The following is a 211,133-nucleotide window of genomic DNA, read 5'->3' as shown; positions in this document are numbered from 1 at the left end:
CGCGCACGCTTCGACGATCAGGTCGGCTGTCAGGCCGCCTCGCTTTGCTTGTGATTTTGATCTGAGGCGCCCCGTTAAACCACGCTGGCCGTCATCCGATATTGATTTGGGGGGTAACCCGGCAGGACGCCGGGTTAGCCGCGCTGGGCCATGGATGGCCCATCGCGGCGGCCCCCCAAATCAATGTCGGATGACGGGCACACCGAGCCTAGGCGAGGTGCCGAGTGGTGGGGCAGGAGCCCTTTTGGTTACTTTTGGGGCTCTTTTCCAAAAGTGACCCGCCGTAAGGGCGGAACCCTAAGCTGCCGTGACCGCAGCAATGGATATGTACACATCCCCAACAACCAAAAAAGAGCAGTTGTGTAGATACTCATGCTGCGATATCGGCGGATCCGTCGCTCATTTTTTCTGATAAACCGCTATCGCAGGCAAGCCCACACCACACAAGCTCACCGCACATTTGATTGCGTTTGTTGCCCACTCTCCGATCACCTGCTAAACCTTGTTGCACATACCCACGACAAGGAAGCAGTCGTATGTCAGTCGAGTCAGAAGTATCCCTGGATGGGAAGAAATTGACGATCGCAATCAAGGGCCGGTTCGATTTCGGCAGTCATCAATCCTTTCGTGATTCCTATGAGCGGTTCTACAAGGTTCCCGAAACCTACGTCGTGGACTTGAAAGAGGCCACTTACCTCGACAGCTCGGCCCTGGGCATGTTGCTGCTGTTGCGTGATCACGCTGGTGATGACGCGGATGTGCGCGTGATCAACAGCAACTCCGATGTGCGCAAGATCCTCGCTATCTCCAACTTCGACAAACTGTTCGACATCAGTTGAGTGCCCAGGCTCTGGACACCCTCACGGTACTGATCGCCGAGGACAGCGCTGCCGACCGGCTGCTGCTGTCGAGCATCGTGCGCCGCCAGGGGCATCGGGTGCTCAGTGCCAGTAATGGCCAGGAAGCGGTCGAGGTGTTCGCCCGTGAGCGTCCGCAACTGGTGTTGATGGATGCGCTGATGCCGGTGATGGACGGCTTCGAGGCGGCCCGGCAGATCAAGCAGTTGGCCGGCGAGGCGCTGGTGCCGATCATTTTTCTCACCTCCCTGCGTGAGAGCGAAGCCTTGGCGCGCTGCCTGGATGCCGGGGGCGATGACTTCCTGGCCAAGCCCTATAACCAGATCATCCTGGCCGCGAAGATCAACGCCATGGACCGCCTGCGTCGGTTGCAGGCCACCGTGCTTGAGCAGCGCGACCAGATCGCCCGTCACCATGACTACCTGCTGCATGAGCAACGGGTGGCCAAGGCGGTGTTCGACAAGGTCGCCCACTCTGGCTGCCTGAACGCGGCGCACAATATCCGTTACCTGCAATCGCCCTATGCGCTGTTCAATGGCGACCTGCTGCTGGCGGCCTATACGCCGTCGGGTGATATGCACGTGCTGCTGGGCGACTTCACCGGGCATGGCTTGCCGGCGGCGGTCGGCGCAATGCCTCTGGCCGAGGTGTTCTACGGCATGACCGCCAAGGGCTATGGCCTGGCGCAGACCCTGCGGGAGATGAACGCCAAGCTCAAACGCATCCTGCCGGTGGATATGTTCTGTTGTGCCACGCTGTTGTGTCTCAGTGACCAGCGGCGGGTGGTGGAGGTATGGAACGGCGGCATGCCTGATGGCTATGTGCATGAAGTGGCCACGGGGCGGCGCACGCCGCTGGTGTCGCGGCATTTACCCCTGGGCGTGCTGGCGCCCGAGGCCTTTGACGACCGCACCGAGGTCTGGCCCATGGCCTTGGGCGACCGGGTGTTCTTGCTGTCCGATGGGGTGATTGATACCGCCGATGCCAACGACCAGTTGTTTGGGGTCGAGCGCCTGCGACGGGTGTTTGCCGCCAACCGCGAGCCTGAGCAGCTGTTTTTTGAAATCGAACAGGCGCTTGCCGCATTCCGAGGGCAGGTGCGGGACGATATCAGCCTGGTCGAAATCACCCTGCTGGCCGAGCAATCGCTGTTGGCGCCCCCCCTGCAGTACACCGACAGCGGCCAGTCCTGCCCGCTGGACTGGTCGGTGAGTTTCGAGTTTCGTGCCGAGACCCTCAAGCGTTACAACCCATTGCCATACCTGTTGCAGTTACTCCTGGAAATACATGGCCTGCGCGGCCAGAGCGGAGCGCTGTACAGTGTCATGGCCGAGCTGTACTCCAATGCCCTGGAGCATGGCGTGCTGGGCCTGGACTCCCGACTCAAACGCGATGTGCAGGGCTTTGCCAGCTATTATCGCCAGCGCAATGAGCGGCTCGACCAGTTGAATAGCGGCCACGTGCGTGTGCATGTGAACGTGGTTCCAACCGAGGCGGGTGGTTGCCTGAGCCTGCGTATCGAAGACAGCGGCGCCGGGTTCGATGTCGAAACAGTCCTGGCGCGGCCGTTGGATATCGACCGTCTGTCCGGGCGCGGGCTGAACCTGGTCCGGCAACTGAGCAGCAATGTACGTTGGACAGATGGCGGGCGCAGTGTGTGCGTGGAGTTTTGCTGGGAGGCTCTGGCATAATCCGTCGATTCTTGATCAAGGAGCGAACAAGTGACGCAGATACATATGGACCCTGAAGTGTTGGTGGGTTTGCAGGAAGTGATGGAGGGTGAATACCCCCACTTGCTCGACACCTTCCTCGATGACTCGCAAAAGCGCGTTGAAGCGTTGCGCAAGGCGCGCGATGACGCCAAGGCCCTGGGGCGTATCGCCCACAGCTTCAAGGGCAGCAGCGGCAACCTCGGTGCGGTGCGCCTGGCGCTGTTGTGCCAGCGACTGGAGGCTGAGTCGGCCAAGGAAGAGGTTACCGACCTGGGCAAACTGGTCGACCAGATTGATCACGAGTTTGCGTTGGTCAAGCCGCTGTATGAGTCGGAGCGCCAGCGCTTCTAGGCTCGGCAGGCCCGCCCTGAAAATCTGGCCCGACTTTTGCTATCTATCTTCTGCCTGCGCCCTCGACCCTGCGCAGCGGAGACCTGACTTATGCCTCTAGCCCCCAACTCGCTCCTGCAAGCCGCTCCTGCGGTCAAGCCCCAGGCGTCCTCCGCGAATGCGCAGGCAACGGCCGCAGACACGCGGGCCAAAGCGCCAGGCTTTGCACAGGTGTTCGCCAAGGAGTCAAAGGCGACCCCGGCCAAGGCTGCGGATATGGCGCCCAAGCCGAGCCATGACAAGCCAGCCAGCACCAGCGCCAAGAAAGATGTTGGCAGCGACAAGCCTGCCGCTGGCACTCCAGCGGTTGCCGATAGCGGCAAGACTTTGCCTGCCGCGCCGCCCGCCAAGGCCGACGCGGCAGCCCCCAGCGATGACGACAAAGGCGCGGACAAGGATCTGGCGCAAGCCCAGCCGCCAGTGGTCGATCCGGCCTCGATCGCGGCGCTGACACCCGCTCCGGTAGCGGTCCAGGCCGCTGTAGCGGATGACGCCACCACGCCGTTGCTGGTGACCACCCCTGCGGTCGCTGAAGAGGTCGTGCCTTTCGACCCCGAAGCTGACCCACTGGACTCATTGCCAGCCGTGCGCCTGGCGATGGAGCAGGGCGGTCATGTGTCTGCCAGCAGCCAGGCAGCGCAAAAGAACCTGCCGACCCAGGCTGAACCCACCGCCGCGCAGAACTTCAGCAACGGCCTGGCGGCCATGGTTGACCAGCAGGCGGCCAAGGACAGCACTGACCAGGGTGGCGAGAAGGCTTTCAGCGGCCTGATCGAAGATGGCCTCAAGGACTTGAAGGGCGCGAGCAGTGACACCCGCGTCGATGACTTCGCCAATCGCCTGGCCGCCTTGACCCAGGCTGCCACCCCCAAGACCACCAACGTCTTGCCCCTGAATAACCAGCCGCTGGCCATGCATCAGGGTGGCTGGACCGAGGAGGTTGTTAACCGGGTCATGTACCTGTCCAGCGCCAACCTCAAATCTGCCGATATCCAATTGCAGCCGGCCGAACTGGGACGCCTGGATATCCGCGTGAATATCACTGCCGACCAGCAGGCCCAAGTGAACTTCATGAGCGGCCATGCCGCCGTGCGCGAGGCCCTGGAGAGCCAGTCCGGGCGCCTGCGGGAAATGTTCGCCCAGCAGGGCATGGGCCAGGTCGACGTGAACGTGTCCGACCAGTCCCGTGGCTGGCAGGGCCAGGGTCAGGAGCAACAGCAGAACCAGGCGCGAGGTGTCAGTGGCAGTGGCGGTCACAGCGATGGGCATGACGCAGGCCTTGCGGGCGAAGTCACTGAAGTGGCGGCACCGATAGCCCAATCCGTCATAGGCTCCAGCGCCGTGGACTACTACGCCTGACCTGAGGTCAACACCGATCAAAATGTGGGAGCGGGCTTGCTCGCGATAGCGGTATGTCAGTTACCTAGTTGCTGACTGATCTAGCGCTATCGCGAGCAAGCCCGCTCCCACATTGGTTTTGCGCTGTTGCTGAAATCCGTGACAACTCTGGCATAACACTTGCTCTTGCCTTCCCGTGGATCTATGAAACCCCGAATAGTGACGGATTATTGGCATGGCGAAGAGTGACGACGCAGCGACAGCAACAGTACCTGCAGCAGGCAAGGGCAAGCTCAAGATGATCCTGCTGATTGTCGTGGCCTTGTTATTGGCCATTGGCGTGTCGGTGGGGGCTACCTGGTACTTTATGCACAGTGCCCAGAGCAAGCCGGTACCTGTGGCCGAGACCGCCAGCAACGTCAAGCAACCGGCAATCTTCGAGCAGATGCTCCCGGCCTTTGTTGCCAACTACAACCAGAACGGTCGGCAACGCTACCTGCAGGTGAGCATTACCTTGCAGGCGCGCAACCAGGCGGACATGGATGCGCTCAAGGTGCATATGCCGGTGATCCGCAACAACCTGGTGATGCTGTTCTCCGGGCAGAGTTTCGACAGCCTGGCCACCCCCGTGGGCCAGGAAATGCTGCGCCAGAAAGTCACTGCCAGCGTGCAGGAAGTGGCCCAGAAAGAACTGGGCAAAGTCGTGGTCGAGCAGGCGCTCTTCACTAATTTCGTATTGCAGTAGGATCACGACATGGCCGTGCAAGACCTGCTGTCCCAGGATGAAATCGACGCGCTGTTGCATGGTGTCGACGATGGTCTGGTACAGACCGAAATGGCTGCCGAGCCCGGCAGCGTCAAAAGTTATGACCTGACCAGCCAGGATCGCATCGTCCGCGGACGCATGCCGACCCTGGAAATGATCAACGAACGTTTTGCCCGCTACACCCGTATCAGCATGTTCAACATGCTGCGCCGTTCGGCGGACGTGGCGGTGGGCGGCGTGCAGGTGATGAAGTTTGGCGAGTACGTGCATTCGCTGTACGTGCCCACCAGCCTCAACCTGGTCAAGATCAAGCCCCTGCGTGGCACCGCGCTGTTCATCCTCGACGCCAAGCTGGTGTTCAAGCTGGTGGACAACTTCTTCGGCGGTGACGGCCGTCACGCCAAGATCGAAGGCCGTGAATTCACGCCTACCGAGTTGCGCGTGGTGCGCATGGTGCTGGAACAGGCCTTTATCGACTTGAAGGAAGCCTGGCAGGCGATCATGGAAGTCAATTTCGAGTACATCAACTCGGAAGTGAACCCGGCCATGGCCAACATCGTCGGGCCCAGCGAAGCCATTGTGGTCTCCACTTTCCACATCGAACTCGATGGCGGCGGCGGCGACCTGCACGTGACCATGCCGTATTCGATGATCGAGCCGGTGCGCGAGATGCTCGATGCGGGCTTCCAGTCTGACCTGGACGACCAGGACGAGCGCTGGGTCAAGGCCCTGCGCGAAGACTTGCTGGACGTTGACGTACCTCTGAGCGCCACCGTAGCGCGCCGCCAGCTGCGCCTGCGGGACATTTTGCATATGCAGCCGGGGGATGTGATTCCCGTCGAACTGCCAGACGAATTGATTATGCGCGCCAATGGCGTGCCGTCGTTCAAGGTCAAGCTCGGTTCCCACAAAGGGAACCTGGCGTTGCAAGTGGTTGAGCCGATCAACCGTCGCTGATGCATCCCCTAATTGATGATTTTTGCTGCGCCGAGGACATGTAATGGCTACCGAACACGAAAACACTTCCGCCGAAGACCAGGCCCTGGCTGACGAATGGGCGGCTGCCCTGGAAGAAACCGGCGATGCCAGCCAGGACGATATCGACGCCTTGCTGGCGGCCGATGCCGCCACCCCGCCAGTGGGCAATCGCCTGCCTATGGAAGAGTTTGGCAGCGTGCCGAAGAACCATGAGCCAGTCTCGCTGGATGGGCCCAACCTGGATGTGATCCTCGATATCCCGGTATCGATCTCCATGGAAGTGGGCAGCACCGAAATCAATATCCGTAACCTGCTGCAACTCAACCAGGGGTCGGTGATCGAACTCGACCGCCTGGCCGGCGAGCCGCTGGATGTGCTGGTCAACGGCACGCTGATCGCCCATGGCGAAGTGGTGGTGGTCAACGAGAAGTTCGGCATCCGCCTGACGGACGTGATCAGCCCCAGCGAACGTATCAAGAAGCTGCGCTGAGATGAGTCGCCGGTGGTTGGGACTGTTGTGGGCGTTGCCGCTGGCCGTGATGGCGGCTGAACCGGTGGCCCAGGTCGCCGCGCCGGCCGCCGGCAGCAGCGTGACTGGGCAATTGACTCAGTTGGTGCTGGGCCTGTTGCTGGTGGTGGGGTTGATCTTTTTCCTCGCCTGGCTGTTGCGCCGGGTGCAGCGCATTGGTCCGGGCAATGCCCAGGTCATCGAACTGGTGGGATCGCGGGCCCTGGGGCCGCGTGATCGCCTGGTGCTGGTGCAGGTGGGCGAAGAGCAGATCCTGCTCGGTCTCACCCCTGGCCGGATTACCCCGTTGCACGTGCTCAAGCATCCCGTGAGCGTGGCCCAGACCGAGGCCGCCACACCGGAGTTCGCCCAGCGCCTGATGGAGCTGATGGGCAAGGACCAGAAGGATAAGAAGTAATGCGCGTTCTATTGGCGCTCATGCTGTTACTGGCAGCGCCCCTGGCGTTCGGCGCCGACCCGTTGTCGATCCCGGCGATCACCTTGGGCACCAATGCGGCCGGGGCCCAGGAGTATTCGGTCAGCCTGCAGATCCTGCTGATCATGACGGCGCTGAGTTTTATCCCGGCCTTCGTCATGCTCATGACCAGCTTCACCCGGATCATCATCGTGTTCTCGATCCTGCGCCAGGCCCTGGGCCTGCAGCAGACCCCGTCGAACCAGATCCTTACCGGCATGGCGCTGTTTCTGACGCTGTTTATCATGGCGCCGGTATTCGACAAGGTGAACCAGCAAGCCCTGCAACCCTACCTGGCGGAGAAAATGACCGCCCAGGACGCGGTGGAAAAGGCCCAGGGCCCGATCAAGGACTTTATGCTGTCCCAGACCCGCTCCAGCGACCTGGAACTGTTTGTGCGCCTGTCCAAGCGCACCGATATCGCCAGCCCGGATCAGGCGCCCTTGACCATCCTGGTACCGGCGTTCGTCACCTCGGAGCTCAAAACGGCATTCCAGATCGGCTTCATGATCTTTATTCCGTTCCTGATCATCGACCTGGTGGTGGCCAGTGTGCTGATGGCCATGGGTATGATGATGCTGTCGCCGCTGATTATCTCGTTGCCGTTCAAGATCATGCTGTTTGTACTGGTGGATGGGTGGGCGCTGATTATCGGCACCCTGGCTGGCAGTTTTGGCGGGGTTTAGCGCATGACACCTGAAGTCGCAGTCGACCTGTTCCGTGAAGCCCTGTGGCTGACCACCGTGATGGTCGCCGTGCTGGTGGTGCCCAGCCTGTTGGTGGGCCTGCTGGTGGCGATGTTCCAGGCCGCCACCCAGATCAACGAACAAACCTTGAGCTTCCTTCCGCGCCTGTTGGTGATGCTGGTCACCCTGATCGTGGCCGGCCCCTGGCTGGTGCAAAGTTTCATGGAATACATCCTGCAGTTGTACGGCAGTATTCCGCAGTTGATTGGCTGACCCGATGCAGTCCTTGCTGGCGTTGACCGACACTCAGATCAGCACCTGGGTGGCCTCGTTTATCCTGCCGATGTTTCGCGTGGGCGCCTTGTTGATGACCATGCCGGTGTTCGGGACCACCCTGGTGCCCAAGCGCATACGGCTGTTTTTCACGGTGGCGATTACCGTGGTCATCGTGCCGGTACTGCCACCGATGCCGCCGGTCAATGCCCTGGACCTCAGTGCGCTGCTGCTGATCGCCGAACAGATTCTGATCGGCGCCTTGATGGGTTTCTCCCTGACCCTGTTTTTCCAGTCCTTCGTGATTGCCGGGCAAATCGTCTCGATCCAGATGGGCATGGGCTTCGCGTCCATGGTCGACCCTACCAACGGCGTGTCGGTGGCCGTGATCGGGCAGTTCCTGACCATGCTGGTGACCCTGCTGTTTTTGGCCATGAACGGTCATCTGGTGGCCTTTGAAATCCTTACCGAGAGTTTCACCACCTTACCGGTGGGCGAGGGTTTGATCGTCAACCACTTCTGGGAAGTGGTCGGGCGCCTCAGTTGGGTGCTGGGCGCGGCGTTGCTGCTGGTGCTGCCGGCGATCACCGCGCTGCTGGTGGTCAACATCGCCTTTGGGGTGATGACCCGCGCCGCGCCGCAACTGAACATCTTCGCCATTGGTTTCCCGCTGACCCTGGTGTTGGGCATGGGGATTTTCTGGATCGGCCTGGCCGACATTCTCAATCAGTATCAACCGCTGGCCAGTGACGCCTTGCAGTTTTTACGTGATCTGGCACGGGCGCGCTGAGCCATGGCCGAGAGCGAGAGTGGTCAGGACAAAACAGAAGACCCCACGGAGAAACGAAAAAAAGACTCCAGGGAAAAGGGCGAGATCGCCCGTTCCAAAGAGCTCAACACCCTGGCGGTGATGCTCGCCGGGGCCGGTGGCCTGCTGATCTACGGCGGCGGCTTGGCCCAGGACCTGATGGAGATCATGAAGCACAATTTCTCCCTGCCCAGGGATGTGCTGCTGGACCCGCGCGCCATGGGCATCTACCTGCTGCACTCGGGGAAAATCGCGATCCTGGCCGCGCAACCGGTGCTGATCACGTTGTTGCTGGCGGCAATCATCGGGCCGATCTCCCTGGGGGGCTGGCTGTTTGCGGCCGGCAGCCTGGCGCCCAAATTCAGCCGGATGAACCCCGGGGCCGGGATCAAGCGCATGTTCTCCGCCAAGGCGTTGGTGGAGTTGCTCAAGGCCCTGGCGAAGTTCTTTATCATCCTGTTTGTGGCGCTGGTGGTGTTGAAGTCCGATATCGACGACTTGCTGCGCATCGCCCATGAACCGCTGGAGCTGGCAATCATCCACAGCGTGCAACTGGTGGGCTGGAGCTCATTGTGGATGGCGTGTGGCCTGATCCTGATTGCCGCAGTGGATGCGCCGATCCAGCTGTGGGAAAGCCACAAGAAACTGCTGATGACCAAGCAGGAAGTGCGCGACGAGCATAAGGATCAGGAAGGCAAGCCGGAAGTGAAGCAGCGGATTCGCCAACTGCAGCGCGAAATGTCCCAGCGCAAGATGATGGCCTCGGTGCCCGACGCCGACGTGGTCATCACTAACCCGACCCACTACGCCGTGGCGCTCAAGTACGACGCGGAGAAGGGCGGCGCGCCGCTGCTGCTGGCCAAGGGCAGCGACTTCACTGCCTTGAAAATCCGCGAAATCGCCCAGGCCAATGACATTCTGCTGCTGGAATCGCCGGCTCTGGCGCGTTCGATCTTCTACTCCACTGACCTCGACCACGAGATCCCGGCCGGGTTGTATCTGGCGGTGGCCCAGGTGTTGGCCTACGTGTATCAGATCCGCCAATACCGTGCCGGCAAGGGCAAACGTCCGGATCCGCTCAAGGACTTGCCGATTCCGCCGGATTTGCGTCGCGATTCCTGAGTCTTCTGCTGCCTTTTTCGGCGCCATCGCGGGCAAGCCCGGCTCCCACATTTGATCGCATTCCAATGTGGGAGCCGGGCTTGCCCGCGATGGCGTCGGAACAGATGCTTGCCGTTCGTCCAGCTCCCTCCCGACCTGTCAACTTTGACAGTAGCCAGCCCCCGTGCAGGGCGCTTTGATAGACCGGGAACATGCGGATTCGGGAGAAGGGCAATGGCAACGGGCACAGTGAAGTGGTTTACCGATTCAAAGGGCTTTGGATTCATCACGCAAGACGCCGGAGGAGAGGACCTGTTTGTGCACTTCTCGGACATTCAAAGCAGCGGCTTCAAGTCGCTGGCGGAGGGCCAGAAGGTGGAATATGAAGTTGTAGAGGGTCCGAAAGGCAAGCAGGCATCAAACGTGCGTCCACTCTGATGATCGTTCCCACGCTCCTGCGTGGGAACGATCTCGTCCCTGAAGCAAAAGTTGGAAGGCTTCTTGCAATACCGCCTTCAGGACGCCTCTCGGCGTCAAAAGTTTGCTTCAAGGTGACGAGGAATACCGGTGGATCGCTCTAATATGTTCAGCACAGCCCGTGGCACCCTGGCAGACCTCTCGCGAGGCAATCTGGGCGTGCCGCTGTTGCTGTTGGTCATGCTGGCAATGATGATGTTGCCGATGCCGCCGTTCCTGCTGGACGTGTTCTTCACCTTCAACATTGCCCTGTCCATCGTCGTGCTGCTGGTCTGCGTGTACGCCCTGCGGCCTTTGGATTTTGCGGTCTTTCCCACCATTTTGCTGGTTGCCACGCTGCTGCGCCTGGCCCTTAACGTGGCCTCTACGCGGGTGGTGATGCTGCACGGCCAGGACGGCCACGCCGCCGCCGGTAAGGTGATCCAGGCCTTCGGCGAGGTGGTGATCGGCGGCAACTATGTGGTCGGTATCGTGGTGTTCGCGATCCTGATGATCATCAACTTCGTGGTGGTGACCAAGGGTGCTGGGCGGATTTCCGAGGTGAGCGCGCGTTTTACCCTCGACGCCATGCCCGGCAAGCAAATGGCGATCGACGCCGACCTCAACGCCGGCCTGATCGACCAGAACCAGGCCAAGTCCCGTCGCTCGGAAGTGGCCCAGGAGGCCGAGTTCTACGGCTCCATGGACGGCGCCAGCAAGTTCGTGCGCGGCGACGCCATTGCCGGCCTGCTGATTCTGTTTATCAACCTGATCGGCGGCATGGCGGTCGGTATCTTCCAGCACGGCATGACCTTCGGCGATGCGGGCAAGGTGTACGCCTTGCTGACCATCGGTGACGGTTTGGTGGCGCAATTGCCATCACTGTTGTTATCTACAGCTGCGGCGATCATGGTGACCCGTGCGTCCGGCTCCGAAGACATGGGCAAGCAGATCAACCGCCAGATGTTCGCTTCGCCCAAGGCCCTGGCCGTGGCGGCCGGCATTATGGCAATCATGGGCATTGTGCCGGGCATGCCGCACTTCTCCTTCCTGACCATGGCTGCCCTGGCCGCCGGCGGGGCGTACCTGTTCTGGAAGAAGCAAAACACCATCAAGGTCCAGGCCTTGAAAGAGGTGGAGCGCCAGCAAGACCTGCTGCCATCGCCGGCCCGCGCCCAGGAAACAAAGGAGCTGGGCTGGGATGACGTGACCCCCATCGACATGATCGGCCTGGAAGTCGGCTACCGCCTGATTCCTCTGGTGGACCGCAACCAGGGCGGCCAGTTGCTGGCGCGGATCAAGGGCGTGCGCAAGAAGCTGTCCCAGGACCTGGGCTTTTTGATGCCCACCGTGCATATCCGCGACAACCTCGACCTGGCCCCCAGCGCCTACCGCCTGACGCTGATGGGCGTGACCCTGGCCGAAGCCGAGATATACCCCGACCGCGAACTGGCGATCAACCCCGGCCAGGTATTCGGCACCCTCAGCGGCATAACCGCCAAAGATCCGGCTTTTGGCCTGGACGCGGTGTGGATCGAAGTCAGCCAGCGTAGCCAGGCACAGTCCCTGGGTTACACCGTGGTCGACGCCAGCACCGTGGTCGCCACGCACCTCAACCAGATTCTGTACAAGCACTCCCACGAGCTGATTGGTCACGAAGAAGTCCAGCAACTCATGCAATTGCTGGCCAAAGCCTCGCCTAAGCTGGCTGAAGAGCTTGTGCCGGGGGTATTGTCGCTGTCGCAACTGCTCAAGGTGTTGCAAGCGCTGTTGGCCGAACAGGTGCCGGTGCGGGACATTCGCAGCATTGCCGAGGCTGTCGCCAACAATGCCGCCAAGAGTCAAGATACTGCCGCGCTGGTAGCGGCGGTGCGCGTCGGATTGTCGCGTGCAATCGTCCAAAGCATTGTAGGGCTTGACTCTGAGCTGCCTGTAATCACCTTGGAACCAAGGTTGGAACAAATATTGCTCAATAGTATCCAGAAGGCAGGGCAAGGCCAGGAAGAGGGCGTTCTGCTGGAACCAAGCATGGCTGAAAAGCTGCAGCGTTCGTTGATCGACGCCGCACAGCGCCAGGAAATGCAGGGCCAACCGGTGATTCTGCTGGTGGCAGGCCCCGTCCGAGCGATGTTGTCGCGGTTTGGACGCCTGGCAGTACCGAATTTGCACGTTTTGGCTTACCAGGAAATTCCTGACAATAAGCAAGTGACTATCGTCGCGACAGTAGGGCCCAACGGCTGAGGTAGTGGGTTATGCAAGTAAAGCGTTTTTTCGCCGCCGATATGCGTCAGGCCATGAAGCTGGTTCGTGATGAGCTGGGCGCCGACGCGGCTATTATCGGTAACCGTCGCATTGCCGGCGGTGTCGAGCTGACGGCTGCCCTGGATTACAAACCCCAGGCCCTGGCGCCGCGTGTACCGAACATGGAACTCGAAGACGAGTTGCGCAAGACCGCCTCGCGTATTGTCTCGGCCCAGGCCGAACTGAGCATGCGGGGCGACAGCGATGCGACCACTAATCGCCAATTGTTTGCCGGCCTGCCGCTGACGGCGGCCGAGCCACTGGTAGAGCCGACTTTTGTCGAACCGCCACGTCCCGCCGCGCCAGCACCGGCCGCTGCGGTTGACCAGCGCGTGTTTGACTCGATGCGTTTTGAACTCAATGGCCTGCGCGAGCTTTTGGAAGTGCAGTTGGGCTCGCTGGCCTGGAACCAGTTGCAGGGCAGCAAGCCGCAACAGGCCAACCTCTGGCGCCGCCTGCAACGCATTGGCCTGTCCGGCCCGTTGTCCCGCGACCTGCTGGAGCTGACCACCGGCATTGAAGAACCTCGCCAAGCCTGGCGCATGTTGCTGGCGCACCTGGCGCGGATGATCCAGACCCCGGAAATCGAACCCCTTGAAGAAGGTGGCGTGATTGCCATGGTCGGCCCTGCCGGCATGGGCAAGACCACCACCCTGGCCAAGCTGGCCGCCCGTTATGTTCTCAAGTACGGCGCCCACAACATTGCCCTGGTGAGCATGGACAGCTACCGCATCGGCGCGCAGGAACAGCTCAAGACCCTGGGCCGGATCCTCAATGTGCCGGTGACCCATGTCGACCCGGGCCAGTCCCTGGCCAACGCCCTCGACCCACTGCTGCGCAAGCGCGTGGTGCTGATTGATACCGCCGGCCTGCAAGCCAGCGACCCGGCATTGCGCATGCAACTGGAAAGCCTGGCCGGGCGCGGGATCAAGTCGAAAAATTACCTGGTACTTGCAACCACCAGCCAAAAACAGGTTCTGACTGCTGCGTACCACAGCTACAAGCGTTGCGGGCTGGCCGGTTGCATCCTGACTAAGCTGGATGAAACCGCAAGCCTGGGCGAAGTGTTGAGCCTTGCCATCAGCCATGAATTACCGGTCGCCTACCTGACCGACGGGCCGCGGATCCCGGATGACTTACATCTGCCGCGCCGTCATCAGTTGGTCAGCCGTGCGGTCAGTGTGCAAATGCAGGATGAACCCAGTGAAGAGGCGATGGCGGATATGTTCGCCGACCTCTATCACAACCCAGCCAAACGGGTCGGCTGAAAGGCAACATGAACACAGTGCAATGTACCTACATTGATGGTCTGCTACCGCGGCCACCCTATGTAGCCTGCGGCTAAGCAAGACAAGGTAAAGAAAGAACATGGGCAGCATGCATCCCGTACAGGTGATCGCGGTGACCGGCGGCAAAGGTGGCGTCGGGAAAACTAACGTGTCAGTGAATTTGTCCCTGGCCCTGGCAGAGCTTGGCCGCCGCGTCATGCTGCTGGATGCCGACCTGGGCCTGGCGAACGTTGACGTTCTGCTGGGACTGACGCCCAAACATACCCTGGCCGATGTCATTGAGGGCCGCTGTGAGCTGCGCGATGTGCTGTTGCAGGGGCCTGGGGGGATTCGTATCGTCCCGGCCGCCTCCGGCACCCAGAGCATGGTGCATCTGAGCCCGGCGCAGCATGCCGGCCTGATCCAGGCCTTCAGTGATATCGGCGACAACCTCGACGTGCTGGTGATCGACACCGCCGCCGGGATTGGCGAGTCCGTGGTCAGCTTCGTGCGCGCTGCGCAGGAAGTGTTGCTGGTGGTCTGCGACGAGCCCACCTCGATCACCGACGCCTACGCCCTGATCAAACTGCTCAACCGCGACTACGGCATGAACCGCTTCCGCGTGCTGGCCAACATGGCCCAGAGCCCGCAAGAAGGGCGCAACCTGTTCGCCAAGTTGACCAAGGTCACGGATCGCTTCCTCGATGTCGCCTTACAATACGTCGGCGCAGTTCCCTATGACGAGTGTGTGCGCAAGGCTGTGCAAAAGCAGCGTGCAGTCTATGAAGCGTTCCCTCGTTCGAAATGCGCGTTGGCGTTCAAGGCAATTGCTCAGAAGGTCGATACCTGGCCACTGCCCGCCAATCCCCGGGGGCATCTGGAGTTTTTCGTCGAGCGATTGGTGCATCAGACGAGTGCAGGACCGGTGCTATGACAGCCAGCGGCTACAACCTTTACAAAAAGTCGGCGCGTGACAGCCAGGGCGAATTGATCGAGCGCTATGCGCCCCTGGTCAAGCGCATTGCCTACCACCTGCTGGCACGCCTGCCCGCCAGTGTCCAGGTCGAAGACCTGATCCAGGCGGGCATGATCGGCCTGCTCGAAGTGTCGACCAAGTACGACGCGAGCAAGGGTGCGAGTTTCGAGACGTATGCGGGTATCCGTATCCGTGGCGCGATGCTCGATGAGGTGCGTAAAGGTGATTGGGCGCCGCGTTCGGTCCACCGCAATACCCGGATGGTGAGTGACGCAATTCGCTCAATTGAAGCAAAAACCGGTCGCGACGCTAAAGATCACGAAGTTGCGGCCGAACTCCAATTGAGTCTCGACGATTACTACGGGATTTTGAACGATACCTTGGGCAGCCGCCTGTTCAGTTTCGACGACCTGCTACAGGACGGCGAACATGAAGGGTTGCACGAGGATGGCGCGAGTGCTCACCAGGAGCCTTCACGCGACCTGGAAGATGAACGCTTCCAGGGCGCCCTGGCAGAGGCGATTGCCAATCTGCCGGAACGTGAGCGGCTGGTGTTGGCGCTGTACTACGACGAAGAGCTGAACCTCAAGGAAATCGGTGAGGTCCTGGGGGTCAGCGAATCACGGGTCAGCCAGCTTCATAGCCAATGCGCGGCCCGCTTGCGGGGGCGTTTGGGAGAGTGGCGAGCGCGCTGACAGGCAGTGTGGGGACACTGCGAACGATAACCGCCAGGGCGCAAGCCCGGCGGGAGCGGCCCGTAATGTGCCCAGCAGTCCTTTTTGTGTAATGCCTGTTGAATGATATGGCGCGCCCAGGTGCTGGACGCGTTTAAGACTGCTTGGAGGTCGAATTGGACAAGAACATGAAAATCCTCATCGTTGATGACTTCTCAACGATGCGGCGGATCATAAAAAACCTGTTGCGTGACCTTGGGTTCACTAACACGGTCGAGGCGGATGACGGCATTACGGCGATTCCGATCCTCAACAGCGGGAGCATCGACTTTCTGGTAACTGACTGGAACATGCCTGGCATGACCGGCATTGATCTACTGCGCCACGTGCGCGCTGATGAAAAGCTGCGCAGCCTGCCTGTGCTGATGGTGACCGCTGAAGCCAAGCGTGAACAGATCATCGAAGCCGCCCAGGCCGGGGTCAACGGCTACGTGGTCAAGCCATTCACTGCACTGGCCTTGAAAGAGAAGATTGAAAAAATCTTCGAACGCATCGGTCATTGATGCTGCCACGGGGGAGCTATGGAGCATAAAGAATCATCGCAGGCCGACTTTGAGTCGACCCTGAAAAAACATGCTCACCAACTCGTCGAAAGCCTGGAAAAAGGCCAGTTCGGCGACGCAGTGCAGTTGATCCATGAGCTCAACCAGACCCGCGACCGCGGCCTGTACCAGGAAGTGGGCAAGCTCACCCGTGAGTTGCACAGTGCGATCGTCAATTTCCAGATCGACCCGCACATGCCCCAGGCCGAGGAAATCTCGCAGATCACTGATGCCACCGAACGCCTGTCCTATGTGGTCAGGCTGACTGAGGCGGCAGCCAATCGCACCATGGACCTGGTGGAAAACGCCACGCCTCTGGTGAACGGCATGGCCAACGAGGCCAAGGCGTTGAGCACCGACTGGGGCCGCTTCATGCGGCGCGAAGTGGGCGCTGAAGAATTTCGTGACCTGGCGCGTCGGGTCGAAGGCTTCCTGTCACGCAGCGAGCAGGAAAACCGTACGGTTTCCAGCAACCTCAATGACATTCTGCTGGCCCAGGATTACCAGGACCTTACCGGTCAGGTGATCAAGCGCGTGACCCTGCTGGTCACCGAAGTGGAAAGCAACCTGCTCAAACTGGTGCTGATGGCTGGCCAGGTCGACCGTTTTGCCGGCATCGAACACGACCGCGAAGCGATCCTCTCGGAAAAAGATCCACAAAAACACCTCGCCAAGGGTGAAGGTCCGCAGATTCATGCCGATAAACGTGAAGACGTTATGTCAGGTCAAGATGACGTAGACGATTTGCTGTCCAGTTTAGGCTTCTAAGGAGCACGCAATATGAGCTTCGGCGCCGATGAAGAAATCCTTCAGGATTTCCTTGTAGAGGCCGGCGAAATTCTAGAGCAGTTGTCCGAGCAACTGGTCGAGCTGGAAAGCCGACCGGATGATGCGAACCTGCTCAATGCAATTTTTCGCGGTTTTCACACTGTAAAAGGGGGCGCCGGCTTCCTCCAGCTCCATGAGCTGGTGGAGTGCTGCCACATCGCCGAAAACGTGTTCGACATCCTGCGCAAGGGTGAGCGGCACGTTGATTCGGAATTGATGGACGTGATCCTCGAAGCCCTGGACGCGGTCAACGGCATGTTCAATGAAGTGCGCGAACGCGCACCGATTACGGCTGCCACCCCGGAACTGCTGGCCGCCCTGGCGCGCCTGGCAGAGCCTGGCGCGGTAGCTGCCGCCCCGGTGGTTGAGGCGGCGCCTGAGCCAGTGGCCGAACCCGACGTCACTGACAGCGAGTTCGAGCAACTGCTGGACTCCCTCAATGCGGTCAAGGCCGAGGCAGAAGCCCCGGCCGCAGCTGCGCCGCCGATGGTGCCGACCACCGAAGACATCACCGACGCCGAGTTCGAGTCATTGCTCGACCAGTTGCACGGCAAGGGCCAGTTCGCCCCGGACGCCGTGGCAGCCGCACCGACGCCGGTGGAGCCTGCTGCGCCAGCGGCCAGCACCGATATCACCGACGACGAATTTGAAGCACTGCTGGATCAGTTGCATGGCAAGGGCTCGTTTGCTGCCGAGGCGTTGCCGGCAGTCGCTGCGGCGGCTGCGGCTGCACCGGCTGCGGCGCCGGCTGCCGCTCCGGCGGCGGATGGCCTGATCAGCGATCACGAATTCGAATCCCTGCTGGATGAGTTGCACGGCAAGGGCAAGTTTTCCGAGGTGGCACCTGCCGCCGCAGCCGCCGCGACCGCCACCGCAGCGGTGGCCAAGCCGGCACCCGTTGCTGCCAAAGCCGCAGCACCGGCTCCCGCCCGTGCCGCCGCCCCGGCGCCAGCCCGCGCTCCGGCACCTGCCGACAAAGCCCCGGCCAGTGAAGCCGAAACCACCGTGCGGGTCGATACCGCGCGCCTGGACGACATCATGAACATGGTCGGCGAACTGGTGCTGGTGCGTAACCGCCTGGTACGCCTGGGCTTGAGCAGTGGCGACGAAGCCATGCAAAAGGCCGTGTCGAACCTCGACGTGGTCACTGCCGACCTGCAGACCGCGGTGATGAAGACGCGCATGCAGCCGATCAAGAAAGTCTTCGGGCGCTTCCCGCGCCTGGTGCGTGACTTGGCCCGGCAGTTGAAAAAAGAGATCGCCCTGGAACTGGTGGGTGAAGAGACCGACCTCGACAAAAACCTTGTCGAGGCCCTGGCCGACCCGCTGGTCCACTTGGTGCGCAACGCGGTCGACCACGGTGTGGAAACTCCGGAAGAGCGCGAAGCCAGTGGCAAGCCGCGCCTGGGCAAAGTGATCCTGGCGGCCGAACAGGAAGGCGACCATATCCTGCTGTCGATCACCGATGACGGCAAAGGCATGGACTCCAATATCCTGCGCGGCATCGCGGTCAAACGCGGCGTCATGGACAAGGACGCCGCCGACCGCCTGACCGATACCGAGTGCTACAACCTGATTTTCGCCCCGGGCTTCTCGACCAAGACCGAGATTTCCGATGTGTCCGGCCGTGGCGTGGGCATGGACGTGGTGAAGACCAAGATCAGCCAGCTCAATGGCTCGATCAATATTTACTCGACCAAGGGCCAAGGTTCGAAGATCGTCATCAAGGTGCCGTTGACCCTGGCGATCATGCCGACCCTGATGGTGATGCTGGGCAACCAGGCGTTCGCCTTCCCGCTGGTCAACGTCAACGAAATCTTCCACCTCGACCTGTCGCGCACCAACGTGGTCGACGGCCAGGAAGTGGTGATTGTGCGGGACAAGGCCCTGCCTCTGTTCTACCTCAAGCGTTGGCTGGTGGCGTCTGCCGCTCATGAAGAGCAGCGCGAAGGCCACGTGGTGATCCTGTCCGTGGGCACCCAGCGTATCGGCTTTGTCGTCGATCAACTGGTTGGCCAGGAAGAAGTAGTCATCAAGCCATTGGGCAAGATGCTGCAAGGAACGCCAGGCATGTCGGGTGCGACCATTACCGGTGACGGTCGGATCGCGCTGATTCTCGATGTTCCGAGCATGCTCAAGCGTTACGCCGCACGGCGTATTTGATTCGGCCCGGGCAGGGCGGTTGTCCCTCGCCCGGCCTAACGGAGTGGTTATGGTAGTCAAGGTTCTGGTGGTGGACGATTCGGGTTTCTTCCGCCGCCGCGTCTCGGAAATTCTTTCAGCGGATTCCAACATCCAGGTGGTCGGTACGGCCACCAATGGCAAAGAGGCGATTGATCAGGCCCTGGCATTGAAGCCGGACGTGATCACCATGGACTACGAGATGCCGATGATGGATGGCATCACCGCCGTGCGCCACATCATGCAGCGTTGCCCGACCCCGGTCTTGATGTTCTCGTCGCTGACCCACGAAGGCGCCCGGGTGACCCTCGACGCGCTGGACGCTGGCGCCGTGGACTTTCTGCCGAAGAATTTCGAAGACATCTCGCGCAACCCGGAAAAGGTCAAGCAGATGCTCTGCGAGAAGGTGCACAGCATCTCGCGCAGCAACCGCAGCAGCTTCCGCGCGCCGGTGGCTCCCGCCCCGGTACCGGCGCCGGCACCGACCAGCAGCAGTTTCGGGCGCCCGGCTCCTGCCCCGGTGGCACGGCCTGCCGTGGCCCCGACGCGTGCGCCGGCGCCCAGTGCCTCGTCGCCCGCGCCCAAGCGCAAGGCCTACAAGCTGGTGGCCATTGGCACGTCCACTGGCGGCCCGGTGGCCTTGCAGCGCGTCTTGACCCAGTTGCCGGCCAACTTCCCTGCGCCCATCGTGTTGATCCAGCATATGCCCGCCGCGTTCACCAAGGCCTTTGCCGAGCGCCTGGACAAGCTGTGCCGCATCAGCGTCAAGGAAGCCGAAGACGGCGACATCCTGCGCCCAGGCCTGGCGTTGCTGGCCCCCGGTGGTAAGCAAATGATGGTCGACGGTCGCGGCGCGGTGAAAATCCTGCCGGGTGACGAGCGCCTGAACTACAAGCCGTGCGTGGATATCACCTTCGGTTCGGCGGCCAAGTCCTACGGTGACAAAGTTCTGGCGGTGGTCCTCACCGGCATGGGCGCCGACGGTCGTGAAGGCGCGCGCCTGCTCAAGCAGGGCGGTAGCTCGATCTGGGCCCAGGACGAAGCCAGTTGCGTGATCTATGGCATGCCCATGGCTATCGTCAAGGCCGACCTGGCCGACGCGGTCTACAGCCTGGATGACATCGGCAAGCACCTGGTGGAGGCCTGTCACTGATGGATGTGTTGAGCCTGGTTGGGATCCTTCTGGCGTTTGTCGCCATTATCGGTGGCAACTACCTGGAAGGCGGCCATCTTGGTGCGCTGGCCAACGGTCCGGCGGCGCTGATCGTGATCGGCGGCACCGTCGGCGCGGCGCTGTTGCAGTCGCCCCTGAGCTCATTCAAGCGGGCGATGCAGATCCTGGTGTGGATCATTTTCCCGCCACGTGTGGACCTGGCCGGTGGTATCGACCGCGTGGTCAACTGGAGCCTCACCGCGCGCAAGGAGGGCCTGCTGGGCCTGGAAGGCGTGGCCGATGCCGAACCCGACAGCTACGCACGCAAAGGCCTGCAACTGCTGGTGGACGGCGCCGAGCCGGAAGCCATCCGCAGCATCCTCGAAGTGGACTTCTACACCCAGGAAAGCCGCGATATCAACGCGGCCAAAGTCTTTGAAAGCATGGGCGGCTACGCGCCGACCATCGGCATCATCGGTGCGGTGATGGGCTTGATCCACGTGATGGGCAACCTGGCCGACCCCTCGCAACTGGGCAGCGGCATTGCCGTGGCGTTCGTCGCCACCATCTATGGCGTGGCCAGTGCCAACCTGCTGCTGCTGCCGATTGCCAGCAAGCTCAAATCCATTGCCATGCGCCAGTCCCGTTACCGGGAAATGCTGCTGGAGGGCATCCTGTCGATTGCCGAGGGTGAGAACCCACGCTCCATTGAATTGAAGCTTCAGGGCTTCATGGATTGATGGGGGGTATTGCCTGTGAGCCGTCGCCGCCGCGAGCCTGAAGAGCACGTCAATCATGAACGCTGGCTGGTGTCCTACGCCGACTTCATCACCTTGCTGTTCGCCTTTTTTGTGGTGATGTACTCCATTTCCTCGATCAACGAAGGCAAGTACAAGGTTATCTCCGAAGCGCTGGTAGGCGTATTTACCGATTCGGACCGGGCCCTCAAACCGATTCCCATTGGCGACGAACGGCCCAAGACCACCACCCCGGCCAAACCCCTGGTCAAGGACAGCGACGAGACTGACGCCGGCATCAGTGGCGGCAGCGACCCGCTCAAGAGCATCGCCGACGATATCAGCGCGGCGTTTGGCGACCTGATCAGCTCCAACCAGATGACCATTCGTGGCAATGAGTTGTGGGTGGAGATCGAGCTTAACTCCAGCCTGCTGTTCGCCAGCGCCGATGCCATCCCCAGCGACATAGCCTTCAGCATCATCGACAAGGTGGCGGCCATCCTCAAACCCTTCGACAACCCGATCCACGTCGAAGGCTTTACCGATGACCAGCCGATCCATACCGCGCAATTTCCCACCAACTGGGAACTGTCGTCGGCGCGCTCGGCGAGCATCGTGCGCATGCTGGCGATGCAGGGTGTGAACCCCGGGCGCCTGGCGTCGGTGGGGTACGGCGAATTCCAGCCGGTGGCCAATAATGCGACGGCCGAAGGTCGCGCGCGCAACCGGCGGGTAGTGTTGGTGGTGTCGCGCAACCTCGATGTGCGGCGCAGCCTGACTGCCACCGGTGCGGCCAATGCACAACCTGATGCTGCAATGAAGCGGGCTGGCACACAAACTGCACCGACGCCCGTAAAGCCGCCGGTTCGTGAGAGTGCCGTCAATTCTCTGTCACCGGCTCTATAACCTCGTGCTATTTCTCGGTCGAGCCAGTGCCTGCCGGGAGGAACAATCCGAATGAGAGTCTGGGCAGTTGCCAATCAAAAAGGTGGGGTCGGCAAGACCACCACCTCCATCGCCTTAGCCGGCCTGCTGGCCGAGGCGGGCAAGCGTGTGGTCATTGTCGACCTGGATCCCCATGGCTCGATGACCAGCTATTTCGGCTACGACCCCGATGCCCTGGAACACAGCTGCTTTGACCTGTTCCTGCACAAGGGCAGCGTCCCCGCAGGCTTGCCCGGGCAACTGCTGCTGCCCACCAGCAACGAGAAGATTTCACTGTTGCCCTCCAGCACCGCCCTGGCCACCCTCGAGCGCCAGTCGCCGGGGCAGAGCGGCCTGGGCCTGGTGATCGCCAAGAGCCTGGCGCAACTGTGGCAGGACTTCGACTACGCCATCATCGACAGCCCGCCATTGCTCGGCGTACTGATGGTCAATGCCCTGGCGGCCAGCCAGCAGTTGGTGATCCCGGTGCAGACCGAGCACTTGGCGGTCAAAGGCCTGGAGCGCATGGTCAATACCCTGGCGATGATCAACCGTTCGCGCAAACAGGCGTTGCCGTTCAGCATCGTGCCGACCCTGTTCGACCGTCGCACCCAGGCCTCCCTCGGCACCCTGCGCGTACTGCGCGATGCTTACCCCGAGACCATCTGGCAAGGCTATATCCCGGTGGACACGCGCTTGCGTGACGCCAGCCGCGCCGGCCTCGCGCCCTCGCAATTCGATGGCAAAAGCCGTGGCGTGCTGGCGTATCGCGCCCTGCTCAAGCATCTGCTGGCCCAGCAACTTGTGGCGCAGGTGGCGTGAAATGAACAACCCTGTAGGAGCGAATCTTGCCCGCGATGGGTTTTGCCTGATGTCACGGACTTTTGATTCAAGTCCGAGCGCGGGCAGGCCGATAACCTTTGAATACACGGTTAACGGTGCGTGCGCGTGGGCATACAGATGAATCGTCCTGTCGATATCAAGACCCGGCCGCAACTGGCGCTGCAGTCCTACCTGGACGCACTGCTGCAGGATGCGACCGAGGAAGTGCTGCCCGAGCCGATCCTGGTGCTGGATGAAGTGCTGGCGGTGCCTGTGGTCGAGGCTGAGGCCAGTCTGGATGAGTTTCAACTGGCGGTCCTCGAAGAGCAGGCCCGTGATGCGTTGGTGGTGCCTGTCGCCGTCGCGGTCGTGGAAACGCCTGCACCTCTGGTGCTGGTGCCGCCGGTGGCCGAGGTGCATCGACCGCCGAGCATTACGCCGCCACCGGTGGAAACCGATGGTCGGCCAGCGTGGGCTGCCGAGTCGTTCGAATGCCTGCTGTTCGATGTGGCCGGGTTGACCCTGGCGGTGCCGCTGGTGTGCCTGGGGTCGATTTACTCCCTGGAAGGCCAGGAATTGACGCCGTTGTTTGGCCAGCCGGAGTGGTTCCTCGGGATCCTGCCGAGCCAGGCCGGCAACCTCAAGGTGCTGGATACTGCGCGCTGGGTGATGCCCGACCGCTATCGCGACGATTTCCGCCAGGGCCTGCAATACGTGATCTCGGTGCAGGGCTACGAATGGGGGCTGGCGGTGCATCAGGTCAGCCGTTCGCTGCGCCTGGACCCCAATGAAATCAAATGGCGCAGCCACCGTGGCCAGCGGCCATGGCTGGCGGGCACCGTGATCGAACATATGTGCGCGCTGCTGGATGTCGCCGAATTGGCGGAGCTGATAGCCAGCGGCGCGGTAAAAGATCTGCCAGGTAACAAACGTACTTGATAAGAGGCGCAGTACCACGGTGCTGCCAAAGAAGAACACACGCCGTTATCAACGGTATTTGAAGGGGTCAGGGGTATGAATAAGTCAGCGTCCGCACAGGGTTTGGATGATCCGATTCTGCAATGGGTAACCTTCAAGCTGGACAACGAGTCTTACGGCATCAACGTGATGCGCGTGCAGGAAGTGCTGCGCTACACCGAAATCGCGCCAGTGCCGGGTGCGCCGAGCTACGTGCTGGGCATCATCAACCTGCGCGGCAACGTGGTGACCGTGATCGACACGCGCCAGCGTTTTGGGCTGATGCCGACTGAAGTCAACGACAACACGCGTATCGTCATCATCGAAGCCGACAAGCAAGTGGTCGGGATCATGGTCGACAGCGTGGCCGAAGTGGTTTACCTGCGCCAATCGGAAGTCGAGACCGCGCCGAACGTCGGCAACGAAGAATCGGCCAAGTTTATCCAGGGTGTGTGCAACAAGAACGGCGAGCTGCTGATCCTGGTTGAGCTGGACAAGATGATGAGCGAAGAAGAGTGGTCGGACCTGGAGAACATCTGATTGATGCTTGAGGTAGCGGTAATCGTCCTGGCCCTGCTGTGGGTCGGGACTGTAGTGGTATTGCTGCGCCATATGCGCCAGCAACGTGAATTGGCCTTGCAACAGGCCGAGCGCGACGCCGTGCGTGACCAGCGCCTGCGCGAGATGGCCAAGCGCGTGGACAACTACCAGCAAAGCGCCGTGCGGGTAGGGGAGGACGTGCACGAACTGCGCGCCATCCTCGCCCCGTTGCCCGACAAACTGTCGGCACTGGAACAGCGCGACCCGGCCAACCTGTCTTTTGCCCAGGCGGCAAAACTGGTGGGCATGGGCGCTACGGTGGACGAACTGACCCAATCCTGCGGCCTGACCCAGGCCGAGGCACAGTTGATGAGCAAGTTGCACAAAAGCTGACACTGTACTGATTCAAATGTGGGAGCAGGCAAGCAGCTCCCACACTTGTTTTTTACCGCCCCCACTTCCAGCACCCGCCGCAGTTCCAATGTGGGAGCGGGCTTGCTCGCGAAAGCGGTGGGTCAGTCAATACATATACCGACTGACCCACCGCCATCGCAGGCAAGCCAGCTCCCACACTTGTTTTTTGTCGCCCCCACTTCCAGCACTCGCCGCAGTTCCAATGTGGGAGTTGCACAAAAGCTGACACTGTATTGATTCAAATGTGGGAGCAGGCAAGCCAGCCCACACTTATTTTTACCGCCCCCACTTCCAGCACCCGCCGCAGTTCCCATGTGGGAGCGGGCTTGCTCGCGAAAGCGGTGGGTCAGTCAATACATGTACCGACTGACCCACCGCTTTCGCGAGCAAGCCCGCTCCCACATTTTTTGATCTGTGTGCATCCTCGAAACGTCAGTAATCATCCCCGCGCGCCGTCACATCCCGCTCCATTGGCTCGGCATTCGGGTCATACCCCGCGGGGAACTTGCCTTTGAGCGTCCAGGCAAACGCAATAATCTCGGCGATGGTGCGGTACAGCTCTTCGGGAATGCTGTCACCCAACTCCATGCGCGCCAGCAGTTTCACCAGCTCGGCATTTTCATAAATCGGGACTTCATGTTCGCGCGCCAACTTCAGGATGGCTTCGGCCAGGGCGTCGTCGCCTTTGGCGGTCAGGGCGGGGGCGGCTTTGCCGTCGTATTTGAGGGCGATGGCCTGGCGTGGTGGGTTGGGGTTTTTCATGCGGTTTCATCCACCCAGCGTTGTTCCAGCCCGGTCTTTGGCCCGCGGGGCGGGGTGCCGAGGTGGCAGTCGAGGTCGCCGACATTGAGGCCCGACGACACCAGGCGCTCGCGCAGGCTGCCCAGGTGGCTTTCGATCAGGCTGGCGGTGTAGGGGCGGGTGGCCCATAGCTGGCTGGACAGTTTGCCCTGGCTCAATTGTGCCTGGACCTGCAAGGGGCCCAGGGGCTCCATGTCGAAGGCCAGTTCCACGCGCCACAGCATCTTCTTCGCGTCGCGTTCGATCTTGCGTTCCGGCTCGTCCTTGTCCGGCGCCGGCTCTTCGCGCTGGAACTTGACCTGCAGCGGCACGATGTCTTGCAAGGTGCGCATGGGGATTTCCAGTTGCCAGGTGGTTTGCAGGCGGCCATCGGCGGTGGTGCCACTCTGTTCCAGGCTCGACAGTTGATGGCTCTGCAAGCGCGAGATGGCGCCGGCGGCCAGGCGCAGCAGGTTTTCCAGGCTGTTTTCACCGTCCAGGCGCTGCAGCAGGCGCTCCGGCAATGGGAAACCGCCCGGCGCGTTGCGGGCGCCCACCTGGCCGAGGGTACCCAGCGGGCTGCGGACAAAGCTGGGCAGCATCTGCGCCAGGGTATTGGCGGCCAGGATTGCATTGAGGTTGGTGTTGGCGGGCAGGGCGGGTAGCAATTCGTTGACCAGGCGCAGCAGGCTGCCCTTCATATCCAGCGGCGGCACTTGCGGGTTTTGCCCGGCCAGCAGCTTGGCTTCAAGGAACACGCCGCTGTTGTGCAGCAGTTGCGCCAGCACCCTGGGGTTGCTGACCTGCGCCACATCCGGCAGCCCGGCCAGCAGGCGATCGACGGCGGCGCGCAATTGTGCGGAGGTGTCATCGGGCAGGTTTTTCAGGGCATTGAACACCCCTTCCAGCGAGGCCTGGCGGCTTTGCTGGGCGGCCAGTTGCTGGCTGACCGCCAGTTGATCGCGCAGCCCGCTCAGGGGCACGAAATCCAGGGTCTGCGCACCCTGCACCACGGCACTCAACAAGCTACCGACGCGCAGCGGTTGCGGGCTTTCCAGGGTCAGGGTGGTACCGCTCAGGGCGTTGTTGAGCACCGACACCAGCGAACGGTATAGCGCCGGTTGCCCGGCGCCCTGGGGCAGCATCTGCGAGGTCAGCACCTTGGCCTGGAGCAAGGTGCCCACCGGCAACTGGTGGGTGTCGATGCGGGTCAGGGCGGCAACATTGGCGCTGAGGGCCTGCTGCAGGCTGATCGCCAGGTCGCCCGATGCCGTCTGGCTCACCGCCACGTTGCTGCCCAGGGGCAGTGGCTGGCTGCTCGCGGCCTGCACCAGGGTTTGCCGGCCACCTTCAAGGGTCAGCTTGAGCAACAGCTGAAAGGCTTCACCGCCTTGCTTGAGCGCCAGGACCTCGGCGTTCACGGTTTTGCCGGCGTCGATCAACCCAGTCTGCGGCTCCAGCAGTTTCAGCAGTTCGCCCACCGCAGGCGCAGGCCTGGGCCCGGAGGCCGGGGCAGGGGGCAGGGTCGGAAGGTTGATGTCACCGGTCATCGTGGCCGCCGTCTCAAGGAAATTGCCCTCTTTAGAGTAGGGCATCACATGTATAATGCCGCCCGTCTTCAAAGAGCGGGTCAAAAACATCTCAACTGATTGATCCAGCTCTCTAAAACAGGCCGCCAATGCAGTTATTGTGCATCTCTTTAACGGCCGTTCCACCGCCGACTTGAACCGTAAAGGCCCGCGATCTTGTGACCAGCCCCCTACTTGAAGCCGTTGTGCTTGCCTGTGAGCGAGACCTGCGGATGTTGTTCGAACACCTCGAGTTGCGGCTGTCGGCGGGCGACATGGTGCAGATCAGCGGCCCCAACGGCAGTGGCAAGACCAGCCTGCTGCGCCTGCTGGCCGGTTTGATGCAGCCCACGGCAGGCCAGGTGCGCCTCAATGGCAAGCCGCTGCAAGAGCAACGCACGGAGCTGGCGCGCAATCTGGTGTGGATCGGCCACGCTGCGGGGATCAAGGATGTGCTGACGGCCGAAGAAAACCTCAGTTGGCTCAGCGCCCTGCATCATCCGGCCCCGCGTGCATCCATCTGGCAGGCCCTGGCGGCCGTCGGGCTCAAGGGCTTCGAAGATGTGCCGTGCCATACCCTGTCAGCCGGCCAGCAGCGCCGGGTGGCCCTGGCCCGCCTGTACCTGGAGGGCCCGCCGTTGTGGATCCTCGACGAACCCTTCACCGCCCTCGACAAGCAGGGCGTGGCGCAGCTCGAAGAACACCTGGCCCGGCATTGCGAGCAAGGTGGCATGGTGGTCCTCACTACCCACCACACCTTGACCCGCATGCCTGCCGGTTACCGCGACCTGGACCTGGGACGGTGGTCGGTATGAGTGTATTTGCCCTGTTGGTCGCCCGCGAAGCCCGTTTGCTGTGTCGCCGCCCGGCTGAACTGGCCAACCCGCTGGTGTTCTTCGCGATTGTCATCGCGTTGTTCCCGTTGGCGGTCGGTCCTGAGACTAAACTGTTGCAAACCTTGTCTCCGGGACTGGTGTGGGTCGCGGCCCTTTTGTCCGTCCTGCTCTCGCTGGACGGGCTGTTTCGCAGTGATTTTGAAGATGGTTCCCTTGAACAGTGGGTCCTTTCGTCGCACCCCCTGCCTCTTCTGGTTCTGGCCAAGGTACTGGCACACTGGGCCTTCTCCGGCCTGGCACTGGTCCTGCTCGCACCGCTGCTGGCGATGATGCTGGGCCTGCCCGCCGAATGCCTGCCCGTCTTGCTGGCCTCGTTGTTGCTAGGTACCCCGGTGCTGAGCCTGCTGGGGGCGGTGGGTGCAGCACTGACGGTGGGCCTGAAACGTGGGGGGCTGTTGCTGGCCTTGCTGATTCTGCCTTTGTATATCCCGGTATTGATCCTGGGCAGCGGCGCCTTGCAGGCCGCGCTCATGGGGATGCCGGCGACCGGTTACCTCTTGTGGCTTGGCAGCCTGACCGCCCTGGCGGTAACCCTGACACCCTTTGCTATAGCGGCCGGCCTGAAGATCAGCGTCGGCGAATAATGAGGTCTGACCCGGTATTTTCACTGCGTCAGTAAAGACCCTAAGCTTCTTGCAACGACAAGAAGCAACCGTGATGGAAACAGCAATGAACTGGACCTGGTTTCACAAGCTCGGCTCGCCCAAGTGGTTCTACGGGATCAGCGGCAAAATGCTGCCCTGGCTCGCCGTCGCCGCCTTCCTGCTGATCGGTATTGGCCTGGTCTGGGGCCTGGCCTTCGCACCACCGGACTACCAGCAGGGCAACAGCTTTCGCATCATCTATATCCACGTGCCCGCCGCGCTGCTGGCCCAGTCCTGCTACGTGATGCTCGCGGTGTGCGGCATTGTCGGGCTGGTGTGGAAGATGAAGCTGGCCGACGTCGCCCTGCAATGCGCGGCGCCCATCGGTGCGTGGATGACCGCGGTGGCGCTGCTCACCGGGGCAATCTGGGGCAAACCGACCTGGGGCTCGTGGTGGGTCTGGGATGCGCGACTAACGTCCATGTTGATTCTGCTGTTTCTGTACTTCGGTCTGATTGCCCTGGGCAACGCGATCAGCAATCGTGACAGCGCCGCCAAGGCCTGCGCGGTGCTGGCGATTGTCGGCGTGATCAATATCCCGATCATCAAGTACTCGGTGGAGTGGTGGAACACCCTGCACCAGGGCGCCACCTTCACCCTCACTGAAAAACCGGCGATGCCCGTGGAAATGTGGGCGCCGCTACTGCTGATGGTCCTGGGCTTCTACTGCTTCTTCGGCGCAGTGTTGCTGATGCGCATGCGCCTCGAAGTGCTCAAGCGTGAAGCCCGCACCAGTTGGGTCAAGGTCGAAGTGCAAAACAGCCTGGGAGCCCGTGGATGAGTTTCGCCTCTTTCAGTGATTTTCTCGCCATGGGCCACCACGGCCTGTACGTCTGGACCGCCTATGGCATCAGCCTGGCAGTCCTGGCCCTCAACGTTGTTGCGCCGATCGTGGCCCGCAAGCGTTACCTGCAACAAGAGGCGCGTCGTCTGCGCCGGGAGACCGATAAGTGAATCCGCTGCGTAGAAAGCGTCTGTTGATCATCCTTGCCATCCTGGTGGGCGTCGGCATAGCCGTAGGCCTGGCCTTGAGTGCCCTGCAGCAGAACATCAACCTGTTCTACACCCCGACCCAGATCGCCAATGGCGAAGCGCCGCAAGACACGCGGATCCGTGCCGGTGGCATGGTCGAGGCCGGTTCCCTGAAGCGCTCCGGCGACTCCCTGGACGTGACCTTCGTGGTTACCGACTTCAACAAATCCGTGACCATCACCTACCGCGGCATCCTCCCGGACCTGTTCCGCGAAGGGCAGGGCATCGTGGCTCTGGGCAAGATCAACGCCCAGGGCGTGGTGGTGGCCGATGAAGTGCTGGCCAAGCACGATGAGAAATACATGCCGCCGGAAGTGACCAAGGCCCTCAAAGACAGCGGCCAATCCGCGCCCACCCCAGCCAAGGAGGGTTAAGCAATGACCTCTACATTGTTTATTCCCGAGTTGGGCCAATTGGCGATGATCCTCGCCCTGTGCTTTGCCATCGTCCAGGCCATCGTCCCGCTGCTGGGCGCCTGGCGCGGCGACCGGCTGTGGATGAGCCTGGCGCAGCCCGCCGCCTGGGGCCAGTTCGCGTTCCTGGCGTTCGCCTTCGGTTGCCTGACGTACGCGTTTATGACCGACGACTTTTCCGTCGCCTATGTGGCCAGCAACTCCAACAGCGCCTTGCCCTGGTACTACAAGTTCAGCGCCGTGTGGGGGGCCCACGAAGGCTCTCTGCTGTTGTGGGCCCTGATCCTCGGCGGCTGGACCTTTGCCGTGTCGGTGTTCTCCCGGCAGTTGCCGCAAGTCATGCTGGCGCGGGTGCTGGCGGTGATGGGCATGATCAGCATCGGCTTTTTGCTGTTCCTGATCATGACCTCCAACCCGTTCGAGCGGATCTTGCCGCAGATTCCCGTGGACGGTCGCGACCTCAACCCGTTGCTGCAGGATATCGGCCTGATCGTCCACCCGCCGATGCTGTACATGGGCTATGTGGGCTTCTCCGTGGCCTTCGCCTTTGCCATCGCCGCCTTGCTCGGCGGGCGTCTTGATGCCGCCTGGGCGCGCTGGTCGCGGCCATGGACCATCGTCGCCTGGGCTTTCCTCGGCATCGGCATCACCCTGGGCTCGTGGTGGGCCTATTACGAACTCGGCTGGGGCGGCTGGTGGTTCTGGGACCCGGTGGAAAACGCCTCCTTCATGCCCTGGCTGGTGGGCACGGCGTTGATCCACTCCCTGGCCGTCACCGAAAAACGCGGCGTGTTCAAGAGCTGGACCGTGTTGCTGGCCATTGCCGCCTTCTCCCTGAGCCTGCTGGGCACGTTCCTCGTGCGTTCCGGCGTGCTGACCTCGGTGCACGCGTTCGCCGCCGACCCTGAGCGTGGTGTGTTCATCCTGATCTTCCTGCTCTGCGTGGTGGGCGGTTCGCTGACCCTGTTTGCCCTGCGCGCGCCGGTGGTCAAGAGCCACGTGGGCTTCAACCTGTGGTCGCGGGAAACCCTGCTGCTGGGTAATAACCTGGTGCTGATCGTTGCGGCCTCGATGATCCTGCTGGGCACTCTGTACCCGCTGGTGCTCGATGCCCTGACCGGCGCCAAGCTGTCGGTCGGCCCGCCGTACTTCAACGCGTTGTTCATTCCGTTGATGGGCCTGCTGATGGTGGTAATGGCCATCGGCGTGCTGGTGCGCTGGAAAGACACCCCGGTCAAATGGCTGCTGGGCATGTTGATCCCCGTGCTGCTGGGCAGTGCTGCACTGTCGGTGGTTGCCGGGATTGCCTACGGCGACTTCAACTGGGCAGTGCTCGCCACCTTTATGCTCGCGGCCTGGGTGTTGCTGGCCGGCGTGCGCGATATCTTCGACAAGACCCGGCACAAGGGCCTGATCAAAGGCCTGCCAACCCTGACCCGCAGCTACTGGGGCATGCAGATCGCGCACATCGGTATCGCCGTGTGCGCCCTGGGCGTGGTGTTGTCCAGCCAGAACAGCGCCGAGCGCGACCTGCGCCTGGCCCCTGGCGAGTCCATGGACCTGGCCGGCTACCAGTTCGTCTTCGAAGGCGCCAAGCACTTCGAAGGGCCGAACTTCACCTCCGACAAAGGCACCGTGCGTGTGCTGCGCAACGGCAAGCAAATCGCCGTGCTGCACCCGGAAAAACGCCTGTACACCGTACAGAGTTCGATGATGACCGAAGCCGGGATCGACGCCGGGTTCACCCGTGACCTGTATGTCGCCTTGGGCGAACCCCTGGGCGAGGGCGCCTGGGCCGTGCGGGTCCACGTCAAGCCGTTTGTGCGCTGGATCTGGTTCGGCGGCCTGCTGACCGGCTTCGGTGGTTTGCTGGCAGCGATGGACCGGCGTTACCGGGTCAAGGTCAAGAGCCGGGTGCGTGAAGCCCTCGGCATGCAGGGAGCGGCGGTATGAAGCGTTGGTTGATGGTATTGCCACTGGCGGTGTTTCTGCTGGTCGCGGTGTTTTTGTATCGCGGCCTGTACCTGGACCCGGCCGAGCTGCCGTCGGCGATGATCGGCAAGCCGTTCCCGGAGTTCTCGTTGCCTACGGTGCAGGGCGATAAAACCCTGACCCAGGCAGACCTGATCGGCAAACCGGCGCTGGTCAACGTGTGGGCCACTTGGTGCATCTCCTGCCGCGTGGAGCACCCGGTGCTGAACAAGCTGGCGGAGAAGGGCGTGGTGATCTACGGCATCAACTACAAGGACGACAATGCAGCGGCCTTGAAGTGGCTGGCGGAATTCCACAACCCATACCAATTGGACGTGCGCGATGAAGACGGCAACCTGGGCTTGAACCTCGGCGTCTACGGTGCCCCGGAAACCTTCTTTATCGACGCCAAGGGCGTGATCCGCGACAAGTTCGTGGGGGTGATCGACGAAGTGGTCTGGCGCGAACAACTGGCGGCCAAGTACCAGGCCCTGGTGGACGAGGCCAAGCCATGAAGCGTTGGTTGACCGCCGCAGTACTGGCCCTGGGCCTGGTGGGCGTGGCCCATGCCGCCATCGACACCTACGAGTTTGCCCGCGATGGCGACCGTGAGCGTTTCCGCGAGCTGACCAAGGAACTGCGCTGCCCCAAGTGCCAGAACCAGGACATCGCCGACTCCAACGCACCGATTGCTGCCGACCTGCGCAAAGAGATTTTCCGCATGCTGGGCGAGGGCAAGGACAATCAGCAGATCATCGACTTCATGGTCGATCGCTATGGTGATTTTGTCCGCTACAAGCCGGCGCTGACCAGCAAGACCGCCTTGCTCTGGTTTGGCCCCGCCGCCCTGTTGCTGGGTGGCCTGGTGGTCATGGCCGTGATCGTCCGCCGTCGCCGTGCGGCGCCTACCGATGGTTCTGATGCGCTATCTGCCCAAGAGCGCCAACGCCTCGACCAACTGCTGGACAAAAAAACTGATGATTGATTTCTGGCTCGCAGCTGGCCTGCTGCTCCTGGTTGCCTTGAGTTTCCTGTTGATCCCGGTGTTGCGCGTACGTCGCGCCCAGCGTGAAGAAGACCGCACCGCGTTGAACGTCGCGCTGTATCAGGAACGTGTTGCTGAACTGCAAACCCAACAAAGCGAAGGCGTGCTCAACGCGGCGCAACTCGATACCGGCCGCGCCGAAGCCGCCCGTGAATTGCTGGCCGATACCGAAGGCGTGGAAAAGCCCCGCGAATCGCGCCTTGGCAAGCCGCTGCCACTGCTGGCCGCCGTGCTGGTGCCGGTGTTGGGCCTGGGGCTGTACCTGCATTACGGCGCCATCGACAAGGTTGAACTGACCCGCGAATTCGCCCAGCCGCCGGTATCCCTTGCCGACATGACCCAGCGCCTGGAACGGGCTGCGGCGGCGCAACCGGATTCGGCCGAAGGCTTGTACTTCCTGGGTCGCGCCTACATGGCTCAGGATCGTTCGGTCGACGCGGCCAAGGTCTTCGAGCGCACCGTGGCCCTGGCCGGTCGCCAGCCCGAGTTGCTCGGGCAGTGGGCCCAGGCACAGTACTTTGCCAACAACAAACAGTGGTCGCCGCAGCTTCAGGCCCTGACTGACGAAGCGTTGAAACTCGACCCGAAGGAAGTCACCAGCCTTGGCCTGTTGGGCATCGCCGCCTTTGAAGGGCAGCGTTACCAGGAAGCCATCGACTACTGGAACCGTCTGTTGGCCTTGTTGCCGGAGAAAGACAACTCCCGCTCAGCGCTGCAAGGTGGCATCGACCGCGCGGCCGAGAAGTTGAAAGAGGGCGGCGGTGCCGTCGCGCCAACTGCCAAGACCGCCGTGATGAAAGTACGCGTGGACCTGGCGGCAGACGTCAAAGCCCGCGCTCTGCCGACTGACAGCGTATTCATCTTCGCCCGCGCCGTTTCCGGCCCGCCGGCGCCATTGGCCGCCAAGCGTGTCACCGTGGCCGACCTGCCGGTGACCGTCGAACTGGGCGATGCCGATGCGATGATGCCGCAGTTGAAACTGTCCAACTTTCCCGAAGTCCAACTGGTTGCGCGCATCTCACGGGCCGGTCAACCGACTGCCGGCGAGTGGATCGGCCGCAGTCAACCCCTGGCCAGCAGCACCACCGCGACCCAGCAGTTGACCATCGACAGTCCGGATCAATAATTTCGAGGAAATCCCCATGACCGCCATCGCTCGTATCACCCTGCTCAGTCTGGTCTTGGGCTTGAGCGCTTGCGCGGTCCATCGGCCACCTCCAGCTCCTACGGGCCCGACCATTCCACCGTCGGGCCCTTCGACCCAGCCGGTAACCAAACCTTCCGGCCCGGTCACCGCCCCCGCCAAGCCCTTGCCCAGCAAGTCCCCAACCTTCGCCCCACCCCCCGGCGCTGCCAGCCACTGGGACGGCAAGATGCAGGTGTACGTGCTGGACGAGCAACCGGACACCTTCTACCGCCAGCGCACCTACTACCGCTGGAGCAACGGCTGGAGCCGCTCCATCAGCCCGAATGGGCCATGGGAAGAGACGAATGTGCAGGGTGTACCGCCGGGGTTGAGCAAGCAGTACGCAAAATGATCTAAGGCGACCTTCAAACGGTCGCCTTTTTTATGATTTGAAATCCAATTCAAATGTGGGAGCCGGCTTGTCGGGTCGCCGCTTAGGTATCTACACGACTTGCTCTTTTTGGTTATTGGGTGTGAGTACATATCCGTTGCTGCGGTTATGGCGGCTATTGGTTCCGCCCTTACGGCGGGTCACTTTCGAAGAGCGCGAAAGTAACCAAAGCGCTTTTGCCCCACCACTCGGTGCCTCGCCTAGGCTCGGCATGCCCGCAGTCAGGCATTGCTCCGTGGGCCCGCCGCGATCGGCCATCCCTGGCCGTGTCGCGGCTACCCCGGCATCCATGCCGGGGTGCCCACTGCGCAATACCTGCCTGCGGCCATCGTGGTTTAACGGGGCGCCTAAGATCAAAAGCCAGATCAAAAGCAGAGCAACAGCAACAGCAACAGCAATGCCAAAGCGCGAAGCTGCATTCCCCCCTGTGGGAGCTGGCTTGCCTGCGAAGGCGGTGTATCGGCCAATACATTTATCGACTGATACACCGCCATCGCAGGCAAGCCAGCCCCCACAGGGATTCACTTGGCCGTCAGGCCGCCGGGCATTCCCGGTGCAACGCTGCCTCGACTAACAACTGCGCCATCTCGATCAATTGCACCACCGCCATCACCTGCTTACGGCTCGAGCCTTCAAGATGCTCGGTGCAGTCGTACGCACTGACCGCCGCCGACTCGAGCATTTCACAGGCGTTGCTCAACGCTTCTTCGGTGCTGAGACCGGCACGTACGGTGAAGAGTTTTTCTGACGAGGCAGATACAAGCTGCGAATGCAGTGCGTAATGCTTGAGCGCACGTTGGGCGGCTTCGTGGAGTTTGCTGTTGTTCAGGGAGTAGGGCGGGCTAGGCGTGACTTTTTTCATACGGTTGCTCCTGGAGTTAAAGGAGCCGCCACAATCACTTCCACATGATGGGTGGCGATTGTACGCAGGTGTGGAAGACCGGACTCCAGGACCCCGGCGCACCCGAAGGTGCCCCGCGCACAGCCGCCATATCGCTGCGTGAAAAAGGGCGACGACCGAGGAATGGAGACCCGGCAGGGCTGGGCCCTCCTGCGTACAGCTCGCCCAGCATGATGTGTGCCTGTTAAATGATGAGCCGTAGGGAAAGTCCTGTTTTGATCATTCCCACACGGAGCATGGGAGCGATCCTCATATGCATGGGAATTGTCCTTCAGTTGTTCCAACCTTTCATAAAACTTTCATCAAACCGCCCTCCTGCAGTCATGTGCAAGTCATAGCCCTGACACCTCCCGCGCCTACTGTCGTTTGAACTCAAACGCAGCCACGCAAGGCTGTTCAAACCAGACAGAGAAGCCCATGACTCCCGCTATCCATGTCGATCGCCTGAACAAGACCTTTGCGAAGAAAACCGCGCTGGTCGACCTCGAACTCACCATCGCCAGCGGCGAGATGGTCGCCCTGATCGGTGCATCCGGTTCCGGCAAGTCCACGTTGTTGCGCCACCTTGCGGGGCTGGCCTGTTGCGACAAGGGCAACGGCGGCAGCGTCAAGGTGCTGGGCCGAGAGGTGCAGGCCAGTGGGCGGTTGAATGGCAAGGTGCGGCGGTTGCGCGCGGATATTGGCTATATCTTCCAGCAGTTCAACCTGGTCAATCGCCTGAGTGTGATCGACAACGTGCTGCTTGGTTGCCTGGGCCGCATGCCGCGCTGGCGCGGCAACCTCGGGTTGTTCAATGCCGAGGAAAAGCAATGTGCCATGGAGTCCCTGGCGCGGGTTGGCCTGGCGGACCTCGCCCAGCAGCGGGCCTCGACCCTGTCCGGTGGCCAGCAGCAGCGCGTGGCGATTGCCCGGGCCTTGACCCAGCGTGCCGAAGTGATCCTGGCCGACGAGCCGATTGCCTCCCTGGACCCGGAGTCTGCGCGCAAGGTCATGGAGATCCTCGCCGATATCAACCGCCGCGACGGCAAGACTGTAGTCGTGACCCTGCATCAAGTCGATTACGCCATGCGTTATTGCCCACGGGCCGTGGCGCTCAAGGGCGGGCGCATTCATTTCGACGGGCAGGGCCGCGAGATGAGCAGCCAGTTCCTCAACGATCTGTACGGTGCCGACGTCGACACCAGCCTGATGTTTTCCGAACCGCCGCGCCGTTCCGAACTTCCCCAGCGCCTGGCCCTGGCCCGCGCTTGAACCTCCATTCACGATCCCTAGGAGTCGCCTGTATGTTGAACCGTATCGGTCATGTTTTCCTGTCTGCCGTGTTGTTGGCCAGCGTCGCCTTGGGCAATGCCCAGGCCGCTGACAAGGCCATCAACTTCGGCATCATGTCCACCGAGTCTTCGCAGAACCTCAAGAGCATCTGGCAGCCGTTCCTCGATGACATGCACAAGAAGACCGGCCTGACCATCAACGCCACCTTCGCCTCCGACTACGCTGGCCTGATCCAGGGCATGCGCTTCAACAAGGTCGATGTGGCCTGGCTCGGCAACAAGGCAGCGATGGAGGCGGTGGACCGCTCCAACGGCGAGATCTTCGCCCAGACCGCTGCCGCCAACGGCGCCGCCGGCTACTGGAGCCTGCTGATCGTACGCAAGGACAGCCCGCTCAACTCCGTCGAAGACATGCTCAAGAACGCCAAGAACCTGACCTTCGGCAATGGCGACCCAAACTCCACCTCCGGCTACCTGGTGCCGGGCTACTACGTGTTCGCCAAGAACAACGTGGATGCCGGCACCGCCTTCAAGCGCACCCTCAACTCCAGTCATGAAGTCAACGCACTGAGCGTGGCCAAGGGGCAGTTGGACGTGGCTACCTTCAACACCGAAAGCTGGGACCGCCTGGAAGTGACCCAGCCGGACAAGGCCGCGCAACTCAAGGTGATCTGGAAGTCGCCGCTGATCCCCGCCGACCCGATGGTGTGGAGCAAGGCCCTGACTGACAGTGAGAAGACCAAGATCCGCGATTTCTTTGCCAACTACGGTGACACCGAGGCAGAGAAAGCGGTGTTGAAGAACATGCAATTGGGCAAGTTCCTCGCGTCCAACGACGACCAGTTGCTGCCGATCCGCCAGTTGGAGCTGTTCAAGCAGCGCACCACCATCAGCGCCGACAGCAAGTTGGCCGAGGCGGATAAAGCCAAGAAGCTGGCGCAGATCGACGCCGACCTGGCCACGCTGCAGCAGCGCCTGAGCGAGCTGGACAAGAAACCCGACGCCAACGGCTAACCCCCTGTTGGAGCTGGGCCTATGTGGGAGCGGGCTTGCCCTGATGCCGATCAGTTAAGCGAACGCAATGCTCAAAGCAACGAAGATCAAATGTGGGAGCGGGCTTGCTCGCGAAGACGTCGGCCCAGCAAACATTGATGTTGACTGACCCACCGCTTTCGCGAGCAAGCCCGCTCCCACACACACATAGCTCCCACACAAGCGGGTTCCCCCATAGGCCCCGCTCCAGTAATTATCGAGAGTGATCCATGACGACCTTGCACGCTGAAGCCGTGGGTAAAAGAACCTGGCCGCAATACCTCGGCTGGGGCCTGTTCCTGGTGCTGCTGGCCTGGGCCTGGAAAGGCGCGGAAATGAACCCGCTGGCGCTGTACCGCGATTCGGGAAACATGGCGACCTTCGCCGCTGACTTCTTCCCGCCGGACTTCCACGAGTGGCGCTCCTACCTCAAGGAAATGATCGTCACCGTGCAAATCGCCCTGTGGGGCACGGTGCTGGCGATTGTCTGCTCGGTGCCCCTGGGCATCCTCTGCGCCGACAACATCACGCCCTGGTGGATTCACCAACCCCTGCGCCGGGTGATGGATGCCTTCCGCTCGATCAACGAAATGGTGTTCGCCATGTTGTTCGTGGTGGCGGTCGGCCTTGGTCCATTTGCCGGGGTACTGGCCCTGTGGATCAGCACCACCGGGGTACTCGCCAAGCTGTTTGCCGAAGCCGTCGAGGCCATCGACCCCGGCCCCGTGGAAGGTGTACGCGCCACCGGTGCCAGCGCCTTGCAAGAGGTGATCTATGGCGTGATCCCGCAAGTCATGCCGCTGTGGGTGAGCTACGCGCTGTACCGCTTCGAGGCCAATGTGCGCTCGGCGACGGTGGTGGGCATGGTCGGCGCTGGCGGCATCGGCGTGATCCTGTGGGAGAACATCCGCGCCTTCCAGTTCGTACAGACCTGCGCGGTGCTGCTGGTGATCATCGTGGTGGTGAGCCTGATCGACGTGCTGTCCCAACGCCTGCGCAAGCGGTTTATCTGACCTTGGAGGGGTGCCTGCGGGCGCTTTTTTTAAAGCATGCAGTTGTCTAGACAAGATGAACCGGTGTACCGCGAACTCGCCGATATCCTGCGCCGTGAACTCAGCGGCTACCAGGCCGGGGAGTTCCTGCCGGGCGAAGTGCAGTTGGCCGAGCGCTTTGGCGTCAACCGCCACACCCTGCGCCGCGCCATTGATGAGCTGGTGTTCGAAGGCAGCCTGCTGCGCCAGCAGGGCAAAGGCACGCAGGTGCTGGACCGGCCGCTGATTTACCCGATGGGCGCCGACACCGCCTACAGCCAATCGCTGTCGGCCCAGGGCCATGGCGTGCAGGCGCTGCTGCTCAAGCGCCGCTACTGCTACGCCAGCCGCGAAGAAGCGCAGCACCTGGGCATCGCCGAAATGGCGCCGATGATCGAGCTGCAAACCCTGCGCAAGCTCGACCAGCAGCCCGTCAGCCTGATCCGTCATCGCTACTGCGCCAGCCACGCGCCGTTGCTGGCGGATTACAACGGCGGCTCCCTGCGTCAGTACCTGCGCGAGCGCGACCTGCCGTTGACCCGCACCCAGAGCCTGATCGGTGCGCGCTTGCCCAACCGCGACGAAGCCGCGCTGCTGATGATGCCCCGGCATCTGCCGGCACTCACGGTATTCACCCTTTCCCGCGATCGCGATGGCCGCCCGGTGGAGCTGGCGCAGTCCACCAGCCGTTCGGATCGCTTCCAGTACCAGGTGGTGACTTGATGGAGACCCCGATGAATCTGTCCCCGCGTCAGCATTGGATTGGCGTACTTGCCCGCGCCCAGCTCAATGAATTGCAACCCCACGAAGCGGCATTGAAGGACGCCGAGTACCAACTGATCCGCGCCCCGGAAATCGGCATGACCCTGGTGCGTGGGCGCATGGGTGGCAATGGCGCGCCATTCAACGTCGGTGAAATGACGGTGACCCGCTGTGTGGTGCGCCTGGCCGATGGCCGCACCGGCTACAGCTACCTGGCCGGGCGCGACAAGGTCCACGCCGAACTGGCGGCCCTGGCCGATGCCCATCTGCAAAACGCGCAACCGAGCCCGTGGCTCAGCGATTTGATCAGCGCACTGGCCCAGGCCCAAGCCCGGCGCCGCGCGCAAAAAGAAGCCGACACTGCGGCGACCAAGGTCGAGTTCTTCACCCTGGTGCGAGGAGAAAACTGATGCACGCTCAATTATTGCAGCCGGCGTTTGTCGACCCGGTGCTGGATGCCCAGCGCAGCTTTCGCGCGGCGCTCAAGGCCTTGGCCGAACCGGGTTTGATCCAGCACCTGCCGGCAGCCCCGCACCTCGATGGCCTGGCGCCCGCCACCTATGCCTTGTGCCTGGCGCTGCTGGATGTCGACACGCCGCTATGGCTGGCACCGGCGTTCGACACGCCACTGATCCGCGCCAACCTGGCCTTCCACTGTGGCTGCCCGTTGGTTGCGCGTCGGGAGGAGGCCGCGTTTGCCTTGCTCGGCGAGCCGGACCTGCTCGACCTCAGCGGCTTCGATCACGGCAATGATCGCTACCCCGACCAGTCCTGCACCTTGCTGGTCCAGCTTAGCGACCTGGAGGCCGGGCGCGCCTTGCTCTGGCGCGGCCCGGGCATCCAGGCCCAGTGCCGGGTGCAGGTGCCGGTGCCGTCGGCTTTCTGGTTGGAGCGCCAGCGCCGCGAGGCCTTCCCCCGTGGCCTGGACGTGTTGTTCAGCGCCGGCCATCACCTGCTCGGCCTGCCGCGCAGCAGCCGCATCACACAGGAGCACGCCTGATGTACGTAGCCGTCAAGGGTGGCGAACAGGCCATCGACAATGCCCACCGCCTGCTGGCGAAAAAACGCCGGGGCGATACGGGGGTTCCCGAACTGAGTGTCGAGCAGATCCGCCAGCAACTGCCCCTGGCCGTGGCGCGGGTGATGAGTGAAGGCTCGCTGTACGACGAAGAACTGGCGGCACTGGCGATCAAGCAGGCGGCGGGGGACCTGGTAGAAGCGATCTTCCTGCTGCGCGCCTACCGCACTACATTGCCGCGCTTCAGCCCGAGCCTGCCGATCGACACCGCGCAGATGTCGTTGAGCCGACGGTTGTCAGCCACCTTCAAGGACGTGCCCGGCGGCCAGTTGCTCGGCCCGACCTTCGATTACACCCATCGCCTGCTGGATTTCGCGCTGCTGGCCGAGGGTGAGTATCCAGGCCCGCAGACCACGGCGGATGCGCGCCTCGAACCGTGTCCACGGGTGCTGGGGTTGCTGGCCAAAGAGGGCTTGATCAAGCACGAAGCCGACGACCACGCCAGCGTCGCTGATATCACCCGCAACCCGCTGGAGTTCCCTGCCAGCCGTGCCGAGCGCCTGCAGGCCCTGGCTCGCGGCGATGAAGGTTTTTTGTTGGCGCTGGGCTATTCGACCCAGCGTGGCTATGGGCGCAATCACCCGTTTGCCGGGGAGATTCGCATCGGTGAAGTCGAGGTATGGATCGATCCTGAAGAACTGGGCTTTGCCATCTGCCTGGGCAGCATCGAAGTCACCGAGTGCGAGATGGTCAACCAGTTTGTCGGCTCGGCCACCGAGTTGGCGCAGTTCACCCGCGGCTATGGCCTGGCGTTCGGGCATGCCGAGCGCAAGGCCATGGGCATGGCCCTGGTGGACCGCTCGCTGCGTGCCGAGGAGTACAGCGAAGAGATTGTCTCGCCGGCCCAGCGCGAAGAATTCGTGCTGGCCCACTGCGACAACGTTGAGGCCGCCGGTTTTGTCTCGCACCTCAAATTGCCTCACTACGTGGACTTCCAGGCCGAACTGGAACTGATCCGCAAACTGCGCCAACCGGCCGAGGGCACCCGCCATGAATGACGCCGCCTACAACTTCGCCTACCTCGACGAACAGACCAAACGCATGATCCGTCGCGCCTTGCTCAAGGCCGTGGCGATTCCCGGTTACCAAGTGCCGTTCGGTGGTCGCGAGATGCCGCTGCCCTATGGTTGGGGCACCGGCGGCATGCAATTGACGGCGGCGATCCTCGGTGCCGACGACGTGCTCAAGGTCATCGACCAGGGCGCCGACGACACCACCAACGCCGTGTCCATCCGGCGCTTTTTTGCGCGCACCGCCGGTATCGCCACCACCGAAGCCACCCCCGACGCCACAGTGATCCAGACCCGCCACCGCATCCCGGAAACCCCGCTGCAGGCCGGGCAGATCATGGTCTACCAAGTGCCGATCCCCGAGCCGCTGCGCTTTATCGAGCCCTCGGAAACCGAGACCCGCACCATGCACGCCCTCAACGACTATGGGGTGATGCACGTAAAACTCTACGAAGACATCGCCACCTTCGGCCATATCGCCACCGCTTATGCCTACCCGGTGATGGTCGACGAGCGCTATGTGATGGACCCTTCGCCGATCCCCAAATTCGACAACCCGAAACTCGACATGAGCCCGGCGCTGATGCTGTTCGGTGCCGGCCGCGAAAAGCGCCTGTACGCGGTGCCGCCGTACACCCAGGTCAGCAGCCTGGACTTCGAGGATCACCCCTTTGAAGTGCAGACGTGGGACCACCACTGCGCCATCTGCGGTAGCCATGACTCGTTCCTCGATGAACTGATCCTCGACGACGCCGGCACCCAGAGTTTTGTGTGTTCCGACACCTGGTACTGCGCCCAACGGGTCAAGGAGAACAACCAGTGAGCCAGCCCTTATTGCAAGTGCGCGACCTGTCCCTGCTGTACGGCCTGGAGAAGGGCTGTCAGGACGTGAGTTTTGATCTGTACCCCGGTGAGGTGCTGGGGATTGTCGGCGAGTCCGGTTCGGGTAAATCCACCTTGCTCTCGCTGCTGAGCGGGCGCTTGCCGCCCCAGGCCGGCAGCGTCGGCTATCGCAGCAAGGACGGCGAATGGCTGGACCTCTACAGCGCCAGCGAAGCCGAACGCCGCACTTTGCTGCGCACCGAATGGGGCTTCGTTGAACAGAACCCCCGCGACGGCCTGCGCATGGGCGTGTCGGCCGGCGCCAACATTGGCGAGCGCCTGATGGCCCAGGGCGTGCGCAATTACCAGCAACTGCGTGGCGCCGGCCTGGACTGGCTGGGCCAGGTGGAGATCGACCCGCAGCGCATCGACGACCTGCCGCGCACCTTCTCTGGCGGCATGCAGCAGCGCCTGCAAATCGCCCGCAACCTCGTTTCCAGCCCGCGCCTGGTGTTTATGGATGAGCCCACCGGTGGCCTGGACGTGTCGGTGCAGGCGCGCCTGCTCGACCTGCTGCGCGGCCTGGTACGTGAGCTGGACCTGGCGGTGGTGATCGTCACCCATGACCTGGCGGTGGCGCGCCTGCTGGCCGATCGCCTGATCGTGATGCGCCGCTCGCGGGTGGTGGAAACCGGGCTGACGGATCAGATCCTCGACGATCCACAGCACCCTTACTCTCAACTGCTGGTGTCTTCGGTATTGCAGCCATGACGAATGCCTTGATCGAGGTCCGTGACCTCTCGAAAACCTTCACCTTGCACCAGCAGAACGGCGTGGTGCTCAACGTGCTGCGCGGGGTGGCGTTCAGCGTGCAGGGCGGTGAATGCCTGGTGCTGCACGGCCAGTCCGGTGCGGGTAAAAGCACCTTGCTGCGCACCTTGTATGGCAACTACCTGCCGGCCGGGGGCAGCATCCGCGTGCGCCATGCCGGTCAGTGGCTGGAGCTGGTGGGCGCTGCCCCCCGGGAGGTTCTCGAGGTACGCCAGCAGACCCTGGGCTATGTCAGCCAGTTTTTGCGGGTGATCCCACGGGTCGCCTGCCTGGATGTGGTGATGGAGCCCGCGCTGGCCCGTGGCTGGACGAAGGCTGACGCCCAGGCCCGTGCCGAGCATTTGCTGGCGCGCCTGAATATCCCCCGGCGCCTGTGGCAGTTGGCGCCGGGCACCTTCTCCGGGGGCGAGCAGCAGCGGGTCAATATCGCGCGCGGCTTCATGGTGGCCTGGCCGGTGATGTTGCTCGACGAGCCGACGGCCTCCCTGGATGACCGCAACCGTCAGGTTGTCCTGGAACTGATCAACGAAGCCAAGGCCGGCGGTGCCGCACTGATTGGCATCTTCCATGACCGTGCCGCCCGTGAGGCGGTGGCTGACCGCCATTTGGACATGACGCCCGCTGTGATTACCGACGAGGACTACGCCGATGCCCGCTGAACAGATCCTCAGCAATGCCCAACTGGTCACTGCTGATCGTGTATTTCTCGGCAGTGTGCTGCTGCGTGACGGGGTGATTGTTGACCTCGCCGAAGGCCGCAGCCAGTTACCCCACGCCCAGGACCTGGGCGGTGATTTCCTGCTGCCGGGGCTGGTGGAGTTGCACACCGACAATCTGGAAAAACACATGACCCCGCGCCCCGGCGTGGACTGGCCATCGACCTCGGCCGTGCTCAGCCATGACGCGCAGATCATCGCGGCCGGTATCACCACGGTGTTCGATGCGGTGTCCATCGGCGACGTGAACCCCAAGGGCAATCGCATGCAGAAGCTGCCGGCGATGCTCAATGCCATTGCCTCGACGCAGGAAGCCGGCCTGACCCGCGCCGAACACCGCCTGCACCTGCGTTGCGAGCTGTGCCACCCGGACACCTTGAGTGTGTTCCGCGATCTGGTGGAAAACCCGCTGGTGCAACTGGTGTCGGTGATGGACCACTCGCCGGGCCAGCGCCAGTTTGTGCTGGAGTCCAAGTACCGCGAGTACTACATGGGCAAATACCATTTGAATGATGAAACCATGGACGCGTTCGTGCTGTTGCAAATGGCCAACTCCAAGGCCTACAGCGACCGCTACCGCGCCGCGATCGTCGAGCATTGCCTGGCGCGTGGCCTGTCGGTGGCCAGCCATGACGACGCGACCCTGGCCCATGTCGAGGAGTCGGCGCGCTATGGCATGAACATCGCCGAGTTCCCCACCACCCTGGAAGCGGCGCGCGGTTGCCGGCAACTGGGGATGAAAGTGCTGATGGGCGCGCCGAACGTGGTGCGCGGCGGTTCCCACTCGGGTAATGTGGCCGCCGCCGGCCTGGCTGCTGAAGGATTGCTGGATATACTTTCCAGTGACTACTACCCGGCCAGCCTGTTGCCAGCGGCCTTTGCCCTGGCGGCCCAGGACAATGACTGCGATCTGCCCCAGGCGATCAAGATGATCAGCCTGGCCCCTGCACAGGCGGCGGGCATCAAGGATCGCGGGGAAATTGCCGTCGGCCTGCGTGCGGACCTGGTGCAAGCCAGGGCCCAGGGCGGGCTGCCGGTAGTCCAACAAGTCTGGCGACAAGCCAAGAGGGTGTTTTGATGGTGGGCAGGTTGATCTATCTCATCGGGCCATCGGGTTCGGGCAAGGACAGCCTGTTGGAAGCCGCGCGCGGGCCATTGGCCGAGCGCGGTTGCCGCATCGTGCGACGGGTCATCACTCGTTCGGCGGAAGCGGTGGGCGAGGCCGCCCAGGGTGTAAGCCCCGCGCAATTCGCCGCGCTGCAAGCCGAGGGCGGCTTTGCCCTCAGTTGGCATGCCAATGGCCTGTCTTATGGCATTCCACGGCAGATCGACGACTGGCTGGCGGCCGGCGACGATGTGCTGGTCAATGGCTCCCGTGGCCACCTGGCGCAGACCCGCGCACGTTATCCGACGCTGTTGGTGGTGCTGCTGACGGTGGACCAGGCGGTGTTGCGCCAGCGTTTGCTGGCGCGGGGCCGTGAGTCGGTGGCAGACATCGACGCGCGCCTGGCGCGCAATGCGCAGTTCAGCGACAGCCTGCAGGCAGCGCCTGGTGTGTTCCTGCTGGATAACTCCGGGCCGTTGGTGCATACCGTCGCCCGGTTGCTCGATTGCCTGGAGGAGGGGCACTCGGCATGCGCCTGACCCTGCTGGGCACCGGCGACGCCCGCCAAGTCCCGGTGTATGGCTGCGAATGCGCGGCCTGCACCCTGGCGCGCAGCGATGAACGCCTGCGCCGCCGCGAGTGCAGCGCGCTGATCGAGTGCGGTGAGCAACGCTGGTTGATCGACAGCGGGCTGACGGACCTCACCGAGCGTTTCCCGCCACGCAGCTTCAACGGCATTCTGCAGACCCACTACCATGCCGATCACGCCCAGGGCCTGCTGCACCTGCGCTGGGGCCAGGGCCTGATCATTCCGGTGCATGGCCCGGCAGACCCCGAGGGCCTGTCGGACCTCTACAAGCATCCCGGCATCCTCGATTTCAGCCAGCCCTTCGCCGAGTTCGAGACCCGCCAGTTTGGCGAGCTGACGGTCACCGCGTTGCCCCTGCAACATTCCAAGCCGACCTTCGGCTACCTGCTGCAAGGGCAGGGACGGCGCCTGGCCTACCTGACCGACACCACGGGCCTGCCCCCGGCGACCCTCGACTGGTTGCGGCGCGAGCCTCTGGACGTACTGGTCATCGACTGCTCCATGCCACCGCAACCCCAGGCGCCGCGCAATCACAATGACCTGACCCTGGCCCTGCAATGCATCGACGCGTGCGGCGCCGAGCTTGGCGTGCTGACCCACGTCGGGCACACCCTGGATGCCTGGCTGTTGCAGCATCGCGGTGAACTGCCACCGCATGTGACGGTGGGCTGGGATGGGCGGGTGCTTTAGCTCCATGCCTGGGGCTTTTCAATATCCGGCAAAACAACCGTCAGTCTGCTCTGAAAAATCTGTGCTTGAGTAAAGATAACTCTGGAGTTATTTTTGTTCGGGCCGGAGCAAGGAGGCTGTGGTGCAAAGCAGGCTATTGATCAAGGAACTGCAAGAGGCGGGCTGGGTGTTGGATCGGGTCACGGGCAGTCATCACATTTTCACCCATCGCTATAACCCGTACACGATACCGGTGCCCCATCCCAAGAAGGATCTGCCCTTGGGCACCGTGCGAAGTATCCGGCAACGTGCTGGGTTGTTTTCGTTCTAGGTCGGTTTTTTCAGGAGAATATTCATGCAATACCCAATCTGTATCGAATGGGGCGATGACTTTACCGCCACCGGTATCCAGATCCCCGATATTCCAGGCGCGGTGACGGCCGGGGACAGTTTTGAAGAGGCTTACAACGCCGCCGTCGAAGTGGCTCACATCCTGTTGCAGGAGCTGGCTGGCGAAGGCCGCGCGATTCCGATGCCGACCTCGGTGGCGACGCACCACGGCAATGAGGAGTACGCCGGGATGGGCTGGGGGATGCTCGAGCTCGATATCTCGCCTTACCTGGGCAAGACCGAGAAGGTCAATGTCACGTTGCCGGGGTATGTGATCCAGCGTATTGACCGTTATGTGCGCGAACACAAGGTCAAAAGCCGCTCGTCATTCCTGGCGGATGCGGCGCTGGAGAAGTTGGTGCGCTCTTGAAAACGGTGAGTTCGGTGGTGGGGCGTCGAAGCTAAAATGTAGAGCGGATATTTCGTGGGACGGCGAGGATTTGGATTAAGAAACGTGTGTCTTTTTTGCGTTTTCCAAGGGCCATCAGCAAGTTGAATGGGCTTTTTCAAGACGGCATAACCCTTGGGGATTGTAAGGATCCATGTGTTTTGTCAGTAAACCGAACAAGCGGCCAAAGCGTTTCAATAAGACTCAAAGCCCCGGTGGCGGGGCGATTTCCTGCATGAAAGATTAGGCACGGATGACGGGGACCGAGACGGCTTTCTGCGATGAAAGGCGGCGCAGTTGGACCCTGATATCCCAGTTATTAATCGAATCGGAGATCGCCATGAGTCAAATCAACAACACTGCTGCTCATCCTGGCTGCTGTCCTGAAGGCATGCACGGGCCGTCCAGGGAACCCATGTCTGCCCGTGGGAAACGCTCCCTCAGTACTGATCAGGTTGCCGGGCATCTTACGCGCAGCGGTACGCGTTTTAACGATCGGGACGGGGACGGCAAGACGCAGGTTTCCTACAAGCTCCAGGGGTTCACCGAGCAGCAGAAAACCTGTGCTCGCCGGGCCATGGAGGCTTGGCAAGACGTGGCCAACATCAGTTTTCATGAGAACGCCCGCAAGACGGATGGATCTATAGAGGTGTCCGGCTCTCATCGCATGGAAAGTGGCGTGGCATGGGGGCCGACACGGCACAATCCCGCGGCGAAAGCCACGATCGGTACACGGCGTGCCTCACATGCGCCCAAGGAGGGGAGTTACTTCCACACCACGATGGTTCACGAGATAGGCCATTGCCTGGGGCTGGCGCATCCCGGTGACTACAACGGTGGCGGATCGTACGAGCGGGATGCGAAGTTTGCGCAGGACACCCGGGCCGGTACGATCATGAGTTATTGGGCAGAGCACAAGAACGCGGGTCATGACTTCAAGGGGCGGATGCCCTCGGCGCCCATGATGTATGACATCGCGGCGGTTCAGCGTCTTTATGGTGCCAACCACACTACCCGCAACACAGACACGACCTATGGGTTCAACTCCAATACCGGGCGTGACGTACTGAGCATCAAGAGCGCTGCGGATTCAGCGGTTTTTTGTGTCTGGGACGGCGGCGGTAATGACACCCTGGATTTCTCCGGCTATTCCCGGGACCAAAACATCAACCTCAATGCGCAATCATTCTCGGACGTCGGGGGAATGAAAGGTAATGTTTCCATCGCCAAGGGCGTGACCCTGGAAAATGCCGTCGGCGGTGCAGGCAATGATGTGCTGACCGGCAATGATGCAGACAATCGCCTCAAGGGGGGCAGGGGGGCAGACAAGCTGCGCGGAGGCGGCGGGGCGGACATCTTCGTCTACGACAAGGCCAGTGAATCCACGCCGCAGAACCCCGACCTGATCGAGGATTTCACCAGCGGCACCGACAAAGTCGACGTTTCTGGCGCCTTGAGAGAAGCCGGTATCAAACACCTCAACTTCTCCAGTCAATTCAATGGGCAGCCAGGCAATGCCGTGCTGGGTTATGACGCGCGTACAGGGCGTGGCAGTCTGGCGATTGATATGAACGGTAGCGGCAAACCTGACTTGCTGTTGACCACTGCCGGTAAAATCCAAGCCACCGATATCGTGACGGGAGGACCGACGCCAACCCCCGGACCCGTCCCCTTACCCACCCCGGCGCCAACCCCTGTGCCGCCCCCGACTCCGACCCCACCGCCTATGCCGGCACCCGCTCCCGCTGAATCCCTACTCGCGATCTTGACGAGTGTGCTCCAGAGTACCCTCATGCTGTTGCAGGGGCTCATTCGGTTATTTGACAAGGGCCAGGCAGGGCAAGGGCATCGGTAGGTGAGGGTTGGCACCTGATGGGTTCAGGCTCTTACGGTCGACGCGCCCCTGGACACACTCAAGAAGCGCAGCAAGGCCACCAACGGGAACGCGCTACCCACCAGGATCACCCCAAGCCAGCCGCCGTGTTCATACACACTGCTGGCAATCGCCGAGCCAAAGGCGCCACCGATGAAGATGCTGGTCATGTACAGCGCGTTCAAGCGGCTGCGGCTGTGGGCGTCGAGGGCATAGATGGTGCGCTGGCCGAGGACCATATTCATCTGCACGCAGAAGTCCAGGACCACGCCCGTGACCATCAAGCCGATGACACTGTAGGCCGGATGTACCAGCGCCGGTAGAAAACTCAGGGCCGCCAGCAACATGGCCAGCAACGAAGCGCGGTGGGTATGGCCGGCGTCTGCCAGGCGCCCACTGATCGGTGCTGCGATGGCGCCGAGGGCACCGACCAGGGCAAACAGGGCGATCTGGCTCTGGCTCAAGCCGTGGTTGCGTGAGAGTTCCAGGGGCACGGCGGTCCAGAACAGGCTGAAGGCAGCGAACAGGCAACCCTGGTAGAACGCCCGTTGGCGCAGCAACGGTTGCTCGCGCAGCAGGGTGGCCAACGAGCGCAACAACTGGCCATAGCTGGCACTGTGGTCCGGCTGGCGTTTGGGTACGGTCAACAACAGCACCACGCTGATAATGGCCATCATCGCGGCTGCGGCCATGAACATCGCCCGCCAGCCGAAGTGGTCCGCCACCAGGCTGGACACCGGCCGTGCCAGCAGGATGCCCAGCAACAGGCCACCCATGATGCTGCCCACCACCCGGCCACGGGACTCGGCAGGTGCCAAGTGCGCGGCCAGGGGAATCAGGATCTGCACTGATACCGAGCTGAAGCCAATCAGCAACGACACCAACAGGAACAGGTTCGGTTCTTTGGTGAAGGCTGCACCCAACAGGCTGGCGATGGCGACCACGGTGGTGATGATCATCAGCCGACGGTTTTCCAGCAGGTCGCCCAGCGGCACCAGGAAGAATAGGCCCAGGGCATAGCCAATCTGGGTCAGGGACACGATCAGGCTGGCCATGGCGGGTGTCAGGCCGATGTCCGGGGCAATCAACTCAATGATCGGTTGTGCGTAGTAGATGTTGGCGACGATGGCGCCGCAGCAGAACGCAAACAGCAGCACCATGCCACGGGTCATGGTGGCGGTAGCGGGTGAGGTAGCGGTCATGGTGTTCTCGTTAAAACGGGGAAGGATGGCGTGAAGGTTAAAGGGTAGGCGAGGGAGGGGGTAAAGTGTTACTGATGATTTCAGTCATGCCTGGCATTAATGCCTTGCGCAGAACCTAATGTGGGAGCGGGCTCGCCCGCGATGGCGGCGTGTCAGGTTAGAAATACCTGGCTGATACACCGCTATCGCGGGCAAGCCCGCTCCCACATTTTTTGAACGAGTTTTGTCAGTTATTGACCGTTGTAGATCTGGTCGAAGACCCCGCCATCATTGAAGTGGGTTTTCTGCACGGTGCGCCAGTCGCCAAAAGTCTTCTCTACCGAGAGGAAGTCAACTTTCGGGAAACGGTCGGTGTATTTGGCCAGCACCGCTGGGTCACGTGGACGCAGGTAGTTGTTGGCGGCAATTTCCTGGCCTTCGGCCGACCACAGGTATTTCAGGTAGTCATCGGCCACCGCACGGGTGCCTTTCTTCTCGACCACTTTGTCGACCACCGACACCGGCGGCTCGGCTTCAGCGGAAACGCTTGGGTAAACCACTTCGAACTGATCGCGGCCGAACTCACGGGCAATCATTTCCGCTTCGTTTTCAAAGGTCACCAGCACGTCGCCGATCTGGTTGGTCATGAACGTGGTGGTCGCGGCACGGCCACCGGTATCGAGCACCGGTGCCTGCTTGAACAGCTTGCCGACAAAGTCCTTGGCCTTGTTTTCATCGCCGCCGTTCTTCAGCACATAGCCCCAGGCCGACAGGTAGGTGTAGCGCCCGTTACCGGAAGTCTTGGGGTTGGGCACGATCACCTGTACGCCATCCTTGAGCAGGTCCGGCCAGTCTTTCAGGGCCTTGGGGTTGCCCTTGCGTACGATAAATACGGTGGCGGAAGTGAATGGCGCGCTGTTGTTCGGCAGGCGGGTGACCCAGTTGTCGGGCACCAGTTTGCCGTTGTCCGCCAGGGCGTTGATGTCGGTGGCCATGTTCATGGTGATCACGTCAGCCGGCAGGCCGTCGATGACCGAGCGCGCCTGTTTGCTGGAACCGCCGAAGGACATCTGCAAGGTCAGCTTGTCGTTCGGGTGTTCGGCTTGCCAGTGCTTCTGGAACGCGGCGTTGTAGTCCTTGTAGAAGTCACGCATCACGTCATACGAGACGTTGAGCAGGGTGGTCGAGGCGGCCTGGGCGCCAATAGACAGTGCAAGGCCGGCGGCCAGGAGCGAAGCGCTAACGAGTTTTTTCACTGCTCATTCCTTGTTGTTCGCGAAGGTGGTGGCTTATAGCCCACGACTATAGCCGCGGTGGCATAGACGCTTAAAGATTAAAAAGTACTTTGCTTATTCCACTTTTTTATAGAGCCCGTTGCCGCAGCGCGAACAGAAGGCCGCGTTGGGTTCGTGGCTGCTTTTCTTGCACACCGGGCAGTCGTGTTGCAATTGCTCGCCGCGCATGGCGTTGGCCAGTTCGGCGGTAAAGATCCCGGTGGGCACGGCGATGATCGAGTAGCCGGTGATCATCACCAGCGACGAGATCACCTGGCCCAGCGGGGTCTTGGGCACGATGTCGCCAAAACCCACGGTGGTCAGGGTCACGATGGCCCAGTAGATGCCCTTGGGGATGCTGGTAAAGCCATGCTCCGGGCCCTCGATCACGTACATCAGGGTGCCGAACACCGTCACCAGGGTGCAGACGCTGACCAGGAACACCACGATCTTTTGCTTGCTGCCGCGCAGCGCCGACATCAGGTAGTTGGCTTGCTTGAGGTACGGGCTGAGCTTGAGCACCCGGAAGATCCGCAACATGCGGATGATGCGGATAATCAGCAGGTACTGGGCGTCGCTGTAGTACAGGGCGAGGATGCCGGGGACGATGGCCAGCAAGTCCACCAGCCCGTAGAAACTGAAGGCATAGCGCAATGGCTTGGGCGAGCAATACAGGCGCAGGCCGTACTCGATGGCGAAGATCAGCGTGAAGCCCCACTCGATATAGGCCAGCACATCGGCGTAGTTCTGGTGCACGACGTCGATGCTGTCGAGCATCACGATCACTATGCTGGCGAGGATGATCAGCAACAGGATGCCGTCGAAGCGCCGCCCGGCCGCCGTGTCGCTCTGGAAAACCATGACGTAGAGCCGCTGGCGCCAGTCGTTGTTACTGTCCATGAAGTCCGCCTGAATCGAAGATCTGCGAAGCCTAGGGGGATTCGAACGGGCTGTCCATGTTGGACCGGTGCCGCAGACGCAGGGTGGCGCGCACCAGCCAGCAGGCGAGGATAAACGGCGCAGTCAGCGGTGCCAGGTGCAGGCCGGCGAAGCCTGGGGCAAGCAGGCATGCCAGGAGGATGCCGAGCAGGGGCAGCCAGGGTTGGCGCCGGTACTGGCTGAGGGCCAGGGCGGCAAGCGCCGGGTTATAGCTGTGCAGGCCGAGCAGGGCGCCAGCGCGGTCGTCGAGCAGCAGGCCGAGTGCCATGCCGCTGCAGGCGCCCACCACGGCCCACAGCGCTGCGCGAGGGCTGGCCAGCAGCAGGCCAAGGGCGATCAGCACGCCGGCCAGTGGTTGATCCAGCAGCACGATCTGCCCCAGGCCGATCAGCGGAGCGCTTAGCCAGTCCAGGGGGGCCGGCGTAGTGATAGGCAGCGCGGCAGGTGCGACCGTGCCGAGCAACAGCCAGCCTAACCCGACGAAGGGCACGGTATAGGCAGGCAAGTCATCGCCATGGCCCGTGCGCTTGACCCATTGCCGGGTCAGGATCGCACTCAGGCCGCCGCAGGCCAGGATCAACGGCGGCAGCAAGGCCGACCAGGCGAAATGCTGGCTGATCAGTAATCCCAGCAACACACCGTTGTAGCTATAGAGCCCGGCCTGGCGCTCGGCCTTGGGATAGTCGCGGCGCTGGGCCGTGAGCAGGCCGGCGACCCCGCCCAGCAGCGCACCGCCGAGCAGGGCCGGGGCGCAGGTGAGGATCGCCAGCAGGCAGAGCAGGCCACACAGCGGGTGGCGTTGCAGGAATATCTGGCTGAAGCCGTTGAGCAGAGCTTCGGCCCAGTCGGGGCAGGTTGGGTTGGGCATGGTGAGGGAGTCAGGGAGACCGAGTTGCCCTTATCGCAGGCAAGCCCGCTCCCACATTTGATTGGCGAACCCAATCAAATGTGGGGGCGGGCTTGCTCGCGATAAGGCCCGAACAGACGCTAGATCAACGTCTCAATGCGCAGCGAGTTGGTCGACCCCGGTTGCCCAAACGGCACCCCCGCCGTGATCAACAAGGTATCCCCACGCTGTGCCATGCCTTGGGCCTGGGCGATTTCCAGTGCGGTGGAACACACCTCGTCCACCTGCCTCAAGCGGTCATTGACCACCGAATGCACACCCCAGGCCACGCTCAAGCGGCGCGCAGTGGACAGGTTGGGCGTGAGGTTGAGGATCGGCACCGCCGGGCGCTCCCGTGCTGCACGCAGGCTGGAGCTGCCCGACTCGCTGTAGTTCACCAGCACCGCCACCGGCAGGATGCTGCTGATCCGACGGATCGCGCAGCTGATGGCGTCGGACACCGTGGCATCGGCCTTGGGCCGGCTTACATCCAGTTGGGTCTGGTAGTCCGGGCCGTTCTCCACCTGGCGGATGATCTTGCTCATCATCTGCACCGCTTCCAACGGGTATTCGCCGGACGCGGTTTCGGCCGACAGCATCACCGCATCGGCGCCTTCGGCCACGGCATTGGCCACGTCGGTGACTTCGGCGCGGGTGGGGGCCGGCGAGAAGCGCATGGACTCGAGCATCTGTGTGGCCACCACCACCGGTTTGCCCAGCTGGCGGCAGGTGCTGATGATGTCTTTCTGGATTTGCGGCACGCTTTCGGCCGGCACTTCCACGCCCAGGTCCCCTCTGGCGACCATGATCGCATCGCTCAACTCGGCGATTTCCTGCAGGTAGCGCACCGCCGAGGGTTTTTCGATCTTCGCCATCAAGAACGCCTTGTCACCGATCAGCTCGCGGGCTTCGCGGATATCTTCGGGGCGTTGCACAAACGACAGCGCCACCCAGTCCACGCCCAGCTCCAGGCCGAAGCTCAGGTCGCGGCGGTCCTTGGCGGTCAGTGGGCTGAGTTCCAACAAGGCTTGTGGGACGTTCACCCCTTTACGGTCGGACAGTTCGCCGCCATTCAACACTGTGGTGTCGATCGCGTCGGCATGCTTGGTAATCACCCGCAGGCGCAGCTTGCCGTCATCCAGCAAAAGGTCCATGCCCGGCTCCAGGGCCTTGATGATTTCCGGGTGGGGCAGGTTGACCCGGCGCTGATCGCCCGGTGTCGGGTCAAGGTCCAGGCGCAAGGCCTGGCCACGCACCAGTTGCACCTTGCCTTCGGCGAAACGCCCGACCCGCAGCTTGGGCCCTTGCAGGTCCATCAGGATCCCCAGGGGGTAATTGAGCTGGCGTTCAACCTGGCGGATCCATTGGTAGCGCTGGGCATGGTCGGCGTGCTCGCCATGGCTGAAGTTCAGGCGAAAGATGTTCACCCCGGCTTCCACCAGCTCGCGGATGTCATCAATACCGTCGGTGGCCGGCCCCAGGGTGGCGAGGATTTTGACCTTCTTGTCAGGCGTCATGGGCAGCAGTCTCAAGTATCAAAATGGCGCGGAAGTCGTTGACGTTGGTACGGGTCGGCTCGGTGACGATCAACGCGTCGAGTGCCGCGAAATAGCCGTAGCCATTGTTGTTATCCAGCTCATCGCTGGCCGACAGGCCCAGGGCCTCGGCGCGGGCGTAGCTGGTGGGGGTCATGATTGCCCCGGCGTTGTCTTCGGAGCCGTCGATGCCGTCGGTGTCACCGGCCAGGGCGTAGACGCCGGGCAGGCCCTTGAGGCTGTCGGTCAGGCTCAGCAGGAATTCGGCGTTGCGTCCGCCACGGCCATTGCCGCGCACGGTCACGGTGGTCTCGCCGCCGGACAGGATCACGCAGGGCGCCGCCAGTGGCTGGCCGTGCTGCACGATTTGCCGGGCAATGCCGGCGTGGACCTTGGCCACGTCCCGCGCTTCGCCTTCCAGATCACCGAGGATCAGTGGGCTGAAACCGGCCTGGCGCACTTTTACCGCCACCGCTTCGAGGGATTGCTGCGGCCGTGCGATCAATTGGAAATGGCTGCGCGCCAGGCACGGGTCGCCGGGTTTGACCGTCTCTGATTCCGGGTTCTGCAACCAGCTGCGCACCGAGGCCGGCACTTCGATCTGGTAACGCTTGAGAATCGCCAGCGCCTGTTGCGAGGTGCTCGGGTCGCCTACGGTCGGGCCGGAGGCAATCACCGTGGCCTGGTCGCCCGGCACATCGGAAATCGCGTAGGTGTAGACCGTGGCCGGCCAGGCGGCCTTGGCCAGGCGCCCACCCTTGATCGCCGAGAGGTGCTTGCGCACGCAATTCATCTCGCCGATGGTCGCGCCGGATTTGAGCAGGGCTTTGTTGATGGCTTGTTTGTCGGCCAGGGTGATACCCGCTGCCGGCAACGCCAACAGGGCTGAACCGCCGCCAGACAGCAGGAAGATCACCCGGTCGTCTTCGCCCAGGTTGCTGATCAGCGCCAGCACACGCTTGGCCACGGCCTGGCCGGCGGCATCCGGCACGGGGTGCGCTGCTTCGACCACTTCGATTTTTTGGCAGGGTGCGCCGTGGCCGTAGCGTGTGACCACCAGGCCCGAAACCTCGCCCTGCCAGCTGTTTTCCACGACCAGGGCCATGGCGGCTGCGGCTTTGCCCGCGCCGATCACGATCACCCGGCCGCTGCGGTCGGCGGGCAGATAAGGTTCGAGGACTTGCCGGGGGTGGGCAGCGTCGATGGCTGTGGCAAACAGCTCGCGAAGCAGGTGTTGCGGATCGACCGACATAAGCGGGCTCCCGGATTCTTGTTATTGGGTTTGAGGCGTGGAATGAGGGCCAAATGTGGGAGCAGGCAAACCAGCTCCCACCAGGGATTGCATTCCGAGAGGGGAGGTTACTTATCGCGAATCGAGAAATTCGCCATATGCTCCAACCCCTTGATCAGCGCCGAATGGTCCCAGTTGCCGCCGCCAATCGCGGTGCAGGTACTGAACACTTGCTGGGTACCGGCGGTGTTGGGCAGGTTGATCCCCAGCTCCTTGGCGCCGGCCAGGGCCAGGTTCAAATCCTTCTGGTGCAGGTTGATACGGAAACCCGGATCGAAGGTGCCCTTGATCATCCGCTCGCCATGCACTTCGAGGATCTTCGACGAGGCGAAGCCACCCATCAGCGCTTCGCGGACCTTGGCCGGATCTGCACCGTTCTTTGCGGCGAACAGCAGTGCTTCGGCCACCGCCTGGATGTTCAGCGCCACGATGATCTGGTTTGCCACCTTGGCGGTCTGGCCATCGCCATTGCCGCCCACCAGGGTGATGTTCTTGCCCATGCTCTGGAACAGCGCCAGGGCGCGTTCGAACGTTTGCGGCTCGCCGCCGACCATGATGCTCAGGGTCGCGGCCTTGGCACCGACTTCACCGCCCGACACTGGGGCGTCGAGGTACTGCGCGCCGGTGGCGTTGATCTTTGCGGCAAAGGCCTTGGTGGCGGTGGGTGAGATCGAACTCATGTCGATCACCACTTTGTTCGGCGACAGGCCTGCGGCAACACCGTCGGCGCGGAACAGCACGTCATCGACCTGGGGGGTATCGGGCACCATGACGATGATGAACTCCGCTTCCTGGGCCACTTGCTGCGGGTTGGCCAGGGCCACGGCACCGGCGGCGATCAACTCGGCGGGCGCCTTGCCGTGGTGCTCGGAGAGGAACAGTTGGTGACCTGCTTTCTGCAGGTTCGCGGCCATGGGTTGGCCCATGATGCCGGTGCCGATAAAGCCGATTTTAGCCATGATGAAATCCTCTTTTTATTAGTTGTGCAGGTCTGGCACTGCCCCCTGTGGGGTTGCTCAGATGGCGTTATGGCTCTTGAGCCAACCCAGGCCAGCCTCGGTGGTGGTCAACGGCTTGTACTCACAGCCGACCCACCCCTGATAGCCAATGCGATCCAGATGCTCGAACAGGAACCGGTAGTTGATCTCCCCGGTGCCTGGCTCGTTGCGCCCCGGGTTGTCCGCCAGCTGGATATGGTTGATCTGATCCAGGTGCGTGGCCATGGTGCGCGCCAGGTCGCCTTCCATGATTTGCATGTGATAGATGTCGTACTGCAGGAACAGGTTGGCACTGCCCACCAGTTCGCGAATCGCCAGGGCCTGCGCGGTGTTGTTCAGGTAGAAGCCTGGAATGTCGCGGGTGTTGATCGCTTCCATCACCAGCTTGATCCCCACCGCCTGCAGCTTGTCGGCTGCGTACTTGAGGTTGGCGACGAAGGTTTTTTCCAGGGTGGCGTCATCCACACCGGCGGGGCGAATCCCCGCCAGACAGTTGATCTGGGTATTGCCCAGCACCTGGGCGTAGGCGATGGCCAGGTTGACCCCGGCGCGGAACTCTTCGACCCGGTCCGGGTGGCAAGCCAGGCCGCGCTCGCCGTTGGCCCAGTCACCGGCCGGCAGGTTGAACAGCACTTGGGTCAAGCCGTGGGCGTCGAGTTGTGCCTTGATTTCGGCGGAGCTGAACTCGTAGGGGAACAGGTATTCCACCCCACTGAAGCCGGCATCGGCGGCGGCTTTGAAGCGGGCGAGAAAGTCCTGTTCGGTAAACAGCATGGACAGGTTGGCGGCAAAACGCGGCATGGGGTTCTCCTTAATCGAGCAATGAAATGGCAGTCGGTGCGTCGTTGCCCACCAGTGCCAGATCTTCGAATTCGTTGACGGCGTTGATCTCGGTGCCCATGGAAATATTGGTCACGCGCTCCAGAATAATCTCGACAATCACCGGCACCTTGAACTCTTCGATCATTTCCTGGGCCTTGCGCAGCGCGGGCTGGATCTGGCCCGGCTCGAACACACGCAGGGCCTTGCAACCCAGGCCTTCGGCGACGGCAACGTGGTCGACGCCATAACCGTTAAGTTCCGGGGCGTTGAGGTTGTCGAAAGACAACTGCACACAGTAGTCCATTTCAAACCCGCGCTGGGCCTGGCGGATCAGTCCCAGGTAGGAGTTGTTTACCACCACGTGGATGTACGGCAGCTTGAACTGCGCACCCACGGCCAGCTCTTCGATCATGAACTGGAAGTCATAGTCGCCGGACAGCGCCACCACCTTGCGGCTCGGGTCGGCCTTGACCACGCCCAGTGCGGCCGGAATGGTCCAGCCCAATGGGCCGGCCTGGCCGCAGTTGATCCAGTGGCGCGGCTTGTAGACGTGCAGGAACTGCGCACCGGCAATCTGCGACAGGCCGATGGTGCTGACGTAGCAGGTGTCTTTGCCGAACACCTGGTTCATCTCTTCGTACACCCGTTGCGGCTTGACCGGGACGTTGTCGAAGTGGGTCTTGCGGTGCAGGGTGGCTTTGCGCTGCTGGCAATCATGCAACCAGGCGCTGCGGTCCTTGAGCTTGCCGGCGGCTTTCCACTCGCGGGCCACTTCGATAAACATCGTCAGCGCGGCACCGGCGTCGGACACGATGCCCAGGTCCGGGGTGAACACACGGCCGATTTGCGTCGGCTCGATGTCAACGTGAATGAACTTGCGACCTTCGGTATACACCTCCACCGAGCCGGTGTGACGGTTGGCCCAGCGGTTGCCGACGCCCAATACCACGTCGGACTTGAGCATCGTAGCGTTGCCATAACGGTGCGAGGTTTGCAGGCCGACCATGCCCACCATCAGCGGGTGATCGTCGGGGATGGTGCCCCAGCCCATCAGCGTCGGGATCACTGGGATACCGGTCAGTTCGGCAAATTCCACCAACAGCTCGCTGGCGTCGGCATTGATCACGCCGCCACCGCTGACCAGCAGCGGGCGTTCAGCCTGGTCGAGCATGGCCAGGGCTTTCTCGACCTGGATGCGTGTGGCCAGTGGCTTGGCCAACGGCAGTGGCTGGTAGGCGTCGATGTCGAACTCGATCTCGGCCATCTGCACGTCGAACGGCAAGTCGATCAGCACCGGGCCGGGGCGCCCGGAGCGCATTTCATAGAAGGCTTTCTGGAACGCATATGGCACTTGGCCAGGCTCGAGCACGGTGGTCGCCCACTTGGTCACTGGCTTGACGATGCTGGTGATGTCCACGGCCTGGAAGTCTTCCTTGTGCATGCGGGCACGGGGCGCTTGCCCGGTGATGCACAGGATCGGGATCGAGTCGGCCGAGGCGCTGTACAGGCCGGTGACCATGTCAGTGCCCGCCGGGCCCGAAGTGCCGATGCACACGCCGATATTGCCGGCCTTGGTGCGGGTATACCCCTCGGCCATGTGCGAAGCGCCTTCCACGTGGCGAGCGAGGACGTGATCGATGCCGCCGACCTTTTGCAGGGCCGAATACAACGGGTTGATCGCGGCGCCTGGGATACCGAAGGCGGTGTCTACACCCTCACGGCGCATCACCAGAACGGCGGCTTCGATTGCTCTCATTTTGCTCATGGTTTTGGTGCCTCTTGCGTTTTGTAATTGTATACAAGTGGTGTTGCTTCAAAGTGTATTCACGGCGAGCGGCGCAGGTCAATCCATTTTATTCTCGCGCCTGTGCATTCGTCGGAAGGCTTTTTAGCGGGATTATTTCGACGTATGGTGCGTATGTTTCGAAATATTGTATACAAAAAATAAATCTATTGTGTTCTATTTGTTGCATCCGGCTTCTGATCAGTCAGAGCCCAAAGGCTTTCTCAATAACAAGATAAGGACGGCACCCATGAGCGCTCTAACCTTGAAAGTCGCAGTCAACCTGGTCAGCCAGGCCATCACCGCTGGCCGCACCATTGCCGCTGCACCGCTGACCATCGCGGTGCTCGACAGCGGCGGGCACCTGATCACCCTGCAACGCGAAGACGGCGCCAGCCTGCTGCGCCCGCAAATCGCTATCGGCAAGGCCTGGGGCGCGATTGCCCTGGGCAAGGGCTCGCGCCTGCTGGCCCTGGATGCCCAGCAACGCCCGGCATTTATCGCCGCGCTGAACAGCCTGGGGCAGGGCGGCGTGGTGCCGGCGCCGGGCGGCGTGTTGATCCGGGACCCGGCGGGGGTGGTGCTGGGGGCGATCGGGATCAGTGGGGATACGTCGGATATTGATGAGCAGTGCGCGATCAGCGCGATTGAAGGGGTGGGGTTGTTGGCGGATGCGGGGGTGAGTGCTTGATTTCTCGGGGCTTGTAAGAACCTCATCGCGAGCAAGCCCGCGTTTTGACCTGTGAACACGGTCAAAATGTGGGAGCGGGCTTGCTCGCGATAGGGGCGACTCGGTCTTAAACCTAAACCCAAATTGCATCCCACAACGGATAGTCGCCAATCCTCTCCACCAATCCCGCCCTCAATGGGTTGGCCACCACATATCTGGCCATCTTCACCAGATCATCCTCCTTGCGCAGCGCGCGATCATGAAAACTGGTTTGCCAAAGCCTTCCCTTGCGGCCAGTGGCACCATTGACTGAACGGGTGCTTTTGGATTTTACCTGGCACATCAAGTCCCCCAGGGAGCCCTTTTGCAGGTCGATCAGCCAGTGAAAGTGGTCGGGCATCACCACCCAGGCCAGAGAGTTCGCCAGCCCTTGATAGTGGGCAAGCCTGAACTGCCAGACCACCAGGCGGCCCAGGTGGAAATCGCTGAAGATCGGCACGCGCTCGTGGGTGTTGGTGGTGATTAGGTAGATGCGGTTGGTTTCGCTGAACCGGCCAATGCGTAGGCGGTGTGAGGTGGCTCGATCAGGCATTCCGTTGCCTCTCTTCAGATGGGGTCTTGAGAGGCTAGATCGGGGAGTTTGAGGCTGATGGGCAGGCTTTTGGCAGGATGTGTCTGGGAGGGCACTTTCGCGAGCAAGCCCGCTCCCACATGGGATCTTCGTTGTTCATACATTTTGTGTCTGGCACGGGACCTGTGGGAGCTGGCTTGCCTGCGATAGCCACACCACGGTCCCTCAGTCCGGCTCACACCCCTTCAACACCAACCGAATAATCGTCTGCGCCGCCGCTTCATAATCGGCCTCATCCAGCTTGGCCTTGCCGGTCACCGCTGAGATCTGCCAGTCGAAGTCGGCATAGGTCTGGGTCGCTGCCCAGATGCTGAACATCAGGTGGTTAGGGTCGATGGCGGCGATCAGGCCGCGATCGACCCAGCTCTGGATGCAGTCGATGTTGTGCTTGGCCTGGGCGTTGAGCTGCTGCACCTGCTCTGGGCTCAGGTGTGGCGCGCCGTGCATGATTTCGCTGGCGAACACTTTCGAGGCAAAGGGCAGATCGCGGGAGATGCTGATCTTCGAGCGAATATAGCTGCTCAGCACTTGCTTGGGGTCACCGTCCGGGTTGAAGGGGGTGGAGGCGGCCAGGATCGGCTCGATGATGCTTTCGAGCACCTCGCGGTAGAGGTTGTCCTTGGACTTGAAGTAGTAATAGACGTTGGGTTTGGGTAGCCCGGCCTTGGCGGCGATGTCGCTGGTTTTGGTCGCGGCGAAGCCCTTGTCGGCAAACTCCTCGCTGGCTGCCCGCAGGATCAGTTCTTTGTTGCGCTCGCGAATGGTGCTCATAGACCAGATGATTCCTTGCCAGGACAGGCGGTTGCGCATGGTAGCACCGGCGATCCGCGGGCCTCAAGAATCTGCCCGCGACGCTTTGTACCACGCTATGCTGCGAAATATCCCACATTAAGGACGTCCGATTCATGGCAGGAAGCAGCTTGTTGGTATTGATTGATGACATCGCCGCCGTCCTCGACGACGTGGCCCTGATGACAAAAATGGCCGCCAAGAAAACCGCCGGGGTGCTGGGGGATGACTTGGCGCTCAATGCCCAGCAAGTTTCCGGCGTGCGCGCCGAGCGGGAAATTCCGGTGGTGTGGGCGGTTGCCAAGGGTTCGTTTATCAACAAGCTGATCCTGGTGCCCACCGCGCTGTTGATCAGCGCCTTCGCGCCCTGGGCGGTCACCCCACTGTTAATGCTCGGCGGCGCCTATCTGTGTTTCGAGGGCTTTGAAAAGCTCGCCCATAAATTCCTCCACAGCAAGGCCGAAGATCAGGCCGAGCATGCCCAGTTGGTCGCAGCCGTGGCCGATCCGGCAACGGACCTGGTGGCCTTCGAAAAGGACAAGATCAAGGGCGCCATCCGCACCGACTTTATCCTCTCGGCCGAAATCATCGCGATCACCCTGGGCACCGTGGCGGATGCGCCGTTGATGCAGCAAGTGATCGTGCTGTCGGGCATCGCCCTGGTCATGACCATCGGCGTGTACGGCCTGGTGGCCGGTATCGTCAAGCTCGATGACCTGGGCCTGTGGATGTCGCAAAAGCCCGGCCAGTTGGTACGTGATATCGGCAACGGACTTCTGCGAACCGCACCGTACATGATGAAAAGCCTGTCGGTGATCGGCACGGCGGCAATGTTCATGGTCGGCGGTGGCATCCTCACCCACGGCGTGCCCGCGGTTCATCACTGGATTGAAAGCGTGAGCCAGAGTATCGGTGGCATCTCCTGGCTGATGCCGACCCTGCTCAATGCCGTCGCGGGGATCATCGCCGGGGCGCTGGTGCTGGCGCTGGTGTCTGTAGCGAGCAAGGCGTGGCGCGCCTTGAGGGGCTAGGCGTTACCGCAGCGCGCTGTAGCCTTTTTCGCTGAATGCCTTGAACAGCTGCGCTTCCGAGCCTGCGGAAACACTGCCGAACTGGCCAAAACCCTGTACGTGCTGATCGTTTTGCTGGGCTGGGCCCTGACGCTCCAAGTCCTCGCGGCCATCAATATAGGTTGCCACTTTGGCCAGGTTATAGGCGGCATTGGCACGTGATTCGGGGTCGCGATTGGCTGCGCTCCAATCGCCGGTTTGCTGCTTGAGCTGATTGATGAAGTTGCTTGCAAAAGGACCATCTTGTTTGAGGATGTCCTTGAGGATCGGAGTGTCCTTGAAGATTTGCCCTGCACTGCGATTGTCGCCGCGCGGTCGGCCATAGGCGCCTCTGGGGGCGTCCAGATGAGGTTTTGTTGAGGCTTGGGATTCAGCCGTCGGGGGCGCGGCGAGGGTGGGTGCCGTGAGGCTGGGCTGGGAAACCGATATCGTCATGTTTAAGTTCCACTGGAAAGTTCGAGGTGGGCAGAGTGCGGTCAGCCTGTTTTGTGTCGGGCTTATCTGCATGGGGGCCTGGACTTTAAGTGGCAGGGGCGTACGAACTGGTTCCGAGGGGTGGGCTGCTGACAGCCGAAAAAAAAGGCCATCGAGCGTTTCGATGGCCTTTTTGCACGCTGGGTAACGTTATTCGGCAATCTGCAACTTGCGCGACTCGGTATACACATACCGCACTTTTTCATACTCGAACGGCGAGTTCATCTGGCCGTAGCGAAAGCTGGTCTGGTAGCGCTTGTCTACTGCGCGCAGGGCCCAGATTTCCGGGTGGTTGGAGCTGACTTCGGACACGTTGAGGTAGTTGATCTGCGATTCGGCGGTGTAGTCGACGAGCAGGCCACCGGTGTCGCGCAGGTTCGATGGGCCGAGGATCGGCAGGATCAGGTAAGCCCCGCCCGGTACGCCGTAGAAGCCCAGGGTCTGGCCGAAGTCTTCGCTCTGGCGCGGCAGGCCCATGGCGGTGGCTGGGTCCCACAGTCCGGCGATGCCGATAGTGGTGTTGACCAACAGGCGGCCGGTGGTCTCAAGGGAGCGGTGGCCCTTGAGTTGCAGCAGGCTGTTCATCAGGTTGGGCACGTCGCCCAGGTTGTTGAAGAAGTTGCTGACGCCGGTGCGCAGGAAGCTGGGGGTGACGTAGCGATAGCCGTCGACCACGGGCAGGAATACCCATTGGTCGAAGCGGTAGTTGAAGTGGTACACCCGACGGTTCCACGACTCCAGCGGGTCATAGACGTTGAGGGCGTTGAGGGTCGAGCGCTCGAACTCACGCTGATCCAGGCCAGGGTTGAACTTGAGCTTGCTCAAGGGCTCCTTGAAGCCATCCTGGTCGATCACGGTCGGTGCATGAGCCTTGCTATTGTCCGCGTTGGCAACGCCTGCACAGAGTAAGGCGGCAAGAAGCAGGAGATGTTTAGCCACGGAAAAACTCCAGCATGGCGTCGGCGTTGACGCGGTAATTGAGGTTGCCGCAGTGGCCGCCCAGCGGGTAGACGGTCAAGCGATCGCCGAAGGTCTTGCGCAAGAAGCCCAGGTCGCCAGGGCCGAGGATCACGTCGTCGGCGTTGTGCATCACGGCGATTTTCGGGCTGTCACGCAGGTAATCCTCAAGGGCGTACAGGCTCACCTGGTCGATCAGTTGCAGCAGGCTGCCGCCGTCGGAGCGGGCGCGCCACATCGGGATCACTTGTTCGGTCAGGTAGCAGTCGAAATCACACTGCAGCGCACGCTTGAGGAACGGCGTGAGGCTGGTGCTTTCGGTGATCGGGTATTTGGGCGGGATGATCAGGCCGCGACGGTTGATCAGGTCCGAGGTAAAGGCGATATCGGCCGCCGAGAAGCGGAACGAGGTGCCGATCAGCATCGCCATCTGCTCGTTGGTCAGGTGCTCCTTGGAGTTCTGGAAGTCGTAGAGCAGGGCATCGTTCATGTCGATATAGCCCTTTTGCTGGAAGTAGCGGGTCAGCTTGTTCAACACCAGCTCATAGAAGGTGGTGCTGTTGTTGATGCCCTTGACCTCGGTTTGCACCAGCTTGTCGAGGTTGGTGATGGAGGTATAGAGGTTGACCGGCGGGTTCAGCAGCAGCACTTTCTTGAAGTTGAAGCTGCGTCGGGTTTCGTCCAGTTTGGCGACGAACGCCGCGTCCAGCGCCCCCAGGCTGTAGCCGGTGAGGTAGAAGTCGGTGACCGGCAGCGTGGCGTTTTGTGCGCGCACGGCCTGCATCACGCGGTACATGTCTTCGGCGTCTTCCTGGGTGATGCCAGGTGTGGCAAAGCGCGAGGCGGCGCTGATGAAGTCGAAGCTGGTGGGCGACGACAGTTGGACGACATGGTAGCCGGCCTTGTAGTACAGCTTTTTCAGGTATTCGTTGAGAGAGCTGTCAAAACGCGCGCCGGTGCCGGCGATCAGGAAGATCAGTGGCGCGGCGCGATCCTGTTTGGCAATGCGGTAGGTGAGCTTCTTCACCGCCCAGAAGTTGTCGGGCAGGCTGAATTCACGCTCCGGGCGCATGTTCAGGTTGTAGTCGGATTGGTTGATGTCATCAATGGATGGCAAATCCGGCCGCAAGTCCGGTGGCGTTGTGGCGATGGTCGCTTCGAACGGGTTGGTCAAAGGGTAGCCATAGCTGGCCGGGTCGACGTCGACCGCCAGTGCTGACGCACTCAAAAAAAGGCCACCCAACAGGGCAGCGCAGCGCAAGGAACGGAGCATGACTAAATCCCTAAGAGGAAACGTGCTTAATGAAGTTCGCAGGCTATGACCACCGCGTTATCGCCGAAGTGCCAGCCATCGGCACTTAATATCGGAAAAAACATAGGAATCGAGGTAATAGTGTGCAGACGATACACTTTGGCACGCTTTGATGAATAGTTATCTGTGCGCAACCCTTGCCAATGGCCCAGGGGAGATTAAGCTGGGCGCCGTTTTCGTCTATCGGAGTGCCCTTATGTCCCGTCGTTTGCCGCTGATCCTGCTGCTGTTGGCCTTGCCGTTATGGCTGGCTGCCAGTTATGGCGCCCGTTATGGGTTTATGGAGGACGGGCAGTGGGTGGGCATCTGCGTTGACCATGCCAGCCGCTGGGAGTGCCAGTTGCGGGCGAACCTGGGTTTGATGATCCACTTCAAGGTCATGGGCTGGGCGGCGCTGGTCACCTCGGTGCTGGCGTTTGTACTGCCAGGCCGTGCCGGTTGGGGTTTGGCGGTGTTGGGCCTGGCGTTCGGGATTCCGGCATTGGCGTTGTACAACACCAATTTTGCGGTGTTTGCCTTGGTGATTGCCGGGTTGCGGTTGGTCAGGGCGCCTCGGGCTGCCTGATAGGGCCAATCGCAGCATAGGTATCTACACAACTCTTTAGCTTATTGGGTTTGTGTACATATCCGTTGCTGGGGTCATGGCCACTCAGGGGGCCGCCCTGACGGCGGCTCACTTTGGAAAAGCCGACGGCCCGCGTGGTTTAACGGGGCGCCTAAGATCAAAATCACAAGCAAAGCGAGGCGGCCCGACAGCCGACCTGATCGTCGAGGCGTGCGCGGTCTCCCTGTAGGAGCTGGCCTGTCGGGTCGCCGCATCGCTGCGATGGCGGTGTATCAGTCGATAAATGTATTGGCTGAGACACCGTCATCGCAGGCAAGCCAGCTCCCACAGGGAATGCAGCTTCGCGCTCTGGCTTTGTTGTTGCTCCGCTTTTGATCTTGTGGGTTAGTGGCAGCTTTGGCACTGGGGAGGATCTGGTGGGAAGAAGCTGGATTAAGCAGGACAATTCGTGATGAGCCCGACAAGACGGGGCGTTGCGGGGAGCATCCACTGCGGGGCGGCTCAAGAACGATGCCAAAGAGCTGCAAGACCAAAATCAATCAGTCTTGAGCAGTGCGCCCCAATTTAACAGGCTCTTTGGCACCGATAGCGGTGTGACTAGATCCAGCCACCAGCCCATACAACGCGGCCAATGATCCGCAGATCATTCAGCTTTTCCTTGGGCACGATCATATCTCTGTAGGCCTTGTTCTCGCTGATGATGTGGATCGAGCCGTCGAACTGGCGTTGAAGCCTCTTGGCGTAGAGATGGTCATCCAACTGGATGACGTAGACAGCCTCACCCTCAAGGGTGTTGCGGCCGTGGTCAATGACAACCGTATCGCCGTCGTTCAAAAGCCCGAGCATCGAGTCGCCGTCTACTCGGATAGCAGAAAGCCTGGATGGCTCCAAGCCCTTCTTACGAAGCGAGTAGGCCGTGAAAGCGAGCATAGTCAGTACCTTCGCCCCATCGTTCCACGATCCATGCCCACCGCTGCAATAGGCGTCGTACAGAGGCACGTAGACATACGCACTCTCGTCAGGTGCCGCAGCAACCATGCCCCTCTGTCTATCCCCCTCTCCTGACGCAAGCCACCCAATATCCACACCTACGGCCTTTGCAATATCAACGCAACGGGCAACCTTTGGTTCCCTATGTCCCGTCAGGTAGTACTCCAGAGTTCGTCGAGGTATAGCCGTTAGGCGCGAAAGTTCGTCGCCGCTTCCGGCTATCTCAGCGCATTCTCGGATGCGCGCCGCTAGCCCCTCACTCATTTCGCTTTCTCCAAAGGAGAAAACGAAACCCTGCCGCAAAAGAAAACGAAATTTCGCATTCCAATTAAAGCCTTTAAAAACAATGGCATAGCTTCACCGCTTATAAAAATGCCGGTTCCGGCAAAGCGAAATGCCGCTTTTCGCTTTACCACCAAGAACAAAGCGGCTATGTTTATGCCGTAAGTGACGTTAGACACCCCAAAAAAACCACCCTTCCCGGTGGTTAAAACTGGACGTATGGCATGAACAAAACCGAAATCCCTTTGAATCCGACCCAACGCTGGGAATGGATCAAGTACCAGCTACGTGCCAAAGGCACTTCGCTGGCGATGTTGGCGCGTGAACTCAACGTCTCTGACACTGCCGTTAAAAACGCTAAACGCACAGCTTACCCGCGTATGGAACGAGCGATAGCCAAGGCTCTGGGCCTTCAGCCAATCGACTTGTGGCCGGACCGTTGGAACGCCAACGGCACCCCATATCGGATCAGGTCACAACGTGCCGAGAAGAACGCAACTTATAGCCAAGAGCATAACCCAGCTTATGACCTTCGGCACCGTAAAACAGGTACGGAGGGATAAACATGCGCAAAGTCAAAGACGACCGGACGTTAGACATCTTCTCCGTCCCACAGCCGGTTCTAGCTATACCTGGTAACGGCAACAATGCAGCCCAGGTAAGTGAACTGATCGGCGAGATCCTTAAAGGTTCAGATCTAGACCGCTATGAAATTGCAGCTCGTATGTCTCGACTCTCGGGTGACGATGTAAGCAAGCACATGCTTGATGCATGGTCGAGTCCGGCCCGGACAGATCACAACCTGCCGTTCTACAGAGCCCCCCTGTTAGAAGAAGTATGCAGTTGCCACGCACTGACCAACTGGCTGGCCGAACAACGCGGCGGGCGTATTGCTTACGGTCGTGACGCACTCAATGCGGAACTGGGGCGGCTGGAACGCCTGCGCGATGATGCCGGACGTAAGGCACGCGAACTCAAGCGTGCATTGGGTGACAGCCATGCGTAATTGGTATTCAGCCGGCGAGCTGGCTGGCTTGCCTGGAATGCCAGGAACAGAGCGCGCCATTCAAATACGCGCCAAGCGTGAGCGTTGGGAAGGCCAGCAGCGTCTTGGCAGTAAGGCCATTGAGTACACCCTTTCGGTCCTGCCAAAGGAAACCCAGGCAGCGCTTTTGACAGCAACGCTCGTAGAAAACGCCGTTGAACCAGTCGCTGAAAAACACGTAGTAACAGCCGGGCGTGACTCAGAAAAAGCGTCACGCTTGAACGATGCACAGTCTTCTGTAATGACTGCGCGCCTTGCGTTCGTGCGTGAAATCGAACGCATGAGCAAGGTAGTCAGCCAAAACCGCGCCATCCTTACTCTGGTTGGGTTGGCTAAAACCGGCGACCTCAGTCCGTATCTGAATGAGCGAGTAATCCGCGCCAACGACCGCAAGACCGAAGACCGCACCCTGTCTGAGCGCACCCTCAAGCGTTGGCTGGCGGACTACCGCGCCCACGGCGAAATAGGCCTAGCTCCGGCCCGTCGTCAAAAAGACATGAGCGTCCCGACCTGGGCGCAAGCATTCCTCAAGCACTACCAGCGACCGCAGAAACCGAGTGTTGAAGCTGCGTATGAGCAGTTCAAGCAATTGCACCAGGACATCAATTCCACTGTTTGCCCGAGCATTCATGCGGTGCGCCGTTGGCTGAAAAAACTCAGCCCGTCGGTACGGGAGCAAGGGCGCATGGGTCCGCACGAACTGAACGCCTTAAAAGCCTATAACCGCCGTCAGGCCGACATGCTCTGGCCGAATGACGTGTGGGTGGCCGACGGCCACACCTTTGACGCCGAAGTGATCAATCCATTGACGGGGCAGATTTTCCGCCCAGAAATCACCATGGTCATTGATTGGGGCACCCGCCGTATCGTCGGTTTCTCCGTCAACCTGGCGGAGTCAACCCTAGCCACACTGGACACCTTACGTGACGGCGTAAGTCGTTGCGGCATGTACAAGGTGTTTTACGTCGACAACGGCAGCGGTTTTGACAACTCCGTTGTTTACGAGGTCAACGACCGCCTGGGCGGCACTATCACGCACTCATTGCCCTACAACTCTCAGGCTCGCGGCGTAATTGAGCGCCCCCATAAAACCATCCTGGTTCGGCTCGCCAAGACGTTCGACAGTTATATCGGCGCCGATATGGATAAAGAGGCCGCTACCAAGACCCACAAACTGTCCCGTAAACAGCTTGCCCTGGGCATCGCGCCGACAGTCGTACCTGAATTTTCGGTGTTCTTCGCGGCCCTGCAAGAAGCACTCGATGACTACAACCGCCGCCCACATCGTGGCCTGCCGAAGTTCCGCGACCTTGCGACCATGCGCAAGCGCCACCAAAGCCCAATGGAGTCTTGGAAGTCGGCAGAGGCCGAGGGCTGGGAACCATTGCTGGCTGACAGCAACATCGTCGAGAGCCTGACCCGGCCACAGGTCGAGCGCACCGTCCACCGTTGCCAGGTGCAATGGAACAGCGGCACCTACTTCCTTAAAGACCTGGACGGCTTCCACGGGGAACAGGTCCGCGTGGCCTATGACTTCCGCGACGCTAGCCGTGTTTGGGTCCACTCCCTAGAGGGCGATCTGATCGGCGAGGCGCTGCTCGACGGGAACGCCAGTCCAGCCATGCCGAAAACCATGCTGGAAAAAGCCAGCGAGAAACGCGAACGCGGCCAGCTGTCCCGCCTGGTCAAAAAAGCCAAAACCATTACCGGGCAAGACGTGGAAATGCGCGTCATTGCTTCGCAGTCGAGCCAGTACGACCTGTCGCCTGAACAACTCGCCGAGGCCCAGCGCTTCGCCCAACTGGCTGCACCGCAGGCCTCGGCCTTCGAATTGCCCACCGACCCAACCGCCCGATACCGCCTCTGGCTCCAGATCGACGGCCGCATCACCAGCGGCGAGTCGCTGACGGCCGAGGAAACGCAATGGCATGCCCGCTACCCGCAACACCCGGACTTCAAATCTATTCAGCAAATGTTCGCGTTCGCCGACCAGGCCCGCGCTTAACCCAAGACCTTTAGGAGTCGCATTATGAGTGTTACCAAGATCGTTCCCCTGACCAATGTCGGCCTCTTGTCAGCCGCCATCGCCCGAGCCCATGCCCGCCCAGCCGGCCTGCCTGGTTTGGTGGTGATGTACGGCGCAAGCGGGCTGGGTAAAAGCGTGGGCGCTGCCTTCGCCGCCAACCAACATCGCGCCTACTACGTGGAGTGTCGCGATACCTGGAGCAAGAAAGCTTTCCTGCTCGCCATCCTGCGCGAAATGAGCATCCAGCCAGAGCGCACCTTGTCACAGATGGTTGATCAGATCGCCGAGCAGCTATCCCGCAGTGGTCGCCCACTGTTAATTGACGACGTACAGTACCTGCTGGAAAAGGCCGTCGCCAACGTCCTGACCGACATCTACAACGCCAGCCAGGGAACCATCGTCCTGATCGGTGAAGAGCGAGTGCCCGGTAGTTTGGCTAAGTTGGAGCGCCTGCATAACCGTGTGCTGGAGTGGGTGCCTGCGCAACGCGCCACCCTTGACGATCTGCGCGCCTTGAGCAAGGCCAGTTATCCATCACTGCGCTTTGCCGATGACCTGTTGGAGGATCTGCGGACCAAGGTCGGTGGGTGCCTTCGCCGTATCGCCGTCAACCTATATCGGGTCTACAGCGAAACCCAAGCCCAGGCCATCGACAGCATCGACCTCGCCGGTTGGGGCTCACGCGGTTGGTTTACCGGCGAAGCGCCGTCGCGGAGGGCTTGAGCCATGGGAATCAGAGCCGATCTGGTGATGGTGGGAGGAAAGCCCCCACGCCAACATATTTGGGAAGCCATTCGTGCCATCAACGCCAGCCCTAAAGAGCTGACGACTTACGCTGTTGCTCGAAAGTCGAACCAGGACGACCAAACCGTACGTGGCTATTTTCGAGACATGGAAAAGGCCGGCATTGTCAGCAAAGTTCGCAACGTCGGGCGCTTCGATGCCGAGTGGGAACTCCTTAAAGACGAAGGCGTTGAAGCCCCGCGCATTACCCGTAGCGGCAAAGTTTCCAAGTATGCAGCCGGTGCCGAGAACGTCTGGCGGGCATTGCGCATCCTGGGCGAGTTTAGCGCCGCCGAGGCCGCCGTCGCCGCCAGCGTCAACGGCGTGTCCATTAGTGAGTTTGGCGCTCACGTGTATTTGTCAGGCCTGGCAAAGGCTGGCTATGTGACACGTCGAGGCGGAACGCCTGGTGTTAAAACCCGTTTCAGCCTGGTCCCGTCCCGCTACACCGGCCCCAAACATCCGATCTATCAGCGCGACTTTCACCAGGTCTATGACCCGAACCTAGATCAGGTCGTGTGGCGCAAAGCTGACCAGGAGGTGGCCGAATGAACCAGGTCAACCTGTCCGCCTGGGGCAACGAAGTGCCATTGTTCGTGCGCTTGCTTGCCGCTGAGGTAGCCGCCAGCAACAAAACCAAGGCCAGCCAGCGCATTGGCATGAGCCGCACGGCCGTCAGCCTGATTCTCTCCAACCGCTACGCATCCCCCAGCACGGCGGGTGTGGAGCGGCGCGTGATGGAAACTCTGGGCCGCATTGAATGTGTCGCCCTGGACGAGACCGTCACCTCTGACCAGTGCCAAAGCTACCGCGAAAAACCGGCACCGACTCACAATCCCCAGGCGATGCAGCACTGGCGCGCCTGCCAACACTGCCCAATCAACCCCGACTGCTGCAACCAGGAGAACGCCCATGCTCGCCTCCACTAACCGCACGCCATTGAAAGTCCTGACCCCGACCCTGGCAGACCGTCTGCGGGTGTTTAACGCCGCCGCCCGCAATTTGCAGGCCCATGGCATCCGCGTGCAGGCGTTTCACCCTGCAAGCAATCTCCTGGTGATCACTCCCGAGTCAGGTCAGCGCCTGATCAGCCTCGGCCATACCGAAGGCTACAAGCGCTATCCCACGGCCGGTAGCACCCGTTTCAACGTGCAGTTCCAGGGCGTGACCCTGGAATGGCGCGAACCCATTAGCGCTTCCCGTCCTGCTGACTGGTCGCGACTGACTCTCCACTGAGGAACCTTGCAATGACACAACTACAAACCATCCCCGAAGGCTACCGGGCCGACGCGCAGAAACGCTTGATTCATGAAAGCCTGATTAAGCCTATCGACCTGGAGCGGGACGCCTTGGTTCTTGCCCTGGTTGAAAAGGCCCGCGCCGCTAGTGAAGTCCTGGCGAAGTTCAAAGCCTCGGCCTTCGGTGATATTGAAGCCTTTGTGGAACTAAGCGCCGAGCAGTACGGCACGCAGATCGGCGGCAAGAAAGGCAATGTCAGCCTGATCAGCTTCGATGGGCGCTTCAAGATCATGCGCGCCGTCCAGGAAAGCATCGCCTTCGACGAACGCCTCCAGGCAGCGCGGGCATTGATTGATGAATGCCTGCGCGACTGGACCACCGGGGCACGCCCCGAAGTGGTCACGCTTGTGAATGACGCCTTTCGGACTGACCAGAAAGGCGACATCCGCACAGCCCGCGTCTTGGCATTGCGCCGGATGGAAATTACCGATGAGCGCTGGCAGCGCGCCATGCAGGCCATTGGTGATGCCTGCCAGGTGGTTGGCTCCAAGTCCTACATCCGTGTGTATCAGCGTGTAGGTGATACGGAGCAGTACGAACCTATCAGCCTTGATATCGCGGGGGTCTGATCATGCAGCGCTATCACGACACCCGCAGCGATCCGTTGCCCATCCACTCGCCGCAACACGACGTTGAACGCGCCAACCTAGACCGCCTGACTGAGCAGTTCTTGGATCGTGGCGGACAAATCCAGAAGGTCGGCCACCAGATGAGCAGCGCACCAGCGACCTTCACGATTAACCCGGAACGGTCGCCAGTCTATGCCCACTTGTTTGTCTCTGTGGCCGCTGATCCGCCCTCGGTATCTGCCGAGCTTGAGGAAGTCGCACCGGACACCCGCAAGCACGCCACGTTGATCATGGCAGATGCAGCCTTGGGCAACTCCCCTAGGTGGATCGCACGTAAGCACCACATGACCGAAAAGTACGTGCGCCAGGTTGCCCGCGATTACCGCATTACTTTCCACACTCAACGATAGGAAGCCCCATGGCAAAGATCACAATCACCCTGGAGGACCGCGCCGAAGGCAACGGCAAGCCCTCCGTCACCGTTGATATGACAGGCGTACCGACCAGCTCCCTGGGAACACCCCGGCAGACGGAAGCTGTGCGACTTTCCAACAAGGTATTCGACCTGGTCGCCAGCGAAAAGATGTTGGGTGCCATTCCTGCCTGCCGCTGGCAACCCACCACCATGACCCTTCAATAAGCGAAACCGCCCCGGCCATCCGGGACGGTCTGTCAGGCGTGGTTGCCTGGTACTGATGAGCAGCCGAGGAAGATATGGATCACAGCAAAGCCTTAGAAAAGATCAAAAAACTGTTGCGCCTGGCAGCAAGCGACAACCCGCACGAAGCCGCCGCTGCCATGCGCCAGGCCCGTGCCTTGATGGAAAAGTATCGTTTAGAAGAATCGGATATCCAGCTATCCGAAGTGTACGAATGTGCCGCCCGTAGTGGTTCAAAAATGACCCCGCCGCAATGGGAAGCCAACCTGGTTGGAGCCGTTACTCAAGCCTATGCCTGCAAAGTCCTGTTCATGGCCGGTATCGGCGAATGGCGCTTTATCGGTGAACTAGCGGAGTTGGCCAGCTACACCATGACCCTATTGCTGCGCCAGGTTCGGCAGTCTCGACGCGACTTTATCAACACTCAGTTGAAGCGTTGCAAGACCGCGACCAAGACCAAACGCGCCGACGTGTTCTGTGCGGCCTGGGTATCGGCCGTGCGAAAGCAGGTCATGGCCTTTGCTGGCAATGATGAACCATCCCCGGCGACTTCGGCGTACATGCTCAAGCACCACACAGAAACGGAAAAGCTCGCCTGCCGCGACCGTAACGCCAACCAGGGAAATGGTGTGCGTGCCATGACTGACGCCCTGCACGGCATTCTTGCGGCGGGCGATGTGCGCTTAAACCATGGGGTTAACGGTCAGGAACAGCTTGCCCTGCACTAAGCGAAACCGTCCCGGCTTGCTGGGGCGGTCTGCCGGACGTGGTTGTCCGGTACTGATGAGCAGCCACCCATGACAGACGAATCACCCACACAGCGCAAAACCCGCCTGGCTCGCGAGCGTAAACGCGCCCAGCGCAAGCGCGACAAGGACAAGCGCCTGGCTATGGGCGCTAGCAAACTCAAGATGGAAATCTATAGCGGCACCAGGAGCGAAGTGGAACAGATCCGCAGCGCCGGGGCGTTCGATGAAACAGAACACGCGCTCACCATGGCTATTCATGGTGTCGCCGCACTGTCCCGAAACGACCCGGCCGCGTTCCAGGCCCTGATCAAAGGAGGAAGACAATGAGCACGCGAAACCTGCAACTGAGCAAAATCCATATCGCCAAAAAGGATCTGGGACTGGATGACGAAACCTACCGCGCCTTACTGGTCCGTGTGGCCGGTGTGCGCTCGGCCAAAGACCTGACCCCACGCCAGACCGGCGCAGTACTTGCCGAGTTCACCCGGTTGGGCTGGGCGTCAGCTCCGGCTAAAAAGCATGGCCGCAAAACGCCGAAACCTGCGCCAGACAGGGAGAAACTGGTGGGTAAGATTGAGGCCTTTCTCGCCGAAGCGAAACGCTCCTGGGCGTATGCTGATGGTATGGCCTTGCGCATGTTCAAGGTCGAGCGCGTGGAATGGCTCGACCCTGGGCAACTGCAAAAATTGGTTGCGGCATTGACCTACGATGCCCGCCGACATGGGAGGCCTGAACGATGAACGAAGAACTATTCCCGGACGACAGCGATAAGCTCGACCCTGATAAGGTTCTAGCTCACATGGAGTCACCCACCGTCCTTGCACGTTGGGAGGGCACCCTGGGTGAGATGGTCAGGGTTGCAGAAGTCGAGCTGCGTAAGGCGCTTAATAACCCGGACTGTGCCCCTGAATTGGCCCGCCGCGTGGTCTATTCGATCTGTGAACACCAGGGCGGTACAGTGATGTATCTGCCACGGGGCACAATCCTAAAGCGAGCTATGCGCGACGCGGCGATCTATCAAGATTGGCGAGACCGTGGGGTCAAACCCGCCGATATGGTCAGCAAGTACGACCTGTCGAGCCAAACGATTTATGACATCATTGCCCGTCAACGGGCGCTCCACCGTAAGAGCGAGCCCGACTTATTCGGCTTTGATGAAGGGACAGTTCACTGATGAAAAGGACAACGGCGTATTCGGCATCACTACTGATAGTAGGGCTTGGCGTATTGAATTTTGCTCATGCTGAAAGCGCCGTTGAAAAGCAAGCAACTCAGATCCTGCTGGATGCTTGCCCTACATTAGTGAACCTCCAAAAGACTTCTGAAGTATCAAGCCTAGTGGCTATCCGTCAGCCTGCCGAAGCCTTTGATGAGAAGCAGCTAGGCTGGAAGGAAATAGTTCAAGTTGCCGTTACCCTTACGTCTCCGGTGAAAACATTGCCCCGTGACTATTACGCATCTGGGCATACATGCTTCTACGATATTGGCGATGGGGGCATGTTCACAGTGAAGTCTCCGTGCAAGAAAATCTGCAACTTCGACACATCAACTAAGGGCGCAGCATACTTGCCAGTTCCTGCGACTAAAGCCCTACAGCTTGCAACTGAGTAACTAAAGCCCCGCTACCGAGCGGGGCTAAAACCTTAAACCCCCCTGAAATTACAACTTCTCCCCCCGTGCGCGAACCTACACCCGTTCATTCAAACGGCAGGTTCGCGCTATGCATTCCGCTCCCCCCAAAGTCTCCCGGCCCCAACGGCCGCGCCAGTTCGCCCAGCTTATTCAAGCCGCAGGTGATGACGCTGCGCGTGCGGTGCTGTGGGCCAAGGTTCCGGTCGACTGGCGGGAGTTGGTGCAGTCGCATATTTCACAAGCCGAAGCCCGCACTGAGCAACACGTCCGCGAACAGGAAAAGTTACGCCCCCCTGTAAGAACCATCACGCCAACCTTCGCCGAATACCAAGCCCCCAACTACGTGCGCGGCAATGCCTCTGTGGCCGCTCAACAACTGGCCGCACTGCGCGCCACCATGAACTCACCGCGAGTATCCCAATGACAACCACCACACCGAAGCGACAACCCCGCACGCCCCGCATGACCTTCTGGGCGTTGATCACCATCGCCTTGCTGTTCTGTCTGGCAATTGTCGCCCCAACCAAATTGCCCGTTGTCCTGTACAAATGTGGCCTGGTCACACTCGGCTGCGTGTTGGGCTACTGGCTCGACCGGGCACTGTTCCCCTATGCACGGCCAGACACGGTTCCAGCCTGCGACCGCTCCCTGGCGGGCATACGTCGCGCCCTGGTCGTGCTGGGCTGCGTTCTCGGCCTGACGTTGGGGCTCTGACATGCGGCGCTCTCGTTCCCTTCTATATATAGCTGCGGCCGGTATTGTCCTGTTGGTAGGCCTGGCCGCCAGCCCACCGGCCAAGGCCGAAATCCCAAACCAGGCCGAGCGCTACCGCCGCGACCTGACCCGCATCGCCCAGGCCGAATGGGGCCTGAATGCTCCGGTCGCCACCTTCGCCGCGCAGATCCACCAGGAAAGCCGCTGGAAGTTCGACGCCAGGTCGCCCGTCGGTGCGCAAGGCTTGGGCCAGGTGATGCCCTCGACCGCCACCTGGCTTGCCGGGCTGTTCCCCAAAGCCCTTGGCAAGGTCGAGCCGTACAACCCGGTTTGGTCCATGCAAGCGCTGGTCAGCTATGACCGTTGGCTGGCGAACCGCATCCAGGCGCGTGGCCCCTGCGAACAAGGGGCGCTGATCCTTTCTGCCTATAACGGCGGTTTGGGCTGGGTCATCAAAGATCGCAAGTTGGCATCGGCTAAAGGGGCCGATCCGCTGACCTGGTTCAATTCCGTCGAGCGGTTCAACAACGGCCGCTCGGCCGCAGCCTTCAAGGAAAACCGCCAATACCCGCGCCTGATCCTGCTGCGCTGGGAAGCCCTGTATGTCGCTGATGGCTGGGGCCAGGGGGTCTGCCAATGAAAAGCCTGTTTGACCTGGTCAAGCCACTGCTCTGGTACGTGGCTGTGATCGGTGTCGTGGTGTACGGCTTTCACTTGAATCGCCAGGACGGCTACGACGAAGGCTACAGCCTGGCTAAGTCCGAAGGGGAAACCGCTGTCGAGGTTCTGCGTAAAGAACACGCCGTGGAAAAGCAGCTCGCCGCCGATGCAGATCTGGCGCGGCTACGCATCGAGCAAGGCAAAAACAATCAACTGGCTAGCCAGCTTGCGGACACCAAAGAAACCCTGCGCCAGACCACTGACCGACTCACAGGAGATATTGCCCGTGTTACCAAACTCTATCGCCGCGCCCTCAATACGCAGCCCGAGCCGCTGCCTGCTGCTGTGTTCACTATTGGCTTTGTCCGCGTGTGGAACGCCGCAAACGGTATTACCCCCGGTTCCGCAATGCCAACCCCGAACGGCTCCGGCCGAACTTCTGCGCCTGCCAGCGGAACCGGAACCGCTGACGACCTCGACTCAGGCGTCACCCAGGAACAACTCCTGACCAACCAGGTACGCAATGGCGAGCTGTATGGAATCTGCCGGGCGCAGCTCAAAGACCTGATCAATTGGACCCGCAATGAAAGCAAGTGACTACGCCAGCGTCCTGGAAGCCCTGCACAACGAAAGCGCTTTAGCGACTCATTTGGCACAGCAAGAAATTTTGATCGGCCCCTCGGCTGAGTTCTGCCAGGTGGCTGATTGCGACATGCCGATACCCGAAGAACGGCGCCAAGCCATCCCCGGTGTGCAGCGTTGCGCGCAGTGCCAAACCCGTCGCGAAAGGAGCATGCGCTGATGGCGACACTCGAAATGCCAGTGTGGCAAATGATCAGTATCGCCGTGACCATTCTCGGCGCATTTGTCGGCGTTATGAAAATGCTCCTGGTGCAAATGGAACGGCGCCTGGATCAACGCTTTGCCGTGGTGGACAAGGACAGTGAGCGCCTGCGCGAGATGGAGATCGGCATGGAGCGCCTGCGTGGCGAGATGCCTTTGCACTACGTCCGCCGAGAAGACTGGGCACGCAATCAATCCATTATCGAAGCCAAGCTCGACGGCCTGGCACTCAAGTTAGAAAACGTTCAGCTCAAAGGACTACGCCCATGAACATTGATCCAGCCAAGGCCCGCCGGGAATCCCTGCGTTGGTACATCATCCTTACCCTCAACACATCGCGCCCCGTTGACCCCCACGAAGCGGTGGTGCTGTCGACCATCCAGGGCATCTTCCCCGACGCCACTAGCCTGGAGCTACGTCGCGAACTGGACTACCTGGCCGACCGCAGCCTGGCAACCCTGAAGAAACAGTCTAGCGGTGCGTGGATCTGCGGATTGACCCACTACGGTGTCGACGTGGCCGAGTACACCATCGACTGCAATCCTGGTATTGCCCGCCCAGAAAAATACTGGAGCTGACGCCATGCCCCCGCGCAGCAAAGTCGCCAGTCTGCCCAAGTCAGTTAAAAACTGGCTCGACAAAGCCTTGGCCGAAAACAACTTCAGCGATTACGAAGCCCTGGCTAACGAGCTGTCGACCCAGGGTTTTTCAATCAGCAAGTCTGCGCTGCATCGTTATGGTCAGGACTTCGAGTCCAAACTCTCGGCCTTGAAAATGGCAAGCGAACAGGCTCGCGCCGTGGTGGCCGCTGCGCCGGATGAAGAAGGCGCGGTCAACGAAGCGTTGATGCGCCTGGTCCAGGAACACCTATTCAAATTGCTGATGACTGATGGTGATCAGATGGACTTGCCGAAGGTAGCCAAAGCTGTGGCCGAGCTGGGCAAGGCTTCGGTGGTGCAGAAGAAATGGCAAGCCGAGTGGCGGGAGAAGGTCGAAACGGCAGCGGCTCGCGTTGATAAAATTGCCAAAAAAGGTGGGATGACTCAGGCAACGGCCGACGAAATCCGGCGCGAGATTTTGGGGATGGCATCGTGAGCCTCCCCCTTATCCTGGACAGCACCGCCACCTTGCTCGCACCGGCCGTGCTACTCGACTATCAGAAGGAATGGATCGGCATCCGCGCCCCTCTCAAAGTGGGCGAGAAGTCCCGGCGTATTGGCCTCACCTGGGCCGAAGCGGCAGACAATGTCCTGGTGGCAGCTTCCGAAAAATCGGCGGGCGGCCAGACGGTCTATTACCTGGGCTACAACCAGGACATGACCGTGGAATATATCCAGGCCTGCGCGATGTGGGCGCGAGCATACAACTACGCGGCCGAACAAATCGAAGAAGGCATCTGGCCTGATAGCGATCCTGACAAGCACATCAAGACCTACACCATCGCATTCCCCAGCGGACACCGCATTGTCGCGTTGACCAGTCGCCCGTCCAACCTGCGGGGCCGCCAGGGTGTTGTCGTGATCGACGAAGCTGCATTCCATGCGGACTTGGCCGAGTTGCTGAAAGCGGCCATGGCTCTTCTGATTTGGGGCGGTGAAGTCCATGTGATTAGCACCCACGATGGCACCGAAAATCCCTTTAATGACCTGGTCAACGAGATACGGGCAGGCAAGCGTAATGGCGAAGTGTTCCGCTGCACGTTCGGTGAAGCGGTAGCTGACGGACTGTACAAACGTGTCTGCTTGCGTAAGGGAATCGAGTACAGGCTTGAGGACGAACTCGCCTGGGTGAAGGACGTATACGGCTTTTACGGCGATGCCGCCGACGAGGAACTGGACTGCGTGCCGTCCCAGGGTGGGGGCGCCTTTCTCAGTATGGCCCTGGTCGAACAGCGCAGTAACCGTGACGTGCCGGTTCTGCGCCTGGCCTACCCGCAGGGTTACGAAACCATCGCCGAACACCTGCGATTGGCCGAGTCTCTGGGGTGGTGCGAAGAGCATCTGCTCCCGCTGCTCTCAGCAATCCCGCTGGATGTGCAGAGTTTTTACGGTATGGACTTCGGCCGCACTGGCGACCTCTCGGTCATTTGGCCGCTGCTCAAGGAACAGAACCTGCGCAGGCGCACACCCTTTGTGGTTGAGCTGCGGAATGTCCCGTTCAAGCAACAGGAGCAGATCAAGTTCTACATCCTTCGGCGCTTGCCCAACCTTCTCAAAGGTGCCGATGACGCCAGGGGCAACGGTTCGCAATTGTCGGAAGCCACCGCCATCGAGTTCGGCTTTAACCGTATTGAACGGGTGATGCTCACCGAGGGCTGGTATCGCGACAACATGCCGCCGTTCAAGGCTGCTCTGGAAGACGACACCTTCTACGACATCCCGGCCGACAAGGACGTGGTTAGCGACGTGCGCGCCTTTCGGATGGTCAAGGGCGTGGCCCGTATTCCAGAAAAGCGCACCAACGAGAAAGGCGAAAAGTCCGGGCCAAAGCGCCACGGCGATGCCGGTATCGCAGCTGTACTGGCTGACTACGCCTCTCGCCAGGAAGTCGAGATCATCGAATATCACCGAGTCCAACCCGCGTCCCAGCATGATCGAGAGATCCAGATCGGCGCCGGTTGGCGCTCCACAAAAGGCATTTGGTAATGGCTCAATCAAAAATCGTCGATCAGTACGGGCGCCCGATCCAGTACGACAAGCTCACCGAAGAGCTGGCGGCTGCACGCACCACCGGCATTCGCCAAGTTTGGCACCAGTCTGTAGCCAGCGGTTTAACGCCTGGTCGTCTTGCGGCCATCCTGCAAGCCGCCGCCGAAGGTTCGGCCCATGACTACCTGACCCTCGCCGAGGAAATGGAAGAACGGGATCTGCATTACGCCTCGGTGTTAGGCACTCGCAAGTTGGCGGTGTCTGGCCTTGCTATCCGGGTAGAAGCTGCCAGCGACGACGCCGAGGATGTAAGGCGCGCCGACCAACTCAAGGAAATTGTGGAGTCTCCAGAATTCGGCGAGCTGCAAGCCGACCTCACCGACGCCATGGGCAAGGGCTATGCCGTCTCCGAAATCATGTGGGACCGCAGCGGCAAGACTTGGAACCCATCGCGCTTTGAACCACGGGATCAGCGGTTTTTCCAGTTCGACCGCGACACCGGCCGGGAGCTGCGCCTGCTCGATGAGGCCGATATGGTCAATGGCATTGCCTTGACGCCGTACAAGTTCATTGTCCACCTGCCGCGCATCCGTTCGGGCTTGCCGATCAGGGGCGGTCTGGCGCGTTTGGCGGCGGTTGGCTACATGTGCAAAGCCTGGACCTGGAAGGACTGGATGGGCTTCGCGGATATCTTCGGCATGCCTATGCGTGTAGGCCGCTATGGTCCAGGCGCGAGCAAAGACGATATCAATACCCTGATGTCAGCCGTAGCCAACCTGGGCAGCGATGCAGCAGCGGTGATCCCGGACAGCATGCGTATCGAATTCACCCAGGCGGCGAACGTAACCGGCGCAGGCGACTTCTTTAAAGGCCTCGCCGAGTGGTGGGACAAGCAGATCAGCAAAGCGGTGGTCGGCCAGACCATGTCCACCGATGACGGCTCTAGCCAGGCCCAGGCAACGATCCATAACGAAGTCCGCCTGGATCTGTTGCAAGCTGATGCCAAGGCCGAATCGAACACGTTGAATCGCTACTTTGTGCGACCCTGGTGCGATTTGAACTTTGCACCTGGTCGGCCATATCCTCGGTTGATCATCGACGTACCGAAGCCCGAGAACACCAAAATCCTGATCGAGGCGCTCAAGGAGCTGGTGCCGCTGGGGTTGAAGGTCGAGCAGTCGGTTATCCGCGACAAGCTCAATATCCCGGCTCCAGCCGCAGGTGCCGAGTTGCTCGGTATCACTGCGCCAGTCGCTGCACCAGTACTGGCGCAGGCGACCAATAGCGAGCAAGTGCGCAAAAAACCGATAGAGATACCGGACATCGTGGACAACCAGGTGCAGACGTTGGAGCGAACGGCCGGAACATATCTGGATGATATGGTCGACCAGGTCAGGGAGCTGCTCGACTCAGTCAGCAGCCTGGAAGAGTTCCGGGATAGGTTGATAGAGACCTATCCAGCTATGACCACCAATCAACTGGCAGACGCGATGGCCGATGGAATGATGGCGGCTAGTTTGGCTGGACGTAATGATATTTTGAGAGGGTTATAACAGTGGCCGTCTCTTACGGCTCCTTGCCATTCAAAGAGCAGATCGACTATTTCCGCAGCAAAGTTAATCTGCCAACTCGCTCCTGGACGGATATCTATACCGCTGAACATGACTATGCCTTTGTTGTAGCCGGAGCAGTAAAAAGAGATCTGCTGACCGACTTACGGGGTGCTGTAGAGAAGTCCATCGCCAGCGGAACTACCCTAGAACAGTTCCGAAAAGACTTTGAGCAGGTCGTCGGCAAACATGGCTGGCAGTACAACGGCGGTCGTGGATGGCGCACTAATGTCATTTGGGAAACCAACTTGCGGCAGTCCTATAACGCCGGGCGCGAAGCGCAAATGGCTGATCCTGAACTACGCAAGCGCCGCCCATATGCAGTTTATCGCCACGGTGACAGCGCTCACCCTCGGCCGATGCACTTGTCCTGGAACGGTACTACCTTGCCGCTCGATGACCCATGGTGGGCAACCCATACCCCGCAAAATGGTTGGGGCTGCAAGTGCAAAAAGTTCATGGTCTCAGCCAGAGACGTAGAACGGATGGGGCTTACAGTTGGCTCGGCGCCCGCCATCGAGTGGGAAGACAGGGTCATTGGCAAGAACAGCCCTGAAGGACCGCGAACTGTTCGTGTGCCAAAAGGAATTGACCCAGGCTTTGAATATGCACCAGGTCAGTCGAAACTATCCGGCGCGGTCCCTCCTTTACGGGCACATGACCCACTGCCTGAAATTGAGGGCAAGCCCGCCAGCGCTCACGCGGCAGGCCTGCCTAATCGCCGCGCCAGCGATGCACTGCCAGCGCCGCGTTCCGTTCCTGCCAGTCAGTTGCTGCCATCGGGTTTGACCGACGATGTATACGTGGATCGCTTCCTGGCCGAGTTCGGTGCCAAACAAAGCGCGCCAGCATTGTTCAAGGATGTGACCGGTGATTCCGTGGTGATTGGCCGCGATATGTTCACAGTCAAGCGCACAGGTGCCTTGAAAGTACAAAAGCGTGGCCGGGAGCGCACGCTACTCCTTGTTGCCCAGGCATTGCGAGAACCTGATGAAATTTGGGTTCGCTTGGAATGGCTCTATGCACAGCAAAAAGCGGTAGTTCGTCGCCGTTACCTTGCGCGCTTTGAAGTCGAGGGCAACCCAGCACCTGCGCTGGCTGTGTTTGAAGTAGGCGATGATGGCTGGGATGGCGTAACGGGCTTTGTTGCTGACAGCGAAGACTACCTGGATGACCTGCGCCTCGGCGTTAGGTTGTATCGCCGCCCCCAATAAAAAGCCCCGACGCTGTCACGCCGGGGCCGCCCCGGATGTAGGCATGGAGGCCCTGACAGGGGCTGCTCATCCGATGGGATGTACTGATAGTAGGAGAGAACCGTGGCAGGTGCAATGCTCGATGTCACCTTAGATACAAGCCAGGTCGGCAAGGCCCTGGACGATTTGGCCGACCGCCTGGGAGACCTGACTACCCCGCTCAATGACATAGGTGAGTACCTTCAGATATCCACCGATGATCGGTTTAGACAGAAGGTGGCCCCGGATGGCTCACCCTGGGCGCCACTCTCACCCGTCACCCTCGCCAGAAAGAAAGGCAGCGGCATCCTGCGAGAGAAAGGCACGCTCCAGGACACGTTGCGCAGACAAGTCACCAGCACGGAGTTGGCCTTCGGTACGGACCGACCCTATGGTGCGGTCCACCAGTTCGGGCAGAAGAAAGGCGCGTCCGGTAAAACGAGCAGGGGCAGCTCTATTCCGTGGGGTGATATCCCTGCGCGGGAGTACCTGGGCTTATCTGCTGAGGATGAAACAGAAGTACTGCTCATCATTCATGAATATCTAAGAGCGCCAGTTAACTGATGGCGTCTCAAATCTCCTGGGAGCAGAGCGCATGTCTAATTGCACCGTCCGGTTAGCAAGGGCGCCGAAGGGGCGTTAGACCCGCGTTAGATTTGCTCAGGGCTCGCCAATACAGCATCCTAGCTGCTCAAGCATGGCGCTTTGCCCACGGGCTGGAAAATCGCTACATTCGCCAGGCTTAAAAATATCTAGGGAGAGACGACGATGCCACATTGCTTTGTGATGCAGCCATTCGACGGCGGTGTATTCGATAGCCGCTACGAGGATGTTTACGCCCCCGCCATCAAAGATGCAGATCTTGAGCCGTACCGTGTTGACCGCGATCCGCAAGTGGTAATACCGATTCAAGATATTGAAAAAGGTATTAAAGACTCGCGCATATGTCTTGCCGATATCAGCCTCGACAATCCCAACGTATGGTTTGAGCTAGGGTACGCGATTGCTTTGAACAAAGAGGTCGTGCTTGTCTGCTCGGAGGAAAGAACTACTCGCTTTCCTTTTGACGTTCAACATCGGACGATCATTAAATATAAGACCGGTGCTCCAAGAGATTTTGTTTCTCTTAGAGAGAGCATTACCTCAAAATTAAAAGCCTTGCTAGAAAAGGAGGAGTCCATCTACACGGCAGCTAACCCTTCAGTTCTTCAACCCGTAGAAGGATTAGAGCAAGTTGAAGTCGTAGTAATGGCTGCAATTGGTGGCAATGCGGACTCGCCAGAGGACTTTATTGGGGTCGGCGTTATAAAGAACGACATGGAAAAAGCAGGATTTACAAATATCGCAACGACAATGGCATTGCGCACTCTGAGCAAGCGTAAGCTCATAGAGAATAAAGCCGATGAAAGTATGTATGGCGACTATCAAACTTATTGCCTTACAAATGCTGGCTGGGAGTGGATGCTAGAAAACAAAAGACTTTTCGTGCTCAAACAAGCACCTGTATCTCCACCAACGCCACCAGGTTGGGACGACCCGATTCCCTTCTAACCCAAACGACAACGCGCTCGGATAAACCTTAAACCCTCCTGAAATATCCCCGCTCTAAGATGCCGCCAACAATGGCGGCATGAAAACTCAACTCGCACTCAACACCGACCTTTCCGCCACCGTCTCTGACGGCAAGGCCCCGGAGTGGGTCGAACTAATTCCCCCTGGTCCCAACGTCACCGGCCGCGATGGTCGGCAATGGCTGTTCGACGAACAAGCCGGGACGCTGGTCCAGTCCAGTTTCCACGGTCGCGCTATTGACCTGCCCATTGACTGGGAACACGCCACCCAGCACCGCGCCAGCAAGGGCGAGTCCGCACCAGCGGCTGGCTGGATCAAGCAATTGGAACTGCGTAACGGCGCCCTGTGGGGCTTGGTTGATTGGACCCCTCGGGCCTCCGAGCAAGTTATCAACCGCGAGTACCGCTTCCTTTCCCCTGTCTTTGACTTCGATCCAGACACCACCCGTATTGCTCGCCTGGTCAGCGCGGGCCTGACGAATAAACCCAACTTCCTGCTGACCGCCCTCAATCAAGAAAACACGGAGGTCACGCCTGTGACGCTTTCACCTGCGCTTCTGACTGCACTCGGCCTGCCTGCAACGGCGACCGAAGAACAGGCCCTTGCGGCCACGGCTCAACTCAAAGCAACCGCGCAAGCGACGAACACCGAAAAAACCAACCTTGAGCAGTTCATGCCACGGGCGGACTACGACAGCGTTTTGCTACGAGCCACCAATGCCGAGCAAGCCTTGGCCGATCAGAAGAAAACCGAACACAACAAGCAAGTTGATGCGCTGATCACCTCGGCCACCCAGGCCGGAAAAATAACCCCGGCAACGGCCGACTATCACCGCGCCGCTTGCCAGGACGAAACCGGTTTGGCGCGTTTTAAGGCATTCGTGGACGCGGCGCCGGTCGTTGCTGCCCCCTCCAACCTGGACGAGCGCAAGCACGATAAAACCACCACTGCGCTCAACTCCGAAGAGCAACACGTCGCCAAGCTGCTGGACATGAGCGAAGCGGACTTCATCAAGGGCAAGGCGTAACGCCCTCTATATAAAGGAAGCGATTCATGATCATTACTTCTGGCACCTTGGCCGCGTTGTTCACAGCGTACCGGGCCGAGTTCCAAAATGCCCAGGCAGCCACGCCGACCGATTGGGGGCGCATTGCCACGACCGTGCCGTCGACGTCGGCCAGCAACACCTATGGTTGGTTGGGGCAGTTCCCGAACTTTCGCGAGTGGATCGGCGACCGTGTTCTCAAAAACATGGCGGCGCACAGCTATTCGATCACCAACAAGAAGTATGAGTCGTCCGTGGGCGTGCCGCGTGACGCCATCGAAGATGACCAGATCGGCGTCTATAAGCCGTTGTTTGCCGAGATGGGCCGGGCGTCTACTGCGCACCCGGACGAGTTGGTGTTCAGTCTGTTGAAAGCTGGCTTGACCACCCTGTGCTATGACGGCCAGAACTTCTTCGACACCGATCACCCGGTCTACCCGAATACTGACGGCACCGGCACTGCAATCTCCGTCAGCAACTACCAGGACGGTGAAGGCCCAGCCTGGTATCTGCTCGATGTCAGCCGGGCGATCAAGCCCATCATCTTCCAACTGCGCCGTAAGTATGACCTCAAAGCCATGACCAGCATGGACGACGAAAATGTCTTCATGCGCGATGAATACCGCTATGGCGTCGATGCTCGTGCGAACGTCGGTTTCGGTTTCTGGCAGTTCGCGTTCTGCTCAAAGGCACCCCTCAACGCAGAGAACTACGCCGCAGCGCGTGCAGCGATGAAGGGTTTCCATGCTGACGGTGGTCGCCCACTCGGCGTAAACCCCGGCCTGTTGGTGGTGCCGTCTCCGCTGGAAGGCGCTGCGCGCAAGCTCCTGGTGAAGGATGCCAACAGCGGCAACGAATGGGCAGGCACCGCCGAAATCCTGGCGCCGAGCTGGCTGGGATAAGGGGGCGTTATGACCATTGTTATCACCTCAAAGCGCGACGGTTTTCGCCGTTGCGGCATCGCGCACTCTAGCCAGCCAACCCCATACCCGGACGACTTCTTCACGGAAGAACAATTAAAGGCTCTCAGCAAAGAGCCTCAATTGGTCCTCGCTTATGTAGAGGATGAATCCGACCAGGTACAGGACCGCCGCGATGAAAGCCTCCAGGAAGCCGATCTACAGAAAACGCCCGACTCCGTACAAAACACCCAGTCGCAGGCGACTGAAGCAAACGCTACAGCTCTGGGTGATGCAGTGGTTCTATCCGGCAGCGCGCCCGTTGTCGGAGGTCGGCTTGTATTCAACGGTCCGGCACCAGGGGCAACTTCCCCTGTGATCGAGCAGGACATAGGGACACTGAACGCGGCCGACATCGAACTCGATGGACTCTGGGAAGAGGCCCACCTGGAAGATCTGGCGCGTGAAGCGGCCAAGGCAGAGGCGGCGAAACCTCCAGCGAAAACCCGAAAACCCAAAGGCACCGGGGCCGAGGACAAAGGTAAATGAACCTTTCGCTACCGTCTGCCAGCCAGCTCCTGGTTCGATTTGGCGCCCGTGATATCGCAGAGATTGCGGTCCCGGATACAGATCGCGTCATCGCCCCTGAGTTGCTGGTAGAGGCGGCGGCTGGTCAGCCCTTGGACGAATGGCCGCCCGAGGACGTAGCCACTGCTGTTGCGACGTTGGCAAGGATCGCCGACGCCGTCACACGGGCGCGTAGCGAAGTGTCGTTTTACCTGCGGTTCCGTGCGGCTGGCGAGGATGCTCCTGCATGGGTCACGGATGACCTGGCCGAGATCGCCCGCTATCACCTGTACGACGACGCAGGCAAGGAAGAGTCGACCGTGCGGGTGCTTTACAAGGACGTGATCAAGCGCCTGGAGACCCTTGCCAGGGAAGACAAGGAGCGTGGGGCTTCGGATGGTGGGCAGTCTGGTTTCCAGATCAGCCACCAGCCCCGGCTGATGACTCGCAGGACTTTGAGGGACTTGTGATGCTGGGCGACCTGGAAGACTTGATCGAAGGCCGACTCAACGAGTTGAGCAAAAGCCTGCCGCGCTTGCGCGTGGCGAGCTACGGCGGCGAATTAGGCGACCCTGATCTGTTGCCGGAATTGCTCAAGCGTTGCCCGTCGATTTTGCTGATGGTGCCCAAGGCCATGATCAGGCCCAAGGCCCAGGGTCGCTACAGCATAAGTATCACTTTCCGCCTGGTGATTGCGGCTCGCCACCCTCGCGGGGAGAAGGAAACGCGGCGCGGCACAACTGACAAGGATGTTGGCACCTATGCGCTATGGGAGGCTTGCATGCACCAACTGGTTGACTGGCAACCTTGGGAGGGCCGCGCAGCCATCAAACCGATGGAGCTTTCCAACCTGGTCAACGGCAAGTTTGCCAGCGACCACCTATCTGTCCTGGGGCAGTCGTTCAACATCGAATTGGACTGGGAAAAACCGAAAGAGGCCTTGCCCGATTTGCTGGGCGTAGATCTGAACTACCACACCCCATCGGACAACCCCAGCCCGGTGGCTACCGACCACATCGAACTGAGGGACGTGTGATGCAAGTTAAAGCTGCACCTGGTCATCGGGTGCCCCTGGAAGACGATCCGTACAAGTACATCGAAACAGCCAAGGCTATTGATGTGCCGGATACCTCCTACTACCGGCGCCGGTTGGCAGCGGGGGAATTGATGCCCGCCGAAAAACCAAACGGCGGTGCCAAACAACCTGCAAAGGAATCCGCTGAATGAGCATCGAATTTGAAACAATCCCGGCGTCGATTCGCAAGCCGGGCGTTTACATGGAGTTCAACACCAGCCTGGCAGTACGGAATCTGCCGACCAACAAGCAGAGCGTGTGCCTGATCGTTCCCCTGGGCGAAGGCGCAACGGTTGCAGCCAACGTGCCAACACCGTTCTACAGCGCACCCGAGGCCAAAGCCTTGTTCGGCGGTACTGTCGCCGAAGAAATGGCCGAAGCGTTTATCACGGCCTATCGCTACGCCTCAATCTCGGCGGTGGGTGTGGTTGTTGTGGATGATGCCGAGCCGGACATTAAGGCCGCACTGGACGCGACCGCACTGGGTGGATTCACCATCCTGGTCCCGGCCTGGTACAGCAACACCGCGCTCACCGCGTTGCGCGAGCACATCAAGGTCTATACCAACTCGATGGAGCAGCAAGGCATCATCGGCGTTGCGGCCTTGACCAGCACGCTATCCGCTGCAACCACGCTGGCGACATCACTGAACTCCGGCGCAATCAGCCTGGCCGTGTTGCCTGGTACTGCATCAACCGCGCGCCAGGTCGCGGCCGCTTATGCCGCTATGATCGCGTCGGAAGAAGATCCAGCACGGCCATTGAATACCCTGGTGCTGTCCGGGATTAAGGTTCCACCTATCGCCCAGCGTCTCGGCCGCGCCGAGCAGGAAACCGCCCTGGCTAACGGTGTCACTCCGCTGGAAGTCGCGGCCGGTGATGTCATACAAATTGTCCGCGCCGTAACCACATACACCAAGTCTGCGGCGGGTGCCACGGACGTGTCGCTGTTGGACCTGACCACCATCCGTACCCTGTATTACATCCGTATGGCATGCCGTGATCGCATCCGCTTGCGCTTCCCCCGCTCCAAGTTGTCGAAAAAGACCCCGGCAGCAGTGCGCGGCGAGCTGCTGGACGTGCTGCTAAAGGCGCAGGAGCTGGAGATCGTCGAAGAAGTCGAGGCCAATGCGGCCGGGCTGGTGGTCGAGCGTTCTGCCCAGGACGCGAACCGCCTCAATGCAACCATTCCCACTGATGTCGTCAACGGCCTGCATGTATTCGCCGGGCGTATCGACCTGCTCCTGTAAGAGGTGACTTTAGATGTCTGATAACTATGTAGGGCAGATCGTCCTGGAGATCAACGGCACCGACTATGAGGTGGTGAGCGTCGAGCCGAGCCTCAAGACCGGGCGCAAGGTCGTCAAGACAATGAATCGCACCGGCCGCCCAGCCGGCACGGCAAAGGGAATTGAAGATCACGAGCTGAAAGTCTCGGTGGCGATTCCTAAAAATGGTGAACCGGACTGGCGCGCCCTGTTGGATGCCAAGCTGACGATCTATCCCCAAGACGGCGGCGGTAAGCGTGAGACCTGGACTGGTTGCTCATTGATCGACCTCGGCAGTAAGTACCAGGTGGAAGGTGAAGCCACCCGCGACCTGACCATTGCCGCTCTCAACTACTACACGGAATAACCCAATGACCGAGCAATCAAGTAAGCGCTGGGATGGTCTGAGCATTACCCGCGAACTCAGGATGGGTGTCTATTACTCCGGCTTGCGTCACAAGACCTTTACCTTGCGCGTTCCTGTTGCGGGCGACCTAGTCGCCGCACAGGAACTGCATCCTGGCGCGCCGTTTCAACTGATTACCCTGGAGGTCTATCGCCGTCAGTTGTTGTCCCTGGGCGAGATACCCGCTGATGCGCTGACAACTGAATTGCTCCTGGGCGAGTTGACCGAAAGCGACTTGGCCATCATCGCCGACGCCGATGCTGAGCTGGAAAAAAAGCTCGCGCCGCCGAGCGCGGCAACACCGACTGGCGACGAATCGAACACGCCTTCGTCCGGCACGGCTACCGACTAGAAGAGCTGCGCCAGATGACCAGGGCCGAGATCGACGCACGTATTGATCTGATCATCGGCAAGGTAAAAGGCACCCGCTACGTCAGCCAGCGCCAGCGCAAGGCGTTGCCAAAACCCAAAAGATAGGCTCGATACCGGGCCTTTCCTATTCCAGTAAGACCCTTTCCGGGAGTTTCCCATGTCCGATCTGCGCGTCGCGCTCCGTTTCCAGGCCCATGCGGGCAACAGTCGGCGTGAGATCGAGCAGATCAACCGCGACTTACGCAAAGCCGGTAAAGAGGGAGCGAAATCCCTGGCCGATGAAAGCTGGAAGGCATCCTCGGCCATCACCAAAGTGGGTCAGGTCGGGGCCAACAGTTATAAAACCATCCGTAGTGCCATGCGTGAAACCGCGAAGGCAGGTTCCGGCACGCGCATCGAAGTCAGCAAGACATCCACCGAACTCAAGGAGATGGCCACCGCCGCCCGTAAGGCGGCGCGTGATGCCAAAACCGAGCTTATGGGCGCTGATCGTCAAGGTGTGCAGCCACTGCGCCAGAGTGTTGATCGGACGGAAACGTCCTTCCGGCGCATGGCTCAGAACAGCGGGCGTAGCCTTCGCACGTTGAAAACCATTGCGATGGGTGTGCGCCAGGAGTTCGACCGTATCAAGGGGCTGGGCGGAAGCATGCATGGGCAATTAGCTGGTGTGGGTGTGGGCGTTGGGGTGCTTTCGGGAATGAAAGCAAATGCTGACCTGGAGCGTGGGCTGATCCGCACAAAACAAACTGCTGATATGAGCGGAGAGCAAAAAGAAGATTGGAAAAAAGAAGGCTTCAGAATTGCTACTGCCAACGGCATTAGCAGAGAAGATGTTGACCGTGGTTTCAATACATTGATTGCGTCTGGTGTGAATTACGATGCAGCTAGAATGACCGCTGATGCAATTGGACAAACTACTGCTGTGACCGGTGCTGACTCCGCTGTGTTAGGCAAGGCGGTAGTTTCAGGGGCTAGTGCATTCAATCTTGATTTGAATAAAGCAGGTACGGCCTTGGATCTGCTTCAGAAAATGACAGTGGCAGGACGATTGGGCAACGCCGAACTTGAAAACCTTGCTGACCTTTTCCCTAAGCTAGGTGGGGCGGCCTCGGCAGCAGGCATGTCTTTGTCTCAAGCCTTGGCCTTCACTGAAACGTTGTCGACAGTAGAGATGCAGCCTGATCGACTCGGCACTCTCGCAGAATCAACATTGCGTATATTTACCAACAAGCAATATCGAGATCGAATCACCCAAACAACAGGGGTCGGGTTCTTTAACAAAGACGGTAGCTCGCGGAATCCGCAGGATATTTTCGGAGATCTAAAAGGAAAGTACGACAAACTTGCTACCGATGAAATGCGCGCAAAGTTTATGGGCGTTGTATTTAAAGGAATGGACCAGGACACCGTTCGGGGTAGCCGAATTATGATGACTGGGAATCGTCTAGATACTTTTGGCTCTCAGACTAAAGAACTTCATGAGTCAGCCCCTGTTATCGCTCGCGACCTTAAAGAGAACACGGAAAGTGCAAGCGGTGTCGCAGGTAGGATGAAGGCTACGTTTGGCGAAGCCATCGACCGGATGGCTACACCTCTGAACAAGGGATTCGCTGATATGGGGCGTTACCTCCTGGATGACCTGAACCTGTCCGGTGAACAGATGCTGGCCGGTGGTGCCGCGCTGGCTGTCGGTGGCTACTACGCCGGTCGCGGCGCCAAAGCGGGTGCAGGTGCGTTGCTCAATAAGTTCATGGGCGGCCCCGAAACTTTAAAAGGTATTGCCGTGGGTAAGGTGCTGGAAGAGGCCACGGGCGTTACATCCGTGTTTGTCACTAACTGGCCTGCTGCCTCTCTGGGTGGCATTGGCGGGCCAGATCTGCCGAATGGTTCCAACTCCAGCAAGACTAAAGGCAAGCCAGGCGGATTTGTCGCCCCATGGGCTGCCCCCTTGGCGTTGGCTGCGACTGCCACTCAGATCGGTGGCGCAAGTGCGACAGCAACAGATGAGGGCCGACTGGACGCCGCCAAGCGAAGCAAGTTGTTGAACGACGACCAGCGTACCTACCAGACGTCCTTCTATCGTAACCGCATAACCCTGGCCGATCAGAACCCCGACCAGTCATCTGACTGGCTGTCCACGGAAGCCCGGCGTCTTGCGCACCATGAAACTGGTCTGACTGCATCGGGTTTACCTGTTAACGGCGCCAACACCTGGGCGCAAGGGATCGCCAATAGAGCCCTGGCTGCGGGCGCCGAAACCTTCACTGCGCAACAGCAACTGCGGGACATGATGTCGCAATCTGCCAGCCAGCCGTCCACCTGGTTGGCTGCCCAGGCCCAGCGCCTGGCTACCCCACTGTCAGGCGGTGTTGCTCCTGGTATGCCGGGCTTTGGCACCAATGGCGCTGCACCTGGTGCAGCCGGTGCCAATCCCGCCGCACAAGCCGCCGAGGAGCGGTTGCGGGCCTTGCTCGCACAGCCGTTGGTCATTGAAGTTCGTACTGACTCACACATGTTCCAGGCCGAGGTCGAGCGCCGAACCAATGTTCAGATGAGGCGCGGCGGATGAGCTGGGCAGAGAACCTGCTGGACGCCTCGTTTCGCGGCGTCCCGCTCCAGATCGAAAGCGAAAGCATGCAATGGCAGCGCGCTTTGTCAGAGCATGGGACACCATTCAAGGATGGCGACCGGGTCAAAGACTTGGGCCGTGGCGCTCGACGCTTTCCCATGCAAGTTGTGGTGTTCGGCGTCAATTACGAGATCGAACTCCAGAACATCCTCCGCACCCTAAACACTCCAGGTACGGGCGAACTGATACACCCTATCTATGGCAGCCTGAATGTCGTCAGCAACACCGGCGAAGTTAAGCACCACGCCGAGCGTCCCGACTATGCCGAGATCAGCATCTTGTTTGTCGAGGACACGCCCGATGCACCGTTTTTCGAGCGGCAATTTGAGTTCGTCGATATCGGCATACTGGGGCTTGAGGACGAATACACCTGGCAGGATGGCATCTTTGATCTGTTCGGGCGCATTGACTCCCTGGTCGGCGAGATTCAATCGTGGATCGGTGGCGGCTGGGTTGGGCTGATTGAAAAGGCCCTGGGCCTGCCGGGCATCGGTCTGCGTTTGCAACAACTGCGCTCGCAGATCCTCGGTGTGGTGTCTGGCATTGGGTCGATGGCTAAACGGCCGTCGGGGGCCTTTGATCCGCTGGTGGACCTGATGCGCACGCCCTCCGAGATCCGGGCAGCGATCCAGGGCAGTACCCCCAGTTCGTCGACGGCGCTGCTTGCCAGATCTGGCGTGCCCGCCGCATTACCTGGCAGTGCTAGCCTGACGGCCGACGCCGCCCGTGCAGGCAGCGGCTTTTTGATCGGTGCCCGCCAAGGCGTGGCGCCGACCGTCGAGCTGCTGGTCGAAGGCGTGTCAGGTAACACCGGCACCGGCTTGGTACTACTGCCAAATGGCATGCCGGATGATCCGGTGATCGCCAACGGTTTCGGCCTGGTAGTCCTGGTCATCACCGAACTTGCATTGGCACATGCGCAGGCGGTGGCCTCCGTCATCGAGGACGAAGCCGACACACCGACCTTGAGCCCACTGGAACTGGAGGGATTGGTTAACCTGGTGCGGTCCCTGGTGCAGTCATCAATCCTGTTGCAACGTCACCTGTACGACGTGGAGATCGCCCGGCCGATCATTGAGGCGTTACGCAACGTCGCCGCATTGATTCAGGTCCGCGCCCGCCAGGTCATCCTGCAAAGCCCGCCCATGATCGAGCGTGTGGTCGAAACCCCTGCGAGCCTGCGCCTGTTGGCCCACCGCTGGTACGGCGACCATACCCGTGCCGCCGAGTTGATCCGCCTCAATCCCGGCCTGAAAGCGCCCCACAACATCGAAGCCGGGGAGGTACTGCGTGCCTACGCCAAATAAAGCCCTGGAAGAATCCATACGCTTATCAATTGGTGGCCTAGCCCATGAAGAATGGGACGGCTGGTCGATTGAATCTGACCTGTTGATCGCGTCTGATGGTTTCGAGCTGGAGCTGTACACCAAGGATGCCACCCGTTTGCCCAGCGTGTTGGCCGAGGGTGCGCCATGCTCGCTGACCTTGGGCAAAGATCGCGTGCTGACGGGACAAATAGACGAGTTTGAACACGACATCTCCCGTCAGGGTATCTCGATGCGTATCACCGGCCGGGACCGTGCGGCGCCCCTGGTCGATTGTTCGGCGCCGTTCGTCTCAATGCGCGAAGCCACACTCGCACAGATTTTGGACCGGGTCGTCAAACCGCTGGGCATTACCCAGTTCGAGATCCGCGCCGCTCAGGCTAAGACCCGACGGCGCGTGCAGATTGAGCCGGGCCAGAGTGCGTGGGAGGCGTTGCTCCAGGTTGCCGAGGCCAATGGTCTGTGGCCGTGGGTCGAGCCTGACGGGCGTTTAATTATTGGCGGGCCGGACTACAACGCGGCGCCAGTGGGAACACTGGTCATGCGCGAAGATGGTGTCGGCAATAACGTGCAGCGCCTCAGTGTGCGGCGTTCCATCGCCAATCGGTACAGCCAAATCACGGTCCTAGGCCAGCATGGGCAGTACGACAATGACGGGCTGGACAGCAAACGCGCCCACCTACGTTCTGTCATCCAGGACGAAACCCTGGCCCGCCGTGGGATCTTCCGACCAAAGGTGGTCATTGATAGCTCCAGCGAGAACCAGGACATGGCGACCACTCGTGGACGTAAGTTGCTGGCAGACAGTCGCCTGGAAGGTTTCGAGATCCGCGCAGTGGTGATGGGCCATCGTGCCGATAACGGCCAGGTCTGGAGCCCAGGCCAGCGCGTCATCGTTCGTAGTGAGCCCCATGGATTGGATGCGACCTACTTTTTGATGTCGCGCACATTACGCCTGACCCGTGGTGAAGGTCGCATCACCGAGTTGCGGTTGCGCGAAGATAAATTGTGGGTGCTGGATGGCAACCCGCCCAAGAAGCGCAAGGGCAAGGGTAAGAAGGCCAACCCGGATGCGGAACTTATCGAGATTTTCAAGGGGCTGTAATGAGCAATATGGCGCGCCTGGTGCGTGATCAGGTTAGTAGGATGATGCGGAACGTGCGCCAGGCTTTTCGAGGTACGGCGGCGCGTAACACCCACGGCAAGTTGATTGGTATCGAAATGGAAGGCCTGGCAGGCGAATCGGTTTCCGGCGAACTGATGCAGCACTACGGGTTCAGCTCGGCGCCGTTACCTGGTGCGGAATTTCTTGCCATCCCCGTGGGGGGCAACAGCAAACACACGGTCGTTGTCGCCAGTGAGGACGGGCGTTATCGAATCACCCTCATAGACGGCGAAGTATCGCTGTACACCGATGAGGGTGATTACATCCACATGAAGCGCGGCCGGTTGATCGAAGTGGAAACAGACACCCTGGTAGTCAAAGCCAAGACCAAGGTGCGCTTTGAAACGCCCCTGGTCGAAATGAGCGAGGACGTTAAGGCTGCGGGAGATATCGCTGACCATAAGCGGACCATGCAGGCAGATCGGCTGATCTACAACGGCCACAACCACGGCGGTGGGCCAGCACCAGGTCAGCAGCAATAACCTTAAACGCCCCTGAAATATCCTTACCCGCCTGCGCGCAAGCACTATGCCAACCTATGGACGCAGGCATAAACCCAACCACTGGCGACTTGACGGGCCAGCGTATCAATACGCTGGGCAACGCCGTTTACATCCGCCTCATGACACCCCTCGGCACCTGGTGGAAAGACACCACCGTGGGCTCCCGCCTGCATGAGCTGAAACGCTCCAAAGACCTGCCACGGGTCGGCAAGCTCGCCAAACAATACGCCGAGCAGGCGCTCCAGCCGCTGCTCGATGACGGCCGCGCCCAAGACATCACCATCGCCGTCGAGCAGCCCCACAACGGCTGGCTTCACTTGCAAATCGACATCACCGACGCCACCGGCAATCCGCAGGTGTTTCGCCAACCTGTAAGGGTGAACTGACATGGCTTATACCGCTCCCGGCCTGGACGAGATTCTGCGCGGCATCCTGCGCGACATTCGCAACCTTCAAGCCGAAGCCGATATCGGCCCCGACAGCGACAACTATGTACGCTCGGCCGCTGTGGCCTCGGCTATTGAGGGGCTGTATCAGAAGCTGGCCTGGGTGTACCGCCAGATTTTCCCGGATACCGCCGATGAAGAAGAACTGGTCCACGCGGCCGCGCTTAGGGGGGTGCTACAAAAAGATCCCGTAGCGGCCACCGGTACGGCTGCCCTCAAAGGCACGCCCGGCGTACCGTTGCTGCTCGGTGCCACCTTAAAGCACGTTGTCACGGGCGAACTGTTCACCGCCAAAGCTAGCGCGAAGATTGGCACCAATGGCACCGCCTCGGTCCTGATCGAAGCCCAAACCGTCGGCGTTGCACTCAACGACCTTACGGGCGCCCTGGTGCTTACCAGCCCGCCGTTGGGCATGGACGCGGCCGCTACTTTCGTCGGCAAGACCACTGGCGGCGAAGACCGGGAGACAATCGAATCCCTGCTGGCGCGTTACCTGGACATCATCCAGTCACCCCCGGCCGGTGGTGCGGCCTATGACTACCGCCGCTGGGCGTTGGAGGTCGATGGAGTAGCCGGCGCGCTGCCTATCCCCCGGCGCAGAGGGGGCGGCACCGTTGATGTAGTCATCACCGCCAGCACTGGTAAACCTTCGGCTGAGGTCATCGCGGCATGCCTGGCGCATATACAAGACCAGTGCTCCGTCATCGCCGACGTATGGGTCTACGCGCCAACTATCCGCACCGTCAACGCCGCAGCCAAAATTGAACTGGCCCCTGACTTCACCATGGCCGACGTGCAGGCAGCTGCACAAAAGGCTTACAACACCCTGCTGGGCGCGTTGAAGCCCGGCGACTCCCTCAAGCGCTCGCAGATCGAGGCCATGATCAACAACCTGGCGGGCGTTCTGGATCGTGCCGTCACGGCTCCGGCTGGCAACGTCAAAGCATCGGATGACCCCGCGATTATCGGATGGATTCGCCCCGGCACCATCACTTTGGGCCTGCTGGAATGACCACGCTCGCCGATCAACTCCGGCTGCTGCTGCCACCTGTTTCATATGACGGTTCCGCGCCTTACCTGTCGGCCACCATTGAGGCCGAAGCCAAAGCCATGGACCTGGCCGACGCCCAGGCAAACGTGGTTTACAACACAATTTTCCCCGATTCCGGCGAAGGGCTGACCGATTGGGAGCGGGTGCTGGCCTTGCCTGATCCTTGCCTAGTCGGCCAAGCCCAGACTGTCGGCCAACGTGTACAGGCTGTTATTAGCAAGCTGCCTGGCCGTGCAGGCCAAAGTAAACCCTTCTTTATCGCCCTGGCTAAGTCCTTGGGCTACGACATCACCATCACCACATTCCGACCAGCGCGAGCTGGCATAGCGCGAGCTGGCGATTCCATCAATGGTGGTGACTGGGACTTCACCTGGCGGGTTAACGCCCCGCCCGTAACGGTGAGTTATGCCAGGGCCGGTGCTACGGGCGCTGGCGATCCTTTATCCGTCTGGGGCAACAGAGCCCTGGAGTGTCGGCTGGGCCAGATGAAGCCTGCCGAGTCTATTTTGCTGTTCGGTTACGGAGACCAACCATGAAGAAAATCGGAGATAGCACCAATACCGCAACGGAGAGCGGCGAATGGACCGAAGGCAATCCAGCGGCTGGTGCGGCTGCCACGTTACTTAAAGCCGATTGGCTTAACACCATTCAGCGGGAAATTATCGCGGTTGTTCTTGCTGCTGGGCTGACTCTCAATAAAAACGATGACTCCCAGCTATCCAAGGCTGTCAGAGCGCTGATTGCGGCAGAAGCTGACTCTAAGATCAGCTCAAAACCACAATCGGGCGTTGTGGGAGCCATCGCCGACATACCAGTAACCACTTTGGGAACCTATATCCCCGCAACTACCGACAAGCCGTCAGTCTCCAGCAATGGTCTATTTCTGCGGATGAAATGGCCGGGGGGAAATATTGCATTCGATATTTTCGGTCACATAGGCGGCGGTAGCGATGTTTTAGCTTTCCGCCGAGTTCTTGGTGATGGTTCGTATACGATGAGGTACGTGTGGCACGACGGGAATTTTGACCCTGCGTCAAAAGCCAACCTCGCGAGCCCTAACTTTACCGGTGTACCTACCGCGCCAACCGCGCCCCCTGGTAGCAATTTCGGCGAGTTGGCAAATTGTGCGTTCGTCTGGGGGGCGGTCAATACCTACGCGACCACAGTAACCGCCTCGCTAGCGACCAAGGCCAACTTGAACAGTCCGGCGTTAACGGGCATCCCTACGGTGCCTACAGCTGCGCCGGGAACAAACTCGCTACAGGCAGCCAGCACCGCTTTCGTTGCTACTGCCGTCGCCAGGCTGGTCGATTCATCGCCGGGCGCATTGGACACGTTGAACGAGCTGGCAAAGGCGCTGGGGAACGATCCGAACTTTGCCACCACCATAATGGGTTTGTTAGCCGGCAAAGCCAACTGGGGCGCGTCGCTGGCTGATTACGGTATTAAGGATGCGTACCGCATAGTCGATGTTGATTACAGGCTGGGCGCCAAGGCCAACTGGGGTACGTCGCTGGCCTCTTATGGGATTCTTGATGGAATTCGCAATGCCAACCCGCTGCCAGGCGGAAGCATTGATATTCACGGGGAAACCTATGCGTTTGTAACATCCCCTTCAGAGACCTGCCTTGCTCAGAACTGTTACTGGGATGGTAGGGACTGGGTACGCCATGTAATGGCGAACCCTTCGGCATGCCTTGCTGTTGTAGGTGGTTCGTTGGTGCTTAGAACAGCGGTGCCGGGGGCTGGCCCGATTGTTTGGGCCAGATCCGATACGCTGTGGACATCAGCAAACGCAACTCTTACAACCTCCGCTGGTAACGCGACACTTCGGCTCCCGAACGGCTGGATAGAGCAGGTGTTTGAGGTTACGGAAAGCACGGGGGCGGCTGACCATCGCTACTTCCCCGTGTCCTTTCCGAATGAGTGCTTCGGTGTTTTTCCTTCCCTGCTCAGTACCACGGCGGGCGGATATGCAAACAACAGCGGCCTCGTCGTCGGTGACGTCACCAAAGATCGTTTCGTGATCAGTGCCGGCGGGAACTTCTCTCCCGAAGGTCGTTTTCGCATACGCGCAATAGGTAGGTAATGCATGAAATTTTACTTCAGTCCTTCAACGACTGCCTTTTTCCGGTCAGACATCCATGGCGAACCTGGCAGCGATGGCTGTTCGATGCCAGATGATGTGCTGGAGGTAGCCAGCGAAGTGTTCGAGCGGATGCTGCGGGTCCGGGAGGAAGGTGGCCGGGTTATTCCTGACGAAGACGGGCTACCGATTGCAGCGCCGGCCCTGCTCCCAACCAACGAGGAGCTGGCCGAAAAGGAGCGGCGCTGGCGAGACCAGGTGATATCTACAAGTGAGTGGATAGTCACCCGCCATCGTGACGAGGTGGACATGGGGCAGGAAACCCAGATTACGCCTGAGCAGTTTTCAGAGCTGCTGAGGTACAGGCAGGCCTTGCGGGATTGGCCGACAGCAGAAGGTTTTCCAAGCATCGACCTGCGCCCGAGTTCACCGGACTGGCTTGCTGGTCAAACTGAGTAAGACAATAACTACAGGGCGAGATGCCAAACATCTCGCACAATCTCGTAGTTTGGACGGGCGCAAGCAGTGCCAAATCACCTGCGAGGCGGTGCCAAATCCGACGCGCGCTTACAGATCTGGCTTTTGATCTTAGGCGCCCCGTTAAACCACGCTGGCCGCAGGCAGGTATTGCGCAGTGGGCACCCCGGCATGGATGCCGGGGTAGCCGCGACACGGCCATGGATGGCCGATCGCGGCGGGCCCACGGAGCAATGCCTGACTGCGGGCATGCCGAGCCTAGGCGAGGCACCGAGTGGTGGGGCAAGAGCGTTTTGCTTACTTTGGCGCTTCTCCAAAGTGAGCCGCCGTCAGGGCGGAACCCTAAGTGGCCGTGACAGCAGCAACGGATATGTACACAAACCCAATAAGCTAAAGAGTTGTGTAGATACCTATGCTCATCGCAGGCAAACCCGCTCCCACATTTGAATGTATTCACAAATCAAAATGTGGGAGCGGTGCGATAGCGATCTCAGGGATTGCGCACCCGCAGGCAACGCCACAAGGCTGCAACCATCAACACACTGACCAGCGCCCAACCCAGGGCCTGCTGGTTCATCAAGCCTTCGCGGTACAGCTGCGGTGCAATGCCGGCGCCGATGATGAAGGTCAGCAGGGCCATTTCCCGGCGTGGCCCCCTGACCGGGCGCAGTAGGTAGACCAGCGCCGGCAGCAGCAGGGCGGCAGTGGGGAAGCTGCGGTAGCGTGGGTCGAACACCAGTGCCAGCATCATTACCGCCGTGGCGAACCCTGCGAATGCAATCAACCAGCCAGCGCGCTGCTCCAGCCAGGCGTAGGCCCGTGCGCGCCAACCCTGGCGAGCGCTCAAGGCCAGGGCCCCATGGGCGAGCACCAACAGGTTCAGGGCCAGCAACAGCCCGGCCCAGATCCATTCATCAGTGAAGCGCGCGGTCACTCGGGTCAGTTCGGCCCAGCTGCCAATCGAGCCCGCCGCCACCGCGCCCAGCAATGGCAGCAACAACGCGGCGCGGGTACTGCGCACACGCCCGCCGAGCACCAGGGTGCCCAGTAGGATCAGCCCGCCAACGCCCAGCCACAGCGGCCAGTACGGCACATTGGTTACCGGGCCGGCCAGGATGCCCTTGTCCTGGCGATCGGCATCAAACAGCCCCCAGTAACCGCCGACCGCCCCTTCGCTGGCGCGTTTCCACGGCTGGTCAAAGGCTTCGATCAGGTTGTAATGCCAGCCATTGGCTTCGGCCATGGCGACAAAACCGCGAATGAACTTGGCTTCGTTGACCCGGCTCGGCACTGCGGTTTCCCGCTGGCGGCCTTCGCTGGGCCAGCCGGTTTCGCCAATCATCACGTCCTTGGGGGCGAAGCGGTTGCCGAAGGTCTGGCGAATATCGCCGACATGGCGCAGAGCCTGGTCGATCCCCGCCGGGTCATCTTCCCAATACGGCAACAAGTGAATGGTCAGGAAATCCACCGCCGGGGCAATTTCCGGGTGTTGCAGCCAGAACTCCCAGACATCGGCATAGGTGACCGGCTGCTGGATCTGGCTTTTGACCTTTTCGATCAGCTTCACCAACTGCGTGGCGGTGATTTCCTTGCGCAACAGGGCTTCGTTGCCGACGATCACCGACGTGACCACGTCAGGGTTGGCGTTGGCCGAGGCGATCAGCAGGTCGACCTCCTTGGCGTTGTCCACCGGGTTGCTGTTGATCCAGGCACCGATCATCAACTTCAGGCCGTGTTTGCGCGCCAGGTCCGGCAGGGCTTCGAGGCCGGTCATGGAGTAGGTGCGGATGCACTCAAAGCGCGTGGCCAGCAATGCCAGGTCGGCGTCCATGCGCTCGGGGCGCAGTTTGAACGGCTGGTCGAACGGTGACTGGTCCTTGTCAAAGGGCGTGTAGGACGCGCATTGCAACTTGTGGCTGGCGCTGGCGACGTCCGGCAGCACTACTGGCTGGCCGAGGCCATACCAGTAGCCGCCCAGCGCGAACAGGCCGAGCAGCAAGGCAAATACATAAGGCATGAAGGGGAAGCGGGCAGTCGCGGTCATGGTCAGGCCGTGTGGGAACAAAGCCGCGCATCTTACCTGCATTTGCCGGTTTTCAGGGGGACCGCATAATTTTGACATGCAAAGTTCGGGCGGGATTTTGACGCTGCGTCCTAGGAATTTTCCTGCTGGCGTTGTGATGTCGTTTCTTGCTCCGCTGAGGTCGTAGTCAGAGCAGGTCCACAGGTTCAGCAGGTTGATGATCGAACGGCACCACATGACAACAGGTTGACGTCGCTCGGCATCCGTCGGGCGCAGCACTTTCGGGGAAGCACTATGAAGATGCGACGACTCTTGGGCGCAGCTGCCACCTTGGTAGTTGCGATGAGTTCCACACTGGCCAGCGCCGACAGCAAGACCCTGAGCCTCGGTTATGTGGACGGCTGGTCGGACAGTGTCGCCACCACCCACGTGGCGGCTGAAGTGATCAAGCAAAAACTCGGCTATGACGTGAAACTGCAGGCGGTTGCCACCGGGATCATGTGGCAGGGCGTGGCCACCGGCAAACTGGATGCCATGCTTTCGGCCTGGCTGCCTGTCACCCACGGTGAGTATTGGACCAAGAACAAGGACAAAGTGGTCGACTACGGCCCCAACTTCAAGGATGCGAAGATCGGTTTGATCGTGCCGGAGTACGTCAAGGCCAAGTCCATCGAGGACTTGAAGACCGACACCACCTTCAAGAACAAGATCGTTGGCATTGATGCCGGTTCAGGCGTGATGCTCAAGACTGACGAAGCCATCAAGCAATATGGCCTGGACTATAAGCTGCAGGCCAGTTCCGGGGCGGCAATGATCGCTGAGTTGACCCGTGCCGAAGACAAGCAGGATTCCATTGCGGTGACCGGCTGGGTGCCACACTGGATGTTCGCCAAGTGGAAGCTGCGTTTCCTTGACGATCCAAAAGGCATCTATGGCGCCGCCGAGACGGTCAATAGCATCGGCAGCAAGGGCCTGGAAAAGAAAGCCCCGGAAGTCGCGGCGTTCCTGAAGAAATTCCAGTGGGCCTCCAAGGATGAAATCGGCGAAGTAATGCTCGCTATCCAGGAAGGTGCCAAGCCAGATGCGGCGGCCAAGGATTGGGTGGCCAAGCACCCTGAGCGTGTGGCTGAGTGGACCGCTCCTTGACCCCCTGAAAAGTATTGGTGGTGTGCCTTGTGTGGGAGCGGGCAAGCCCGCTCTCACATAAGCTCACTCCCGCAATTGTTTCTGTCACCTCCCAAACCCTCGCTACACTGGTTCTAAGACTAAGGTCGTCTGGAACCTCTCCCGCAGCCGCATACAGTGGATATGTTCCAATAATAAAAAAGCTGTGCTGCGAGGATAAAAACAATGAACGACAGCATTTACCTCTCGATTCAAAACAGCCCGCGCTTCAAGGAGCTGGTGAGAAAAAGGGAAAGGTTCGCCTGGATTCTCTCGGCGATCATGCTCGGGCTGTATTCCGGATTCATCCTGTTGATTGCTTATGGGCCACAAGTCTTGGGGGCCAAGATCAGCCCTGAGTCGTCCATCACCTGGGGGATCCCGATTGGGGTTGGGCTGATTGTCTCGGCCTTTGTGCTCACAGGCATCTACGTGCGACGCGCCAATGGCGAATTCGACGACCTGAACAATGCGATTCTCAAGGAGGCTGCGCAATGATCCGTCGTCTATTGGCTGTATTCGGCGCTTCGCTTTTTGCTCCTGCCGTTTGGGCGGCGGACGCATTGACCGGTGAAGTGCACAAGCAACCGTTGAACGTTGCGGCGATCCTGATGTTTGTCGCCTTTGTCGGCGCAACATTGTGCATCACCTACTGGGCGTCCAAGCGTAACAACTCGGCGGCTGACTACTATGCCGCTGGCGGCAAGATCACCGGTTTCCAGAACGGCCTGGCGATTGCCGGCGACTACATGTCGGCGGCGTCCTTCCTGGGGATTTCCGCACTGGTGTTCACCTCTGGCTACGATGGCCTGATCTACTCGATCGGCTTCCTGGTGGGCTGGCCGATCATTCTGTTCCTGATCGCCGAGCGCCTGCGTAACCTGGGCAAGTACACGTTTGCCGACGTAGCGTCCTATCGCCTCGGGCAAACCCAGATCCGCAGCCTGTCGGCTTGTGGTTCGCTGGTGGTGGTGGCGTTCTACCTGATTGCGCAGATGGTCGGCGCCGGCAAGCTGATCCAGTTGCTGTTCGGCCTTGATTACCATGTTGCGGTGATCCTGGTGGGTATCCTGATGTGCCTCTATGTGTTGTTCGGCGGCATGCTGGCGACCACCTGGGTACAGATCATCAAGGCAGTGCTGCTGCTGTCCGGTGCTTCGTTCATGGCACTGATGGTGATGAAGCACGTCAACTTCGACTTCAACCTGCTGTTCTCCGAGGCGATCAAGGTTCACCCTAAAGGTGAGGCGATCATGAGCCCTGGCGGCCTGGTAAAAGACCCGATCTCGGCGTTCTCCCTGGGCCTGGCCCTGATGTTCGGTACAGCTGGCCTGCCACACATCCTGATGCGCTTCTTCACCGTGAGTGACGCTAAAGAAGCCCGCAAGAGCGTGCTGTATGCCACTGGCTTTATCGGCTACTTCTACATCCTGACCTTTATCATCGGCTTCGGCGCGATTCTGCTGGTCAGCACCAACCCGGCGTTCAAGGATGCAGCAGGCGCTCTGTTGGGTGGTAACAACATGGCGGCGGTGCACCTGGCCAACGCGGTGGGCGGCAGTATCTTCCTGGGCTTCATCTCGGCCGTGGCGTTTGCCACCATCCTCGCGGTGGTTGCCGGTTTGACCCTGGCCGGTGCTTCGGCGGTGTCCCATGACCTGTATGCCAGCGTGATCAAGAAAGGCAAGGCCAACGAGAAGGATGAGATTCGCGTGTCGAAGATCACCACCATCGCCCTGGCAGTGCTGGCGATTGGTCTGGGTATCCTGTTTGAAAGCCAGAACATCGCGTTCATGGTCGGCCTGGCGTTCTCCATTGCCGCCAGCTGTAACTTCCCGGTGCTGCTGCTTTCCATGTACTGGAAAAACCTCACCACCCGTGGCGCGATGATTGGTGGCTGGCTGGGTCTGGTCAGTGCGGTTGGCCTGATGGTCCTGGGCCCGACCATCTGGGTCTCGATCCTGCACCATGAAAAAGCGATCTTCCCGTACGAGTACCCGGCGCTGTTCTCGATGATCATCGCGTTCGTGGGTATCTGGTTCTTCTCCATCACCGACAAGTCGGCGGCGGCAGTGAAAGAACGGGCGCTGTACTTCCCGCAGTTTGTGCGTTCGCAGACTGGCCTGGGGGCGAGCGGGGCGGTCAACCACTAAGGTTGTAGCTCAATAAGAAATGCCCCGGTCGAAAGGCCGGGGCATTTTTTTGGCTGGATGATTTGTAGTGTTTGGGTCGGCCTCATCGCGGGCAAGCCTGGCTCCCACAGTTGAATGATGTTCGCCCGGGCGATGCGGTCAGCTATGGGAGTACCCGGCGCTGTTCTGGATGATCACTGGCTCTTCTCCATCACCGATAAGTCGGTGGCGGCAGTGAAAGCGCTTCCCGCAGTTTGTGCGTTCGCAGACTGGCCTGGGGCGAGCGGGGCGGTCAACCACTTAGGTTGTAGCTCAGTAAGAAATGCCCTGGTCGAAAGGCCGGTTTTTTTTGCCTGGGGTTCTGTGTTGCCTGCGCTATTGCCTTCGCGAGCAAGCCCACAGTTGACCGCGTTCATCCTTTGAAATGCGCTCAACTGTGGGCTTGCTCGCGAAAGCGGTATGTCAGGCAGCACAAACAAAACGGCCTCCACTAAGGGAGGCCGTTCTCAATGCAGCTAAGCAGTTGAATGCTTACTTGCGGTCTTCCAGCTTGGTAATGTCACGCGACTCGTAGCCGGTGTACAGCTGGCGCGGGCGGCCAATCTTGTACGGGCTGGAGAGCATTTCTTTCCAGTGGGAGATCCAGCCCACGGTCCGCGCCAGGGCGAAGATCACGGTGAACATGCTGGTTGGAATGCCGATCGCCTTGAGGATGATCCCCGAGTAGAAGTCGACGTTCGGGTACAGCGAGCGTTCGATGAAGTACGGGTCGGTCAGCGCGATCTCTTCCAGGCGCATGGCCAGTTCGAGTTGCGGATCGTTGTTGATGCCCAGTTCCTTCAACACTTCGTCGCAGGTCTGCTTCATGACGGTGGCGCGCGGGTCGCGGTTCTTGTAGACCCGGTGACCGAAGCCCATCAGCTTGAACGGATCGTTCTTGTCCTTGGCCTTGGCGATGAACTTGTCGATGTTGGACACATCGCCGATTTCATCAAGCATGGTCAATACGGCTTCGTTTGCACCGCCGTGGGCAGGGCCCCACAGTGCAGCGATGCCCGCGGCGATACAGGCGAACGGATTGGCACCCGAGGAGCCCGCCAGGCGCACGGTGGACGTCGAGGCGTTCTGTTCGTGGTCGGCATGGAGGATGAAGATCCGGTCCATGGCCTTGGCCAGCACCGGGCTGATCGGTTTGATCTCGCACGGGGTGTTGAACATCATGTGCAGGAAGTTTTCCGCGTACGTCAGGTCGTTGCGCGGGTACATCATGGGCTGGCCCATGGAGTACTTGTAAACCATTGCGGCCAGGGTGGGCATCTTGGCAACCAGGCGGATCGCGGAGATTTCGCGATGCTGCGGGTTATTGATGTCCAGGGAGTCGTGGTAGAAGGCCGACAGGGCGCCGACTACACCGCACATGACGGCCATTGGGTGGGCGTCGCGACGGAAGCCGTTGAAGAAGGTCTTCAACTGCTCGTGAACCATGGTGTGGTTCTTCACGGTGCTGACAAACTGGGCCTTTTGCTCGGCTGTTGGCAATTCGCCATTTAGCAGCAGGTAGCAGGTTTCCAGGTAGTCCGATTTCTCGGCCAGTTGTTCGATCGGGTAGCCGCGATGTAGCAGAATGCCATTATCGCCGTCGATATAGGTAATCTTCGACTCGCAAGAAGCGGTCGACATGAAGCCTGGGTCGAAAGTGAAACGGCCCGTGGCCGTCAGGCCCCGTACGTCGATAACATCGGGACCAACGGTGCCGGTTAAAATGGGCAGCTCGACGGGGGCTGCGCCCTCGATGATCAACTGCGCTTTTTTGTCAGCCATGTGGCCTCCTATTTATGCTTCAAATCATCAGACAGACCCCCCACGCAGGGCCCGCACCACTATATTGATATAAATCCAGATGTCAATTTGCCTAAAGTCTTGCTCCAGAAGGCTTTAACCGTACTTTTTCCTCGAAATTGCCTGCCGTTTACGCCTTTTATCCCGTCAGCGCAATCAGCTATTAGGGTGAGGAGTGCGCGTTGTCATTAGTAGCCTAACTGTCTATACTCGGCCACCGACCGCCAAGGGCTTTTGGGCTTGCTTTCATTGGGGGTCGCACTCCCTGGGTGGTGCTTACCTGACCAGTGCACTCCCCAACAACTTTGCCCTGATTGTTAGGGGCTCTTCAGTGTGAAAAAAAGCCGTGAATAGCCAACGACCTGTAAACCTAGACCTAAGGACCATCAAACTCCCCATCACCGGCGTTACGTCGTTCCTGCACCGTGTTTCCGGCATCATCCTGTTCCTGGGCTTGGGCATCATGCTTTATGCATTGAGCAAATCCCTGGGTTCCGAGGAAGGATACGCCGAGGTGAAGGCATGCTTGACCAGCCCGCTGGCCAAGTTCGTAGCATGGGGCCTCCTGTCCGCTCTGCTGTATCACCTGGTAGCCGGTGTGCGCCACTTGATCATGGATATGGGCATCGGTGAGACGCTGGAAGGCGGCCGCCTGGGCTCGAAAATCATCATCGCCATTTCCGTGGTGCTGATCGTTCTGGCAGGAGTTTGGATATGGTAACCAGCGTTACGAACCTATCGCGTTCAGGCCTCTATGACTGGATGGCGCAGCGTGTGTCTGCGGTCGTTCTCGCGGCTTATTTCATTTTCCTGATCGGGTACCTCGTTGCAAACCCTGGCATTGGCTACGCCCAATGGCACGGTCTGTTCTCCCACAACGGGATGCGTATCTTCAGTCTGCTCGCCCTTGTGGCCCTGGGCGCTCACGCCTGGGTCGGCATGTGGACCATCGCGACCGACTACCTGACGCCGATGGCGCTGGGCAAGTCCGCGACTGCAGTACGTTTCCTTTTCCAGGCAGTATGCGGCGTCGCGATGTTCGCTTACTTCGTCTGGGGTGTGCAGATTCTCTGGGGTATCTGATTCATGGCTAACATTCCAACGATTTCTTTTGACGCCATCATTATTGGTGGCGGCGGCGCCGGCATGCGCGCTGCACTGCAGCTGGCCCAGGGCGGTCACAAGACTGCCGTGATCACCAAGGTGTTCCCGACCCGTTCCCACACCGTATCGGCCCAGGGTGGCATCACCTGCGCCATCGCTTCTGCGGATCCGAACGATGACTGGCGCTGGCACATGTACGATACCGTCAAGGGTTCCGACTATATCGGCGACCAGGACGCTATCGAGTACATGTGTCAGGAAGGCCCGGCTGCGGTGTTCGAGCTGGACCACATGGGTCTGCCGTTCTCCCGTACCGAACAGGGTCGTATCTACCAGCGTCCATTCGGCGGCCAGTCGAAGGATTACGGTAAAGGCGGCCAGGCTGCCCGTACCTGCGCGGCATCCGACCGTACCGGTCATGCACTGCTGCACACTCTTTATCAGGGCAACCTGAAAGCCGGCACCACGTTCCTGAACGAGTACTACGCGGTTGACCTGGTGAAGAACCAGGACGGCGCATTCGTCGGCGTGATCGCTATCTGCATCGAAACCGGTGAAACCACCTACATCCGCGCCAAGGCTACCGTGCTGGCGACGGGCGGTGCAGGTCGTATCTACGCTTCGACCACCAACGCCCTGATCAACACCGGTGACGGCGTTGGCATGGCCCTGCGTGCAGGCGTGCCGGTACAAGACATCGAAATGTGGCAGTTCCACCCAACCGGCATCGCCGGCGCCGGTGTACTGGTTACAGAAGGTTGCCGTGGTGAAGGCGGTTACCTGATCAACAAGCACGGCGAGCGTTTCATGGAGCGTTATGCTCCGAACGCCAAGGACCTTGCTGGTCGTGACGTGGTTGCCCGTTCGATGGTTAAAGAAATCATCGCCGGCAACGGTTGCGGCCCGAACGGCGACCACGTGATGCTGAAGCTCGATCACCTGGGCGAAGAAGTGCTGCACAGCCGCCTGCCAGGTATCTGCGAACTGTCCAAGACCTTCGCACACGTTGACCCGGTGGTTGCTCCAGTACCAGTAGTTCCAACTTGCCACTATATGATGGGCGGCGTGCCGACCAACATTCATGGCCAGGCGATCACCCAGAACGCCGAAGGCGTGGACGAGATCATTCATGGTCTGTTCGCGGTAGGCGAAGTGGCTTGCGTATCGGTTCACGGTGCCAACCGTCTGGGCGGCAACTCGCTGCTCGACCTGGTGGTATTCGGCCGCGCTGCCGGCCTGCACCTGGAAAAAGCCCTGACCGACGGCATCGAATACGATGACGCGACCGACGCCAACATCGAGGCTGCCCTGGCACGCCTGAATGCTCTGAACGAGCGTACTGATGGCGAAGACGTAGCAACCCTGCGTCGCGAGCTGCAAAGCTGCATGCAGAACTACTTCGGTGTATTCCGTACTGGCGAATACATGCAGAAGGGTATCACCCAGCTGGCAGACCTGCGCAAGCGGATTGCCAACGTCAAGATCAACGATAAGAGCCAGGCGTTCAACACCGCTCGTATCGAAGCCCTTGAACTGCAAAACCTGCTGGAAGTGGCTGAAGCGACTGCGATTGCCGCCGAGGTTCGTAAAGAATCCCGTGGTGCTCACGCTCGTGAAGACTTTGAAGATCGCGATGACGAAAACTGGTTGTGCCACACCCTGTACTTCCCGGGTGACAAGCGCGTAACCAAGCGTGCCGTGAACTTCTCGCCGAAGACGGTTCCGACGTTTGAACCGAAGATTCGGACTTACTAAGGGTGGCTGCCATGTTGAAAGTCAGTGTTTATCGCTACAACCCTGATCAGGACGCTGCGCCGTTCATGCAGGAATTTGAGGTCGATACCGGTGGTAAAGACCTGATGGTGCTGGATGTGCTGGCCCTGATCAAAGAGCAGGACGAGGGTTTCTCCTATCGTCGCTCTTGCCGTGAAGGTGTCTGCGGCTCCGACGGCATGAACATCAACGGCAAAAACGGCCTGGCTTGCGTCACGCCGCTGTCGGCCGTGGTCAAGAAGAACAAGCTTGTTGTACGTCCGCTGCCAGGTTTGCCGGTTATCCGTGACCTGGTCGTCGATATGAGCATCTTCTACAAGCAATACGAAAAGGTTAAGCCATTCCTGCAGAACGACACGCCGGCTCCGGCCATCGAGCGTCTGCAGTCCCCGGAAGAGCGCGAAAAGCTCGACGGTCTGTACGAGTGCATCCTGTGCGCTTGCTGCTCGACCTCTTGCCCGTCCTTCTGGTGGAACCCGGACAAGTTCCTGGGTCCAGCTGCACTGCTGCAAGCCTATCGCTTCCTGGCAGACAGCCGTGACACCAAGACGGCCGAGCGTCTGGCTTCACTGGATGACCCGTTCAGCGTATTCCGCTGCCGCGGGATCATGAACTGCGTCAACGTATGTCCCAAAGGCCTGAACCCGACTAAGGCAATTGGTCACATCCGTAACATGCTGCTGCAAAGCGGCGTGTAAGACGTTGTAGTAAAAGCAGGACCGTTGTGCCCGTAAATGCTACGGCGCAGGCTTCAACCGGCGCCGTAGTTTTAACTTGAGCAGCGACTTACAAAGCCGCGGCTCTTATTTTGAAGAAATGAGACAAGCAGGGGCATTCGGGTTGGTACCCGAACTATCAGCGTGATCCTAAGTGGCTTGTTTTGGTCGCTGCACTTGGCCTTTTGCAAGCAAACTCGGTGTTTTCGCCGGTGGTGTCCCCAAATCGAGGGTGACCAAGCATGCAAGAAAGCGTGATGCAGCGCATGTGGAACAGCGGCTATCTTTCAGGTGGTAACGCTGCCTATGTGGAAGAGCTTTATGAGCTCTACCTGCACGACCCTAACGCTGTGCCAGAAGAATGGCGCACCAAATTTCAGACGTTGTCTTCAGACGGCAACGCTGCCACCGATGTATCGCATGCAACAATTCGCGATCAATTTGTGCTGCTGGCAAAGAACCAGCGCCGCGCCCAGCCGGTTTCCGCCGGAAGCGTGAGCAGTGAGCACGAGAAGAAGCAAGTTGAAGTACTGCGACTGATCCAGGCCTACCGTATGCGTGGCCACCAGGCAGCCCAGCTTGATCCGCTGGGGCTGTGGCAGCGTCCTGCACCTGCGGACCTGTCGATCAATCACTACGGCTTGACCAATGCCGATCTTGATACGACCTTCCGTGCCGGCGACCTGTTCATCGGCAAAGAGGAAGCGAGCCTACGCGAAATTCACGAAGCGTTGCAGCAGACATATTGCCGCACCATCGGCGCTGAATTTACGCACATCACCGATTCCGAGCAGCGCCACTGGTTCCAGCATCGCCTGGAAGGCGTGCGTGGCCGTCCGGTGCTGTCCGCCGATGTGCGCAGCCACCTGCTTGAGCGCGTCACCGCTGCCGAAGGCCTTGAAAAGTACCTGGGCACCAAATACCCAGGCACCAAGCGTTTCGGCCTGGAAGGCGGCGAGAGCCTGATTCCGATGCTTGACGAGATGATCCAGCGTTCCGGTTCCTACGGCACCAAGGAAATCGTGATCGGCATGGCTCACCGTGGTCGCCTGAACGTGTTGGTCAACACCTTCGGCAAGAACCCGCGCGAGCTGTTCGACGAGTTCGAAGGCAAAAAGAAGGTCGAGCTGGGTTCCGGTGACGTTAAATACCACCAGGGCTTCTCGTCCAACGTGATGACCACCGGCGGTGAAGTTCACCTGGCCATGGCGTTCAACCCGTCCCACCTGGAAATCGTTTCTCCAGTGGTCGAGGGTTCGGTGCGTGCTCGTCAGGATCGTCGCAACGACTCCACCGGTGAGAAGGTTCTGCCGATTTCCATCCACGGTGACGCGGCATTCGCCGGTCAAGGCGTGGTCCTGGAAACGTTCCAGATGTCGCAGACTCGCGGCTTCAAGACCGGCGGCACGGTTCACATCGTTATCAACAACCAGGTTGGTTTCACCATCAGCAACCCGCTGGACGCACGCTCTACCGAGTACGCGACCGACGTTGCCAAGATGATCCAGGCGCCGATCCTCCATGTGAATGGGGATGATCCGGAAGCCGTATTGTTCGTGACCCAACTGGCCATTGACTACCGCATGCAGTTCAAGCGTGACGTGGTCATCGACCTGGTTTGCTACCGCCGTCGCGGTCACAACGAAGCGGATGAGCCTAGCGGCACCCAACCGTTGATGTACCAGCAGATCACCAAGCAGCGCACCACCCGTGAGCTGTACGCCGAAAGCCTGACCAAGGCCGGTGTATTGGATGACGCGCGTGTTCAGGCGAAAATCGACGAATACCGCAACGCCCTGGACAATGGTCTGCATGTAGTAAAAAGCCTGGTCAAAGAGCCGAACAAAGAGCTGTTCGTGGACTGGCGTCCGTACCTGGGCCACGCCTGGACTGCACGTCATGACACTTCGTTCGATCTGAAAACCCTGCAGGAACTGTCCGCCAAGCTGCTGGAAATTCCAGACGGCTTCGTCGTACAGCGCCAGGTTGCGAAGATCTACGAAGACCGTCAGAAGATGCAAGCCGGCGGCCTGCCGATCAACTGGGGTTACGCTGAAACCATGGCGTACGCGACCCTGGCGTTCGAAGGTCACCCGATCCGCATGACCGGCCAGGACATCGGCCGCGGTACGTTCTCGCACCGTCACGCGGTATTGCACAACCAGAAAGACGCGGGCACCTACATCCCGTTGCAGAACCTGTATGAAGGCCAGCCACGTTTCGACCTGTACGATTCGTTCCTGTCCGAGGAAGCCGTTCTGGCGTTCGAATACGGTTACTCGACCACCACGCCAAACGCGCTGGTGATCTGGGAAGCCCAGTTCGGCGACTTCGCCAACGGTGCCCAGGTGGTTATCGACCAGTTCATCACCAGCGGCGAGCACAAGTGGGGCCGTCTGTGCGGTCTGACCATGTTGCTGCCACACGGTTATGAAGGTCAGGGTCCGGAGCACTCCTCGGCCCGTCTGGAGCGTTACCTGCAATTGTGCGCTGAGCACAACATCCAGGTGTGCGTGCCGACTACCCCGGCCCAGATCTACCACTTGCTGCGTCGCCAGGTGATCCGCCCGCTGCGCAAGCCGCTGGTAGTGCTGACTCCGAAATCGCTGTTGCGTCACAAATTGGCCATCTCGACCCTGGAAGATCTGGCCGACGGTTCGTTCCAGACCGTTATTTCGGAAATCGACACCCTGGACGCAGCCAAGGTCACTCGCCTGATCCTGTGCAGCGGCAAGGTTTACTACGACTTGCTGGAAAAACGTCGTGCCGAAGGCCGCGAAGACATCGCCATCGTGCGTATCGAGCAGCTTTACCCGTTCCCGGAAGACGACCTGATGGAGGCCATCGCGCCTTACACCAACCTCACCCACGTGGTGTGGTGTCAGGAAGAACCGATGAACCAGGGCGCGTGGTACAGCAGCCAGCATCATCTGCGTCGCAGCATCGGTAACCACAACAAGGCCCTGAGCCTGGAGTATGCCGGCCGTGATGCTTCTGCTGCACCTGCGTGTGGTTATGCGTCGATGCACGCCGAGCAGCAGGAAAAACTGCTGCAAGATGCTTTCACTGTTTAACGCCTTCGCGCTGACTGAAACCGAATTTTAAGGACCCACAGATAATGGCTATCGAAATCAAAGCCCCGTCATTCCCGGAATCGGTTGCCGATGGCACCGTTGCCACCTGGCACAAGAAACCAGGCGAGGCCGTCAAGCGTGACGACCTGATCGTCGACATCGAGACCGACAAGGTTGTTCTGGAAGTGTTGGCCGAAGCCGACGGCGTCCTGGGCGCCATCGTTGCCGAAGAAGGCGCTACCGTCCTGTCCAACCAGGTACTGGGTTCGATCGAAGAGGGCAGTGCTGCTGCCGCTGCTCCAGCCGCCGCTGCTGCTCCGGCTGCCGCACCTGCTGCTGCCGCTCCGGCTGCGGGTGGTGAAGATCCAATCGCTGCACCGGCTGCGCGTCAGCTGGCTGAAGAAAACGGCATCAACCTGGCTTCCATCAAAGGCACCGGCAAAGACGGCCGTGTGACCAAGGAAGATGTGGTTGCTGCTGTCGAAGCCAAGAAAAACGCTCCGGCTGCCGCACCTGCCAAGGCTGCTGCTCCAGCTGCCGCTGCGCCTGTATTCGCTGCTGGCGACCGCACCGAGAAGCGCGTACCGATGACTCGCGTACGTGCCACCGTGGCCAAGCGCCTGGTTGAAGCACAGTCGAACATGGCCATGCTGACCACGTTCAACGAAGTCGACATGACTGAAGTCATGGCCCTGCGTTCGAAGTACAAGGACCTGTTCGAGAAGTCCCACAATGGCGTGCGCCTGGGCTTCATGTCGTTCTTCGTGAAAGCGGCCACCGAAGCCCTGAAACGCTTCCCGGCAGTCAACGCTTCCATCGACGGCGGCGACATCGTCTACCACGGCTATGCTGACATCGGCGTTGCCGTGTCCAGCGACCGTGGCCTGGTAGTACCGGTCCTGCGTAACGCCGAACTGATGAGCCTGGCTGAAATCGAAGGCGGCATCGCCGGCTTCGGCAAGAAAGCCCGCGACGGCAAGCTGACCATCGACGAGATGACCGGCGGTACCTTCACCATCACCAACGGTGGTACCTTCGGTTCGATGATGTCGACCCCGATCGTCAACCCGCCACAAGCTGCGATCCTGGGCATGCACAACATCATCCAGCGTCCGATGGCCATCAACGGCCAGGTCGTGATCCGTCCGATGATGTACCTGGCACTGTCCTACGATCACCGCCTGATCGACGGTAAAGAAGCCGTGACGTTCCTGGTGACCATCAAGAATCTGCTGGAAGACCCGGCTCGCTTGCTCCTGGATATCTGATAGAAGCAGCTTCGGGTTGCGAGCTGCAAGCTGCCGGAATGAGCAGCTTGGCTCGCAACTTGAGGCTTGAAGCTTGTCGCTAAAATAGAGGATCTATTTTCATGTCTCAGAAATTTGACGTTGTAGTGATTGGTGCGGGCCCTGGCGGCTACGTGGCCGCCATCAAGGCCGCTCAACTGGGCCTCTCGACTGCTTGCATCGAAAAATACACCGACAAGGAAGGCAAACTGGCCCTGGGCGGTACCTGCCTGAACGTCGGTTGCATTCCTTCCAAGGCGCTGCTGGACAGCTCCTGGAAATTCCACGAAGCCCAGGACGGTTTTGCCATCCACGGCATCAACCACGCTGGCGTGACCATGGACGTGCCAGCAATGGTCGGCCGCAAGGCCAACATCGTCAAAGGCCTGACCTCTGGCGTTGCTACCCTGTTCAAGGCCAATGGCGTCACTTCCCTGCAAGGTCACGGCAAACTGCTGGCCGGCAAGAAAGTTGAAATCACCAAGCCAGACGGTTCGACTGAAATCATCGAAGCCGAAAACGTGATCCTGGCTCCAGGTTCGCGTCCAATCGACATTCCGCCTGCTCCTGTTGATCAGAACGTGATCGTCGATTCGACCGGCGCCCTGGAATTCCAAGCGGTACCAAAACGCCTGGGCGTGATCGGCGCTGGCGTGATCGGCCTGGAACTGGGTTCGGTCTGGTCCCGTCTGGGTTCGCAAGTGACCGTGCTGGAAGCCCTGGACACGTTCCTGCTGGCTGCCGACACCGCAGTGTCCAAAGAAGCGCTGAAAACCCTGACCAAACAAGGTCTGGACATCAAGCTGGGCGCTCGCGTGACCGGTTCGAAAGTCAACGGCGAAGAAGTTGTCGTAACCTACACCGACAAGGATGGCGAACAGACCATCACTTTCGACAAGCTGATCGTTGCCGTTGGTCGCCGTCCAGTGACCACTGATCTGCTGGCAGCTGACAGCGGCGTGACCATCGACGAGCGTGGCTTTGTCCATGTTGACGATCACTGCGCTACCACCGTACCTGGCGTCTACGCCATCGGCGACGTGGTTCGCGGCATGATGCTCGCGCACAAGGCTTCCGAAGAAGGCATCATGGTGGTTGAGCGCATCAAGGGTCACAAGACCCAGATGAACTACGACCTGATCCCTTCGGTCATCTACACCCACCCGGAAATTGCATGGGTTGGTAAGAACGAACAGCAGTTGAAAGCTGAAGGCGTTGAAGTTAACGTCGGCACCTTCCCGTTTGCCGCTTCTGGCCGTGCCATGGCAGCGAACGACACTGGCGGCTTTGTCAAAGTCATCGCTGATGCCAAGACTGACCGCGTACTGGGTGTCCACGTGATTGGCCCAGGCGCAGCAGAGCTGGTTCAGCAGGGCGCTATCGGTATGGAATTCGGCACCAGCGCCGAAGACATCGGCATGATGGTTTTCTCCCATCCGACCCTGTCTGAAGCGCTGCACGAAGCCGCGTTGGCAGTGAATGGCCATGCCATCCACATTGCCAACAAGAAGAAGCGCTAAGCGAGATAATAAGAAACCACGGCGGTTGCCCGTCGTGAGCCTTGCGCGCAAGACTCACCGCGGAATATCCGCTGGACGCAGTCTTGCGCAGCTTTGCCGGTCTTAGGGCGGTGGAGCTGGGCAAGCAGCAGTCACAGGTGGCGCGGCACTCATAATGAGCGCAGCGCCGAATGCGCAGTACCTAACGAAGACGGTAAAAAGCATGAATCTTCACGAGTATCAGGGTAAGCAGCTGTTCGCTGAGTACGGCCTGCCAGTTTCCAAGGGCTACGCAGTAGACACCCCGGAAGCAGCAGCAGAAGCTTGCGACAAAATCGGCGGTACTGAATGGGTTGTCAAAGCCCAGGTCCACGCTGGTGGTCGCGGTAAAGCGGGCGGCGTTAAGCTGGTTCGCAGCAAAGAAGACGCCAAGGCCTTCGCACAGCAGTGGCTGGGCAAGCGTCTGGTGACTTACCAGACTGACGCCAATGGCCAGCCAGTCACCAAGATCCTGGTTGAATCGTGCACTGATATCGCTAAAGAGCTGTACCTGGGCGCTGTCGTTGACCGTTCGAGCCGTCGCATCGTGTTCATGGCTTCCACCGAAGGTGGCGTGGACATTGAGAAGATCGCTCACGAAACCCCAGAAAAAATTCTGAAAGCCACTATCGATCCACTGGTTGGCGCTCAGCCATTCCAGGGTCGCGAGCTGGCTTTCCAGCTGGGTCTGGAAGGCAAGCAAGTTGCCCAGTTCGCCAAGATCTTCGTAGGTCTGGCCAAACTGTTCCAGGATCACGATCTGGCCCTGCTGGAAGTGAACCCGCTGGTGATCAAGGCTGACGGCGATCTGCATTGCCTCGACGCCAAGATCAACATCGACGCCAACGCCATGTACCGTCAGCCTAAGCTGAAGACTTTCCACGATCCGTCGCAAGACGATCCGCGCGAAGCGCACGCTGCCAAGTTCGAACTGAACTACGTAGCCCTGGAAGGTAACATCGGTTGCATGGTCAACGGTGCTGGCCTGGCCATGGGTACCATGGACATCGTCAACCTGCATGGCGGCAAACCAGCCAACTTCCTCGACGTAGGCGGCGGTGCTACCAAAGAACGCGTTACCGAAGCATTCAAGATCATCCTGTCCGACTCCAACGTCGCTGCAGTACTGGTCAACATCTTCGGCGGCATCGTTCGTTGCGACATGATTGCCGAAGGCATCATCGGTGCAGTGAAAGAAGTCGGCGTGAAAATCCCGGTTGTTGTACGCCTTGAAGGCAACAACGCTGAACTGGGCGCTAAAGTACTGGCAGAAAGCGGTTTGAACATCATCGCTGCAACCAGCCTGACCGACGCTGCTCAACAAGTTGTCAAAGCTGCGGAGGGCAAATAATGAGCGTCCTGATCAATAAAGACACCAAAGTTATCTGCCAGGGTATTACCGGTTCGCAAGGTAGCTTCCACACCCAGCAAGCCCTCGAATACGGCACCAAGATGGTTGGTGGCGTAACTCCGGGCAAAGGCGGCACCGAGCACCTGGGCCTGCCAGTGTTCAACACCGTGAAAGAAGCTGTAGCTCAAACTGGCGCCACCGCCAGCGTGATCTACGTTCCAGCTCCTTTCTGCAAAGACTCCATCCTGGAAGCGGCATTCGGCGGCATCAAGCTGATCGTTTGCATCACCGAAGGCATTCCTACCCTGGACATGCTGGACGCTAAAGTTAAGTGCGACGAGCTGGGTGTTACCCTGATCGGCCCTAACTGCCCAGGCGTGATCACTCCAGGCGAATGCAAGATCGGCATCATGCCAGGTCACATTCACTTGCCAGGCAAAGTCGGTATCGTTTCCCGTTCCGGCACCCTGACCTACGAAGCTGTGAAGCAGACCACTGACGCCGGTTTCGGTCAGTCGACTTGCGTCGGCATCGGCGGTGACCCGATCCCAGGCTCGAACTTCATCGACATCCTGAAACTGTTCCAGGAAGACCCGAAGACCGAAGCGATCGTGATGATCGGTGAGATCGGCGGTTCGGCTGAAGAAGAAGCGGCTGCCTACATCAAGGCACACGTGACCAAGCCAGTTGTTTCCTACATCGCTGGTGTGACTGCCCCTGCGGGCAAGCGCATGGGCCATGCTGGCGCAATCATCTCTGGCGGCAAGGGTACTGCAGACGAGAAGTTTGCTGCCCTGGAAGACGCAGGCGTGAAAACCGTGCGTTCGCTGGCAGACATCGGCAAGGCTTTGTCCGAGCTGACTGGCTGGGCGATCAAGTAAGCCTCGCGCTTAACTGACGCTTCACCACACAAAGGCCACCTTCGGGTGGCCTTTGTGCATTCTGCCATCCACTGTGGGAGCTGGCCTGTATCACCGCGCCGTTTGCATCGCAGGCAAGCCAGCTCCCACAGTGGACAGCATTGCCAAATTAAGTATGAAAACGCGACATCAAAGTGTCGCTTATCGGACAGTCCGCCCCGCAACAGTGCGTTTGTCAGACAAATTCGGTACTCTTGCCGCCTCTTTATGCGCCTGCATCCCAAAAGGAAGCCGCGTGCTAGACCGGTCGGTCCCCATAAGGGCCGGCAGTATTTCCCTCATCCATAGGGAATCCCCCTCTAAATTCCGATTCAGTAGTGTGGTATTTCCTCAAATGAAAGTGTTGAAAGGCCAGGATATCCTGGCGTTGGGCTTTATGACTTTTGCCCTGTTCGTGGGCGCCGGCAACATCATCTTCCCGCCTATCGTTGGTTTGCAGTCCGGGCCGCATGTCTGGATGGCGGCGCTGGGTTTCCTGATCACCGCAGTCGGTCTGCCGGTGGTTACGGTCATCGCCCTGGCCAAGGTCGGCGGTGGCATGGACGCGTTGAGCAGCCCTATCGGCAAGGTCGCCGGTGGCATCCTGGCTGCCGCGTGCTACCTGGCAGTCGGGCCATTGTTCGCCACCCCGCGTACCGCGACGGTGTCGTTTGAAGTCGGCCTGGCGCCATTGACCGGCGAAAGCCCGCTGGCACTGTTCCTCTACAGCTCGGTGTACTTCCTGCTGGTGTTCTTCATCTCCCTGTACCCAGGGCGCCTGTTGGATACCGTCGGCCGTTTTCTCGCGCCGCTGAAAATCATTGCGCTGGCGGTCCTGGGTATCGCGGCCTTTGCTCTGCCTGCGGGTGATATCGGCGTTGCTACGCCTGAGTACGTCGCCGCACCGTTCTCCCAGGGCTTTATCAATGGTTACCTGACCATGGATACCCTGGGCGCGCTGGTGTTTGGCATCGTGATCGTCAACGCTATCCGCTCCCGTGGTGTCGAGTCGCCGCAGTTGATCACCCGCTACGCGATCATTGCCGGGCTGATTGCCGGCCTGGGCCTGGCGCTGGTGTACATCAGCCTGTTCCGCCTCGGTTCGGGCAGCCATGAAGTGGCCGCCGGTGCAGCCAACGGCGCAGCCGTGTTGCACGCCTATGTTCAACACACCTTTGGCTCCCTGGGCAGCGGTTTCCTCGCGGTACTGATCTCCCTGGCGTGCCTGGTCACCGCCGTGGGCCTGACCTGTGCCTGCGCCGAGTACTTCAGCCGGGTATTGCCACTGTCCTACAAGACTCTGGTGGTGATCCTTGCTGCGTTTTCGCTGCTGGTCTCTAACCTGGGCCTGACCAAGCTGATCGCGTTCTCGATCCCGGTACTGACCGCCATCTACCCGCCGTGCATCGTGCTGGTGGCGCTGAGCTTCTGCAAAGACTTCTGGCATGAGCATGGCCGCATCCTGGGTCCGGTGATGTTGGTGTCGTTTATCTTTGGCACCATCGACGCCCTTAAGGGTGCGGGGCTGGCGGGTTGGATGCCTGCGCAAATGGCTAACCTGCCATTGAGCGAGCAAGGCCTGGCCTGGCTGGTGCCTTGTGTGATTACTCTGGTGGCTGCATTCGGGGTTGACCGTATGCTCGGCAAGCGCAGCGAAGCCATCGCTTAAAGCGCTTGTCACACGCTGACATCGAAATGCCCCGTATCAAACGATCCGGGGCATTTTTTATGGGCGGTGGGCAGTGCCTTTTTTTGTGGGCTAACGTCGAAAGGGTGATGAATTTTCCAGATCAGGAGCACGGTCAGTGTGGGGGCCGGTTTGCCTGCGATGGCGTCCATTCAGTCGGTATCAGGCCGACTGATCCACCGCTTTCGCAGGCAAGCCAGCTTCTACATTGGCCAAGTTAGCCAGCCCCATTTGTTTAGAGGACCCGCATGTCATTTGTCGAAGCCAACCTGATTCACTTGCTTGCTGCACTGTGGTTCGTCATCTGCTGGGGCGGCTACACCCGCTACGCCAGCTGGAAAGCCCGGGACACGGCCTGCCTGGCCAGTGTGCTGCACCTGTATCGCGAAGACTGGATGCGCCGCATGCTCCTGCGCGACAACCGCATCGCCGATGCCAGCGTGATTGGCAACCTGGAACGCAACGCCTCGTTTTTCGCCTCCAGCACCCTGATCATCCTCGCCGGTATCCTTACCGTGCTGGGGGCTTCGGAGCGCGCGGTCTCGCTGCTGGCGGACATTCCCATGGTGCAGCAGGCGTCCCAGGGTATGTCGGAGATCAAGCTGCTGTGCCTGGCCCTGGTGTTTGTCTATGCGTTCTTTACTTTTAGTTGGTGCATGCGCCAGTACAACTTCGCGGCGATCCTGATTGGCTCGGCGCCGATGGTCGGTGAACGCCACGTCTCCGAGCAGGAGCGCAAGGCGTTTGCCTCACGGGCTGCGCGGGTGATTTCGATGGCCGCCAACCAGTTCAACTTCGGCCTGCGTTCCTATTACTTCGGCATGACCATGCTTGCCTGGTTTGTCAGCCCCTGGCTGTTCATGCTGATGAGCAGCGGGGTGGTGCTGGTGTTGTATCGCCGGGAATTTCATTCCGACGTTCTGGAGGTCATGGTCTATACCCCTACAGAGGCACCGATGCCTGAAGCGACCAAGGAGGCAACATCGTGAGTATTCCGTTCTGGTGTGTATTCATCAGTGCACTGCTGATTTTTGTGGCGCGCATGCCCGTGGGCAAGGCCATGAAAGAGAAGGGCGGGTATGACAACCACCTTCCCCGCAGCCAGCAAGCGCAATTGACCGGCTTCGGCGCACGGGCAGTGGCCGCTCATCAAAACAGTTTTGAAGCGTTTATCTTGTTTGCAGTGGGTGTATTGATGGCCCATACCACTCAGACCCAGGGCTACCTGATTGATTGGCTGGCGATCATCTTTGTGATTGCGCGGGTAGTCTATCTTGCGTGCTACTGGGCCGACTTGGCATGGCAGCGCAGCCTGGTGTGGGTGGTGGGGTTACTGTGTTCACTGTTGTTGATGCTTAGTCCGACATTTCGCACTTTGCTGATTTGATAAAAGCTCCGCACAAAGTAAAGCCCGCTATTAAGCGGGCTTTCTTTTGCAACGTGGTATTTAAACCACGGTATCAGGAACCGGTTGCAGGTGTAGCTGGAGCAGCTTCTTTAGCAGCGGCGGCGTCAGATTCAGCTTGGGCTTTGGCGGCTTCGGCGTTTTCTTTTGCAGCGTCGTTCACTTTATCCTGAGCTTCGCTCATTTTTTCTTGAGCTTGTTCAGCATGCTGGTTGGCATCCTGAGCTTTGTCCTCGGATTTTTTATCGCAGGCAGCGAGGCCAAGGGCGGCAGCCAACATCAAGGAAACAGCGAAAGTCTTGCGCATGGGGTGTTTCTCCTTATTGAAGATATCTACTGGCCTTTCGAGCATGGGGTGCACGCATTAGTTCCTTTAATCCCACAGATATATAGGCTGTTTCGCTAAGGAACTTTCTTCCGGGGTATTTGTTTCGCCGGATCACTACTAATAAGAGTCTTTATCCAATGACCGATAGCCCCCTTTTAGAGCGTGCTGCACGTTTTGTTTCGGCCCTGCGTCACTGTCAGGTCCTGGGCATCCAAGTACATGATGCGAGCCCCCAGGGCATGACTTTGCTCTTGCCCTATAGCGCGCAGATTGTCGGTGACCCGCAAACCGGGATTATCCATGGCGGCGCCCTGACCTCCCTGATGGACACGGCCTGTGGCATGGCCACTCTGTGCGTACTCCCGGAATTTGAAGTCTGCCCGACCCTGGATCTGCGTATCGACTACATGCACCCGGCCGAGCCGCACAAGGCGGTGTTCGGCTTTGCCCAATGCTATCGGGTGACCACCGATGTGATTTTCACCCGTGGCTTCGCTTATCAGGATGACCCCCAGCAGCCGATTGCCCATGTGGTGGGCACGTTCATGCGCATGGGCAAACGCCTGAAGGGCACCAAAGGACTGGGCAGCAGCATCAAGGGAGAACAGGCATGACCCATCAATTCAAGACCCGCATGCAACAGGCCCATCACCGGGGCGACTATAAGGCGCTGCTCGAACTGATCCCCTACGCCAGGCTGATCGGTGTTGAATGCACGCGCCTGGGGGATGAGTTGCTGTTTCGCATGCCGGCCAACAAGGACAATATTGGTAACCCGATATTGCCGGCCATCCATGGCGGTGTGATCGCAGGCTTTATGGAGCTGTCGGCGGCCTTTCATCTATGGGTGGCCACGGGCACCCCAGGGGTTGAAAAAGGCTTGCCTAAGATCGTCGATTTTTCCCTGGATTACCTGCGGGCCGGGCAGTTTCGCGACACCTTTGCCACCTGCCAGGTGTGGCGCCAGGGACGGCGGGTGGCCAATGTGGCAATCACTGCCTGGCAAAGCACCCCGGCCGAACCTATCGCGACCGCTCGCGCGCATTTCAAGATTCAGGAGCAGGCCCGCCCTTGAAATCCTGGTCTTAGCCCCCAACTTTGATGACAACCCGCCGCTAACCCTTTCGGGTGCGGCCACTGCCATCCAATTGGAGTTTGATGACCATGAGTGTGGAAACTCAAAAGGAAACCCTGGGCTTCCAGACCGAGGTGAAGCAGCTGCTGCACCTCATGATCCATTCGCTGTATTCCAACAAGGAAATCTTCCTTCGCGAATTGATCTCGAACGCCTCTGACGCTGTCGACAAATTACGTTTCGAAGCCCTGTCCAAGCCTGAGTTGCTGGAAGGTGGCGCGGAACTGAAAATCCGTGTGAGCTTCGACAAGGACGCCAAGACCGTCACCCTCGAAGACAACGGCATCGGCATGAGCCGTGAAGATGCGATTACCCATTTGGGCACTATCGCCAAATCCGGCACCGCCGATTTCATGAAGAACCTGTCGGGCGACCAGAAGAAAGATTCGCACCTGATCGGCCAGTTCGGCGTGGGCTTCTACTCGGCCTTTATCGTCGCCGACAAAGTTGAAGTGTTCAGCCGCCGCGCCGGCCTCGACGCCAGCGAAGGCGTGCACTGGGCCTCCAAGGGCGAGGGCGAATTCGAAATCGCCACCGTCGACAAGGCCGACCGCGGTACCCGCATCGTGCTGCACCTCAAGTCCGGTGAAGACGAATTCGCCGATGGCTGGCGCCTGCGTAATATCATCAAGAAGTACTCCGACCATATCGCGCTGCCGATCGAACTGCCGAAAGAACAAGCGGCGGCCGAAGGCGAGGAGGCTCCAGCCCAGGAATGGGAAGTGGTCAACCGCGCCAGCGCCCTGTGGACCCGTCCGCGTACCGAGGTCAAGGACGAGGAATACCAGGAGTTCTACAAGCACATCGCCCACGACTACGAGAACCCACTGAGCTGGAGCCACAACAAGGTCGAAGGCAAGCTGGAATACAGCTCGCTGCTCTACGTACCGGCCCGTGCTCCGTTCGACCTGTACCAGCGTGAAGCGCCCAAAGGCCTGAAGCTCTACGTGCAGCGCGTGTTCGTGATGGATCAGGCGGAATCCTTCCTGCCGCTGTACCTGCGCTTTATCAAGGGCGTGGTCGACTCCAACGACCTGTCGCTGAACGTGTCGCGGGAAATCCTGCAGAAAGACCCGATCATCGACTCCATGAAGTCGGCGCTGACCAAGCGTGTACTCGACATGCTGGAAAAACTGGCGAAGAACGAGCCTGAGCAGTACAAGGGCTTCTGGAAAAACTTCGGCCAGGTCATGAAAGAAGGTCCGGCTGAAGATTTCGCCAACAAGGAAAAAATCGCCGGCCTGCTGCGTTTTGCCTCGACTCAAGGCGAAGACGGCGAGCAGGTGGTGTCTCTGGCCGAGTACCTGGCTCGCGCCAAGGAAGGTCAGGACAAGATTTATTACCTGACCGGCGAAACCTACGCCCAGGTCAAGAACAGCCCGCACCTGGAAGTCTTCCGCAAGAAAGGCATCGAAGTGCTGCTGCTCACCGACCGTATCGACGAGTGGCTGATGAGCTACCTCAGCGACTTCGACGGCAAGAGCTTTGTCGACGTGGCCCGTGGTGACCTGGACCTGGGTAACCTGGATTCGGAAGAGGACAAAAAAGCCGCTGAAGAAGTGGCCAAGTCCAAAGAAGGCCTGGTTGAACGCATCAAGACCGCCCTGGGCGATGCTGTCAGCGAAGTGCGGGTTTCCCACCGTCTGACCGACTCCCCGGCGATCCTGGCCATTGGCGAGCAGGACCTGGGCATGCAAATGCGCCAGATCCTGGAAGCCAGCGGGCAGAAGGTGCCGGACTCCAAGCCGATCTTCGAATTCAACCCGGCTCACCCGCTGATCGAGAAACTCGACGGCGAGCAGAGCGAAGAGCGCTTTGGCGACCTGTCGCACATCCTCTTCGACCAGGCGGCCCTGGCCGCAGGGGACAGCTTGAAAGACCCGGCCGCCTACGTGCGCCGACTGAACAAGCTGTTGGTTGAACTGTCGGTTTAACAACGCTGCAAGAAAACCCCGCTTCGGCGGGGTTTTTCGTTTTCATGGATATCAACCGGAGAAAATGATGAGCCAAGTCACCGTGCGTTCCGTGGTCTATCAGATTGATGGCCAGTCTTATGAAAGCCGCCTGGCCTTCGATGCCAGCCACCAGGGCCCACTGCCGGGCCTGTTGATGGCGCCGAACTGGATGGGGGTCAGCGCAGGCGCCGAAGAGATCGCCAAGGCCGTGGCCGGCAAGGGCTATGTGGTGTTGATCGCCGATCTATACGGGCAACAGGTGCGCCCGTCGAACGGTGATGAAGCTGGCGCGGCAATGATGCCGTTGAAGAATGACCGTGGGCTGCTCAACAAGCGCATGCAGGCGGCCCTTGAACAACTGCAAGGCCAGGCCGAAGCGGCTGTCGATACCTCGAAGCTGGCGACCTTTGGCTTCTGCTTTGGCGGTTGCTGCTCTCTGGAGCTGGCGCGTACCGGCGCGCCGCTGAAGGCGGCGGTGTCGTTCCATGGCACCCTCGACACGCCCAACCCGGCAGACGCGAAGAACATCAAGGGTTCGGTGCTGGTGCTGCATGGCGCTTCTGACCCGTTGGTGCCCAAAGAGCAGTTGCCTGCCTTTGAAGACGAGATGAACGCGGCCGGGGTGGATTGGCAATTGCTGAGCTACGGTGGCGCGGTGCATTCGTTCACTGACCCGCAGGCGAATGTGCCGGGCAAGATGATGTACGACGCCAAGACCGCTGGGCGAGCGTTCCAGGCGATGCATAATTTGTTGGATGAAGTGTTCAAGGGCTGAATATTTAGCGCCTGAGTTGGCCCCATCGCGGGCAAGCCCGCTCCCACATGTTGGAGGGCATTCCAAGTGTGAGGGCGGGCTTGCCCGCGATAGCTATCTCAGAGGCAGCTCAATTCTCCCTGCCTCGCCCAGCACTGTCGGCCAATCCCCGGCCGCCCAGCGCTGGCGAGCCTGTTCGATCAATGCCGGGTCACTGGCGACAAAATTCCAGTTGATCCGCCGTGGCCCATCCAGTGGCGCACCGCCGAAGACCACCAGATGGCAGTCGGTCTCGGCAAACAGCGCCATGCTCTGGCCCGCCGGCAGCACCACCAGGCTATGGGGTTCCACGGGTTCGCCCTCGAGCTGCGCATCACCTTCCAGCACATACACTGCCCGCTCCACATGCTCATCCGGAATCAGCAGGGTGGTGGCGGTTTGCATATGGACCTCGGCATACAGCGTCGGTGACAGCACTGGCACCGGTGATTCCAGGCAAAAGCCACTGCCGGCGATCATGCGGATCACCACCCCGAGGTTGTCACTGACCGGCAAACTGGCGGCAGGGTGATGGCTGTAATGCCCCGGCCCTTGCTCGTGTGCCTTGGGTGAGGCCAGCCACACCTGCAGGCCATGTAGATCGAACCCCTTGGCCTTGAGCGCGTCGGGCGTGCGTTCGACGTGGGCAATGGCGCTGCCGGCGGTCATCCAGCTGACGTCACCGGCCTGTACCACTTGATCGGAGCCGAGGCTGTCCTTGTGCAGGAGTTCGCCTTCAAACAGGTAGGTGAGGGTGGACAAGCCAATATGCGGATGCTGGCGGATATTCATGCCGTTGCCAGGGGCATAGCGGGTCTGGAGCATATGGTCGAAAAACACGAAGGGCCCGACGCTACGGCATTCCCGCGAGGGCAGCGGGCGCAGGATGGGCTGGCCTTCGACATCTTCGGCGCGCGGGCGGATCACAGTCACGGTGGTCATGGAGCATCCCTGTCTGAGCGGGTTTGTAGGGCTTGAGCATAACCCGCCAGGCAGGGAATCGGTGTTACTGGCTGAACGCACCTTCGGCGAGTTTGGTCTCGATGCTGATCTCGGCGGTGGTCATCAGTTTATGCACCGGGCATTTGTCGGCCACGCGATGCAGCTCGGTGCGTTGCTCATCGGTGAGCACACCCTTGAGGGTCAGCTTGACGTTGAGCTTGTACTTGCCCTTTTGCTCCTCGGTGCTGTCGTGGGTGACTTCCACGGTCACGCCGGTCAGGGGGATGTCCTTTTTCTGCGCATACAGTTTGACGGTCAGGGCCTTGCATGAGGCCAGCGCGGCGTCGAAGTAATCGTGGGGCGAGGGCGCCGAGTCGTCGCCACCCAGGCTCTTGGGCAGGTCGGTAAACAGCTCATGGTTATTGATGTTGACGCTATGGCGAAAGTTCTCGGTGTTCAGCGTATTAACGATAACAGGCATGGTAAACCTCACAGGGTGGCAGGATGAAGATCATGCAGTTATAGAGCATGCTGGCACCTGAGTGTTCCGTGTTTTTATCAGCTGAACCCCGGCAGGCCGCCGCTGGTCTACCTGACTAATCCCTTATTGAGGTTGTATCGTGCCCTGGACCCGCCTGAGTCTTGCCCTGTTGCTCGCCGCCAGCAGCCTTACCGTACAAGCCCGCGACTATGCCTACAGCGACGCGCACCTGCATTACGTCGACTTCTTCCAGGAGACGGCCGGCATGGACAAGCTGCTCAAGGCCATGGCCGATAATCGCATCGAGCATGTGATGATTTCCGGCGTCCCGGTTGCGAAGAAGTGGCACGAAGACGAACCCAAGCGCCCACGCTATTACGCCGGAGATGACGCGGATGCCTACTGGTATAGCGCCACCGATGTAATCGTCGCCGCAGCCGTCAGCAAGCTGGCCCCCGAACAGCGCCAGCATTTCCACCCGTTCCTCAGCGGCTTCAACCCCAACGACAAGAACTCCGAGGCCCATATCCAGCGCATGCTCGACCTGTATCCGGGCCTGTGGCAGGGCATTGGCGAAGTCTTCACCCGCCACGATGACCTGACTGCGCTGACCTCCGGTGACACACCTCGGGCCAATAACGAGGCCATGACGCGGATCTATCACCTGGCCGCCGAGAATGACCTGCCGGTGCTGGTGCACTCCAACATCACCTCCAAGCGCGAGCGCAACCCCTTGTACCTGGCGGAGATCGAAGGGCCACTGCGTAATCATCCGCATACCCGGTTTATCTGGGCCCATGCCGGCACCAGCATGGAGATCCATCGGCACCAGACGCAGCTGGACTTCCTGTTGCCGACCCTGAGCCGCATGCTGGAGGCTTATCCCAACCTGTACATCGACCTGTCCTGGAGCGTGCTCACCCCTTATTTACTGGACGAGGCGGGAAAGCCCCGTCTGCAATGGCTGGCGCTGGTAGAGCGCTTCCCGGAGCGCTTTATGCTGGGGTCTGATGTAGTAGGGCGGTTCAACAAGTTGGGTAAGGAGATGCGCAGCTTCAATCCCTTCCTCGATGCCTTGCCTGAAGACGTTGCGCGAAAAGTCGCACGGGACAATTTCCTGGCGATTTTGCCCAAGGCGCGTTGATCGGGTTTGTCATCGTCCCGTCATACCGGTGTCATAAGCTCCCGCCATCTCACTCAAGGAGCCCACTATGCACCTCACCCGTTTAAGCGCCCTGGCGGCATTGATGATGATCAGCGGCCTGGCCAGTGCCGAAGTCCGTATCGAAGGCCCGGTGGAATTCGGCGTATTCGAAGGCCCGAAAGCCGAGCTGCAATCGGGCGAGCGCGTGTTGCGCCGTAGCAACGAGCAGATCCAGGCCACCACCGTAGTGCCGGCCAAGCTGGGGACCAAGTTTGGCCTGCGTTACCAGTTGCTCGGCAAGGTGGCCGAAGACACGCCGCTGACCTTGCTCTACTTCACCCCAGGCATTCGCACGGCTGATGGCCAGCGGCATGACAAGTTCGAAGTGACCCAGAAACTGGTGCCCGGTGCGCCTCAGGACGTGATGGCCTACGAGTTCACCGAAAGCCACGAAGTGGTGCCGGGCGAGTGGCGGTTCATGGTGTTCCAGGGTGATCGCCTGCTGACCCAGAAGAGCTTTACCGTGCGCTGAATCGCTACACTAATAGACTCAGTAGATAAAGGCGTTTTGATATCGCGTTTTCGTCTTACGCAAAAAGCCGAAGACGCCGATACCTTTCAAGAGCAACTCGCTGCAGGTGGATGCAGCGCTCTTGAAAGGAATCAGCGCAATGAGTATCAGAAGTCTCAATATCGCTCCGCGTGCAGGCTTGGGTTTTGGATTTTTGGCGTTGATGGTGTTTGTGCTGGGCGGGTTCGCCTTGCTGCAAATGGCCAATATGCGCGAGCAGTCCGACCAGGTGGAAACCAACTGGCTGCCCAGTGTGATGGCGGCCGGTGAAATGAGTCAGGATCTGCTGCGCATACGCGCTTTGACCCTGCGCCTGCTGGTCAATCGCGACCCTCAGGCGGTGGCGCAGAATGAGCAAAAAATCCTCGAAATCAAAAAGCAGTTGCACACCGCGCAGTTGCTGTATGAAGCGTTGATTGTGCTGCCCGAGGACCAGGTACTGTTCGACCGCTTCAAGGTTGAGCAGCAACAGTACCTGCAACGCCAGGAGCAGGTCATGGCGTTGTCCCGGCAGAACCAGTTGGAAGATGCGGTCAAGGTGGTCAATGGCGAGATGAATCATCTGGCCGATACCATGGCCGGTACCCTGGGCGAACTGGTCACTCTCAACAAGGTCAGCGCCAATCAGGCGGCGGCACTGGCCCAGCAAGTGTTCAGTCAATCCCGAATAGGGGTGATCGGCATGATTGCCCTGACTGCGCTGATTACCATCGGCCTGGCCGTGTTGTTGACCCGCAGTATCGTGTCGCCACTGGCGCAGTCGCTGAGGGTCGCCCAAGGGGTGGCCAGCGGCGATTTGACCGGCGAGATCACTGTCAGCGGCAAGGACGAGCCAGCGCGCCTGCAGCAGGCGCTCAAGAGCATGCAGGAAAACCTGCGCGAGACCATCCAGCGTATTTCCCAGTCCTCCAGCCAACTGGCGTCCGCTTCCGAGGAACTCAGTTCGGTCACCGAAGACGCCACCCGTGGCCTGCACCAGCAAAGCCAGGAAATCGAACAGGCCGCCACGGCGGTCAACCAGATGACGGCGGCGGTGGAGGAGGTGGCCAGTAACGCGGTAGCTACCTCACAGGCTTCGCGCGAATCCGATCGTATTGCCCAGCACGGGCGCGAACAGGTACACCAGACGGTGCTGTCGATTGAGTCCCTGGCCGACGACGTGACCGCCAATGCCACCCAGGTCGAGGACTTGGCGCAGAAGGTGTACGGCATCAGCAAGGTATTGGATGTGATCCGCTCCATTGCCGAGCAGACCAATCTGCTGGCGTTGAATGCGGCGATCGAGGCGGCGCGGGCCGGCGAGGCCGGGCGTGGTTTTGCGGTGGTCGCCGATGAAGTGCGGGCCTTGGCCCATCGCACCCAGCAATCGACCCAGGAAATCGAGCAGATGATCGGCGGGATTCAGCAGGGTACCGATCAGGCGGTCAGTTCCATGCAGCAAAGTAATGGCCGGGCGCGTGCGACCCTGGAGATTGCCAAGTCTGCGGGCACGGCGTTGGAGGAGATTGCCTCGGCGTTTACCCTGATCAACGAGCGCAACCTGGTGATTGCCAGCGCCTCGGAGCAGCAGGCAGCGGTGGCGCGGGAGGTGGATCGCAACCTGATGAACATCCGCGACCTGTCGATGCAGACGTCGGCAGGGGCGAATCAAACCAGTGCGGCGAGCCAGGAGTTATCGCGCTTGGCGGTGGATCTGAACACCATGGTGGCGCGGTTTTCGGTGTAGGGCTGAAGATCGCCATCGCAGGCAAGCCCACACTCGACCGAGTTGGAATGCGATCAATGTGGGAGCTGGCTTGCCTGCGATGAAAGCGACGCGGTCTAAAGTTAACCCCACCCCATAAAAAACGCCCCGAACCAGTCGGGGCGTTTTCATAAGCACAACCTGCGGGGTATTACTTACCCTGCCAGCGCTTGAGCACCAGGGTGGCATTGGTGCCACCGAAGCCGAAGCTGTTGCTCATGACCGTGTTGATGGTGGCATCTTCACGGGTCTTGGTCAGGATCGGCATATCGGCAACGGCTGGGTCCAGCTCGTCGATGTTGGCGGAGCCGGCCATGAAGTTGCCTTCCATCATCAGCAGGCAGTAGATCGCTTCGTGAACGCCTGCGGCGCCCAGGGAGTGACCCGACAGGCTCTTGGTGGAGCTGATGGCCGGAGCCTTGTCGCCGAATACCGCACGCACGCCTTCCATTTCCTTGGCATCGCCCACCGGAGTGGAGGTGCCATGGGTGTTCAGGTAGTCGATTGGGGTATCAACGGTGGCCATGGCCATCTGCATGCAGCGGATGGCACCTTCGCCGCTTGGCGCGACCATGTCATAGCCGTCGGAAGTCGCGCCGTAGCCGACGATTTCCGCGTAGATCTTCGCGCCACGGGCCAGAGCGTGTTCCAGCTCCTCGACCACCACCATGCCGCCACCGCCGGCGATGACGAAACCGTCACGCTTGGCGTCGTAGGCACGGGAGGCTTTTTCCGGGGTTTCGTTGTACTGGGTGGACAGTGCACCCATGGCGTCGAACAGGAACGATTGGCTCCAGTGCTCTTCTTCACCGCCACCGGCGAACACGATGTCCTGCTTGCCCAACTGGATCTGCTCGACCGCAGTACCAATGCAGTGAGCACTGGTGGCGCAGGCGGAGGAGATCGAGTAGTTCACGCCCTTGATCTGGAAGGGCGTGGCCAGGCACGCGGAAACGGTGCTGCCCATGGTCCGCGTGACGCGGTACGGGCCAACGCGCTTGACGCCTTTCTCGCGCAGGATGTCCAGCGCTTCCATCTGGTTCAAGGTCGACGCGCCGCCGGAGCCGGCGATCAGGCCGGTGCGGACGTTGGACACCTGGTCGTCGCTCAGGCCGGAGTCGGCAATCGCGTCTTTCATGGCCAGGTAGGCATAAGCTGCGGCATGGCCAACGAAGCGATAGATCTTGCGATCAATCAGTTCTTCGAGGGGAAGGTCGATGGAGCCGGAAACCTGGCTACGCAGACCCATTTCGGCATATTCCGGGTTGAAGCGGATGCCAGGGCGACTTGCACGCAGGTTAGCGGAGACGGTCTCTTTGTCATTGCCCAGGCACGAAACGATGCCCAGACCAGTGATAACGACGCGGCGCATGCGGATAACCCTTAAAAGTTGTCAGTGGAAGTGAACACGCCGACGCGAAGGCCTTCGGCGGTATAGATCTCGCGACCGTCGACGCTCACCGAACCATCGGCGATGGCCAGGTTCAGCTTGCCCTTGAGGACGCGCTTGATTTGAATGTTATAGGTGACTTTCTTGGCGGTCGGCAGGACCTGGCCAAAGAACTTCACTTCGCCCGAACCCAGGGCACGACCGCGGCCTGGCAGGCCTTGCCAGCCGAGGAAAAAGCCGACCAGCTGCCACATGGCATCAAGGCCCAGGCAGCCCGGCATCACCGGATCGCCTTCGAAATGGCAGGCGAAGAACCACAGGTCCGGGGTGATATCCAGCTCGGCGACCAATTCACCTTTGCCGTACTTGCCACCCTCTTCGCTGATAAGGGTGATGCGATCCACCATCAGCATGTTGGGGGCGGGCAGTTGCGCGTTACCTGGGCCGAACAGCTCACCGCGACTGCAGCGCAGCAGGTCTTCCCGGGTAAAGGCGTTTTGTTTGGTCATGCGAGCTCCTCAATAATCCCATGCGGCAGGGCCGGGTAAATCTTCCCGACCGACTGAAGCGTGCTTGCCTCACGTCGGCAGCCTACAGGTAGACTATTGCGTTGTAGTGAAAGTCACAGCATCAAGGACATGAATGTACACTTGTGCACTGAAATTTTAAACCGGACTCATTTATAGGCCCGCTCGGGTGCCTAAGACTGCCGCACTTTCGTCTTTCACGCCAGTCGCAGTTGGCTGATGCTGCCCATCTAATGCACCCAGCGCTGTAGGATTTGCTGCAAATCCGTGCGTTTGAACGGCTTGGCCAGGTAATCGTTCATTCCGGCGGCCAGGCAGGCTTCGCGATCGCCCTGTAACGCATTAGCCGTCAGGGCAATGATCGGCAGGTCGGCGCAGCCGGGCAATTGGCGGATCTGGCGGGTGGCGTCATAACCGTCGATCACCGGCAGCCGGCAATCCATCAGGATCGCGGTGAAGATCAGGCTCTCGGCACTGCGGATCGCTTCGGCGCCGTCGGTGGCGACGCTCACCTCAAACCCCAGGCTACGCAGCATGGCTTGGACCACGGTGCGGTTGACCGGGTTGTCCTCCACCAGCAACACATGGCGGCCTTCACCGGCGCCGGCTTTGTGCTGCGCGTCCGGAGCAATCTGCGGCAGGCTCTGCTGGCAGATCGCCAGGGGAATTTCCAGGGTAAACACCGATCCCAGGCCTTCCTTGCTCTGGGCGCGCAAGGTGCCACCCATGCGCTCGGCCAGGGTCCGGGCAATCGGCAGGCCCAGGCCGGTGCCGCCGTAACGCCTGGAGATAGAGCTGTCCGCCTGTTGAAAGGCGTCGAACATCAGTTCCAGGCGCTCGGCCGAAATACCAATCCCGGTGTCGCGCACGGTGCAGGTGAACCACAGCAGTTCGTGGTCCAGGGTCTGCCAGTTCGGCTCGACGCTGACCGTGCCTTGTTCGGTGAATTTCAGCGCATTACCGATCAGGTTCACCAGGATCTGCCGGATCCGCGTCGGGTCGCCCTGCACGCGCAGCGCTTCCATGCCCGGCGGGATCGGCAACTCCAGGACCAGCCCGCGCTGTATGGCGCTGTGCTGGAAGGCCTGGGCGCAGCTGTTGATCAGGTCCACCAGGTTGAACGGAATATGCTCAAGCTCCAGGGCCGAGCGTTCGATACGCGAGAAATCGAGAATATCGTTGATGACTTTGAGCAAGTGTTCGGTGGACTCCGAGGCCAGCGCGGCGTACTCGGTCTGCTCGTCGGTCATGGCGGTGGTTTCGAGCAGTTGCAGCATGCCCAGTACGCCATTCATCGGCGTGCGCAGTTCATGGCTCATCATCGCCAGGAAGTCGGATTTGGCGCTGTTGGCGCGCTCGGCTTCCTCCCGCGTCTGAATCAACTGCGCCATGGCCTGCTGCTGTTCGCGACTGGCATGGTGCAGGCCTTCGGCAAGGTTGTTGATATGCCGTGACAGGTCGCCCAACTCGGAGTCGTCGACAATCGGCAGCGGGGTCTTGTAATCACCCTGCTGGATTGCCTTGACCGCATGGCCCATGGCGCTGATCGGTTGCGACAGGCTGGAGGCCAGGCGGCGCGCCAGGAGGAAGGTGAACAGTAGGGCAAACAGCGCGAGGATCCCGGCCTTGAAGAGGATTTCCTGTTGGCGCTGGCTGAAGGCGTCATTGGACATGCCGACAATCACCCGTCCCAGATAGTCGGCCCGTGGCGCCTTGGGTTGCGCGGTGCTGTCCTGGAAAAAATCGTTGCCCAGCTGGATATGCTGCAGGCGAATCGGCGCCTGGAAGACTTTCACCGACAGCGAACGGTCATGCTTTTCCGACGGCTGCTCGACATACACCAGGATGTTTTCCGCGCTGTCCTGGATTTCCAGGAAACGCACATGGGGCGTGGCCAGCGTCGCCCGCAGCAGGCTGTCGAGCACGTCATTGTTGCCGGAGATCACCCCGTACTCGGTGGCCGGGGCCAACTGGTTGGCGATCAGTTGGCCGGTGTGGTCCAGTTCCTGGCGCAAGTCCTGGATCCGCACGAAGGTAAAGAAGCTGATCAGTAGCAGCGTCAGTAACAGGGCCGGGCCCAGGGTGATGATCTGGGTGCGGGTGTTGATATCCCAGCGGCGAACCAAGGTCATGGGTGTTTTTCCCCTTCGGCCAATCGGGTTGCGACGGTGGTCTCGTCCACCACTTCGATCCCCAGCGAGCGCGCCACTTGCGGGTTGCCCACGACTTTAAAGTGTTCCGGGTACAGCGAGCGCGGCCAGCCGGCCGGCGCGTGATCGAGCAGGCGGTCAAGCACATTCAGCCAGTCGGCCTGATCGCTGTAGGTACTGGCCAGACTGCCCGCCCGCACGAAGCCGGCATTGGGACCGATCAGTGGCAGTTGCCTGGCGTAGCTGCTCAACAGCAGGTTTTTCACGGTTTTCGGGTTGTACAGTTGGGGATCATCCAGCCCGAGCAACACATCGCTGTTTTTAAACAGGCTGAGCAGCGGGCGGCTGTCATTAATGTTGTCCCAGTGCTGGGCGACGATTTCCAGGTCCAGGGCTGCGGCATGCTGGCGCAGTTCCGGCAGCAGGAATTCGCTGTCGCTACCGTACAGCACGCCAATGCGCCGGGCCTGGGGCAGGATATTGGCGATCAGGCGCAGTTGCCGGTCCAGGGGCGGATCGCTCCACAGCAGGCTGATCTTGCCGGGCACATGGCTGCCCAGGCGCTCGCGGGCTTGCAGGCGACTGATGCGCAGCACCAGGGTGGCCGGGCCCTGGGGGTCCTGCAGGCGCCAGTCGAGGCTCGGCAGATCCAGCAGGATCAGGCGGGTGCTGGTCGGTAATTGGCCGGGGGCGGGCATGTCTTGCAGGGCCTTGAAGGTGACGCTATCGGCGGGGCGCTGTTCGCGCAGGGCCTGGGTGAATGCCTGCACGCCGGGTCCATCCTCGGCGGCGGTCAGTAGGATTTCGGCGCTCCACGCGGGCAGGGCCAATGCCAGGCTGACGAGCAGCAGGCAGCGGCGCCAGAACCTGGCGCCGAAGAGGGCGGTCATCCTTGACTGGGCAGGGTTCATGTCAGAACTCTAACTCCGCGCTGAAGTAGAGGACATGGCGCTGGTCGTAGTTATTGTCGACATGGGTAGTGGGCTGGCGGTCGAGGCGTTGTTGCAGCATGCCGGCCAGCTCCAGGTTGGCCTTGCCCAGGGCGATGCGTTTGGCGACCCGCATATCGACCCGTTCAAAGCGATATTGGTTGAGTGCGTCGTTGCCATAATAGAACAGCGCGCTGGACCAGCCTTGCCCCCACTCGCGCATCCAGCCGGCCGAGCCGCTGTTTCGCGCAGTCTGTTGCCGGTCCAGCGCGTTGCTGGCGTGGGCATCCACGTAAGCATAGGTCAGGCGCAGGCGGTCGGCGGCACTCAGGTGCCAGTCCAGCTGGGTTTCGGTGCCGGTAAACCGCGAGCTGTTACTGTTGCTGGCGATGTACTGGTTATTGCGCAGGGGCTCGCTGATCATGCCGGTGATTTCGTCATAGAACAGCTTGACGTCGAGGTTCAGCCCGAAATCCGCAAAAAAGCCGTTATAGCCCAGTTCCCGGGAGCGCATCAGTTCCTTGTCGAGGTTGCCCGGGCCCCGGGTCTTGACGAAATACTGGCCGGAGTTCTGCCCGTAGGTGGGGGAACTGAGGTTGGTGACCTTATAGCTCCAATTGACGTTGTTCTCGAACATGTCCGGCGAGCGGATGGCTTCGGAGTACACCGCCCGCAGCCCGTGGCGCGGGTTGATCAGGTAATTGATTGCGACCCTGGGCGTCAGCGAGCTATCGCTCAGTTGGGTGTTTTCATACATCGCCCCGCCCTGCAACAGCCAGTGTTCGCTGGCGCGCCATTCGAGGTGGCCGAACAGGCGCCAGGTGGTGTCGTCCAGCCGGCCATTGAAGTAGGTGTCGGAGTCGGCGCGGTCGTAGCGGTAATTCATGCCGCTGACCAGGCGCAGGCTGTCGGACAGGCTCAGGGTGTCCTGCACTTCCAGGTCGTAGCGGCTTTCCTTGGTGCTTTGGTCGATATTGCCGCAGACACTTTTCTTGCCGTCTTTATTCCATTGTTCGATGACCTCCCGGGCCAGCGCCTGCTCAGATGGGGAGCCCTGCGGTGGCGTACCGCCCTGGTAAATCAGCATGTGCCGCGCCAACTTTTCAGCGTAGTTGGGGTTCATTTGCCACAGTTGCGTCAACTGCGGGCTGAACGAGACCTTGGCATCACAGGCCTTCCAGATCTGCCGGCGATCCCATTGCTGCGCCGAGCCCTGGATATACAGGCTGTGGTCGGGATTGAAATCGAAGTTCCAGCGCAGGGAGGCGGCGTAGTCCTTGGCGCTGACGTCGGAATCGGTACCGCCCTCGGTAATCTCGGCAAAGACCGGCCTGTAGGTGTATGGCCGCTGGTTGGTCCCTTCCTTGGCGTTGATCTGCCAGTCGATGCTTTGCTGCTGGTCGAGGGTCTGGCTGACCTTCAGGCTGAAGCGGCTCAGGCGCCGGCTGTCGCGGTAGTCGGCACCCACGCGGTTGCTGTCAAAGCCGTCATCCTGCTGCCCGGACAGCGACAGCCGCAGGTTGCCGGTGTCCCAGCCCAGGCCCTGGCTGGCATACCAATCGTTGATCCCGCGCTCGCCCCGGATCATTTTCATCCGAGTGCCCTGGCTGTTGGCCGGCGAGCGGGTGAGGATATTGACCACCGCCATCAGCGCATTGGCGCCGTAGCTGACGGTATTGGGCCCACGGAACACCTCGATCCGCTCGATATCCTCCATGGCCACCGGAATATCGCTCCAGTCCACCGTGGCCAGGCCGGCGCGGTACACCGAGCGGCCGTCGATCAGCACCTGCATGCGCCGCGCTTCGCTGGCGTTGGTGCCGTGATAGTTGACGGCAGCCTGGTTGCCCGAGGTGTAGCCCACCATCATCCCCGGCACCAGGCGCAGCAACTCGGCGATATCCCGCGCGCCGCTGGCCTTGATCAGTTCGCTGTCGATCACCGTCATGCTGCCAGGTACGGCGGCGGCCGACTGCTTGAGTCGGGTCGCCGTCAGGACCTGGGGCAGTGGCTGGTTGTCGAGGAACAGATCGTCGGCCAGCAACGGCGTGCTGACCAACAGCGCCAGAAACAGAGATGAACGAGGAGGAGGGCCCAAATACACGGCACGGCCTTGATAATTGCGGATAGCCGCCCATGTTAACTGAGGCGGGCGCTTTTGCCAGTCGGCACCATCGCAATTACTGTGGTCTATTCGGCCATTTTCCGACAAATGCGGAAAACACAGAAGGGCTGGTCGCCGTCTGGCCGGCCCGTATAATGCCGCCATCGCCACTGCTTATGGATTAACGGATTGCATATGACTGAACAGCGCCCAATTGCGGTCCTGGGAGGCGGAAGTTTTGGTACCGCCGTGGCTAATCTGCTGGCCGAAAACGGCCATCAGGTGCGCCAGTGGATGCGCGATCCCGAACAGGCCGAGGCCATCCGGGTCAACCGCGAAAACCCCCGTTATCTCAAGGGCATCAAGATTCACGCTGCGGTCACGCCGGTCACGGACCTGCAGGCCACCCTGGATGACTGCGACCTGTGCTTCGTTGCGCTGCCCTCCAGTGCCCTGCGCTCGGTGCTGGCGCCCCATGCCGAGCGGCTGGCGGGCAAGATGCTGGTCAGCTTGACCAAAGGTATCGAGGCCCAGACCTTCAAGCTGATGAGCGAAATCCTCGAAGAAATCGCGCCCCAGGCGCGCATTGGTGTGCTCTCCGGGCCGAACCTGGCGCGGGAAGTGGCCGAACATGCCTTGACCGCGACCGTGGTCGCCAGTGAAGACGAGGCCCTGTGCGAACAGGTGCAGGCCGTGCTGCATGGCCGTACCTTCCGTGTCTATGCCAGTGCTGACCGCTTTGGCGTAGAACTGGGCGGGGCGTTGAAAAACGTCTACGCCATCATCGCCGGCATGGCGGTGGCCCTGGGCATGGGGGAAAACACCAAGAGCATGCTGATTACCCGCGCCCTGGCGGAAATGACCCGCTTTGCGGTCAACCAGGGCGCCAACCCCATGACCTTCCTTGGCCTGGCCGGGGTGGGCGACTTGATCGTCACCTGTTCGTCACCGAAAAGCCGCAACTATCAGGTCGGTTTCGCCCTGGGCCAGGGCCTGAGCCTGGAAGATGCCGTCACCCGCCTGGGTGAAGTGGCCGAAGGGGTCAATACTCTCAAAGTACTGAAGGCCAAGGCCCAGGAAACCGGGGTCTATATGCCGTTGGTCGCCGGCCTGCACGCGATCCTGTTTGAAGGGCGCACCTTGAACCAGGTCATCGAGTTGCTGATGCGTGCCGAGCCCAAGACTGATGTCGACTTTATTTCCACCAGTGGTTTCAACTGAGGAACCCGCGATGAACGATCCGAAAGCAGCACCCAAGTATGAATCCATTGCCCTGCGCATCCTGTGGATGCTGGTGTTTGCCCTGGTCTGGCAAGTAGCGCAGTTCATCCTCGGGGCGTTGGTGGTGGTGCAATTGATCTACCGCCTGATCTACGGCGCACCGAACCTGGGCCTGATGAACTTTGGCGACAGCCTCAGCCAGTTCCTCGCGCAGATTGGCCGTTTTGGCAGTTTCCACAGTGAGCAGAAACCCTGGCCCTTTGCTGATTGGCCAACCCCGCGCGCCCCGGAAGGCGAAGCCGCCCACAGCGTGCCGCCAGCCCCGCACCCGGTGCGCGATGAGGAGCCCAAGCTATGAAGCTGTGGGTGTTGCGCCACGGTGAAGCCGAGTCCCATGCACCCAGCGATGCCCAGCGCAACCTGACCGAGCGTGGCCGCGAAGAAGTGCTGCACAGCGCCGCGCACCTGATCGGCCAGCCCATCAGCGCGATCATCGCCAGCCCTTATGTGCGGGCGCAACAGACTGCCCAGTTGGTGCGCGAGGCGTTGGGGTTTGTGCCAGAAATCCGCACCGTGTCGTGGCTGACGCCGGACGGCAACCCCCTGCAAGTCCTGGAAAAACTCGACACCGATGACAATGTGCTGCTGGTCAGCCATCAGCCTTTGGTGGGCAACCTGATCAGCTTTTTGCAGCACGGGCACCAGCGCCAGCCGCAACCGATGCACACCGCCAGCCTGGCGGAGCTGGAAGGGGACTTCCCGCTGGCGGGGCTGATGAGCCTCAACAACGTGAAAAACCCCTGATTTTTAAGGCACAACACAATCAACTGTGGGAGCGGGCTTGCTCGCGAATGCGGTGCATCAGTCAATGAATGTATTGGCTGACACTCCGCATTCGCGAGCAAGCCCGCTCCCACAAAAGCCCTTTCCCACAGTTTGATTGCGTTCTGCCCGCAAGCGACTTGCAGTGCTCCTGTGTGCATGGAATAGTCCACCAAGCAAGTGCTTGGTTGGCTACCATCGGAACACACAGGAGCGCGTCCCATGTCTGTCGCTTTTCGTTTGCCGCTGCAGGTCTTCTTTGAACGTGAGGCGCGCCATCCGCGCCAGCGCTTCCTGGTCCAGCCCACGGGTGGCGGCGAGGTGCAGACCCTTACCTGGGGCGAGGTCGGCCACCAGGCCCGTTGCGCCGCCCATTGGCTGCGGGCACGGGAGTTGCCCCAGGGCTCGCACATTGCCCTGATCTCGAAAAACTGCGCGCACTGGATTATCGCCGACCTGGCGATCTGGATGGCCGGGCATGTCTCGGTGCCGCTGTACCCCAACCTCACCGCCGACTCCGTGGCCCACGTGCTGGAGCACTCCGAGGCGGCGTTGGTGTTTATCGGCAAGCTCGACGACTGGCCGGCCATGGCCCCAGGCATCAAGGCCGGGCTTGCGACCATCAGCCTGCCGCTGTGCCCTGAGGGCCCGTTCGACTTCACTTGGGCCGACCTGCAGGCCTGCTCACCGATCCAGGATGACCCGGCGCCGGCTGCCACTGACCTGGCCACCATCATTTACACCTCCGGCACTACCGGCCTGCCCAAAGGCGTGATGCACACCTTCGGCGCCCTGGCGTTTGCGGCAACCCGAGGCACCGAGCTGTTCGGCCTGGGGGAGGGCGACCGGCTGCTGTCCTACCTGCCGCTGTGCCATGTGGCCGAGCGCATGTTTGTCGAGATGGCTGCGATCTACACCGGGCAAACGGTGTTTTTTGCCGAAAGCCTCGACACCTTCCTCACCGACCTGCAACGCGCCCGGCCCACGGCCTTGTTCGGCGTGCCACGGATCTGGACCAAGTTCCAGATGGGGGTGTACGGCAAAATCCCGGAAAAACGCCTGGAGCTGCTATTGCGCCTGCCATTTATCGGCAAGCGCGTCGGGCGCAAGGTGCTCGCCGGGCTTGGCCTGGACGCCGTGCGGGTGGCCCTGTCCGGCGCGGCGCCGGTGCCTGAGGCGTTGCTACGCTGGTACCTGCGCCTGGGCCTGGATGTGCTGGAGGTGTATGGCATGACCGAAAGCTGTGGTTATTCCCATGTCTGTCGCCCCGGCCAGCAGAAGATTGGCTGGATCGGCCTGCCGTGCCCGGACGTGGAGGTGCGCATTGACCCGGCCGGTGAAGTCCAGGTGCGCAGCGGCGCGACCATGCTCGGTTACTTCAAGGACCCGCAGAAGACTGCCGAGACCCTCACCGAAGACGGCTTCCTGCGTACCGGCGACAAGGGCGAGCAGGATGCCGAAGGCCGCCTGCGCCTGACCGGGCGGCTCAAGGAGATCTTCAAGACCAGCAAGGGCAAGTACGTCGCCCCGGCCCCCATCGAAAACCGCTTGGCGGAGCACGGGCGCATTGAGCAGGTGTGTGTGGTGGGTGATGGCCTGAGCGCGCCGATGGGTTTGTGCGTGCTGTCTGCAGTGGGCCAGCAGGAGGCCGCCGGCGAGGCCCGGCAATCTTTGCATGGCAGCCTGGAGCGCCTGCTGGAAGAGGTCAACCAGGTGCTGGATAAACATGAGCGCTTGCGTCAACTGGTGGTGGTGAAAGACAGTTGGGCCGTGGAAAACGGCTTTCTGACACCGACCCTGAAGATCAAGCGCAACGTGATCGAGTCAACCTACGGCCCACAGTTCCAGGCCTGGAGCGCGCGTTCCGAGGCAGTGCTGTGGCAGGATTGAGCACCCAATAAAATCAACAAGGACACTGCAATGAGCCTGTGGCGCACCCTCCCCAATATCGAGCAACTCAATGCCATCCAGAAAAACACCATTGGTGAAGTGCTGGATATCCGTTTCGAGACCTTCGACGACCAGTCCCTGACCGCCAGCATGGTGATCGACCACCGCACCCATCAACCCTATGGCCTGCTGCACGGTGGGGCCTCGGTGGTGTTGGCCGAAACGGTCGGCTCCATGGCCAGCTACCTGTGCATCGACGCCAGCAAGTTCTATTGCGTGGGCCTGGAAATCAACGCCAACCACCTGCGTGGCCTGCGTTCCGGGCGGGTAACGGCGGTGGCCCGGGCGATCCATATCGGGCGCACCACCCATGTCTGGGACATCCGCCTGACCAGTGACGAGGGCAAGGCCAGTTGTGTGTCGCGCCTGACCATGGCCGTGGTGCCCCTGGGCGAGAACCCGCCGGCGCGATAGGTGTGGCGTGAGTGTCATCATTCCTGGCAGTTACAGTCATTGCTGTAGCGACCAGGCGTGAGGACAATCGAATTCTGTTTTGGATGATGGGTTGGTTATGTCGCAACATGTGTTTTTCACTCATGCCAATGGCTTTCCTTCGGCGACCTACGGCAAATTGTTCGATGCCCTGGCCCCGGAGTACGCGGTGGCGCACCTGTCGCAGCACGGCCACGACCCGCGGTTTCCGGTGGATGACAATTGGCAGAACCTGGTGGACGAACTGATCCACCACCTGGAGCAGCAGCCGGAGCCGGTGTGGGGCGTCGGCCACTCATTGGGCGGGGTGCTGCATTTGCACGCGGCCCTGCGTTGCCCGCAGTTGTATCGCGGGGTGGTGATGCTCGACTCGCCGGTGCTGACCCTGGCTGACCGCTGGGTGATCCGCGCGGCCAAGCGTTTTGGCCTGATCGACCGCCTGACCCCGGCTGGCCGCACCCTGGGCCGGCGCGAAGAGTTCAGCGACCTGGACGCTGCGCGTCAGTATTTTTCCGGCAAGACACTGTTTCGCGGGTTTGACCCGGACTGCCTGGAGGCCTACCTGCAACATGGTCTGCACCAGGTCGGCGATCGCCTGCGCCTGCGGTTCGACCCGGCCACGGAAATCAGCATTTATCGGGGCGTGCCACACACCAGCCCCGGCCAGACCCGCCAATTGAAAGTGCCACTGGCCGTAGTACGCGGCCGGCAGAGCCGGGTGGTGATGCGCCATCACGCCAGCGGCGTCGCACGCCTGCCCATGGGCGAGATGCTGACCATGCCCGGCGGCCACATGTTTCCCCTGGAGCGGCCGCAGGACACGGCGACCCTGATCAAGAACCTGTTTACCCGTTGGGAAGCCCGCGAGCGCAGTTGCGCATGACCACGCCTGTCGAAGAAGTGCGCCTGAGCCTGCCGCACATTGAGCTGGCGGCCCATCTGTTCGGCCCGGAAGACGGCCTGCCGGTGATCGCCCTGCATGGCTGGCTGGACAACGCCAACAGCTTTGCGCGCCTGGCGCCCAAGCTGCAGGGTTTGCGCATTGTCGCCCTGGACATGGCCGGTCACGGCCACTCGGCCCACCGCCCGGCTGGGGCGGGGTACGCCTTGTGGGATTACGTGTTTGATGTGCTGCAAGTGGCCGAACAGCTGGGCTGGAAACGTTTTGCATTACTTGGCCACTCCCTGGGGGCAGTCGTTTCCACGGTGCTGGCCGGGGCCATGCCGGAGCGCGTGACGCACTTGGCATTGATCGACGGCGTGATCCCGCCGACCGCCACCGGCGAGGACCCCGCCGAGCGCCTGGGCATGGCCCTGCAGGCGCAAATCAACCTGCAGGACAAACGCAAACCGGTGTACGGCACCCTCGACCGGGCGGTGGAAGCGCGAATGAAAGGCGTGGTGGCCGTCAGCCGTGAAGCCGCGGAACTCCTGGCCCAGCGCGGCTTGATGCCGGTGCCGGGCGGCTACACCTGGCGCAGTGACAGCCGCCTGACCCTGGCCTCGCCAATACGCCTGACGGAAGAACAGGCCATGGCCTTCGTGCGTCGAGTGGCGTGCCCTGCACAGTTGGTGGTCGCGCAAGAAGGCATGCTGGCCAAACATCCCGAGCTGCTTGCGCAGGTGCCGTTCACTGTCACCACCCTTGCAGGTGGCCATCATTTGCACCTGAATGACGAGTCGGGAGCGGTTCTTGTTGCAGACTGTTTCAATCGGTTCTTCACCGCGCCTTGACTTGGCGGGGGCAACTGTCGAGGCTGGGCGGATTGAAAGGGAGTCAACCATGAACAATCCGAATACCGCGAAGGCATCCACCGGCCCAGGCGCACCGATCCGATGAGTAGTGCCAAGGGAATTATCCGTGTGCTTGGGCTGTGCTGCATCAGCCCGTTGGTCTTCGCTGCTGATCTACCGGGAAGCCAGGATCTGCCCAGCGTGGCCCGTCAGGTGGATGCGCAGATTGTCGACTACCGTCCCGCCGAAGAAAAAGAACGCATCTACCCCATGGGCGCGATCCGCAAGATCAGCGGCCAGTTGCGCTACGACGGTCAGGCCACGGCCCGTGGCCAAGTAACCGCCATCACCTATGAACTGCCTGCCGAGCACAGTTCCAGCACGGCCTTCAAAGCCACGCGCGAGGCGTTGCAAGAACAGGGCGCGCAGTTGTTGTTCTGGTGCCAGGCCCGCGATTGTGGCGAAAGCAGCCTCTGGGCCAATGAAGTGTTGGGCAATGCCAAGCTGGTCGGCGCCGATGGCCAGCAGGAATTCCTCTTGCTGCGCCTGGCCGCCCCTCAGGACAACTCTCTGGTGGCGCTGTACGGCATCACCCGCGGCAATCGCCGGGCTTACCTGCATGTGGAGCAAATGGACGCCAGCGCGCCATTGGGGCAATTGCTGCCGACCTCTGCCACACTGCTGCGCGAACTGAAAAGCACCGGCGACCTGGATTTTCCTTTGCTGGGGGCTGAGCCCGACGCAACATGGTTGACCCTGATTTCCCGTGGATTGAACCTCGACACCACCTTGCGGGTCAGTTTGAGCGGACCCAACGCTGAAGCCTGGCGCCAGGGCCTGATCGACAAGGGCGTGCGTGCGGCGCGCCTGGAAACCGCTACTGGCGAGACCCAGGGCCTGCATCTGCAAGTGATCCGCTGATCGTTCCAGGGCGAACGGACCCGCGCCGTTCGCCTAAGCTCTCCCTCAACAGACTTCTTTTCGAGAAAGCACATGCTCAACAATGATCGCCTGCTGGTGCAGATCCTGCTCCTGGTGCTGTTTGGTGCCAGTTTCTGGGTGATGGCGCCGTTCTGGTCGGCGCTGTTCTGGGGCGCGGTGCTGGCGTTTGCCAGCTGGCCGCTGATGCGCCTGTTGACCCGCGCCCTGGGCGGCCGTGAGTCCCTGGCAGCGGGGATTCTGACCTTGGGCTGGATGTTGCTGGTGGCAGTGCCACTGGTGTGGCTGGGCTTCAACCTGGCCGACCATGTGCGCGATGCCGTGGCGCTGATCAAGGACGTCCAGGTCGACGGCCTGCCCGAAGCACCCACCTGGCTGGGCTCGATCCCGTTTGTGGGAGAGCGGCTGGTGGGCATGTGGGACAGCATCGACCAGCAGGGCGCGGCCCTGATGGTCACGATCAAGCCCTACCTGGGGCAGGTCGGCAACTGGCTGCTGGCCCGCAGCGCGCAGATCGGCGGTGGCATCCTCGAACTGACCCTCAGCCTGGTGTTTGTATTCTTTTTCTACCGCGACGGGCCACGCCTGGCGATGTTCGTCCACCGCCTGCTGGAGCGTTTGATCGGTGATCGCGCCGGCTACTACATCGACCTGGTGGCCGGTACGGTGCAACGGGTGGTCAACGGCGTGATCGGCACCGCCGCCGCCCAGGCATTGCTGGCACTGATCGGCTTCCTGATTGCCGGCGTGCCCGGGGCACTGGTGCTGGGCATCGTCACCTTCCTGCTCAGCCTGATCCCCATGGGCCCGCCCCTGGTCTGGATCCCGGCCACGGCCTGGTTGGTATGGAAGGGCGATTACACCTACGCGGTGTTCCTCGGCGTCTGGGGCACATTCATCATCAGTGGCGTAGACAACGTGCTCAAGCCCTACCTGATCAGCCGCGGCGGTAACCTGCCACTGGTGATCGTGTTGCTGGGGGTATTTGGTGGCTTGATCGCGTTTGGCTTTATCGGCTTGTTTATCGGGCCGACCTTGTTGGCGGTGGCGTATAGCCTGTTGACGGATTGGAGCGCGACTCAGGCGCAGGTTCGTCGCGAGGACAAGGTGAGCTGATCCTTTGTAGGAGCCGGCAATGGCTAGGTCCAGGGTAGTCACGTTTTTGCCGTCACCTGCGGGCGAGGCTACTGTCGGGGCATGTTGCAGGCGTGTCGTGAATGTATCTGCTTTGAAATATTAGTCGGTTCTCCCAGAAAAATAGGCGCTTGCCGAGGATTTACCGATCATCGGATCCCGCAAAGCCGCTGCTTGCGCTACAATCCGCGCCGATTTCGACTTGCCTGAGAGCCCATTCCAATGTCCGTCTGCCAGACTCCTATCATCGTCGCCCTGGATTACCCTACCCGTGACGCCGCACTGAAGCTGGCTGACCAGTTGGACCCCAAGCTCTGCCGGGTCAAGGTCGGCAAGGAGCTGTTCACCAGTTGTGCCGCAGAAATCGTCGGCACCCTGCGTGACAAGGGTTTTGAGGTGTTCCTCGACCTGAAATTCCACGATATCCCCAACACCACCGCGATGGCGGTCAAGGCCGCGGCCGAGATGGGTGTGTGGATGGTCAACGTCCACTGTTCCGGCGGCCTGCGCATGATGGCCGCGTGCCGTGAGGTGCTGGATCAGCGCAGCGGTCCCAAGCCGTTGCTGATCGGTGTGACCGTGCTGACCAGCATGGAGCGTGAGGACCTGGCCGGTATTGGCCTGGATATCGAGCCCCAGGAGCAAGTACTGCGTCTGGCGGCCCTGGCGCAGAAAGCCGGCCTCGATGGCCTGGTGTGTTCGGCGCTGGAGGCCCAGGCGTTGAAGACTGCCCATCCTACGCTGCAACTGGTGACCCCGGGGATTCGTCCGGCGGGCAGCGCCCAGGACGATCAGCGGCGGATTCTTACGCCGCGCCAGGCGCTGGATGCGGGTTCTGATTACTTGGTGATCGGTCGTCCGATCAGCCAGGCGGCCGATCCGGCCAAGGCCCTGGCGGCGGTGGTTGCCGAAATCGCCTGATGCCTTTGCGCTAAAAATGTGGGAGCTGGCTTGCCAGCGATGCAGGCACCTCGGTTTTTCAGTCAGTCCGAGGTGATGCTATCGCAGGCAAGCCAGCTCCCACAGTTGCTTACGGTGTGCCGCTTGGCACCCGATCCCACAAGGGCGCTGTGGGGTGTCAGTTGACCTTCAGCACCAACTTGCCAAAGTTCTCGCCGTTGAACAGCTTCATCAGCGTTTCAGGGAACGTCTCCAGTCCCTCGACAATATCTTCCTTGCTCTTGAGCTTGCCTTGCGCCATCCAGCCGGCCATTTCCTGCCCGGCGGCGGCAAAGTTCGCCGCATGGTCCATCACCACAAACCCTTCCATGCGCGCCCGATTGACCAGCAGTGACAAGTAGTTGGCCGGCCCCTTCACGGCTTCCTTATTGTTGTACTGGCTGATGGCCCCGCAGATCACCACCCGCGCCTTCAACGCGAGGCGGCTGAGCACGGCGTCGAGGATATCGCCGCCGACGTTATCGAAATACACGTCCACGCCTTTTGGGCATTCGCGCTTGAGGGCCGCCGGCACGTCTTCGTGCTTGTAGTCGATGGCCGCGTCGAACCCCAGTTCCTCCAGCAAAAACTTGCACTTGTCGGCGCCGCCAGCAATCCCTACCACGCGGCAGCCTTTGATCTTGGCGATCTGCCCGGCAATGCTGCCCACCGCCCCGGCGGCGCCGGAAATCACTACGGTATCGCCGGCCTTGGGCGCGCCGGTGTCGAGCAGGGCAAAGTAGGCGGTCATGCCGGTCATGCCCAGCGCCGACAGATAGCGCGGCAGCGGCGCCAGTTTCGGATCGACCTTATAGAAACCGCGCGGCTCGCCGAGGAAGTAATCCTGTACACCCAGGGCGCCATTCACGTAGTCCCCGACCGCGAATTTCGGCGTGTTCGAGGCGATGACCTGGCCTACGCCCAAGGCGCGCATGACTTCGCCGATGGCGACCGGCGGGATGTAGGACTTGCCTTCATTCATCCAGCCACGCATGGCTGGGTCGAGGGACAGGTATTCGTTGCGCACCAGCACCTGGCCGTCCGCCAGGTTGCCCACCGGCACTTCCTGGTAGGTAAAGGTGTCCCGCGTGGCCGCACCGACCGGGCGTTTGGCAAGCAGGAATTGGCGGTTGGTCTGGGCAGTCATGGCAAGGACTCTGGATAAATGGACCTCAAGTGATAGACCTTCCAGGCGCCAGGAGCAAGGTCGGCCGATACCTGCGAATGCCCGGCGATAGGCTGGGTTGATAGTGGGCCCGGCAGGCTTATCACTGCCGTGCATGGGCGCTCAACCGGCCCTCTGATAGTGCTGACGCGCGGCGCCTGGCCCTGGCTATGCTGGGCCCACGGGCATTCATCCAAGGATATAAGCAATGAGCATGACGTTTTCCGGCCAGGTCGCCCTGGTCACCGGCGCTGCCAACGGTATCGGCCGCGCCACGGCGCTGGCATTCGCCAACGAAGGCCTGAAGGTCGTGGTCGCCGACCTGGATGTGGCGGGCGGAGAGGGCACCGTCGCGTTGATCCGCGAGGCGGGCGGCGAGGCGTTGTTCGTGCGCTGCAACGTCACCCTGGAGGCGGATGTGCAGCAACTGATGCAGCAAGTGCTGAACAGCTATGGTCGCCTGGACTATGCGTTCAACAATGCCGGCATCGAGATTGAACAGGGCAAGTTGGCCGATGGCACCCTGGATGAGTTCGACGCCATCATGGGGGTCAACGTCAAGGGCGTGTGGTTGTGCATGAAGTATCAGCTGCCGTTGCTGCTGGCCCAGGGCTGTGGGGCGATCGTCAATACCGCGTCGGTGGCGGGGTTGGGGGCTGCGCCGAAGATGAGTATTTATGCGGCGTCCAAGCATGCGGTGATTGGCCTGACCAAGTCGGCGGCCATCGAGTACGCGAAAAAGAAAATCCGCGTCAACGCCGTGTGCCCGGCGGTGATCGACACCGACATGTTCCGTCGTGCCTATGAAGCCGATCCGCGCAAGGCTGAGTTTGCCGCCGCCATGCACCCGGTCGGGCGCATTGGCACGGTCGGGGAAATCGCCAGCGCGGTGCTGTATCTGTGCAGCGATGGCGCCGCGTTCACCACTGGCCAGGCATTGGCCGTGGATGGCGGTGCGACGGCTATTTAGGACGGGTCGCCGTGCACTACTGAGAAAGTGATTTCCAGTGCTGTGGGGCGTTTCCGCAGGTGGCAAGATGCCCTGGGCTATTGTGTTTCAATAGGTAAATAACCCAATAAAATCAATGATTTAATAAATTTATGAACAGGGTGATCCTGGCCTTCTGTGCTTAACTGTTTTGAGTTAAATGCCAAACAGTTGAAGGGGGGTGGCTCATGGATTTAGGGATCAATCGACAAGCCCTTGTACCGGTGGTTCAGCAAATTGTCAGCGCCATTGCCGCATGGATTCGGGAGAGCGGGGTCAGCCCCGGAACGCGCCTGCCTTCCATCCGGCAACTGGCCCAGGACAACCTGCTCAGTCAATCCAGTGTGATCGAGGCGCTGGAGCGCATGGTGGCCGAAGGGGTCTTGGCCTCAAGGGCCGGTTCGGGGTTTGTTATCGCCGAGCAACCGGTGGTCAGCAGCCCATTGGCGGAGTGCCAGTGGTATGAGGGGGCAGAACGCAGGTGGGGGGCCTTTACCGATAATCAGTTGGGAGAATTGAAGCTGGGGTGCGGCTGGCTGCCGGACTCCTGGCGTGAAAGTGATGACATCAGTTATGCGATTCGCGAAATCAGCCGTACCGATACCGCTGGGGTTTTCAATTACAGCACGCCCCTGGGGTTGCCGGCGTTACGTGAGCAATTGCACAAGCGCCTGACACAGATCCAGGTGGCCAGCACTGCCGAGCAGATCCTCACCACCCACGGCGCGAGCCATGCCCAGGACCTGCTGATCCGCACCTTGCTCAAGGCCGGCGACACGGTGGTGGTCGAGAGCCCTGGCTACGGCAACCTGTATCGTCAGTTGGCTTTCCACGGTGTCATGTTGCTGGAGGTGCCCAGAACTCGCAGCGGCCCGGATATCCAGGCCCTGGAAACGCTGCTGGCCCGCCACCGCCCCAAGTGCCTGTTCATCAACAGCCTCTACCACAACCCGACGGGCACCAGCCTGTCGCGGGTGGTCGCCGAGCGTCTGTTGCACCTGGCCCACACTCGGGACTTCCTGATTGTCGAGGAGGATGTCTACGGCGACCTGCAACATGCTTCCTGTACCCGTCTGGCGGCGTTGGCCCATGATGATCGGGTGATCTATGTCTCGAGCTTTTCCAAGACCCTGAGCAGCGCCCTGCGGGTTGGCTATCTCACCGCCAGCACGGCCCTCATCAGCCAATTGCTCAAGCTCAAGACCTTGACCGGTATGGGCACCTCACGCTTTGCCGAAGCGATGGTGGCCAGTCTCCTGACCAACGGCACCTACCGCAAATGGGTACAGCGCCTGCGCCGACGGCTGAGCGCGGAGATGGCGAAGACCTTGCAGGTGCTGGAGGATGAAGAGTGGGAGGTCTTTGCGGTGCCCGCAGGTGGCATGTTTGTGTGGGCGCGCCCGGGTTCAGGGGATGGCTCAAGGGTGCACGCAAGGGCCCGACAGCTTGGGGTCTTGCTGTCTTCCGGCGAGTTGTTCAGCCCGACCGGCGAGCACGCTGAATGGCTGCGGATCAATGTGGCCTATGCTTGCGATCATCGGGCCCTGGCATTGTTCAAAGCCATGGGCCCCACAGGATCGACCTCCACCATTCTGAAAACGACGGGGATGTAGCTTTTTGCCATTATTGTGGCGCCAACGTCTTGTGTTGCAGGGCCCGGGATTGCGAATCTCGTTGCATGGATACCGGGCTTGCTGGCGTTCGCCACCCCAAGAGGACTTTGCGCAATGATTTCGGCCGTGCAACGACGATTTGCCAACCTTGGGCTGGCCAGGAAGCTGGGGCTGGGGTTTGCCCTGGTATTGCTGTTGACGGCCCTGGTGGCGGCGATTGGCGTGTGGTCCCTGCAAACCGTTGGCCAGCGTTTTGTGGGGCTCAAGGGCATGTCTTCGCTCAATGAGGGGCTGCTGAATGTGCGTTTGATTGAGCAGGAGTATGCGTTGCGCAGCGATGCCGACTCGGTCGAGGTCCTGCACCAACGGGTGGATAGCCTGGTGGCCGAAGCCCAGGCGCTCAACATGAGCGAGGTCGAGCAGGCGCTGGGCGCCTATCGCAAGGCATTTGACGAATTTGTCGAGCTGACCCAGGCCAAGGACCTGGCGCTGGAAATGGCCAGTTGGTCGGTGTCCAGTGTCGCCAACAACCTTGATGTATTGCAGGCCGGCCTGGCCGACGATGGGGCCTATAACCTCAAGGAAAGCCAAGGCAAAGAGGGCGCCGAGTTTATCGAGCAGGCCGGGCAGGTGGGGCAGGTTTCGCGCTTGATGTTGCAGGCCATGAACGAAGCCCATGTGCGCCTGGATCAGAGCCGCAAGGGCGACGCGGACAGTGCCGGGCAAGGCCACATCGAGCAGGCCGATCAGGCCCTGGCCCAGGCCGGGCAACTGCAGACCCTGGTCAAGGATCCTGGCTATCAGACCGTGCTCAATGAAGTGGTCGGGCATATCGGAGCCTTCAGCGAAAAACTCACCGAATACACCGGCCTGCTGGCCCAGGAAAAAATCGTCTACCAACAGTTGCATGAGCGGGCCGCGCAAGTGGTGGCGCAGGTCAACCAGGCCTATGCCGCGCAGGACCAGTCGATGCAGGCGCAGTTGGCCAAGAGCAGCTTGCTGATCATTGTGTCATCGGCCCTAGCTTTATTGGTCGGGGTGATTGCCGCGTGGCTGATTACCCGGCTGATCGTGATGCCGCTGCGCAGCGTGATTGCCGTGGCCCGGCAGATTGCGGCCGGGGATCTCAGCGGGCGCATGGAGGTGAGCCGACAGGACGAGATGGGCCAGTTGATGCAGGCGATGCAGCAGATGGGCGGGGGCCTGAGCAATATGGTCAGCGGGCTGCAGGCGGGGATTGAACAATTGGCCAGCTCGGCCCAGTCATTGTCCAGGGGGACCGAGCAGACCAATCTCGAAGTCAGTAGCCAGAAAGAAGAAACCGAGCAAGTCGCCACCGCCATGAACCAGATGGCCGCCACGGTGCACGATGTGGCACGCAATGCCGAGCAGGCCGCGCAAGCGGCGCAGACCGCCGACGACAAGGTCGACACTGGCCAGCAGGTGGTACGCCAGAGCCTGCAGCGCATCGAGCTGCTGGCCAGTTCGGCGACCTCTGCCAGCACCAGCATCGAAAGCCTGAGCGCCGAAATCCAGAATATCGGTAGCGTGTTGGAGGTGATCAAAAGTGTTGCCGAGCAGACCAACCTGCTGGCGCTCAACGCCGCCATCGAGGCGGCACGCGCCGGGGAGCAAGGGCGCGGCTTTGCGGTGGTCGCCGATGAGGTGCGCGCCCTGGCCAGGCGCACCCAGCAATCGACGGAGGAAATCGAACGTCTGGTCAGCACCTTGCGCAGCGCGGCGCAGTCTTCAGTGCGGGATATCCAGCACAGCGGCGAGCTGGTGAAGCTGGCTGTCAGCGATGCCCTGGAAACCGAAAGTGCGTTGGGCAGCATTGCCGCGGCGGTGTCGCTGATCCAGCAGATGAACCAGCAGATCGCGGCGGCGGCCGAGCAGCAGAGCTCGGTGGCCGAAGAAATCAACCGCAGCGTCACCAGTATCCGCGCCAGCGCCGATCAATCGGCGCTGAGCATGCAGGGTAATGCGGCATCGAGTATCGAGTTGGCGCAACTGGGGGCGGAACTCAAGGGGATGGTGGGGCATTTCCGGCTGTGATCATATTCAGGGCCGGAACGAGTTCCCTGGGGGAGCTGACACCCTGAGGTGTACTCACGGGCGCCATCGCGGGCGAGCCCGCTCCCACAGGGGGGAGTGTAGCTGCGCGCCTCGGCATCTCATCTACATTGGAGATACTCAAGGTGTGATCAGGCGTGATTGGCCAAAAAGGTCAGCAGTGCCTCATTGACGAAATCAGGATTTTCCCGGCTGGAGATATGCCCTGCGTCCGGGATCAATACCAGATCGCAGCCGATCAGATCGGCCATTTCCTGCGCTTCTGCGGGTGGGCGCGGCTGGTCCTCGTTGCCACACATCACCAGAGTCGTATCAGCATTCAGGCGGGATAAGCCTTCCAGCGCATCCCCACGACCGAAAATCAGGCGACCCAGGGGCACGATGCTTTGCAGCAGACGATCCTTGGGGAAGTCGCGCAGGGACTGGCGGAAGTCCTGATACAGCGCAGAGTCGTGGTCGATGCCGGGGCGGAAGAAGATCGGCACGATGATATCCAGCAGGGCATCTGGAATAGCACCCGCGGCCTCGATTGCGCCGAGCAGTGCGAAATACTGTTCGCGGGTGGCCTCAGGCTCTGCGCCCAGATAGGTATCCATCAATACCAGGCTGTTGACCCGCTCGGGCGCCAGCAACGCCAGCGGCGCAGCCCACATGCCGCCGACGGATAAACCCACCAGGTTGACCTGGGCAATCTCCAGATGGTCCAGCAAGGCCAGGGCCTGGCGTGCCAGGTCGTCCAGGGTGCGGGTCTGTGCCGGTAGCGGGCCAGACTCACCGTGACCCCACAGCTCTGGCACGATCACTCGGTACTGTTGCGACAGGGCGGCGATCTGCGGTGCCCACATGTGCTGGTCCCACAGGTAGCTCTGGCCGAGCAGGACAGCAGGGCCCGCGCCCTGGTCCACGTAGTGCAGGGGCTGACCATCAATGATGACACTTGGCATGAAGGCCTCTTTCGTTTACGGAATGAAGTGCACTTTTGTACGCGAGTTATTGCAGCGAGGGGTAGAGGCAGGATGATGGCTCCGGGTGCAAAGCATGCACCCGGCGAATCAAGGCAGGAGAGGATCAGTCGTAGATGACTTTCTTTTTCCACTCAGCATCAGCGTCATCGGCTTTCAAGCCTGCGGTCAGCTCATTGGTCTCTTCGGCGGTTTGCTGGCTGTTGGTCAGCACCATGGAGTTGGCACGCGCCAATTGTTTTTCCAGCAGTTGCAGGTGCTGGCTGTAGGTGGCCGGTTCAGGCTGCTTGCGCAGGTATTGCACGCCGCGCTCGAACGCCAGGCGCGCCTGGCCGGGCTGCGCCTGTTGCAGCGCGTGTTGGCCAAGATTGTTGAAGAACTCGATGTGCAGCAGCACCAGCAGGTGACGGATTTCGCGGAACCAGTGCTTGGCCTCGTTGGTGGGCAAAAAGCCGTCCTGGGCGGCGCGGGTGACCTGGCCGTGCAGGGCTTCGAGCAGGAAGCGTACATCCTTGGCCTTGGCTTCGGTCTGGATCGGCCCTGGAGGGTTGTTCACCGGGATCGACTCGCCCTGGCCCACCAGTGCTTCCAGCTCGGCAATACGGGCCTTGATGGTGCTGCTGGATTTGTTGAGGTGGAGCATGCGTTGGTTGACGTTCAGTTCCAGGCGGGTCAGCAGCAGTTTGAGCTGCGGCGTCATCAGTTGGCCGGGGAACGTCTCGGTGATCTCGCCACAGCGGCGCAGCCGATCATTGAGCTCAATCTGGGCCCGGGCTTTTTCCAGTTTGTTGTTTTCCACCACGTGGTTCATGTAGCCAATGGCGATCAGTATTACGATCGCGGCTATTACCAGCAGGGTGATCATGAGTGGTGTCACCGGTGTGACCTCTTTGTAGGATGTGCGTTGAAGTGTAGTGATTGGCGCTTGCGGCGGATAGGACTCTTCGACGAGATGAGTCAGTGCTTTCATCTGTATATGTAGTAACTCTGAATAGATGCACATTGCCACCATTCGCGGGTCAGGACTATAACGTCTTGTCGGGCGCCAGAATATAGGCGCCAAAGCCTGGACGGCGAGAAACTCCGACAGTGGCGGTAAAGCGGGGCGAAGTCATTGATTTAAATAAATTTATCCTTGGGGGTTGACGACCTTTCAATCCATCCATAGAATGCGCGCCACTTACAGCGTAAAGCACACAGCGAAACGCGGTAGGGAGTGAATGTTGTACGTGTGTCCCCTTCGTCTAGTGGCCTAGGACACCGCCCTTTCACGGCGGTAACAGGGGTTCGAGTCCCCTAGGGGACGCCATTGCGGGAATAGCTCAGTTGGTAGAGCACGACCTTGCCAAGGTCGGGGTCGCGAGTTCGAGTCTCGTTTCCCGCTCCATTTTTAAACAGTGTGGCTTTCGGGCGGCACTGAGTGAAACCAGGACCAAGTCTTCGGACAAGGCCTCTGGGCACTGGAACACACACCATGTGTTTCAGTTAGCGTGTCCCCTTCGTCTAGTGGCCTAGGACACCGCCCTTTCACGGCGGTAACAGGGGTTCGAGTCCCCTAGGGGACGCCATTTGCGGGAATAGCTCAGTTGGTAGAGCACGACCTTGCCAAGGTCGGGGTCGCGAGTTCGAGTCTCGTTTCCCGCTCCATATTCAACAAAAACGCCGCTCAGTGATGAGCGGCGTTTTTGTTTGTCTGCAATTCAAGCCTGCGCAAATGGACCCGCCGCACAAGCGGGTCCAGGTGCTGGGTCAGAGTTTCGGCAACTGCCCGATACGGCCCATCATTTCCGTCACGATCTGCAGGTCCAGCAGGAACTGCTCGGTGGTCTTGAACTCGTTGTCGGTGTGCCCGGTGTATTTGACCTCGGGGCGGGCCAGGCCGAATTGCACGCCATTGGGCAGGTCATGCACCGAGGTTGCGCCAGCCGAAGTCCCGTACTCAGGCTTCATGCCCAGGTTTTCCGTGGCCACGGCCAGCAGCGCCTTGACCCATTCACCCTCGGGGTTACGGTACATCGGCGCGGCGACCGAGTAGTCGAAGGCTGGCGCAATATGGGTCTTTTGGCTCCAGGCGCTCAGCTTGTCAGCGATCTCTTTCTTGAGCGTTTCTGGGGATTTACCTTTTGGCACCCGCAGGTTGACCGCCAGCTTGAAGGCTTTTTCATCCATGCCGACAAAGGTCGGCGAGGTGGTCAGTGGCCCCATGAACGTATCGGCAAAGCCCACGCCCAATTTGCCGCCCAGGTAATCCAGGCCCCAGTTATCGGCGGCATAGCGGGCAGCGTCAGTAATCTCGTTGTGTTTGAACGCAACCTTGCCGTCCAGGCTGTTGATAAAGACCAGCATCCGCGCCACCGGGTTGATGCCCGATTCGGGTTCGGAAGAGTGCGCCGATACCCCGGTGACGGTCAGCTTGACGTCTTTGTCGACGACCTTGGCATCTACTGTGAAATCGCCACCATTGGCCTTGGCGAATGCACTCCCGGCCTGTTGCAGGCTGGCAGCCAGTTCGGCGGGGCTGTCGCTGCGCAACGTGGCCACCGATGCCGAAGGAATCTGGTTGGTCGCCAGGCCGCCGGTCATGGCAATGATTTCGGCGCCTTTGCCGTCGGCTTTGCGCTTGGCAAAGGTGGCCATGACCGTGCCATAACCCTTTTCGGCGATGACGACCGGGTAGCCGCCGTCCAGCGCGAGGTTGTAGTTGGGCGTCGGGTTGTGTTCGAAGTAGTAGGGAATGGCGTCGCCGGTGGTTTCTTCGGTGGTGTCCACCAGCAGCTTGAAGTTGCGTGCCAGGGGCAGGTTTTCTTCCTTGATCACTTTCATCGCATACAGCGTCACCACGATGCCGTTCTTGTCATCCTCGGTGCCGCGGCCGTACATGCGGTCGCCAATCAGCGTGACCTTGAACGGGTCGAGGCGGGTGCCATCGGCCAGTACCCAGTTTTCCGGGGTCACCGGCACCACGTCGGCGTGGGCGTGGATGCCCACAACTTCGTCGCCGGCACCTTCCAGGGATATTTCGTAGACGCGGTTGTCGATATTGCGGAACTTCAGGTTGAACGCCTGGGCCAGGCTTTTGATCTTGTCGGCGATCTTGATGAATTCTGGGTTGTCGTGCTGGGCTACGCCCTCCACCTGGAAGGTCGGTATGGCCACCAGCTCGCGCAGGGTTTCGGTAGCCGCCGTGCCGTATTTCACTCGGGCGTAGAGGCCCAGCAGGCGATGAATTCCGTTTTGCTGTTCGGCGGACAGGCGTTTGTTATCGAGAAAAGCACTGATTGCCGGGCCCAAGTCGGCGGTTTTGCCCAGTTCACTTGTGGCCAGGCTGCCGAGGAAGGTGCGGAAGTCCTTGATCGAGGCGTCATTAAACGTCTTGAGGATGGTCGCGCTCTGTTGCGGGGTGATATTGGCGAACGCTGGTGCGGTAACGGCGGACAGGCTGGCGGCCATCAGGGTGGCGGCGGCCAGGCGCTTGAGGGAGAAGTCCATTGCTGGGGGCATTCCTTTGCAGGTGGTGAGTAGGAGGTTTCCGATTTTTATGTCGGAAACATTTTCACACACTAGCATCACCCACAAGCTCCAGGGGAGCCCCTTGCGCGGTGATGTCCTATCTCAATAATAAAACGCCGCCTGCCATCAATCTGTCAGTCGAGGCTGTAGCGCACCGACAACGTGCCCTTCTTCTCCGACAGGCCGAGGATCGTGACCTGGCCGACTTGGGCGAGGGCCTGTACGTGAGTGCCGCCGCAGGCGTAGGGCGGCAGATCACCAAAACCTACTTCCCGGGAGCCGCTTTGCAGCGTCATTTGGCGCGGTAAATCTGCGGCGATCCATTGGTTGACCTGTTGTTGCAGGGCATCGGCCTCCATGTTCTGGGCGAACTCCCCACGGATAAAACTGATCTTGCCTTCGCCTGGCCAGTGGTGGGCCTTGATCGGCATCCAGCCCAGGGTCTCACCGGCGTTGCCAATCAGATGCCCTGCCGAATGCAGGCGTGTATGCAGGGCGCGGCGCTCGCCGTCGACCCGCGCTTGCTGGAGCCCGAGTGCGACGGGCTGGTCCACGTAGTGCACGATGCGCTCGGCTTCCTGCACCACTTTCAACACGTTGCTGTCTCCCAGCCACCCCGTATCAAAAGGCTGGCCGCCACCCTGGGGGTGGAAAATGGTGGAGTGCAGCACCACCGCAAACTGCTGCTCAAACGGCGTGCACTCCAGCACATCAACATCGGCAACCAGGTGGTCATGGGTAAAAAACAGGCGCTGGGTCATCGTCTACATCCGCATCAGGGTTCTAAACAGCAGTATAAGTAGTGCGCCAATGGGTGATAATCCGCTGAAATCTCAATGGACTTGTGCGTCATGAGCATCAATCTTCCTTTGCCGCTGCTGGGCGAAATGGCGATTTTCGTCAAGGTGGTGGAAACCGGCAGCTTCTCCGAGGCGGCACGCCAACTGGGGGCGTCGCCATCGGCGGTAAGTCGCAGCATCTCGCGCCTGGAACAGGCCCTGGCCACGCGGCTGCTGCAGCGCACCACGCGCAAATTACGCTTGAGCGAAGGTGGCGAAGAGGTTTTCAAACGCTGCCAGGAAATGGTCAGCGCGGCGCGCTCGGTGATGGAAATCAGCGGCCAGTACACCCACGAAGCCGAAGGGCTGGTGCGGGTCAGTGTGCCCAAGGCGGTCGGGCGGTTTGTGGTGCATCCGCATATGCCGGAGTTCTTGCGGCGCTATCCCAAGGTCGATGTGCAGTTGATCCTCGAAGATCGGCAGGTGGATTTGATTGATGACAATGTCGACCTGAGCATCCGCATCACCGATAGCCCGCCACCGGGGTTGGTAGGGCGCCAGTTATTACCGATTGAGCATTTATTGTGTGCCACGCCACAGTATCTGGCCGCCCACGGTACGCCGCTGCATCCCCATGATTTGCTGGGGCACAGTTGCATTTACCTGGGCGAAACGCCGGGGGATGCGCGCTGGAAATTCCGCCAGGCGGGTAAGACAGTGACGGTGGGGGTACGCGGGCGGTATGCGGCCAATCACACGGGGGTGCGGCTGGATGCGGTGTTGCAGGATGTAGGGATTGGCAGCTTGCCGTACTTCACCGCGCGGCATGCCTTGGAGGAGGGGCGGTTGGTGCAGGTCCTGGCGCAATGGGATTTCATTGCCTCGTACCATGGGGATGCCTGGTTGCTGCATTCGCCCACACGCTACCTGCCGCCGAAGTTGCGGGTGTTTATTGATTATCTGGTGGAGTGCATGGCTAAGGAGCCTACATTGCGTCGGCGGTAGGCGCGCGATCGAGAATGTGGAGCAGGTTAGTGTGGGAGCGGGCTTGCCCGCGATGGCTGAGTGTCAGTCGATACATTGGTTGACTGATATACCGCTATCGCGGGCAAGCCCGCTCCCACACAAGCCCGCTCCACATTGGGATCTTTGGTGCTTTTGAGATCAGTGCTTGGGCTGGTCGTTGGACATGGCCAGCAATTGCTTTTCCTGGTTCCAGTCGAACGGTTCGTCGTTCTGTTCGGCTTCGAAACGACGTTCTTCCAGGGCCTGGTACAGGTCCAGCTCATCGTCGGGCATGAAGTGCAGGCAGTCACCGCCGAAGAACCACAACAGGTCGCGCGGTACCAGATGGGCAATCTGCGGGTAGCGCAGGATGACCTGGCTCATCATGTCCTGGCCCAGGTATTGGCTTTCGATCGGGTCGATGGGCAGCAGGGCCCGCAGTTCATCAAAGCGTTCCAGGAACAGCGCGTGACTTTCCTCGGGAACCTGTTCGGCTTCGCCGACGGCAACCAGGATGCTGCGCAGGTGGTCGAGCAAGACGAGATGATCGGCAACGACGTTGGACACGAGAGTAAGTCCTCAAAAGCAAAAACGGGCGCGAGAGTATATAGCCCTCGCGCCCGTTTTTATATGACGGTTGGTCTCAGCGGACTCTGCCGGGCGCCTGGGCCAGCTCCTCTTTGCTGAAGTCATCCACGTCGATCACCTTGCGCCGCGCCGCTTCCGCGTCGCGCAGGGTTTGCGCTTCAGCCGGTTGCAGCACGCCAGCTTCCAGTGCGGCGTCGATGGCATGTTCCCCTGCGCGCGGCTTGACCTGGCCACTTTTGAGGGCGCTGTGGAGTTTCTTTTGCAGCGTGTGGCTGGCACCCAGTAGGTCATAGGCGTGTTGCAACGCGCCGACCGGATCTTCCGCCGATTGCGGGCGATAGCAGCCAGCCAGCAGTTCTTCCAGGGTCGGGTCGCCCTTGGCTCGGCCAATCACTGCGGCGACTTCAGCGTCCAGTGCATCGGACGGGCCTTTATGGCGACGCCCGAATGGGAACACGATGACCCGCATCAGGCAGCCCAGCACTTTGTTGGGGAAGTTGCTAAGTAACTCATCCAGCGCGCGTTCCGATTGGCCAAGGCTTTCTTCCATGGCCCAGGCAAACAGCGGTTCCAGATGATCTGGGGAGTCGAGGTCGTGGTAGCGCTTGAGCGCCGCCGAGGCCAGGTACATATGGCTGAGTACATCCCCCAGCCGTGCCGACAGGCGTTCACGACGCTTCAGCTCACCACCCAGCAGCATCATGCTCAGGTCTGCCAGCAGGGCGAACGCGGCGGCCTGGCGGTTGAGGGCGCGGAAGTAACCCTGGCTCAAGCGGTTGCCCGGGGCTTTTTCGAAGTGGCCCAGGCCCAGGTTCAACACCAGGGTGCTGGCGGCGTTGCTCACCGCAAAACCGATATGTTGCAGCAACAGCCCATCGAACTCCTTGAGTGCCTGGTCGCGATCTTCACGACCGGCGAGGGCCATTTCCTTGAGGACGAATGGATGGCAGCGAATCGCCCCCTGGCCGAAGATCATCAGGTTGCGCGAAAGGATATTCGCCCCTTCCACGGTGATGAAGATCGGCGCCCCCTGCCAGCTGCGGCCCAGGTAGTTGTTGGGGCCCATGATGATGCCCTTGCCGCCGTGCACGTCCATGGCGTGGCTGATGCACTCGCGGCCGCGCTCGGTCAGGTGGTACTTGAGGATCGCCGAGAGCACCGAAGGTTTTTCCCCCAGGTCGACCGCATTGGCGGTGAGCATCCGCGCACTGTCCATCAACCAGGCATTCCCGCCGATACGGGCCAGGGCTTCCTGGATGCCCTCGAAGGCGGACAGCGGTACGTTGAACTGCTCGCGCACCTGGGCGTACTGACCGGTCACCAGGCTGGTGAACTTGGCTGCACCGGTGCCCACCGCCGGAAGGGAGATCGAACGGCCGACCGACAGGCAGTTCATCAGCATCATCCAGCCCTTGCCGAGCATTTCCTGGCCACCGATCAGGAAGTCCAGGGGAATGAACACATCCTTGCCGGAGTTGGGGCCGTTCATGAATGCCGCGCCGAGGGGCAGATGACGGCGCCCGATTTCCACGCCGGGGGTGTCGGTGGGGATCAGCGCCAGGCTGATGCCCAGGTCTTCTTCCTCGCCCAGCAGATGGTCCGGGTCATAGGCCTTGAAGGCCAGGCCCAGCAGGGTCGCGACCGGGCCCAGGGTGATATAGCGTTTTTCCCAGTTCAGGCGCAGGCCAAGGGTTTCCTTGCCTTGCCATTCGCCCTTGCAGATCACACCGGTGTCGGGCATCGCGCCGGCATCGGAGCCGGCCAGCGGGCCGGTCAGGGCAAAGCATGGGATGTCATCGCCACGGGCCAGGCGCGGCAGGTAGTGGTTGCGTTGCTCGTCGGTACCGTAGTGCAGCAGCAGCTCGGCCGGGCCGAGGGAGTTGGGGACCATGACGGTGGAGGCGAGGTCGCCGCTGCGGGTCGCCAGTTTCATTGCCACCTGGGAGTGAGCGTAGGCGGAAAAGCCCTTGCCACCGAACTCCTTGGGGATGATCAGGGCGAAGAAACCGTGTTGCTTGATATGGTCCCAGGCCGTTGCCGGTAGGTCCATGGCCTGGCCGATTTCCCAATCGGTGACCATCGCGCACAGCTCCTCGGTGGGGCCGTCGATAAAAGCCTGTTCCTCTTCGGTCAACTGCACCTTGGGGTAGGCCAGCAGCTTGTCCCAGTCGGGGCGGCCGCTGAACAGTTCGCCGTCCCACCACACGGTCCCGGCGTCGATGGCATCGCGCTCGGTCTCGGACATCGGCGGCAATACTTTCTGGAACCAGTTGAACAGCGGTGCGGTGAAATACTGGCGACGCAGGTCGGGCAGCAGCAGGGGGGCGGCGACTACCGCGAGCAGCACCCAGAACACCAGCAGCAACCAGCCCGGTGCATGGCTGAAGGCGCCCATCGCCAACAGGTAGACGGCGACCACGCCCAGGGCGGGCAGGGGCGCGGTACGACGGTGTGCCAGGTAGGCAATGCCGAGCACCAGAACCAGTATCCACAACAACAGCATATTCAATCCTCCGTGAAACCAGGGGCAGAAGCACCCTCAGAGCTTAGCCGGCATCCGGAAAAGCGGTGCCTGAGGGTGTTACGTGGTGTGGCGGGAAGTGCTCGACAGTCACAGGCAGCAGGCGCCGACATTTGGCCGAATCGTCGTTAACCTTCGGTCGGGCCTGTGGTTAGACTCCAGGCTCGCCTCGGAGAAAATCCCCATGAATGCGTACTTGAGTCCCAGCCGCTTCATCGATAGTGACCACCCCACGGTGGTGGAGTTCGCCGAAAAACATCGCGGTTCGAGCCGTGATCCCCGTGACCAGGCAGTCAGTCTGTATTACGCCGTGCGCGAAGCGGTGCGCTACAACCCTTACACCTTCAGCCGCGATCCGCAAACCCTGCGTGGTAGCTACGCCCTGGCTGCCGGGCAGAGCTATTGCGTGCCCAAGGCCACCCTGCTGGCGGCGTGCGCCCGGCATTGCGGCATAGCGTCGCGCATTGGCCTGGCCGATGTGCGCAACCATCTGTCGACCCCGCGCCTGATCGAGTTGCTCAAGAGTGATGTGTTCGCCATGCATGGCTACACGGAGTTGTATCTGGATGGGCGCTGGGTCAAGGCGACCCCGGCGTTCAACCAGCAATTGTGCGAATTGTTCGATGTGCCGCCCCTGGATTTCGACGGAATCAACGACAGCGTTTTCCACCCGTTCAACCGCCAGGGCCAGCGCTCCATGGAGTATGTGGTGGACCATGGGCAATTTGCCGAGGTGCCCGAGGAATTCTTCTTTGCCCACCTGGAAAAGTGTTACCCGCACCTGTTTGGCGAGCATTCGCCGCAATTGTTAGGTGATATGCAGAGCGATTTGAGTCGCGGCTGAACCGGCGTATGCTGCTCCGGCATTCATCCACTGGGAGGCGGTCATGCTGAAGATCTGGGGTCGTAAAAATTCGTCAAACGTCAGGAAAGCACTGTGGTGCGCCGAGGAACTCGGCCTGGACTATGAGGCAATTGATGCGGGCGGGGCCTTTGGTGTGGTCGATACACCGCAGTACCGGGCATTGAATCCCAATGGCCGGGTGCCGATGATCGAGGACGGCGAGTTTGTGTTGTGGGAATCCAACACCATCGTGCGTTACCTCTGCGCCAAACAGGCTTCGAGCTGGTACCCCGCCGATCTGCAGGCGCGGGCCAATGCCGAGAAGTGGATGGACTGGACCACCTCGACCTTTGCCGAACCGTTCAAAACGGTGTTCTGGGGCATTTTGCGCACGCCGGCCGAGCGGCAGGACTGGGACAGCATCCATGCCGGGCGCAATGCCTGTATCGACGTGTTGAAAACCGTGGACCAGGCCCTGGCTGAGCAGCCCTACCTGTCCGGCAACGAGATCGGCATGGGTGATATTCCCCTGGGCAGCTTTATTTATGCCTGGTTCGAGATGCCGATCGAACGCCCGGCGATGCCCAATCTAGAGGCGTGGTACCGGCGTTTGCAGCAACGTCCGGCCTATCAAAAAGCGGTAATGACCGCGTTGACTTAATACTGACTATTAATACAGGTGACTGTACTTGTGCGGCGCAGGCAAGCACCATGCTTGCCGTGCGCTGCGGTTGTATTAGGTGTGGCGCGCCCTTATCTATTTCTTCTATTCCCTTCCTTGGTGCGTAATCCGATATGAGTTCCGCTCTGTCCATCCGGCAGCTAACCAAAACCTACGGCAACGGTTTCCAGGCCCTGAGTGGTATTGATCTGGATGTCGCCGAAGGTGATTTCTTCGCATTGCTCGGCCCCAATGGTGCCGGCAAATCCACCACCATCGGTATTCTGTCGACCCTGGTCAACAAGACCAGTGGCACGGTGAATATCTTTGGCCATGACCTGGATAAATCCCCGGCCGCGCTCAAGCGCTGCATTGGTGTGGTGCCCCAGGAATTCAATTTCAACCAGTTTGAAAAGACCTTCGATATCGTCGTGACCCAGGCCGGTTACTACGGCATCCCGCCGAAAATCGCCAAGGAGCGCGCCGAGCAGTACCTGACCCAGCTGGGGTTGTGGGACAAGCGCGACGTGCCATCACGTTCCTTGTCCGGCGGCATGAAGCGGCGCCTGATGATCGCCCGCGCCCTGGTGCATGAGCCGCGCCTGCTGATCCTCGACGAACCGACGGCCGGCGTGGACATCGAATTGCGTCGCTCAATGTGGACCTTCCTCACCGAGCTGAACCAGAAAGGCATCACCATCATCCTCACCACCCATTACCTGGAAGAGGCTGAACAGCTGTGCCGCAACATTGGCATCATCGACCACGGCACCATTGTCGAGAACACCAGCATGCGTAACTTGCTGGGCCAGTTGCATGTGGAGACGTTCCTGCTTGACCTGAAAAACAACCTGTCCGCGCCCCCTGCGCTGATCGGCTACCCCAACCGCCTGGTGGACAGCCATACCCTGGAAGTGCAGGTCGATAAAACCGTGGGCATCACCGCGCTGTTCAGCCAACTGGCCTTGCAGAACATTGAAGTGCAGAGCCTGCGCAACAAAACCAATCGCCTGGAGGAGTTGTTCGTGTCCCTGGTGGAGAAGAATCTGGCGAAGGTGGCGGTATGAATTCCGAGTTCCAACCCAATCTGGTAGCGCTCAACACCATCGTCTACCGCGAAGTGAAGCGCTTTATGCGCATCTGGCCGCAGACCCTGCTGCCGCCAGCGATCACCATGGTTCTGTACTTCGTGATCTTCGGGAACCTGATCGGCCGGCAGATTGGCGATATGGGTGGCTTCACCTATATGGAATACATCGTGCCGGGGCTGATCATGATGTCGGTGATCACCAACTCCTACGGCAACGTGGTGTCGAGTTTCTTTGGCAGCAAGTTCCAGCGTTCCATTGAGGAATTGATGGTTTCGCCGGTGTCGCCACACACCATCCTGATCGGCTACACCCTGGGCGGCGTGCTGCGTGGCTTGATGGTCGGGGCGATTGTGACGGTGCTGTCGATGTTCTTCACCGACCTGCAGGTGCATCACCTGGGGGTGACCATCCTGGTGGTGGTGCTCACGGCGACAATCTTCTCGCTGCTGGGCTTTATCAACGCCGTGTTTGCGCGCAACTTCGATGACATCTCGATCATCCCGACCTTTGTGCTGACCCCGCTGACCTACCTGGGCGGCGTGTTCTACTCGATTACCCTGCTGCCGCCGTTCTGGCAGACCGTGTCGCTGGCCAACCCGGTGCTGCATATGGTCAATGCCTTCCGCTACGGGATCCTGGGCGTGTCGGATATCAAGATCAGCGTGGCGATCACCTTTATGATCGTGGCGACGGTGGTGTTGTATCTGGGCTGCGCACGGCTGCTGGTGAGCGGGCGTGGGATGCGTACCTAAGCCAGGTCTAAAGATGTACGGGCCTGTGTGGGAGCGGGCTTGCCCGCGATAGCGGCGGGTCAGTTAAAGAGGTATTGACTGACACCTTGCAATCGCGGGCAAGCCCGCTCCCACATAAGCCCGCATACACACAGTTGGGTCAGGTGTGCAGGGCAATCTCAATCAGCTCATGCAACTCCTCAACCCGCATCGGCGTTGCGTCAAACAGAATCCGAAACACCGTCGGCGCCGCCAGCAGATTGATCAGTCTATCCACGCTGGGCAATGCCTGGCCGCTGCCTTGGTAACGGTCCAGGATCACCTGCAACTGTCCCCCCAGAATCGTCACGCAGTACCCCGGCGTCTGGCTGCACTGCACATCGCGCATCATCGTGCGCCCCGGTTCCGAACTCATCTCGTCCAGGTACTGCTCTGCCCAGGCTTGCAGGTCGCTGCGCAGGCTGCCGGTGTTGGCGGGCTCGCTGTCGGGGCGCATGCGGGCCAGGGCGACGTCGGCGAGCAGGGCTGCGAGGTCGCCCCAGCGCCGGTAGATGGTCGACGGCGTGACCCCGGCGCGTGTGGCAATTTGCGGTACTGTCACGCTGGCGCGCTCTTGCTCTTGCAGTAGCTGGCGCACCGCTGAATGAACCGATTCTTGTACCCGGGCACTACGGCCCCCCGGGCGGAGGCCTTCTTTTATCGCCATGCCAAAACCTTAACACAAAGAATTTGCTTTAAGCGCGACCCAGTAGCACACTGCACAAAAGCAAAATATTAGCTTTAGCGGAGCGTGCCCATGTCCAGCGTCACTTCTCATCGTTCCAGCCTGGTGTTTCTGGCGAGCACCATGCTGACGTTTCTCGCCGCCTCCAGCGCGCCGACGCCGTTGTATCACCTTTACCAGGAGGGCCTGCACTTTTCTGCTGGCACCTTGACGCTGATCTTCGGCGTCTACGCCTTGAGCCTGCTGGCTGCGTTGCTGACCGTCGGTTCGCTGTCGGATTACCTGGGGCGCAAACCAGTGATCTTTGCCGCGTTGGTGCTGAATATGCTTGCGATGCTGCTGTTTATCTACGCCGACAGTGTCGCCTGGCTGATTGCCGCCCGCACCTTGCAGGGGTTTGCCACAGGCATGGCCACCGCCGTGCTCGGCGCTGCGTTGCTCGACACCGACCGTCGGCAGGGCCCGCTGGTCAACAGTGTCGCGCCATTGTTGGGCATGGCCTGTGGCGCCATGGGCAGCAGTGTACTGGTGGAGTTCGCGCCGCTGCCGACCCAGTTGATCTATTGGGCCTTGTTCGCGCTGATGCTGTTGCAGAGCCTGTATGTCTGGCGCTTGCCGGAAAGCGTCAGCTCCATCCCTGGCGCGCTCGCCTCGCTATGGCCGACCCTGCATGTGCCGGCCCAGGCGCGCCGGGCCTTGTGGCTGTCGCTGCCGGTGGATATCGCGGTGTGGGCCATGAGCGGTTTCTACTTGTCGCTGGCGCCGTCGCTGGTAAGGGCGGCGACCGGATCCACCTCCAACCTGATCGGTGGCGGCCTGGTTGCGGTGTTGACCTTGAGCGGTGCGGTGATGATTTTCAGCCTGCGCAATCGCCCGGCGGACAAGGTGCTGCGCCTGGGAGCCGGCCTGTTGGCCGTGGGCGTCGCACTGATCCTCGGTGCGGTTCACAGCGCCAACCTGAGCTTGTTTTTCTTCGCCACGCTGGTGGCTGGCAGCGGATTTGGCGCAGGTTTTCTCGGCGCGTTGCGCAGCGTAGTCCCCCTGGCTTTGCCCCATGAGCGGGCCGGGTTGATGTCAGCGTTCTACGTCCTCAGTTACCTGGCGTTCTGCCTGCCGACCCTGTTGGCGGGCAACCTGACCCGCAGTTTTGGCCTGATCGCTACCACTTATGGCTACGGCGGGGTGTTGATCGTATTGGCCCTCGGCGCCTTGATTGGCTTGATGAGGCAAGCGCCGGCCAAGTCTGCATATAGGTAAAACAGATAACAGTTAGAGATATTACCCGTTATATAGATATTCCTTAGGCTTCTATCATGGGCTCAACCTCATACGAGGAAGAGGATTGAGCCATGACCTGCCCCAATAGCATCACCCCCAGTTACAAACCTTTCAGCCATTTGGCCGCCCCCAGGGAAGTGATTCGCCAGTTCACCCCCAACTGGTTCGCCGCCACCATGGGCACCGGCGTGCTGGCGTTGGCCCTGGCGCAATTGCCGGTGCAACTGCCGGGTGTCTATGCCATCGCCGAAGGGCTGTGGCTGCTGACGATCGTTCTGTTTGTGTTGTTCAGCGGTTTATACGCGGCGCGCTGGGTGATGTTTTTTCACGAGGCGCGGCGAATCTTCGGACACTCCACGGTCTCGATGTTCTTCGGCACCATCCCCATGGGCCTGGCGACCATTATCAATGGCCTGCTGCTGTTTGGCCTGCCGCGCTGGGGCGAGGGCGTGGTGCAACTGGCCGAAGCCCTGTGGTGGCTGGACGTCGCCATGGCCCTGGCGTGCGGGGTGTTGATCCCGTTCATGATGTTTACCCGCCAGGAACACAGCATCGACCAGATGACAGCGGTCTGGCTGTTGCCGGTGGTGGCTGCCGAAGTCGCCGCCGCCAGTGGTGGCCTGTTGGCGCCGCATCTGGTCGACGCCCATTCGCAACTGGTGATGCTGGTGACCAGCTACGTGCTCTGGGCGTTTTCTTTGCCGGTTGCGTTCAGCATTCTGACGATCCTGATGCTGCGCATGGCCCTGCATAAACTGCCCCACGCCAACATGGCCGCGTCGAGCTGGCTGGCCCTGGGCCCGATCGGCACCGGCGCCCTGGGCATGTTGCTGCTGGGCCAGGACGCGCCGGCGATCTTCGCCGCCAATGGCTTTGCCGGCATCGGCGAGATTGCCGCCGGCCTGGGGCTGGTTGCCGGCATCACCCTGTGGGGCCTGGGCCTGTGGTGGATGTTGATCGCGGTGCTGATCACCCTGCGTTACCTGCGTGCCGGGATTCCATTCAACCTGGGCTGGTGGGGTTTTACCTTCCCGCTGGGGGTGTATGCCCTGACCACGTTGAAACTGGGCAGTACCTTGCACCTGGCATTTTTCAGCGTGACCGGCAGCGTGCTGGTCGCCGCGCTGGCCCTGATGTGGCTGGTGGTCAGCAAGCGCACGGTGCAGGGTGCCTATAAAGGTGAGCTGTTTGTTTCACCGTGCATTGCAGGATTGGGGAATAAGTAAGCAGGATTAGGTAAAGTCGTGGCCTGAAAAATCAATAAAGCCTTCAGGCCACGCAGGAACACTGACGATGAGTCACCCCTCGCAATTTACTTTGCTGCGCAAACGGCGTTTTCTGCCGTTCTTCATTACCCAGTCCCTGGGGGCGTTCAACGACAATATTTTCAAGCAGTCGTTGATCCTCGCCATTCTCTACAAGCTGACCATCGAAGGTGACCGCTCGATCTGGGTCAACCTGTGCGCCTTGCTGTTTATCCTGCCGTTCTTCCTGTTCTCGGCCCTGGCCGGGCAGTTTGGCGAGAAATTCAACAAGGATGCGTTGATCCGCGCAATCAAGCTCGGCGAGATCGTGATCATGGCTGTGGGGGCCGTCGGCTTTATGACCAACCACCTGGAACTGATGCTGCTGGCGCTGTTTGCCATGGGCACCCACTCGGCGCTGTTTGGCCCGGTGAAGTACTCGATCATGCCGCAAGCCTTGCGCGAAGAGGAGTTGGTGGGCGGCAATGGCCTGGTGGAAATGGGCACATTCCTGGCGATCCTCGCCGGGACCATCGGGGCCGGGGTCATGATGTCCTCTGCGCAGTACGCGCCGGTGGTGTCGACTGCGATTGTCGCGATTGCCGTGCTGGGTTACCTGGCCAGCCGGGGTATCCCGCGCGCCGCGGCGTCCAGCCCCGAGATGCGCCTGGACTGGAACATCTTCAGCCAGTCCTGGGCCACCTTGCGCCTGGGCCTGGGGCAGACGCCCGCCGTGTCGCGCTCGATTGTCGGCAACTCGTGGTTCTGGTTTGTCGGGGCGATCTACCTCACGCAAATCCCGGCCTACGCCAAAGAGTGGCTGTATGGCGATGAGACCGTGGTGACCCTGATCCTCACGGTGTTCTCGGTTGGTATCGCGTTGGGCTCGATGCTCTGCGAAAAACTCTCCGGGCGTAAGGTGGAAATCGGTCTGGTGCCCTTTGGTTCATTCGGCCTGACGGTGTTTGGCCTGTTGCTCTGGTGGCATTCCGGCGGCTTCCCGCAAAACGTCCAGGCCAACGACTGGCTGGCGGTGTTGGGGTACGGCCAGGCCTGGTGGGTGCTGGCTGACATCCTCGGCCTGGGGGTGTTTGGCGGGTTCTATATCGTGCCGCTGTATGCCTTGATCCAGTCGCGTACCGCTGAAAACGAGCGGGCGCGGGTGATTGCCGCCAACAATATTCTCAATGCGCTGTTCATGGTGGTCTCGGCGATTGTCACCATCGTGCTGTTGAGTGTGGCCAAGCTGTCGATCCCCGAGCTGTTCCTGGTGGTGTCGCTGCTCAATATTGCGGTCAACACCTACATCTTCAGGATTGTTCCCGAGTTCACCATGCGCTTCATGATCTGGCTGCTCGGCCACTCCATGTACCGCGTGCAGCATCGCGACCTGCAACATATACCGGACGAAGGTGCGGCGCTGCTGGTGTGCAACCATGTGTCGTTTGTCGATGCATTGCTGATTGGCGGCGCGGTGCGTCGGCCGATTCGCTTTGTGATGTATTACAAGATCTACCGCTTACCGGTGCTCAACTTTATCTTCCGCACCGCTGGCACCATTCCGATTGCCGGACGCCATGAAGACCTGCAGATCTACGAAAAGGCTTTCCAGCGCATCAGCCAGTACCTGAAGGATGGCGAGTTGGTGTGCATCTTCCCCGAAGGCAAGTTGACTGCCGACGGTGAGATGAACGAGTTCAAGAGTGGCGTGACACGGATTCTCGAGGAAACCCCGGTACCGGTGATTCCCATGGCGTTGCAGGGGTTGTGGGGGAGCTTTTTCAGCCGTGACCCGAACAAGGGGATCTTTCACCGGATCTGGTCGCGGGTGACGTTGGTGGCGGGGCCGCCGTTGGCGGTGGAGCAGGCGACGCCACAGGCCTTGCAGGAACAGGTTGGGGCGTTGCGGGGGAGTGTCAGGTAGGTTTTCGGATTTAAGGGCCTCATCGCAGGCAAGTCGACGATTCGACTTGCCTGCGATGGCGTTAGTGGCTTACGCGCTAATCTTGAGCCCGATCAACCCGGCAATGATCAACGCCACACTGGCCAGTCGGAACAGCGCCATGGACTCCCCAAACAGGATAATCCCGGCAATCACCGTGCCCACTGCACCGACGCCGGTCCAGATGGCATAGGCGGTACCCAGCGGCAGCTCCTTCATGGCCAGCCCCAGCAGGCCGAGGCTGACGGCCATGGCGGCAATCGTCAGGGCGGTGGGCATTGGCTTGCTGAAACCGTCGGTGTATTTCAGGCCGACGGCCCAGCCAACTTCAAACAACCCGGCGAAAAACAGAATGACCCAGGACATAAAGACCTTCCTTTTAGAAGTGGGGTCGTCCCCTGGTAAGTGCTCAAACGAGTCGCGGGGTCGTCCCCGCGAAGGTTCGTAGAGTGCCGAAAAGCCCGCAGCCGATCAAGTTTCGGCGAGGGCCTTGCGATCTTCCTTCTCGCTCATCCGGCGGAAATACGTCGACAACAACGCCCCGGAAATATTGTGCCAGACACTGAACAACGCGCTGGGCACCGCCGCCAGTGGCGAGAAGTGCGCACTGGCCAATGCGGCGCCCAGCCCCGAGTTCTGCATGCCGACTTCCAGCGCCAATGACTTGCGTTGGGCCAGTGGCAGCCCGAATACGCGGGCGGTGAGGTAACCCAGCAGGTAGCCAAAGCTGTTGTGCAGCATCACCACCGCCATGATCAGCAGGCCCGACTCGGCAATCTTCGCCTGGCTTGCAGCCACCACGGCAGCGACGATGGTCACGATGCTGACCACTGAGACCAGCGGCAGCACCTCGACGGCATGACGTACGCGCTCACCCAGCAGACGCTGCGCCAGGACACCCAGCACGATAGGCAGCAACACCATTTGCAGGATCGACCAGAGCAGGTCCATGAACGACACCGGCAACCAGGCCGAGGCCAGCAGCCAGATCAAGGCCGGCGTCAGCAGCGGGGCGAGGAGGGTGGTGATGGAAGAGATGGCCACTGACAGCGCCAGGTCGCCACGGCCCAGCCACGTCATGACGTTGGAAGAGGTGCCACTAGGGCAGCAACCGACCAGAATCACGCCAACGGCGATTTCTGCTGGCAGGTTGAAGGTCTGGCACAGCAGCCAGGCCACGCTGGGCATGATCACAAATTGCGCGATCACGCCCAGGGCCACGCGCCACGGATGGCGCGCGACTTCGGCGAAATCTTCCAGTTTGAGGGTCAGGCCCATGCCGAACATCACCAGGCCCAGCAGCGGCACGATGGCGCTTTTCAGGTCGATAAACCAGTGGGGCTGAAGGAAGGCGAGCACAGCAAAAATCAGCACCCAGTAGGCGAAGGTAGTGCCGGCGAAACGGCTCAAGGCGGCGAGTGCGCGCATGGCGATGTCCTTATTATTAGAGTACTGGGAGTGGTAACGCCATCAACTGTGGGCGCTGGCTTGCCTGCGATAGCGGTGTGTCAGTCAGTGACTCTGTAACTGATACGCCGCCATCGCAGGCCAAGCTCCTACATTGAGCGTGCGCGTTTAGATGCCTTGCGGGGTCTCTTCACCACCCAATGCTTCCACCAGCGCCGGCAGGAAGTCGCCGAAGGTCAGCATCATCAGGGTAAAGCTGGCATCCAGTTGGCCCAGGGCTTCGTCACCGCCGTCCTGTTCGGCCTGGTCTTGCAGCAGGTCTTCAAATTTCAGGCGCTTGACGGTCATTTTGTCGTCGAGCATGAACGACAGCTTGTCCTGCCAGGCCAGGGACAGTTGGGTCACGACTTTGCCTGTGGTCAGGTGCAGCTGGATTTCTTCGCCGGTCAGGTCCTGGCGCTTGCAGCGCACGATGCCGCCGTCTTCGTGGGTGTCGCGCAGTTCGCATTCGTCGAGCACGAAGAAGTCATCGGCCGGCTTCTGGGTGGTGACCCAGTCGGTCATCACCGCAGTCGGCGCGGTTTTCACGGTCAGTGGGCGTACCGGCAGGGTGCCGATCACTTCACGCAGGGTCGACAGCAGGTCTTCGGCGCGCTTGGGGCTGGCCGAGTTCACCAGGATCAGGCCCTGTTTCGGCGCGATGGCAGCGAAGGTCGACGAGCGACGGATAAACGCACGAGGCAGGAAGGCCTGGATGATTTCATCCTTGATCTGGTCGCGTTCCTTTTTGTAGACCTTGCGCATTTGCTCGGCTTCGATCTCTTCGACCTTTTCCTTCACCGCATCACGCACCACGCTACCCGGCAGGATACGTTCTTCCTTGCGCGCAGCGATCAGCATGAAGTCACCGCTGACGTGCACCAGGGGCGCGTCTTCGCCTTTGCCAAAAGGCGCGACGAAACCGTAAGTGGTCAACTCCTGGCTTGCACAAGGGCGCGCCAGTTTGGTGGCCATTGCAGTTTCCAACGCCTCGGCATCAACAGGCAGATCTTGGGTCAGGCGATAGATAAGCAGGTTCTTGAACCACATGGGGTGAGTCTCTCCTTTATACAAAGTGGGGCATTATTCTCTTGATAAGGCCTGAGGCCAACCCTGCCTAAGCCATTGGAAGGGCTGAAAAAAAAGATTTAAGAAAGTGCTTGCCAGACCAGGGGACGCTCCGTAGAATGCGCGCCACACCGAAACGAAGGGTGATTAGCTCAGCTGGGAGAGCATCTGCCTTACAAGCAGAGGGTCGGCGGTTCGATCCCGTCATCACCCACCATTCGCTTCATGTGTTACGCGCAGCGGTAGTTCAGTCGGTTAGAATACCGGCCTGTCACGCCGGGGGTCGCGGGTTCGAGTCCCGTCCGCTGCGCCATATTGGGTAACCTGGAACACTGAACGCCAGGTCACCACAGAAAGCCCGCTCATTGAGCGGGCTTTTTGCTGTCTGGGATTTGCCTTTCTGTGGGAATGGGCTTGCTCGCGAAGCACCTGAGAGCGCCGGGTCGTCCTTTTGTGGGGCTGGGGCGGGGTAACCAATAGACTCGCATCTACCCGCTACACGCGCCGGTTTTCCGGGGTGTAGGCTGCCGGCGAAAAGATATTTAAAATAAATTGCATTTAAATCAACACATTGCGGATTTTTCGTATATGATGCGCCCCGCACCGAACGTAAAGGGTGATTAGCTCAGCTGGGAGAGCATCTGCCTTACAAGCAGAGGGTCGGCGGTTCGATCCCGTCATCACCCACCATTACGTCCAACGCTACGCGCAGCGGTAGTTCAGTCGGTTAGAATACCGGCCTGTCACGCCGGGGGTCGCGGGTTCGAGTCCCGTCCGCTGCGCCATATTCGGTTACCTGGAACGCTGAACGCCAGGTCACCACGCAAAGCCCGCTCATTGAGCGGGCTTTTTTGTGCCTGGGATTTGCTGTTCTACAACCCCACCAGCCGGTAGCCCACCTGCAATTCGGTAATAAAGTACTGCGGCTGCGCCGGATCCACCTCCAGCTTTTGCCGCAGATGCGCCATATGCACCCGTAGATAGTGGGCGCGGTCGACGTAATCCAGGCCCCACACTTCCAGCAGCAGTTGCCGGTGCGTCAGGACCCGGCTCTGGCCGCGGATCATCGCGCAGAGCAAGCGGTACTCGATGGGCGTCAAGTGTACCGGCTGGCCTGAGCGCCACACCTCATGGGTCGCCAGGTCGACGGCAATCTCGCCAAACACCACCTTGCTGGTGGCCATCACCGTGCCGGTGTGCCCATGCCGGCGCAGTTGGGCGCGGATGCGTGCCAGCAACTCGGGCACGCCGAATGGCTTGGTCAGATAATCATCGGCACCGGCGTCCAGGGCGGCGACTTTTTCTTCTTCACGGTCACGCGCCGACAGCACCAGGATCGGTACCGCCAGCCAGCCGCGCAGTTCGCGGATCAATTGTTTGCCATCACTGTCCGGCAAGCCGAGGTCGACGATCACCAGGTCCGGCTGTCGGCTGGCGGCATGGATCAGCGCACGTTTGACGCTGTCGGCCTCGAACACATGAAAGCCTTCATCTTGCAGGGCAATGCGCACAAAGCGGCGGATGTTGGCCTCGTCTTCAACGATCAGAATGCGTGCAGTGTTCATAAGGGTTCCATGGCCGGCGGGGTGCCTGCCGGTAGCGTGATGGTGAAATGCATGCCGCCCGCGCGGCCGGGGTTGGCCTGGATGCGCCCGCCGTGGGCTTCGACGATGCGCTTGACCAGCGCCAGGCCCAGGCCGATGCCGGCCACCGACGATTCCTGCTGGCCGCGCGTGAAGGGCTCAAACAGATTGGCCGGCGCGCTACCGGGGCCGGTGTCGCTGACCTCCAGCACAATCTGCTCGCCGGCCTGGCTGGCGGCCACGCTGATGGTGGTGCCCGGCGGGGTGTACTTGGCGGCGTTGTCCAGCAGGTTGACCAGCACCCGCTCGATCAGCAGCGCGTCGACCTCCACCAACGGCAAGTGCGCGTCGAGCGTGGTCTGCACGCGGTGTTGCGCCAAGGGTTCGCGCAATTGACGCAGGGCGCTGCCGACGATTTCTTCCAGCGAGTGCCATTGGCGGTTCAGGCGCACGCCGCGCTCTTGCAGGCGTGCCATGTCCAACAGGTTTTCGATCAGGCGCTGCATGGACGTGGCCTGTTCGTGAATGCCCTGCAGCAGCTCGTTCAGTGGCCCCGGCTGGGCGTGGGGCAGGGCGGTCTCGGCGGCGCCGATCAGGGTGGTCAGCGGTGTGCGCAGGTCGTGGGAAATCGCCGCGAGCAGGGTGTTGCGCATTTTTTCGCCTTCCATCTGTACCAGGGTGCTTTGCGCCACTTCGACGAAATGCACGCGCTCCAGGGCAATCGCCAGCTGGCTCATGCAGGCTTCCAGCAGGCGGCGTTCCTGCGGGTCGTTCAGGCGATCGCGCTGAGCCAGTTCCAGCACCAGCACGCCGCGCACGCGCATCGGCGCCTTGAGCGGCCAGTAGCAGCCCTTGGCCGCGGACAGGGTGTCGGTGCCGTGCCCGGCGGGGTGGCCGTGGTCGTAGGTCCATTGCGCGATGCTGTCGTCGATCGGCAGCCCACCGGCGCTCACGCTGTGGACGCCATCGGCGGCGTCCGGCAGGGCCAGGCCCACCCGTGCCTCGAAGACGCCGCTGAAGGTGCGCAGCGCCACTTCGCTGATTTGCTCCACCGTCAGCGCCGCCGACAAATCACGGGCCAGGCGCGCCAGGGAGGTTGCGCGGCGTTCCCGTGCGGCGGCGGTACGTGCTTCGTGGCGCAGGCGCGCGGTGAGTTGGCCGGTGATCAGGGCGATGCCGAGCATCAAGGCAAAGGTGAAGAAATACTGAGTGTCGGTGACGGTGAAGGAATAGCGCGGCTGGACGAAAAAGAAGTCGAAACACAGCACCGCAAGCATCGCCGCCCATACGCCGGGGCCGCGTCCAAAGCGCAGCGCAACCAGCACCACTGTGAGCAAAAACAGCATGACCACGTTGGCCAGGTCGAACACCTGCAGCAGCAGCGCGGCGACGGCGCTGGTGGCGAAACAGGCCAGGCTGGTCCAGACGTAGGCCAGGCGAGTGCCGGGCAGTGGCGTGGTGTTTTCGCGCACGGCGGGTTTGCCCGGCAGCAGGCCATGGGCAATCACAATCTGGTCGATTTGCGGGTGGTGACGGCTGATCCGGTCGCTGACCGACTGATGCCAGAACCGCCAGCGGCGGCGCGGATGATGGCCGAGCATCAGGCGACTGGCGTTGTGCTCACGGGCGCAGGCCACCAGGGCTTCGGCAACGTCCATACCCGGCAGTGTGGCGGTATCGGCGCCGAATTCTTCGGCCAGGGCCAGGGTTTTCATCGCGCTCAGGTAGCGCCGGGCGCCGCGCCCCTGGGCCGAAGCCACATGGACCACAATCCAGTCGGCTTCCAGTTTTTGCGCCAGGCGCGCCGCTTCACGCACCAGGCGCTCATCGCCGGCATCACCGGCTACGCCGACCAACAGCCGTTCGCGGGCCGGCCACAGGGTCTTGATCGACTGTTCGCGGCGGTACACGCGCATCTGCGTGTCGACCCGGTCGGCCGTGCGGCGCAGGGCCAGCTCGCGCAACGCCAACAGGTTGCCCTTGCGGAAAAAATGCTGTGAGGCGCGCGCCGCCGCCGGGCCCAGGTACACCTTGCCGTCCTTGAGGCGTTGCAGCAGATCGTCGGGTGGCAGGTCGATCACCACCACTTCGTGGGCGTTGTCGAACACATGGTCCGGTACGGTTTCGCGCACGCGTATGCCGATGATTCCGCTGACCAGGTCATTCAGGCTTTCCAGGTGCTGGACGTTGAGGGTGGTCCACACGTCGATGCCGGCGCTGAGGAGTTCTTCCACGTCTTGCCAGCGTTTGGGGTGGCGCGAGCCGGGCACGTTGCTGTGGGCCAGTTCGTCCACCAGTAACACGGCAGGATGGCGCAACAGGGCGGCGTCGAGGTCAAATTCGCTGAGGGCGAATTCACGGTGCCGGTGCTGGGCGCGAGGCAGTTGTTCGAGGCCGTGGAGCAGCTCGGCGGTGTCCTGGCGGCCGTGGGTTTCCACCACGCCGGCCAGCACGTCGCGGCCCAGGGCGGTTTCGCGGCGTGCCGCTTCGAGCATCGCGCAGGTCTTGCCGACCCCGGCGTTAGAGCCAAAGTAGATACGCAATTTGCCGCGCAAGGCGGCCTGTTCTTCTTGTTGGACCCGAGCGAGCAGGGCGTCGGGGTCGGGGCGTTCGTTGTTTAAGGCGGGCATGTCATTCCTGGTCAATGCGGTTCAAGTGTGGGAGCGGGCTTGCCCGCGACAGGGGTGAGTCAGTCACACCGCTATCGCGGGCAAGCCCGCTCCCACATGGGGTTGAGTCGTTACACCAAGCCCACTGCGGTCAAGAGCATGTCGATCAGCTTGATCCCGGCAAACGGCACCAACACCCCGCCCAGGCCATAGATCAGCAGGTTGCGGTTGAGCAGCGCCGCCGCGCCGATTGCGCGGTAAGTCACGCCGCGCAGGGCCAGGGGAATCAGCGCGACGATGATCAGCGCGTTAAAAATCACCGCGCTGAGAATCGCCGAGTTGGGGCTGGTCAGCTGCATCACGTTCAACGCGCCGAGCTGGGGATAGGTCGCGACAAACGCCGCCGGGATGATTGCAAAGTACTTCGCCACGTCATTCGCCACGCTGAAGGTGGTGAGGGCGCCGCGGGTCATCAGCATCTGTTTGCCGACCTCGACCACTTCGATCAGCTTGGTCGGGTTGCTGTCGAGGTCGACCATGTTGCCGGCCTCCTTGGCAGCCTGGGTGCCGCTGTTCATTGCCACCGCCACGTCAGCCTGGGCCAGCGCCGGCGCGTCGTTGGTGCCGTCGCCGGTCATGGCCACGAGCTTGCCCTTGGCCTGGTAGTCGCGGATCAATTGCAGCTTGTCTTCCGGGCGGGCCTCGGCGAGGAAGTCATCCACCCCGGCCTCCACGGCAATGGCGGCGGCGGTCAGGCGGTTGTCGCCGGTGATCATTACGGTCTTGATGCCCATGCGCCGCAGCTCGGCGAAGCGTTCCTTGATGCCGCCTTTGACCACGTCCTTGAGTTCCACCACGCCCAGCGCCGTGGCGCCGTCGCTGACCACCAGCGGCGTGCTGCCGCGCCGCGAGACTTCATCGACCTTGGCCTGCAAGGCTGTCGGAAAACTACCGCCCAAGGCCTCGACATGGCGGCGAATCGCGTCCGCTGCACCCTTGCGAATCGCCCGGCCTGCGGGCAGGTCGACCCCGCTCATACGGGTTTGCGCGGTGAAGTGCACAAAGCTGGCGCCCAGTTGGTTGATGTCCCGCGCGCGAATGTCGAACTTCTGCTTGGCCAGGACCACGATGCTGCGGCCTTCCGGGGTTTCATCGGCCAGGGAGGCCAATTGCGCGGCATCCGCCAAGTCGGCCTCTTTGATCCCCGGTGCCGGCAAAAAGCTGCTGGCCTGGCGGTTGCCCAGGGTGATGGTGCCGGTCTTGTCCAGCAGCAATACGTCGACGTCACCCGCGGCCTCGACCGCCCGCCCGGAGGTGGCGATGACATTCGCCGACATCATCCGGCTCATGCCCGCCACGCCGATGGCCGAGAGCAGGCCGCCGATGGTGGTGGGGATCAGGCAGACCAGCAAGGCCACCAGTACCGTGGCACTGACCACGCTGCCGCTGCCGCTCATGGCCACGGCGAAGATCGAGTAAGGGCTCAGCGTGGCGATCACCAGCAGGAACAACAGGGTCAGGCCCACCAGCAGGATGGTCAGGGCCACTTCGTTCGGGGTTTTCTGACGCTTGGCCGACTCGACCATCGAGATCATGCGGTCCAGGAACGACTCGCCGGGGTTGACGCTGATGCGCACCACCAGCCAGTCCGACAGCACACGGGTGCCGCCGGTGACCGAGGAAAAATCGCCACCGGACTCGCGAATGACCGGCGCCGATTCGCCGGTGATCGCGCTTTCATCCACCGACGCCACGCCCTCGATCACGATGCCATCGAGCGGCACCAGGTCGCCGGCTTCGATCAACACCACTTGATCCTTGCGCAGCAGAGACGCTTCGGTCGGCAGCCATGGCGCGCCATGCTTGGGCTGTTGCAGCAGCTTGGCCAGGGTCTGGCGTTTCATCCCGCGCAGGCTGGCGGCCTGGGCGCGGCTGCGGCCCTCGGCCAAGGCCTCGGCGAAGTTGGCGAACAGCACGGTAAACCACAGCCACAAGGTAATGCTGAGGATAAAGCCGCTGGGTGCTTCACCCTGGCCGCCCAGGGACTGGAACCAGAGCAGGGTGGTGAGGATGCTGCCCAGGTAGACCACGAACATCACCGGGTTTTTCCATTGCGCCTGGGGCAACAGTTTTTTCAGGGCATCGCCGCACGCGGTGAGCACGATGGCGCGATCAAACAGAGGTAAACGAGCATTTTTCATGAGGGAAATCTCTTACTCACTGGCCGCAATAGGAGGTGATGGCAGGCGGGCGTCCAGCGCCAGGTTGAGTTGCAGCACATTGACCCGGGGCTCGCCGAGCAGGCCGAGGGTGCGCGCGCTGGTGTGCTGGCTGACCAGCTGCAGCAGCTCGGCTTCGGGGATTTGCCGCAGGCGCGCCACCCGTGGCAGTTGCAGCCGTGCATTGGCCACCGAGATATGCGGGTCGAGGCCCGAGGCGGAGGCGGTGACCGCGTCCACTGGCACTTGGGCGTCGGCGGGCAGGCCGTTGGCCAGGCGATAGGCCTGCACGCGGGCGGCCACCTGGTCCACCAGTTTCTGGCTGGTCGGCCCCAGGTTGCTGGCGCCGCTGGAACCGGCGTTGTACGGCTGCGAGACGCTTTTGCCTGGGTCTTGCGGGTCGGCGCCCAGGGTCATGCTCGGGCGGCCATGGAAGTATTCCGGCCGGGTGAAGTGTTGGCCGATCAGCGTCGAGCCCATGACCAGGCCATCGCGCTCAATCAGCGAGCCACGGGCCTGGAACGGGAACATCAGCTGTGCGGTCACGGTGGTGAACGCCGGGTAGGCGAGCCCTGTCAATAGCATGAAAAACACCGCCGAAACCAGCACTGGGCGCAACAGCCCTTTGAATATCGAATGAGTCGTCATCAAGGTGTCCTCAGTTGTACGTCTGGCCGGACAGCAACTGCAGTTGCTCCACCAGCGGGCCGAGCGCGAGCGCCGGCAAAAAGGTCAGGCCGCCCACCACCAGCACCACGAACACCACCAGCAGCATGAACAGCGGGGTGGCGGTGGGGATGGTGCCGGCACCGGCAGGCACGGTTTTTTTCATCGCCAGGGAGCCGGCCACGGCCAGCATCGGCAGCATGGTGAAGAAGCGTCCGATCAGCATTGCCAGGCCGATGGTGGTGTTGAAAAACGGCGTGTTGGCGTTCAAGCCGGCAAAGGCCGAGCCGTTGTTGGCGGTGCCGGAGGTGTAGGCGTACAACACCTCGCTGAACCCGTGCGGGCCGATGTTGTTGAGGCTGGCCATGGTGTCGGGCCACAGGGCGGCGAGGGCGGTGAAGCCGAGGATGCTGATGGGGTGCGCGAGCACCGAGAGCATCACCAGCTTGATCTCCCGCGCCTCGATTTTCTTGCCGAGGAACTCCGGGCTGCGGCCGATCATCATGCCCACCAGGAACACCGTGAGCAGGGCGTACTGGATCAGGTTGATAAAGCCCACGCCGTCGCCGCCGAACACGCAGTTGAGCATCATCTGCGCCAGGGGCACGAAGCCGCCCATGGGCGTCAGCGAGTCATGCATGGTGTTGACCGAACCGGTGGTGGCGGCGGTGGTCGTGGCGATAAACAGGCTGCTGTCGGCGATGCCGAAGCGCAGTTCCTTGCCTTCCATGTTGCCGCCGCTGTGTTCCACCGACAGGGTCTGGTTGGCGCCGGCCTGGGTCAGCAGTGGGTTGCCGTTCTGCTCGGCACCGTAGACCAGGGCGAGGAAGCCGATGAACATCACCAGGAAGGTGCCGAAAAACACCCAGCCCTGACGACGTTGCAACAGCATGCTGCCAAAGGTGTAGGTCAGCGCCGAGGGGATCAGCAACATGCTGAGGATATGCAGGATGTTGGTCAGCGGCGTCGGGTTTTCGAACGGATGCGCGGCGTTCATGCTGAAAAAACCACCGCCGTTGGTGCCGATATGCTTGATCGACTCAAAGCTGGCCACCGCACCGACAATCAACTGTTGCTGCGCCCCTTCCAGGGTCGTGACCAGTGCCTGGGAGGCGAAGGTCTGTGGCATGCCCTGCCAGACATACACCAGCGCCATGCCCACGCACAGCGGCAGCATTACGCGGTACAGCGTGCGGGTGAAGTCGACCCAGAAGTTACCGATATCGCCCGAACTGGAGCGGCTCAGGCCGCGAATGAAACCGGCCGCCGCAACCACGCCGGAGGTGGCGCCGACGAACATCAGAAAGGTGATGACCGCCATCTGGCTGAAGTTCGACAGGCTGGTCTCGCCCGAATACGCCTGCCAGTTAGTGTTGGTGATAAAGGACACGGCGGTGTTGAACGCCAGGTCCGGCGATTGCGCGGCGAGCCCCAGTGGGTTGATCGGCGCGACCGCCTGCAGGCGCAGGACCAGATAGCCCAGCAGCATCATTGCCGCGTTCGACAACAACAGCGCCGAACCGAAGCGGGCCCAGCCCATGGTTTCCTGTGGGTCGATGCCCAGCAGGCGATAGGTATAACGTTCCGGCAAGGCATGGTGGGTTCCGGTGAAGACCCGGGTCAGCCATTTGCCCATCAGTACGGCGAGCCCCGTCATTACCCCCAGGACCAGCGTAAATTCCAGCAGCGTGCTTAACATGTCGTGGCTCCGTTCAAATCTTGCCCATGGCGACAATGGCCATGGCAGTCGCAACAAAAAATACCAGGGAAAGGCTGATAAACATCAGGTCGTACATGGCCAACTCCCTAGAATTTTTCTGCGCGAATAAGGGCGTAGCCCAAGTAAGCGAACAGCCCCACGGCACATATGCCGCTGGCGATATAAATGAACGTAAGTGTGAGCACGGTGTAACTCCCCTGAGTAAATAAGCCGCAACTGCGGAGGCGGGGAGGTTAATCCCCGGAGTATCAAGTTCGGGCACTGATTACGCGCAGCGGCATTAAGACGGCATATAGAAAAGGTTCTGCCGGGTGCACGAAAAAAAGGGATAGCCCGCCGCCCGGGTATCCCTTTAAACGCTGGGGTGCTGCTGAGGTTGACGACCCGCTTATTTGGTTTTCTTTTTCTTCTCGCTGCGGGTGGCGAGGTGTTCGAAGCAAAACGCGGCAGTGCCGAAGAGCGCAATCATCGACAGGACGACCATGCCTAAAGTTGAACTTTCCACGATAACTTCCTACGGGTGTTGGGGTAGGAGGTAACGGTAGAGGGTTTGGACTTAGTTACTCAATAGCGGCGACGTAAACGTTATGGAGAACAGGCAAACTATATGAACTCTTTACAGGGGGGCGGATAAAAACCCTAAAACCTGAGAATCAATTGTGGCGAGCGGGCTTATTGTGGCGAGCGGGCTTGCCCGCGTTGGGTCGCGCAGCGGCCCCAGTAGGGCCGCCACCGAGTGTTCCAGATAGACCCGGTGGGATGGTTTTGGGGCTGCTACGCAGCCCAACGCGGGCAAGCCCGCTCGCCACAGCAATCGCGGTTTTGCTCTTGCTCAGCCATGACCTGACGGAATACCCCCATACCTATTGGTCGATTGCACCGCGGCCGGCACCCACGCTTATCTATAGCCACGCGAAGACTTCAAGGCGGCACAGTGCCCGCTTCTAACAATGGCCTGCAAAGGCAATAAAAATAGTCTGTCTGGGGAAGCGCACGAGATGAAATACCCATTGCGTCCTTTGGTCTTCTGGCCAACCTTTCTGATCTTGCTGGCGGCGGTGATCGCCAGCTACGTTGACCTCACCGCATTCCTCGCCGTGAGCAAACAGCTCAATACGGTGATCCTGCAAAACTTTTCATGGCTATTCAGTGCCGGTTCTTTCGCCATGCTGGTGCTCACGGCCATTGTGTATTTTTCGCCCCTGGGCCAGGTGCGTATCGGCGGGGAGGGCGCCACGCCGCTGTTGAGCAAATGGCGCTGGTTCATGGTCGCGCTGTGCACCACCCTGGCGGTGGGCGTGCTGTTCTGGACCACGGCCGAGCCGCTCTACCATCTGTACTCGCCACCCTCCAGCCTGCCGATCGAGGCGGGCAGCGCGGCGGCCAAGAGCTTTGCCCTGTCGACGATGTTCCTGCACTGGACCCTCACGCCCTACGCGATTTACCTGGTGCCCTCCCTGGTGTTTGCCCTGGTGTTCTACAATCTGCGCAGCCACTTCTCGATTGGCGCCATGTTGCAACCCTTGCTCGGCGCCGAGCGGGTCAAGCGCTATGCGGGGTTGATCGACACCCTGGCGATGTTCGCCCTGGTCGCAGGCATGGCGTCGTCCCTGGGCACCGGGGCGCTGACCCTGTCCGGTGGCCTGAGCCAGTACATCGGCGGTGAGACCACGCCGTTGCGCCTGGGCCTGATCATCGCGGTGATCGTGTTCACCTTTGTCGCCTCGGCCGCCAGCGGCCTGCAGCGCGGCATCGTCATGCTGTCGTCGTTCAACACCTGGATCATGCTGGCCCTGGGCGCGTTCGTGTTGGTGTGTGGGCCAACCCTGTACATCTTCAGCCTGGGCGTCGAGTCCCTGGGGGTGTACCTCGACACCTTCTTCAGCCGCAGCCTGTCCACCGGTGCCGCCAGTGGCGACAGCTGGCCGCAGAGCTGGACGGTGTTCTACTGGTCGGTGTGGTTCGCCTGGGCCCCGGTCAGTGCGCTGTTCCTCGGCAAGATCGGCCGGGGCTACAGGGTGCGCGAATTTATCCAGATCAACATGTTGTACCCGGCGCTGTTTACCGCGCTGTGGATCTGCATTTTCTCCGGCAGCAGCCTGTACTTCGATGCCCTCGGCGATGGCAGTTTGAACCGCGTGCTCAACGAGCAAGGCGTGGAGCATGTGCTGTACCAGATGTTCCAGCAGTTGCCGGCCAGCGGCCTGATGATCGCGTTTTTGTTGTTTGTCGCCTTTATCTCCTTTGTCACTGCCGCCGACTCCAGCACCGACGTGATCGCCAACCTGTGCAGCAAAGGCGTCACCGCCGATTCGGACCTGGACGGCAACCCGCTGCTGAAGATTGTCTGGGGCGTGATCATCGGCACGGTGTCGTGGGTCATGGTGGCTTTTGTCGGCATCGACGGGGTGAAGATGCTCTCCAACCTCGGCGGCCTGCCGGGAATGATCCTGGTGCTGCTGGCCAGCACGTCGTTGCTCTACTGGTTGAAGAACCCCGCGCTGCTGGACGTAAAGGCCCCTGCGGTCCACGTCGAACCTGGCCTGCGTGGTGCCAGCCCCGTGGCGGATTTTGCCCGCTGACTTGCCTCTTTGTTGCTGGAGTTACCGATGGAAATCGTCACCGAATTTGCCTACAAGGTCCGTGAAATCGAGCACTGCCTGATCCCCCTGAGCGACGGCACGCAACTGGCAGCGCGTATCTGGCTGCCTGACACCGCCAGTGTGCAGGCCTTCCCGGCGATCCTCGAATACCTGCCCTATCGCAAGCGTGATGGCACGGCGCTACGCGATGCGCTGACCCATCCGTGGATGGCGGGGCAGGGCTATGTCTGCGTGCGGGTCGATATGCGCGGCAATGGCGAATCCCAGGGCCTGATGGCCGATGAGTACCTGTTGCAGGAGCAGGATGACGCCCTCGAAGTGATCGACTGGCTGTGCCAGCAGCCCTGGTGCGACGGCAACCTGGGAATGATGGGCATCTCCTGGGGCGGCTTCAACAGCCTGCAAGTCGCCGCGCGCCAGCCCGAAGCATTGAAGGCGATCATCACCCTGTGCTCCACCGATGACCGCTATGCCGATGACATCCATTACAAGGGCGGCAACCTGCTGCTGGAGAACTTCGGCTGGGCCGCGACCATGCTCAACTTCAGCGCGGCGGCGCCCGACCCGCTGCTGGTCGGCGATGCCTGGAAAAGCCTGTGGCAACAACGCCTCGACGCCATGCCGCTGCTGGCCGAGACCTGGCTGCAGCACCAGACCCGCGATGCCTATTGGCGTCACGGCTCGGTCTGCGAGGACTACTCGGCGATCAAGGCGGCGGTTTACGCGGTGGGCGGTTGGGGCGATGCCTACAAGAATGCGGTGCCGCGCCTGATGCAACATCTGCCGGGACCGAAGAAAGCCATGATCGGCCCGTGGATTCACAAGTATCCGCACTTCGCCGTGCCCAACCCGGCCATTGGCTTCCTGCAGGAGGCCAAGCGCTGGTGGGACCACTGGCTTAAAGGTATCGACAATCGGGTGATGGACGACGTTGCCTGCACCTTTTACCTACAGGATGTGCTGGCCCCCAAGGGCAGTTATGCCGAGCGCCCAGGGATCTGGGTGCAGACCTCGGGCTGGCCCGATCCCCAGGTGCAATGGACCGACTACAGCCTCAACGACCATGGCCTCAGCCCCGGCCAGCAGGCACTGGGCGGCCCGCGCAGTATCTGTTCGCCACTGACCACCGGTCTGCACCAGGGCGAGTACTGCGCCATCTGGTTCGGCCCCGATGGCCCCACCGATCAGCGCCGCGACGATGCGCAGTCGCTGTGTTTCGACTCGCCGCCGTTGGCTGAACCTCTGGCGCTGCTGGGGGATGTGCGTTTGCACCTGCGCCTGGCCAGCGATACCCCCTGCGGGCAACTGGTGGCACGTCTGAATGCGGTGGCGCCCGACGGCCAAGTCACGCAGATCACCTACGGCGTGCTTAACCTTGCCCTACGTGAAGATTTCTCTCGTCTGACGCCGCCCGTGCCGGGCGAGCCCATGGACGTGCAATTGAATCTGGATCACGTCGGCGTACGCGTGCCGGCCGGCCACCGCCTGCGTCTGGCCCTGAGTACCGCGAGCTTCCCGTTGCTGTGGCCCAGTCGCGAGTTGACCACCCTGACTGTGCTGCCCGCCGTGCAGCGTGTGCAATTGCCGATCTTCAGCGGCGCGGCCGTGCCGTGCCCGTTCGAGGCCCCGCAAGCGGCTAGCCCGGTTGCGCTGGAGGTGCTGCGGGCGGCAGCGCCTAAACGCACCTTGAGCGAGGATGTGGGCAGTGGCGAAGTCTGCGTCACCATCGAGGACGACCTGGGTGCCGTGCGTTTCACCGAGCATGGCCTGGCGGTGGACCAGCGCTGTACCGAGCAATATCGCACCTTGCCCTGGGACCCGCTGTCGACCCAGGCCGATATCCACTGGCAGTACCGCGTCGAGCGAGCGCCGTGGTCGGTGGAGGTCGACAGCCGCCTGCAGGTGCGCGCCGACGCCCAGTGGTTCTACATTGAGGCGCAGCAGCAGGCCCGGGAAAACGGGGTGCAGGTGCATCACCGCACCTGGAGCAAACGGGTTGCGCGGGTCGCGTTGTGAGCGGGCAAATGGCAGGATGCCTGCTCATCTGATCAGTCATGGATCCCTGCATGTCGCGCCGAAATGTCGACCTTCCGCCGCTCAATTGTTTGCAGACGTTTGAAGCGGCCGCCCGTCATCTGAGCTTTACCCAGGCGGCCCACGAACTGAACCTGACCCAAAGCGCGGTGAGCCGGCAGATCAAGCGCCTCGAAGAGGACCTGGCACGGCCGCTGTTTTATCGGTTGGCGTTGGGGCTGAGCCTGACCCCGGCCGGGGTGCGTTACTTTCGCACCATCCAGCGCCTGCTGCGCGAGCTCGACCGTGAGTCGGCGGAGCTGCGCCGACGTGGTGCCGATCGCCAACTGACCCTGGCCAGCACGCCGACTATCAGCTCGATCTGGCTCGCCGCGTTGCTGCCGGCGTTCCAGCATGCGCACCCGGACCTGGATATCCGCATCCTGTGCAGTGAAAGCCCGAGCCACCTGGATGTCAGCGAATATGACCTGGGCCTGTTCTATCACCTCGACGAACTGCCGGCGCCCCTTGGCCTGGAACTGACCCCGGTGTTTGCCAGCGAGCAGGTCATCGCCGTGTGCAGCCCCACCTACATCGAGCGTCATGGCGCGATACGCGACGCCCAACACCTGTTGCACAGCCATACCTTGTTGATCGTCGAGGACCACTATCACGATTGGTTGACCTGGATCGACTGGTTCGCCGATATCGGCGCGCAATACCACACGCCCCGGCACGCTTTGCGCACCAACAGCTATCAGTTGCTGATGCAGTCGGCGGTGATGGGGCATGGCGTGGCCCTGGGCTGGAAGCGCTTGCTCGAAGGCGAGCTGGCTGCCGGTCGCCTGCAACTGGCCTTGGCGCACCACATGCATAGCCGTGGCCGCCTGCAACTGATGCAACCACAGCATCGCAACCCGCCTTCGGCAGCGCGTAGTTTTCAGCAATGGTTGCTGACGGCGTCCGATACAACGCCGCAGGGGCTGTTCTGTGGGAGCGGGCTTGCCCGCGATGATCGTTAACGATGACGCGGTGAGGCGTTCTTGCTGACGTCAGCGCCGGCGTTGTTCACGGGGCGTTGCGGCTATGCCGATAATCACTCACCGCTTCATACACCGCCTTGCGCAGCCGATTGATCCCCCCAATCGGCCGGTGCTCTTCCACACCAAACCATGGGTTGAACGACTGGTTGTCGCAGGCCAGGTTCAAGGCTGGGGTATCAAAGTCCTGCGCCGGAATGCGGATTTTTGCCACGCTCTCGTAGGGCGCGTCGCTTTCCTTCCATTCGATGCTGGTGTCTTCGATGGGCATGTATTTCTGTGGGTTCTGGCGCTGGATCTGCAACACAAAACACGCGTCGACCCGGTCGGTGGACAACTGCTGGCTCAAGGCGCTGCGCAGGAAGTTCGGCAAGTCCTGGTTCTGCTTGGGCAAGCTGTACTCCGGGCAACTTTGCGGGTCCGGGGCGACGCGGAACTTGGCGTTGGCCGTGCCAAATTTGTAGGGCGATACCGAAAAGTATGTCGCCTCGGTCGGGCTGGCGGGCGCTGGCGCCAACGTCGCCAGGGCGATGAACAGATGGCGCACCTGCCAACTGCGCGGGTCGAGGCTGGGGAAAAACGCCATGGCCTTCTTGCCATCGGCCTGGGCCCCGACGTTCTGCGCGTATTCCGCCACGTCGCTGACAAAGAAGTTGGGGTGGCTGAACATCACAAAGTCCTGCTCGGTGCGCGCCTGCTGATCGGCCAGCAGTTGCTTGCCCGGCACGTCCAGCAGTTTGATCGCCAAGCCGCGGGCGTCGCGGATGCTGTCGAACTGTGGATAAGCGTTGCCGTTGGACAGGCGCATCATCGCCTGCCAGGTCTTGCCCGGCTCGGCGAACACGCCCTGGCGCAGCGCCGGGTCGAGACCTGGCAGCACACTGACTTCGGCCTTCACGCAGCCATGGGCCTTGGCATGGGCATCACGCAGGTAGCGGGTGCCTTCGCGGTGCTGGTCGACGATACGCACGGCCGTCTGAATGATGCCTTGGGTCATGGCGGCTTCGCCCGGCGGAATCTGTTCATCGGCCGACACCGGGCCGCGGTGGTGCCAGGCAAACCACAGGGTCGCCAGCAACCAGCCGAGCAAGCCCAGGCCCACCAGCCATAACAGCGTCTTGCCGAGAAACGCGCCGAGGCGCAGCCACAGTCGAGCGAGCATGGAACGGTCCTTGTATCGAAATGGGGAAGTCATGGCAGTTGTTGCTCCAGGGGGCCGCCCAGTACTTTGAGGTATTCCAGCAGCGCCCAGCGCTCCTCAGGCTCCAGGCCCCGGCCAATTACCCCATTGCCACGCTTGCCGGCGCGGAATTCGTGGCCGCTGTTGTGGTTGCCGGTGATGCGGGTATCGAACAGGAACGCATTTTTAAAGGCTTCGGTGCGATAACCCAGGTGACGCGGGTTGTAGTCGAAGGTGCCTTTATAGAAGGTGCGGCTGCGCTCGTACTGGGGCGAAAGCAACTGGTAGATCGTCGGCACCGAACCGTTGTGCAGGAACGGCGGCGTGGCCCACACGCCAGCCAGTGGACGGGCCTTGTAGGCGCGCAGTTCGCGCACGCCGATAGGCAGGCCGTAGCCGTCCAGGCGCGGGCGTTCGGCCGGGGTGATGCCGGCGGCGCGGTAGGCGTGCTCTTCGACAAACGCTGTGACATAGGCCAGGCTCTTGGCCACAGACAGGCTGCGCAAGTCCAGCGGTTCGGTCGGCGTCGGGTGCAACTCCACATTCAACTGCGCCAGTTCGGCCGGGTCCCATTGCAGGGCGCTGAGGTCGTAGCGCTGGTCGGCAATGTTGCTGGCGGTGCCCGGGTCGGTGCCGATGTAGTCCACTGGCAGCATCTTCAACTGCTGCACCGGGCGCCCGTTGACTTCGCTCACGCTGGGCACATGGCAAGCTGCGCAGTTCTCTGCGAACAGCGCGCGGCCACGGGCGGCCAGGGGTTTGTCGATGGCGCCGAACAGCGCTTCAGGCCAGGTCGGCGGCTTGAGCCGTTGCAGGGTTTCTTCGATGCGGTTCAGGTCACGCACGCGCACGCTGGAAGGGTAGCGTGCATCGCCCTTGAGCGGCTGGCCGGCGCTGTCGAAGAACGCCAGGGTCGCGCCTACGCCCAAGGCTTCGCCGATATTGCGCGCCATGGGTTGCTGGGCCGAGCCGTTCCATTGCACCCAGTCGAAGGTCCACATGTCCCACAGTTGCGGGTAGTCCACCGGCGCGTTGGCGATGCGGTAGTTGTCCGGCGAAATGGCGTCACCGAAGCTCGCGTTGGCGATGCGGCCGAACGCATCGGTGCGCCCCGGGCCTTCTTCGGTGGGGTAGAGACCACGGTGGGTATCGTTCCAGGCCACCTTGAGGAAGTTGTCCAGGGACTTTTTGAAGTCCTGGCGCAACTGATCGTACTGGGCGTCGTATTGATCCCCCAGCACGCTGTGGGCGAAGCGCCTGAACTTCAGCGGGTTGTAATAGGTGGAGGCGAGACTGGCCACCAACGCCTGGCCGAAGCTGCCACCGCGCAGGGTCGGCACGCTGGAGGGCAGCACATGCTGTGCAGCACCGCCGTCGATGCGCAGGGCCTGGCCATTGAAGTGCAATTCGCCGGTGTGGCAGGCGGCACAGGTGATATCGAGAAACTCGTCGTTGCTGCCGGCATTCTTGTGCCTGGCGAAGCCGACGGGCAGGTTGCCAGGGTTCTGGGCTGTGGCCTGTTGTCGCGGGTCCACGAGGAAACCGAAACGCGCCAGGTTGGCCGGTTCGGCAAAACGCTGCTGGGAAAACGGCAGCTCCAGCGCGGTGAACCAGTTATAGCGCAGGCCCTTGACCTGGGTGCCCTGGGGCGTGAAGTAGTAGACCTGGCGGTCGGTGGCGGTCCATTGGTCCTGGTAGTGCACCTGCTGCACCGGCACGTAATCCGGCAGCTTGGGGTTGACCACGTAATAGAGGACCACGGCCAGGGCCAGTCCCATAAATGACAGGATCAGGAGTAAAACACGGGAAAAAATGCGCAAGATAACTATCCTTGTCGAGTTGTTGCGTCCTTATGCCACCGAGCGTAGCAGGCGGCAAGTAGCCATGATCGGTCTGTTGCGGCGGTTTTCGGCTTGCCTGCTGTCCTTCGCCGGGCTTTGGGGCAGATGAAAATGCTTTTAAACACGTGAACTTATCAGAAGTTTCCTGCTCACATGCCGGTAGCCATTGGTCGTGGCCGCCTGATAAGCTCGCGACTTTATTCGAATGCCCTTTTGGCGCATGAACAAGGAAATAGCATGAAACAGCATCGGTTGGCGGCGGCGGTGGCCCTGGTTAGCCTGGTACTTGCGGGTTGTGATTCGCAAACCAGCGTAGAGCTGAAAACCCCGGCGCAGAAAGCTTCCTACGGTATCGGCCTGAACATGGGCAAAAGCCTGGCTCAGGAAGGTATGGACGACCTGGACTCCAAGGCCGTGGCCCAAGGCATCGAAGATGCCGTCGGCAAGAAAGAACAGAAACTGAAGGACGCAGAACTGGTTGAAGCGTTTTCCGCACTGCAGAAGCGTGCTGAAGAACGCATGACCAAGTTGAGCGAAGAGTCGGCAGCTGCCGGCAAGAAATACCTCGAAGACAACGCCAAGAAAGACGGCGTAGTCACCACCGCTTCCGGTCTGCAGTACAAGATCGTGAAGAAAGCCGAAGGCGCCCAGCCCAAGCCTACCGACGTAGTGACTGTTCACTACACCGGCAAGCTGACCAACGGCACCACCTTTGACAGCTCCGTGGATCGCGGCAGCCCGATTGACCTGCCGGTCAGCGGCGTGATCCCGGGTTGGGTCGAAGGCCTGCAACTGATGCACGTGGGTGAGAAGGTCGAGTTGTACATCCCGTCCGACCTGGCCTACGGTGCCCAGAGCCCGAGCCCGGCAATTCCAGCCAACTCCGTACTGGTCTTCGACCTGGAGCTGCTGGCAATCAAGGACCCGGCCAAGGCCGATGCGCCTGAGGCACCGGCTGCCAAGTAAGCCGCTGCAAAACACCCAACGCCCCGTTTTACGGGGCGTTGTTGTTTCTGGTGTGGGGCTTGATCCAATCCGTATGGACGCTGTCGAGCCCTGGCGAGGCTGCGATAGCGGTGGAGGCAACACTCCTGTTGGCCATGCCGCCGCCATCGCAGCCTCGCTGGGGCTCGACAGCTCCCACAGTTGACCGTGGGGCAAATCAAAACGAACACCTGCGACTTAGAGCAGTCTGATGCAATACCTCGGCACGGCTAGCCGCAGGCGCGCTTCAAGTCAATGAATTCTTGGGTTTTTTTTATGTGCGCAAAAAACGCCCGATCTGACTCAGGGCCTTGTATTACGTGGCTTTCAGCCGCGAAAATGGGCTCTGTTCACAAGGTTATCCACAAGTTGTGTGGATAACCTTTTCTCTTGCCTGGAACTGGAGTGACGATGAAAGCACCCTGGAATTTCACCCGCTTCCTGCCGTTGGCCGCCCGCCTGATCGGGCGTGGGCGCCTGCCCACCCTGTTGTTTGCTGTGGCTGCCAAAGGCTCAAGCCAGGGCAATCGCCTGGGTAAGCTCAAGGACGACCTGAAGCTGCTTCAGGCGCTGTGCCTGGCCTACTGGCGTGGCGAGTACCGGGCGATCAGCCCCAAGGCGCTGATCTCGGTGGTGGCGGGGCTGATGTACTTCCTCAGCCCGATTGATGCGATCCCGGACTTCTTGCCCATGTTCGGCATGCTCGATGACATTGCGGTACTGGCCTGGGTCATGAAGAGCCTGGACGGCGAGTTGAGTGCCTTCCGCGCCTGGCGTGAACGCCAGCGCCCGGAGAAGCTGGTGGTGGTGGAGCGTCTGCCTGCAACGCCGCAGCTTCTGGAGCAGGAAAACCCGAAAAAAAACTGAAGGCGCGGATTATCCCCCTGCGCTCTTTGGGGCTGTTAGGATTACACTCCTAAGGAAAGTACTTACTTCGTAAGTGTTGTGATCCTACGGGGCAGTCATGGATATACAAATCATTTCACGGGATGGCGAACCCGAATACGCGGTTCTGCCATGGGCTCAATACCAGGCGCTGCTAAAAGCCGCCGGTGTGCCGCAACCCGCTACTTCTTCTGCACAGACCCCTCCCGTCGCTACCGAGCAGGACCTGCGTCCCCTGGCACAATTGCGCAGCCTGCGCGAAGCCAAAGGCCTGGCCATCGAGACCTTGGCTCGCACCGTGGGCATCAGCCCGTCCTACCTGGGGTTGATTGAAAGTGGTGAGCGCCAGCCGGATGCCGCGATTCGTCGCAGCCTGGCCTGGGAGTTGGGGATTGCGGGTTGGAGGGATGAAGTGTGAGTGTGCGCATCAGTCGTCAACATTGGGATGGGTTGCTCAATGAACTCGATCAGGCCCGTCGCCAGCGACATCTTTTGACCTACCGCGCGTTGCTGGAGCGTCTGCAATTCCCCACGCCAGCCATGCAAACCCTGACCGCCGCCCTGGAGCACCTGGCGGCTCTGGATGCCAAGGCGGATCAACCGCTGCGCAGTTCACTGGTGATCAGCCAGGGCGCCAGCCGCTTGCCGCGCACCGGTTTTTTTGAATGTGTCGAGCGCCTCGGGCGCTTTTGCGGACCGTCCGATGGCGTTGCTGCGGCGTCGTGGCATGCCTCGGAAGTGGTGCGTGTGTTCGAGTACGAATATCCTGAGTCAGCGGAGGCCTGAGTGTTCTGGAAGCTTAAAGCGTACGTCAGCTATTGGTTGGCCCGCAGGTTGTTTCATTGGTCATGGTTTATGCGTCAGCCCCGTGGCTGGCACTGGCTGGAGGGTCAGTTTGCGCGCATGGCCAACCTGGGTAATGTCGAGGCCCAAAGTTTCTATGGGCATATCCTGACCTTTCGCGGCCAAGGGCTTGGCGCGCGGGAAGAGGGCGTGCGCTTGCTGCGCCTGGCGGGCCAGGCAGGTGATGGCAAGGCCGCCTATCAGGTGGGAGTGTTGAGCCTGGCGGGCAGCCTGGGCAAGGCCCCAGACCCGGCCGAAGCCGCACGCTGGTGGACCATTGCCGCCAAGGCCGGGCATCCGCTGGCGCAGATACGCCTGGAGCAGTTGTAAGGGCCGGCCTTACAGAAGTTCGCGGCTGTCGAGGACGTGGATGCTGTAGCCGGCCACGTTCTTGGCGTGATGCTTGGCCTGCGAGGCCAGTTCCGCCAACTGGCTGGCATCCAGATATCCACAGCTCAGCGGATGCAGGTGCACCACGCCAATGGACAGCGACAGCAAGGCAAACTCCTGGCGCACCCCCTGGCGATTCAGGGCGATAAAACAGCCCGCGTCCAAATGCTCGCTGCGGTAGAAGCGCCGGCATTGGGTCTGGAAATCGTCCACCAATTGGTTGAGACGCTTGCGCCAGTCCTGGGCACCCAGTACCAGGAGAAAATCATCGCCGCCGATATGCCCGACAAAATCGCGGCTGGGGTCCACCCGGTCGTTCAGGCACTGTGCCAGGCACAGCAACACCTCATCGCCTCGGCCATAGCCGTAGATGTCATTGAACGGCTTGAAACTGTCGATATCCACATAGCAAATCACCGATTCGCGCTGCTGCTGCAACAGTCGCGTCAGGCACTGCTGGATCGGCACGTTGCCCGGTAGCAGGGTCAGTGGGTTGGCGTAGCGCGCCTGCTGGATTTTCAGTTCGGTAATCAGCTTGAGCACGTCGATCACCCGTCCCAGACCCAGGTAGTTGCCGTTCTGGGTGATGATGAAATCTTCTTCGATACGCTGCCGCGCGCGGCTGGTCAGCAGGCGGCTGACCTGTTGCAACGACTGGCTCAACTCCACGGCCAGGAAGTCGTCGCTCATCAGGCGGCTGATCGGCTTGCGCGCAAACAGGTCGGTGGCAAATGGCTTGAGCAGGACGTCGGACAACGAGTGCCGATGCACGATGCCGATGGGCTGGCCGCGTCCATCCAGGACTGCCAGGGAGTTGAGGTTGGCCTGGCTGCGAAACGCTTCCAGGACTTTTGCCGTGGCAGTGTCCTGGGCCACGGCCGGTTGTTCGTTGAGCAGGGCGCTGAGGTCACTGGCGTCTTCATTGAGCGAGACGCTGGTGCTGTCAGGCTTGGCCAGCATCAACCTTGCTTCGATCGGCGGATGTTCCTGGGGACGGCACAGCAGGTAGCCCTGGATCAGGTCCACGCCCATTTCCGTGAGCACCGCCAGTTCCTCCGGCAACTCGATGCCTTCGGCAATCACCTGTGCGCGGGAGGCCTTGGCGATCTGCAGGATCGAGCCGACGAACTCGCGCTTGAGCGCATCCTGATGAATGCCGTCGATAAAGTGCCGGTCGATTTTCACGTAGTCCGGGCGTAACTCAGACCACAGGCGCAGGCTGGAGTAACCGGCGCCCAAGTCATCCAGGGCAATCGAAAAACCCATGTCGCGGTAGTGGTGCAGGGCGGTCTGCAGCAGTTGGAAGTCGTCGGTCGGCGCTTGCTCCGTGAGTTCGATCACGATCTGGCTGGGCGCGATTCCGTACTCGCGCAGCATCTGCAGGGTGCGCCCCGGTTGATGGGTGGTTTCCAGCAGGGACTCGGGCGAGACGTTGAGAAACAGCTTGCCTGGCAGCGCCTGCTCGCTGAAGCGCTTGCAGGCACTTTGCCTGCAGGCTATCTCCAGTTCATTCAGGCGTCCGGCCTGGCGCGCCACGCAAAACAACGCAAGGGGCGAGTGCAGCGGGCTGTTGGACGGGCCGCGGCTCAGGGCTTCGTAGCCAAGGATACGGCGTTCGCTGAGGCTGATAATCGGTTGGAACAGACTGTGCAGACTGCCTTGAGCCAGGATGGAGCCCAGGGCATGCAGCTGTTCGGTCATGGTCATGATGATCTCGGTCGAAAAAAAGGACCGGGTGCCTGGGGCACCCGGTCCTTCATTTCACGACAGAATGATGTCTGTTTGATGACGCTCAGTGGAGCGGAGATATTAAATTGCCATCATCTACTGCTTGGCGACTGCCTTACTGGTTTTCAGGTAGTCCAGCAGAATCCGCCCGGTCTCGCTCAGGTAGGCGTCGTCTTCCGGCTTGGTCTTTTCAGGTTCGGTCGGCAGCGCGTCTTCGTCTTCTTTCTTCAGCTCCTTGAGCGGGTCTTCACCCTTGGCCTTGCGACGGATGTTTTCCAGGGCCAGTTGCTGGTTCTCGATCGCAGTGTGCTGCGCGCGACGGTCCACTTCATTGAGGCTGACGGTCTTCTCGGCCATCAGCTTCTTGGCCAGGGCCAGCTTGTCGCGGATAAACACAAACTCGGCATCCTTGGCGGAGCGCAGGTCATGTTCGGCCTTGAGCTGGGCCAGGTACGGCTTGAAGGGATCGGACGCCGGCTTGATAGCCGGGCGGATGGTGTCCCACGGCATGGCTTCGGGCAGGGCGCTTTCGCCGATTTCCTTGGTGTCGATGAGCGACGGGAAATCAATGTCCGGCAGTACGCCCTGGTGCTGGGTGCTCTGGCCGGAAACCCGGTAGAACTTGGCCAGGGTCAGCTTCAGTTCGCCATGGTTAAGCGGCTGGATTGTCTGCACCGTGCCTTTGCCGAAGGTCTGGCCACCGATGATCAGCGCGCGGTGGTAGTCCTGCATCGCGCCGGCAAAAATCTCCGAGGCCGAGGCCGAGAGACGGTTGACCAGCAGTGCCAGCGGGCCCTTGTAGAAGGCACCCGGGTTTTCGTCTTCCAGCACATCCACGCGGCCGTCAGCGTTGCGCACCAACACGGTCGGGCCCTTGTCGATGAACAGGCTGGTCAGCTCGGTGGCTTCCTGCAACGAGCCGCCGCCGTTGTTGCGCAGGTCGATGACCACGCCGTCAACCTTCTCTTTGGTCAGCTCGGTGAGGATTTTTTTCACATCGCGGGTGGTGCTCTTGTAGTCCGGATCGCCGGCACGGAAGGCCTTGAAGTCCAGGTAGAACGCCGGGATCTCAATGATGCCCAGCTTGTAGTCCTTGCCATCCTGCTTGAGGTTGAGGACTTTCTTCTGCACGGCCTGGTCTTCGAGCTTCACCGCTTCACGGGTGATCGACACGATCTTGCTGGTCTGGTCATTTGGCGCATTGGTGTGGGGAATCACTTCCAGGCGCACCACGCTGCCCTTGGGCCCGCGGATCAGCTTGACCACTTCGTCCAGGCGCCAGCCGACCACGTCGACCATCTCTTTGTCAGCCTGGGCCACGCCGATGATCTTGTCGGCCGGGGCGACCTGCTTGGTCTTGTCCGCAGGGCCTGCCGGCACCAGGCGCACGATCTTCACCTGATCGTTGTCGCTCTGCAGCACGGCCCCGATGCCTTCAAGGGACAGACTCATGTTGATATCAAAATTTTCCGCATTATCTGGCGACAGATAATTGGTGTGCGGATCGTAGGACATCGCGAAGGTGTTGATATACGCCTGGAAGATATCCTCGGCGCGGGTCTGGTCCAGGCGGCTCAATTGATTCTTGTAGCGCTTGGTCAGCAGCTCCTGGATCGCCTTGGGCTCTTTGCCGGCGATCTTCAGGCGCAGGACTTCATCTTTGACGCGCTTGCGCCACAGGTCATCCAGGGCGGCGGTGCTGGTCAGCCATGGGGCCTCCTTGCGATCCACCAGCAGGGTTTCCTTCTGGGTGAAGTCGAGCTTGTCGACGCCTTTGTTCAACTCACCCAGAGCGAAGTCCAGACGCGCTTTGACACGGTCCAGGTAACGCTTATAGATGGTGAAGCCAGGTTGCAGGTCGCCGCTCTTGAGGAAGTCGTCGAACTGGGTCTTCCACTTGTCGAACTCGGCCACATCGCTGGCCAGGAAGTAGCTGCGCGAGGGATCCAGCAGCTTGAGATAGCTGTCATAGATAATCACCGAGCGCGCATCGTCCAACGGCGGTTTGCTGTAATGGTGGCGCTTGAGCAACTCAACGACGTTAAGGCTGGCAATCACCTCATCGCGATCAGGCTGAAGTTTGTCCCAGCTGTTGGCTGCGAACGTATTGGTCGACAGCGGCAACAGGCCGAGACCAATGAAAAGAGCGAGGGCGGTACTGGGGAACAAATGCTTCATGCTGATTCGACGCGGGGGCAATTGATAACGCATATTAGGCCGTCTTTGAAGTCGCCGGTTCCATTTGGGCCGGTCGCATAATGCAAAAAGCCCGGCGCTACAGCAACGGGCTCAGTCCAGACTCACTATGGAGGCACTGTGAAAGCATTGCAAGGCGTTGAAGGTCATGTGGAGTGGGTTGAGACCCCGAGTCCTACGTGCGATGTAGGGCAAGTTCGCATTCGGGTGGCGGCAGCCGGCCTGAATCGGGCGGATTTATTACAGCGTGCAGGGCTCTATCCGCCACCGCCCGGGGCCAGCGAGGTGCTGGGCCTGGAGTGTTCCGGGGTAATCAGCGAGGTTGGCGCCGGCTCGTCCTGGCAAGTGGGGGATCGGGTCTGTGCGCTGCTGGCGGGCGGCGGCATGGCCCAGGAAGTGGTGGTGGACGCGCGCCACGTGCTGCCGGTGCCGGAAGGTCTGTCCCTGGCCGAAGCCGCTGCGCTGCCCGAGGTGTACAGCACCGCCTGGCTCAACCTGTTCCAACTGGCGGCGCTCAAGCCCGGGGAAAAGGTGCTGTTGCACGCTGGCGCCAGTGGCGTCGGCTCGGCGGCGATCCAGCTGTGCAAGGCCTTTGGCAGCCCGTGCTGGGTCAGCGTCGGCTCGGCGGACCGCCTGGCCTATTGCGAAGACCTCGGCGCCCAGGGCGGTGTGGTACGTACCGACGGCATCGAGAGCCTGGGGGATTTTGGCCCGTTCGACGTGATTCTCGACCCGGTGGGCGGCAACTATGCGGCCATTAACCTCAAACTCCTGGCCCGCGATGGGCGTTGGGTATTGATCGGCTTAATGGGCGGGCGCGAGGCCCAGTTGGACCTGGCGCAGGTGCTGGCCAAGCGCGTGCAGGTGCTGGGCTCGACCTTGCGCAGCCGTGATGATCAATTCAAAGCGGATCTGTTGAGCGATCTGGGCCAGCAGGTGTGGCCGTTGTTTGGCGAAGGGCGGCTGAGCCCGCAGTTGGCCAAGACCTTCCCGATCAAGGACGCGGAAGCAGCGTTTGCGGAGCTGGCGACCAACCAGATTTCCGGGAAGCTGGTGCTGGTGATCGACGAGAGCCTGGCTTGAGGCCAGTCCAGGGTTGAAATGCAGCCCAAGGTGGGAGCGGGGCTTGCTTGCGATAGCGGTGTGTCAGTAACAGACCTTAACTTGATACACCGCTATCGCAGCATAGGTATCTACACAACTCTCTTATGGGTATGTGTACATATCCGTTGCTGCGATCACGGCCACTTAGGGTTCCGCCCTTACGGCGGGTCACTTTTGGAAAAGAGCCCGGAGTGCCGGCCCAGCCAAAAGTAACCAAAAGGGCTCTTGCCCCACCACTCGGCCCCTCGCCTAGGCTCGGTGTGCCCGTCATCCGACATTGATTTGGGGGGCCGCCGCGCTGGGCCATCCATGGCCCAGCGCGGCTAACCCGGCGTCCTGCCGGGTTACCCCCCAAATCAATATCGGATGACGGCCAGCGTGGTTTAACGGGGCGCCTCAGATCAAGATCACAAGCAAAGCGAGGCGGCCTGACAGCCGACCTGATCGTCGAGGCGTGCGCGGACTCCTGTGGGAGCTGGCTTGCCTGCGATGGTCGTTAACGATGACAAATGAATACCTGACACCCCAGGTGTTCTTGCCGCAGCCATCGCGGTGATGCGGCGACCCGACAAGCCAGCTCCCATATTTGATTGGGTTTCAATGCCCAAAATGGGCCTTCAGGTCCACTGGTGGATCGGCCATCCGGCCTGTTCGGCGTGGGCCTGCAGCACCGGGTCCGGGTTCACCACCTGCGGGAAATCGACCTTGCTCAACAGCGGCAAGTCATTGCGCGAATCCGAATAGAAATACGCACCCTCCAGGCTTTCACCTTCCTGCTCCAGCCATTGCGTCAAGCGGGCGACCTTGCCTTCACGGTACGTCAGTACACCCACGGTCTTGCCGCTGTACACCCCGTGGGCCACGTCCAGTTCAATCCCCAGTACTTCATCAATGCCAATGCGTGCGGCAATCGGCGTGACCAGGTGCGTGCCCGAGGCCGAGATCACCAGGATCCGGTCCCCGTTCTGCCGGTGGCGGGCGATGGTCTTGGTGGCGTCGCTGTAGATCAGCGGCTCGATAATATCTTCCACCCACGGCTCGACCAGGTGCGCGACTTCTTCCGGGGTGCGCCCGATCATCGGTTCCAGGCTGAAGTCCATGAACTCTTCCATGGCCAGCTCGCCGCGGCTGTAGGCGGCCATCAGTTCGTTGTTCTTGCGCATGAACGAATCGGGGTCCACCCAGCCCAGGCGGCCCATTTGTTCGCTCCACAAGGTGGCGCAGTCGCCGTGGATCAGGGTGTCGTCCAGATCAAAAATTACCAAAGCCATCAGTCATGCTTCCTCAATAAACACTGCATCCTCAGGCTACCTCACACAGTGCGCTGGGATCGATGGAAAGTGCCAGGCGTTGCCCGTCTGGGTGCAGATCCTGGGCCGAGCGGTTGAGTACGTCCACCACCAATTCAACGCCCCGGGCTTCGACGCGATAGCGAATCACATTACCCAGCAGGCTGTGGCTGCGCACCAGAGCGTCCAGCTCACCGTTGCGGTTCAGTTCGATGGACTCGGGACGGATCGCAATACGGCTGCTGACCGGACGCTGCAATAGCTTGCTGGCCTGCTCGGCGTCCAGCAGGTTGTAGTTGCCGATAAAACCGGCGGCGAAGGCGTCCACGGGGGCGGTGTACAGGGTTTCAGCGTCGCCACTCTGCACGATCTTGCCCTGGTTCATCAGGAAGATGCGGTCGGACATGACCAGGGCTTCTTCCTGGTCATGGGTCACAAAAATCGTGGTCAGCCCCAGTTCGCGCTGGATCTGGCGGATCTGCTCGCGCAGGTGTTTGCGAATCCGCGCATCCAGTGCCGACAGCGGTTCATCGAGCAGCAGCAGGCGCGGGCGGGTGACCAGGGAGCGGGCGAGGGCGACGCGCTGGCACTGGCCGCCGGACATCTGGTGCGGATAGCGCCCTGCCAGGTCCTTGAGCTCGACCAGTTGCAGCACTTCCTGCACCCGCTGGTGGCTGTCATCGGCGTTGACCTTCTGCATACGCAGGCCGAAGGCGACGTTCTGTTCCACGGTCATGTTGGGGAACAGCGCGTAGCTCTGGAACACCATGCCGATGTGGCGCTTCTGCGGGCTCAGCGGCACGATATCCTGGCCGTCCAGGAGGATCTGCCCACTGTCCACCGGCGTCAGCCCGGCGATGCAGCGCAGCAGCGTGGATTTGCCGCAACCGGACGGGCCAAGCAGGGTGACGAATTCGCCCTTGGCGATCTGGCAGTTGATATCACTGAACACCGGGGTGGCGGCGTAGCTTTTTTGCAGGTGCTGGACGCTGACGAAGCTCATTGGCTTTTGTCCTTGTTCAAGAAGTTGGCGGCCCAGGTGAGCAGCAGCACGAAAAGGAAATAGGAGATGACCACGGCGCTGGTGAAGTGGCCGCTGCTGTTACGCATGTTGTTGAGGTACACCTGCAAGGTCTCGTAGCGCGTGCCGACAAGGATGTTGGCGAACACAAACTCGCCGAACAGGAACGAGAACGACAGCAGCAACGCCACCATCAAGCCCTTGCGCAGGTTTGGCAGCACCACCAGGATCGCCGCCTGCCAGGTGCTGGCGCCGAGCAGTTGGGCGGCGTCCATCAGGTCACGCAGGTTGATCGCCTGCAGGTTGTTGGTGATCGCGCGGTACATGAACGGCAGTGCCACGGTGAAGTAGCAGCCAATCAGGATCCACGGTGTGCCGACCATCGCCAGCGGCCCCGAGCCATACAGCTGTAACAGGCCCACCGAGGACACCACCGGCGGCACCGCGAAAGGCAGCAGGATCAGGATATTCATCAGCGCGTCGAGCCTGGGGAAGTGGTAGTGCACCACGAACAGCAGCGGCAGGATCAGCACCACCGACAGGATCAGCGCGCCGACACACACCAGCAGCGATTGGCCAAAGGCATGCAAAAAGCGCGGGTCGCTCCACAGTTGTACATACCATTCAAAGGTAAAACCGGCGGGCAGGATGGTGGCCGACCAACTGCTGGCAAGGGAGTACACCAGGGTGCCAATCAGCGGCAGCACCAGGATCGCGAACAGCAGGTACACCACCACGCGATGATAGAGGGCGACGGGGCTGGCTTCAGCGCGAGACATGGTAGCTCCTCTTGAGCAGCAGTTGATGGACCACGGTGACCACGGTCATCAGCGCCACCAGGATGACGGCCAGGGCACTGGCCATGTTCGGGTCCAGGGAAATATCGCCGGAGACCATCGCCGCAATGCGGATCGGCAGCACGTTGAAGTTGCCGGTGGTCAACGCATAGACCGTGGCATAGGCGCCCAGGGCATTGGCCACCAGGATCACGAAGGTGCCCAGCAACGCCGGCGTCAGCACCGGCAGGCCGATATGCCGCCAGTACTGCCAGCCATTGGCGCCCAGGAGTGCTGCGGACTCGCGCCAGTCTTCACGCAGGGCGTCGAAGGCCGGGTACAGCAGCAACACGCCCAGGGGGATCTGGAAATAGGTGTACAGGATGATCAGGCCGGTCTTGGAGTACAGGTTGAAGTCCTGAATGATCCCGGCCTGCTTGAGCATGATGGTGATGCTGCCGTTGAACCCCAGCAGGATGATGAAGGCAAAGGCCAGGGGCACGCCGGAGAAGTTGCTGGTCATGTTGGCGAAGGCAGTGACGAAGTTGCGCAGCGGCGAATCCACCTTGCGCAACGAGTAACTGCCGAGCACGGCAATGATGATGCCGAAGACGCTGGAGTAGAAACTCAGCTCCAGGCTGTACTGGATCGCCTGCAAGTAGAACTTCGAGCTGAAGATCTTGCTGAAGTTGGCCAGGCCCCAGCCGAATTCTTCCGATTGCAGGCTGTTGACCATCACCCAGAACAGCGGCGCGATCTGGAACACGATAAAAAACAGGGCGAAAGGCACCAGGCACAAGGCGGCCAGCCACTTACCACGGATCACTGAACTCACTTCAACAGCTCCTGGCAGACAGGTTTGTCGTGGGCAACGCCAAGCAGAGCGCAGATGGTGCCGCAGATATCGGTTTGCCTGGGTTGGGCCTCGGGCTCGAGGCTGAAGGCATCACCGAACACAAAAAGCGGCACTTCGCGCTCTTCCGGCAGCAGGCCGTTGTGGGAGCGGTCGTTGTTCATGCCGTGGTCGGCGGTGACCAGCACCTGGTAGCCGGTGTCGAGCCAGCCTTGCAGGTAGTCGGCGAGGATGACGTCCGCCGAGCGGGCGCTGTTACGGTATTGCGCGGTGTCGAGGCCGTGCCTGTGGCCGGCGTCGTCGATGTTCATCGGGTGTACCAGCAAAAAGTTCGGCGCGTGCTTGAGGCGCAGGCTCTCGGCATCGGCAAACAGGTGAGCGTCGGGGTAATGATCGCTCCAGTAGAAGTGCCCGTGCTGGATTGCCAGCGCCGGGTCGTCGGTATGCCGGTCGCGGGCGGCGATAAACGGCGAGCGGTTATACAGCTCGCTGACCCAATGGTAGGCCGCCGCCGCAGTGGTCAAGCCGGCGTCGGTGGCGTAATGGAAAATGCTGCGCTGGTTGGACAGGCGCGAAACGTTGTTGTGGACAATGCCACTGTCGATCGGCGTTACGCCGGTCAGGATGCATTCGTACAGCGGGCGCGAGAGGGCGGGCAATTCGCATTCCAGCTTGTACAGCGCTGCGCGCCCGGCGCCGACGTAGGCCTGGAGATGCCCCATGGCATGCCGGGCAACCTCGTAATTGAGGCCGTCGAGCACCACAAGGATGACGTTGTGCTTCATAGGGGCAGGGGCTCCGCGACAAATTGGGCTTGATTCGGTGGATCTTCCGGAAACGGATCAACTGTGGGAGCTGGCTTGCCGGCGATAACGGTGCATCAGCCGATACACGTGCTGAATGTCATACCGCTATCGCCGGCAAGCCAGCTCCCACCCGGGGCTTATTGCATATTGATGATGACTTCTTCCTGCCACTTCTGCGGCAGCGCCTTGGAGGTCTTCTCCCAGGCATCGGCGTCCTTGATCGGAGTCACGCCTTTGTATTGCTCGTCAGGCAGCAGCTTGGCTTTCACTTCAGGTGGCAGGGTCAGGTGTTCGGCACGGATCGGCCGCGCATTGCCCTTGGCCAGGTTGATTTGCCCGGCATCACTGAAGATGTATTCGCGGGTCAGCTTGGCCGCGTTGGGGTGCTTGGCGTATTTGTTGATGATGGTGGTGTAGCCGGAAATCACCGAGCCATCCGAGGGGATCAGCACCACGTAGTCATCCGGGTTGGCCATCTTGGCCTTGTAGCTCAGGCCGTTGAAGTCCCAGACCACGCCCACTTCCACTTCGCCCTTTTCCATGGTGGCGATGGTCGGGTTGGCCAGGGAGATACGGCCCTGCTTGGCGATTTCGGCAAACATCAGCAGCGCCGGCTGGATGTTTTTCTCGTCACCACCGGTGGCCAGGGCGGCGGCCAGTACACCGTTGGCGGCCTGGGCGGCGGTGCTCACGTCACCAATCGAAACCTTGTATTTGCCGGTTTTCAGGTCAGACCACTTGGTCGGCACTTCGGAGCCGTGCAACAGCTTTTTGTTGACGATAAACGCAATGGTGCCGGTGTAGGCCAGGGCCCAGTTGCCGTCCTTGTCCTTGGCCCAATCCGGGATCTGTTCCCAGGTGCTTGGCTTGTAGGGTTGGGTCACGCCCTGCTTGACCGCAATCGGTCCGAAGGCTGCGCCCACGTCGCCGATATCGGCGCTGGCATTGTCTTTTTCTGCGGCGAACTTGGCGATTTCCTGGGCCGAGCTCATATCGGTGTCCATGTGCTTGAGGCCGTACTTGGCCGCCAGGTCTTCCCAGGTGCCTTTCCAGTTGGCCCAGTTATCGGGCATGCCGACGCTGTTCACAGCGCCTTCTGCCTTGGCGGCAGCTTCCAGGGTTTTCAAATCGGTGTCAGCGGCCATGGCGGCGGTGCACATGGCAATGGTCGAGCCTAACAGTGATGCCAGGAAAAGCTGTTTCATCCGAAGCTCCTTTGGGCGTTTTCAACGCTGCGATTTTTTGATGGCGCGGTGGGTTTGGTCTAGGTCAGCAATACACGAGCCAATTTAGGCGCGATGGATGACAGTTTTATGTCGGTGTCGTTTTTAAAGCGCCTGGGCAGGTACTTGCCGGGTAAGCGTAGACCAAGGCCAGGCCCCCGTAATTCTTGGACTTGGCCGATGTATTGCAGGGCGTGTGGGGCAGTGTCACGAGGCGCTGTCATCTGTCGGTCATGTGTGATGCCTAGGCTGGCACGCAACAGCCGCCGCTCATTTCAGGGGCATTTGGCGCACCCAAACAGTGCTGGCCTAGTCCAGATAGGTAACGTTGATGCGTGATGAGGCAACCAAAGCGGTGACAGCCATTGGCCTGGCGCTGCAAGAGCAGATCAGCCACGGTTTGTTGAGCCCGACGAGCAAACTGCCCGCCGAGCGCAAACTCAGTGAGTTGTTTAGTACCACCCGCATTACGGTGCGCGAGGCCTTGCTGCAACTGGAGGCCCAGGGCCAGATCTACCGCGAGGAGCGCCGTGGCTGGTTTGTCTCGCCGCCCCGGTTGGCCTACAACCTGATGCAGCGCAGCCACTTCCACGCCATGGTCAGCGCCCAGGGGCGAGTGCCTTCTACCGAAGTCATCTCGGCACGCCTGCAACCGGCTTCGGCCGCGGTCTGCGCGTGGCTGCAACTGCCGGCACTGTCCAGCGTGATCCAGATCTGCCGGCGGCGGCGTATTGATGGGCGGCTTGTGCTGTATGTGGAGCACTACCTCAACCCCCAGTATTTTCCGGGGATCCTGGCGTGTGACCTGAACGAGTCGATGACTGAGTTGTACGCCCGCAAGTACGACCTGCACTACGGTCGCGTGCGCTTTGAGATTGTGCCGACTTCTCTACAGGTAGAAGCGGCAGCCGCCTTGAAAGTATCGGCGGGCAGCCCCGGGCTGCGGATCGCCCGGGTCAATTACGATCAGCATCAGCGCCTGATCGACTGCGATCTGGAGTTCTGGCGCCATGATGCGATTCATGTCGGGGTGGATGTGACCTGAGCTTCCTGCGGCCCACTCGCCGCCGTCACCACTTGCACGCTCAAGCGCGGCATCGCCAGGTCCATCCCGGCCTCATCGAGGTGGCGCTTGAGCGACAGGTTGAACGCCCGCGACACTTCCCACTGCTTGATCGGCGCGGTCTTGAAGCGCGCACGCAGGATGGCGTTGCCGGACTCGAAGCTTTCCACGCCCTGGAACTCCAGGGGCGACCAGATATTGCGGCGTTGCAGCGGGTCGGCGCGCATTTTCTGGCCGACGTCGCGCATCAGCTTGATCGCGGTGTCGATGTCCATGCTGGCTGGCACCGCTACGCGGAAAATCGCGTAGCCGAATTCCCGCGAGTAGTTCTTGATGCTCTTGATCTCGCTGAACGGGATGGTGTGGACGATGCCGTCGATATCGCGCAGGCGCACGGTACGGATGGTCAGGCCCTCGACGGTGCCAAGGTGGCCGCCGACATCCACATAGTCATCAATGGCGAGGGAGTCTTCGATGATGATGAACAGGCCGGTGATCAAGTCCGCCACCAGTGACTGCGCACCAAAACCGATGGCCAGGCCGATCACACCGGCACCGGCCAGCAGGGGCGTGACGTTCATGCCCATGTTCGCCAGGGCGACAATGGCGGCGATGATGAAGATGGTCACGAACAGCACGTTGCGGATCAACGGCATCATGGTCTGCGCCCGCGCATTGGCCAGGCCTTTGCGCGAGCGGGTGAGGGCGTGGTGGATCGCGGTGTCGCTGAGGATCCAGATCAGCCAGGCAAACAGCAGGGTACCGGCAAGGCCGAACAGCTTGACGCTGATTTCATGTCCGTCGCCTTCGGTAAAGCGGATCAGCGACCAGCCCCAGACCCGCAGGCCGAGTTCGATAAATACCAGCCACACCATCAGATGGGCCAGGGTGTAGACAAAGCTTTTCAGGCGCTCGGAATACAGCGCATGGCGCTTGTGCCCGCGCTGGGGCTTGAGGGCGTGGCGGCGCACCAGGCCGTTGATCACCATGCACAGCACCAGCAACACCGTGCACAGCAATGATTGGCGCAAGGCGGTGCTGGTGTCGCCGGCCGACACGAAGGTGGCAAACAGCGAAATGCCCACCAGCAGCAGCGCAGGCAAGTACCAGAAGGTGCCGATGATCTCGATCGTATCGCTCAATGCGCGGCGGGTCAGGCGCCGGGACAGTGGCTGGTTGCGGATCAGGTGGGCGATGGGCCGGCGGAAACGCAGGATAAACACGCCGGTGGACAGTGCCGCGAGGACATTGGCGACGGTCGCGGCGCTGTGGGCCAGGTGGGTACCCAGGGCTTCGGTCAGGCGCGGATCGCTCAAGGCCTCGCCGAAAGCGGCGAAGCTGCCGATCAGCCACAGTGGGCGAAACGCCTGGTGGCGCAGGATATACAGCGCCCGGTGACGGTGCGGGCCGTCAAGCACGGAAAAGGCAATGACGCAGATCGCCGAAAAACACGTGCCGACCACCAGCGCGTACGCCAGCACCATCGCCAGAGATTTGCCCAGGGACGAGGGCAGGGCGTAGCTGAGGTAGACGGTGATCACCAGGGCAATCAGCCAGGGGCCGAGCTTGCGCAGGGCAAAGCGCAGCATGTCCCAGGTCTTGGGGTGTTGCGGCAATTCTTCACTGAGGCCAAAGCGCAGGCGCACCCGATGGCTGAGCCAGATCAGCGCGGCCGCGAGCAGGCTCCAGAGCATCAACACCACGGCAAAGCCAAAGATAATCGGCAGCCATTCGCTGGCGGGCAGCATCAGCGCGCCCAGCTCGGTCCTGGCCTGGGCGAATTCGACGGACCAGCGATTGAGTGGGCTGTCGGCGCCGGACAGCTGTTGCTCCAGGCTGGCCAGGGTGCCGCCGATCAGGCTCAGCACCCCTTGCTCGGCAGCCGGCTGGGCTTTTTTCGTGGCTTCGCGCAGCTTTTTCAGGTCGGCCAGCAGCTTGGTGCGCTGCTGGTCGTTTTCCAGGGTCTTGATCACCTCGTCCAAAGACTGCCCCAGCGGCACGTCGGCCTGTGGCTGGGCTTTGGTGGTGCTGCCCAGGATACCGGGCAGGCCGACCGCCTGGGCAGGGGCGATGGGCAACAGGATCAGCAGGCAAAGGAGCAGGCAGTGTGGCAGAGCAAACAGACGGGCAAGCACGAGGCGGTCAACCTTGAATACGATGGATCGCCCGAGTGTACGAGGGCGCTATGCCCAATGCGAGTGCATTTATTATTCGGCCAGTTTCGCCAGGATCCGATAGACGATGGTGGCGAGGATCAGCAGCATGCCGATCCACATGCCAAATACACCGAGGTTTTTGTCGCGGAAGTTGAAGCCAACGGCCAGCAGGATCATGCCCGTGAGGATGGGGATGAGCATGGCGTGGAAGGCGGACATCGGGATCATGGTGGGGACGGCCTTGTCGTTGAGGGATGAGTGTCAGTCTAGGCGGGATTGGCGCGGGGTGCCTTGATGTGTGTCAGATAGCGCCGCAGTGCGCTGGGAATCGCCATCGCGGGCAAGCCCTAATGCCGTTCAGTTAAGCGCAGATCCCCTGTGGGGGCGGGCTTGCTCGCGAAAGTGGTGGGTCAGTCAACATCAATGTTTGCTGGGCGGACGTCTTCGCGAGCAAGCCCGCTCCCACATTTGATCTTCGCTGCTTTGAGAACTGATCGGCATGAGGGCAAGCGCCGCCCCTTTCAGGGCAGGTCGCGACTTGCGTAAAACGCACTCAGCACCTTTACCAGGTGCGCCAAATCGTGGCTGCCGCACAACTCGCGGATCGAGTGCATGGCGAATGTCGGCAAGCCGATATCCACGGTGCGCACGCCCAGGTGGCTGGCGGTGATCGGGCCGATGGTCGAGCCACAGCCCATGTCACTGCGCACCACGAAGCTCTGCACCGGCACTTCTTCAGCCATGCACAGGTGGCGGAAGAACCCGGCGGTTTCGCTGTTGGTGGCGTAGCGCTGGTTGCTGTTGACCTTGATTACCGGGCCGGCATTGAGTTTCGGGCCATGGTTGGCGTCATGCTTGTCGGCATAGTTGGGGTGGATGCCGTGGGCATTGTCGGCAGACACCAGCAGCGACTTCTGAATCGCCCGTACGAACTCATCACCTTCAGGCAGCAGGCGACGCAGGGTCTGTTCCAGCATCGGGCCGTCGGCACCGCAGGCTGAGCAGGAGCCGACTTCTTCGTGGTCGGTACACACCAGCACGCAGGTTTCGTCGGTCTCGCTGGTGAGCAGGGCTTGCAGGCCGGCATAGCACGACAGCAGGTTGTCCAGGCGGGCACCGGCGATAAAGTCGCCATGCAGGCCAATCACCGCTGCGCCCTGGGTGTCGTAGAAGCTCAACTCGTAGTCGAGCACCACATCAGCGTTCAGCCCATGTTCGCGGGCCAGTTGGTCGGTGAGCACGGCGCGGAAATCCACGCGCTCGTCACCGGCAAACTGCGCGAGGATCGGCGGCAGCTCGGTCTGGGCATTGATCGCCCAGCCCTGGTTGGCTTCACGGTTCAGGTGGATGGCCAGGTTGGGGATGATGGCAATCGGCAGTTTGAAGTCGATCAACTGGCTTTCGACCTTGCCGTCACGCCGGAACGTCACGCGGCCGGCGAGGGAAAGATCGCGGTCGAACCACGGTGCCAGCAGCGCACCGCCATAGACTTCCACACCCAACTGCCAGAAGCCCTGGCGTTGCAGTTCAGGTTGCGGCTTGACCCGCAGGCACGGGCTGTCGGTATGGGCGCCGACCAGGCGGATGCCGTCGTGCAGGGGCGACTGGCGGCCCATCTTGAAGGCGATGATCGAGGAGTCGTTGCGGGTCACGTAGTAGCGACCGTTGGCCTCGGTGGTCCACGTTTCGCGCTCGTCGAGGCGCTGGAAACCGGCAGCTTCCAGGCGCTGGGCGAGGGCCGCAGTGGCATGAAAGGGAGTGGGAGAGGCCTTGAGGAAGTCGATCAGGCCTTGATTCAACGCTTCGCGCATAAGTAGCTCCAGACAGCAATGC

The 211,133-nt window shown here is 60.8% G+C and carries 215 protein-coding genes, 8 tRNA genes and 2 other RNA genes; 165 read left to right on the top strand and 60 right to left on the bottom strand.

Going from position 1 to position 211,133, the window contains the following annotated elements; all coding sequences use genetic code 11:
• Nucleotides 1-536 precede the first annotated feature (536 nt).
• The 27 genes from HBO24_RS13465 to HBO24_RS13335 all read left to right on the top strand — a co-directional run bounded on the left by HBO24_RS13465 (nt 537) and on the right by HBO24_RS13335 (nt 24,704).
• On the top strand, nt 537-839 hold the full coding sequence (locus HBO24_RS13465; protein ID WP_057438807.1) for an STAS domain-containing protein: 303 nt from the start codon (nt 537-539) through the stop codon (nt 837-839).
• The gene (locus HBO24_RS13460; protein ID WP_170059863.1) at nt 836-2,548 is read left to right on the top strand and encodes a fused response regulator/phosphatase; all 1,713 of its coding nucleotides are present in this window, start codon (nt 836-838) and stop codon (nt 2,546-2,548) included. The genes HBO24_RS13465 and HBO24_RS13460 overlap by 4 nt, the downstream gene beginning before the upstream one ends.
• A gap of 30 nt (nt 2,549-2,578) precedes the next feature.
• Nucleotides 2,579-2,920, top strand: a complete 342-nt coding sequence (locus tag HBO24_RS13455; protein WP_057438808.1) for an Hpt domain-containing protein — start codon at nt 2,579-2,581, stop codon at nt 2,918-2,920.
• A 90-nt stretch (nt 2,921-3,010) separates the two neighbouring features.
• Nucleotides 3,011-4,318 carry a flagellar hook-length control protein FliK gene (locus HBO24_RS13450; RefSeq protein ID WP_170059862.1) on the top strand — a complete coding sequence of 436 codons (1,308 nt, stop codon included), beginning with the start codon at nt 3,011-3,013 and terminating at the stop codon, nt 4,316-4,318.
• Between the two features lie 214 nt (nt 4,319-4,532).
• A complete protein-coding gene (gene fliL, locus HBO24_RS13445) occupies nt 4,533-5,042 on the top strand; it encodes a flagellar basal body-associated protein FliL (protein WP_057438809.1) in 510 nt (169 codons plus the stop codon).
• A 9-nt stretch (nt 5,043-5,051) separates the two neighbouring features.
• Nucleotides 5,052-6,020, top strand: a complete 969-nt coding sequence (gene fliM, locus HBO24_RS13440; protein WP_029292532.1) for a flagellar motor switch protein FliM — start codon at nt 5,052-5,054, stop codon at nt 6,018-6,020.
• A 43-nt stretch (nt 6,021-6,063) separates the two neighbouring features.
• Entirely contained in the window at nt 6,064-6,531 is a 468-nt protein-coding gene (gene fliN, locus HBO24_RS13435; RefSeq protein ID WP_057438810.1) for a flagellar motor switch protein FliN, read from the top strand.
• A gap of 1 nt (nt 6,532) precedes the next feature.
• Nucleotides 6,533-6,967 (top strand): flagellar biosynthetic protein FliO, encoded by a 435-nt coding sequence (gene fliO / locus HBO24_RS13430; protein WP_057438811.1) that lies wholly within the window; start codon nt 6,533-6,535, stop codon nt 6,965-6,967.
• Nucleotides 6,967-7,710, top strand: a complete 744-nt coding sequence (gene fliP / locus HBO24_RS13425) for a flagellar type III secretion system pore protein FliP (protein WP_057438812.1) — start codon at nt 6,967-6,969, stop codon at nt 7,708-7,710. The genes fliO and fliP overlap by 1 nt, the downstream gene beginning before the upstream one ends.
• A 3-nt stretch (nt 7,711-7,713) precedes the next feature.
• Nucleotides 7,714-7,983 (top strand): flagellar biosynthesis protein FliQ, encoded by a 270-nt coding sequence (gene fliQ, locus HBO24_RS13420; RefSeq protein WP_034099472.1) that lies wholly within the window; start codon nt 7,714-7,716, stop codon nt 7,981-7,983.
• 4 nt (nt 7,984-7,987) lie between these two features.
• The gene (gene fliR, locus HBO24_RS13415; RefSeq protein WP_057438813.1) at nt 7,988-8,773 is read left to right on the top strand and encodes a flagellar biosynthetic protein FliR; all 786 of its coding nucleotides are present in this window, start codon (nt 7,988-7,990) and stop codon (nt 8,771-8,773) included.
• Between the two features lie 3 nt (nt 8,774-8,776).
• Nucleotides 8,777-9,913, top strand: coding sequence for a flagellar biosynthesis protein FlhB (gene flhB, locus HBO24_RS13410; protein ID WP_115127664.1), 1,137 nt, complete (start codon nt 8,777-8,779; stop codon nt 9,911-9,913).
• Between the two features lie 213 nt (nt 9,914-10,126).
• Nucleotides 10,127-10,330, top strand: coding sequence for a cold-shock protein (locus HBO24_RS13405; protein ID WP_169961362.1), 204 nt, complete (start codon nt 10,127-10,129; stop codon nt 10,328-10,330).
• A gap of 129 nt (nt 10,331-10,459) precedes the next feature.
• Nucleotides 10,460-12,589, top strand: a complete 2,130-nt coding sequence (gene flhA / locus HBO24_RS13400) for a flagellar biosynthesis protein FlhA (protein WP_169961361.1) — start codon at nt 10,460-10,462, stop codon at nt 12,587-12,589.
• Between the two features lie 11 nt (nt 12,590-12,600).
• A complete protein-coding gene (flhF, locus tag HBO24_RS13395; protein WP_029292553.1) occupies nt 12,601-13,917 on the top strand; it encodes a flagellar biosynthesis protein FlhF in 1,317 nt (438 codons plus the stop codon).
• A 100-nt stretch (nt 13,918-14,017) separates the two neighbouring features.
• Nucleotides 14,018-14,851: a flagellar synthesis regulator FleN gene (gene fleN / locus HBO24_RS13390; RefSeq protein ID WP_003192912.1), complete on the top strand. Its 834-nt coding sequence runs from the start codon at nt 14,018-14,020 to the stop codon at nt 14,849-14,851.
• Entirely contained in the window at nt 14,848-15,588 is a 741-nt protein-coding gene (fliA, locus tag HBO24_RS13385; RefSeq protein ID WP_029292560.1) for an RNA polymerase sigma factor FliA, read from the top strand. Before fleN ends, fliA begins: the two co-directional genes overlap by 4 nt.
• A gap of 167 nt (nt 15,589-15,755) precedes the next feature.
• Complete coding sequence (locus HBO24_RS13380) at nt 15,756-16,130, top strand: chemotaxis response regulator CheY (protein ID WP_005790040.1); 375 nt, start codon at nt 15,756-15,758, stop codon at nt 16,128-16,130.
• Nucleotides 16,131-16,148: 18 nt separating this feature from the next.
• Nucleotides 16,149-16,937, top strand: a complete 789-nt coding sequence (locus HBO24_RS13375; RefSeq protein WP_057438816.1) for a protein phosphatase CheZ — start codon at nt 16,149-16,151, stop codon at nt 16,935-16,937.
• Nucleotides 16,938-16,949: 12 nt separating this feature from the next.
• A complete protein-coding gene (locus HBO24_RS13370) occupies nt 16,950-19,160 on the top strand; it encodes a chemotaxis protein CheA (RefSeq protein ID WP_115127667.1) in 2,211 nt (736 codons plus the stop codon).
• A gap of 49 nt (nt 19,161-19,209) precedes the next feature.
• Nucleotides 19,210-20,331, top strand: coding sequence for a chemotaxis response regulator protein-glutamate methylesterase (locus HBO24_RS13365; RefSeq protein WP_057438818.1), 1,122 nt, complete (start codon nt 19,210-19,212; stop codon nt 20,329-20,331).
• Nucleotides 20,331-21,071 (top strand): flagellar motor protein, encoded by a 741-nt coding sequence (locus HBO24_RS13360; RefSeq protein WP_029292570.1) that lies wholly within the window; start codon nt 20,331-20,333, stop codon nt 21,069-21,071. The genes HBO24_RS13365 and HBO24_RS13360 overlap by 1 nt, the downstream gene beginning before the upstream one ends.
• 15 nt (nt 21,072-21,086) lie before the next feature.
• A complete protein-coding gene (motD, locus tag HBO24_RS13355; RefSeq protein ID WP_057438819.1) occupies nt 21,087-21,974 on the top strand; it encodes a flagellar motor protein MotD in 888 nt (295 codons plus the stop codon).
• Between the two features lie 51 nt (nt 21,975-22,025).
• Nucleotides 22,026-22,814, top strand: a complete 789-nt coding sequence (locus tag HBO24_RS13350; protein ID WP_057438820.1) for a ParA family protein — start codon at nt 22,026-22,028, stop codon at nt 22,812-22,814.
• Between the two features lie 138 nt (nt 22,815-22,952).
• The gene (locus HBO24_RS13345) at nt 22,953-23,753 is read left to right on the top strand and encodes a CheW domain-containing protein (protein WP_115127668.1); all 801 of its coding nucleotides are present in this window, start codon (nt 22,953-22,955) and stop codon (nt 23,751-23,753) included.
• Between the two features lie 75 nt (nt 23,754-23,828).
• On the top strand, nt 23,829-24,311 hold the full coding sequence (locus HBO24_RS13340; protein ID WP_032859076.1) for a chemotaxis protein CheW: 483 nt from the start codon (nt 23,829-23,831) through the stop codon (nt 24,309-24,311).
• A complete protein-coding gene (locus HBO24_RS13335) occupies nt 24,312-24,704 on the top strand; it encodes a DUF2802 domain-containing protein (RefSeq protein WP_057438822.1) in 393 nt (130 codons plus the stop codon).
• 453 nt (nt 24,705-25,157) lie between these two features.
• Here the strand turns inward: HBO24_RS13335 and HBO24_RS13330 are convergent, their stop codons facing one another.
• Together HBO24_RS13330 and HBO24_RS13325 are read right to left on the bottom strand one after the other, a co-directional pair.
• Complete coding sequence (locus HBO24_RS13330; RefSeq protein WP_057438823.1) at nt 25,158-25,487, bottom strand: EscU/YscU/HrcU family type III secretion system export apparatus switch protein; 330 nt, start codon at nt 25,485-25,487, stop codon at nt 25,158-25,160.
• Nucleotides 25,484-27,055, bottom strand: coding sequence for a flagellar hook-length control protein FliK (locus tag HBO24_RS13325; protein ID WP_120732252.1), 1,572 nt, complete (start codon nt 27,053-27,055; stop codon nt 25,484-25,486). The genes HBO24_RS13330 and HBO24_RS13325 overlap by 4 nt, the downstream gene beginning before the upstream one ends.
• A 197-nt stretch (nt 27,056-27,252) precedes the next feature.
• On the opposite strand from HBO24_RS13325, the gene ccmA reads away from it, so the two are divergent.
• From ccmA to HBO24_RS13275, 10 genes are all read left to right on the top strand, one after another.
• Nucleotides 27,253-27,888 (top strand): cytochrome c biogenesis heme-transporting ATPase CcmA, encoded by a 636-nt coding sequence (gene ccmA / locus HBO24_RS13320; protein ID WP_170059861.1) that lies wholly within the window; start codon nt 27,253-27,255, stop codon nt 27,886-27,888.
• The gene (gene ccmB, locus HBO24_RS13315) at nt 27,885-28,553 is read left to right on the top strand and encodes a heme exporter protein CcmB (protein ID WP_032859085.1); all 669 of its coding nucleotides are present in this window, start codon (nt 27,885-27,887) and stop codon (nt 28,551-28,553) included. The genes ccmA and ccmB overlap by 4 nt, the downstream gene beginning before the upstream one ends.
• Before the next feature lie 85 nt (nt 28,554-28,638).
• On the top strand, nt 28,639-29,394 hold the full coding sequence (locus tag HBO24_RS13310) for a heme ABC transporter permease (RefSeq protein ID WP_057438825.1): 756 nt from the start codon (nt 28,639-28,641) through the stop codon (nt 29,392-29,394).
• On the top strand, nt 29,391-29,567 hold the full coding sequence (ccmD, locus tag HBO24_RS13305; RefSeq protein WP_170059860.1) for a heme exporter protein CcmD: 177 nt from the start codon (nt 29,391-29,393) through the stop codon (nt 29,565-29,567). The genes HBO24_RS13310 and ccmD overlap by 4 nt, the downstream gene beginning before the upstream one ends.
• A complete protein-coding gene (gene ccmE, locus HBO24_RS13300) occupies nt 29,564-30,019 on the top strand; it encodes a cytochrome c maturation protein CcmE (protein ID WP_169876558.1) in 456 nt (151 codons plus the stop codon). Before ccmD ends, ccmE begins: the two co-directional genes overlap by 4 nt.
• A 3-nt stretch (nt 30,020-30,022) precedes the next feature.
• A complete protein-coding gene (locus HBO24_RS13295; protein ID WP_169961357.1) occupies nt 30,023-32,011 on the top strand; it encodes a heme lyase CcmF/NrfE family subunit in 1,989 nt (662 codons plus the stop codon).
• A complete protein-coding gene (locus HBO24_RS13290) occupies nt 32,008-32,544 on the top strand; it encodes a DsbE family thiol:disulfide interchange protein (protein WP_170059859.1) in 537 nt (178 codons plus the stop codon). The genes HBO24_RS13295 and HBO24_RS13290 overlap by 4 nt, the downstream gene beginning before the upstream one ends.
• Nucleotides 32,541-33,014, top strand: coding sequence for a cytochrome c-type biogenesis protein (locus tag HBO24_RS13285; RefSeq protein WP_057438827.1), 474 nt, complete (start codon nt 32,541-32,543; stop codon nt 33,012-33,014). The genes HBO24_RS13290 and HBO24_RS13285 overlap by 4 nt, the downstream gene beginning before the upstream one ends.
• Nucleotides 33,007-34,200 carry a c-type cytochrome biogenesis protein CcmI gene (gene ccmI, locus HBO24_RS13280; RefSeq protein WP_170059873.1) on the top strand — a complete coding sequence of 398 codons (1,194 nt, stop codon included), beginning with the start codon at nt 33,007-33,009 and terminating at the stop codon, nt 34,198-34,200. Before HBO24_RS13285 ends, ccmI begins: the two co-directional genes overlap by 8 nt.
• A gap of 16 nt (nt 34,201-34,216) precedes the next feature.
• On the top strand, nt 34,217-34,612 hold the full coding sequence (locus HBO24_RS13275; RefSeq protein WP_115127676.1) for a hypothetical protein: 396 nt from the start codon (nt 34,217-34,219) through the stop codon (nt 34,610-34,612).
• 571 nt (nt 34,613-35,183) lie between these two features.
• On the opposite strand, the gene HBO24_RS13270 is transcribed toward HBO24_RS13275, so the two are convergent.
• A complete protein-coding gene (locus HBO24_RS13270; protein ID WP_143110378.1) occupies nt 35,184-35,513 on the bottom strand; it encodes a DUF3077 domain-containing protein in 330 nt (109 codons plus the stop codon).
• Nucleotides 35,514-35,969: 456 nt separating this feature from the next.
• On the opposite strand from HBO24_RS13270, the gene phnC reads away from it, so the two are divergent.
• The 16 genes from phnC (at nt 35,970) to HBO24_RS13190 (ending at nt 49,101) form a co-directional block, all read left to right on the top strand.
• Nucleotides 35,970-36,803: a phosphonate ABC transporter ATP-binding protein gene (gene phnC, locus HBO24_RS13265; RefSeq protein ID WP_057438830.1), complete on the top strand. Its 834-nt coding sequence runs from the start codon at nt 35,970-35,972 to the stop codon at nt 36,801-36,803.
• A 32-nt stretch (nt 36,804-36,835) separates the two neighbouring features.
• Complete coding sequence (gene phnD, locus HBO24_RS13260; RefSeq protein ID WP_115127678.1) at nt 36,836-37,837, top strand: phosphonate ABC transporter substrate-binding protein; 1,002 nt, start codon at nt 36,836-36,838, stop codon at nt 37,835-37,837.
• A gap of 248 nt (nt 37,838-38,085) precedes the next feature.
• Nucleotides 38,086-38,868: a phosphonate ABC transporter, permease protein PhnE gene (gene phnE, locus HBO24_RS13255; RefSeq protein WP_032859104.1), complete on the top strand. Its 783-nt coding sequence runs from the start codon at nt 38,086-38,088 to the stop codon at nt 38,866-38,868.
• Between the two features lie 36 nt (nt 38,869-38,904).
• Nucleotides 38,905-39,609 carry a phosphonate metabolism transcriptional regulator PhnF gene (phnF, locus tag HBO24_RS13250; RefSeq protein WP_057438832.1) on the top strand — a complete coding sequence of 235 codons (705 nt, stop codon included), beginning with the start codon at nt 38,905-38,907 and terminating at the stop codon, nt 39,607-39,609.
• Nucleotides 39,610-39,620: 11 nt separating this feature from the next.
• A complete protein-coding gene (gene phnG, locus HBO24_RS13245; protein ID WP_057438833.1) occupies nt 39,621-40,058 on the top strand; it encodes a phosphonate C-P lyase system protein PhnG in 438 nt (145 codons plus the stop codon).
• Nucleotides 40,058-40,648 (top strand): phosphonate C-P lyase system protein PhnH, encoded by a 591-nt coding sequence (gene phnH, locus HBO24_RS13240; protein WP_057438834.1) that lies wholly within the window; start codon nt 40,058-40,060, stop codon nt 40,646-40,648. The genes phnG and phnH overlap by 1 nt, the downstream gene beginning before the upstream one ends.
• Nucleotides 40,648-41,724 carry a carbon-phosphorus lyase complex subunit PhnI gene (locus HBO24_RS13235; protein ID WP_169961383.1) on the top strand — a complete coding sequence of 359 codons (1,077 nt, stop codon included), beginning with the start codon at nt 40,648-40,650 and terminating at the stop codon, nt 41,722-41,724. Before phnH ends, HBO24_RS13235 begins: the two co-directional genes overlap by 1 nt.
• Complete coding sequence (locus tag HBO24_RS13230; RefSeq protein WP_057438836.1) at nt 41,717-42,559, top strand: alpha-D-ribose 1-methylphosphonate 5-phosphate C-P-lyase PhnJ; 843 nt, start codon at nt 41,717-41,719, stop codon at nt 42,557-42,559. The genes HBO24_RS13235 and HBO24_RS13230 overlap by 8 nt, the downstream gene beginning before the upstream one ends.
• Entirely contained in the window at nt 42,556-43,329 is a 774-nt protein-coding gene (phnK, locus tag HBO24_RS13225) for a phosphonate C-P lyase system protein PhnK (RefSeq protein WP_057438837.1), read from the top strand. The genes HBO24_RS13230 and phnK overlap by 4 nt, the downstream gene beginning before the upstream one ends.
• Entirely contained in the window at nt 43,326-44,048 is a 723-nt protein-coding gene (phnL, locus tag HBO24_RS13220) for a phosphonate C-P lyase system protein PhnL (RefSeq protein WP_120732262.1), read from the top strand. Before phnK ends, phnL begins: the two co-directional genes overlap by 4 nt.
• Nucleotides 44,038-45,183 (top strand): alpha-D-ribose 1-methylphosphonate 5-triphosphate diphosphatase, encoded by a 1,146-nt coding sequence (locus tag HBO24_RS13215; protein WP_057438838.1) that lies wholly within the window; start codon nt 44,038-44,040, stop codon nt 45,181-45,183. The genes phnL and HBO24_RS13215 overlap by 11 nt, the downstream gene beginning before the upstream one ends.
• Nucleotides 45,183-45,749, top strand: a complete 567-nt coding sequence (phnN, locus tag HBO24_RS13210) for a phosphonate metabolism protein/1,5-bisphosphokinase (PRPP-forming) PhnN (protein WP_057444570.1) — start codon at nt 45,183-45,185, stop codon at nt 45,747-45,749. The genes HBO24_RS13215 and phnN overlap by 1 nt, the downstream gene beginning before the upstream one ends.
• Nucleotides 45,740-46,489 (top strand): phosphonate metabolism protein PhnP, encoded by a 750-nt coding sequence (phnP, locus tag HBO24_RS13205; RefSeq protein WP_115127684.1) that lies wholly within the window; start codon nt 45,740-45,742, stop codon nt 46,487-46,489. Before phnN ends, phnP begins: the two co-directional genes overlap by 10 nt.
• Before the next feature lie 121 nt (nt 46,490-46,610).
• Nucleotides 46,611-46,799: a type II toxin-antitoxin system HicA family toxin gene (locus HBO24_RS13200; protein ID WP_115127685.1), complete on the top strand. Its 189-nt coding sequence runs from the start codon at nt 46,611-46,613 to the stop codon at nt 46,797-46,799.
• A 24-nt stretch (nt 46,800-46,823) separates the two neighbouring features.
• Nucleotides 46,824-47,228 carry a type II toxin-antitoxin system HicB family antitoxin gene (locus HBO24_RS13195; protein ID WP_057438841.1) on the top strand — a complete coding sequence of 135 codons (405 nt, stop codon included), beginning with the start codon at nt 46,824-46,826 and terminating at the stop codon, nt 47,226-47,228.
• A gap of 271 nt (nt 47,229-47,499) precedes the next feature.
• The gene (locus tag HBO24_RS13190; protein WP_262153308.1) at nt 47,500-49,101 is read left to right on the top strand and encodes a M10 family metallopeptidase C-terminal domain-containing protein; all 1,602 of its coding nucleotides are present in this window, start codon (nt 47,500-47,502) and stop codon (nt 49,099-49,101) included.
• A gap of 23 nt (nt 49,102-49,124) precedes the next feature.
• Here HBO24_RS13190 and HBO24_RS13185 read toward each other — a convergent pair whose 3' ends face one another.
• From HBO24_RS13185 to gcl, 9 genes are all read right to left on the bottom strand, one after another.
• A complete protein-coding gene (locus HBO24_RS13185) occupies nt 49,125-50,321 on the bottom strand; it encodes an MFS transporter (RefSeq protein ID WP_057438842.1) in 1,197 nt (398 codons plus the stop codon).
• 230 nt (nt 50,322-50,551) lie between these two features.
• Nucleotides 50,552-51,556 carry a sulfate ABC transporter substrate-binding protein gene (locus tag HBO24_RS13180; protein WP_057438843.1) on the bottom strand — a complete coding sequence of 335 codons (1,005 nt, stop codon included), beginning with the start codon at nt 51,554-51,556 and terminating at the stop codon, nt 50,552-50,554.
• 93 nt (nt 51,557-51,649) lie between these two features.
• Nucleotides 51,650-52,474: an ion transporter gene (locus HBO24_RS13175; protein WP_057438844.1), complete on the bottom strand. Its 825-nt coding sequence runs from the start codon at nt 52,472-52,474 to the stop codon at nt 51,650-51,652.
• 31 nt (nt 52,475-52,505) lie between these two features.
• Nucleotides 52,506-53,381: an urea transporter gene (locus HBO24_RS13170; RefSeq protein WP_169876543.1), complete on the bottom strand. Its 876-nt coding sequence runs from the start codon at nt 53,379-53,381 to the stop codon at nt 52,506-52,508.
• A 119-nt stretch (nt 53,382-53,500) separates the two neighbouring features.
• A complete protein-coding gene (pyk, locus tag HBO24_RS13165; protein ID WP_057958973.1) occupies nt 53,501-54,916 on the bottom strand; it encodes a pyruvate kinase in 1,416 nt (471 codons plus the stop codon).
• Nucleotides 54,906-56,186 carry a glycerate kinase gene (locus tag HBO24_RS13160; RefSeq protein ID WP_120732266.1) on the bottom strand — a complete coding sequence of 427 codons (1,281 nt, stop codon included), beginning with the start codon at nt 56,184-56,186 and terminating at the stop codon, nt 54,906-54,908. Before HBO24_RS13160 ends, pyk begins: the two co-directional genes overlap by 11 nt.
• A gap of 107 nt (nt 56,187-56,293) precedes the next feature.
• A complete protein-coding gene (locus HBO24_RS13155) occupies nt 56,294-57,184 on the bottom strand; it encodes a 2-hydroxy-3-oxopropionate reductase (protein ID WP_057958974.1) in 891 nt (296 codons plus the stop codon).
• A gap of 57 nt (nt 57,185-57,241) precedes the next feature.
• Nucleotides 57,242-58,024 (bottom strand): hydroxypyruvate isomerase, encoded by a 783-nt coding sequence (gene hyi / locus HBO24_RS13150; protein ID WP_170045843.1) that lies wholly within the window; start codon nt 58,022-58,024, stop codon nt 57,242-57,244.
• A 10-nt stretch (nt 58,025-58,034) separates the two neighbouring features.
• On the bottom strand, nt 58,035-59,810 hold the full coding sequence (gene gcl, locus HBO24_RS13145) for a glyoxylate carboligase (protein WP_057438849.1): 1,776 nt from the start codon (nt 59,808-59,810) through the stop codon (nt 58,035-58,037).
• A gap of 268 nt (nt 59,811-60,078) precedes the next feature.
• Between gcl and HBO24_RS13140 the strand changes: the two genes are divergently transcribed.
• The gene (locus HBO24_RS13140; RefSeq protein WP_057438850.1) at nt 60,079-60,519 is read left to right on the top strand and encodes a heme-binding protein; all 441 of its coding nucleotides are present in this window, start codon (nt 60,079-60,081) and stop codon (nt 60,517-60,519) included.
• A gap of 112 nt (nt 60,520-60,631) precedes the next feature.
• Here HBO24_RS13140 and HBO24_RS13135 read toward each other — a convergent pair whose 3' ends face one another.
• Both HBO24_RS13135 and HBO24_RS13130 read right to left on the bottom strand, forming a co-directional pair.
• Nucleotides 60,632-61,090 carry a transposase gene (locus HBO24_RS13135; protein ID WP_170059858.1) on the bottom strand — a complete coding sequence of 153 codons (459 nt, stop codon included), beginning with the start codon at nt 61,088-61,090 and terminating at the stop codon, nt 60,632-60,634.
• A 204-nt stretch (nt 61,091-61,294) separates the two neighbouring features.
• Nucleotides 61,295-61,900, bottom strand: coding sequence for a TetR/AcrR family transcriptional regulator (locus HBO24_RS13130; protein WP_057438851.1), 606 nt, complete (start codon nt 61,898-61,900; stop codon nt 61,295-61,297).
• A 134-nt stretch (nt 61,901-62,034) separates the two neighbouring features.
• On the opposite strand from HBO24_RS13130, the gene HBO24_RS13125 reads away from it, so the two are divergent.
• The gene (locus HBO24_RS13125) at nt 62,035-62,949 is read left to right on the top strand and encodes a DUF808 domain-containing protein (protein WP_170059857.1); all 915 of its coding nucleotides are present in this window, start codon (nt 62,035-62,037) and stop codon (nt 62,947-62,949) included.
• 3 nt (nt 62,950-62,952) lie between these two features.
• Here the strand turns inward: HBO24_RS13125 and HBO24_RS29360 are convergent, their stop codons facing one another.
• From HBO24_RS29360 to HBO24_RS13110, 3 genes are all read right to left on the bottom strand, one after another.
• Nucleotides 62,953-63,495, bottom strand: a complete 543-nt coding sequence (locus tag HBO24_RS29360; RefSeq protein ID WP_178124556.1) for a hypothetical protein — start codon at nt 63,493-63,495, stop codon at nt 62,953-62,955.
• A gap of 117 nt (nt 63,496-63,612) precedes the next feature.
• Entirely contained in the window at nt 63,613-64,401 is a 789-nt protein-coding gene (locus HBO24_RS13115) for a VacJ family lipoprotein (RefSeq protein ID WP_057958978.1), read from the bottom strand.
• The gene (locus HBO24_RS13110) at nt 64,394-65,692 is read right to left on the bottom strand and encodes a serine/threonine protein kinase (RefSeq protein WP_057438855.1); all 1,299 of its coding nucleotides are present in this window, start codon (nt 65,690-65,692) and stop codon (nt 64,394-64,396) included. The genes HBO24_RS13115 and HBO24_RS13110 overlap by 8 nt, the downstream gene beginning before the upstream one ends.
• 235 nt (nt 65,693-65,927) lie before the next feature.
• Here HBO24_RS13110 and HBO24_RS13105 point away from each other — a divergent pair, with 235 nt between their 5' ends.
• Nucleotides 65,928-66,296 carry a hypothetical protein gene (locus HBO24_RS13105; protein ID WP_115127692.1) on the top strand — a complete coding sequence of 123 codons (369 nt, stop codon included), beginning with the start codon at nt 65,928-65,930 and terminating at the stop codon, nt 66,294-66,296.
• A gap of 597 nt (nt 66,297-66,893) precedes the next feature.
• Here HBO24_RS13105 and HBO24_RS13100 read toward each other — a convergent pair.
• Both HBO24_RS13100 and HBO24_RS13095 read right to left on the bottom strand, forming a co-directional pair.
• A complete protein-coding gene (locus HBO24_RS13100; RefSeq protein ID WP_170059856.1) occupies nt 66,894-67,550 on the bottom strand; it encodes a S24 family peptidase in 657 nt (218 codons plus the stop codon).
• Nucleotides 67,547-67,747 (bottom strand): hypothetical protein, encoded by a 201-nt coding sequence (locus HBO24_RS13095; protein ID WP_170059855.1) that lies wholly within the window; start codon nt 67,745-67,747, stop codon nt 67,547-67,549. Before HBO24_RS13095 ends, HBO24_RS13100 begins: the two co-directional genes overlap by 4 nt.
• Nucleotides 67,748-67,792: 45 nt before the next feature.
• Between HBO24_RS13095 and HBO24_RS13090 the strand changes: the two genes are divergently transcribed.
• The 48 genes from HBO24_RS13090 (at nt 67,793) to HBO24_RS12855 (ending at nt 100,903) form a co-directional block, all read left to right on the top strand.
• A complete protein-coding gene (locus HBO24_RS13090) occupies nt 67,793-68,131 on the top strand; it encodes a helix-turn-helix domain-containing protein (RefSeq protein WP_170059854.1) in 339 nt (112 codons plus the stop codon).
• Nucleotides 68,132-68,133: 2 nt separating this feature from the next.
• Nucleotides 68,134-68,574, top strand: coding sequence for a hypothetical protein (locus tag HBO24_RS13085; protein ID WP_170059853.1), 441 nt, complete (start codon nt 68,134-68,136; stop codon nt 68,572-68,574).
• Nucleotides 68,483-70,618: a Mu transposase C-terminal domain-containing protein gene (locus HBO24_RS13080; protein WP_346343268.1), complete on the top strand. Its 2,136-nt coding sequence runs from the start codon at nt 68,483-68,485 to the stop codon at nt 70,616-70,618. The genes HBO24_RS13085 and HBO24_RS13080 overlap by 92 nt, the downstream gene beginning before the upstream one ends.
• A 24-nt stretch (nt 70,619-70,642) precedes the next feature.
• Entirely contained in the window at nt 70,643-71,362 is a 720-nt protein-coding gene (locus HBO24_RS13075) for an ATP-binding protein (RefSeq protein WP_170059851.1), read from the top strand.
• 3 nt (nt 71,363-71,365) lie between these two features.
• Nucleotides 71,366-71,974 (top strand): hypothetical protein, encoded by a 609-nt coding sequence (locus HBO24_RS13070; RefSeq protein WP_262381526.1) that lies wholly within the window; start codon nt 71,366-71,368, stop codon nt 71,972-71,974.
• Complete coding sequence (locus HBO24_RS13065; protein WP_069557251.1) at nt 71,971-72,351, top strand: hypothetical protein; 381 nt, start codon at nt 71,971-71,973, stop codon at nt 72,349-72,351. Before HBO24_RS13070 ends, HBO24_RS13065 begins: the two co-directional genes overlap by 4 nt.
• Complete coding sequence (locus HBO24_RS13060) at nt 72,335-72,658, top strand: hypothetical protein (RefSeq protein WP_170059850.1); 324 nt, start codon at nt 72,335-72,337, stop codon at nt 72,656-72,658. The genes HBO24_RS13065 and HBO24_RS13060 overlap by 17 nt, the downstream gene beginning before the upstream one ends.
• An 11-nt stretch (nt 72,659-72,669) precedes the next feature.
• Complete coding sequence (locus HBO24_RS13055; RefSeq protein ID WP_170059849.1) at nt 72,670-73,290, top strand: DUF3164 family protein; 621 nt, start codon at nt 72,670-72,672, stop codon at nt 73,288-73,290.
• 2 nt (nt 73,291-73,292) lie between these two features.
• Complete coding sequence (locus HBO24_RS13050; RefSeq protein ID WP_170059848.1) at nt 73,293-73,700, top strand: hypothetical protein; 408 nt, start codon at nt 73,293-73,295, stop codon at nt 73,698-73,700.
• An 8-nt stretch (nt 73,701-73,708) separates the two neighbouring features.
• Nucleotides 73,709-73,930, top strand: coding sequence for a hypothetical protein (locus tag HBO24_RS13045; RefSeq protein ID WP_170059847.1), 222 nt, complete (start codon nt 73,709-73,711; stop codon nt 73,928-73,930).
• Nucleotides 73,929-73,999: hammerhead ribozyme type II (locus tag HBO24_RS13040), an RNA gene on the top strand. The genes HBO24_RS13045 and HBO24_RS13040 overlap by 2 nt, the downstream gene beginning before the upstream one ends.
• Before the next feature lie 5 nt (nt 74,000-74,004).
• A complete protein-coding gene (locus tag HBO24_RS13035; RefSeq protein ID WP_170059846.1) occupies nt 74,005-74,676 on the top strand; it encodes a DUF2786 domain-containing protein in 672 nt (223 codons plus the stop codon).
• Nucleotides 74,675-74,745, top strand: an RNA gene (locus HBO24_RS13030) — hammerhead ribozyme type II. The genes HBO24_RS13035 and HBO24_RS13030 overlap by 2 nt, the downstream gene beginning before the upstream one ends.
• Nucleotides 74,746-75,024, top strand: a complete 279-nt coding sequence (locus tag HBO24_RS13025) for a hypothetical protein (protein ID WP_092235932.1) — start codon at nt 74,746-74,748, stop codon at nt 75,022-75,024.
• Complete coding sequence (locus HBO24_RS13020) at nt 75,021-75,437, top strand: regulatory protein GemA (RefSeq protein WP_170059845.1); 417 nt, start codon at nt 75,021-75,023, stop codon at nt 75,435-75,437. Before HBO24_RS13025 ends, HBO24_RS13020 begins: the two co-directional genes overlap by 4 nt.
• Entirely contained in the window at nt 75,434-75,871 is a 438-nt protein-coding gene (locus tag HBO24_RS13015; protein ID WP_104911940.1) for a Mor transcription activator family protein, read from the top strand. Before HBO24_RS13020 ends, HBO24_RS13015 begins: the two co-directional genes overlap by 4 nt.
• The gene (locus HBO24_RS13010) at nt 75,871-76,308 is read left to right on the top strand and encodes a hypothetical protein (protein ID WP_170059844.1); all 438 of its coding nucleotides are present in this window, start codon (nt 75,871-75,873) and stop codon (nt 76,306-76,308) included. The genes HBO24_RS13015 and HBO24_RS13010 overlap by 1 nt, the downstream gene beginning before the upstream one ends.
• Nucleotides 76,309-76,417: 109 nt before the next feature.
• Entirely contained in the window at nt 76,418-76,753 is a 336-nt protein-coding gene (locus HBO24_RS13005) for a hypothetical protein (protein WP_170059843.1), read from the top strand.
• Nucleotides 76,750-77,043 (top strand): putative holin, encoded by a 294-nt coding sequence (locus HBO24_RS13000; RefSeq protein WP_262381525.1) that lies wholly within the window; start codon nt 76,750-76,752, stop codon nt 77,041-77,043. Before HBO24_RS13005 ends, HBO24_RS13000 begins: the two co-directional genes overlap by 4 nt.
• 1 nt (nt 77,044) lies before the next feature.
• Nucleotides 77,045-77,683: a transglycosylase SLT domain-containing protein gene (locus HBO24_RS12995; protein ID WP_170059842.1), complete on the top strand. Its 639-nt coding sequence runs from the start codon at nt 77,045-77,047 to the stop codon at nt 77,681-77,683.
• Complete coding sequence (locus tag HBO24_RS12990) at nt 77,680-78,300, top strand: DNA-packaging protein (protein WP_170059841.1); 621 nt, start codon at nt 77,680-77,682, stop codon at nt 78,298-78,300. The genes HBO24_RS12995 and HBO24_RS12990 overlap by 4 nt, the downstream gene beginning before the upstream one ends.
• Entirely contained in the window at nt 78,287-78,505 is a 219-nt protein-coding gene (locus HBO24_RS12985) for a TraR/DksA C4-type zinc finger protein (protein WP_170059840.1), read from the top strand. The genes HBO24_RS12990 and HBO24_RS12985 overlap by 14 nt, the downstream gene beginning before the upstream one ends.
• The gene (locus HBO24_RS12980; protein WP_092235906.1) at nt 78,505-78,816 is read left to right on the top strand and encodes a hypothetical protein; all 312 of its coding nucleotides are present in this window, start codon (nt 78,505-78,507) and stop codon (nt 78,814-78,816) included. The genes HBO24_RS12985 and HBO24_RS12980 overlap by 1 nt, the downstream gene beginning before the upstream one ends.
• Nucleotides 78,813-79,124, top strand: a complete 312-nt coding sequence (locus tag HBO24_RS12975; protein WP_099170067.1) for a hypothetical protein — start codon at nt 78,813-78,815, stop codon at nt 79,122-79,124. The genes HBO24_RS12980 and HBO24_RS12975 overlap by 4 nt, the downstream gene beginning before the upstream one ends.
• A 4-nt stretch (nt 79,125-79,128) precedes the next feature.
• Nucleotides 79,129-79,641: a DUF3486 family protein gene (locus HBO24_RS12970; protein WP_092235901.1), complete on the top strand. Its 513-nt coding sequence runs from the start codon at nt 79,129-79,131 to the stop codon at nt 79,639-79,641.
• Nucleotides 79,638-81,191, top strand: coding sequence for a hypothetical protein (locus tag HBO24_RS12965; protein WP_170059839.1), 1,554 nt, complete (start codon nt 79,638-79,640; stop codon nt 81,189-81,191). Before HBO24_RS12970 ends, HBO24_RS12965 begins: the two co-directional genes overlap by 4 nt.
• Nucleotides 81,191-82,747, top strand: coding sequence for a DUF935 domain-containing protein (locus HBO24_RS12960; RefSeq protein ID WP_170059838.1), 1,557 nt, complete (start codon nt 81,191-81,193; stop codon nt 82,745-82,747). The genes HBO24_RS12965 and HBO24_RS12960 overlap by 1 nt, the downstream gene beginning before the upstream one ends.
• A 2-nt stretch (nt 82,748-82,749) precedes the next feature.
• Nucleotides 82,750-84,018 carry a PBECR2 nuclease fold domain-containing protein gene (locus HBO24_RS12955; RefSeq protein ID WP_170059837.1) on the top strand — a complete coding sequence of 423 codons (1,269 nt, stop codon included), beginning with the start codon at nt 82,750-82,752 and terminating at the stop codon, nt 84,016-84,018.
• A gap of 114 nt (nt 84,019-84,132) precedes the next feature.
• On the top strand, nt 84,133-84,600 hold the full coding sequence (locus tag HBO24_RS12950) for a phage virion morphogenesis protein (RefSeq protein WP_178124555.1): 468 nt from the start codon (nt 84,133-84,135) through the stop codon (nt 84,598-84,600).
• Between the two features lie 204 nt (nt 84,601-84,804).
• On the top strand, nt 84,805-85,587 hold the full coding sequence (locus tag HBO24_RS12945; protein WP_170059835.1) for a hypothetical protein: 783 nt from the start codon (nt 84,805-84,807) through the stop codon (nt 85,585-85,587).
• A gap of 79 nt (nt 85,588-85,666) precedes the next feature.
• On the top strand, nt 85,667-86,635 hold the full coding sequence (locus HBO24_RS12940) for a phage protease (protein WP_170059834.1): 969 nt from the start codon (nt 85,667-85,669) through the stop codon (nt 86,633-86,635).
• Nucleotides 86,636-86,661: 26 nt separating this feature from the next.
• Complete coding sequence (locus tag HBO24_RS12935; protein ID WP_170059833.1) at nt 86,662-87,555, top strand: Mu-like prophage major head subunit gpT family protein; 894 nt, start codon at nt 86,662-86,664, stop codon at nt 87,553-87,555.
• Between the two features lie 9 nt (nt 87,556-87,564).
• Complete coding sequence (locus tag HBO24_RS12930) at nt 87,565-88,101, top strand: HI1506-related protein (RefSeq protein ID WP_170059832.1); 537 nt, start codon at nt 87,565-87,567, stop codon at nt 88,099-88,101.
• Nucleotides 88,098-88,589, top strand: a complete 492-nt coding sequence (locus HBO24_RS12925) for a phage protein Gp36 family protein (protein ID WP_170059831.1) — start codon at nt 88,098-88,100, stop codon at nt 88,587-88,589. Before HBO24_RS12930 ends, HBO24_RS12925 begins: the two co-directional genes overlap by 4 nt.
• The gene (locus HBO24_RS12920; protein ID WP_170059830.1) at nt 88,589-89,155 is read left to right on the top strand and encodes a phage protein Gp37; all 567 of its coding nucleotides are present in this window, start codon (nt 88,589-88,591) and stop codon (nt 89,153-89,155) included. The genes HBO24_RS12925 and HBO24_RS12920 overlap by 1 nt, the downstream gene beginning before the upstream one ends.
• On the top strand, nt 89,155-89,346 hold the full coding sequence (locus HBO24_RS12915) for a hypothetical protein (RefSeq protein ID WP_170059829.1): 192 nt from the start codon (nt 89,155-89,157) through the stop codon (nt 89,344-89,346). Before HBO24_RS12920 ends, HBO24_RS12915 begins: the two co-directional genes overlap by 1 nt.
• On the top strand, nt 89,343-90,443 hold the full coding sequence (locus HBO24_RS12910; RefSeq protein ID WP_170059828.1) for a phage tail sheath C-terminal domain-containing protein: 1,101 nt from the start codon (nt 89,343-89,345) through the stop codon (nt 90,441-90,443). Before HBO24_RS12915 ends, HBO24_RS12910 begins: the two co-directional genes overlap by 4 nt.
• A gap of 13 nt (nt 90,444-90,456) precedes the next feature.
• The gene (locus HBO24_RS12905) at nt 90,457-90,828 is read left to right on the top strand and encodes a phage tail protein (protein ID WP_170059827.1); all 372 of its coding nucleotides are present in this window, start codon (nt 90,457-90,459) and stop codon (nt 90,826-90,828) included.
• A 4-nt stretch (nt 90,829-90,832) separates the two neighbouring features.
• Nucleotides 90,833-91,219: a hypothetical protein gene (locus HBO24_RS12900; protein WP_170059826.1), complete on the top strand. Its 387-nt coding sequence runs from the start codon at nt 90,833-90,835 to the stop codon at nt 91,217-91,219.
• A 177-nt stretch (nt 91,220-91,396) separates the two neighbouring features.
• Entirely contained in the window at nt 91,397-93,808 is a 2,412-nt protein-coding gene (locus HBO24_RS12895) for a phage tail tape measure protein (protein WP_170059825.1), read from the top strand.
• Nucleotides 93,805-95,175: a DNA circularization N-terminal domain-containing protein gene (locus HBO24_RS12890; protein ID WP_170059824.1), complete on the top strand. Its 1,371-nt coding sequence runs from the start codon at nt 93,805-93,807 to the stop codon at nt 95,173-95,175. The genes HBO24_RS12895 and HBO24_RS12890 overlap by 4 nt, the downstream gene beginning before the upstream one ends.
• On the top strand, nt 95,159-96,298 hold the full coding sequence (locus HBO24_RS12885) for a phage baseplate assembly protein (protein ID WP_346343267.1): 1,140 nt from the start codon (nt 95,159-95,161) through the stop codon (nt 96,296-96,298). The genes HBO24_RS12890 and HBO24_RS12885 overlap by 17 nt, the downstream gene beginning before the upstream one ends.
• Nucleotides 96,298-96,840 (top strand): phage baseplate assembly protein, encoded by a 543-nt coding sequence (locus HBO24_RS12880; protein ID WP_170059823.1) that lies wholly within the window; start codon nt 96,298-96,300, stop codon nt 96,838-96,840. Before HBO24_RS12885 ends, HBO24_RS12880 begins: the two co-directional genes overlap by 1 nt.
• 56 nt (nt 96,841-96,896) lie before the next feature.
• Complete coding sequence (locus HBO24_RS12875; protein ID WP_170059822.1) at nt 96,897-97,247, top strand: phage GP46 family protein; 351 nt, start codon at nt 96,897-96,899, stop codon at nt 97,245-97,247.
• A gap of 1 nt (nt 97,248) precedes the next feature.
• Complete coding sequence (locus HBO24_RS12870; protein WP_170059821.1) at nt 97,249-98,319, top strand: baseplate J/gp47 family protein; 1,071 nt, start codon at nt 97,249-97,251, stop codon at nt 98,317-98,319.
• Entirely contained in the window at nt 98,316-98,894 is a 579-nt protein-coding gene (locus HBO24_RS12865; protein WP_170059820.1) for a putative phage tail protein, read from the top strand. The genes HBO24_RS12870 and HBO24_RS12865 overlap by 4 nt, the downstream gene beginning before the upstream one ends.
• Nucleotides 98,891-100,447, top strand: a complete 1,557-nt coding sequence (locus HBO24_RS29355) for a hypothetical protein (protein ID WP_178124554.1) — start codon at nt 98,891-98,893, stop codon at nt 100,445-100,447. The genes HBO24_RS12865 and HBO24_RS29355 overlap by 4 nt, the downstream gene beginning before the upstream one ends.
• Nucleotides 100,448-100,450: 3 nt before the next feature.
• A complete protein-coding gene (locus HBO24_RS12855) occupies nt 100,451-100,903 on the top strand; it encodes a phage tail assembly chaperone (RefSeq protein ID WP_170059819.1) in 453 nt (150 codons plus the stop codon).
• 508 nt (nt 100,904-101,411) lie between these two features.
• Here HBO24_RS12855 and HBO24_RS12850 read toward each other — a convergent pair.
• Complete coding sequence (locus HBO24_RS12850) at nt 101,412-102,965, bottom strand: glycosyl hydrolase family 17 protein (protein WP_057438907.1); 1,554 nt, start codon at nt 102,963-102,965, stop codon at nt 101,412-101,414.
• Between the two features lie 273 nt (nt 102,966-103,238).
• On the opposite strand from HBO24_RS12850, the gene HBO24_RS12845 reads away from it, so the two are divergent.
• The 3 genes from HBO24_RS12845 to HBO24_RS12835 all read left to right on the top strand — a co-directional run bounded on the left by HBO24_RS12845 (nt 103,239) and on the right by HBO24_RS12835 (nt 106,261).
• Entirely contained in the window at nt 103,239-104,090 is an 852-nt protein-coding gene (locus HBO24_RS12845) for a glycine betaine ABC transporter substrate-binding protein (protein WP_057438857.1), read from the top strand.
• Nucleotides 104,091-104,294: 204 nt separating this feature from the next.
• On the top strand, nt 104,295-104,606 hold the full coding sequence (locus tag HBO24_RS12840) for a DUF485 domain-containing protein (RefSeq protein WP_057438858.1): 312 nt from the start codon (nt 104,295-104,297) through the stop codon (nt 104,604-104,606).
• Nucleotides 104,603-106,261 carry a cation acetate symporter gene (locus HBO24_RS12835; protein WP_057958982.1) on the top strand — a complete coding sequence of 553 codons (1,659 nt, stop codon included), beginning with the start codon at nt 104,603-104,605 and terminating at the stop codon, nt 106,259-106,261. The genes HBO24_RS12840 and HBO24_RS12835 overlap by 4 nt, the downstream gene beginning before the upstream one ends.
• Before the next feature lie 510 nt (nt 106,262-106,771).
• Here HBO24_RS12835 and gltA read toward each other — a convergent pair.
• Nucleotides 106,772-108,061: a citrate synthase gene (gltA, locus tag HBO24_RS12830; protein WP_003222994.1), complete on the bottom strand. Its 1,290-nt coding sequence runs from the start codon at nt 108,059-108,061 to the stop codon at nt 106,772-106,774.
• A 364-nt stretch (nt 108,062-108,425) separates the two neighbouring features.
• On the opposite strand from gltA, the gene sdhC reads away from it, so the two are divergent.
• The 10 genes from sdhC to brnQ all read left to right on the top strand — a co-directional run bounded on the left by sdhC (nt 108,426) and on the right by brnQ (nt 121,489).
• Nucleotides 108,426-108,800: a succinate dehydrogenase, cytochrome b556 subunit gene (gene sdhC / locus HBO24_RS12825; protein ID WP_003172804.1), complete on the top strand. Its 375-nt coding sequence runs from the start codon at nt 108,426-108,428 to the stop codon at nt 108,798-108,800.
• A complete protein-coding gene (sdhD, locus tag HBO24_RS12820) occupies nt 108,794-109,162 on the top strand; it encodes a succinate dehydrogenase, hydrophobic membrane anchor protein (protein ID WP_029292670.1) in 369 nt (122 codons plus the stop codon). Before sdhC ends, sdhD begins: the two co-directional genes overlap by 7 nt.
• Nucleotides 109,163-109,165: 3 nt before the next feature.
• Complete coding sequence (sdhA, locus tag HBO24_RS12815; RefSeq protein ID WP_029292672.1) at nt 109,166-110,938, top strand: succinate dehydrogenase flavoprotein subunit; 1,773 nt, start codon at nt 109,166-109,168, stop codon at nt 110,936-110,938.
• 11 nt (nt 110,939-110,949) lie between these two features.
• Nucleotides 110,950-111,654 (top strand): succinate dehydrogenase iron-sulfur subunit, encoded by a 705-nt coding sequence (locus HBO24_RS12810; protein WP_057438860.1) that lies wholly within the window; start codon nt 110,950-110,952, stop codon nt 111,652-111,654.
• Between the two features lie 260 nt (nt 111,655-111,914).
• Nucleotides 111,915-114,746 carry a 2-oxoglutarate dehydrogenase E1 component gene (locus HBO24_RS12805; protein ID WP_057438861.1) on the top strand — a complete coding sequence of 944 codons (2,832 nt, stop codon included), beginning with the start codon at nt 111,915-111,917 and terminating at the stop codon, nt 114,744-114,746.
• A gap of 44 nt (nt 114,747-114,790) precedes the next feature.
• Nucleotides 114,791-116,014 (top strand): 2-oxoglutarate dehydrogenase complex dihydrolipoyllysine-residue succinyltransferase, encoded by a 1,224-nt coding sequence (gene odhB, locus HBO24_RS12800; RefSeq protein WP_057438862.1) that lies wholly within the window; start codon nt 114,791-114,793, stop codon nt 116,012-116,014.
• A 101-nt stretch (nt 116,015-116,115) separates the two neighbouring features.
• Nucleotides 116,116-117,552, top strand: coding sequence for a dihydrolipoyl dehydrogenase (gene lpdA / locus HBO24_RS12795; RefSeq protein WP_057958985.1), 1,437 nt, complete (start codon nt 116,116-116,118; stop codon nt 117,550-117,552).
• 202 nt (nt 117,553-117,754) lie between these two features.
• Nucleotides 117,755-118,921: an ADP-forming succinate--CoA ligase subunit beta gene (gene sucC / locus HBO24_RS12790; protein WP_003233235.1), complete on the top strand. Its 1,167-nt coding sequence runs from the start codon at nt 117,755-117,757 to the stop codon at nt 118,919-118,921.
• Nucleotides 118,921-119,802: a succinate--CoA ligase subunit alpha gene (sucD, locus tag HBO24_RS12785; protein WP_057438865.1), complete on the top strand. Its 882-nt coding sequence runs from the start codon at nt 118,921-118,923 to the stop codon at nt 119,800-119,802. Before sucC ends, sucD begins: the two co-directional genes overlap by 1 nt.
• A gap of 373 nt (nt 119,803-120,175) precedes the next feature.
• Nucleotides 120,176-121,489 (top strand): branched-chain amino acid transport system II carrier protein, encoded by a 1,314-nt coding sequence (gene brnQ / locus HBO24_RS12780; RefSeq protein WP_057444573.1) that lies wholly within the window; start codon nt 120,176-120,178, stop codon nt 121,487-121,489.
• A gap of 8 nt (nt 121,490-121,497) precedes the next feature.
• On the opposite strand, the gene HBO24_RS12775 is transcribed toward brnQ, so the two are convergent.
• Nucleotides 121,498-121,659, bottom strand: a complete 162-nt coding sequence (locus tag HBO24_RS12775) for a hypothetical protein (protein ID WP_170059818.1) — start codon at nt 121,657-121,659, stop codon at nt 121,498-121,500.
• Nucleotides 121,660-121,755: 96 nt separating this feature from the next.
• Between HBO24_RS12775 and HBO24_RS12770 the strand changes: the two genes are divergently transcribed.
• Both HBO24_RS12770 and HBO24_RS12765 read left to right on the top strand, forming a co-directional pair.
• A complete protein-coding gene (locus HBO24_RS12770) occupies nt 121,756-122,496 on the top strand; it encodes a DUF599 family protein (protein WP_057958986.1) in 741 nt (246 codons plus the stop codon).
• On the top strand, nt 122,493-122,894 hold the full coding sequence (locus HBO24_RS12765; RefSeq protein WP_170059817.1) for an MAPEG family protein: 402 nt from the start codon (nt 122,493-122,495) through the stop codon (nt 122,892-122,894). Before HBO24_RS12770 ends, HBO24_RS12765 begins: the two co-directional genes overlap by 4 nt.
• A 73-nt stretch (nt 122,895-122,967) precedes the next feature.
• Here HBO24_RS12765 and HBO24_RS12760 read toward each other — a convergent pair whose 3' ends face one another.
• Nucleotides 122,968-123,219 (bottom strand): hypothetical protein, encoded by a 252-nt coding sequence (locus HBO24_RS12760; RefSeq protein WP_029292691.1) that lies wholly within the window; start codon nt 123,217-123,219, stop codon nt 122,968-122,970.
• A 158-nt stretch (nt 123,220-123,377) separates the two neighbouring features.
• Between HBO24_RS12760 and HBO24_RS12755 the strand changes: the two genes are divergently transcribed.
• The 4 genes from HBO24_RS12755 to HBO24_RS12740 all read left to right on the top strand — a co-directional run bounded on the left by HBO24_RS12755 (nt 123,378) and on the right by HBO24_RS12740 (nt 127,105).
• Nucleotides 123,378-123,854: a PaaI family thioesterase gene (locus HBO24_RS12755; protein WP_057438867.1), complete on the top strand. Its 477-nt coding sequence runs from the start codon at nt 123,378-123,380 to the stop codon at nt 123,852-123,854.
• Nucleotides 123,851-124,315, top strand: a complete 465-nt coding sequence (locus HBO24_RS12750; RefSeq protein WP_057958987.1) for a PaaI family thioesterase — start codon at nt 123,851-123,853, stop codon at nt 124,313-124,315. The genes HBO24_RS12755 and HBO24_RS12750 overlap by 4 nt, the downstream gene beginning before the upstream one ends.
• 89 nt (nt 124,316-124,404) lie before the next feature.
• Nucleotides 124,405-126,309, top strand: a complete 1,905-nt coding sequence (htpG, locus tag HBO24_RS12745) for a molecular chaperone HtpG (protein ID WP_057438909.1) — start codon at nt 124,405-124,407, stop codon at nt 126,307-126,309.
• A 67-nt stretch (nt 126,310-126,376) separates the two neighbouring features.
• Entirely contained in the window at nt 126,377-127,105 is a 729-nt protein-coding gene (locus tag HBO24_RS12740; protein WP_057958988.1) for a dienelactone hydrolase family protein, read from the top strand.
• 93 nt (nt 127,106-127,198) lie between these two features.
• Here the strand turns inward: HBO24_RS12740 and HBO24_RS12735 are convergent, their stop codons facing one another.
• Both HBO24_RS12735 and HBO24_RS12730 read right to left on the bottom strand, forming a co-directional pair.
• Nucleotides 127,199-128,065, bottom strand: coding sequence for a pirin family protein (locus tag HBO24_RS12735; RefSeq protein WP_170044976.1), 867 nt, complete (start codon nt 128,063-128,065; stop codon nt 127,199-127,201).
• Between the two features lie 64 nt (nt 128,066-128,129).
• A complete protein-coding gene (locus HBO24_RS12730; RefSeq protein WP_057438871.1) occupies nt 128,130-128,546 on the bottom strand; it encodes an OsmC family protein in 417 nt (138 codons plus the stop codon).
• A gap of 139 nt (nt 128,547-128,685) precedes the next feature.
• On the opposite strand from HBO24_RS12730, the gene HBO24_RS12725 reads away from it, so the two are divergent.
• From HBO24_RS12725 to HBO24_RS12715, 3 genes are all read left to right on the top strand, one after another.
• Nucleotides 128,686-129,690 carry an amidohydrolase family protein gene (locus HBO24_RS12725; RefSeq protein ID WP_170059816.1) on the top strand — a complete coding sequence of 335 codons (1,005 nt, stop codon included), beginning with the start codon at nt 128,686-128,688 and terminating at the stop codon, nt 129,688-129,690.
• Nucleotides 129,691-129,757: 67 nt separating this feature from the next.
• Nucleotides 129,758-130,222, top strand: a complete 465-nt coding sequence (locus HBO24_RS12720; RefSeq protein ID WP_057438872.1) for a DUF3859 domain-containing protein — start codon at nt 129,758-129,760, stop codon at nt 130,220-130,222.
• Between the two features lie 139 nt (nt 130,223-130,361).
• Complete coding sequence (locus HBO24_RS12715; protein WP_057438873.1) at nt 130,362-131,987, top strand: methyl-accepting chemotaxis protein; 1,626 nt, start codon at nt 130,362-130,364, stop codon at nt 131,985-131,987.
• Nucleotides 131,988-132,156: 169 nt separating this feature from the next.
• Here HBO24_RS12715 and fabB read toward each other — a convergent pair whose 3' ends face one another.
• From fabB to HBO24_RS12690, 5 genes are all read right to left on the bottom strand, one after another.
• Complete coding sequence (gene fabB, locus HBO24_RS12710; protein WP_057438874.1) at nt 132,157-133,377, bottom strand: beta-ketoacyl-ACP synthase I; 1,221 nt, start codon at nt 133,375-133,377, stop codon at nt 132,157-132,159.
• A gap of 11 nt (nt 133,378-133,388) precedes the next feature.
• Nucleotides 133,389-133,904 (bottom strand): 3-hydroxyacyl-[acyl-carrier-protein] dehydratase FabA, encoded by a 516-nt coding sequence (gene fabA / locus HBO24_RS12705; protein WP_057958993.1) that lies wholly within the window; start codon nt 133,902-133,904, stop codon nt 133,389-133,391.
• Between the two features lie 248 nt (nt 133,905-134,152).
• On the bottom strand, nt 134,153-136,054 hold the full coding sequence (locus HBO24_RS12700) for an ATP-binding protein (RefSeq protein WP_170059815.1): 1,902 nt from the start codon (nt 136,052-136,054) through the stop codon (nt 134,153-134,155).
• Nucleotides 136,051-136,983, bottom strand: a complete 933-nt coding sequence (locus HBO24_RS12695) for an ABC transporter substrate-binding protein (protein ID WP_232545156.1) — start codon at nt 136,981-136,983, stop codon at nt 136,051-136,053. Before HBO24_RS12695 ends, HBO24_RS12700 begins: the two co-directional genes overlap by 4 nt.
• A 1-nt stretch (nt 136,984) precedes the next feature.
• The gene (locus HBO24_RS12690) at nt 136,985-139,105 is read right to left on the bottom strand and encodes a TonB-dependent receptor (RefSeq protein ID WP_170059814.1); all 2,121 of its coding nucleotides are present in this window, start codon (nt 139,103-139,105) and stop codon (nt 136,985-136,987) included.
• A 195-nt stretch (nt 139,106-139,300) separates the two neighbouring features.
• On the opposite strand from HBO24_RS12690, the gene HBO24_RS12685 reads away from it, so the two are divergent.
• The 10 genes from HBO24_RS12685 (at nt 139,301) to pyrF (ending at nt 148,258) form a co-directional block, all read left to right on the top strand.
• Nucleotides 139,301-140,326, top strand: coding sequence for an NAD(P)H-dependent glycerol-3-phosphate dehydrogenase (locus tag HBO24_RS12685; protein ID WP_057958997.1), 1,026 nt, complete (start codon nt 139,301-139,303; stop codon nt 140,324-140,326).
• Nucleotides 140,327-140,336: 10 nt separating this feature from the next.
• Nucleotides 140,337-140,684, top strand: a complete 348-nt coding sequence (locus tag HBO24_RS12680; protein ID WP_057438879.1) for a DUF4389 domain-containing protein — start codon at nt 140,337-140,339, stop codon at nt 140,682-140,684.
• Complete coding sequence (gene sixA / locus HBO24_RS12675; RefSeq protein ID WP_057958998.1) at nt 140,681-141,130, top strand: phosphohistidine phosphatase SixA; 450 nt, start codon at nt 140,681-140,683, stop codon at nt 141,128-141,130. The genes HBO24_RS12680 and sixA overlap by 4 nt, the downstream gene beginning before the upstream one ends.
• 240 nt (nt 141,131-141,370) lie before the next feature.
• Complete coding sequence (locus tag HBO24_RS12670) at nt 141,371-143,038, top strand: AMP-binding protein (RefSeq protein ID WP_057958999.1); 1,668 nt, start codon at nt 141,371-141,373, stop codon at nt 143,036-143,038.
• Between the two features lie 30 nt (nt 143,039-143,068).
• Complete coding sequence (locus tag HBO24_RS12665) at nt 143,069-143,512, top strand: hotdog fold thioesterase (RefSeq protein WP_057438881.1); 444 nt, start codon at nt 143,069-143,071, stop codon at nt 143,510-143,512.
• Nucleotides 143,513-143,609: 97 nt separating this feature from the next.
• Nucleotides 143,610-144,413: an alpha/beta hydrolase gene (locus HBO24_RS12660; protein WP_057438882.1), complete on the top strand. Its 804-nt coding sequence runs from the start codon at nt 143,610-143,612 to the stop codon at nt 144,411-144,413.
• The gene (locus tag HBO24_RS12655) at nt 144,410-145,264 is read left to right on the top strand and encodes an alpha/beta hydrolase (RefSeq protein WP_057438910.1); all 855 of its coding nucleotides are present in this window, start codon (nt 144,410-144,412) and stop codon (nt 145,262-145,264) included. The genes HBO24_RS12660 and HBO24_RS12655 overlap by 4 nt, the downstream gene beginning before the upstream one ends.
• Before the next feature lie 102 nt (nt 145,265-145,366).
• The gene (locus HBO24_RS12650) at nt 145,367-146,185 is read left to right on the top strand and encodes a DUF4892 domain-containing protein (RefSeq protein ID WP_057438883.1); all 819 of its coding nucleotides are present in this window, start codon (nt 145,367-145,369) and stop codon (nt 146,183-146,185) included.
• Nucleotides 146,186-146,257: 72 nt separating this feature from the next.
• Nucleotides 146,258-147,319 (top strand): AI-2E family transporter, encoded by a 1,062-nt coding sequence (locus HBO24_RS12645; protein ID WP_057438884.1) that lies wholly within the window; start codon nt 146,258-146,260, stop codon nt 147,317-147,319.
• Between the two features lie 240 nt (nt 147,320-147,559).
• Nucleotides 147,560-148,258, top strand: coding sequence for an orotidine-5'-phosphate decarboxylase (pyrF, locus tag HBO24_RS12640; protein ID WP_057438885.1), 699 nt, complete (start codon nt 147,560-147,562; stop codon nt 148,256-148,258).
• A 157-nt stretch (nt 148,259-148,415) separates the two neighbouring features.
• Here pyrF and HBO24_RS12635 read toward each other — a convergent pair whose 3' ends face one another.
• The gene (locus tag HBO24_RS12635; protein ID WP_057438886.1) at nt 148,416-149,423 is read right to left on the bottom strand and encodes an NADP-dependent oxidoreductase; all 1,008 of its coding nucleotides are present in this window, start codon (nt 149,421-149,423) and stop codon (nt 148,416-148,418) included.
• 226 nt (nt 149,424-149,649) lie between these two features.
• Between HBO24_RS12635 and HBO24_RS12630 the strand changes: the two genes are divergently transcribed.
• The 3 genes from HBO24_RS12630 (at nt 149,650) to HBO24_RS12620 (ending at nt 154,097) form a co-directional block, all read left to right on the top strand.
• Nucleotides 149,650-150,411: an SDR family oxidoreductase gene (locus HBO24_RS12630; protein ID WP_170059813.1), complete on the top strand. Its 762-nt coding sequence runs from the start codon at nt 149,650-149,652 to the stop codon at nt 150,409-150,411.
• Nucleotides 150,412-150,617: 206 nt separating this feature from the next.
• A complete protein-coding gene (locus tag HBO24_RS12625) occupies nt 150,618-152,042 on the top strand; it encodes a PLP-dependent aminotransferase family protein (protein ID WP_170059812.1) in 1,425 nt (474 codons plus the stop codon).
• 114 nt (nt 152,043-152,156) lie between these two features.
• Entirely contained in the window at nt 152,157-154,097 is a 1,941-nt protein-coding gene (locus HBO24_RS12620) for a methyl-accepting chemotaxis protein (RefSeq protein ID WP_170059811.1), read from the top strand.
• A gap of 149 nt (nt 154,098-154,246) precedes the next feature.
• Here HBO24_RS12620 and HBO24_RS12615 read toward each other — a convergent pair whose 3' ends face one another.
• Together HBO24_RS12615 and HBO24_RS12610 are read right to left on the bottom strand one after the other, a co-directional pair.
• On the bottom strand, nt 154,247-155,059 hold the full coding sequence (locus HBO24_RS12615) for an alpha/beta fold hydrolase (RefSeq protein WP_057959005.1): 813 nt from the start codon (nt 155,057-155,059) through the stop codon (nt 154,247-154,249).
• A gap of 124 nt (nt 155,060-155,183) precedes the next feature.
• On the bottom strand, nt 155,184-155,954 hold the full coding sequence (locus HBO24_RS12610; RefSeq protein ID WP_170059810.1) for a hypothetical protein: 771 nt from the start codon (nt 155,952-155,954) through the stop codon (nt 155,184-155,186).
• 356 nt (nt 155,955-156,310) lie between these two features.
• Here HBO24_RS12610 and HBO24_RS12605 point away from each other — a divergent pair.
• The 4 genes from HBO24_RS12605 (at nt 156,311) to HBO24_RS12590 (ending at nt 156,724) form a co-directional block, all read left to right on the top strand.
• Nucleotides 156,311-156,386 (top strand) — tRNA-Glu (locus HBO24_RS12605).
• A 2-nt stretch (nt 156,387-156,388) separates the two neighbouring features.
• Nucleotides 156,389-156,464: transfer RNA gene (locus tag HBO24_RS12600), tRNA-Gly, on the top strand.
• A 105-nt stretch (nt 156,465-156,569) separates the two neighbouring features.
• A tRNA-Glu gene (locus HBO24_RS12595) sits at nt 156,570-156,645 on the top strand.
• Between the two features lie 3 nt (nt 156,646-156,648).
• Nucleotides 156,649-156,724: transfer RNA gene (locus HBO24_RS12590), tRNA-Gly, on the top strand.
• Between the two features lie 102 nt (nt 156,725-156,826).
• Here HBO24_RS12590 and HBO24_RS12585 read toward each other — a convergent pair.
• Both HBO24_RS12585 and HBO24_RS12580 read right to left on the bottom strand, forming a co-directional pair.
• Nucleotides 156,827-158,566 carry a dipeptidase gene (locus HBO24_RS12585; RefSeq protein ID WP_170059809.1) on the bottom strand — a complete coding sequence of 580 codons (1,740 nt, stop codon included), beginning with the start codon at nt 158,564-158,566 and terminating at the stop codon, nt 156,827-156,829.
• A 155-nt stretch (nt 158,567-158,721) separates the two neighbouring features.
• On the bottom strand, nt 158,722-159,348 hold the full coding sequence (locus HBO24_RS12580) for a hypothetical protein (RefSeq protein WP_057438890.1): 627 nt from the start codon (nt 159,346-159,348) through the stop codon (nt 158,722-158,724).
• Between the two features lie 90 nt (nt 159,349-159,438).
• Here HBO24_RS12580 and HBO24_RS12575 point away from each other — a divergent pair, with 90 nt between their 5' ends.
• Nucleotides 159,439-160,371, top strand: a complete 933-nt coding sequence (locus HBO24_RS12575) for a LysR family transcriptional regulator (protein WP_170059808.1) — start codon at nt 159,439-159,441, stop codon at nt 160,369-160,371.
• Between the two features lie 159 nt (nt 160,372-160,530).
• Here the strand turns inward: HBO24_RS12575 and HBO24_RS12570 are convergent, their stop codons facing one another.
• On the bottom strand, nt 160,531-160,938 hold the full coding sequence (locus tag HBO24_RS12570; protein ID WP_057438892.1) for a PA2817 family protein: 408 nt from the start codon (nt 160,936-160,938) through the stop codon (nt 160,531-160,533).
• Nucleotides 160,939-161,014: 76 nt separating this feature from the next.
• Nucleotides 161,015-163,462, bottom strand: coding sequence for an acyl-CoA dehydrogenase (locus HBO24_RS12565; protein ID WP_170059807.1), 2,448 nt, complete (start codon nt 163,460-163,462; stop codon nt 161,015-161,017).
• Nucleotides 163,463-163,664: 202 nt separating this feature from the next.
• On the opposite strand from HBO24_RS12565, the gene HBO24_RS12560 reads away from it, so the two are divergent.
• From HBO24_RS12560 to HBO24_RS12545, 4 genes are all read left to right on the top strand, one after another.
• A complete protein-coding gene (locus HBO24_RS12560) occupies nt 163,665-164,324 on the top strand; it encodes a transglutaminase family protein (RefSeq protein ID WP_057438894.1) in 660 nt (219 codons plus the stop codon).
• 43 nt (nt 164,325-164,367) lie between these two features.
• Nucleotides 164,368-164,985, top strand: coding sequence for a glutathione S-transferase (locus HBO24_RS12555; protein WP_170059806.1), 618 nt, complete (start codon nt 164,368-164,370; stop codon nt 164,983-164,985).
• A gap of 134 nt (nt 164,986-165,119) precedes the next feature.
• Nucleotides 165,120-166,052 (top strand): ABC transporter ATP-binding protein, encoded by a 933-nt coding sequence (locus HBO24_RS12550; RefSeq protein ID WP_057438895.1) that lies wholly within the window; start codon nt 165,120-165,122, stop codon nt 166,050-166,052.
• Nucleotides 166,049-166,828, top strand: coding sequence for an ABC transporter permease (locus tag HBO24_RS12545; protein WP_057438896.1), 780 nt, complete (start codon nt 166,049-166,051; stop codon nt 166,826-166,828). The genes HBO24_RS12550 and HBO24_RS12545 overlap by 4 nt, the downstream gene beginning before the upstream one ends.
• Nucleotides 166,829-166,967: 139 nt before the next feature.
• On the opposite strand, the gene HBO24_RS12540 is transcribed toward HBO24_RS12545, so the two are convergent.
• Nucleotides 166,968-167,513 (bottom strand): TetR/AcrR family transcriptional regulator, encoded by a 546-nt coding sequence (locus HBO24_RS12540; protein ID WP_169989431.1) that lies wholly within the window; start codon nt 167,511-167,513, stop codon nt 166,968-166,970.
• Between the two features lie 90 nt (nt 167,514-167,603).
• Between HBO24_RS12540 and HBO24_RS12535 the strand changes: the two genes are divergently transcribed.
• The 3 genes from HBO24_RS12535 to HBO24_RS12525 all read left to right on the top strand — a co-directional run bounded on the left by HBO24_RS12535 (nt 167,604) and on the right by HBO24_RS12525 (nt 171,977).
• Nucleotides 167,604-168,788, top strand: a complete 1,185-nt coding sequence (locus tag HBO24_RS12535; RefSeq protein ID WP_057959013.1) for an MFS transporter — start codon at nt 167,604-167,606, stop codon at nt 168,786-168,788.
• A gap of 92 nt (nt 168,789-168,880) precedes the next feature.
• On the top strand, nt 168,881-170,035 hold the full coding sequence (locus tag HBO24_RS12530; protein ID WP_057438898.1) for a TDT family transporter: 1,155 nt from the start codon (nt 168,881-168,883) through the stop codon (nt 170,033-170,035).
• Between the two features lie 67 nt (nt 170,036-170,102).
• Entirely contained in the window at nt 170,103-171,977 is a 1,875-nt protein-coding gene (locus HBO24_RS12525; RefSeq protein ID WP_057438899.1) for an MFS transporter, read from the top strand.
• A 69-nt stretch (nt 171,978-172,046) separates the two neighbouring features.
• Here the strand turns inward: HBO24_RS12525 and sugE are convergent, their stop codons facing one another.
• The 3 genes from sugE to rdgC all read right to left on the bottom strand — a co-directional run bounded on the left by sugE (nt 172,047) and on the right by rdgC (nt 174,491).
• Nucleotides 172,047-172,361: a quaternary ammonium compound efflux SMR transporter SugE gene (sugE, locus tag HBO24_RS12520; protein WP_057438900.1), complete on the bottom strand. Its 315-nt coding sequence runs from the start codon at nt 172,359-172,361 to the stop codon at nt 172,047-172,049.
• 105 nt (nt 172,362-172,466) lie between these two features.
• Nucleotides 172,467-173,423, bottom strand: coding sequence for a bile acid:sodium symporter family protein (locus HBO24_RS12515; RefSeq protein ID WP_057438901.1), 957 nt, complete (start codon nt 173,421-173,423; stop codon nt 172,467-172,469).
• A 147-nt stretch (nt 173,424-173,570) separates the two neighbouring features.
• Complete coding sequence (rdgC, locus tag HBO24_RS12510) at nt 173,571-174,491, bottom strand: recombination-associated protein RdgC (protein ID WP_057438902.1); 921 nt, start codon at nt 174,489-174,491, stop codon at nt 173,571-173,573.
• A gap of 159 nt (nt 174,492-174,650) precedes the next feature.
• Between rdgC and HBO24_RS12505 the strand changes: the two genes are divergently transcribed.
• The 4 genes from HBO24_RS12505 (at nt 174,651) to HBO24_RS12490 (ending at nt 175,294) form a co-directional block, all read left to right on the top strand.
• Nucleotides 174,651-174,726: transfer RNA gene (locus HBO24_RS12505), tRNA-Val, on the top strand.
• Nucleotides 174,727-174,745: 19 nt separating this feature from the next.
• Nucleotides 174,746-174,822: transfer RNA gene (locus HBO24_RS12500), tRNA-Asp, on the top strand.
• A gap of 301 nt (nt 174,823-175,123) precedes the next feature.
• Nucleotides 175,124-175,199, top strand: a tRNA-Val gene (locus HBO24_RS12495).
• Nucleotides 175,200-175,217: 18 nt separating this feature from the next.
• Nucleotides 175,218-175,294 (top strand) — tRNA-Asp (locus HBO24_RS12490).
• A gap of 87 nt (nt 175,295-175,381) precedes the next feature.
• On the opposite strand, the gene HBO24_RS12485 is transcribed toward HBO24_RS12490, so the two are convergent.
• The 6 genes from HBO24_RS12485 to kdpF form a co-directional block, all read right to left on the bottom strand.
• A complete protein-coding gene (locus HBO24_RS12485) occupies nt 175,382-176,074 on the bottom strand; it encodes a response regulator (RefSeq protein WP_057959015.1) in 693 nt (230 codons plus the stop codon).
• Entirely contained in the window at nt 176,071-178,722 is a 2,652-nt protein-coding gene (locus tag HBO24_RS12480; protein WP_115127711.1) for a sensor histidine kinase KdpD, read from the bottom strand. Before HBO24_RS12480 ends, HBO24_RS12485 begins: the two co-directional genes overlap by 4 nt.
• Nucleotides 178,723-178,832: 110 nt before the next feature.
• Nucleotides 178,833-180,902: a potassium-transporting ATPase subunit KdpB gene (gene kdpB / locus HBO24_RS12475; RefSeq protein WP_057959017.1), complete on the bottom strand. Its 2,070-nt coding sequence runs from the start codon at nt 180,900-180,902 to the stop codon at nt 178,833-178,835.
• Nucleotides 180,903-180,914: 12 nt separating this feature from the next.
• Nucleotides 180,915-181,568: a K(+)-transporting ATPase subunit C gene (gene kdpC, locus HBO24_RS12470; protein ID WP_057959018.1), complete on the bottom strand. Its 654-nt coding sequence runs from the start codon at nt 181,566-181,568 to the stop codon at nt 180,915-180,917.
• 10 nt (nt 181,569-181,578) lie between these two features.
• Nucleotides 181,579-183,285, bottom strand: a complete 1,707-nt coding sequence (gene kdpA / locus HBO24_RS12465) for a potassium-transporting ATPase subunit KdpA (protein ID WP_170059805.1) — start codon at nt 183,283-183,285, stop codon at nt 181,579-181,581.
• 107 nt (nt 183,286-183,392) lie between these two features.
• Nucleotides 183,393-183,491 carry a K(+)-transporting ATPase subunit F gene (kdpF, locus tag HBO24_RS12460; RefSeq protein ID WP_081044208.1) on the bottom strand — a complete coding sequence of 33 codons (99 nt, stop codon included), beginning with the start codon at nt 183,489-183,491 and terminating at the stop codon, nt 183,393-183,395.
• Between the two features lie 813 nt (nt 183,492-184,304).
• On the opposite strand from kdpF, the gene HBO24_RS12455 reads away from it, so the two are divergent.
• From HBO24_RS12455 to HBO24_RS12445, 3 genes are read left to right on the top strand one after another with little or no spacing between them, the layout of a single operon-like run.
• The gene (locus HBO24_RS12455; protein WP_057959020.1) at nt 184,305-185,888 is read left to right on the top strand and encodes a BCCT family transporter; all 1,584 of its coding nucleotides are present in this window, start codon (nt 184,305-184,307) and stop codon (nt 185,886-185,888) included.
• Nucleotides 185,889-185,915: 27 nt separating this feature from the next.
• Entirely contained in the window at nt 185,916-187,925 is a 2,010-nt protein-coding gene (locus tag HBO24_RS12450) for a CocE/NonD family hydrolase (protein ID WP_170059804.1), read from the top strand.
• A 50-nt stretch (nt 187,926-187,975) separates the two neighbouring features.
• Nucleotides 187,976-188,944, top strand: coding sequence for a LysR substrate-binding domain-containing protein (locus HBO24_RS12445; RefSeq protein ID WP_170059803.1), 969 nt, complete (start codon nt 187,976-187,978; stop codon nt 188,942-188,944).
• Nucleotides 188,945-188,990: 46 nt separating this feature from the next.
• Here the strand turns inward: HBO24_RS12445 and HBO24_RS12440 are convergent, their stop codons facing one another.
• Nucleotides 188,991-190,124: a catalase family protein gene (locus tag HBO24_RS12440; protein WP_170059802.1), complete on the bottom strand. Its 1,134-nt coding sequence runs from the start codon at nt 190,122-190,124 to the stop codon at nt 188,991-188,993.
• A 29-nt stretch (nt 190,125-190,153) separates the two neighbouring features.
• Nucleotides 190,154-191,962 carry a di-heme-cytochrome C peroxidase gene (locus HBO24_RS12435; RefSeq protein ID WP_170059801.1) on the bottom strand — a complete coding sequence of 603 codons (1,809 nt, stop codon included), beginning with the start codon at nt 191,960-191,962 and terminating at the stop codon, nt 190,154-190,156.
• A gap of 258 nt (nt 191,963-192,220) precedes the next feature.
• Here HBO24_RS12435 and HBO24_RS12430 point away from each other — a divergent pair, with 258 nt between their 5' ends.
• The 5 genes from HBO24_RS12430 (at nt 192,221) to HBO24_RS12410 (ending at nt 195,025) form a co-directional block, all read left to right on the top strand.
• A complete protein-coding gene (locus HBO24_RS12430; protein WP_115127718.1) occupies nt 192,221-192,949 on the top strand; it encodes an FKBP-type peptidyl-prolyl cis-trans isomerase in 729 nt (242 codons plus the stop codon).
• A 429-nt stretch (nt 192,950-193,378) separates the two neighbouring features.
• Entirely contained in the window at nt 193,379-193,834 is a 456-nt protein-coding gene (locus tag HBO24_RS12425; protein ID WP_032863275.1) for a YkvA family protein, read from the top strand.
• 97 nt (nt 193,835-193,931) lie between these two features.
• The gene (locus HBO24_RS12420) at nt 193,932-194,270 is read left to right on the top strand and encodes a helix-turn-helix transcriptional regulator (protein WP_115127719.1); all 339 of its coding nucleotides are present in this window, start codon (nt 193,932-193,934) and stop codon (nt 194,268-194,270) included.
• The gene (locus tag HBO24_RS12415; protein WP_057440671.1) at nt 194,267-194,638 is read left to right on the top strand and encodes a hypothetical protein; all 372 of its coding nucleotides are present in this window, start codon (nt 194,267-194,269) and stop codon (nt 194,636-194,638) included. Before HBO24_RS12420 ends, HBO24_RS12415 begins: the two co-directional genes overlap by 4 nt.
• Nucleotides 194,639-195,025: a sel1 repeat family protein gene (locus tag HBO24_RS12410; protein ID WP_169960919.1), complete on the top strand. Its 387-nt coding sequence runs from the start codon at nt 194,639-194,641 to the stop codon at nt 195,023-195,025.
• Between the two features lie 9 nt (nt 195,026-195,034).
• Here HBO24_RS12410 and HBO24_RS12405 read toward each other — a convergent pair whose 3' ends face one another.
• Together HBO24_RS12405 and HBO24_RS12400 are read right to left on the bottom strand one after the other, a co-directional pair.
• On the bottom strand, nt 195,035-196,792 hold the full coding sequence (locus HBO24_RS12405; RefSeq protein WP_057440674.1) for a bifunctional diguanylate cyclase/phosphodiesterase: 1,758 nt from the start codon (nt 196,790-196,792) through the stop codon (nt 195,035-195,037).
• 117 nt (nt 196,793-196,909) lie between these two features.
• Nucleotides 196,910-198,991 (bottom strand): carboxy terminal-processing peptidase, encoded by a 2,082-nt coding sequence (locus tag HBO24_RS12400; RefSeq protein ID WP_169989423.1) that lies wholly within the window; start codon nt 198,989-198,991, stop codon nt 196,910-196,912.
• Between the two features lie 138 nt (nt 198,992-199,129).
• On the opposite strand from HBO24_RS12400, the gene HBO24_RS12395 reads away from it, so the two are divergent.
• A complete protein-coding gene (locus HBO24_RS12395; RefSeq protein WP_170044994.1) occupies nt 199,130-200,092 on the top strand; it encodes a zinc-binding dehydrogenase in 963 nt (320 codons plus the stop codon).
• Between the two features lie 638 nt (nt 200,093-200,730).
• On the opposite strand, the gene HBO24_RS12390 is transcribed toward HBO24_RS12395, so the two are convergent.
• From HBO24_RS12390 to HBO24_RS12365, 6 genes are all read right to left on the bottom strand, one after another.
• Nucleotides 200,731-201,384 (bottom strand): HAD family hydrolase, encoded by a 654-nt coding sequence (locus HBO24_RS12390; RefSeq protein ID WP_057440676.1) that lies wholly within the window; start codon nt 201,382-201,384, stop codon nt 200,731-200,733.
• A gap of 31 nt (nt 201,385-201,415) precedes the next feature.
• A complete protein-coding gene (locus HBO24_RS12385) occupies nt 201,416-202,405 on the bottom strand; it encodes an ABC transporter ATP-binding protein (RefSeq protein ID WP_057445233.1) in 990 nt (329 codons plus the stop codon).
• Entirely contained in the window at nt 202,402-203,202 is an 801-nt protein-coding gene (locus HBO24_RS12380) for an ABC transporter permease (RefSeq protein WP_057440678.1), read from the bottom strand. The genes HBO24_RS12385 and HBO24_RS12380 overlap by 4 nt, the downstream gene beginning before the upstream one ends.
• Nucleotides 203,189-204,034 (bottom strand): ABC transporter permease subunit, encoded by an 846-nt coding sequence (locus tag HBO24_RS12375; protein WP_057959030.1) that lies wholly within the window; start codon nt 204,032-204,034, stop codon nt 203,189-203,191. The genes HBO24_RS12380 and HBO24_RS12375 overlap by 14 nt, the downstream gene beginning before the upstream one ends.
• Nucleotides 204,031-204,837 (bottom strand): alkaline phosphatase family protein, encoded by an 807-nt coding sequence (locus HBO24_RS12370; RefSeq protein ID WP_170059800.1) that lies wholly within the window; start codon nt 204,835-204,837, stop codon nt 204,031-204,033. Before HBO24_RS12370 ends, HBO24_RS12375 begins: the two co-directional genes overlap by 4 nt.
• A gap of 158 nt (nt 204,838-204,995) precedes the next feature.
• The gene (locus tag HBO24_RS12365) at nt 204,996-206,063 is read right to left on the bottom strand and encodes an ABC transporter substrate-binding protein (protein WP_057440683.1); all 1,068 of its coding nucleotides are present in this window, start codon (nt 206,061-206,063) and stop codon (nt 204,996-204,998) included.
• Between the two features lie 349 nt (nt 206,064-206,412).
• Between HBO24_RS12365 and HBO24_RS12360 the strand changes: the two genes are divergently transcribed.
• A complete protein-coding gene (locus tag HBO24_RS12360; RefSeq protein WP_057959032.1) occupies nt 206,413-207,126 on the top strand; it encodes a UTRA domain-containing protein in 714 nt (237 codons plus the stop codon).
• Here the strand turns inward: HBO24_RS12360 and HBO24_RS12355 are convergent.
• From HBO24_RS12355 to HBO24_RS12345, 3 genes are all read right to left on the bottom strand, one after another.
• On the bottom strand, nt 207,102-209,279 hold the full coding sequence (locus HBO24_RS12355) for a mechanosensitive ion channel domain-containing protein (protein ID WP_115127722.1): 2,178 nt from the start codon (nt 209,277-209,279) through the stop codon (nt 207,102-207,104). The genes HBO24_RS12360 and HBO24_RS12355 overlap by 25 nt on opposite strands.
• 72 nt (nt 209,280-209,351) lie before the next feature.
• Nucleotides 209,352-209,528 (bottom strand): hypothetical protein, encoded by a 177-nt coding sequence (locus tag HBO24_RS12350; protein WP_162947716.1) that lies wholly within the window; start codon nt 209,526-209,528, stop codon nt 209,352-209,354.
• A gap of 293 nt (nt 209,529-209,821) precedes the next feature.
• Nucleotides 209,822-211,111, bottom strand: coding sequence for a M18 family aminopeptidase (locus tag HBO24_RS12345; RefSeq protein WP_029300406.1), 1,290 nt, complete (start codon nt 211,109-211,111; stop codon nt 209,822-209,824).
• Nucleotides 211,112-211,133: the final 22 nt, after the last annotated feature.

This window comes from Pseudomonas sp. WS 5410, assembly GCF_012985645.1.
Taxonomy (GTDB): domain Bacteria; phylum Pseudomonadota; class Gammaproteobacteria; order Pseudomonadales; family Pseudomonadaceae; genus Aquipseudomonas; species Aquipseudomonas shahriarae.
Note: the sequence above shows the minus strand (reverse complement) of the source record. Positions and strands in the feature narration are given on the sequence as shown.

Coding starts and splice junctions, on each gene's coding strand:
- HBO24_RS13465 (WP_057438807.1), top strand. CDS start 537: ATGTCAGTCGAGTCAGAAGTATCCCTGGATGGGAAGAAATTGACGATC.
- HBO24_RS13450 (WP_170059862.1), top strand. CDS start 3,011: ATGCCTCTAGCCCCCAACTCGCTCCTGCAAGCCGCTCCTGCGGTCAAG.
- fliL (WP_057438809.1), top strand. CDS start 4,533: ATGGCGAAGAGTGACGACGCAGCGACAGCAACAGTACCTGCAGCAGGC.
- fliM (WP_029292532.1), top strand. CDS start 5,052: ATGGCCGTGCAAGACCTGCTGTCCCAGGATGAAATCGACGCGCTGTTG.
- fliN (WP_057438810.1), top strand. CDS start 6,064: ATGGCTACCGAACACGAAAACACTTCCGCCGAAGACCAGGCCCTGGCT.
- fliO (WP_057438811.1), top strand. CDS start 6,533: ATGAGTCGCCGGTGGTTGGGACTGTTGTGGGCGTTGCCGCTGGCCGTG.
- fliP (WP_057438812.1), top strand. CDS start 6,967: ATGCGCGTTCTATTGGCGCTCATGCTGTTACTGGCAGCGCCCCTGGCG.
- fliQ (WP_034099472.1), top strand. CDS start 7,714: ATGACACCTGAAGTCGCAGTCGACCTGTTCCGTGAAGCCCTGTGGCTG.
- fliR (WP_057438813.1), top strand. CDS start 7,988: ATGCAGTCCTTGCTGGCGTTGACCGACACTCAGATCAGCACCTGGGTG.
- flhB (WP_115127664.1), top strand. CDS start 8,777: ATGGCCGAGAGCGAGAGTGGTCAGGACAAAACAGAAGACCCCACGGAG.
- HBO24_RS13405 (WP_169961362.1), top strand. CDS start 10,127: ATGGCAACGGGCACAGTGAAGTGGTTTACCGATTCAAAGGGCTTTGGA.
- flhF (WP_029292553.1), top strand. CDS start 12,601: ATGCAAGTAAAGCGTTTTTTCGCCGCCGATATGCGTCAGGCCATGAAG.
- fleN (WP_003192912.1), top strand. CDS start 14,018: ATGGGCAGCATGCATCCCGTACAGGTGATCGCGGTGACCGGCGGCAAA.
- fliA (WP_029292560.1), top strand. CDS start 14,848: ATGACAGCCAGCGGCTACAACCTTTACAAAAAGTCGGCGCGTGACAGC.
- HBO24_RS13380 (WP_005790040.1), top strand. CDS start 15,756: ATGAAAATCCTCATCGTTGATGACTTCTCAACGATGCGGCGGATCATA.
- HBO24_RS13375 (WP_057438816.1), top strand. CDS start 16,149: ATGGAGCATAAAGAATCATCGCAGGCCGACTTTGAGTCGACCCTGAAA.
- HBO24_RS13370 (WP_115127667.1), top strand. CDS start 16,950: ATGAGCTTCGGCGCCGATGAAGAAATCCTTCAGGATTTCCTTGTAGAG.
- HBO24_RS13365 (WP_057438818.1), top strand. CDS start 19,210: ATGGTAGTCAAGGTTCTGGTGGTGGACGATTCGGGTTTCTTCCGCCGC.
- HBO24_RS13360 (WP_029292570.1), top strand. CDS start 20,331: ATGGATGTGTTGAGCCTGGTTGGGATCCTTCTGGCGTTTGTCGCCATT.
- HBO24_RS13350 (WP_057438820.1), top strand. CDS start 22,026: ATGAGAGTCTGGGCAGTTGCCAATCAAAAAGGTGGGGTCGGCAAGACC.
- HBO24_RS13345 (WP_115127668.1), top strand. CDS start 22,953: ATGAATCGTCCTGTCGATATCAAGACCCGGCCGCAACTGGCGCTGCAG.
- HBO24_RS13340 (WP_032859076.1), top strand. CDS start 23,829: ATGAATAAGTCAGCGTCCGCACAGGGTTTGGATGATCCGATTCTGCAA.
- HBO24_RS13330 (WP_057438823.1), bottom strand. CDS start 25,487: ATGAAAAACCCCAACCCACCACGCCAGGCCATCGCCCTCAAATACGAC.
- HBO24_RS13325 (WP_120732252.1), bottom strand. CDS start 27,055: ATGACCGGTGACATCAACCTTCCGACCCTGCCCCCTGCCCCGGCCTCC.
- ccmB (WP_032859085.1), top strand. CDS start 27,885: ATGAGTGTATTTGCCCTGTTGGTCGCCCGCGAAGCCCGTTTGCTGTGT.
- HBO24_RS13310 (WP_057438825.1), top strand. CDS start 28,639: ATGAACTGGACCTGGTTTCACAAGCTCGGCTCGCCCAAGTGGTTCTAC.
- ccmD (WP_170059860.1), top strand. CDS start 29,391: ATGAGTTTCGCCTCTTTCAGTGATTTTCTCGCCATGGGCCACCACGGC.
- HBO24_RS13295 (WP_169961357.1), top strand. CDS start 30,023: ATGACCTCTACATTGTTTATTCCCGAGTTGGGCCAATTGGCGATGATC.
- HBO24_RS13290 (WP_170059859.1), top strand. CDS start 32,008: ATGAAGCGTTGGTTGATGGTATTGCCACTGGCGGTGTTTCTGCTGGTC.
- HBO24_RS13285 (WP_057438827.1), top strand. CDS start 32,541: ATGAAGCGTTGGTTGACCGCCGCAGTACTGGCCCTGGGCCTGGTGGGC.
- ccmI (WP_170059873.1), top strand. CDS start 33,007: ATGATTGATTTCTGGCTCGCAGCTGGCCTGCTGCTCCTGGTTGCCTTG.
- HBO24_RS13275 (WP_115127676.1), top strand. CDS start 34,217: ATGACCGCCATCGCTCGTATCACCCTGCTCAGTCTGGTCTTGGGCTTG.
- HBO24_RS13270 (WP_143110378.1), bottom strand. CDS start 35,513: ATGAAAAAAGTCACGCCTAGCCCGCCCTACTCCCTGAACAACAGCAAA.
- phnC (WP_057438830.1), top strand. CDS start 35,970: ATGACTCCCGCTATCCATGTCGATCGCCTGAACAAGACCTTTGCGAAG.
- phnD (WP_115127678.1), top strand. CDS start 36,836: ATGTTGAACCGTATCGGTCATGTTTTCCTGTCTGCCGTGTTGTTGGCC.
- phnE (WP_032859104.1), top strand. CDS start 38,086: ATGACGACCTTGCACGCTGAAGCCGTGGGTAAAAGAACCTGGCCGCAA.
- phnF (WP_057438832.1), top strand. CDS start 38,905: ATGCAGTTGTCTAGACAAGATGAACCGGTGTACCGCGAACTCGCCGAT.
- phnG (WP_057438833.1), top strand. CDS start 39,621: ATGAATCTGTCCCCGCGTCAGCATTGGATTGGCGTACTTGCCCGCGCC.
- phnH (WP_057438834.1), top strand. CDS start 40,058: ATGCACGCTCAATTATTGCAGCCGGCGTTTGTCGACCCGGTGCTGGAT.
- HBO24_RS13235 (WP_169961383.1), top strand. CDS start 40,648: ATGTACGTAGCCGTCAAGGGTGGCGAACAGGCCATCGACAATGCCCAC.
- HBO24_RS13230 (WP_057438836.1), top strand. CDS start 41,717: ATGAATGACGCCGCCTACAACTTCGCCTACCTCGACGAACAGACCAAA.
- phnL (WP_120732262.1), top strand. CDS start 43,326: ATGACGAATGCCTTGATCGAGGTCCGTGACCTCTCGAAAACCTTCACC.
- HBO24_RS13215 (WP_057438838.1), top strand. CDS start 44,038: ATGCCCGCTGAACAGATCCTCAGCAATGCCCAACTGGTCACTGCTGAT.
- phnN (WP_057444570.1), top strand. CDS start 45,183: ATGGTGGGCAGGTTGATCTATCTCATCGGGCCATCGGGTTCGGGCAAG.
- phnP (WP_115127684.1), top strand. CDS start 45,740: ATGCGCCTGACCCTGCTGGGCACCGGCGACGCCCGCCAAGTCCCGGTG.
- HBO24_RS13195 (WP_057438841.1), top strand. CDS start 46,824: ATGCAATACCCAATCTGTATCGAATGGGGCGATGACTTTACCGCCACC.
- HBO24_RS13190 (WP_262153308.1), top strand. CDS start 47,500: ATGACGGGGACCGAGACGGCTTTCTGCGATGAAAGGCGGCGCAGTTGG.
- HBO24_RS13185 (WP_057438842.1), bottom strand. CDS start 50,321: ATGACCGCTACCTCACCCGCTACCGCCACCATGACCCGTGGCATGGTG.
- HBO24_RS13175 (WP_057438844.1), bottom strand. CDS start 52,474: ATGGACAGTAACAACGACTGGCGCCAGCGGCTCTACGTCATGGTTTTC.
- HBO24_RS13170 (WP_169876543.1), bottom strand. CDS start 53,381: ATGCCCAACCCAACCTGCCCCGACTGGGCCGAAGCTCTGCTCAACGGC.
- pyk (WP_057958973.1), bottom strand. CDS start 54,916: ATGACGCCTGACAAGAAGGTCAAAATCCTCGCCACCCTGGGGCCGGCC.
- HBO24_RS13160 (WP_120732266.1), bottom strand. CDS start 56,186: ATGTCGGTCGATCCGCAACACCTGCTTCGCGAGCTGTTTGCCACAGCC.
- HBO24_RS13155 (WP_057958974.1), bottom strand. CDS start 57,184: ATGGCTAAAATCGGCTTTATCGGCACCGGCATCATGGGCCAACCCATG.
- hyi (WP_170045843.1), bottom strand. CDS start 58,024: ATGCCGCGTTTTGCCGCCAACCTGTCCATGCTGTTTACCGAACAGGAC.
- gcl (WP_057438849.1), bottom strand. CDS start 59,810: ATGAGCAAAATGAGAGCAATCGAAGCCGCCGTTCTGGTGATGCGCCGT.
- HBO24_RS13140 (WP_057438850.1), top strand. CDS start 60,079: ATGAGCGCTCTAACCTTGAAAGTCGCAGTCAACCTGGTCAGCCAGGCC.
- HBO24_RS13135 (WP_170059858.1), bottom strand. CDS start 61,090: ATGCCTGATCGAGCCACCTCACACCGCCTACGCATTGGCCGGTTCAGC.
- HBO24_RS13130 (WP_057438851.1), bottom strand. CDS start 61,900: ATGAGCACCATTCGCGAGCGCAACAAAGAACTGATCCTGCGGGCAGCC.
- HBO24_RS13125 (WP_170059857.1), top strand. CDS start 62,035: ATGGCAGGAAGCAGCTTGTTGGTATTGATTGATGACATCGCCGCCGTC.
- HBO24_RS29360 (WP_178124556.1), bottom strand. CDS start 63,495: ATGCAGATAAGCCCGACACAAAACAGGCTGACCGCACTCTGCCCACCT.
- HBO24_RS13110 (WP_057438855.1), bottom strand. CDS start 65,692: ATGCTCCGTTCCTTGCGCTGCGCTGCCCTGTTGGGTGGCCTTTTTTTG.
- HBO24_RS13105 (WP_115127692.1), top strand. CDS start 65,928: ATGTCCCGTCGTTTGCCGCTGATCCTGCTGCTGTTGGCCTTGCCGTTA.
- HBO24_RS13100 (WP_170059856.1), bottom strand. CDS start 67,550: ATGAGTGAGGGGCTAGCGGCGCGCATCCGAGAATGCGCTGAGATAGCC.
- HBO24_RS13090 (WP_170059854.1), top strand. CDS start 67,793: ATGAACAAAACCGAAATCCCTTTGAATCCGACCCAACGCTGGGAATGG.
- HBO24_RS13085 (WP_170059853.1), top strand. CDS start 68,134: ATGCGCAAAGTCAAAGACGACCGGACGTTAGACATCTTCTCCGTCCCA.
- HBO24_RS13080 (WP_346343268.1), top strand. CDS start 68,483: ATGCGGAACTGGGGCGGCTGGAACGCCTGCGCGATGATGCCGGACGTA.
- HBO24_RS13075 (WP_170059851.1), top strand. CDS start 70,643: ATGAGTGTTACCAAGATCGTTCCCCTGACCAATGTCGGCCTCTTGTCA.
- HBO24_RS13070 (WP_262381526.1), top strand. CDS start 71,366: ATGGGAATCAGAGCCGATCTGGTGATGGTGGGAGGAAAGCCCCCACGC.
- HBO24_RS13065 (WP_069557251.1), top strand. CDS start 71,971: ATGAACCAGGTCAACCTGTCCGCCTGGGGCAACGAAGTGCCATTGTTC.
- HBO24_RS13060 (WP_170059850.1), top strand. CDS start 72,335: ATGCTCGCCTCCACTAACCGCACGCCATTGAAAGTCCTGACCCCGACC.
- HBO24_RS13055 (WP_170059849.1), top strand. CDS start 72,670: ATGACACAACTACAAACCATCCCCGAAGGCTACCGGGCCGACGCGCAG.
- HBO24_RS13050 (WP_170059848.1), top strand. CDS start 73,293: ATGCAGCGCTATCACGACACCCGCAGCGATCCGTTGCCCATCCACTCG.
- HBO24_RS13045 (WP_170059847.1), top strand. CDS start 73,709: ATGGCAAAGATCACAATCACCCTGGAGGACCGCGCCGAAGGCAACGGC.
- HBO24_RS13035 (WP_170059846.1), top strand. CDS start 74,005: ATGGATCACAGCAAAGCCTTAGAAAAGATCAAAAAACTGTTGCGCCTG.
- HBO24_RS13025 (WP_092235932.1), top strand. CDS start 74,746: ATGACAGACGAATCACCCACACAGCGCAAAACCCGCCTGGCTCGCGAG.
- HBO24_RS13020 (WP_170059845.1), top strand. CDS start 75,021: ATGAGCACGCGAAACCTGCAACTGAGCAAAATCCATATCGCCAAAAAG.
- HBO24_RS13015 (WP_104911940.1), top strand. CDS start 75,434: ATGAACGAAGAACTATTCCCGGACGACAGCGATAAGCTCGACCCTGAT.
- HBO24_RS13010 (WP_170059844.1), top strand. CDS start 75,871: ATGAAAAGGACAACGGCGTATTCGGCATCACTACTGATAGTAGGGCTT.
- HBO24_RS13005 (WP_170059843.1), top strand. CDS start 76,418: ATGCATTCCGCTCCCCCCAAAGTCTCCCGGCCCCAACGGCCGCGCCAG.
- HBO24_RS13000 (WP_262381525.1), top strand. CDS start 76,750: ATGACAACCACCACACCGAAGCGACAACCCCGCACGCCCCGCATGACC.
- HBO24_RS12995 (WP_170059842.1), top strand. CDS start 77,045: ATGCGGCGCTCTCGTTCCCTTCTATATATAGCTGCGGCCGGTATTGTC.
- HBO24_RS12990 (WP_170059841.1), top strand. CDS start 77,680: ATGAAAAGCCTGTTTGACCTGGTCAAGCCACTGCTCTGGTACGTGGCT.
- HBO24_RS12985 (WP_170059840.1), top strand. CDS start 78,287: ATGAAAGCAAGTGACTACGCCAGCGTCCTGGAAGCCCTGCACAACGAA.
- HBO24_RS12980 (WP_092235906.1), top strand. CDS start 78,505: ATGGCGACACTCGAAATGCCAGTGTGGCAAATGATCAGTATCGCCGTG.
- HBO24_RS12975 (WP_099170067.1), top strand. CDS start 78,813: ATGAACATTGATCCAGCCAAGGCCCGCCGGGAATCCCTGCGTTGGTAC.
- HBO24_RS12970 (WP_092235901.1), top strand. CDS start 79,129: ATGCCCCCGCGCAGCAAAGTCGCCAGTCTGCCCAAGTCAGTTAAAAAC.
- HBO24_RS12960 (WP_170059838.1), top strand. CDS start 81,191: ATGGCTCAATCAAAAATCGTCGATCAGTACGGGCGCCCGATCCAGTAC.
- HBO24_RS12950 (WP_178124555.1), top strand. CDS start 84,133: ATGCTCGATGTCACCTTAGATACAAGCCAGGTCGGCAAGGCCCTGGAC.
- HBO24_RS12945 (WP_170059835.1), top strand. CDS start 84,805: ATGCCACATTGCTTTGTGATGCAGCCATTCGACGGCGGTGTATTCGAT.
- HBO24_RS12940 (WP_170059834.1), top strand. CDS start 85,667: ATGAAAACTCAACTCGCACTCAACACCGACCTTTCCGCCACCGTCTCT.
- HBO24_RS12935 (WP_170059833.1), top strand. CDS start 86,662: ATGATCATTACTTCTGGCACCTTGGCCGCGTTGTTCACAGCGTACCGG.
- HBO24_RS12930 (WP_170059832.1), top strand. CDS start 87,565: ATGACCATTGTTATCACCTCAAAGCGCGACGGTTTTCGCCGTTGCGGC.
- HBO24_RS12925 (WP_170059831.1), top strand. CDS start 88,098: ATGAACCTTTCGCTACCGTCTGCCAGCCAGCTCCTGGTTCGATTTGGC.
- HBO24_RS12920 (WP_170059830.1), top strand. CDS start 88,589: ATGCTGGGCGACCTGGAAGACTTGATCGAAGGCCGACTCAACGAGTTG.
- HBO24_RS12915 (WP_170059829.1), top strand. CDS start 89,155: ATGCAAGTTAAAGCTGCACCTGGTCATCGGGTGCCCCTGGAAGACGAT.
- HBO24_RS12910 (WP_170059828.1), top strand. CDS start 89,343: ATGAGCATCGAATTTGAAACAATCCCGGCGTCGATTCGCAAGCCGGGC.
- HBO24_RS12905 (WP_170059827.1), top strand. CDS start 90,457: ATGTCTGATAACTATGTAGGGCAGATCGTCCTGGAGATCAACGGCACC.
- HBO24_RS12900 (WP_170059826.1), top strand. CDS start 90,833: ATGACCGAGCAATCAAGTAAGCGCTGGGATGGTCTGAGCATTACCCGC.
- HBO24_RS12895 (WP_170059825.1), top strand. CDS start 91,397: ATGTCCGATCTGCGCGTCGCGCTCCGTTTCCAGGCCCATGCGGGCAAC.
- HBO24_RS12890 (WP_170059824.1), top strand. CDS start 93,805: ATGAGCTGGGCAGAGAACCTGCTGGACGCCTCGTTTCGCGGCGTCCCG.
- HBO24_RS12880 (WP_170059823.1), top strand. CDS start 96,298: ATGAGCAATATGGCGCGCCTGGTGCGTGATCAGGTTAGTAGGATGATG.
- HBO24_RS12875 (WP_170059822.1), top strand. CDS start 96,897: ATGGACGCAGGCATAAACCCAACCACTGGCGACTTGACGGGCCAGCGT.
- HBO24_RS12870 (WP_170059821.1), top strand. CDS start 97,249: ATGGCTTATACCGCTCCCGGCCTGGACGAGATTCTGCGCGGCATCCTG.
- HBO24_RS12865 (WP_170059820.1), top strand. CDS start 98,316: ATGACCACGCTCGCCGATCAACTCCGGCTGCTGCTGCCACCTGTTTCA.
- HBO24_RS29355 (WP_178124554.1), top strand. CDS start 98,891: ATGAAGAAAATCGGAGATAGCACCAATACCGCAACGGAGAGCGGCGAA.
- HBO24_RS12855 (WP_170059819.1), top strand. CDS start 100,451: ATGAAATTTTACTTCAGTCCTTCAACGACTGCCTTTTTCCGGTCAGAC.
- HBO24_RS12850 (WP_057438907.1), bottom strand. CDS start 102,965: ATGACCGCGACTGCCCGCTTCCCCTTCATGCCTTATGTATTTGCCTTG.
- HBO24_RS12845 (WP_057438857.1), top strand. CDS start 103,239: ATGAAGATGCGACGACTCTTGGGCGCAGCTGCCACCTTGGTAGTTGCG.
- HBO24_RS12840 (WP_057438858.1), top strand. CDS start 104,295: ATGAACGACAGCATTTACCTCTCGATTCAAAACAGCCCGCGCTTCAAG.
- HBO24_RS12835 (WP_057958982.1), top strand. CDS start 104,603: ATGATCCGTCGTCTATTGGCTGTATTCGGCGCTTCGCTTTTTGCTCCT.
- gltA (WP_003222994.1), bottom strand. CDS start 108,061: ATGGCTGACAAAAAAGCGCAGTTGATCATCGAGGGCGCAGCCCCCGTC.
- sdhD (WP_029292670.1), top strand. CDS start 108,794: ATGGTAACCAGCGTTACGAACCTATCGCGTTCAGGCCTCTATGACTGG.
- sdhA (WP_029292672.1), top strand. CDS start 109,166: ATGGCTAACATTCCAACGATTTCTTTTGACGCCATCATTATTGGTGGC.
- HBO24_RS12810 (WP_057438860.1), top strand. CDS start 110,950: ATGTTGAAAGTCAGTGTTTATCGCTACAACCCTGATCAGGACGCTGCG.
- HBO24_RS12805 (WP_057438861.1), top strand. CDS start 111,915: ATGCAAGAAAGCGTGATGCAGCGCATGTGGAACAGCGGCTATCTTTCA.
- odhB (WP_057438862.1), top strand. CDS start 114,791: ATGGCTATCGAAATCAAAGCCCCGTCATTCCCGGAATCGGTTGCCGAT.
- lpdA (WP_057958985.1), top strand. CDS start 116,116: ATGTCTCAGAAATTTGACGTTGTAGTGATTGGTGCGGGCCCTGGCGGC.
- sucC (WP_003233235.1), top strand. CDS start 117,755: ATGAATCTTCACGAGTATCAGGGTAAGCAGCTGTTCGCTGAGTACGGC.
- sucD (WP_057438865.1), top strand. CDS start 118,921: ATGAGCGTCCTGATCAATAAAGACACCAAAGTTATCTGCCAGGGTATT.
- brnQ (WP_057444573.1), top strand. CDS start 120,176: ATGAAAGTGTTGAAAGGCCAGGATATCCTGGCGTTGGGCTTTATGACT.
- HBO24_RS12775 (WP_170059818.1), bottom strand. CDS start 121,659: ATGGACGCCATCGCAGGCAAACCGGCCCCCACACTGACCGTGCTCCTG.
- HBO24_RS12770 (WP_057958986.1), top strand. CDS start 121,756: ATGTCATTTGTCGAAGCCAACCTGATTCACTTGCTTGCTGCACTGTGG.
- HBO24_RS12760 (WP_029292691.1), bottom strand. CDS start 123,219: ATGCGCAAGACTTTCGCTGTTTCCTTGATGTTGGCTGCCGCCCTTGGC.
- HBO24_RS12755 (WP_057438867.1), top strand. CDS start 123,378: ATGACCGATAGCCCCCTTTTAGAGCGTGCTGCACGTTTTGTTTCGGCC.
- HBO24_RS12750 (WP_057958987.1), top strand. CDS start 123,851: ATGACCCATCAATTCAAGACCCGCATGCAACAGGCCCATCACCGGGGC.
- htpG (WP_057438909.1), top strand. CDS start 124,405: ATGAGTGTGGAAACTCAAAAGGAAACCCTGGGCTTCCAGACCGAGGTG.
- HBO24_RS12740 (WP_057958988.1), top strand. CDS start 126,377: ATGAGCCAAGTCACCGTGCGTTCCGTGGTCTATCAGATTGATGGCCAG.
- HBO24_RS12735 (WP_170044976.1), bottom strand. CDS start 128,065: ATGACCACCGTGACTGTGATCCGCCCGCGCGCCGAAGATGTCGAAGGC.
- HBO24_RS12730 (WP_057438871.1), bottom strand. CDS start 128,546: ATGCCTGTTATCGTTAATACGCTGAACACCGAGAACTTTCGCCATAGC.
- HBO24_RS12720 (WP_057438872.1), top strand. CDS start 129,758: ATGCACCTCACCCGTTTAAGCGCCCTGGCGGCATTGATGATGATCAGC.
- HBO24_RS12715 (WP_057438873.1), top strand. CDS start 130,362: ATGAGTATCAGAAGTCTCAATATCGCTCCGCGTGCAGGCTTGGGTTTT.
- fabB (WP_057438874.1), bottom strand. CDS start 133,377: ATGCGCCGCGTCGTTATCACTGGTCTGGGCATCGTTTCGTGCCTGGGC.
- fabA (WP_057958993.1), bottom strand. CDS start 133,904: ATGACCAAACAAAACGCCTTTACCCGGGAAGACCTGCTGCGCTGCAGT.
- HBO24_RS12700 (WP_170059815.1), bottom strand. CDS start 136,054: ATGACCTTGGTTCGCCGCTGGGATATCAACACCCGCACCCAGATCATC.
- HBO24_RS12695 (WP_232545156.1), bottom strand. CDS start 136,983: ATGAACCCTGCCCAGTCAAGGATGACCGCCCTCTTCGGCGCCAGGTTC.
- HBO24_RS12685 (WP_057958997.1), top strand. CDS start 139,301: ATGACTGAACAGCGCCCAATTGCGGTCCTGGGAGGCGGAAGTTTTGGT.
- HBO24_RS12680 (WP_057438879.1), top strand. CDS start 140,337: ATGAACGATCCGAAAGCAGCACCCAAGTATGAATCCATTGCCCTGCGC.
- sixA (WP_057958998.1), top strand. CDS start 140,681: ATGAAGCTGTGGGTGTTGCGCCACGGTGAAGCCGAGTCCCATGCACCC.
- HBO24_RS12670 (WP_057958999.1), top strand. CDS start 141,371: ATGTCTGTCGCTTTTCGTTTGCCGCTGCAGGTCTTCTTTGAACGTGAG.
- HBO24_RS12665 (WP_057438881.1), top strand. CDS start 143,069: ATGAGCCTGTGGCGCACCCTCCCCAATATCGAGCAACTCAATGCCATC.
- HBO24_RS12660 (WP_057438882.1), top strand. CDS start 143,610: ATGTCGCAACATGTGTTTTTCACTCATGCCAATGGCTTTCCTTCGGCG.
- HBO24_RS12655 (WP_057438910.1), top strand. CDS start 144,410: ATGACCACGCCTGTCGAAGAAGTGCGCCTGAGCCTGCCGCACATTGAG.
- HBO24_RS12650 (WP_057438883.1), top strand. CDS start 145,367: ATGAGTAGTGCCAAGGGAATTATCCGTGTGCTTGGGCTGTGCTGCATC.
- HBO24_RS12645 (WP_057438884.1), top strand. CDS start 146,258: ATGCTCAACAATGATCGCCTGCTGGTGCAGATCCTGCTCCTGGTGCTG.
- pyrF (WP_057438885.1), top strand. CDS start 147,560: ATGTCCGTCTGCCAGACTCCTATCATCGTCGCCCTGGATTACCCTACC.
- HBO24_RS12635 (WP_057438886.1), bottom strand. CDS start 149,423: ATGACTGCCCAGACCAACCGCCAATTCCTGCTTGCCAAACGCCCGGTC.
- HBO24_RS12630 (WP_170059813.1), top strand. CDS start 149,650: ATGAGCATGACGTTTTCCGGCCAGGTCGCCCTGGTCACCGGCGCTGCC.
- HBO24_RS12625 (WP_170059812.1), top strand. CDS start 150,618: ATGGATTTAGGGATCAATCGACAAGCCCTTGTACCGGTGGTTCAGCAA.
- HBO24_RS12620 (WP_170059811.1), top strand. CDS start 152,157: ATGATTTCGGCCGTGCAACGACGATTTGCCAACCTTGGGCTGGCCAGG.
- HBO24_RS12615 (WP_057959005.1), bottom strand. CDS start 155,059: ATGCCAAGTGTCATCATTGATGGTCAGCCCCTGCACTACGTGGACCAG.
- HBO24_RS12585 (WP_170059809.1), bottom strand. CDS start 158,566: ATGGACTTCTCCCTCAAGCGCCTGGCCGCCGCCACCCTGATGGCCGCC.
- HBO24_RS12580 (WP_057438890.1), bottom strand. CDS start 159,348: ATGACCCAGCGCCTGTTTTTTACCCATGACCACCTGGTTGCCGATGTT.
- HBO24_RS12575 (WP_170059808.1), top strand. CDS start 159,439: ATGAGCATCAATCTTCCTTTGCCGCTGCTGGGCGAAATGGCGATTTTC.
- HBO24_RS12565 (WP_170059807.1), bottom strand. CDS start 163,462: ATGCTGTTGTTGTGGATACTGGTTCTGGTGCTCGGCATTGCCTACCTG.
- HBO24_RS12560 (WP_057438894.1), top strand. CDS start 163,665: ATGAATGCGTACTTGAGTCCCAGCCGCTTCATCGATAGTGACCACCCC.
- HBO24_RS12555 (WP_170059806.1), top strand. CDS start 164,368: ATGCTGAAGATCTGGGGTCGTAAAAATTCGTCAAACGTCAGGAAAGCA.
- HBO24_RS12550 (WP_057438895.1), top strand. CDS start 165,120: ATGAGTTCCGCTCTGTCCATCCGGCAGCTAACCAAAACCTACGGCAAC.
- HBO24_RS12545 (WP_057438896.1), top strand. CDS start 166,049: ATGAATTCCGAGTTCCAACCCAATCTGGTAGCGCTCAACACCATCGTC.
- HBO24_RS12540 (WP_169989431.1), bottom strand. CDS start 167,513: ATGGCGATAAAAGAAGGCCTCCGCCCGGGGGGCCGTAGTGCCCGGGTA.
- HBO24_RS12535 (WP_057959013.1), top strand. CDS start 167,604: ATGTCCAGCGTCACTTCTCATCGTTCCAGCCTGGTGTTTCTGGCGAGC.
- HBO24_RS12530 (WP_057438898.1), top strand. CDS start 168,881: ATGACCTGCCCCAATAGCATCACCCCCAGTTACAAACCTTTCAGCCAT.
- HBO24_RS12525 (WP_057438899.1), top strand. CDS start 170,103: ATGAGTCACCCCTCGCAATTTACTTTGCTGCGCAAACGGCGTTTTCTG.
- sugE (WP_057438900.1), bottom strand. CDS start 172,361: ATGTCCTGGGTCATTCTGTTTTTCGCCGGGTTGTTTGAAGTTGGCTGG.
- HBO24_RS12515 (WP_057438901.1), bottom strand. CDS start 173,423: ATGCGCGCACTCGCCGCCTTGAGCCGTTTCGCCGGCACTACCTTCGCC.
- rdgC (WP_057438902.1), bottom strand. CDS start 174,491: ATGTGGTTCAAGAACCTGCTTATCTATCGCCTGACCCAAGATCTGCCT.
- HBO24_RS12485 (WP_057959015.1), bottom strand. CDS start 176,074: ATGAACACTGCACGCATTCTGATCGTTGAAGACGAGGCCAACATCCGC.
- HBO24_RS12480 (WP_115127711.1), bottom strand. CDS start 178,722: ATGCCCGCCTTAAACAACGAACGCCCCGACCCCGACGCCCTGCTCGCT.
- kdpB (WP_057959017.1), bottom strand. CDS start 180,902: ATGAAAAATGCTCGTTTACCTCTGTTTGATCGCGCCATCGTGCTCACC.
- kdpC (WP_057959018.1), bottom strand. CDS start 181,568: ATGACGACTCATTCGATATTCAAAGGGCTGTTGCGCCCAGTGCTGGTT.
- kdpA (WP_170059805.1), bottom strand. CDS start 183,285: ATGTTAAGCACGCTGCTGGAATTTACGCTGGTCCTGGGGGTAATGACG.
- HBO24_RS12455 (WP_057959020.1), top strand. CDS start 184,305: ATGAAATACCCATTGCGTCCTTTGGTCTTCTGGCCAACCTTTCTGATC.
- HBO24_RS12450 (WP_170059804.1), top strand. CDS start 185,916: ATGGAAATCGTCACCGAATTTGCCTACAAGGTCCGTGAAATCGAGCAC.
- HBO24_RS12445 (WP_170059803.1), top strand. CDS start 187,976: ATGTCGCGCCGAAATGTCGACCTTCCGCCGCTCAATTGTTTGCAGACG.
- HBO24_RS12440 (WP_170059802.1), bottom strand. CDS start 190,124: ATGCTCGCTCGACTGTGGCTGCGCCTCGGCGCGTTTCTCGGCAAGACG.
- HBO24_RS12430 (WP_115127718.1), top strand. CDS start 192,221: ATGAAACAGCATCGGTTGGCGGCGGCGGTGGCCCTGGTTAGCCTGGTA.
- HBO24_RS12425 (WP_032863275.1), top strand. CDS start 193,379: ATGAAAGCACCCTGGAATTTCACCCGCTTCCTGCCGTTGGCCGCCCGC.
- HBO24_RS12420 (WP_115127719.1), top strand. CDS start 193,932: ATGGATATACAAATCATTTCACGGGATGGCGAACCCGAATACGCGGTT.
- HBO24_RS12405 (WP_057440674.1), bottom strand. CDS start 196,792: ATGACCATGACCGAACAGCTGCATGCCCTGGGCTCCATCCTGGCTCAA.
- HBO24_RS12400 (WP_169989423.1), bottom strand. CDS start 198,991: ATGAAGCATTTGTTCCCCAGTACCGCCCTCGCTCTTTTCATTGGTCTC.
- HBO24_RS12390 (WP_057440676.1), bottom strand. CDS start 201,384: ATGGCTTTGGTAATTTTTGATCTGGACGACACCCTGATCCACGGCGAC.
- HBO24_RS12385 (WP_057445233.1), bottom strand. CDS start 202,405: ATGAGCTTCGTCAGCGTCCAGCACCTGCAAAAAAGCTACGCCGCCACC.
- HBO24_RS12380 (WP_057440678.1), bottom strand. CDS start 203,202: ATGTCTCGCGCTGAAGCCAGCCCCGTCGCCCTCTATCATCGCGTGGTG.
- HBO24_RS12370 (WP_170059800.1), bottom strand. CDS start 204,837: ATGAAGCACAACGTCATCCTTGTGGTGCTCGACGGCCTCAATTACGAG.
- HBO24_RS12365 (WP_057440683.1), bottom strand. CDS start 206,063: ATGAAACAGCTTTTCCTGGCATCACTGTTAGGCTCGACCATTGCCATG.
- HBO24_RS12360 (WP_057959032.1), top strand. CDS start 206,413: ATGCGTGATGAGGCAACCAAAGCGGTGACAGCCATTGGCCTGGCGCTG.
- HBO24_RS12350 (WP_162947716.1), bottom strand. CDS start 209,528: ATGATCCCGATGTCCGCCTTCCACGCCATGCTCATCCCCATCCTCACG.
- HBO24_RS12345 (WP_029300406.1), bottom strand. CDS start 211,111: ATGCGCGAAGCGTTGAATCAAGGCCTGATCGACTTCCTCAAGGCCTCT.